The organism is Hymenobacter metallicola, assembly GCF_004745645.1.
Taxonomy (GTDB): domain Bacteria; phylum Bacteroidota; class Bacteroidia; order Cytophagales; family Hymenobacteraceae; genus Hymenobacter; species Hymenobacter metallicola.
In genome coordinates this window covers 859,569-1,083,269 of the sequence record NZ_SRMB01000002.1, presented here as the reverse complement: position 1 = coordinate 1,083,269, position 223,701 = coordinate 859,569, and the positions used below count along the sequence as shown (strand labels likewise).

Genomic DNA, 223,701 nt, shown 5'->3' with positions numbered 1-223,701 from the left:
ACCCCGCGTTCGACTTGCATGTATTAGGCCTGCCGCTAGCGTTCATCCTGAGCCAGGATCAAACTCTCCATTGTATAAATTCCTACACTAGCTCGAAAGCTAGCTGATGTCGAGTGCTGATCCGACTTGTCTAACGAGAAAGTCTCGTTCGTTGTCGCTTGTTTTGCTCTCCTCTGTTACCAGAGAAAAGACTTACCTATTTGTCATTTCCAACTATTCAAAGAACGTGTGCCTCAGCCTGTTGCTGAAACCATGCGCTGACCAAGTCAGCTGCTTTTCCCTTTCTCTCCGCCGAGCGGCGTTCCGTTCGGGGTGGCAAAGGTACGAAGCCTTTTTCGATTCGCAAGTGAAAGTGAAAATTTATTTTTCGACTCTCGCTCTTGTTTCTGTAAGCTACTCCGCTTCCTCTCGAAGCGGGCTGCAAAGGTAAGAACCTTTCTTTTTACTTTCCAAACAACTTAGAAAACTTTTTTCTTCGTTGTTCGTAGCCCGCCTCCACTCGATTTGGGACTGCAAAGGTAAGAGGAGATTTTTAGTTTGCAAGGCCTAAAGAAAAAAACTTTCAACATGCAGCTTCTCCTTGCACCTATGTGGTAGTAAGCTCCTTTAAAGTAATAGGGCTACACTATACGCCAGTGAAGAAGGGGTACTGTTAGCCTAGCGAGTGATGTAACCGTTAGGGAGGCAGGGATAGTTCCAGAGTTGATAATTTTTACGGGTAGGACGCTGGAGCATCAGCCCGCAATTGAGGAAGGTAAGCTTGGTGTACTGGTGAGCGTGGATAGGAGTACACTACTATTAGGTATAAACTCATGCCATATAGTAAGGACGCTTCCTCAGCTACATGATTCCTTTCTCTTATATAAGAGCCTTATCCTCGACTCATGCTGTAATCTGCTCTTTATATAGAAAGGCCTGATCTTATTAGAAAGAACAGCGGTGGATATTAGGCCCTGGAGGAACGATAACTACGAAGCCACGAGTAATTAGCCGCAGGTTAGGGTGAAGTAGGGAATAGTTGGGATGAGAGCTTCGATTGAACAGATGAGCTTACAATAATCAAGTCCTGAATACTTGAGTGCTGACCTGATGCTTCGGTGAGAGCAAGACCTGCCTGTAGGGCTAGTTTACAGCTTGTTGGGACGTGCACTTGTTGGCTCTACTGCATACGGTGTTTTGATATCTGATGGCTGCTACGCTACCGGATGGCTGGTAAGTGTAGACTTAGAAAAGAGCAATTTGTGTTTATTTGATAAGTAAAATATTTATTATCGCTAATTAGGATATTAATCGGCGGTAATCTTAATTTAGAGTTGTCAAAGCCTTATAAAATAGGACTTGATTAATGTATTGGGATGGTGTAACTGATCTTTCAACATTTTCATCTTAGCTATGTACAAAACAATACTCATTCTCCTCTGTGCCTTCATGTGCTTACTTGAGCCACAAGCGACTCAAGCTGCACCTGCCGACGCATTTGCTGTACGGCCTGAACTGGTGGAAAACAACAAGGTGCCCCGCCCTAACTACAAAGCTTATCGCGGCAATAGCCGTCATAAGGCTAAGAAACTGGGTGTATTCAAACGGTGGTCGTTGCGCCGCAAGGCCATGCGTAAGCGTAAGCGCAAAATGAATCCAGTGATTCGAGTCGAAAAACCAACTCGTAACAAGTAGAATTCTGCCGAGGGCTCATTCCGAGCTTTTCGGACAACGTGTTGCGCCAAGCACTGGCCGATCTACGTCAAACTATTGAAAGCCCAACGGGCCAGTAGCTTGACATGGGTCGGCTAGTGTTTTTTGGTGTTAACTAACGGAACCTCAAGTGGTAGTATAAAGTAAAAAACAGTAGGTCCGTTCCAACTGCCTTTCTTGGTAGTCGAGGTTTGTCAGGGCCATATGCGAAAAGCCTTCTCATGTTCTATCTTGGGGTTCTACTCCAAGTGTTTTCTACCCGTTCTATGCCTGAGCAACTGAATACCGTCACCACCTTTTTGAATCTAAGCGAAGCGCTGGAAATAGACCCGGCCGCCTATGCCGATGTGCTGCACGCTGAGGTAGAGCAGATTGAATATCCCAATCTGATGAATAGAACCCTGCAGCGGCGGTCGTTCGATGATATCATTGAACATATTCGGGCTGGGCGGGAGCTAATGGTAAATCCGCGTTTTGAAATGCAGAAAGCACAGGTATGTGCCGACAATAGTATCATCGTGGAGGGCTACTGGCACGCTACGCTGGCTACCGATATAGGATCCATGGTGCGGGGACAAAAACTCTCGGCCCAGTTCTGTGTGTTATTTGAGCTGCGCGACAACAAGATTATTCAGCAGCGTACCTATGCTTGCTATGACCACGTTTAAAGCGATGTTCTGCAGAGAGCCGCTAATAGTTAGCAGTAACCGAATCCTTGATGAACTTTTTTGCGTTTGATAAAAACACCATTTTCAGACTGGTATAGTATTCGCTAGGGAAAGTGGGGAACTCGCTCAACAAGGTTTGTGAACAGGCAGAATTTACTGTTCAGGTTGTTTGTGCGAAGCGTAAAACCATTTTCTCTTCTGCGTTATGTACAAACTCTTCCTCTCTCTCATGCTTGTTCTTCTGACCCTAGTTGAGCCTGGGTCGGCAGTAGCTGAACCAATAAGCGCCCCGGCTACTACCGAGGCAAGTGTAGAAGCGCGGCCGATTCCGCGTCCGAACTACAAGCGCTACAAAGGCCGCAAAAAACACCGTAAGCCAGGGTTCTTTAAGCGCTGGGCTGCCCGTCGCAAAGCCAAGCGGAAGATGCAAGCCACTCCGCGCAAAGGCGTAATTACTGTAGATCCGCCAACGCGCAACCAATAAGAGGAACTCTTTAGCAAAGCTTTTCTGCACGTCAGCCGCATTTTCCGTAAGAGGAAAGTGCGGCTGACGCGTTTATCGGGGACTGGGTACTGCTCATCGAATCAACGACGATTATCTGAATAAAGGAGGCCAACTTGAGGGTTGGTACCCTTGCTTACAACTTTGGTACAAGGATTTTTCTTTCCAGAAGGCCTTGCCTGTTCAAACCTATGCGTGATAGTTCCCCTGGAGCAAGCCTAGATACTGGGGCGACGCTCTGGTCACCTTTTACATACTCTCTGTTTCGAGCTATTTGGATTGCGTCGGTTGTATCCAACATCGGCACCTGGATGCAGAACGTGGCGGGGGTATGGTTGGTCACTACAATGACAACATCAGCGCTGTTAGTGGCTTTGATGCAAACCGCGACCAGCTTGCCCGCCTTCTTATTAAGTATGCCCGCTGGAGCCATGGCCGACCTGATTGACCGGCGAAAGCTACTGCTGCTTACCCAGGGGTTTATGGGTATGGTCGCGTTTGGTCTGGGGGCCCTGACCCTGATGAACCAGATTTCGGCGTTGGGAGTGCTGGCTTTTACCTTTCTGCTTGGTATTGGCGGAGCCATCAACGCCCCGGTGTGGCAGACGGTGACAACGGAACTGGTACCAAGACCGGTATTGCCGTCGGCTATTACCCTCAACGGGGTAAGCAACAACATTGCCCGGGCAATAGGGCCCGCTGTCGGCGGGGTTATTATTGCCTATTACTCGCCAGGATGGGTGTTTTTGCTGAACGGGTTTTCCTTTCTGGGCACTTACGTGGTGATATATACCTGGAAGCGCAGCGAGGATGTGACCAGTGGGCCCGCTGAGAACTTTACGGGGGCACTGCGGGCCGGCTTGCGGTATGTGCAGTACTCGCCTACCATTTACGCAGTGCTCTTTCGCACATTTGCCTTTGCTTTCGGGGCCAGCGCCATGTGGGGGCTGCTTTCGGTGGTAGTAGACCGTAAGCTGCACTTAAGTTCAGGCACTTATGGAGTTATGCTCTCCTGGCTGGGAGCCGGAGCGATAACGGGGGCCTTGCTGATGGGGCGGGCCGGCAACCGGCTTAACTTTAATCAGCGGGTGCTGCTGGGTAGCTTGGGCTTCGTCGGTACCAATATTGGTTTAGCGCTCATAACCCAGGCTTACTGGCTGTACCCGGTTATGTTTATGTCGGGCTTGGCTTGGCTGATGGTGATGACCAGCTTTAGTACCAGTGTGCAGCTGCACGTGCCAAAGTGGGTACAGGCTCGGGTGGTGAGTATGTACATGCTGGTGTTTCAGGCGGGTCTTTCGATAGGCAGCATCGTGTGGGGTGAGCTAGTCGACCGGGTTAGCTTAGAACACTCTTTACTTGGCGCGGCAGTGTGGATGTTGCTTAGCATGGCGTTGGCCATTCCCTTCCCGATGCGCTCGGCAGAGGGGCTGGATCTGGCGCCGGCCGAGCATTGGCCCGACCCGGCCGTGCAGGGCTCCATTGACCCGGATGATGGACCGGTGATGATTATGATTCAATATGAGGTAGCGGCTGCCGACTTACCGGCCTTTCGTCAGGCGGCGGCCCGCCTGACGCGCTTACGGCTGCGGGACGGAGCCTTACGGGCCGGAGTATTTATTGATGTAGCGCATCCAACGCGTATTACGGAGTTTTACTCGGTGGCTACTTGGGGTGAGCACCAGCGCCAGCACCACCGCTTCACTCGGGAAGACCAGGTGGTAGAGGCCCAGGTGCGGCAGTTTCACACGGGGGCAGAAGCTCCGCGCGTGACGCATTTCCTGGCGTTTCCCAAAACCCCCAATATAGAAGTAGCCACGCCCTTTGAAACTATGGAAGGCCAACAGTAAGCTCTCCTGCCGAAGCCCTTACCTACTAACGTGGTACTACAGAAATACCAAAGAGGTGCGCCAGCCCTGGTATAGCAGCCCAAGTAGCCGACCAGAATACTGCGCACCTCCCGTAAAGTCAGAATGTTAGGCCTAGTCTTTTGGCTCAACAAGTTACCACGAACCACTGTTGTTGTTCGGGTCGTCGAAGCCGCCTCCACCCACGTCGTCCGAAGAAGAGTCATCGTAGGAAGAGCTGTCATCAGACGAAAAATAGTCGGGTGAGGCGTCGGCAGCATCCTCAGAGAAATAGTCGGGGGCCGCTGCGTCGTTAGTACCGGAGTTGTCCAGGGCTGGGAAGCCACCACTGGTAGCCGGGCCGGCTGCTCCGTAGCCTAGGGAGGGTGCCGGGTTGTCCGGGTTGAGAGGTTCGCCCTGATGGGGGGTATCGTGGCCGGAAGCCATGCGGTTGCCCAGATACGCCCCGGCAGCAGCAGCGGCCCCGGTCATCAGCACGCCGCCCATTCCGCTGCCCAGGCCGCCTCCACCCGCACGATTGGGCAGAAAGTCGGGCGCCGCTTGTTGACCACCCTGGTTATAAGGGCCAGTCGAGCGGTTGGGCAAAAAGTCGGGGGCACTACTGGGTACGGGACCTGCTGCTGGGGCCGGAGCAGCGCTACGACGGCGAAACATTCGGGTAATCAGCCAGATTATGCCACCAATCAGTAAGGCTCCTATTGCCAGGGTACCCATGCCCAAGCCCGAAGACTCAGGCTCTGCCGGGGTTACTGGGGCCGCAGGGGCTGGCTGGGGCGCGGCAGCGGCCGGTATATCCGAGTTCAGATCAGGATTTGTAGCCGCCCCACCGGTTCCGGCCAGGGGCTCGGAGGCTGTGGCCGGTTGGTTGTTGCGCGGGTTCGATTCGGGGTTGGCAGCCAGCATCAGGGTATTGAGGCCAGCCCGAAGTCCCGCAAAGTAGTTGCCTTGCTTGAAGCGGGGCGTCATATCCTGGTTAATGACGCGGGCCGTTAGCTCGGGCGTAATAGCGCTCCGCAGCCCTGAGCCCGCCTGGATAGTTACTTTGCGCTCCTGCCCACTGAGCAACAGTACTATACCGTTGTTTTTGTCGCGTTGCCCAATACCCCAGGCCTCGCCCAGCGCCCGGCCATAGTCGGCGACGTCGCGGCCGCCCAGCGTGGGCACCGTTACGACCACTATCTGAGTGCCCGTATTGTCGGCGTAGCGCCGCAGCCCGTTTTCGAGGGTTTTCACGTTTGCCTCCGTTAGCAGCTGCGCTTGGTCGTTGACAAAGCGGAAGGGCGAAGGGCGAGCAGGAAGTTCATCTGCTGGCGCGGCTCCCGCGGGCAGCCCTAGGCCAACTGAGACAAACAGAAAGAAGAATAGAAAAAGGCGGTGCATGGCGAGAGAAGTAAAGTGGACGGATGCATCAGTTTTACTTCTCTTCTACGAGCCAGCTGCTCAAGAGGTCATGCCGGGGCCAAGGCGGAGCTACCCGCCGCGCGCTGCGGAGCCAAGCAAGAATACACTGCCGAGTCCAGAAACCGGCCCTGAAAACAGTACTTCTCGCGAAAGTAAGCTTCCCGTACAAACCCGTGCTTTTCCAGCAACTGGATAGAGGCTGCGTTGGCCGGATCAACTTGCGCTTCGAGGCTGTGCAGCCGGAGCTGGGTGAAGCTATAGTCTATTACGGCTGCCAGGGCTTCGCTCATGTAGCCTTGTTTGGTAAATTCCGGGCGTAGTCCGTAACCCACTTCGGCCCGGTGGTGGGCTGGCTCCAGATTCCATAGGCAAATGATACCCAGCAAGCCTGGCTCCCCATCCCGGCTCAAGCCCCACGTAACGCCCTCATTGCCAATTCGCAGATCTTCGAGCAAGCGTAGATGCTGATGAGCCTGTTCCAGAGTCGGCTCTTTTGGCCGAGGAATGTAGCGCAGGAAATCTGCGTCGGAGCGAAAGAACTGGATGATGGGGGCATCGGCGGCCGTTAGCTGCCGCAGGGTAAGTCGCTGGGTGCGTAGCACCGGAAAAGGCGTAAACTGGATATTGAGCATGGCCAGCAAGGACTTTACTGGGGTAGTTGTCCGGGGGTGGCCGCACGGAGCAGCACTTCCGCCATGGGCTTTAGCTCCACGTCGTCCAGAAAGCCGTCGGCCACCGTCAGAACTGAAAACAGGTAGCGCTTCAGTTCCTGGGCATCGGGGCGCTCCTGGCGAAGCGCGGCCTGCACCAGATGCAGAGACAAATCAGCCAGAATCATCTTTTTACGCTGCCAATAGTCGGTTTCAGTGGCGGCCGACTGCTCTGTTAGCGCATGCGCCTGGTGCACTAAACGTAGTATTTCCTCTGACATGGGTACCGTATGAAGAGGTGAATGTAGGGCAGGAGAAAAGCGGCGCCAAGCTTTCGTTAGCGCAGAATGCTGGTATTCACCGGCGGCTCTTGGGCTTCAACGGGCCGCTCGAACTGTAGGCGGCCATCCGCAACGGAGCCTACCAGTACAAACCCATTGCGCCGCAGTACCCGCTGGGCTCCCGCATTATCAGGCTGGGTGTGGGCTACCAAGCGGCGAACCAGACCCGTATGCGCAGCTTGCTGCACAAGTCCAGCTACGAGTTCCGTCGCCAAGCCCTGCCGGCGCCAGTCGGCCGCTACCGAGTAGCTAATTTCGGCGGTGCCGGCCGCATCGGGTGGGCCCAGAAATCCTCCCGCCCCAACCAGCGTAGTAGGCGACGCATCGGTGGCTTTGCGCAGGGCATACCACCCATACCAACCCGCCGCCGTGCGGCCACCCGCCGTAAGCTGCTCCAGAAAATGGCGCATGGTGGCTAAATCGTATTCACCCGGGGGCCAATCGGAGGGAAGCGCGGCCCCGAGCAGCACCGGAAAGTAGTGGGGTTTGTGCACCTCCGCCGTAAGCAGGGCGCGGCTGGCGGCAATCAGCGTGAGGCGGGGCGTATGGGTAATCAGGGGAATCATGGCAGGCTATACGGCTGAATAGAAGCAGTGGCAAATATAGCGTAGCCAGCGGGGGAGCTGGGGCCAAAATAAACGACGCTCCGGCCGGGAAGCCAGAGCGTCGGGTTGGGTAGGTAAGACGAAAAAACTTATTTCGTTGTGGTTACAGCCGGCATGGTGGCTTCTTCTGCCAACGGGTTCCAGCCACGAAGCGCAGTCTCGTAATTGTAGAAAGCAGCTTGATCCGCATTCAGCTGCCGCGACCAGGAAGTACGGTTTTTGGCGCCTGCCCCGGGCCCCTTCGACTTGTACTCGGCAAAAAAAGCTTCTTGTTTGTTGTCTTCCTTGCCCCAGTGGTCCCAGCCTTTGGCTTTGATGATATTGCTCATTTCACAGTTGAGAAAGACAGTCTTGGCCGCTGGTTTCCACGGCCGGCCCAGAAAGTAGGATTCTTCGGGGGCATCACCCACAATTTTACAGCGCTGGAACACGTAGCCAAAGGCAATGCTGTCGGGGGTGGAAGCGGCGGTCATGCAGGTACCTTTGGGCTTGCAGAACAGGGTGCAGTCTTCGAACCACGCCGTGGCGGCGCCCAGAATAAAATCAGTGGTACCTTCTATGTAGCAGTTCTTGTAGAATTGGCGGCTACCGTACCCGTAGGTGTAGAGGGTGTCGCGAAACCCCAGGAAGCGGCAGTTTACGAAGCGGGCTTTGTCGCCGTACACCCACATGGCCGGGGCCTGGCCTAGCAAACCGGCCGAGTTTTGAAAAGTGATATTCTCGGCAGTGAAGTTGTTGCCAAAAACGCGGAAGCTAGCGGCCTCAGAAGTGCCCAGGGGCTCGGCGCCGTCTACTTGCCGGCCGTTATAATCATCGTAAACCAGGATAGTTTGCTCCAGGTCCTCGCCCAGCAACCTCACGAAATTCTGCTTTTTGGCCAGGTTAAGCTTTTCCTTGTAAGTACCCTTTTTAATGAGGATGGTAATAGGCGACGAATTGTTTTTGGGTACCGCATCTAGCGCCGCCTGCACGGTGCGGTAGGTACCGCTGCCATCTTGGGCAACGACGACTTGATTAGTTTGGGCAAAGCCAACAGTAGAGAGCAGAAGCAACCAAACGAGTAAAAGCTTTTTCATGTGAGATAAGCGGGTGGAGAATAAAAAGCATGACGATGGAAAAAGAGGGTTGCAGGATAGGTAGATAGTAAAGCGCCAGCAGACGCCAGAACAGGATTATGTGTGCAAAATAGGAGAAAAGAAAGTTCGAGCAAAATCAATCGTCGAGTAAAAAAAGCCCCTGCTAGAATTGGTGCCGACGGGATTTCCTATGATCTTATTCTATCTTGGTAGCTTCCTATAGCCACTCTCCATGAAAGAGCAACTCGCCCTTATTACCACCTATTTCAGCTTAGTTGATGCCTTCGAAACAGCCCCGACGGCCTATGCCGCCGTGCTGCATCCGGACGTGATACAGACAGAGTTTCCCAACCTGCTGTACAAAAGCATACAACACCGTTCCTTCACTGAGATTCTGGACAACCTCCGCATCGGGCGTGAACTGCTGCAAGATTCCCGCTTCGATGTGAGCAGCACCCAGCCCTGTGCCGACGGCAGCGTAGTAGTAGAAGGAGTGTGGCAGGCCACCGTCATCAGTGACGTAGGACCGTTTACCCGTGGACAGCGGCTTTCGGCTCAGCTCAGCCTGATTTTCGAGTTTAAAGACGGCCAGATTTTTCGGCAGCGGCGCTACCCTTGCTACGAGCCGTTCTAACGCGCTGAGCCAATAGGCAAGTACCTTGCGCTATCTGCCATAAAAAAGCCTTCCTAGTACTAGGAAGGCTTTTTTATGGCAGATACCCGAAGCAGGGCTAAGCCGTGACGCCGTTGCTACGGGCCTTGCTTGGCTTACCACCAGGTAAGGAGGCTGAGTCCTGTGCGGGACTAGAGGCCGCCGGGCCCGTCGTCTGAACCGCAACATCAGTAGCTTCCTGGCCTACACGGGCCGACATCTGGCCGGAGTGGTTTGGCTGGTTTCCGCGCACCTCGATCTGGTGGCGGCGGGTCTTTTGCTCGTCTTTGGGCACACTTACGCGCAGCAGACCATCTTCAAACGAGGCCTGAATGCCGGTTGCCTCCACCGTATCGGGCAGTTGGAAAGACCGTTGGAACGAGCCATAAGAACTTTCTACCACGTGGTAGCGCCGCTCGTTCTGCTCGTTACGGAAGCGTCGCTCACCGGCAATGGTCAGGCGGCCTTGGTGGAAATCCACTTTAATGTCTTCCCGCTTGAGGCCCGGCAAAGCAGCTTCAATCTCATAACTCTTCTCCGTTTCGTAGGCATCCACGTGGGGCGAGAAACTATTTACGCGGCCCCGCGACGCCAGTGAATCATTGAAGAACCGGTCGAGCATCGTGCTGAAGCTCGAGGAGGTCAGATCCGAAAACGAATCCTGATACTTCTGGATAGCCATGATTGTGAAAGGTTGAGGTGAAACAAACAAACACAAGCGCGCTTCCATACGAAGCCAAAAAAAGGTGGGTTTCATCCGAAAACAGCTTTTGGAGCTTGTGGGTGCACTTATTGGCTGGCCTGCCCAGCACGCGCCCCTGCTCGGGGCTTCGGGGCCCGAAGCACCCGGGCAGGGGCGCGTGCGGCCCGGTTTTGCACCCGGCATGCATCCTTTGGCCGCTTGGGCGTGTCAGTCCAGTATCGGCGTACCAGCTAGTACAGTTTTATGGGGGCTAGCCCCGCTTTAGTGCCTTACCAGTTAGTAATTCTTTGCGCTTGCTAAGCCAAGCTTTTCTGAAGTTCATCCGGTGCTGTGCGCGGCCGGGCCACTGCGTGGGCACTCTGTCGAGCCTGTAGCTACTGGACCAGCTAGCGTTTATCATTACTTCTTACGCGGTTGTCTATGTTCTATTTGAAGCGTTTCTACGAATACATTGGCTTTGTGCAAGGTCCTTTTGTGGGCTGCACCGCGCAAACCGTCCGTGCCCTTGAGCAGCAACTGGGTATCCGTTTTCCGGAAGCGTACGGCGAGTACCTGATTTTTGCGGGTGAAGAAGCCGGCCACCTGTTTTGCGAGGACTGTACGGCGGCCAGCCTACTACCCGAGTTGCAGCAGGAGGCCCGGGACATTCTGGCGCGTTGCGGGCAAGCACCGCTGCCGGGCAGCTTCTTGGTGTTTCTGACGCACCAGAACTATTCGATGTATGCCCTGGACCTTACCACCGGAGATGATCCGGCCGTGTACCTGTTTGTAGAACCCGAGGCCATCCGGGGCTGGCAACTCGCTTACGCGACTTTTTCGGCCTGTGTCGAGGCTCAGATAGATGCTCGTCTGGAAGCACTTGGCGTATTCTGTTAAGATGCTTATTGCCGGGCCCCGGGGCTTTCTGCGCTGCGCAAATCCGGTAGCAGGGCTTGTAGCTCCCGCGGCGTTTTACCTTCTAACGTCAACAAGGCTGCGTAGGGGTCGCCGGGCAGGCGCAGAAGCTGGGCAAAAGCGGGTTCGGTTTTCAGCCCCGCCTGCTTCAACTGCCGCACGGCGGTGCGCCATGCCTGCCCACCTGCTTCGAGCACCGCATGTTCCACAATGAGGTGACGTACCGCGTTTTGTAAAACCGACGCTTGCGGTTGCCCGAAGACTTCCCAGATAAAGCCCTCGGCCCTGAAGCTGCATACGATAGTGGGAAACTCCTGAAGCGTGGTTTCGGTGAGGGCGAAGTCGGGAAAGTGGCCGTAGTGGCGCTGCAGTAGCTGCCGGTACTCGGGCAAGGCCGCCGGGGGCACCTCGCAGATAATGTCCAGGTCGCTGCCGGGCAGGTCAATGGCCAGCGGAATAGTACCAGCCAGTATGGGCGTGTAGTTCTGTAGGGTCGATACAATACCCAGGCGGGCAATGGCGCGGAATGCCTGCTGCTGCCGGGTAGTGCCGGTTTGTAGATAAGTGAGGTCGCGCCAATCGGGCATATAGTAGGTTGCTGGCGGACGAGTAGTGACTACGGTGCCGGTCCGGACAAAGATAGTTGCCGTAGCAGCCTTCTCTTTATGCCACAGCCAGCAATGAAGAGAAGGCTGCTTTTTCATTTTCGGCAGCAAAGCCCTTGCTCAGGTAGCCCGTGGTGCGGATGGTGGGCAGAGGCAGGCTCCTATGGTCAGTAGAAATGCCGCCGTGCTGGCCAGCGTCCGGACCAGGTGCCAGCGGTTCCAGGGCGTAGCAAAAGCAGTCCGCGCCGCGGCAGTTTCAGCCGGAGTTGCTCGGGCAGTTGGAAAAGCGGCTAGCTGTTCGTTGAGTGGGATGTTGACAGCCAGCGTCACACCTAGGCTTCCAACGGTATAAACCATGGTAGCGGCACCCAGCAAAACCACCCGCCGGGAGTAAAGCCGGCGCATGTGTAAGGCCGTAGCCCAGGGCAAAAGCAGCGGGGCGCCCACAAAACTGCCGGCAAACAGCGGATTCTGAATCACTTTGTTGATGATCTGCATCGTGGTGATGTAGTCCCTGTCGGGCAAGCGGGCCAAGGCAGGATTTATTGCTACCGAGAAGCCGTAGAAGACACCCGTCACCAGCCCCGTGGTCGTGGTAGCCAGGGCTAGTATCATTGGTTTGAGAGGCATGGGAGGCAAGGGTTAGTACGATAAGCTGGCCGCTTGCCGCAGGTAGGTAGTTTCGTGTAGCTGCCGCAGCATGAAGTCGGCCACATCGGCCCGCGAAATCCTGATCTTAAGCCCGGTAGCGGTGGCCGCAAACCCGTGGTGGTAGGTGCCCGTGCGACTTCCATTGGTGAGCGTGCCGGGGCGGGCAATGGTCCACGCTACGGGGCTCTGCCGGATGTAACGCTCCTGTATTTCCGAGTCGGCGAAGGCACTGCGCAGAAACAGCGGCACGATAAAATACTTGTAGGTAAAGGGTAGCGCTGCCCGACTGTCGCCCATGCCCAGGGTAGTCAGGCAGATGAAGCGTTGCAGGCCGCAGGCTTCCATGGCCCGCAGAATGTGGCGGGTGCCGGTCGAGCGGACGGCCTCCTTCCGGGTAGCCGGGGCCCCCAATGCCGACAACACCGCGTCGTGGCCGGGCATGGCAGCCAGTACGGCGGCATAGTCGAGCACGTCGCCCTGCACCAGGCGAAGCTGTGGGTGCGCCAAGGCCAGCTTGGCCGGAGTGCGCACAAAGGCCGTGACGTGGTGGCCCGCTTCGAGGGCCTGAAGTACGAGCTGGCGGCCGGTGCCGCCGGTGGCTCCAAAGATGAGTAGGTTCATGGTGCTTGCTTGTAGTGTTCTACAAAGCACCGGTTTCCGGCTCCCGGGAAATAGAACAAAACCGCCAAGTTGGCTTACCGCACCTCCGTTAGGTTGTCCAGCACCTGTTGGGTGTGGTGGATATACTGCCCCGGCGATACCCCCGCAAATTCCTTAAAGGAACGAATGTGGTGCGACTGGTCGGCGTATTCGTTGGCAAAAGCCAGGTCCGAAAGCTTGTCGTAGGTCATGGCCCGCAGCTGGCCAAGGGAGCTTTGAAACTGGCAGATGCGGGCAAACAGCTTGGGCGACAAGCCGACGTGCTCTTTGAACTTGCGCTGAAAGCTGCGCTCCGAAAACGGCAGCGTGGCCTGGAGTGCGGGCAAGGCAATATTGCCTTGGGTACGAAGAATCTGGGCCAGCGCATACTGAATGCCGGGGTCGGGGGGAGCCATTGGAGTGCGTAGCGCGGCCAGCAGCGCCTGCGCCAGCCCGGCGAGCTGAGCCGGGAGCGGGGCCGGGGCAAGAAGGTGCTCGGTGAGGCGGCGGGCGGGCCCGCTAAGCAGGCCTACGTCTAGGCAGGTATCGGTCAGTTCGTCGGCCTTCACGTGGAAAATCGACCGTTCGGTGCCGGGGTACAGGCAGGCGCCCACCAGCCGGAATGGCCCCCGCGTCTGCAGCGTGCTGGCCTGCGTGGCTTGGCCGTAGAGCAGCAGCTTGGGCCAGGGTTTGCCTTCCGCATCGGAAACGCCGCCGGTCGCGTGCTGCAGAATCAGGCCGGGGCAGCCGTCGGCAATGGTGCGAAACGTTTTGGGCGTGGCCTCTTGCTGTTCCAGCGTCCAGAAGTAGCGGACGTGGTGGTGGAGAGGTTCGGGCGGGGCAAATTGCTGGAAGTACATAAGCGGCGGGTACTTGGACAAACCACTACAAAACACGCCCTACCCACGTATGCTCACCGGGGTAAAGGGCCAGGGTGCAAGCAAGATACAGAGTCGCAGTCTGTTACTGTGCGCGGGCTACTGCCTTGTACGGAAGCCGCGCCGGGCTTGGCCGCGGGTAGCCGCTCTCTTACTTGTCCTGTAGGTGTTCGGCCTTCCAGCGCATGGCCGTCAGCACCCGGGTACGGCCGCTGGGGTGGTCGAAGAAAATGGCTTCTTCCCAGGGGCTGGGGTCAATTTTACGGTATTCCGAGAGCTTCATAGCCGTGGAGGCAAACCCGTCGGGCTGGCGGGCGGCATTCAGGCCAAATACATCGGCTTCCTGTTCCTGGGTCCGGATAATGGTATTGAAGCCGGGCTGGGCAAAGAAGGTGAATACGCTGAACAGAGCTGCTACCAGCGGCAGTCCGCCCACGTCGCCGATGCTGCTGATGCCCCAGCGGGCACCGTAGCGGCCCAGTAGACGGTGGAAGGCCCAGTCGACAAACCACAAGCCCAGGCCCACAATCAAGACGAAGAAAATCAGCATCTTGGGAATGTGGTTGAGTACGTAATGGCCCAGCTCGTGGCCCATGACGGCCTGCACCTCGGCGGGCGTGCAGCGGTTAAGCAGGTTGTCGTTGAGCGACACGCGGATGGTGCTGCCCAGCCCGCTCACGTTGGCGCTGATGCGCTTGCTCTGCCGCGAGGCATCAAACAGATACACGTTATCGGCCGGTACGCCGTTGGCCCGGGCCATGCTCAGGATTTGGTCGCGCACGGGGCCGGCCGGCAGGTTGGTGTACTTGTTGAACAACGGCCGGATATAGATGGGCGACACAAACACCTGCACAACCAGAAAAATGGCCGCCAGCGCCGTAGCCCACACCCACCAGCGCCGCCCCGTGCGCCGGATGGCCACGTACAAGATCAGGATGACCACACTGCCCGCCACTACTGATACGGCCAGGCTCTTCAGATCGTCGGATAGCCACTGCCCGAAACTCTGGTTAGACAGCCCATACTGGTGCTCCCGAAAGTAATCGTCGTAGATGCTTAACGGGTAAGTAAGCACATGTGCCAGCAGTAGGTAGAGGGCAATGTAAGCCAGCGTCGGGAGCACCTTGGTGGGAAGGCGCTGGGTCCAGGATTTCAGGCGGGGTGAGAGGCCCAGCACCAAAAACACGGCCGCTAGGCCCAGCGCGTACAGCTCCCGCCACAGGGTGAGCCAGTAGCCGCCCTCGAAGTAGGCGTCGGAGCTGGCTTTCTGGGCCGGCGTCAGGGTGTTGAGGTAGTGCTGGGTAGCCGCCTCCACGTTGAAAGCGGCCGAATCGGCGGGTGCCGCGGCCAGCACGGGCAGGGTCAGCAGGAACAAGGATGCCGCCAGGAGCAGCCGTTTGGTAAAAAGGGGCATAGACAAGAGTAAGGACGACAAGTACAGTGGGCCACTCACGCAGCCGCCTCAAGCTACTGCTTACGTGGGTAATGTTGTAGCCCTCAGATGCCCGGGCACCCGTCCGGGTTGCCTGGGGTGTTTTCTTAAGCCGGCTAAAAAAATGACCAGGCCCGCGTTGTAGATAACGCGGGCCTGGTCATAGAAGCCAGAGCGGTACTTGAGCCACGGCCGGCTCAGTTGGTTACTCCTCCGTTTTCAGCGGAATATTCGTGAAGCTGCCCCGGAGCGTAATATCACACCGCCGCTTGGGGAAGCTGCTGTATGCCACAGTCGGGTCGTAGTTGCCGGGCATGATGACGTCGTACGAGCCGCTGAGCAACTGCCGCTTAGCGTCGTAGGCCGTGATGATAAGGTTCCCGGTAAGATTCTGTCCCTTGCTAAAGAAGAGAACCGTGCCCCCACCCAGATTTTCGGCTAACCGATACGAGTAGGTGACGTCCGCGTCTTGCACGTCAAAGTTCTTCATGTTCTTCAGCGTGTAGCTGCCTACCAGGGAGGCCTTGATCTTGGTCCGGTCGAGGATGAAGCTCACCGTTTCCGAGGAGGTGGCTGGAGCCACGCGCACATAGAAATCAGTCTTGTTCTGGATGGAAGTCGCCACAACTTGCTTGGCCTGGAACACCGTATCCCGGCGCTGCCCATTGTCGGCGTACACTATCGAGCGGTTGTAAACAACGGTGGGCTCGGGTAGGGGCTCGGGGGTCGGGTCTTGCTCGTCTTCTTTGTCGCAGCCGGTAGCCAGTAACAGAGAGAGGCCTAGGAATAAGGAATGCGTAAGGGTGTATTTCATACAAGTAGATAAAGAAGTGTTGTTAGGATACCAATCGAAAAATAATGCCAGCCCAGCTTACCAAGGCACAACGGGAGTGCCTGAACCAACGGGCATGCTGCTAACAACTTCACAAACAGCCGTAAAAAAACCGAGGCATCCGCACAAGTCGGATGCCTCGGTTACAAAGAAGTGGGCTCGGGCCCTGGTCGAGAAGACTACTTCACCAACAGGCGAGCCGTCTGCACCTGCGTGCCAGCCTGGAGGCGCACTACATAGATGCCGGCGGTGAGGCCCTGCAGCGAAACGCGCTGCTCTTGCTGACCAGCACCCTGACGTACAGCCGTCAGCGCACGTACCGACTGACCCAGCAGGTTGTGCACCGAAACAGCGGCCGTGGTGGCCGTGGGCAGGTCGTATGCTACGCGCATCGTTTCGCTGGCGGGGTTGGGCAGCAGCGCCAGGTTGAAGGTCGTCGTGTTCTGCAGCTGGTTAGCCGTCGAGGTGATGCGGGTGAACTGGTAAGCACCGGTGATGTCGTTGAACGTTACGGTGTAGTTGCCAGCCGTGGCAATCGGAATGTTTGGGCCATCCTGGGTACCGACGCCAGCGGGGAAGGTGTTGGCGCCCCAGTTTACGGTCCAGGCATCGTTAGCGCGGAACTTCGCTTCGCCAACTGTCAGGGGCAGCGTAATCGTCCACTGGTGGTTGTTAGCACCCGTGCCGGCCGTCATAGCCGTAGAAGCATCCCAGCCTTTGGCGGTAGCCGAGCCGATGATGCCCACCGTGGGGTAGGTAGCCTGGGCCATGCTCACGGAAGCCGTCAGCAGGAAAGCAACCAGAAAGAAAAATGCGCGCGTAAAATTTTTCATGTTGTGGGAGTTAGAGAAAGTGAATTAATAGAGCAACAAATAACGCAACAAAACTTGAATTGCAAGCTGTGTGAGTGTGTTTTCGCTCGATTTTTACGCTTCTTTCCAGCTTGTTTTATGAATTAATTTCCAGCGGCCGGCCGGAGCTGCCACCCCAAGCTGCTCGCTAGCGAACTTAAACCAGTAAGCTTGCAGGAGTCGGCTCCCGAATAGCAGTGTGGGGCCTCGGAGGATTAGGGGGCGCTGTCTGCCGAAGCCGAAAGCTTAAAATATTCTTCTTCGGTCAGCTTGGGCAGGTCTTTGTGCACACTGTCGAGCAGGGTGCGCACGATGCGGCCTCGGGGGGTCAGGGCGTAGGCCACCACGACGGAGTCCCGGGAAACGGGCACGTAGCTGTCGCCGCCTTCTGTATCCTGCACGGTAGCGGTAACGCGCAGGCGGCCGTCGGTATCCTGCTGCATCTGGGCCGTGGCCTTCCAGCCCTCGTCGCCACCGGTGGCCGCCACTACAGCCCAGTCCAGCACCTTGCGTCCGTCGGGGGTAAGCGTCAGGTAGTAGATGTCGGCGTAATAGTCGTACTCCTGGTATAACATGGGAACGAGCAGAAAGCCCTGGCAGCGCACGGTATCCAGGGCGTACAGGTTCCAGCGGTGGTTATACTCCGCGAATACGTGGGGCAGCTGCGGGTTCTGCTTCGCCAGCCTTGCTACCACCGCATCCGAGAGCCGCTGACTTTCCGGATGCCGCTCCTTTTCTGCACTGATGTTGTAAACGGGCAGGCGGCAAGCTGCCGGGGTAACTGCGGCGGGCGCAGCGGGCATTGGCGTGGTAACACCGGCCTCAGCCTGAATTTCCGTAGCCGAGCTGCCGCAACTGCCGGTAAGCCCGCCGAGTGAAAGCAGAAAGGGCATGGCCCATGCTTTTATATTCATAGGCTGCAATGTATGGCTTCGCGTCCGAAGCTCCGCTGCCGCAACCCGTCGGCTCTGCGTTGGCCAGGGGGGCAGCCAGCAGGGCCGGGCTTGCAGGAAACAATGTCTGTATCCAAAAGACAAGCCGAGAAGCTGTACCTTGGCTTTGAATTTTACAGCTGCTCAGGATGAAGCCCAACTCCCTCGAAGCCTTCTATGCCAAGTTCGCCACCATGCCCGACGTAGCGGCTAGTCCGGCGCCGGGGGCCATTGCGGAGCGGGAAATCGGGCACTTCAACATCTTCCGGGTGTCGGACCTGATGCGCACTTACCCCAACAAGCCCCATATGACGTTCGACCGGCGGGCCTTCTACAAGCTCAGCCTGATCCGGGGCCGTAGCCTGGTCGAGTATGCCGACAAGGCCGTGGAAGTCGAGCGTAATGGCTTGTGGTTCGCCTCCTCCCGGGTGCCCTACCGCTGGCAACCCCACGACCTAAACCAAACGGGCTACTTCTGCATCTTCACCGAAGATTTTCTGCTGCCGGCCAAGGGAGGGGTAGCTCTGGAAGAGCTGCCCATTTTTCAGCCGGGCAGCACACCCGTGCTGGAAGTAACGGACGCCGAATACGCGGCTGTTGAAGCTATTTTTGAGAAAATGGCCGAGGAAATTGCTTCTGCCTATACCTATAAATACGACCTGCTGCGCACCTACCTCTGGGAGCTGATTCACCGGGGGCAGAAGCTGCACCCCGAGCCGGCGCCGGCCCCGGCGCACAGTGCCTCGGCCCGGGTTACGGTCCTGTTTGGGGAGTTGCTCGAACGACAGTTTCCCCTGGCTACGCCCCAGCAGCAGCTGCGCCTGCGCACGGCCAAGGACTACGCCGATGTGCTGGCCGTGCACGTCAACCACCTCAACCGGGTGCTGAAAGACACCACCGGCCATACCACCACTGAGCTGATTGGCGGCCGGGTGGCCCAGGAAGCCAAGATGCTGCTGAAGCAAACCAACTGGACCGTCTCCGAAATTGCCGACAGCCTGGGCTTTGCCGACGTGGCCCACTTCTGCAACTTCTTCAAGCGCCAGACCTCCCTGACCCCCGGCGACTTCCGTAGCTAAGGCTATTGTTTGAATGATACAGTAGATGGTTTGACTCGCGCAATGCCGCCGCCGCCCGCGTCCCGGACCTTTGAGAAGTAAATAGTGCCCTCACTTTCAAAGGACCATACCATGCGTGTTTTCGTAACCGGCGCTACGGGCTTTATCGGCTCAGCCATTGTTCAGGAATTACTCGGCGCGGGCCACCAGGTGCTCGGCCTCACCCGCTCCGAGGCCGGGGCCCAGGCCCTGCTGGCCGCGGGAGCCGAAGTGCACCATGGTACGCTCGAAGACCTCGATAGTCTGCGACGCGGAGCTGAGGCGGCCGGCGGCGTCATCCACACGGCCTTCAACCACGACTTCTCGGCCTATGAAACGGCTGGGCAAACTGACCGGCAGGCCATTGCCGCGCTGGGCGAAGTCCTGGCCGGTTCCGACCGGCCCCTGCTCGTCACGGCCGGGCTGGCGGGCTTCAACCTGGGCCGTCCCGTCACCGAAGACGATAACCTCACGGCCTTGCACCGGCTGTCGGAGCCGGCGGCCCTGGAGCTGGTAGAGCAGGGAGTGCGCGCCATGGTGATACGCCTGTCGGCTTCCGTCCACGACCGGAATGACCACGGCTTCGTGCCGACGCTCATCAACATTGCCCGCGAGAAGGGCGTGTCGGCTTACGTGGGCGAGGGGCTCAATTGCTGGCCCGCCGTGCACCGCCTGGATGCGGCCCGCCTCTACCGCCTGGCGCTGGAACAGGGCACGGCTGGGGCCCGGTACCACGGCGTAGCCGATGAAGGTATCCGGCTGCGCGACATAGCTGCCCTTATCGGCCGCCACCTCAACGTGCCGGTGGTATCCAAAACGGCGGAGGAAGCTCCCGAGCACTTCGGCTGGATGAGTCGCTTCGTGGGCTTGGGCCTGACGGCCTCCAGCGCCCTGACTCAGCAGCGCCTGGGCTGGGAACCCACCCACCCCAGCTTGTTTGACGACCTGGAGCAGGGGCACTACTTCGCGCAGTAAGCACTACGCCAGCTTTTGCGTCATCAGGGCAGAGGCCCTCAGCCTGGGCCTCGTCGATACGAAAGCAGGCGTAGGGTATAGCCAATGGAGCGGTAAATGCTGGGCCGGTAGGCTGTTACCGCTCGTCTTCCGGTGGCGCGCTGCGGGGCGTAGCTCCGGGGGCAGCAGGGGGGCGGGGCACGGAAGCGGTTGGTAGGCGTAGGCGCAAGTACTGCTGTAGCCAGACCGGGTACAGATTATAGCCCACGTTGGTAACCAGAATCAGCGCGGCCCACCCCGCGTAGCCCCGCCCCAGCGCGTAAAAGCTCGCCAAGGCGAAAAACACCAGCAGGGCCAGATGAAACCGCTCCATATGGTAGCTACCGGTCACCAATGCCCGCAGCGTAGCCCGGTTGCGGACGTGGCGGTACTGCGGGTAGCGGCGCCGCAGCAGGGCATTGACCAGCCCGCCGTGCTGGGTAAAGAGGTTGACCAGCGGTACGCCCAGCCGCTGATACGGCCGCACCGCGTGGCTAAGCTGCCACCACCCGAACCAGGCCCGGGGCAGCGCATACACCAGCAGGCTTACCCCCAACAGTCCGCATAGCCAGGGCCTGGCCATGTGCTGGTAGCAAAACAGGCTCACTGGCAGCAGCCCCAGCACCGACCACAGCACGCTGGGTACGGCGTTGTAGCCGGCTAGCACGGCGGCCGAAGGCAGGGCGGGTTTCGGGGAGTTCGTCATAAGGCACCGGTTGGGCAGCAAGCCGGGCTGCCGTTGCGTATCTAGCTGCCGGGCGATTCGAGGAAGTAGTCCTGGCTTACGCCAGCAAGCTAGCCAGCGTCGGTATGTTCCAACCCGGCATGTACTCGGTTGGGCCCAGCCAGGAGGGAAGCCGTGCGCCGCCGATTCAGCCGCAGCACCAGCGGGGCAGCACGGGTACAGGACGACACCGCCACCACAGTAGGCCAAGCGTGGCCCCGTACTTCGCCAATATCACGAGCGAGGCCAGAATCATGCAGGGAAACGCTACTCGGTGGTTAGGCCAGACAGGATGATGGTGGGGGCCGGGGCCGCCGGGTTATTAGGCCACCCAGGCCCGCACCCGCGCTAACCGAAGCTACAGAATAAGCGGATGCCAGCTGCCAGCTTTCCGCAGCTGCCGGGGTTTCCCGGCAACCGGGGCTACTGCCCAACGCGGCGCCACCTGGGGCAGTATTGAATCGGCCGGCCGTATATTTGTCCGGTAATGCCCAGCTCCCGCACCCCTAAGCTTTACTTTGAGAATACTGCTGCCCGCTTGCTGCAGGACCCGCAGGGCTTTCTGCGGGTTAGCTGGAGCGCCCAGGAGCGGCGGCTGGAAGAAACTCAGGCGGTATTCACCCACATGCGCCTGGCCCTGGTGCGGTTCAACTGGAGCCGGATCCTGGTCGATCAGCGGGTAATGCCGCCCTTCACGGCGGCCGAGCAGCAGTGGATAGCCCAGCAGTGGCTGCCGCTGGCCGTCCAGGAAGGCGGCTACCGCCACGGAGCCGTGGTGGTATCGACGGAGGTAATGGTGCGGCTGGCCACGTCCTTTATTACCACTCAGGTGCTGGGCCTGCCGCTGGTGTACCGCTCCTTCGAGCGCGAGGCTGATGCCCAGCAGTGGTTGCTGGGTCAGCCCGCTACGCCTTGAGGTAGCATAAGAACGCCGCCTGAATTTCTTCGGGCGGCGTGGTTGTGAGGTGGCGGCGGTGGCTGGTAGCCCCCAGCCTACTAGCGGCCATTGGCACCATCGGCGGCGGTGTTGCCCCGAAACAGCATGATGTCCTTGTCGAACATATAAATCCCGCTCTTGTCGTCGCCGACCAGCTCCAGCTTGTCGTTCAGGGTGCGGGCCAGGGCTTCTTCTTCCAGCTGCTCCGACACGTACCACTGCAAAAAGTTGTGGGTGGCAAAGTCGCGCTCCTGCAGGGTGAGGCCCACCAGCTCGTTGATGCTCTCCGACACGGCAATTTCGTGCTTCAAGAAGTCCTCGAACACCCGCTTCAACGACTGAAACGTAACCACGGGCTGGGGCAGGGCCGGCACCAGGGCAAAGCCGCCCCGCTCGTTCACGTACCGAATCAGCTTGAGCATGTGCACCCGCTCCTCGTCGCTCTGCTGATAAAAGAAGTTGGTTACCCCGTCCAGGCCCGGCTGAATCTCGGCCCAGGAAGCCATAGCCAGGTAGGCTTGCGACGACTGGGCTTCCATGAAAATTTGCTTGTTAAGCGCGTTTTGAACGAGTTGGGGCAGCATAAGCGGGAGCGGGGGGAAAGAAGTGTGAGCAGGTAATTTACAGGTTTAGGCTCAACCCCCGTCAGCCCAGACTCCTAAAACCCGCAAATTCCCGGACTAGCAAAGCCGGCCGCCTCTCGTGTGCCCCGCCAGGGCCCATCTGCTCCTTCGGCTGCCTTCTGCCCCTGCCGGCCCTACTGACCTCACTCTACGCTGTCCTTTTCCCGCTTGTCATCCTGAGCAAAGCGAAGGACCTACCTCCTGTGCCCCACCCAGCCTGCTACCAACGCACAAAAGCCCTTTACCACCAAGGCAGTAAAGGGCTTTGCACACCGAACGAGTGTTATCAGAACATGGAGGCAGGTCCTTCGCTAATGCTCAGGATGACAGCCGCAGAAATGAGCTGCCGTAGCCGCACTACGGGCTAGTAGCTTTCCTTCTGGAACCCGAATTCCCGGAGCTTGGCCTCAAACGTATCCGGGAACTGGGCCTTGATGTAGTGAATCAGGGCCCGCAGGGTTTTGCTAACCTGCTCCTCACCCTGGTCCTGGAGTGGCAGCCCGCAACGAAGCAAGTATAGCGCGGACTGCACCAAAACGAACACGCCGACCGAGTTTTTCCGGGCGTCAGCTTTCTGATACGACCCGGCCAAGGACCGTCTGCTTATGAGTATAGTGTAGGGGCTGATTTACTGTTTAGTTGCCGGCATAAAATAAGACCTTTGTACTTGCCCAAAGCTCAACTTTCTGCCTGGTTATGAGATACAGTACTCTTTTTATCTATTTGTTTACGGTCGTTTGGGCGTTGGTTGCGGAGCCCAAAGCCTGGGCGCAGGCCCCCGACTGGCAGGCCGTAGCTGGAATTAGTGGCCCGGTGGGCAACGGCTCGCAGATAAAAGCTGCTACTACCGATGCCAGTGGCAACGTGTATATGGTCGGCACGTTTGCGGGCAAGGCCGGCTTTGGCTCAATCACGCTGACGAGTGAGAGAAACAGCATATTCGTGGCAAAATGGAGTCCGGCTGCGGGGCGTTTCCTGTGGGTGCAGCAGGCGCAGGGCTTCCTCGACAACGAGGCTACGGCCATAACGCTGAACGGCAACGACATTTACATTGCCGGACAATTTGCCAGCTCCACCATCACCTTCGGCTCTATCGTACTCAGCAGCACCAGCGTCGATTATACAACCGACGGATTTGTGGCCAAGCTTACCGAACAGGGCGGCACGGCCCGCTTTGTCTGGGCCGAGCGCATCGGCGGGACCCGGGGACAATATATTACGGCGGTAGCCTGCGTCGGCAGCAGCGTATATGTGGCCGGGCATACCAATGGCGACAAGGCTCAGTTTGGCGCTTTCACCTTCCGGAATGCTTCCTCCGATACCTACACCACGGATGCCTTCGTGGCCAAGCTCACCGACGCAGGCACTACGGCTTCCTTTACCTGGGTGCAGTACCTCAGTGGCTCCGATTTCGACCAGGCAGACGCGTTGGTGACCGAGGGTAACAGCGTGTACTTCGCCGTAACGTCGTCCAGCCCAACGTTAGCCATTGGAAACAAGGTGTTCAGCAGCGCCGGCGGCTCCGACGTCTTTGTGGTCCGGCTGACGGATACCGGGACGACCAGCAACGTAAGCTGGACGCAGCAACTCGGCGGCACGGGGGTTGACCGGGCCAGGGCGCTGGCCCTGAGCGGCGCCAACCTGTATCTGGCCGGTAGCTCGTCGAGCTTCCAGTTGCCCTTTGGCTCCAGCAGTTCAAGTCCGGCCGGTAGCTATGATGTGATGGTTGCCAAGCTTACCCAGGCCGGTGCCCCGGTATGGATTGCCCGGGGCGGGGGCGCGGGTGAAGAATCGGCTTATGCCCTAGCCGTAAGTGGGAGCAACGTGTACGTAGCCGGCTACTTGGCCAGCACCACGGCCCGCTTTGGTACTACCAGCTTAGCCAGAACCGGGGCACATTCGTCCATGGGCACCGAACTGTTCGTGGCCCGGCTCACCGACGCCGGCGCCACTGGCGATTTTACGTGGGCCCGGAAAGCAGATGGTTCAGGCAGTAGCAATTATGCATATGCTGTGGCCGTAAGCGGAGCCAATGTATACGTCGCAGGTCAGATAGAGGCGTTCAATACCTTTGGCAGCCTGCCAGTAAGTACGGGGGGAGGAACGCGGCGGGGCTTTCTGGCCCTGCTCGCCGATGCAACTCCTACCACGGACACCAAGACCCTGCTATCCGAGGTAAGTCTGTACCCGAACCCCGCCCGCACCAGCGTTACCATGCAGCTGCCCCTGATACCAAAGGCCACTCCGGTAGTGTTCAAGCTGCTCAACACGGTGGGGCAAGTGGTCAGAACCCGCGCCCTGACGCTCACCAACGGCCTGCGCCCGGAGCTACACCTGGCCGGTCTGGCCGCCGGCCACTACACGCTGCTCCTGGAGGCCGACGGTCAGTGGGCGGCCCACTCCCTGATTGTGTACTAGGATAGGTATGAATCCCCGGCCCGGCTGGTACCCATGCACAAAGCCCTTTCCTACGCCGGTAGGAAAGGGCTTTGGCACATTGGCAGGAGCAGCGGTGGGATAAGGCAGGAAGGTCCTTCACTCCGTTACGCTGCATTCTGCATAACAGAAGGCGAAGAAAGGTCCAGCGGACAGGCTAGTAGCTCTCCTTCTGAAACCCGAACTCCCGCAGCTTGGCCTCAAACGTATCCGGGAACTGGGCCTTGATGTGGTGAATCAACGCGCGCAGGGCCTTGCGGACTTGCTCCTCGCCCTGGTCCTTGGCGCTGACCTTGCCGCTGCGCTGCCCGGTGGCAGCGGTGCTGTCCTTTACCAGTTCCTTATACTCCTCTACCAAGGGTTCCCAGTGGGCGGTGCCGTACTTGTTCTTGTCGAACTTGTGGGCCTTGAGGGCCAGCAGCAGCTTATCCAGGGCCTTCACCCGCTCGGTGCGGGCCATCGGCAGCCGGTAGTTTTTACCCATCTTATCGATGCCGAACTCCCCGTAGTAGGCCGTTTTGTCGTCGTTGGCTTCGGCCAGGTAGCCTTTCACGTAGGTCAGGCTTTTGTCGAGCATCTTGTCCAGGGCCTTCAGGCGCTTGGCTTGCGGGGTGCGGGCATCCCCGGCGGCATCAGCCTTGTCGCGGCTGTCGGCGAAGGCCGCGGCCTGGGCGGCAAAGTCGGCCTTGGTGAGCCAGAGTAGCGCCGGCAGCTCGGAGGCTTGCCACGCTTTGGCGGCGTTGGTGGCTACTTCCGCCAGCGCAATGGCGGAGGTGGGTAGTTGGCTGGCCCGGTTGGCGGGCTTAGCCGGTTTGGCCGGCGTAGCAGCCGACTCAATAGGGTTAGTGGACATAGATAATTGAGGTAAAGGATACAACTTCAGGAATATACCGTTCTGCTTGTATACTGGCAAGCAGTAGCCGAGCCCGGAAACAAGTATTGCTAAGCTCCGGGGGAGCAGAGGAGCCCGGAAACAAAAAACTAGTAGCTCCTCTACTCCCCCGGGGCCTTCCAACGATTGTTTTGATGCTCCAGGGGAGTAGAGGAGCACTGAAACAAAAGTTTCCAAGCCTCGGGGCAGCAGCCAGGCTTGGAAACATTCGTTGGAGAGGACAGGGGACTTCCTACCGGCAGTCGCTCGCCAGCCGGGAAGTTATTTAAGCTCGAAATAACTGACGATGCGGTTTGCTTCTTCGGCACTAAAGTCGCCCTGATGCTGCGCGAGAGCTACTTTTACGTTTACCACGGTTTGGCCTTCTTCCAGCTTTATCGTGGAAATACTCGAACGGCCCTTGATAAAGTATTGCGCTGTAAAGTGGGAAGAAGCGGCACTCTCAATCTTAATCAGGCCGACATGGTTTGTACCTGCTACTTCCGTGAGGCAAACATCCGGCCTGCGGATATCGACTAGCCAGCTAGTATGGTTTTGCTCGGAGATGAACTTCGAAAGGGCCTTTTCTTCTCGGCGTGTCAAATCGAAGCTCTCGATACTGCTGCACCTAGTTGGCAGTTGAAGGGATTGTATCGGTTTACAGCCGTTTGCTACTATCAGGCTAGTAAGTACTAAGTAGAACTGCTTCATCTGAAACCAATATTGCTGCTGCCTCGGCAGTCGCTCGGCCGTGCCGAGTTACAACTACGTGAAGCGGCTTTGCCGCGAGGGGCACGCGCCGGTAGGAGAAACCAAATAGAGGGCCACTGCGTTTTTACAAAAATATTTGTAGGAATTCGCAACAATCCCTACATCTTTGCGACAGAAAAGCTCTGTAGCTCCCGAACGCCCAAGTTCCACTTGGGAAGTTAATGTAGGGAGAACGGAGCTTTTTCTATTTTTTATACTGTGTATTATCTACCTCTCTATCGTTCGACACGAAAAGCCAATGTCGGTACGGATGAGTCCAGTTGTTCTCTAAACTTCCTCGTAAGCCAGTAGAGATTCCGCAATTGAAGCCAGGAAGTATGCGGCGGATCCGGTTATTGATGTGCTTGTAAAGTTTTTCTTTGGCAACTGTTCGCTTGCCTCGTAGTCTAGCACCATCTGGCTTTTCAAGGTGTTTGTCGTTTAGTCTAAAAGCCATACTGCCAAGCACTACATCCAAGAATTGTAGCAGACGGTGAGTCTTTGAATCAACTTCGGTGATGTCGTCTTTACGAAATCTAATATGCGCTAAGCGAAATTCGGGTTTGGTCTGCAGGCCTTTAATGTATTCTTTGAATGCTTGGCGTTTAGGCAGGGTATCCGGTAACTGATCAAAATATGCTCTTACATACAGGGGCTTACCAGTTGTGTTGCTGTACTGTAGACCGAAAGCGTGGTGAAAGAAGTGATAATAGAGAATGAAATACTCATTCTGCAATTGCTCATCTGACAAGTTTAGAGGTCTGTTTGCATTTTGAGTAAACATGATTCGCACTTTAACTAGGTCAGCCTCCATCAAATCAAAGAAGGTGTCCATAAGGGCTATATACTTATCTAAATAATTAGCGGTAACCTTCTGCCACTTAATCTCTGTATTGAAATGATGGTCATCACAGACTTTATTTATGGCTTTTTCTACGCGTTTCAAGTCTCGGGAACGCACTAGAACGCCTCCATAAAAGTTAGAAAAGAACTTACCGTCTTTGACCGATTCGTCGCAATAGATTCGGTATTCCATAAGAAGTAGAAAGTAGAAAAGGAGGCTCAAGCCTCCTTTTCCATGATTTAAATATCCTTCTAATTAAGAACCGCAGGCCTCGCAGGCGTCCGGGTTATCCAGGGAGCAGGCCATGTCCGAGGCGTTCTGGGCCATGGCGTTGAGGGGCTCCAGGGTTTCGGCGGCTTGCTTCTGCACCGTGAACTTGATGGCGTCGGCGGCGGCTTTGGTGCGCAGGTAGTACATGCCGGTTTTGAGGCCCTTCTTCCAGCTGTGGAAGTGCATGCTGGTCAGCTTGCCGAAGTTCACGTTCTGCACGTGCAGGTTCAGGCTCTGGCTCTGGCAAATGTAGGCGCCCCGGTCGGCCGACATATCAATGATGCGGCGCTGGGAAATCTCCCATACCGTCTTATACAGGTCCTTGATGTGCTGGGGAATCCGGTCGATGTTCTGCACCGAGCCGTTGGCGGCAATGATGTCGTTCTTCATCTGCTCGTTCCAGATGCCGAGCTTCACCAGGTCCTTCAGCAGGTGCTTGTTCACCACCATAAACTCCCCGCTGAGCACGCGCCGCACGTAGATGTTGGAGGTGTAGGGCTCAAACGACTCGTTGTTGCCCAGGATCTGGGCCGTCGAAGCCGTCGGCATAGGAGCCACCAGCAGGGAGTTGCGCACGCCGTGCTCCATTACCTCGGCCCGCAGGCTTTCCCAGTCCCAGCGGCCCGACTCGGGCGTTACGCCCCAGAGGTCGAACTGGAACTTGCCCTTGCTCAGGGGCGAGCCGGGGAAGGTTTCGTAGTGCCCGTCCTTCTTAGCCAGGTCCTTGGAGGCCGTCATGGCCGCGAAGTAGATGGTTTCGAAGATGTCCTTGTTCAGGCCGCTGGCTTCGTCGCTCTCAAACGGCATGCGCAGGGCAATGAAGGTATCGGCCAGGCCCTGCACGCCGAGGCCGATGGGGCGGTGGCGGCGGTTGGAGGTTTCGGCTTCCGGAACGGGGTAATAGTTGATGTCGATTACCTTGTTCAGGTTCTTGGTGGCGTGGTAGGTCACCTCGTAGAGCTTCTGGTGGTCGAACACCAGGTGGCCGCCTTCTTCCTTCAGGAAGCGGGGCAGGGCCAGGGAAGCCAGGTTGCAGACGGCAATTTCGTTCTCGTCGGTGTACTCCATAATCTCGGTGCACAGGTTCGACGACTTGATGGTGCCCAGGTTCTGCTGGTTGCTCTTGCTGTTGGCAGCGTCCTTGAAGAGCATGTAGGGCGTGCCGGTTTCGGTCTGGCTTTCCAGGATGGCGAACCACAGGTCCTGGGCCTTCACGGTGCGGCGGCCGCGGCCTTCCTTCTCGTATTTGGCGTAGAGCTTCTCGAACTCCTCGCCCCAGGTGTCGCCCAGGCCGGGGCACTCGTTGGGGCACATCAGCGTCCAGTCGGCGTTGGCTTCCACGCGCTTCATGAACAGGTCGGGCGTCCAGAGGGCGTAGAACAGGTCGCGGGCGCGGTTTTCTTCCTTGCCGTGGTTCTTTTTCAGGTCCAGGAAGTCGAAGATATCGGCGTGCCAGGGCTCGATGTAGATGGCGAAGGCGCCTTTGCGCTTGCCGCCGCCCTGGTCTACGTAGCGGGCCGTGTCGTTGAACACCTTCAGCATCGGGATGATACCGTTGGAGGTGCCGTTCGTGCCCTTGATGTAGGAGCCCGTAGCGCGCACGTTATGAATGCTCAGACCAATGCCGCCGGCCGACTGCGAAATCTGGGCGCAGTTCTTCAGCGTGTCGTAGATGCCCGTGATGGAGTCGTCCTTCATCGTGAGCAGGAAGCAGGAGCTGAGCTGGGGCTTGGGCGAGCCGGCGTTGAACAACGTGGGCGTCGCGTGGGTAAACCACCGCTCCGACATCAGGTTGTAGGTCTCGATGGCCGAGTCGATGTCCTCCTTGTGAATGCCGATGGCGACACGCATGAGCATGTGCTGGGGGCGCTCCACTACTTTGCCATCCACGCGCAGCAGGTACGAGCGTTCCAGGGTCTTGAAGCCGAAGTAGTCGTAGCTGTAGTCCCGGTCATAGATAATGGCCGAGTCCAGGGTAGCGGCGTGCTTGTGGATGGTTTCCCACACGTCCTTGGCAATCAGCGAGGCATTCTCGCCGGTCTTGGGGTCCTCGTAGGTGTAGAGGCGCTTCATGGTGCTCGAAAACGACTTCGAGGTCACCTTGTGCAGGTTGCTCACCGCGATGCGCGCCGCCAGGATGGCGTAGTCGGGGTGCTTGGTGGTGAGCGAAGCAGCGGTTTCGGCCGCCAGGTTGTCGAGCTCCACGGTCGTCACGCCGTCGTAGATGCCATCAATGACCTTCTTGGCGACTTCAATCGGGGAAATAAAGTTCTGATTGAGCCCGTAGCAGAGCTTTTCGATGCGTGCCGTGACTTTGTCGAATTTCACGGATTCGCGGCGGCCGTCGCGTTTGATTACCAGCATAAGCGTGCGAGGTTGTGTTGGATTTATGGATAGAATACACCACGCCGTGAAAGGGCGGGGACTACGTGCAAAAGCAAGGGCGGCCGGGAACTTTTCCGGCTTTCTTGAAGCGGAAGTTATCGGCTTCCGCTGGGTAGGACAAGCTTAGAGTTTAGAAGTTTTCCACATTAGGCTAAAATGGTGCTGTTCAGGCCCTTTTTCGTGATTAGCACCTCACTATATAGGGCCAGAATGCGCCCGGAAATCGGGTTGGCAATGTCCCGCAGATTCGGTATTGTCGGGGTAGGCTCGTGCCACCGGCTGGGGCCAGAATAAGCACCGGTGGGAAGCAAATCCGGCCGCCCCAGGCCCGGTAGAACTACCGGCCCCCTACAAAAGAAGCAGCCGGATTAGTCGGGGCCGAAGTCCGCCTGTATCTTCGACAGCCGAACCCCTTGTTTCAGCCCACTTCCATTCTTCCTACATGACGTTAACCTTTACTACCTGGAGCACTGCTACCCACAAGCTGCGCACAAGAAGCCTGACCTGGAAGCGTGTGGGGAGCCTGACGGCGCTGGTGCTGGGCTTGGTTGGGGGCCCACATCCGCTCCGGGCCCAGCCGAGCCGGGCCGGCCAGAAGGTGGCTGCAGGGTATGGCCACAGCATCAGCTTGCTGGCCAATGGCTTCATTGCCACGCACGGGGAAAACCGCTCCGGGGAAATAGGCAATGGCACCGCCGGGCGCCAACTCACGCCCTTTCTCATTCCGCCGCCCAGTGGTAAGGTGTGGTCGCACGTTATGACCGGCGACTTCCGTTCCGCTGCCTTGACTACCGATGGGGCTATGTACTCGTGGGGCAGTGGGGGCTACGGGCAGCACGGCGACAATGACAGAAGCCAGTATAGCACACCGCAACTGGTTGCGGCGCCTAGTGGCAAAACCTGGGTAAACGTCAGCGCCGGTTTTGGGCACACCCTGGCCTTGTGCAACGACGGGACCCTCTATACCTGGGGGGATAATTACTACGCGCAGCTGGGCAACGGTACGACTACGCTGACGCTGGCGCGGCAGGTGGTAACGGCTCCGGCGGGCAGCTGGATGGCCGTGGCGGCTGGCTACAACTTCTCTCTGGCCCTGAATTCCAACGGCTCGTTGTATGCCTGGGGCGCCAACCGGGACGGCCAACTCGGCGACGGTACCACCATACAGCGCGCTACCCCGGTGCTCATAGCTCCCCCGGCCGGTCTGCGCTGGACCCAGGTAGCGGCCGGGTTCTGGAACTCGGCGGCGCTCTGCTCCGATGGGTCTCTCTACGTCTGGGGAAACAACTACGCCGGCCAGATCGGGGATGGGACTACCTCGGCACGGCTCGTACCCCGGCGGATAAGCCCGCCCACGGGCCACCGCTGGACGCAGGTGAGTGTGGGCTATGAGCATATTCTGGCTGTGTGCTCCGATGGGGGGCTCTACGCCTGGGGTGGCAACGACTACGGAAAGTTCGGGAACGGAACCACTACGAGCCTGACTCAGCCCGCCCGGGTAGCCCCGCCCGCCGGCCAGACCTGGGTGCAGGTTGCCTGTGGGCACAACCATTCCCTGGCCCTGGCTTCCGACGGGCAGGTATACACGGCGGGCTACAACTACAGCGGCCAGCTAGGGGACGGCACTACCCAAAACAACAGCTGCTTTGTCCGCAACTGTAGTGCTCCGCTGGCCAGTGAGCTGCCCCAAGACCTGACCAAGGCTGCTCTGCGGGTAGCTCCCAATCCCTTTACAAACCTGATCCGGCTAACGGCCCAAGCACCCGCCGCCGGCCCGGCGACGGTGACCTTGCATACTGCCGTGGGCCAAACGATGGTCACGCGGCGCATTGCTATGCAGCGCGGCGAAAATGAGGTGACGCTTGCGGGCCTGCCGCCTTTACCGGCCGGGGTGTACTTCCTGACGTTGACAACCGAACAAGGGCGGCGCGTGGTGCGGCTGGCGCATACCGAATAGGGCTGGCCTCGCCTCGCCTCGGTGGCGCTCAACGGCATTGAAGCAGCCGGTTATTTACTTTTTCCGGGTTTGTAATCCAGACCGAAGCTCTGGGCATACTCGGCTAGGGGGCCCAGGCCCATCCGGGCCCGGCGCTCGTCCACATGGGCTTCATCGTCGATGGGGAAAAATTCCATCTTGCCCGTTGTCGGGTTACTGCGCAACTGGCTGCCGTAAAGCTGAGGCTTGTTCTGGTAAGTCAGAATCCGGTCTTCCACCAGGGCCAGGCTGGCGTAGTCCAGTTCGCCTTGGGCCGCGGCGGCCCGCATCAAGGGTACGTATTGCTGCATGGTGGCCAGGTTGGAGTGCTGCACGACCAGGAAGGCCGTGACACTCCCCTCGGAGCCGACCAGGCTCCTGCCCGGCCAGCCATACTGGTCAATTATGGCCGTCACGCGCAGCAGGTTTAAGGAATCGATGCGCTGCATGGCCCGGTGCAGGGAGTCCATCTGCGGCGACTTGTAGCCGTACTTCTCCATCATGGCCCGCACGTTCTGCCGCACACCTTGGTCACGGGCGTAGATTTCTTCCAGTTCCTTTTGCAGCGGCTGGTTAAGCTTCCCTGCGGCGGCCCCCGCTAACTCTGGCAACTTTGGAGAGGAGGCTTTCTGCCCGCAGCCAACGGCCGTGGCCAGCAGGCCGAGGCTCAGTAGGGCAGCTGTTTTCATCGGTAATGCTGTAACGGCGGCGTCAACCGGATAGGACTTGCCATACGACGCCCGGGAGTAACGCCATCAGGGCCTGATGTAATGCCCTGGCTATAGAAGATAAATTACGCCCCGACCATCTGGTGCCTTACTTCCAGCGGTAGGCAAAGCAGCCACTCAGCATCCGGAGGCTGTGTGGGTAGCGGTAGCCCACCATTTCCTGCACCGCACAAAAAAGCCCGGCCACCATGCGGATGGGCCGGGCTTGAAAATCGAAGCTGAAGCGGCTTAAAAGTCTTCGTCGAGGGAGAAGGCGTTTTCGGTCCGCTCGCTCATCACGCCGGCCTTCTGGTACTCGGCCACGCGCTTCTCAAAGAAGTTGGTTTTGCCCTGCAGCGAAATCATTTCCATGAAGTCGAAGGGGTTGGTCGAGTTGTAGATCTTGCTGTAGCCCAGGCTCACCAGCAGGCGGTCGGCCACAAACTCGATGTACTGGGCCATGCTCTTGGCGTTCATGCCAATCAGGTTCACGGGCAGCGCATCGGTCACAAATTCCTGCTCGATGCTCACCGCGTCGCGGATGATGCTGTGGACCCGCTCCTCGCTGAGCTTGTTTTGCAGGTAGCTGTAGAGCAGGCAGGCGAAGTCGCAGTGCAGGCCTTCGTCGCGCGAAATCAGCTCGTTAGAGAACGTCAGGCCGGGCATCAGGCCGCGCTTCTTGAGCCAGAAGATGGAGCAGAACGAGCCCGAGAAAAAGATGCCTTCCACGGCGGCAAAGGCGATGATGCGCTCGGCAAAGTTCTCGGAGTTGATCCACTTCAGGGCCCACTCGCCCTTTTTCTTCACGCAAGGCACGGTTTCCAGCGCGTTGAAGAGGCGGTCTTTCTCCTGGGGGTTTTTGATGTAGGTATCAATCAGCAGGGAGTAAGTCTCCGAGTGAATGTTTTCCATCATGATCTGGAAACCGTAGAAGCAGCGGGCCTCGGGCATCTGCACTTCCTGCATGAAGTTGACGGCCAGGTTCTCGTTCACGATGCCGTCGGAGGCGGCGAAGAAAGCCAGCACGTGCGAAATGAAGTGCTTCTCGTTGTCGTTGAGGCTGTCCCAGTCCTTTTGGTCCTGAGAGAGGTCAATTTCTTCGGCCGTCCAGAAGGAGGCTTCGGCCTTCTTGTACATCTGCCACACATCGTCATTCTGGATGGGGAAGAGCACGAAGCGGTTGGGATTCTCGACGAGCAAGGGTTCCATAGCAAGGAAGTAAGGCGTGGAAAGATCTTCTAACAAAACCTGAACGGGCAGGAAGAACAGCTAGCCAACCCGGCGCCAACAGGAAATGTTTGGCAGTTTTTTCGGGCGGCTCAGCCAGATCGAAGCATCAAATATAAACCCCGGCCGAACCTCATTCACGTTTTTTCTCCGCTATTTTTTCTGTATAGCCTAAAGATTTCCACAAGGCGCCTTCGACTCAAAATGGGGCAAAAAGAAGGCAAATGACCCGATTTTAGAAAAGTTATCCACATTTTACCTGTGGACAATTTAGTTTATCCACAAATTTGCTATGCGTGTGCCCGCTCAGGCGTTCCTTAAGGGACTTGACGCCATAGATTTCCGGCGTCAGAATCAGCGTCCGGTAAGCCGACTGAATGACGATTAGTGAGTTAGGTTTGGTTTTGTAGAATAGAACTTCTACTTTTGCCTTCCATTTTTCAGAAACCGCGAAGACGCCGATGTACGCAATTGTCAACATAGCCGGGAAACAGACCAAGGTCGAAGCCAATAAATTTGTATACGCCCACCGTTTGGCTGGCAACGTCGGCGATACGGTAGAGCTGGGCAAAGCCCTGCTGACCGACAGTGATGGCACCATCACCGTAGGTTCGCCCACGCTGGACGTAACCGTAACCGGTACCATTCTGTCGCACGTGCAGGGCGACAAGGTATTGGTATTCAAGAAGAAGCGCCGCAAGGGCTACAAGAAGCTGAACGGTCACCGTCAGCAGTTCACCAAAGTAATGATCAACAGCATCGGCTAATTAGGGCTTAGTTGTTAGTGCTTGGTGCCTGGAGTAACTCCTCCAGCGTCGCTCGGCTCTAACGCGACATTCTAAGCACTGATAACCAAGCACTAAGTACTAAATACAATGGCACACAAGAAAGGCGTAGGTAGCTCCAACAACGGCCGCGAATCTCATTCTAAGCGCTTGGGCGTGAAGATCTTCGGCGGTCAAGATATCATTGCTGGTAACATCATCGTGCGTCAGCGCGGCACCAAGCACCACCCCGGTCAGAACGTGGGTATCGGCAAGGACCACACGCTGTTCGCTATGGTTGACGGCACGGTACAGTTCCGCAAGGGCCGCAAGGACCGTTCGTACGTGACGGTTGTTCCGGTTACCGAAACAGCTGAAGCTGCTGCTTAACTAGCGTTTAGCGGCTCTTCGAAGCTGCTTTGCTATCGAAAAGGGATAGTCCTGCCGGGCTATCCCTTTTTGCGTTGCTCCTCATCGAGAGCCTTCAGTAATCAGGTTAGTGCGTACAATACGGGCTTGCTTGGGCTGGCATCCAGCTCCAGGCTGGTTATCTGCAGGTTGAGCAGATAGAAGCCATCCGCTACCGAGTCGGGCACAAAGATGAGCTCGGTGATGGTGCTGGCGGTACGGGTTTGCTCGGGGTACTGCCAGAAGGCATGATGCGCCAGCAGCTCACCGTTGTCTTCTTCCCGGTCGACGCTGGGCAGGTCGAGCAAGAGGTGTTGAATATCCTGCGCTGCGAGATAATGCGCCAGAGCGGGTTCCAAGTAAGTGGGGTTGGTGCCGGAATACTGCCGGTGGCGCTTGGCCGGGTCATTAGGCCGTGTGCGTAAAATCACTGCCTCGGGCCTCGCTATGCCCGCTTCCAGCAGGGGCTGCACATCGGCCAGCATCACAACCAGGTCGCCATTGGCCTGCTCTTGAGGCGCTACCGACACTAGCTGGGCTACGAACAGGAAACGGTGCAGGCAGCGGTTAAGCGTTGCTTCGGGTTCGGGGCTGATGTGGCCGTAGCATTCGGTGTGGGTGCCGTTGCCGTGGGGCGTAAGGTGCACACGCTGGTAATTGGTGCTGCCGCCCAGGGCTACGCTACCCACAAAGCTGCCGACCCGAATAACGTCGAACTGCACCGGCTCAGCCCACCAGCAGTTAACCTGCCCGGGGCCGGGAGCCAGGGGCAGGGAAATGTCCAGGGGTGCCGCGGGGTTAAAGACAAAGGTGCGGCCGAGGTGAGTGTAGGTAGCAGTTGGTTCCAAGCAGGTGGAGGTAAGTAGTTAGTTTTCTACCGGCAGTGCATTCAGAATCCGGCTTATTTCGGGGGCGTGGCTAACGACCATGAAATGGGTACCCCCCGGAATAAGATGCTCAACGGGAGTAGGACCAGGTGGAAAGACCCGGTCGTGGGTTCCCAGCAGCTGAATGCTGTGGCCCACGTTGCTACTGTCCCAGTGCAGCAGGCGGTGAATGGCCCAGCGGGTGTAAGTGGGCTCCATGTCGCGCAGAATCTGGCGAAACAGCTCGTATTCTTCCCCGTTGTTGACCCCAAAATACCACTGCCCGGCCCGGGGGAACAGCTTGAGCCACTGGGGCGGAAACAGCTTGTACGCCCTAGTACCCCGAATAAGGCGTAAAAGCCGGGGCAGGCAGTCGGCGTCGGGGATGCTGGAAATCAGCACGGCCCGGGACTGGGGACGGAGGCGGGCAATTTCGAGGGCAATGACGCCCCCAAACGAGACGCCCACCAGAAAGCAGGGACGGTCGGCGGGAACGGCTGCAGCCATGCGGGCGGCGTAGTGGGGCAGGGTTTCGTCGGCCTCGGGCGTAAGCCAGGGCAACACGTGTTTCTCGCCTTCCAGCAGGGGGAGCAGGTTTTTGAATACCCGCTCATCGGCTCCCAGGCCGGGCAACAAGTAAAACACGCGGGACGAAGCAGCAGCGGGCATAGAAAACCAGGTTAGGGCCAGGAGGAAAACCAGCCATTTCACGGTTCCAGGCGCATGAACACTCCTTCCAGGTAGAAGATGTTGTGCGGCATGCTGTCCTCGTCCTCCTCGGGCTCGTCGGCCGGGTAGGTGCAGGAAAGCTTCATAGCTACGCCGTCCAGCGGTACCGGGGGCGAGTCTTCGGTGGTGTATTCCAGCAGGCAGGGCCAGTCGGTGACGGTGGCCAGGGCTTCGGCTACTTGCTCCTGTAAGGCTTCGGCCCGCAGCCCGGCCAGGCGCAGCAGCAGGTCGAGCGTCGGGAACTGCAGGCCTAAGTGAAAAAAATGAATGTCGTCGTCGAAAAACGTGGTGGCCCACACCGTTACGTCGTCGGTGTTGTCAAAGACAATAGCGGTAATCTGGACTTGCTCGACAAAAAAGTCGGTGTCATCCACCAAAGCATCAACAAGGCGTTTCATCTTCTGAACATACGTAAATCCGGGGCACAGATTAAGCGAATGAAGCAGATTTCGCGGATTTTGCTGGCAGCCGTTTCTGCTGATTTAGACAAGCAGCTAAAAGGGAAGTAGTTAGGCTACGGGCAAAGAACCAGCCTACTGGGTAGCAAGTTCTCGGCTCAGGATCAGACTACTCCTGGGGTTCCAGAAACAGCTCAAGCGTAATCTGGTCGGCCAGCAGTTTGCCCCGATCGGTAAGCACCAGCTGGGGGCCGCGCACCGTGGCCCAGCCGTTGTGCTGCAGCTCCTGCAGGTAAGCCGCGCGGTCGGTGCGCAAGTCGGTGCCCAGGGTGTGGTGCAGATAGTCCAGGTCGCAGCCCCGGCTGGTGCGCAGAGAAGTCATCAGGTATTCGTTGGCGCGGTCGGTGGGCGTGAGGGTTTCCACGGTGGCCGGCACCTCGCCCAGCTCCAGCACACTGCTTACGTACTGCGGGTTGTTGGCCACGGCATACTGGCGGCTGTAGCCATTAAAGGAGTGGGCGCTGGGTCCTAAGCCCAGGTAAGGCACGCCCCGCCAGTAATTGGAATTATGGCGCGATTCCCGGCCTGGGCGGCAGAAGTTGGAAATTTCGTACTGCTCATACCCCTGGGCCGGGAGGTTGGCCAGCAGCATTTCAAACTGCCGGGCCACAAAGTCATCGGGCGGGGCCGCGAAGGTGCCCTTGCGCAGCTTGCGGCCAAATACCGTGTCGGGCTCAATCGTCAGGGCGTAGCAGGACAGGTGGGGCACGTTCAGAGCGAAGGCCGCGGCCATATCCTGCTCCCACAGGCTGTGGTCAGGCGCCGGCACCCCGTAAATCAGATCCACGGAAATATTCTCGAAGCCCGCCGCCTGGGCCGCGCGCACTGCCGTCGTCGACTCCTGGGCCGAGTGGGCGCGGTTCATCAGGCGCAGGTGGGGCTCGTGAAAGCTTTGCAGACCGATGCTCAGGCGGTTGACGGGCGAAGCGGCCAGCTCCCGGAGCTTGGCGGGCGTCAGGTCGTCGGGGTTGGCTTCCAGGGTTATTTCCACGTCGGGGGCCACCCGAAAATGCCGGTGAATGGCCTCGAACAGCACGTCCAGCTCGGCCTCGGTCAGCAGGGAAGGCGTGCCACCACCGAAGTAAATGGTTTCCAGCGTCGCCTCCGGGCCCAGGTAGTCGCGGCGGATTTCCAGCTCCCGCACCAGGGCTTCCACCAGCTTGCTTTTCAGACCCATGGAGGTGCTGAAGTGGAAGTCGCAGTAGTGACAGGCCTGCTTGCAGAAGGGAATATGAAGGTAGATTCCAGCCATGAAAAGGAGAAAGGGCCGCTCAGATAGGCAGGCGTAACGACAGAAAACAGCGGCGGGCCGGTGGTTCGTTCACTACCGGGGCTGGCAAACGGACGGGGCCGCGTATTTTCGGGAAATTAAAAGCGCGGTTTCGCGTTTGTATTGCCAAATGTACGCCCGCGCCCTTGTTTTTCTGCTGCTGAGCGGCTGGCTCTTGCTTGCCGGGCTGAATCCCGCGCGGGCGCAGACGCCGACGTTGCCCGTGCCCAACCAGCCGGCCCTGCAAACACCGCCGCTGCCGCCGGCTACCACCAAGGTTGATTCGCTTTCCCGCAAAGTGCTCCGTAGCGCCAGCCGCAAATTCATTCGCCTGGATACCGAGGCCGCCGACCGGGCGCTGCTGCGGCGCTACCGGTATCAAACCACCGTTTCTGATTCCTTGGCGGCTTTTCGGACGGTGCGCGACGTTGTGCAGGCGTTGCAGGCCGATGCGTACCTGACGGCCTCGGCCGACGGCATGCGCTGGAGCCACGACACGCTACGGGTGCGGCTCTACGTGGGGGAGAAGTTTCGGTGGGCCCGTCTGCGCAATGGCAACCTCGGCGACGGGCTGCTGACGCGGGCCGGCTACCGGGAACGGTTTTTCACCGGCAAGCCTTTCGAGCCGACCGAATGGGCCAAGCTGCAACAGAACATTCTGGCCGAAGCCGAAAACCAGGGCTACCCCTTTGCTACCGTCCGCCTCGACTCGCTGGAGCTACGCGGAGCCGATATTACCGGCCGGGTGCTGCTCGACCGGGGCCGGGCGGTCGTGTTCGACTCAATTCAGATAGTGGGCAAGACCAAGACGAAAAAGCGGTTTCTGACCAAATACCTGCAGATATTTCCCAATCAGCCCTACAACCAGCAGCGCGTTGATGCCGTCGGCCGCTTGTTGCGGCAACTGCCCTATCTGCAGGTGAAAGCCGAGCCCGAAGTCCGCTTTGCCCAGGGGCGGGCCCGGGTGTACCTGCTGCTGGAAGACCGGCCGTCTAATCAGTTCGACGCTATTGTGGGGGTGCTGCCTAACTCCTCGCCAGCGCCGGGCCAAAGCAAGGTGCAGCTCACCGGCGACGTGACTATCAACCTGCGCAACCTCAGCGGCGGCGGCAAGCAGATAGGCTTGCAGTGGCGCAAGCTCGATGCACTGTCTCAGCTACTGGACGCCCATTATGTACACCCCAACTTTTTTGGTACTCCCCTGGAGCTGGGCGGCACCTTCAATCTGTACAAGCAGTCCAACTCGTTTCTGACGTTGCAGCCCCGGGTGCAGGTAACGTACCCGACGGTACGGGCCGGGCGCATTTCCTTTTTCACGGAGCGGCGCAGCTCCCGCCTGCTGGCCGACAGCGCCGGGGCCCTGCGCCGGCTCGAAAAGCTGCCCGACAACGTCGATTCGGAGTACACCTCTTACGGCCTCGACTACAACTGGAACAGCCTCGACGATTTGCTCTTCCCGCGCCGGGGCTTTCTGGCGGCCGGGCAGGCGGCCGTCGGTACCAAGCGCATCAGCAAAAACGCCGACCTGAATGACACGCTCTATAACCGGGTACCGTTGCGCTCCACCCAGGTTACGCTGGGTCTGCGGCTGGAGCGCTACTACCGCATCGGCAGGGGCGGGGTGCTGCTCACCCGGTTGCGCGGCGCGTCCCTGGTCAACCAACGTCTGTTTCTGAACGACATGTTCCGCATCGGGGGGCTGGCTACGCTGCGGGGCTTCAACGAGTACGCCTTCTATGCCAACACCTACGGCGTGGGAACCGTGGAATACCGCCAGTTCACCGGCGCCGACTCCTATGTTTTCGTCTTTGCCGACCAGGCTTATCTGCGGCGCGATTTGCAGAACGATAAAAGCCGGGACACTCCGACGGGCCTGGGGGCAGGCCTGAGCTTTCGGACCGGCGCCGGCCTGTTTCAGTTCGTGTACTCGGTCGGCAGCTCCGAGAATCAGCAGATGTCCTTGAGCAATTCCAAGATTCACTTCGGCATCACCAGCCGGTTTTAGCCGGGCCGTAGAACAAAACAAGGCCGCTCCTGCGTAGGAGCGGCCTTGTTTTGTAAGGCGCAAATGCGAAGCCGCCTTATTTCAGCGCGCTTTTCAACTCGCCGGCAGCCAGAGCCTGGGCTTCTTTGGCCTGAGGTACTACCGCGCCCATGCCGAAAAACTCGTGGGTCACGTTGTCGTAGTTCTGGTACTTCACCGCAATACCGGCGGCCTGCAGCTTATCGGCGTAGGCTTTGCCCTCGCTCATCAGCGGGTCGATGCCGGCCGTGATAACCGTAGCTGGCGCCAGGCCTTTCACATTCGGAGCCTTTACCAGCGAAATCAGCGGGCTGTTGCCATCAGCCGGGGTGCGCAGGTAGTGCTTGAAAAACCAGCCCATAAAAGGTTTGCTCAGGGGCTTGGCCTGGGCATTCTTCTGGTAAGAGGGCGTGTTCATGCTGTAGTCGGCAATGGGGTAAACCAGCAGCTGGTGTTTGGGTTGTTGCACGCCTTTGTCGCGGGCCATCATGCACACAGCGGCAGCCAGGTTGCCGCCCGCACTTTCGCCGGCTACCGCCACGCGTTTGGGGTCACCGTTAATCGAAGCCGCATTTTTCAGCACCCACTGGTAGGCTGCAAACGAGTCGTTGTGGGCCGTAGGAAACTTGTTTTCGGGGGCCTGCCGGTAGGCTACTGATACGAAAATAGCGTTGGTTTGCTCGGCCAGAGCCCGCACGGAGGGGTCGTACGTGTCGAGGTTGGCAATAACCCAGCCGCCGCCGTGGTAGTACACCACTACTGGTAGCGGGCCCGTGGCTCCTTTAGGCGTGTAGATGCGGGCTTTCACCCCCGGGGCCACTTCCTTGCTTACTGTGTCGAGCGGGGAGGGTGGAGTTGGAATCCCGAAATCCTTCATAACGGCCATCGTGGCATCGGTGGCCGAGGGTGCTTTGCGTACCTCAGCAGGAGTAAGGGTTTCAGGTGGCGTGGGTCCTTGCAGGCTAGCCAGCTTTTCAATAACGGTCAGCATTTCCGGACCAATGTTGGGAGCCCAAGCGGGAGCTGGACCGGCAGGCGCTACCGGCTTGGGCGCGGCCGTAGCGCCGGAATCAGCGGAGGCCTCCGTCGTAGGAGCCGAGCTGCTCTCCGCCGTTTCAGACGATTGGCCGCTATTGCAGGAAGATAATCCCAGCGTAGAAAGAAAAACAGCGGTAGCGAGGCTGGCCAGCCGGCCAGTTGTGAGCAAAGAAGAAGATGTCATGGTGTGGTTGAGATAAACGTGCGGAATAGATGAGCTTACGGACGGCCCCGCGCATGGTTTAGCTCAGCACTAACTACAGGTAGGTTTACTAGACTAGCGTCGGTTATGAAGCCCTGGTAAGCGCATAGGTATAGCGGGAGTGAAAAAATATTCTCCCTGATACTCAGGGTAAAGCCTACCTGCAAAGCCAATCTTTAGCCAGCTATGCAGCAATTGTAAAAAACCCTCGTACATTTGCATCACCAAACAGTGCGGGGTGGAGCAGTTGGTAGCTCGTTGGGCTCATAACCCAAAGGTCACAGGTTCGAGTCCTGTCCCCGCTACCTAGAAAGGCCAAGTAGTTCTTCTGAACTGCTTGGCCTTTTGCTTTAGGCGGCTTATCGAGTAAAGCGGCTACGGGCGTCTCTGCGGGGAAGGCAGTCTGGGTTCCTTGCTGGTCGGCTAACTACGAAGTAGCCGGAAGGCGCCGCGCTTGCCAGGCCTGCAGGTCGTCGGCCGTATCTACATCACGCAAAGCGGGCAGTTGGGCTACGCTAAGGCCCAGCCGGCGGGCATCGGCCAGGGTGTCGGCCAGCACTGAGGCAGTACTCCAGGCTTTATCACGAAAAAACTCGGCTATTGGCGCGCGCATGCCCAGCAGGTAATACCCCCCGTCGAGGGCCGGGCCCACTACTACGTCGTGGGTGGTGAGGTACTGGAAGGCTGCTTGGAGGTGAGCCGAACCCAGCTCCGGGCAATCGGTGCCGATAATAATAGCCGTAGTGGCTCCAGCTGCAAAGGCAGCTACAAAGGCCTGATGCATCCGTTCCCCCAAGTCGCCAGCGGGCTGCGGGCGTTGGGTATAGCCAGTCCAGGAGGAAAAGGTAGTGTCGGTAGCAAGAGGGTTGCCGGCCAGCCACAGGGTTTTAGTAGCTGCAACACCATTGGCGGCGGCATGGGTACGGGCCAGCAAGTCGCGGTACACGCGCAGGGCCTCGTGGGGCCCGACCGTATAAGCCAGGCGCGTTTTCACCTGACCCAACTCGGGGTGACGGGCAAAAATCAGCAGATGGTCAGCCATGGGGCCAGGAGAATAGGCGAGTTAGGAAAAAAGAGTACAGGCTGGGCGGTGCTAATGCTAGGCCACGGTGCCCCCACAACTAGAGCCGGCGCCGGCCGTGCAGCCGTAGCAGTGCTGGTTGACGACAATAGCCCGCTGGCTGAGGGCGGCCGCGTCAAAGTCGCGGATGTGGCGCACGGGGCTGGCCACGTGCAGGTCCAGCATCTGGTTGAAGTCGCAGTCGTAAAGCCCCCCGTCCCAGCCCACCGAAATGGTGTTGCGGCACATCACGCCGGCCGCCGCCGCAGGGTTGAAGGCGTTAACCAGCTTTTCCATGTAGCCCGCGTAGTTGCCCGACTCGATGAGGTAGTCGAGGTAGCGGCTGACAGGAATATTGGTAATGGCAAACAGCTCGTTGAAGACAATGCCGTGGTCTTTGAGCAGCACGCGCTTAAACTGCTCCTGCAGGCCCTTTTGGCCCCCGGGCAAAAAGGCGCCGGCCGGGTTATACACCAGGTTGAGCACCAGCCCCGAGCCTTGCTGTCCGTAACCGACGGCGTTGAGCATCTTCAGGGCCCGGATGGAATCGGCGAATACCCCGTCGCCCCGCTGCCGGTCGGTTTTGTCGGCGCTGTAGAAGGGCAGGGAACTAACCACCTCCACGCCGTGGCGCTTAAAGAATTCGGGTAGGTCGTGGTACTTCTTGTTGGCCACGATGATAGTCAGGTTGCAGCGCACCAGCACCTTGCGGCCCAGCTTGCTGACTTCCTCCACAAACCAGCGGAAATCCGGGTTCATCTCGGGGGCGCCGCCGGTCAGGTCTACCGTCGGAATGTCGGTTTGGGCCAGGGCATCGAGGCAGTACTGCATGGTTTCCCGCGTCATGATTTCCTTGCGGTCGGGGCCGGCATCGACGTGGCAGTGGCGGCACACCTGGTTGCACATCTTGCCCACGTTGATTTGCAGCACAGCCGGCGCCACGGGCGTCAGCGGAAACAGGCTGGCCCCGCGCAGCTTCTCATGAAACAGCGGGAGGTGGAGCGTGTCGGCCACTTCGCGCCGCAGCACCGTGAGCTGAAAGTCGGAGTCGGCGAGTTGGTGGCCAGTGGCCTTCAGGGACTTAATCATCAGCGAGAAAAGAAAGACGACGGCTGGGCATTAGGATGAGCAAGTCCGCAGATTTCGGGCCCCGGCTTATCCGGCCTACGCTCCAGATGTACGAAAACAAATGGAATGTCGATTTAGCGCCATCGTTATTCATAAAAATGTCGAAGGCGGCGAATTGTAGCAAGCACAATCCAGTCGCCGAGGCGGGGAAAGTAGGTGTGTACCAGCGCAATGAGCATTCCCAGAGCCGAAATAACCGTGCGCTGCCGCCGGCGCCGAATGTGCCGGAGAATGATGGAGGCCACTTCGGCCTGGGTTTTCTGCCAGCGGGGCGGCCGGTGGGCAATGGGTACGGGCTGCCCAGTGGCATCAAGCACCCGCTTGTCGGGGTCGTTCTGAGTAAAGCCAATGTGCACCACCCCGAAGTGGATACCGGTGTGGGCCAGCTCCAGCCGCAGGGTGTGGGCCAGATTGGCCACGGCGGCCTTGCCGGCACAGTAGGCCGAGCCACTGGGCATGCCATTGAGGGCCGAAATAGAGGAAATGAACGTGACGCTGCCCCGGGTGTGGGTAAGATAGGGCAGCGCCGCCTTCAGCGGATACACCGTGCCGTAGATGTTGCTGTCGAGCACCTGCCGAAATACCTGGGGCTGCATATCGGCGAAGTAGGCCCGCTGGGAAATGCTGGCGTTGGTAACCAGAATGTCCAGCCGCCCAAATGTTTGGACTGCCGTGTTAATCAGGGTTTCACAGGCTTCGTAGTCGGTAACGTCGGCCACGCAGCTGGCTACGCGCAGGCCGGCCCGCTCAAATTCCTGGTGGGTTTGGGCCAGGCGCGTGGCATTGCGGCCGTTGAGGACCACGGCGGCGCCCTGCTGGCACAAGGCCCGGGCGGTTTCCCGGCCAATGCCGGATTCGGAGCCCGTTATAATGGCGACCTTGCCGGCAAATAAGCCTTGGGCAACACTGGCTGGCCGCGGCGGCAGTTCCGGCGTCGGGGTAGGGGCTGGGGCCGAAACTGGCTGGGGGTCAGGCATAGTTATGCGCTTTAAACCAGTGAAAAGCTTCCAGAATAGCCTGCTCCAGCGCGGTTTGAGGCAGGGCCAACTCCGTCCGGGCCTTGTGCACGCTAAAGTAATGCTCGTCGTTGGCCACGGCTACCATGGCCGAGTTGAGCTGAGCCGGGCGGCCGGTAAAGCGGGTTTTGGCGTCGCAAGCGGCTCCGTAGAGACGGGCCAGCAGGGGCGGTAGCCGGCGCGAGGGGGGCCGCACGTTCATCAGACGGGCCATCAGGGCAAAGGCTTCGCCGTAGCTCAGGTTTTGATTGCCCAGGATATAGGATTCTCCCACCCGGCCCTGGGTCAGCGCATTGACGGTGGCCACGGCTACATCCCGCACGTGCACGTAGTTTTTGCCCCCGGCCGGGTAGCCGGGCAGCTTGCCGCGGTAGAGTTCCAGCAGCAGGGCATTGGAGGTAGGTTTGGCGTCGCCGGGGCCGAGCATGAAGGTAGGGTGCACCAGCACGGCCGGTAGCTGCCACTCGCGCACGGCCCGCAGCACCCGCTCGGTAGCAGCTAGCTTGCTGTCCATGTAATCGAGGCCGTAGCGGTGGCCGGCAAAGGGAGTGGTTTCGTTGCCGGGCTGGCGGCGGGTGCCGAAGCCGAAGACGTTGGCCGTGCCCACGTACACAAACCGGCCCACGCCGGCCCGCTGGGCTAGCTGCAGCACGGTGGCGGTGCCGGTATCATTCACCGCCCACACGGCCGGGTTGCGGGCCGGGTGTACCTGGGCCAGGGCCGCGGCGTGAATAATGGCTCCGCAGCCGTCGGCGCACCCGGCCACGCTGGCGGGCTGGCTGATGTCGCCTTCCCATACCTCCACGGGCAATGATGCAAGGGGCGGCAACGCCGCGGGGCCCGCCGTGCTGCGTACCAGGGCCCGCACCGCATAGCCCCGCAGCAGGAGCTCCTGCACAAGATGACGACCCAAAAAGCCGCCGGCGCCGGTGACAAGCACGGTGGGCAGCATCAGCGGTAGTTGAGCATGGCTTTGTAGGTGCGGGCAATGCGGGCGGGCGCCACGTTGAGAAAAAACAGGGAAAAAGCCGTCAGATTAGCCAGCTGCACCCGGAGCCAGCTGTTGGTTTCGTACTTGCGGGCCGACACAACTACGTCTTTGGGTACAATCAGGAAGCGCGCCTGCTGGCGGATGCGCCGGATGATGTCGAAGTCTTCCATAATAACGTAGTACTCATCGAACCCCCGCAGGCGCTCAAACAGCTGGCGGGTGATAAACAGGGTTTGGTCGCCGCCCCGGCTCATGATGCCCTGGAAACGGGTGCCGTAGCTGTTCAGGCGCAGCAGCAGATGGCGGGAAGCAAACCGGAACCGGTAGCAGCCCGCCTCGTAACCTTGGGCCACGGCTTGGCGAATAGTAGCCACATACTCCGGGTGAACCTCTACGTCGGCGTGCACGAAGTACAGCACGTCGCCGGTGGCGTGCCGGGCCCCGTGGTTCATTTGGGCGGCGCGGCCGGGCTTGCTGCACGTGAGTACCGTGGCCCCGGCCTGGCGGGCCAGCTCGGCGGTACCGTCGGGGCTGTTGGCATCGACTACCAGTATTTCCACGACCCGGGCAGGATCGTGCTGGCGTAGCTGGCCGATCAGTCTGGCAATGGTAGCGGCTTCGTTGTAGGTGGGAATAATAACGCTGAGCCTCATGCAAGCAAGGTAAGAGGGAACCCAGAATTCTCTTTTTCAGGTACGTAAAGAAGAGCTATTCCTCTGAGATTCTCCTCAAGGTCGGGTGCAAATCCCGTCAGTTCAAGCCCAGAGCGCTAGAGCAAAGCGCAGGACCAAGGGCCGGTGAGGCATGTACGATAAGGCGCTGCCGAGGGGTTTGCCCGGGCTACATCTTTCCACGGGCCCAGGCACGTATATGGTGGTCAACGTCTCTGCTGCCAATGACCATTTCTTCTTTCTGCCGCCTGACTGCCGCTGCCAGCACCCTGCTACTAGCCAGTGCCTTTGCCCCGCCAGCTGTGCCCGGGGTACCCTCTGCTCGGCCCATGCGGGCTACGGCGGCCGGTATCGACCACAGCGCCTTCGATAAGCTCTTGAAGAAGCACGTCAACGCGAAAGGCCTGGTTGATTACAAGGGCTGGAAAGCCGATCAGAATGCCTTCAATCAGTACCTGAACCTGTTAAGCAAAAATCCGCCGGCTGCCAGCTGGAGCAAAGCCGAGCAAATGGCCTATTGGATCAATGCCTACAATGCCTACACTATTCGCCTGATTCTGGACCATTACCCCGTGCAGAGCATCAAGGATATTGGCTCGAAAATCAAGATTCCCTTCGTCACTACGCCCTGGGCCGCCAAGTTTTTCAGCATCGGGGGCACCAAGATGAGCCTCGACAACATTGAGCACGGCACCCTGCGCAAGAACTACGACGACCCCCGCATTCATTTTGCCCTGGTGTGCGCCTCTTTGTCGTGCCCGCGCCTGCGCAACGAAGCCTACACTGCCGCCAAGCTCGACAGCCAGCTCGACGATCAAGGCCGCGACTTTCTGAACGACCCCGGCAAAAACAAGCCCGGCAAAGCCACGGCCCAGCTCTCCAAGTACTTCGACTGGTACAAAGGCGACTGGACGAGCAACGGCCAAACGGTCGTCGGCTGGGTAAACAAGTACGCGGCGACCAAAATGGATAATGCCACCAAGGTTACCTACCTCGACTATAACTGGCAGCTCAATGCCCAGTAGAGCCGCCCATCCGCTGCTACGCAAGGTGCTATGAGCCGGCTGCTTACCCGCGCGCTGAAGTCGCTTCTGCTACTTGGGCTGGTGGTGCCTGGCCCGGCTCTGGCTCAGGCGCTCCCGGCCCCCGAGACGCGCCGGTACAGCATTGAAGTAGCCGGCGTGCCGGTAGGCACCATGACGGCCACGCGCCGCTACGGGACCGGCGGCGAAGTCGTCTCGACGCTGGTGAGCGACGTGAAAGTGAACATTCTGTTCTATCATCTCAAGGTCTACTACCAGGTAGTCAACCGCTTCCGCAACGGGCAGCTACTGCTCTCGACGGTAGAGGCCCGCACCAACCAGGGCGACTTCGCCTCCCGCGCCGAGTGGAAGGACGACCATTACGACATTGTCGCCAGCCAGTACAAGCACCAGTACCGCGCCATCGAAAAGCAGCCCATTACCTACGCCGTCACTGACCTGTTTTTTGGCGAGCCGGGCAACCGTGCCAAGGCATATGCGGAATACTTCGGCGACTATTTCAGCCTGAGTCGGGCGCCGGCGCCGGCTACCTACCGGGCCCGACGCGACGGGCGGGAGGATGAGTACCACTACGCCAACGGGCAACTGGTCACCATCATCAAGAAGAACCCACTGAAGAACTTTATTATCCGTTTACAGCCGTGAGAGATTCCCGCCGGGTAGCCCTTGCTGAAATGTAGCTGGCCCAGTCCGGGTGATGCACTATTGGGTGAAGTACTGCTTAGCAAACTCCTGGGCGTAGGCTTTTATCTGGTCGCGCACGCGCCGGAACTGCCCGAGTATTTCCTCGGCGGTGCCAGTGGCCTTGGCCGGGTCCGGAAAGTTGTGGTGCAGCTGCGTCGCCGAGGAGGGGAAGACCGGACAAACCTCGCGGGCATGGTCGCACACCGTCATGACGTAATCGAAGGGCAGGGCAGCATATTCGTCCACGTGGTTGCTGGTGTGATGGGAAATATCTACCCCATCTTCCTGCATCACCAGTACCGCTTTCGGGTTCACCCCGTGCGTTTCAACGCCGGCACTATACACCGTGGCCTGGGCGCCCAGTAGCTGGGTTAAGTAGCCGTGCAGGAGCTGGCTACGGCAGGAATTGCCGGTGCAGAGCACCAGCACGAGTTTCTTTTCGGACATACCTGACAGGTAGAGAGTAGTAGTGCTTGAGCCCGGTCCCGTTCGGGGGCTTAGCAGCAGCCTCCGCCCGGCGCGCAGCTGGCCGCCGTGGTGTGGGCGGGCGTGGTTTCCACCAGCGTAAAGGCCATGGGAGCCGTGGTTAGCACTTCTTCCGCTACGGCCGGCTGCTGGGCTGCCGGCGCTATGCAGCACTGGCTGGTAGTGGCCGCCTGGTCGTACTCGGTTTGGTAACGCGGGTCGTTGAACTCGGCATCTTCGTGGAAATAGTACACCTCCCACTCCACGCCGTCAGGGTCGTTTACCCAGAACTTGTCTTGTTTGGCGTAGCAGCAGCTCGTGCCCATTTCTTCCCGGGCCACCAGACCGGCACGGTGGGCCACTGCCAAGCGCTGCTCCATTTCCGCCACGGTTTCCACCTGAAAGCCCAGGTGCCCGAAGTTGCTGGCCACGCGCTCCGGGTTTTCCACGAAGGAGATAATCAGGGAGGGACGGTCGAGCACGTACTTGGCGTAGCCCCGGCGGATTTTAGTGGCCGGTTGCCCGAAAAAGGCCGTGTAGAAGTTGACAGTAGCCGTCAGATCGGACACGTACAGGGAGACGTGCATGCGAGGAAAAACGCTGGTTTCCATACTATAAAAGGGTTAGGTGAGAAAAACTTAGCAGCAGGCCGAGCCCGGGGCGCAGACGTCGGTGTGGGTGGCCCCGGTGAAAAAGGAGGTAAACTGCTCGTGCACTTGGCGCAGCAGGTCCGTGTTCAGGCAGTAGCACACCGTCAGCCCCTCGATTTCGCCCCGAATCAGATCCAGCGCTTTCAGCTCCTGCAGATGCTGCGAAACGGTAGTGCGCGACAACGGCAGCTCGGCGGCAATGTCGCCGGAGATACACGTCTTTTTGGAAGCCAGCAGCTGGATAATAGCCACCCGGGCCGGGTGGGCCAGGGCTTTGGCTACCCGGGCCAGTTGCTGCTGTTCGTCGGTGAAGGCGGTGGTTTTGGCGTAAGTCATTCGAGAAGCTATGAAGTATGTCGTAAATATACGACATAGTTTTATATCTGGTTATTCCCGTTCCCTTTTTTCTTAGGAGCGAAGTACAGAAATAGGACCTGAACACTGAAAACGAGTTGACCTGCGTATCTTTGCACCCTGTGATACGACCTGCCTTCGCCCTTTTCCTGAGTGTGCTCATGCTGGTGAGCAGCCTGGTTCCGCAGAACGATGTGGAGGAACTGAGCAAGCTGCCGCAGCTCGTACAGCACTTCCGTGCCCACGCGGCCGCCACCCAGGGCCAGTTGTCGGTAAGCCAGTTTCTGGGCTTGCACTACGGGGCCGCCAGCACCCGCCACGACCAGTACGTGCGGGCCGTGCGCCACAGTCAGGAGCACGACAACCTGCCCCTGCGCGGGCAGCACAACTTTCCCAACCTCGACTATATCGTACCCGCCAGCCGCATTACCGTGCTGGCCTGTCGCCCCCTGCGGCCGGCGGCCGTATACCGGGCCTCGCCCCGGCCGCTGTATGCTTTTGCTTTGGCTAACAGTCTGTTGCAGCCGCCCCGGGCTTAGCTTGCCTCTGGGTTAGGAATACCGTTGGAGCCGCTGTGGCCGACGTTATTCCTGTTTTCTGACTGCTGACCCGCCCGATTACTATATCCGGCAATGGGGTTGTTGGGGCCTGTGAGGCCGCCGCAGTCTATTTTCTCTTGTTGCCTTCGCCTGCCATTCCGAAACGGGAGTGGGAAAGCCGCGTCGTAGCCATCAGCTGCTGGCGGCTGGGCTAAGGAACTACCATCCCCTTGCTTATGCTCACCAAGATTATTGCGGCCAGCATCCGCAACAAGCTTTTCGTGGCCCTGCTGGTGCTGGGCCTCATTGCCTGGGGGGGCTACTCGGCGGCCCATCTGCCCCTCGACGCCATTCCCGACATTACCAACAACCAAGTGCAGGTCATTACCCAGAGCCCGGCCCTGGCTGCCCAGGAAGTGGAGCAGCTGCTCACCGTGCCCCTGGAGCAGCAGCTGCGCACCGTGCCCGGCGTGCAGGAAATTCGCTCGACCTCCCGCTTCGGCCTCTCGGTTATTACCGTCGTGTTTGGCGACGAGGCCGATACCTACCTGACCCGGCAGCTGGTGGCCGAAAAGCTCAAGGCCGCCGAAAGCAGCCTGAGTCCCGACGCCGGCCACCCCGAAATGGCCCCCATTACCACCGGCTTGGGCGAAATTTTCCAGTACTCGATTCGGACCGAGCCGGGCTTTGAGAAGAAGTTCAGCCTGACCCAGCTGCGCGACGTGCAGGACTGGATAGTCAAGCGCCAGCTCTCCAGCGTGCCGGGCGTGGTGGACGTGAGCAGCTTCGGCGGGGCCGTGCGCCAGTACGAAGTCAGCGTGAACCCGGAGCGGCTGAATGCGGCGGGCGTGTCTCTGGCCGAGCTGTACGCGGCTTTGCAGGCTAATAACGCCAATACCGGCGGCTCTTACTTAGAGCAGGGACCCAACGCGTACTTTATCCGGGGGGAAGGCCGGGTCGGGACCCTCGACGACGTGGGCAATATCGTGGTGAAGCACACCGAAGGACTGCCCGTGCTGGTGCGCGACGTGGCCCGGGTCGGCTTTGGGCAGGCCGTGCGCTACGGGGCCATGACCCGCAACGGCCGGGGTGAAACCGTGGGTGGTATTGTGCTGATGCTCAAGGGAGCCAGCTCCGAGGAAACCATTCGGGGCGTGAAGGCGCGGGTAGCCGAAATCCAGGCCACGCTGCCGAAAGGCCTAGTAATTGAGCCGTTTCTGGACCGCACTAAGCTGATTGACAAGGCCATTCATACCGTGAGCAGCAACCTGGTGGAGGGCGGCGTCATTGTCATCGTGGTGCTGCTGGTGCTGCTCGGCAACCTGCGGGCCGGTCTGGTGGTGGCCTCCATGATACCCTTGTGCATGCTCTTTGCCCTGGGCATGATGCGTACCTTCGGCGTGTCGGCCAACCTGATGAGTCTGGGGGCGTTGGACTTCGGCCTGATTGTGGACGGGGCCGTGATTATCGTGGAAGCCATGATTTTTCACTTGGTGCACCACCGCCGGCAGGCCGAAATTGAAAGCATGAACTACGTGGCCGAAACGGCCGCCACCCGCATGATGCGCTCGGCCTTGTTCGGGCAGCTCATCATCCTGATTGTGTACTTCCCCATCCTGGCCCTGACCGGCATCGAGGGCAAGATGTTCCGGCCCATGGCCCTGACCGTGAGCTTCGCCATTATCGGAGCTATGCTGCTGTGTCTGACCTACGTGCCGGCCGTATCGGCCTGGGCGTTGCGCAAGAATATCAAAGAGGAAGGCACTTTCGCCGACCGGCTGATGAAGTTCCTCTACCGCGGCTACCGGCCCCTGATTACGGCCGCTCTGCAGTGGCGGCGGGCCGTGGTAGCCGGGGCCCTGGCCTTGCTGGCCCTGAGCGTGGTGGTGTTTCTGGGCATGGGTGGGGAGTTTGTGCCCCAGCTCGACGAGGGCGACTTCGCCGTGAACGTGACGCTCAAGCCCGGCTCCTCGCTCAGCCAAAGCATTGCCACCACTACCAAGGTGCAGAAGGTGCTGCTGCAGAAATTCCCGGAAATCGAGCAGGTGGTGGGCAAAATCGGCACCTCGGAAATTCCCACCGACCCCATGTCGTTGGAAGACTCCGACCAGATAGTGGTGCTCAAAGACCAAAAGGAGTGGACCTCGGCCAGCTCGCGGGAGGAATTAGCCAATAAAATGCAGGCCGCCCTGGCCGGTATTCCCGGCATTACGCTGGAATTCCAGCAGCCCATTCAGATGCGCTTCAACGAGCTGATTTCGGGGGTGAAGTCCGATATCAGCATCAAGATTTACGGCGACGACCTGGGCTTGCTCTATGAAAAAGCTACCCAGGCCGCTACCCTCATCCGGCCCCTGGCGGGCGTGGGCGATTTGAAAGTCGAGCAGATTGTGGGCCTGCCCCAGCTGCGCGTAAGCTACGACCGGCAGAAAATGGCCCGCTACGGCCTGAACGTGGCCGATTTGAACACGCTCTTGCGGGCGTCCTTCGCCGGCGACGTGGCCGGGCAGGTCTACGAGGGGGAGCGGCGCTACGACCTGGTGCTCCGTCTCGACTCCGCCAACCGCCGCAGCATCAATGACTTGCGCAGCCTCTACGTGGACTTGCCCGGCGGGCAGAAAATTCCGCTGGGCGAAATCGCCACCGTGGCCTTCCGCAACGCGCCCATGCAGGTGTCCAGAGACGATGCCCGGCGCCGCATCAACATCGGGGTGAACGTGCGTAACCGGGACGTGGAAAGCCTGGTGGCCGACATTCAGCAGCAGCTCAACGCCCACCTGAAGCTGCCCCCGGGCTACACCGTGGCCTACGGCGGGCAGTTTGAAAACCTGCTCCAGGCCAAGTCCCGCCTGCAGGTGGCCGTGCCCGTGGCCTTGTTGCTCATTTTCCTGCTGCTCTACCTGTCCTTCCGCTCGGTGAAGCAGGCAGCTTTGATTTTCACCGGTATTCCGTTGGCGGCCATTGGCGGTATTCTGGCCTTGTGGCTGCGGGGTATGCCCTTCAGTATTTCGGCGGGCGTGGGCTTTATTGCCTTATTCGGGGTAGCCGTACTCAATGGGATTGTGCTGGTAGCCAGTATCAACGAGTTTGCCGCCACCGGCGTGCGGGCCGTGCAGGCCCGGGTGCTGCACGCCACCTCCGAGCGGTTCCGGCCGGTGCTGCTCACGGCCGCCGTGGCCTCGCTCGGGTTTTTGCCTATGGCCTTGTCGTCGTCGGCCGGGGCGGAGGTGCAGAAGCCCCTGGCCACGGTGGTTATTGGCGGACTGATTTCGGCTACCCTGCTCACGCTGGTCGTGCTGCCGGTGCTCTACACGCTGTTTACCAAAGACGGGGAGCCTAGCCCCACCGACGACTCGCCCGAGCACGAACCCGCTAGCTTCGCCTCGGCCGGCCGGCTAGGAGCAGTGCTGCTGGTGCTGGGCAGTTTGCTGACGTTGATGCCGCACTCGGCCCGGGCTCAAAGCCAGCCCCTCGCTACGCCGCTCACCCTCGACCAGGCCCTGCAGCTGGGCGGTCAGCAAAGCTTGCTGCTGCAAACGGCCACCCTGGAAACCCAGCGCCAACGGGCCCTGACCCGCACCGGCTACGACATTCCCCGCACTTCGGTGGACTACCAGTTTGGCCAGATTTCCGGGCCCCTGCGCGACCAAAGCCTGAACGTGGTGCAGCAAAGCGCCCTGCCCCAGGTGTATGCCGCCCAGCGCAAGCTGCTCGAAGCCCAGGTACTGACGGCCGAGCAACGGGCCCGGAGTCAGCGCCGGGAGGTGAGTCAGGCCATTCGCAGCGCCTACTACCAGCTCCTGACCGACTACCGCCGCCTGGCCGTGCTCCGCCGGCAGGACAGCCTCTACCGCCGGGCCGCCCGGGCGGCCAGCATCCGCTACCGCACCGGCGAAACCAACCGCCTGGAGCAGGTGTCGGCCGAGGCCCGGGCCCAGGAGCTGCACAATCAGCTGGCTACGCTGCGCACCGCCGTGCAGGTGCAGCGCCAGCAGCTGGGCGTGCTGCTCAACACCGGCGGCCCGGTCAGCATCGATACTACCGCCAGCCTGACGGTGCTACTATCTGCCGCCGATACCGTGCTGCTGACCCCCGAGGCCAACCCCACGCTGGCCGGCTTGCAGCAGCAGGTGGCGGCCAGTCAGCAGCAGACCCGGGTGGAAAAGCTGCGCCGCCTGCCCGAGGTGCGGGCCGGCTACTTCACCCAGACCATCAATAAAGAACGGGGCTTCCAGGTGGGGCAGGTGGGCGTGTCGGTGCCGCTGCTGGGCGGGGTGCAGAAAAACCGCATTGCCGCCGCCCAGCTCGGCGAGCAGGTGGCCGCCTCGGAGCTGGCCTACGCCACGGCCCAGGTGCACGGGCAGGTGGTGGCCCTGCGCCAGCAGCTGACCCGGGCCCGGGCCTCGCTGCGCTACTACGAGCAAACGGCCCTGCCCCAGGCTCGCCTCATTTTGACCACGGCCGAGAAAAGCTTCCGGGCCGGCGACATCGACTACGTGACCTACGTGGTGAACACCGAGCCCGTCTGGCAGATTCAGCAGGCCCACCTCGACCAGGCCCGGCAGTACAACGAGCTGGTTATTGCCCTCCAAACTCTTACCGCTACCGAATAATGGCAGCTTCCTCTTTGCTTTTTCGCATGAATCGTTCTTCAGCCGCCGCCCTGGCGGTACTTCTTATCAGTGTGGCACTCAGCTCCTGTCAGTCGGGTAGTCAGGCCGAAAACCGGGCCACGCCGGCTGCCGAAACTCCTGCTGCCCCGGCTTCCCCCGACGAGGTAAGCATCAGCGCGGCCCAGCTGGCGGCGGCCGGTATCGAGCTGGGCGGCTTCACCCACAAGAACATGACCACCAACGTGCTGGCCAACGGCGTGGTGGACGTGCCGCCCCAGAACCGGGTGTCCATCAGCCCCGTTATGGGCGGCTACGTGCAGCGGGTGGATGTGCTGCCCGGTCAGCAGGTGAAGAAGGGGGAGGTCGTGGCCATTCTGCGCCACCCCGACTACCTCAAGCTCCAGCAGGAATATTTGCAGGCCCGGGCCCGGCTCACGTTTCTGAGCCAGGAGTTGCAGCGCCAGCAAACCCTCGACGCCGAAGACGTGGGAGCCAAGCGCAAGCTCCAGCAGGCCCAGGCCGACTACGCCACCGAGCAGGCCACCGAGCGGGCCCTGGCCGGACAGCTGCGCCTGCTGGGCTTGGTGCCCGAACGACTGAAGGCGTCCTCACTCACGCCCAACGTGGCCCTGACGACCCCGCTCAGCGGCTTTGTGAAGGCCGTTAACATCAACCCCGGGCAGTACGCCAACCCCCAGGACGTGCTCATCGAAATCCTCAACCACGCCGATTTGCACCTGGAGCTCAAGGTGTTCGAGAAGGACATTGCCCGCCTGCGCAAAGACCAGAAGATCCTGTTTAAGGTGCCCAGCAGCTCGGTACCCCAGGAGTTTTCGGCCCACATCTACCTCATCGGCCAAGACTTCGACGGGGAAGCCCGCACCGTGAATGTGCACGCCCACCTCGACGACAACAAGGCCCCGGTGCTGCCCGGGCAGTACGTGGCGGCTCAGATTCAGACCGGCGGCGCCCGGCAGCCCACCCTGCCCGAGGAGGCTGTTATTCAGGCCGGGGAGCTGAGCTATGTATTTGCCCGGGTGGGAAAAACCGGAAACCACTTCCGGCGTTACCGCGTTCAAACGGGCTCCGTGCAGAACGGCGACGTGGCCATCCGGCCCCTCGACGAGCTGCCCGACACGCTGCAACTCGTGCGGCGTGGGGCCTACTTCCTGGAAGCCGAGCTCAGCAAGGGCCAGCAGCAGGAAGAATAGCCCGGCGTAGCCTTGCGCCAAGCTGGGTAGCCGCTCCGGCACCCGGGAATCCGTCCCTGTACCTGCCAATTCCCCACAGTTGTACCGCCTGCGCTGCTTCGTTATCCGAGCGGCCGAGTGGTGCTTTTCATTCATAGTTGCCTGCACTACCTAGATGGGGAAAACGAAATTATTGCCGCTGGCCCTGGGTGGGCTGGCTATTGGCACCACCGAGTTTGTGATGATGGGGCTGCTGCCCAATATTGCCCACGACTTCCAGGTCACCATTCCGCAGGTGGGCTACGTCATTTCGGGCTACGCCCTGGGCGTGGTCATCGGGGCCCCGCTGCTGGCCGTGGTGGGCGGGGGCGTGCCGCCCAAAAGAATGCTGATGCTGCTGATGCTGCTCTTCGCGGTATTCAACACACTGTCGGCTTTTGCGCCCAATAACACTGTTCTGTTCGTTACCCGGCTGTTGTCAGGCTTGCCGCACGGGGCCTTTTTCGGAGTGGGCTCGGTGGTGGCCAGTCGGCTGGCTGAGCAGGGCAAGCAGGCCCAGGCCATTTCCATCATGTTTGCCGGCCTTACCGTGGCCAACCTACTCATGGTGCCCATCGGCACCTACATCGGTCACTACTACTCCTGGCGCTACACCCTGGCCGGCGTGGGCCTCATTGGGCTGCTGACGGTGCTGGCCGTGCAACTGGTGCTGCCCGCCCTGGAGCCCGAGCAGAACGGCTCCATTGCGGCGCAGATGAAGGCCTTCAACAAGCTCGAAACCTGGCTGATTGTGCTGCTCACGGCCATTGGTACCGGCGGGCTGTTTTGCTGGATCAGCTACATTGCCCCCCTGCTCACCGAGGTTTCCGGCTTTGAAGCCGACCAAGTGCCCTACATTCTGATGGTGGCTGGCCTGGGTATGGTGGTGGGCAACGTGGTGGGGGGCAAGCTGGCCGACCGGCTCAACCCGCTCAACGCCAGTTTGGTACTGCTGCTGACCATGGCTGCCACGTTGCTAATTATCTACTTCGTGGCGGAAAGTCGGGCGCTGTCTATTCTGATGACGTTCATTGCCGGGGGCTGCTCGTTGGCCGTGGCCGCGCCCATCCAGATTATGATGATCAATGCCTCCAAGGGTGCCGAAACCCTGGGCGCTTCCGTGACGCAGGCAGCCTTCAATATTGGCAATGCCCTCGGGGCGTTTTTGGGCGGTCTGCCCATAGCGGCCGGCTGGGGCTACACGTCCCCGGCGTTGGTGGGCGTGGGTCTGGCGCTGGCCGGGGCCGGTTTTGCCCTGGCCCTGGTGCGCTTGCACGCCGGCAAGGCCCAGCCCGAGCCGGTAGCCCAGCCCGTGGCGGGCTAAGAATCGTTGATTTGTGCGGTAGATGCGCGGGTTTGTGTCTTATTTGGCGTGGGCACCGTAGGTACTTTTGTAGTGTTACTTACGTCCAGACTTTCTGCGTTATGAAACCCATCGAATCGTCTACCCTGGCCCTGCTCGATCTGCGCTGCCCGCGCTGCCACCAAGGGTCCTTGTTTTCATATCCGGGCTACAAGCTTACCAAGTATGCCATCATGCCCGAGCGCTGCCCGGTGTGCAGCGTGGCTTACGAGCCCGAGCCGGGCTTTTACTGGGGCGCCATGTTTGTGAGCTATGCTTTTTCGGTGGCCTGGTTTGCCATTGGCGGCGTAGCGGCTTATTACCTGTTCAACAACCCCTCGGTGTGGGTCTACGTGCTCATCGTCACGGCTCTGGTGCTCATCACGGCCCCGGCCACGCTGCGCTACTCCCGGGCCATCATGCTTTATTTGTTCGGTGGGATTAAGTACGACCCTAGTTATCAGCGGCTTGAACCGGACTCCTCCCAACGAGGCCGCTCCAACGCCCCCGCCGTTTTGTAAGTGAAGCCCCGCTGTCAGGAATACTGGCACCGGGGCTTTTTCTTTTCGCCGCCTTGCTACCTTGGCGGCATTCCAGGCCCAGCCCCGCTACGATGGACGATTTTCTTGCTGCCCGCTCCCAGATGGCCCTTTCCCTGGGCTTTCACATCATCTTTTCCTGCATTGGCATGGTGATGCCGTTTTTCATGGCCGTGGCCCACTACTTCTGGCTCCGAACCCAGGATATCACCTACAAAAACGTGACCCGGGCCTGGAGCAAGGGCGTGGCTATCTTCTTTGCCACGGGCGCGGTGTCGGGCACGGTGCTGTCGTTTGAGCTGGGGTTGCTCTGGCCCCGGTTTATGGAACACGCCGGGCCCATCTTCGGCATGCCGTTCTCCTTGGAAGGCACGGCTTTCTTTATTGAAGCCATAGCGCTGGGCTTTTTTCTCTACGGCTGGGACCGGTTCAATCCCTGGTTCCACTGGTTTACGGGCGTTGTGGTAGGCATCAGTGGCCTGGCTTCGGGCATTCTGGTGGTGGCCGCCAACGCCTGGATGAACAGCCCCGCCGGCTTCGACTACGTGAACGGGCAATACCTGAACATCGACCCAATTGCGGCCATGTTCAACGACGCCTGGCTGTCCCAGGCCCTGCACATGACCCTGGCCGCCTTTGCCGCCACCGGGTTTGCCGTGGCCGGGGTGCATGCCCTGATGCTGCGCCGGGGCCGCAATACCGGGTTTCATACCCGCGCCTTCCGCATTGCCGCTGCGTTCGGAGCCGTGGCCGCCTTGCTCCAACCCCTGAGCGGCGACTTTTCGGCCAAGGACGTGGCCCGGCGGCAGCCCGCTAAGCTGGCCGCCATGGAAGCCCACTTCCACACCGAGAAACGAGCTGCTTTGGTGCTGGGCGGCCTGCCCAACGAGGACAAGCAGCGCGTCGACTATGCCATCAAAATTCCGGGCATGCTGAGCTTCCTGGCCCACGGCAATTTCGAGCAGGAAGTCACCGGCCTCGACCGAATTGCGCCCCAAAACCGGCCCCCGGTGGTAGTGCCCCACCTGGCCTTTCAGATCATGGTGGGTCTGGGCACGCTGATGATGGGCATTGCGGCGGTGTACTTCCTGGCGTTGTGGCGCAAGAAGCAGTGGCTTACGAGCCGCTGGCTGCTGGGCCTGTTTGTGGCGGCCACGCCGGCCGGGTTTATAGCTGTGGAAGCGGGCTGGACCGTGACTGAAGTTGGCCGGCAGCCCTGGATTATCAACGGGGTGATGCGCACGGCCGACGCGGTGACGCCCATGCCCGGCATTGCCTACTCTTTCTACCTGTTTACGGCCGTGTACCTGTCCCTGAGCCTGGTGGTCGTGTTCCTGCTCTACCGCCAGATCCGGATGGTGCCCCAACTCTACGACGTGCCCGCTGGCACGCCCGAAGCCGCCCACGCCTAGCCGCTCTTTTAGTATGGACTACGTTGTCATTGCCTACCTCTACCTGGCCATTCTGCTCTACCTGCTGCTGGGCGGCGCCGACTTCGGGGCGGGTATTATCGAGCTGTTTACCTCCCGCCACAACCGGCGCGTCACCCACGAAACCCTTTACCAGGCCATCGGACCCATCTGGGAGGCCAACCACATGTGGCTCATCATTGCCATTGTGATTCTGTTCGTGGGCTTTCCGCGCATCTACAGCGTGATGTCGGTGAGTTTGCACATCCCGCTGCTGCTGCTACTGCTGGGCATCATTGCCCGGGGCACGGCCTTCGTGTTCCGGCACTACGACGCGGTGCACGACCGGATGCAGAGCGTGTACGCTACCATTTTCGTGTATTCCAGCCTGGTCACGCCGCTCTTTATTGGCATCATTGCCGGCAGTGCCCTGGCCGGCTACGTCGACCCCGCCGCCCCGGACTTTCTCTCGGCCTACGTCTGGAGCTGGCTGCACTGGTTTGGGGTGGCCGTGGGCGTGTTCACGGTGGCTTTGTGCGGGTATCTGGCCTCGGTCTACACGATAGGGGAGGCCACTACTGAGGCCGATCGGCTCCGCTTTATTCGCAAAACCCGCCTGCTGATTGTGGTGGCCTTTGCTGCGGGCGCGCTGGTGTTTGTAGCTGCCCGCTACGAAGGCTTGCCCCTGGCCCGCTGGATTTTTGGTAATCTCGTGGGCCTTACTGCCATTGGCCTGGCTACCATTTCCCTGGGCTTGCTCTGGTACGTGCTGGCCCGCGGGCTTACCTGGCTGCCCCGGGTGCTGGCCGGCTTTCAGGTGACCATGATTCTGCTGGCCGTGGGCTATGCCCACTTCCCCAGCTTTATCCGGCTGCGCAACGGGCCGCACTTATCCTTGCTCGAGCAGCTGGCCCCGGCCCGCACCATAGAGGCGCTGGGCTGGGCCTTGCTGCTGGGCAGCCTGTTCATTCTGCCGGCGCTGGGCTATTTATACTACAGTTTCCAGCACGTGTCGCGCCCCCCGAGCCCCGAGCCGGAAGCCGCGCTGCCAGGAGCGCGCACCCTGTAGTTCGCAGTTCACAACGACCAGCCCTGCCAGGAATGATGCTCTGCCTGTGGTTTGGCGGTAGTCGTTTTGGGGCGGGGCGGCGGGCAGCAAAACTTTGCCTGGGAGCGGGTACCTTGCCGCCCGCATGAAAGCACCCGCCCTGCCCGTTCTGGCCCTCGACGCGTTTGCCCGCCCCGGCAACAACCAGTGGTACTACATTCAGCCGCTCGAAGCCCACGTGCAGCAGTTTCCGCGCGTGAGTGAGCCCCACGCCCACGACTTCTACCTGCTGCTCTACGTCACTCAGGGCCAGGGCACCCACACCATTGATTTGATTACCTACGACTTGCGGCCCGGTAGCCTGTTTTTTCTCGCGCCCGGGCAGGCGCACGCCTGGGCGCTGTCGGCCGATGCGCAGGGGTTCATCTTGTTTTTCACGGCCGAGTTCTACCTGCAGGCCTACCCGGCCCGCCGTTTGGCCGAGTACCCGTTTTTCACGCCCGGTCACCAGCCTGTCGTATACTTGCCAGCGGCCGAAACCGACATTCTGCCCCTTTTTCAGCGCATTTATCAGGATGACCAGACCGCTGCCGCCAACCGCGACGCGGTGGTAGGCGCCTACTTGTACCTGACGCTCGAGCTGGCCGCCCGAGCCTATCCCGAGGAAGAAATGGCCCTACCGCCCGCCTACGGGCAGCAGCAGGTGCGCGAGTTCAGCCAGCTGCTCAACACGCATTTTCGCCAGGAAAAATCGGTGCGCTACTACGCCGAGCGCCTGGCCCTGACGGCCAACCACTTGAACGCTATCTGCCGCCGCATCCTCAACAAGACGGCCAGCGACCTGATTCACGAGCGGGTAGTGGCCGAGGCCAAGCGCCAGCTTACGCACTCGGCCCAGTCGGTGGCCCAGGTAGCCGATGCCGTCGGGTTCGAGGATGCTTCCTACTTCACGCGCTACTTCAAAAAGTACGCGGGGCAAACCCCGGAAACTTTTCGCCAGCAGCACAAGCACTGAGTAAGGGCCTTTCCGCAGGCAAAGTTTAGAAGAAAGCAATAAGCGAAACCGCGCCGCCAGTATTTTCGTTTTCTGGCTTGAAGCTCGACAGTACAAAAGCAGAAAAAAGGCCCCTGACTAGCTATACATTCAATAAATGCTATGTCGGGTTTGAACTCTTGGTGCCGAAAATTCCGTTGTTCTTGCTTTATATTTACTTTTTGTACTTTCCTCGTTCCGCATGTCGCTTACCCTCCATCGCCCGGCTATTCTGCAGCAGTTGAGGACCGAAACCCGGCCTTACCACGATGCCCTGGAGCAGAATGAGTTCAACCGGGCCTTGCTGGAAGACTCGGTTACCCCGGAAATTACGCACCGGTTTCTGGCCAAGCTCTACGGGTTTTTAGTGCCCTACGAGGCCCGGTTGCGCCAGCACGATTTCGGGCCCGAATGGCAAATCGAGCTGCGGCAGCGGGCCCACCTGATTCCGCTGGACCTGGCTGTGGAAGGTGCTCAGCTGCCCTTGTGCCCCCAGATGCCCGAGCTGCAGAGTTGGCCCCAGCTGCTGGGAGCCATGTATGTGCTGGAAGGCTCCACGCTGGGCGGGCAGGTGCTGGCCCGGCAGCTGGCCAAAGCGGGCATCGACGCCCGGCAGTATTTCAGCGGCCACGGGGAGCAAACCGGTCCGCTGTGGAAAAGCTTCTGCCAGCTGCTGGCTGAGGCGGCTACCGAAGATAATCAAGCCCAAGTAGTGGCCTCGGCCGCCGCAACGTTTCAAACCCTGCACGCGTGGATCGAGAAACCATAATCTACAGCGACGAAAGCTTGCTGAATACGCCCGTCACGCTGACCAACTGCGACCGGGAACCCATTCATATTCCCGGCTCGGTGCAGCCCTACGGGTTTCTGCTGTGCCTGGAGCCCGAAACCGGGCGGGTGGTGCACGCCAGTGAAAACACCCTGGCCCTGATTGGGACGCCCGCCGAAGACCTGATCGGCCGGGGCCTCGACACGGTGCTGGGTGCGGGCACGATTGCCGAAATTGAGCAGCTGCTGCCTTCGCTGACGGAGGTTACCAAGCTGCTGGGGGCCCGCCTGGAGAACGTAGCCGGGCAGCCCTTCTATAAGATAATCATGCACCGCTACGACGGCCTGCTGTGGCTGGAGTTTGAGCCCGTGGACGAAACCAGCGCCAGCGTACTCGACCTGCCCTCGCTCAACCTGGCCCTGGGCCAGATGATGGGGGCGGCCGCAGTGCTGGAGTTTTGCCAGCTGGCCGTAGACCAAGTGCGCGACATTACCGGCTTCGACCGGGTGCTGATGTATAAGTTTGCCGAAGATGCCAGCGGGGAAGTGGTGGCCGAAGCCAAGCACGACGACCTGGAGCCCTTCCTGGGCCTACATTACCCGGCTACCGACATTCCGCAGCAGGCCCGGGCCCTGTACCTGAAAAACTGGCTGCGCTTTATTCCCAACGTGGATTACGTGCCCGCCAAGCTCGTGCCGGTGCTGCACCCCACGGCCAACCGCCCGCCCGACATGACCTACGCCGTGCTGCGGAGCGTGTCGCCGATTCACCTGGAGTACATGCGCAACATGGGCGTGGGCGCCACGATGACGATTTCCATCATCCAGGACGACGTCTTGTGGGGCCTCATTACCTGCCACCACATCACCCCGCGCCTGGTAAGCTACGAGTTGCGGGAGCTGTGCCTGTTTTTGGGCAAAACCTTCTCGGCCTTGCTCAAAACCAAGCAGCAGCAGGACGAGCAAGCCTACCGCCTGCATATCCGCAACATCCAGGTGCGCTTGTTTGAACTCGTAGGCCGCCACAGCAACTTTGTCGAGGGCCTGTACCAGCGTATGCCCACCATCCGGGATGCGTTCAGCTGCGGTGGGGCGGCTATCTGCTTCGAGGGCGACATCATCTCCCTGGGCGTTACGCCGACCCAGGAGCAGATTCGGGACCTGATTGAGTGGCTGAAGGTCAACGTGCAGGATAATGTGTTCTACACCGATTCCTACGTGAAGCACAATCCGGAAGGCCTAGCCATTCGCGGGGTGGCCAGCGGCTTTATTGCTATTTCCCTGGCTCAGGAAGCCGGCGACTATATCATCTGGTTCCGGCCCGAGCAGATCCAGACCGTGACCTGGGCGGGCAAGGCGCAGAAAGCCGAAGTGCTCCAGGACGGGCAGCTGAAACTCTCGCCCCGGCAGTCGTTCGAGGCCTGGGCCCAGACTGTGGTAAACACCTCGGCACCCTGGCTGCCCCTGGAAATTGAAGCCGCCAAGGAAATCCGCCTGCACCTCTCCGACGTCCGGCTCAAGGTCTTCAACGAGCTGCAGACCCGCGCCGCCAGCCTGGCCCGTCTCAACTCGGAGCTGGAGCGCAGCAACGACGAGCTGGACTCCTTTGCCTACGTAGCCTCCCACGACCTGAAAGAGCCCCTGCGCGGCATTCACAACTACTCTATTTTTCTGCTGGAGGACTACGCCGATAAGCTCGACTCGGAAGGCGTGGGCCGGTTGCAGACCCTGGTACGCCTGAGCCAGCGCATGGAGGCCCTGATTGAGTCCTTGCTGCAACTCTCGCGCGTGGGCCGTCAGGAAATGACCGTGACGGAAACCAACGTGCAGGAACTCGTCGAAGACCTGGTGGACCTGCTGCACCCGCGCTTCGAGCAAACCAACACCCACGTCACCATCGTCGACCCGCTGCCCACCTTCCGTTGCGATGCGGTGCGGGTGCGGGAAGTGTTCAACAACCTGCTGACCAACGCCATGCGCTACAGCAACCACCCCGAGAAGCAAATTCGGGTGGGACTGGCTCCCGAAGGCACTTTGGGGCCGAAAGGAACTGGACAACGGGACAATTTTTATGTGTTCTACGTTCAGGACAATGGCATCGGTATCGACCCGCGACACCATGAGGCCATCTTCAAGATTTTCAAGCGTCTGCACCCCCAGGAAAAGTACGGCGGGGGTACCGGCGCGGGCCTTCCCATCGCCCGGAAAATGGTGGAGAAGCAGGATGGTGAGCTATGGGTCGAGTCCGGGTTGGGGCAAGGCGCCACCTTTTATTTTTCTCTCTCAAAGCATCTGTAAGTGAACGTTCTACCTCACAAGCCCATCCTGGTGGTCGAAGATAGCGCCGAAGACTTTATGGCGCTGGGCCGGGCCTTTCGCAAGCATGCCTTGCCCAACCAGCTGCTGCGCTGCGAAGACGGCGACCAGGCGCTACAATACCTGCAGGGCTATGGCAAGCACGAAAACTGGCCCCAACAGTTGCCCGTGTTTGTGCTACTCGACCTGAACCTGCCCGGTACCGACGGCCGCACCGTGCTTGAAACCCTAAAGCGGGACCCGCGTTTGCAGTCTATTCCGGTGATTATCTTCAGCACCTCGACCAACAGTCGGGACATCGAGGATTGCTACCGGCTGGGCGCCAACAGCTATCTGACCAAACCCATAGAGTACGCTGCCCTGGAAGAAAAAACCCGGTTATTGGTGCGCTACTGGCTCAACACCTCGGAACTACCCTCGACGAATTAGGTTATTGCACGCGTGAAAAAAATCTTACTCGTTGATGACAACGAGCATGACCGGATGTTGTACAAGCGCTATCTGGGCAAGCAGATAGGGCACGAGCGGTTGGAGATAGTAGAAGCCTCGTCGGGGGAAGAAGGCATAGCGCAGTTTCGGACCGTGCGGCCCGACTGCGTGCTGCTGGATTATAACTTGCTCGACACGGATGGCCTAGCGTTGCTGCTGGAATTAAAGCAGCTAGCCCCGCCCGACACGCTGTGTGTGATTATGATTACGGGAGGCGGCAGCGAGGAACTGGCCGTACGCGCCCTCAATAACGGGGCTCTCGACTACCTGGTGAAGCAGCGCTTCGACCAGGAATTGCTCTGCAAAACGGTGCTGCATGCCATTGAGAAAAACGAATGGCGGCAATACGTAGCCCGCTACCACGGGCAGTTGCAAACCGTGAACCAGCAGCTGCGCGATTCCCTGGAAGAACTCACCGAAGCCCGCCGGCAGGTGCAGCAAACCAATGCCCAGCTATTGACGGCCAACCAGGAAATTGAGGCCCGCAATCAGCAACTGGCCCGCACCAACCGCGACCTGGACAACTTTGTGTACGCGGCTTCCCACGACCTGAAGCAGCCCATCAACAACCTGCGGGGCTTGTTCGACGAGTTGCGCCGCACCGCTACCTTTGATGACCCCGAGGAGTCGGAAGTGCTGCGCCTGGTCGATGCCTCCCTGGATGACCTGAACACGACCGTCACGGATTTGTCGGCGGTAGTACAGATAGACCGGGCTCAGGGTGAGCAAATAACGGAGAAAGTACTCCTGGCCGACCTTACGGCCGATGTGCTGCAAACTCTACGCCCGCAGCTGCAAACCGCGGACGGTACGGTACACACCCATTTTGAGAAGCTGCCGGAGCTGGTGGCCGTGCGCAGCAACCTGCGCACCATCTTGCTGAACCTGCTGGGCAATGCCATTAAGTACCGCCACACCGACCGGGCCCCGGAAATAACGATTGTCAGCAGCCTGCTGCACGGGCAGGCAGTGCTCGAAGTGCGCGACAATGGCTTGGGCATCGACCTGGAAAAACATGGTGCCGAGCTGTTTCACCTGTTTCGGCGCTTCCACCCCGAAGCGGGCGAAGGCACCGGCGTCGGCCTGTTTTTGGTGAACCGGCTGGTGCAGGCCCAGGGGGGGCGCATTGAGGTAGAAAGTGAGCTGAACCAGGGTACCACTTTCCGCATCTTCCTGCCCCAGTAAGAAAGAATGGAGCCGAGTAAGCTTGCGCCAAAGCCACGCGCTTAGTGGCGCAAATAGCGGCTTAGTTGGGAAATAGAGCTGATGCCCAGTTCCCGGGCCTGCTGCCGGCGCATGAGCAGAGCGTACGTGTTGTTGAAACCCAGCGGGGCCAGCCATTCCAGCCCGTAGCGCCGCCGAAACTCCTGCTGCACGTAGTGAAACACGGCCGGTGGGCTGCCGCCCAGCGAGTCGAGCACGGCGGCGGAGGGCTGCAAGAGCACCTGCAGGCCGGTGCCGGTGTACTCGGGATACAGGTCGATTTCGCCGGTGCGCAGGGCTTCAAAGCAAATGGTGGTGCCCCCCAGGCCCGTTTTGGTTTCCACGGCCAGCCCAGTGTTGCCCCGAATCAGGGCCGCGTACAGTTCTACCAGAATATATTGCTCGGCAAAAATCTTGGAGCCCAGGCGTACCACGGGTGCGCCGGGGGCCAGGGGCCGGGGCGTGCGCCACAGGCCCCGGCGCCGCAAAAAGGCGTGGGCCACGGCCCGGGGCTCCTGGTGCAGGTAGTCGACCCGGTAGTTCAGGTTGGTCATCACCGAGTCGGAAATCTGCCCGGCCAGCTGGGCCAGCACCGGAGCCAGCTCGGGATGCGCCGCCAGCACGGCCGGGCGTATGACCGGCGCGGCGTAGTAGGGCGGAAACACGCGCCGGTCGTCCTGCAGCACCAGCAGGTTGTAGGCCCGAATCCGGCCGTCGGTGGAGTAGCCGTCAATCAGGTCGACATCCTGATGGCGGGCGGCCTCATACACCAGTGCCGGGGCCAGCACTACGCTGGGCAGGCGGCGCAGCTGGTAGGCGTTTTTCAACCCCGGCAACCCATCGGCCCGGCCCACAAACTCGGGGCTAAAGCCAGCCAGCAGCTTGCCCGCCGCCTGGGGCAGCACATACAATACGCCCAGCACCGGCAGCAGCACGAGCAGGGCCGCGCCCACCCGTACCAGCCGCCGCGCACTGAGCCGCTGCAGACCCGCCAAAGCAGCATCGAAGGCCAGGGCCAGGGCCGCCGCGGGCAGGGCGCCAGCCAGAATCATAACCGGGTTGTTGAGAGCAATGCCGCCGAAAATAAACTCGCCCAGGCCCCCGGCCGCCACATATGCCGCCAGGGTAGCTACGCCCACATTGATTACGGTAGCCGTGCGGATGCCGGCAAACAGCACCGGCAGAGCCAGCGGCAACTCAACGCGCCGCAGAATCTGCCCGTCCGTGAGCCCCAGCCCGCGGGCTGCTTCAACTACCGCCGGGCTCACGCCCTGAATGCCCGTGAGCGTGTTGCGGATGATGGGCAGCAACGAATACAGGAACAGCGCGAAAATGGCGGGCCGGGGCCCAATGCCCAGCAGCGGAATCAGGAAGCCGAGCAGGGCAATGCTGGGCACGGTTTGCAAGGCCCCCGCCACGCCCAGCACGGCCGGAGCCCAGCGTGGCCGCCGCGTGAGCAGCAAGCCCAGCGGAACCCCCAGCAGCACTGCCAGCAGCAAGGAAGCGGCGGTAAGCCCGATGTGCTGCTGAATTTGGTCTCCTAGTTTGCCGGCCTGTAAGTGCCAGAAGGTCAGTAGTTCCTTTAGTGTTTCCATGCGGCCTCCTCTCGTTGCAGCGCCTGCCCAAACGCTGCCATCAGCTGGGCCAGGTCGAAGGGGTAAGACGACTTGGGGAAGTTGCCGTCGGCGTTGGTCAGGGCTTCCAGCGCGTCCTGCACCGTGGTTGGAGCTAGCCCACTCGCCGCCGCTTTACCAGCCAATGAAGGCAAGAAAGGGGCTAGGTCGGCCAGGGTGAGGGTGCGTAGCTGCAGGGCCAGCCGCTCGGCGGCAAAAAAGTGGCGCACAAAGGCGTTGGCGGGCTGAAACAGCAGCTCCCGCGGCGTACCCAGCTGTTGCACCTGTCCGGCATTGAGCAGCAGAATCCGGTCGGCCAGCTCGAAGGCCTCCGTCACGTCGTGGGTCACCAGCACAACGGTTTTGTGGCGCAGTTCGTCGAGCTCCCGAAACTCGCGCCGGATGCTGGCCCGCGTGATGGGGTCGAGGGCGCCGAAGGGCTCATCCAGCAGGATAATAGGCGGGTCGGCGGCCAGCGCCCGGGCCAGGCCCACGCGCTGCTGCTGCCCGCCCGACAGCTGGTGTGGGTACTGCCCGGCGTAGCGCTCGGGCGGCAGGTGCAGGCGGGTCAGCAGGGCCTGGGTGCGGTGAGCAATGGCAGCGGCCGACTGCCCGAGCAGCCGCGGAACCACCGCAATATTCTCGGCCACCGTGTAGTGGGGCAGCAAGCCAACCTGCTGAATAACGTAGCCCATGCCCCGGCGTAGCTGCTCGGGCCGCTGGTGGCGCACGTCCTGGCCGTTGACCTCGATAGAGCCGGCGTCGGGCTCCACGAGGCGGTTGAGCATCTTGAGCAACGTCGTTTTGCCGCAGCCGCTGGGGCCCAGCAAAACCAGCGTTTCGCCGGGCTGCAGCGCAAACGACACGTTCTGCACCACCGCGTGGGCACCGTAGCGCTTGTGCAGCTGCGTGGCGCGAATAACTGGGGCAACCGATTCAGGCATGCAGTAGGGAAGAAGGACAGCGCAACAACCGCCAAGGTATACTTTTGTGTTATGACCCCGACTCTCACCATCCGGCCCGCCACGGCCCTCGACATTCCTGCCCTGGTTGCTTTCGTCAACAGCGTGTACCGCGGCGACACCTCCCGGCTGGGCTGGACGACGGAAGCCAACCTGCTCGACGGGCCCCGTATTGATGCGGAGTCGTTGGCGGAAATGCTGGCCGCTGAAGAAGCGGTGTTGCTTATGGCTCACCAGGAGGGCGGGCAACTGGTGGGCTCCGTGTATTTGCAGCGGCAGCCGGCGGCCACGATGTACCTGGGCATGCTCTCGGTGGATGCTACTCGGCAAAACGCGGGTATCGGGCGCCAGCTCTTGGCTGCCGCCGACTCCTACGCTCGGGAGCAGAGCTGTAGTCGTATGAAAATCACGGTTATATCGGTGCGGGCAGAGCTGCTGGCCTGGTACGAGCGGCTGGGCTACCAGCGCACCGGGGCTACGGTGCCTTTCCCGGACAATCCGCGCTTCGGTATCCCGCGCCAGCCGCTGGAGCTGCTGGTGCTGGAAAAGAAGCTGTAGGCAGGTTCACCGGTTAGCAGGCCCGTTGGCTTCTAACAACAGTCGAACCTGCCATTGGCCTGATTAAGCGAGGCTGAGGATACACCTTGGCTATGCTACCGAAGTCGGCTCGGAGGGAGCCGTTAGGGGCAGCGTAATAAGAAACTCGGTGAATTCTCCTTCCTCCGACTCGACGGTGAGCGTGCCGCCGTGCCCTTTGGTAATCAGGTCGTAGCTCAGGGCCAGGCCCAGGTCGTTGTCGCCGGTTTTGGCCGGGGAAAACCGCTCGAAGACCATGGGCAACTGCGACGCCCGAATGCCGATACCGTTGTCGCGCACCCAAATTTCGATGTGGCCGGGGCTGCTGCGCGTACCGACGGCGACTTGGGGCACATAGCCTTCCTGGGCTAATAGTTGGCGCTGCTGCACCGAGAAAAAAGCACTGGTAAACAAGCTGACCAACACCCGGCCCAAGTCGTGGCGAAGGATGGATAAGTTGCCCACGGCGGGGTCGAGAGTGGGTAGCAGGGCCGCGTAGAAGTTGCGGTTTTTGGCCCGGATGTCGTGGTAAGTTAGCCGCAGGTAGTCTTCCACAAAAGCATTGACATCGGTAAGCTGCCGGGGGCCGGGGCTGCTCTGCGCGTATTCCACCATGCCTCGCACAATAGACGCCGCCCGCTGGCTGGAACGGATAATGCTGTTCTGATACTGGGTCAGCATCAGTAGCTTGTCATTCAGAGCGCCGGGGTCTTCCATCTGCACGTCCAGGCCGGCCAGTTCTTTGCGCAGGTCCTCAATCAGGTCGGCGCTGACGCCGGCCAGGTCGCGGGTGTTGTTGACGGGCGTCTGAATCTCCTGGGCCACTCCGGCCATCAGCTCGCCCAGGGAAGCCATTTTTTCGCGTAGCACCAGTTGGCTTTGGGTGGTTTTGAGCTCGTGCAGCATCTGGCCCAGCCGGTCGCGCTGCTCGGTAATTTCCTGATTAAGCGCCGACAGCTGGCGGTTGGCCCGTTGCTGCTGTCGCACGTTGCGCCACAGCAGCAAGGATACCAGAATCAGAAAGCCCAGCCCGGCAGTCAGAAAGAAGAGCCGGTTGCGGGCCTGGGTTTGCCGCTGCTCGGCTTCGAGCTGGCGCAGGCGCTGCTGCTCGGCAAAGCCAATGGCATCTAGCTGCTTGATGCGCTGCGGGTTGTACAAGCTGTCCTGGGCCTGGCGCAGCACGCGCATGTACTTCAGGGTGCTGTCGGAGTTGGCCTGGGCCTCAAAGGCGGAAGTTAGCAGCTTGCTGGTGTGCACTACCCCAATCACGAAGGGCAGGGCCTGCCCCAGGGCCAGCGACTTGCGGGCATAATACACGCTCGAATCGGTTTGGTAGCGGCGGTGGTAGAGCTCGGCCATGTACTGATAGGCCCGGCAAGCACTGCGCAGGTCGTTTTCCGGAAATGCCACCCGGGCACTCTGGCGGTAGTAGTCCAGGGCTTGCGCATCCTGCCCGCGCGAGGCCTGCAGCAAGCCCAGTTCGCGCAGCACGTAGGGCCGCGGGTTGCCCCAGCAGCTCTGGTGCACCGTGCCCGACTGCCGGGTGAGGGCATAGGCCTTGTTGAGATAATACGCGGCGGAGTCGAGTTGGCGGCGACCTTCGTAGCTGGCCCCCAGGTTGGTAAACACGCTAATCAGCTGGGAGTCGTCGCCCACGCCGTGCTGCTCGTAGAGGTTTTTGGCCTGGAAATAATAAGCTAGGGCGGGCCGGTAATCTTCCAGGGCGTGGTAGAGCAGGCCCATTTGGTTGAAAGTGCGGGCCATGCCTTCCCAGTCGTGACTTTCTTCGTGCAGCTGCAGGGCCTGTAAGTCAATGCGCAGGGCCTGGGGCAGGTTGCCTCGCTCACTGGTTAGAATGCCCAGGCGGGAAAGGCAGCGGCCCTCGCCCTTGGGGTAGCCAATTTGCCGGGCCAGCGCCAGGCCTTTGCGGGCGTAGAACTCGACCGAATCGAAGCGGGAGTAACGGTAGGTGCTGCTCAAGTCGGCCAACAGCAGCACGCGGGTAGTGTCGTGCCGGGCGGCCGCCAGGGCCCGGCGCAGCCCAGCCGTCTGCGGGCTTTGCGCCTGCAACCGAGTACTTAGCAGCAGGCAGTAACTAAAAAATAGTACGGTAAATAGTCTCCGCATGTGTAAAAGTAAGAAACAACTATTAGCTGAACCGTATATTGTTCAGCTAATAGTCATTTGACTCTCACCCAAGCTATTCTACTTTGTTTTTAAACCGGAACAGAGCCGGCCGTGCCGAGCCCCTTAGGAAGGCTGCCCCACCCCGAGCTACACCCCAAATTTGCGGAGCGTGTAGGTAAAGCTCAGCAGAAAATACTGGGTCAGCACCCGGCTGCGGACGTCTTCCAGGTAGGTGTCGGTCACGTTGCGCACTACGCTACGGTTCTGGTTCAGCAGGTCATACACCTGTAGTTTCACCTCCGCTTGCTGGTTGGCCAGCAGCTGCTTGGCCACACTCAGGTTCCAGAGCCCGACCCGCTGGTTGTAGCCCGCCGAGCGGCCCGTGTTGTTGACTACCCATACATCCGAGCTGACGACAACATGGGCGGGCAGCTGGTAGAGCACATCGGCCGTCAGCGTTTGGGTGAAAAAGGCCGAGTTCTGGCCACCCAGCAGCGAGTAGCGGGCCCGTTGGTAGGTAACGTTGGCGCTGAAGCTGAATTCGAGCTGGTCGTTGTAGGCGGAGTTCACGCTCAGGCCCTGGCCGAGGGTCCAGGTGCGGGCCAGGTTGGTTTCGCCGTTCACGAAGCTGGGCCCGTGGGTGTAGCTGCTGCTGGTGGTCAGGTTCAGGTTGATTTTGTGGGCCGCCAGGCGCTGACCCAACGACAGAAACCCGTTCAGGGCCCGGTAGCCGTCGGCATTCACCGGCTGGGTAGTTTGCACGCCGGTGGGGCTGATGGTGGTAGCAGCCACAAGGCGGTTCCGGACCTGGGCCGCATCGAGCAGCACGAAGACGCTGCGGTTGTTGCGGGCGTTGAACTGGCTGTAAGTCGTGAGCAGGGAGTGGGCGTACTCGGGGGCCAGGGCCGGGTTGCCCAGCTGCCGGTTCAGCGGGTTGGTGTTGTCGACAACGGGCTGGAGCTGGGCCGCCGATGGCGCGTTCAGGCGGGTACGATAGTTCAGGCGCAGAGTGCGGTTCTGGCCCCCGTTCAGGGTGAGTAACGCATTGGGAAGCAGCTTGCTAAAGTTTTGGCCGAAGGTAGTGGCGGCCGTGCGGTCCGTCGTCCGCAGGCGACCTTGCAGGGCATCGAGGCCCAGGGCGTAGGTGTAGCGCAGGCGGCGGGTCTGCCAGGTCAGGCCGGTGCGGTGGGTCTGAAAGCGGCTGTCGAAGCGGTTGCTGAGCTGGGGGCTACGGGCATCGTAGCGGCCGGTGGCTTCGGAGTAGTCGTACACGGCGCGGTCGGCCTGGTGGCCGATGTCCGTCAGGTTGTAGTGCGCTTCCAGCCGCCGACTCAGCGACAGGGGCTCGGTGTACGACAGGTGTAGCACGTTGGTCTGGCTGCCGCTGCTTTCTCCAATCTGCTGGTCGAGCCGCGTGGTGCGGGTGGGGCCGGCATCGGTGAAAAACGTGTTGAGGGCCTGGTTCGTGGTGTGCTCGTCCTGATCCGAAAGCACGGTATTTAGGTTGGCCGACAGGGTGCGGCCGTCCTTGGCGAACTTGCGCATGAGCAGCAGGTTGTTGGCCCCGTTCAGCACGGGGCGCTCCGACGTGTAGCGTAGCTGGCCCTGGTTGAGCACCTGCCCGGCCCGGGTGGCCTGCTGGGTACTGGTCTGGATTTGCCCCGGGCGCTGCCAGGCTACGAAGGGCGTCAGGCGCACCGTGGTCAACGAATCGAGCTTGTAGTCGAGCCGCAGGTTAAGCCGCTGACTCAGATTCGTTTCCCGGGCGTTCAGTTGCTGGTCGGTGATAAAAGGTGGGGCTCCTTCACTGCCCAGGTCGGGGGTGGTGGTGGCAGTTTTCCGGTGGCGCTGCTGCTCGGTTAGCACCCGGGTGCGGCTGCCCAGGTAGCTTGTTGCCACTTCGGCCCGCTTGCCCCAGGCGTCGCGGTAGTTCAGCCCCACCGCCCCCGATTCGAGCAGGTTATTGGGCTGCTCATTATCGGAGTCGGGGCCGCGGCTGTCGGGGCCTCCCACGCGCACCCGCCCGCTGCCGCCGTTACCGCCGGCGGGCGGGCCGGGCGTCATCGTGGCCGGACCGCCGTTGGAGGAAAATCCTTGCTGGTTGATGTTGTTGGCCATGCCCAGGGCCGAAAGCTGGCGGCCGTTGTTGAAGCGGTTCACGCCCAGGCGGGCCTGGTAGCGGCCGTCGGTGCCCAGGCCCGCGCCGTTGGTCCCAAAGTAGCCGCGGCGCTTGTCGCGCTTGGTTACCAGGTTAATCGTCCGCTGCTGCGAGCCGTCGTCGATGCCCGAAAAGGCGGCCTGGTCGCTTTGCTGGGCAAAAAGCTGCACCTGGTCGATGATGTCGGCCGGCAGGTTGCGGGTGGCCATCTTGGGGTCGTCGCCGAAGAAGGGTTTGCCATCCACCAGCACCCGGCTCACGGCCTGTCCCTGGGCCCGGATGTTGCCGGCCCGGTCGACTTCCACGCCTGGTAGCTTTTTGAGCAGGGCCTCGACGGCGGCATTGGGCTGGGTTTTGAACGCCCGGGCGCTGAAGGCCAGCGTGTCGCCGGAAATGGACACCGGGGCTCGTTCCTGCTGCACCACAACTTCGCCCAGGGACTGGCTATAGGCGCGCAGCCGCAGCAAGCCGAGCGTAACCGTGGGGTGGGCTGCCGTCAGCTGCACGGCCACCAGCCGGCTGCGGTACCCCAGAAACGTAACGAGGACCTGATAGGAGCCCGGGGCCACATTGCGCAACACAAACTGCCCGTCGCCGTCGGTGATAGTGAAGGTCAGGTAGGATGAGTCGCGGGCCGCCAGCAATGACACCGAAGCTTCGCGTAGCACCTTGCCAGTCAGGGAGTCGATGGCGGTGCCGCTGATGCTGCCTTTGCTGGCCGGGGCCGGCTGGGCCTGGGTAGGCGCCCCGTAGGCCAGCAGCATTCCAACAAGGAAAAGAAGCCGGCCCATGCTTATCGGCGGCCGGCGCCTTCGCCTTCCATGAGCTTGAGGCGGAAGTCGGCCCGGGCCTTGTCGCGCAGGTCGTTTAGCTCGGCGGGCGTCACGGTCTGGGCCTTTTCGGTGGGGCGCACGTCCTGCTCGGCCACGGCTTTGAGGTCTACTTTGCTGGCTTTAAACTGTTCCCGCGGGCTTTCCAGGGCCAGCACCACGCCTTTGTCGGGCAGCAGCTCACTGACGGGCGAATAGGTGAAGGGTAGCTCGGTGGTGTACCAGATGGTGTAGGTCTGGTTCTTGAACGGCACCGTGGCCTTGCGGCAGGTGTAGCCCGCAATTTTCTTGGTCTGGTCGGTCGTCTGCCAGCCGGCCGCCTGGGTTAGGGGCTTGTCGGAGCGGTAGGTGGTCGTGGTTTCGTTTTTCTTCACCGTTACCACCGTGCTGAGCTTGTTTTCGGGCTGACTCACGTACACCACTTCCTCGAAGGGCTTGCCCAGGTTGGTCATCTGCGGGGCTGCGCCGGGGCCGCCTTCCACAATCGTGCGCATGGCCGCATTCTGGCGCTCCTCGCGGGCGTAGCCCCCGGAAAAGCTGACCGTTACGCCAAAGTTGCGCACGTCGGAAATGTCGGTGGGAAAGTCGGGGCTGCCGGGCTTTACTTCCTGCCCATTCACGACCACGCGCATCTGGTTGGGGTTTACCTTTTGGGCCGCTTCGTACTGAATGAGGCCGGAAACGGTTTGGGCCCGGGCGGCCGAGAGCAGAGCGCCGGGGCTGAGCAGCAGGAGCAGGAGCTTTTTCATGGGGATGTAGAAAAGTGAGTTGACGGCTCAAACCTCCCACATCGGCGTGTTAAGCACTGTTACAGAGTGTTAAACAGTGTTAACGCCGCGCCAAAACCCTGGAGCATCCGCTATTTTCGTAACCTACTCTAGCCCCTTCGCCCCATGAAACGGCGCATCCGCTCCATCTTCTGGCTCATGACGCTCTGCATTCTGGGTATCAACGGCTTTCAGGCGTACTGGCTCTACACCACCTATCAGCTCACCAACTCCGAGTTTGCGCGCACTGCCCGCGAAGCCCTGCGCGCCGTGTTGCAGCAGGAGCAGATGCACTTTGCCCGCCAAGCCCTGCGCACCACGACTGGCAAAAAACCCGTGCGCCTCATTGTTCGCCAGTACGACGATGCTGGCGAAGAGGACCAAGCCAACCAGTTGCAGGTGCTTACGCGCCAGCAGGTTACCAAATCCAATGGGGAGCTGCGCCTGGTGAAGGTAGAAAAGCAAGTGCGCCTGCATCCGGGCGCCCGCACCGGCCAGCCGGCCGACTCGCTGGCCCGCAATATCACCCGGCTGCTGCTGCAAGACTGGACCGGGGAGAACAAGGTAAATGTGGCCCAGCTCAGCAAGGCGTATCAGGCCGAGCTGCGCCTGCGCGGCGCCGATGCCCCCTTCGTGCTCGACACGCTGACGGCCCGGTTCGACCCGCGCGCCGGCCGGCCGGCCCGGCTGGTAGACCAACCTCTGCGCCCCGGCTATGCCCTCCAGACGCCGCCGGTGCTGCTCAACCCCGTGCGCGAGCAGTACGTGCAGGCCTCGTTTGCCGCCCCCACCTTCTGGGTACTGCGCCGCATGGCGGGGCTGCTGGGCGGCTCGGTGCTGTTGCTGGGCCTCACGACGGGCTGCTTTGTACTGATGCTGAGCACGATTCTGCGGCAGAAAAAGCTGTCGGAAGTCAAGAACGACTTCATCAACAACATGACCCACGAGCTGAAAACGCCTCTGGCGACGGTGTCGGCGGCGGTGGAGGCCCTGCAGCATTTCGGTGCCCTGCACGACCCCCAGAAGACGGCCAAGTACCTGGCTATTTCGCACCAGGAGCTGCAACGCTTGTCTGACCTGGTCGAAAAGGTGCTCACTATTGCCGTGGAGGAGCGGCAAACCCTGGAGCTGCACCCCGAACCCGTGCAGCCCGCCGAGCTGGTGCGGGAGCTGGTGGTTCGCCATCAGCTGAAAGCCCCCAAGCCCGTGCGCTTCGACCTGAGCCTACCGGCTACCGGGGCCGTGCGCCTCGACCGGCTCCACATCAGCAATGTCATCAGCAACCTTATCGATAACGCCATCAAGTACTCCGGAGAACAGGTCACGGTGGGTATTCGGGGCGAGCTGGACGGGCAGGGCTGGCGCCTTACCGTTTCCGACAATGGCATTGGAATTCCCAAAACCTACCAGGAGGCCATCTTCGACCGGTTCTTTCGGGTGCCGACCGGCAACTTGCACCCCGTCAAGGGCTTCGGGTTAGGCTTATACTACGTGCGGCAGGTAGTGGAGCGCCACGGCGGCCACATCGACGTGCGCAGCGCCCCCGACGAAGGCAGTGCGTTTTCCTTCTGGCTGCCGGCTTAAAAATGACTGTTCTGCCGCACGCCGCCGAAGCGGGGCAGTAGAATCTTAAAATACCCTCACCTATGTCCACCGTTCTACTGATTGAAGATGAGGCCGCCCTGGGCATGATTGTGAAAGACAGCCTGGAAGTGCGCGGCTTCGCGGTGCAATACGCCGCCGACGGGGAGCAGGGCCTACGCCTGTTTCGGGCCGGCCCACCCGACATTGTGGTTGCCGATGTGATGATGCCCAAGCTCGATGGTTTTTCCCTGGCCGAGCAGATTCGGGCTGAAAATCAGACGGTGCCGATTCTGTTCCTGACGGCCCGCTCCCAGACGGCGGATGTGGTGCGGGGCTTTGAGCTGGGCGGCAACGACTACCTGAAAAAGCCCTTTAGCATGGATGAGCTCATTGTGCGCATCAACGCCCAGCTCAGCCGGCGCCCGGCCCCGGCTCCGCCCACCGCGGGGCCCCTACCCATCGGCCGCTACCACTTCGACTATCCCAAGCAGAAGCTCTACCTCGACGGGCAGGCCGCGGATTTGTCGAACCGCGAAGCCGAGCTGCTCAAGCGTCTCTACGACCAGCGCAACCAAGTGCTGGAGCGCGGCACCGTGCTGCGCGAGCTGTGGGGCGACGACAGTTTTTTCAACGGCCGCAGCCTCGACGTATTTATCACCCGGCTGCGGCGCTACGTGAAAGACGACCCCCAGGTCCAGATTCTCAACATCCGGGGTATTGGCTATAAGCTGATTGTTTGACCACTTGAAAACACCGGCGGAACCGATAAGCGGTATAACTTTCGCGGCAAGGCCAAGTACTAGCTCCTCTGGCCTAGTCCCCGCTTTTCCGCTTTTTCGACCCGCACCCGTGAAAACACCGCTATTCTTCATCCTGTCATCGGGGCTGCTGACGGGCACTCTGCTTGCCAGCTGCACCCGGCCGCCATCTGCCTCCAATTCCACCTCGGCGCCGGCCGCGGCCACCGCCCCACCGGCTTTCAGTGCCATTCAGGAGGCCGAACTGCGCAAAGACCTGTTCGAGCTGGCCAGCGACAGTCTGCGCGGCCGCCGGGCGGGCACTGCCGATGAGTTGCGGGCCGCCGTGTGGGTAGCCGAGCGGGCCCGGCAAATCGGCCTGGAACCCGCCGGCGACGACGGGACCTACTTTCAGTTTTACCCCCTGCGCCGCCTCACCGTAGCGGCCTCTACCAGCATCCGGATCAATGGTCGGGCCCTGGCTTTGTGGCAGGATGCCTGGGTAACGGCCCCTATCAAAGCCCAGTTGGATGCCCCGGTTACCTGGCTCAACTCCCTGGCGGACACCGCTCGGACGAACCTGCGGGGCAAGGTGGTCGCCATGAACCTGGTGGCTCCCCGCCCGTTGCCCGCCCCAAAGATGAGCTTGTGGGGCTTCCGCTACATCCTGGCTGCCTTGAATCAGCAAACCGCCGTGCTGCGCCGGCAGGGCGTGGCGGGCATGCTGCTTGTGGCCGACGATACGGCCGAGCCTCAGCTGGGCTTTGTGGGCCACCGCTACAAAGATGGAGTCTACCAGTTGCCCGCCATGGCTACGGCCCCGCCCACCGTGCCGGTACTGCTGCTGCGCCAGGCCGCTGGGGCCGCCCTACGCTCCGGCAACGCCCAGCTCAAGGCCGACCTGGCCGCCAATACCTTTATTTACCCGTCGGTCAACGTTATAGCCCGGGCGCCGGGTACTGATGCGCAGCTACGCCAGGAAAACGTGCTCTTCAGCGGCCACCACGACCACGACGGCGCCGGTGACCCCGTCGCCGGCGACTCTATCTGGAACGGGGCCGACGACAACGCCACGGTGAGCGTGGCCATGCTAGCCATTGGGCGGGCCTGGAAGCAGCGGCCCGGCCAACGCTCGGCGCTGTTTGTGTGGCACGGGGCCGAGGAGCGCGGCCTGCTGGGCTCCCGCTGGTACGCCGAACACCCCACCGTGGCCAAGTCGTCCATCGTGGCGGTGCTCAACGCCGACATGATTGGGCGCAACGCCCCCGACTCGGCCGCTTTGCTGGGCTCGACTGGTCCGCACCGCAACTCCACGGCTTTGGTGGATATGGCGCTGCAAGCCAACCGGCAGTTCACCAAGTTCACCATCGACACGTCCTGGGACGACCCCAAGCACCCGGAAGGGTGGTACTTCCGCAGTGACCATGTGCCCTACGTGCGGGCGGGCATCCCGGCCTTGTTCTTTACCACCCTGCTGCACCCTGATTACCACACGCCCAAGGACGAAGCCTCGCGCATCGATATCACCAAGCTGGCCCGCATGACGCGCTGGATGTATGCCACCGGCTGGGCCGTGTCTAACACCCCTCAGCGCGTAACCGTTGACCCCGGCGCCAGGCTGGAACGATAAGCACACGAGCCAAACTGATACGACACTAATAGGGCCAGCTGGAGTACTCCAGCTGGCCCTATTAGTGTCGTATGCATACTTGATACTAGGTATGTAGCCAACTCTATCCTGCAGTAGGCGCGACGGGCAACGGGCAGAACATAGTTGAATTTCCCTCAAACCACTGACCTACTGCGTGCAGTATTTCTAAACGGAATGGAGCTAACCAAAAAATAATGTGGAAAAGATGATCAGAGCAGACCATTTAATCATTGTTTTTTATCTGGGTGGGGGGTAGAAGAGAGAAGGTTGCTAGAAGAGGCGAGGACCGGGTTTGCGTGTGTTATAAGTGTATAAGCAGCTTGTGAGGCAAGTTGCAAAACCGTTTTTTCAAGCTGATTAGCGGGTTTTTATACTTGCATTTCCCAAACAACGTCTGAATATTTGACCTGCCGCAAACGTTTGTGGTGCTTGGTCTGCCGATTTTTTCCAGTGGCCGCTGCCTACGGGTGCAGCCTTGGTTAGAGTAGCTTACCCGCCATCAGATCTGCCTTTCCGCTCTGCCTTTTCAGGCTCCGAATACCCGCTCCGCTTTCTACCCTGTCTCATCCCACCTATTGCTGCCCGGGCAACCCCATGCCCTGGTCTCAATGCTGATTCCCCACCAATCCAGCTTAAGCAATATGAGAATACCTTTCTACGCACGTCGGGCGTTGCACAGCGCGTCCGCTTCCTGGAATGTCAGGGTAAGCCGGTTGCTGCTAGCCGCGCTTTGGGTCCTGTTTGCCCCCGCCACTGTTTGGGCTCAGTGCAACCAGCTCGTGTGGGCTGATGAGTTCAACACCCCCGGCGACTTGAGCAAGTGGCGCGTTTACGAAGGCGACGGCTGCGAAACGGGCTTATGCAACTTCGGAAACGCCGAGCTGCAAGTGTATCGCCCCGGCAATGCTACCGTGTCGGGTGGAAACTTGAATATCGTCACCCGCTACGAAAACTCGGTGCAGGGTGGGCGCACCTACAATTATACCTCTGCCAAGCTGTTTTCGAAAACCGCTGCGGGCGCCCTGCAAACCTTTCGCTTCGGCCGCATTGAGGCCAAAATGAAACTGCCTTCGGCCCAGGGCGTGTGGCCCGCTTTCTGGATGCTGGCCGACCCCGGCAACTGGCCCTTTACCGGGGAGATTGACATCATGGAGGCCAAGCATAAGAACCCCAAGTCGGTGGCGGGCACGATTCACTACGACGCGGGCGGCTGGCACTTCACGGGTCGCGAGTACAGCAGTACCCTCGACTTATCGGCTGATTTTCACGTGTATGCCATTGAGTGGGGCCCTAACCAGATTAAGTGGTCGGTAGACGGAAACGTGTACCATACGGCCTCGCCCGAAACCACGGTTGGCGGTTCCTGGCCCTTCAACGACGGCAACTTCTACCTGATGCTGAATTCGGCCGTAGGCGGCCCCGGCACGGGTTTCACCGGCTACCAGAACGCCACGCCCTCGGACTACCCCACCACTATGCAGGTCGACTACGTGCGGGTGTATACTGGCCCCTCGAACTACGCCGTGCTAGGTGACGGGCAAGTGTACCAGAACGAGCAGGGCAAAACCTACCGCCTCGATACCATCGCCGGCGCGACGTATAGCTGGACGGTACCCGGCGGCGCTACCATCACCAGCGGGCAGGGCACCAACTCGATTCAGGTGAACTGGGGCACTACCGGCGGCACTGTTGCGGCAACCGTGACGGTAAACGGCTGCCCCACTACTACCTATACTAAAGCCGTGACAGTGAGCACCCCGCTGCAGCTCGACCGGGTGTTTGAGGACTACGAAGCCAACCGCGCCCTGACCTACGGCACCATGACCGGCGTGCTGACCCAGGCCGTGGCTAACCCCGGCGCGGCAGCCCCGAATACCTCGGCTCGCGTGGGCAAATACGTACGCAACGCCGCCGAGCAGTACGACGTGCTGTATGTGCGGGGCCTGACCGTGAGCAATGCCTCCGACTTTGCCGCCGGCCGCCGCAAGGTCTACATGGACGTGTACTCGACGGCTCCTGTGGGCAGCAAAATCACCATGCAGTTTGAAAACAGCCGCACGGTATTGTCGACTAACTACCCCACGGGCCGGCAGAGCTCTTATTTTGCTACCACCAGCCGGCAGAACGCCTGGGAAACCCTGGAGTTTGATTTCGAGAAAGTTATCGACGCCGGTACCAGCGTGTATGACGTCGACAACGTCGTGTTCCTGTTTCAGCCGGGCGTCGCCTCGGGCTCTACCTTCTACCTCGACAACATCTTGGTAAAGAAGAAGCCCGACCAGCCCGTGGTAGCTACTGACATCCTGGAAAACTACGACGGCACCAGCCGCCTGACCTTCGATGCCACGCTCACCAACGGCACCTACACCCCGGCTTTGGCCAACCCCAGCGCCACGGCCCCAAATACTTCGGCCCGCGTAGCCCGCTACGTGCGCAACGCCGCCGAACAGTACGACGTGCTATTCTTTACGGCCGGCACGCCCGGCAGCGTGATTGAGGATGCCGGCCTGTTTAAGGACCAAACTAACCAGATTCTGGTGGACGTGTATAGCACGGCCCCGGTCGGTACGCCGGTGGTGCTGAACCTGCAGAACAAGGCCGCGGCGGCTAACTCGTACCCTGCCGGCCGCAACAGCAGCTACGAAGCGCGCACCACCAAGCAGAACGCCTGGGAAACCCTGGCTTTCTCCTACACCTCCTCGCCCGACGCGGGTACGGCCAATGTAAGCATCGACCAGCTGGCCTTCCTGTTTGCCAACAACTCCCTGACCGGGGGGACTTACTACCTCGACAACATCCGGGTGGCCAAGTACGCCGCCCCGCCGACCTACACGGCCGGCGCCATGTTCGAAGACTACGAGGCCACCCACAACCTGACCTTCCTCAACGCCGACGGCACCTACACGCCGACGGTGGCCAACCCAGCGGCGGTAGCACCCAACACCTCTGCCCGCGTGGGCCGCTACGCCCGCAATGCCACGGCTACCTACGACGTGCTGGCCTTCCGCACGGGGGCAATCAAAGACGGCGCCGCCTATAAGAAAGGCGACAAGGTGTTTGCCATTGACCTCTATACTACGGCCCCGGTCGGCACGGTCATTTCCTGCCAGCTGGAGAATGTGGCCCAGTCGAACACGGGTAACTACCCCACCGGCCGCCACAGCATCTACCAAGCTGCCGTGAAGCAAACCAACGCCTGGCACACGCTCACCTTCACCTTTGCCAGCGCCCCGGATGCCGGCACGCCCGATGTGGACGTTGATAAGCTGGTGTTTCTGTTTGCGCCCAACTCCACGACCAGCCATACCTACCACATCGACAACATCCGCAGCCTGGTAAAAACCGGCACCCCGCCGCCTACCAACGCCGCGCCTTCCGTCAGCCTGACTTCGCCCGCCGGCGGGGCCACATTTACGGCACCCGCTACAGTCACCCTCGCGGCCACTGCTGCCGATACCGACGGCACCGTGTCGAAAGTAGAGTTTTACAACGGCGCTACGCTGCTCGGTACCGATACCAGCAGCCCCTACAGCTACAGCTGGACGGGTGTAGCGGCGGGCACGTACTCTATCACCGCCAAGGCTACCGACAACGGCAACGCTGCTACAACATCGGCCGCGGTCAGCATTACGGTGAATGCCGCTGGCAACACGGCTCCGACGGTTAGCATCACGGCTCCCGCCAACGGGGCCACGTTCACGGCCCCGGCCAGCGTAACCATTACGGCCGATGCCGCCGATGCCAACGGCACGGTGAGCAAAGTGGAGTTCTTCCAGGGCGCTGCCAAGCTGGGCGAAGACCTGACCGCGCCCTACAGCTACAGCTGGACGGGCGTAGCCGCCGGCACCTACTCCCTGACGGCCAAGGCCACCGACAACGCCGGGGCCGTCACGACTTCGGCCGCCGTTAGCATTACCGTCAGCGGGGGGACCTCGACCGGTACCAACCTGGCGCTGAACAAGCCCACTACGACTTCCTCGACGGAAGCCCCCGAAATGGGCGGTGCCCTGGCCGTGGATGGCAACGCCACCACCCGCTGGGCCAGCGCCTTTGCTGACCCGCAGTGGATTTACGTGGACCTTGGGGCCCGCTACAACGTAAGCCGCGTCAAGCTCAGCTGGGAGGCTGCCTATGGCAAAGACTATTTGGTGCAGCTCTCGAATGACGCGGCTACCTGGACTACCATCAAAACCGTGGCCGGCAATACCACCCTCACCAACGACCACACCGCCCTGGCCGGCGCCGGCCGCTACGTGCGCATCTACGGCACGGCCCGCGGCACCACCTACGGCTACTCGCTCTACGAGCTGGAGGTGTACGGGACGCCCGCTACTACTGGCAGCACCGTCTGCGGCGGTACCGTGGCTAACGGCGACTACCGCTACGAGGTAAGCACCGCCAATGGCACGGTAAGCTGGAAGTTTGTGCCCCTGGCGCCTATTGCCGGCAGCACAATGGCCCTGCTTTATGTGAAAGTAGGCACGGGCGGCTACGCAGGCTACAATATGACGGCCTCGGGCTCCGACTTCGTTTTCTCCCAGCCCCAGGCTGCCGGCGCCGCGCTGTCGTTCTACTTCACCTACCGCGTGGGTACCACCATGGCCGAGCGTAATTCCAGCGCCACCCCGCATAGCTACACCGTAGGTACCACCTGCGCCGCGCCCCAGGCCGCGCTGGCCGCCGCTACGGCTCGGGGCAGCGTGGTAGGAGCTGCCTACCCCAACCCGGTAACCAGTGAGCTGACGGTAGAGCTGCGCGGCACCTCTGCTCACCTGCTCACCATCACCGACGTGCGTGGGGCCATTATCCGAACGGCCACGGCCGCGGCCGGCACTGCCACCACCAACCTGGACTTGACCACGCTGCCCCGCGGCATCTATCTGCTGACGGTACAAAGCGGCAGTGGGGTAGAGGTTCAGAAAATTATCAAGCACTAAGCCAATGCCCAGCCCCATGACAACCACTGCTGGCATTGCTTCACAATAATAAATGGGAGAGGTGAAGACCCTGGGTGGGACTTCACCGAAACGGGGCGGGATATTCCCGTCCCGTTTCTATTTCCGGCACTTGCCTATTAACTGATTACGTATGAAACACTCCGACTCTCAGCCGCCCTTCAAGCGGCGGTGGCGCAGCGGCTTGAGCCTGGCTTTGCTGATTGTATGTTTGTTGCCGCAGTTGAGCTTGGCCCAGCGCCTGAGCATGCTGCATGCCCAGGGCAGTAAGGTGGTAGATGCTAGCGGCAAGGAAGTCGTGCTGCGCGGCTTCAACGTGGGCGGCTGGCTGCTGCAGGAAAGCTACATTCTCAAAACCGACACGCTCGATTCCCAGGCCCGTATCCGCGGGGGGCTGCTGCGCACCATGTCCGACCAGGAACTGGAGGCCTTTTATGCCCAGTACCGGGCCAATTTCGTGACCAAGGCCGACATCGACTTCGTGGCGGCCCAGGGCTTCAACTGCGTGCGGCTGCCCTTTCACTACGACCTGTTTCTGACCCGGCAGCAACGGTTGGAGCGCAATAAAGTCAGCCGCAGCCCGCGCAACCCCCGCACGGTAGATGCCTACGTGCAGAGCCTGAGCCAGTGGTACGACCAGAACCAGCTCTTTACCGATACCCAGAATCTGGACGGTTTCCGTATCATCGACGAGGTGCTGAACTGGTGCGCGGCCAACAAGATGTACGTCATCCTGGATTTGCACGCCGCCCCCGGCGGCCAGGGCTACGACCGTAACATCAACGACAACTTCGTGCCCCTGGACCTGTGGAAGCGCAAGGACCGCCAGGGCCGCCTGATTTATCAGGACATCACGGTGCGCCTGTGGGAAAAGCTGTCGGCCCGCTACCGGCAAGACCCCCGCGTGGCCATGTACGACTTCATCAACGAGCCGCATAAAGTAAACCCGGAGAATGGCTTGTCGAACGACAATGCCGAAATCAACGGGCTTTACAGCCGCCTTATCAACGCTGTGCGCGGCCAGAACGACCAACACCTTGTGCTGCTGGAGGGCAATGGCTACGGCAACGAGTATACCAACCTGACTCCCGACAAGCTGCAGGTGCAAGACCGGCGCAACATCGTCTACAACGCCCACCGCTACTGGTGCCCCAACGACCCGAAAGCGGCGGACCCCAATCCCAACCAGATCAACCTGCTGGCCAACCTGGTGGCTTTCCGCGACAAGTGGCAGGTGCCGGTGTGGGTGGGCGAAACGGGGGAGAACTCCAACGAATGGTTTGCCGGGGCGGTGCAAGGACTTAATAGTCAAAATATTGGCTGGTGCCATTGGAATCTGAAACGGGTGGAAGGCGTCACCAGCCTGCTGCGGGTCCGCCGCTACGGTAGCATCCTGACGCCGGAAGGCCGTGCCGCCCTGCTGCGCAATGTCCAGTTCAAGGAGTGTCAGCCCAACCGCGACGTTATTGCCGCCCTGACCGGTCCGGCCACCGTCCGCACGCCTTTTGCCGCTCTCCGCATTCCGGGCACCATCCACGCCACCGACTACGACATGGGCCGCAACGGCATTGCCTACCACGATGCCTACGCCGAGCGAACTGACTACCGCAAAGAAGCACCCACCAACAACGGCAGCGTCTACCGCAACGACGGCATCGATATTCAGCCTATTGCCGATAAGCCATCCAATGGCTTTGCTATCAGTGACATGGCGTCTGGTGAATGGGTAAACTACACTGTGAATGTGACCAAGCCCGGAACCTACACCTTGCAGGCCCGGGTTAAAAACGACGCCAACACGCCCGCCAAACTCAGCGTCAAGCTCGACGACGTTGTGGTGGGTGCTCTAACCATTGACCAGACCACTTCCACCACGCCCTGGGTTACCATTGCGGTGCCCATTACTGCCTTGCCCGCCGGAAAGCACACCCTGCAGCTCTACGTGGAGCAGCCGGGTGCTAGCCTGAGCTGGCTACAATTCAACCCATCCACCACCCCGACGAATACGCAGGGTGGGCAATAAAGCCCACTAGCCCAGTCCGCCGCCACTTCCCAGTGGCCGCTGCATGCGAGTATCAGGCCGAAGGCTCCCGCCTCCGACGGCGTTACTGGTAGCCCTGCGTTCGTTTCCTTAAATTGGGAGCTACATGAGGCCCTCCATCTACCAATTCCCCCACCTCCAGGCTGCTGGCTTTCCAAGCTGGCATATATTAGGCTGCCTGAGCCTGCTCGTTCTTCTATTTGGTACGCCCAGCCGGGCGGCTTCCCGCGAAGATACCCTGCGCATAAGGTCAGGTATCAACGAATTATATATGGAACCGGCCCGGTACGGCGTGCTCGAAGACCCCACGGGTAAATTAACCCTGCAGGACGTGATGAGCCCCCGCTGGAGCAACCAGTTCCAGCCGGGCGACCTGACTTCGGGCGGCAAGCTAGCCGGCAATATTGAGAATACCGAATCGGCTTATTGGCTCAGAGTCAGCGTGCTGGCCGACAACTCCGACGAGCATCACTGGTATCTGGAGATGTTCGATTCGCACATCAACGACCTGACTTTTTACGGGGCCAACGCCGTTGGGCAGTACACCGGCGTGCGCACCGGTGCCGACTTGCCCTTCTCTACGCGGCCCTATGCGTACAAGAACTATCTGTTCAGCCTGCACCTGCGGCCCGGCCAAACCCAAACGTACTATCTGCGGCTGAAGTCGGATTCTAAAACCAGCTTTCTGGGCCGGCTACGCAACGAGGCGGTGCTGTCGTCGCACTTCCAGAGCGAGTACGGCATGTTGGGCGGCTTCTACGGCGTGCTGCTGATAATGGTGGTGTATAACTTGTTCATCTTCTTATTCATAGGTGAGCAGACCTACCTGCGGTACGTGGCCTATGTACTAAGTTGTAGCCTGCTTTTCCTTTCCGAAGATGGATTAGGGTTCCAGTACATCTGGCCCATGCTGCCTTGGCTGAACCGCATAGTGAATGCCGGTGCCCCCATTCTGCTCCTCCTTACCTTCGGCTACTACGCCCGTCACTTCCTCGATGCGCCCCAGCGGTTGCCTCGATTCGACCCCATACTGCGGCTCGTCGTGCTGTTTAGTGCTGGTCTGCTGCTGCTCGACACCATCTTTATTCAATCAGGTTTCAGCTTCTGGTTGTATCTGCTACCCTATGGCATGCTCTACTACGCCGCTATCGAGGTATATCGGCAGGGGTTCCGTCCCGCTCGTATCTTTCTATTGGCCCAGGCTGGCGTTGTAGTCAGCTTATTATTCTTGATTACCAGAAAGTTGGGGGTTGATTTCTTTAACAACGCCTTTACGGTATATAGCATGAATGTGGCCTTCGTGTTTGAAGTAGCCGTGCTATCCTACGCGCTGGGCGAGAAGATCAAAAGCATTAAGGATGCCACCATTCGGGCCCAGGAGAAGCTGGTAAAGCAGTTACATAAGAAGCACTTAGCCCAAGACCGGCTGGTTGAGCAGCTGCACCAGAATCAGGCGCTGAAAGACCAGCTCAACACGGAACTGGAAGAGCAGGTAGCCCGCCGGACGGAGGAACTGCGTCGGCAGAGCGAAACCATCGTGGCCCAGAACCGGGAGCTGCTGCAAGCCAATGGGCTACTGGCCTTGCAATCGGCCGCCATCGAAAAACTCAATGCTGATTTGCAGCGCGACTTGCAGGAAGCCCAGACGGCGCGGGTGTTATCGAAAGAGGTCGACTTTGGGGAGTTCAGTCAGATTTACCCGGATAAAGATGCTTGCCTGAGCTATTTAGCCGATTTGAAATGGGCCCATGGCTACCGCTGCCGCAAATGCGGCCACGAGAAGTATTGCGATGCCCGGGAGGCGCACGCCCGCCGTTGCACTAAGTGTCGCTATGTGGAATCGGCGACGGCTTACACAATGCTGCAGAAATGTAAGTTCTCTATCATCAAGGCGTTCTACGCTGTCTTCTTGATTTACACTCACAAGGGCAACTACTCTTCCCAGGAGCTGTCTCGGGTACTAGAGTTGCGGCAGGGCACTTGCTGGAGCTTTAGCCAGAAAGTGCTGGAGGCAATGCGGCGCCGGCGGCAAGCTCCTGATTACGATGAAAATGAAGGGTGGACCCATGTATTGCTCGACGCAACGACAACCGTCGAAGAGGAACACACTGTGGTTGAAACAGCACGCTCTTGAGTAGCTGCAAACGTTTGCAGCACAAATCTTTTCCGAAAGCAAAAATATTTTTTGAAAAGGGGGCCTTAGGGCCTCTTTTTTCATTGTTTTTTAGCCGTAAGTACAATTTGTCAACAAAACAGGGCTAGGCTTGTGTATAGCATGAATTGGAAGGTGTGATGTGTGTAGTAAGTGTATAATCACGATGTGAAGTAGGTGAGAAAACCTTGTTTTAAAGCTGTATAAGCGGTTTTTGCTATTGCATTTCCGGAACAAGGAAAGATATCTTTGGGTATTCCCCCCGCTGAAATGACAACTCCCCACCCTTTCCTAGAGGCTCCCACTGGGGCTACTGCGGAACCCTCTGTACTTCGTAACATCGTGGCCGCCCGCGCGGCGCGTACGCTTCTTCTTGGTGCTCTACTTTGCGCGTGGAGTAGCTGCCAGCGTGCTGCCGTAGCTACTACGGCTGCTCCCGCGGTATCAACTATTTCATCCTCGCCGACATCTGCGGCCAGCAGTGCCCTGCCCCCCGCTGTGGTGAGTGAGCGGGTAGCTGCGCTGCTGGCCCAGATGACACTCGAAGAGAAAATCGGGCAAATGACCCAGCTCGCCAATACGGTTATCAATCCGACCGGCGTGCAGCGCGACGTTGCCCTAGATTCGGCCAAGCTGGTGCCCCTGATTCGGGACTTCCACGTGGGCTCCTTTTTAAATGGAGAAGCCGTGCCCCCTACGCAGTGGGTGAAGTACTCGGCGGCCCTGCAGCGCATTGCCATGCGTGAATCACGTCTGCATATCCCCATCATTTATGGTATCGACCATATGCACGGGGCCAGCTACGTAGCCGGTACGGCCATCTTCCCGCACAATCTGAATCTTGGGGCCTCCTTCAACCCCGAGTTTGCCCGCCAAACGGCCCGGGCCACCGTGCTGGAGTCGGCCGACCTGGGCCACCACTGGGTGTTTGCGCCCGTGCTGGATCTGGGGGTGAATACCTATTGGCCCCGCGTATACGAAACCTATGGCGAGGACCCACTGGTAGCTTCCGTAATGGGGGCCGCTTTTGTGCGGGAGCTACAGGAAAACAAAGAAATAGCGCCCTACAAAGTAGCCGCTTGTGGCAAACACTTTCTGGGCTACTCCGACCCGCGTAACGGCTGGGACCGGACCAACGCCATGATTTCGGACCAGCGCCTGCAGGAGTTTTTCCGGCCCTCGTTTCAGGCCGCTATGGATGCGGGTCTGAAAACCATCATGATCAACTCGGGCCTGATTAACGGCGAACCGGTGCATTCGTCCAAGGCCATTCTAACTGACTTGCTGCGTCGACAGATGGGCTTCAAGGGGGTGGCCGTGACCGACTGGGAGGACATCATCCGGCTGGTGCGGGTTCAGAAGACGGCGGCCAATGAGAAGGAAGCTACCTATATGGCCATCGAGGCGGGGGTAGACATGGCCATGACGCCCTACACGACCAATTTCTGCCGCTATGTGAAAGAGCTGGTCCAGGAAGGCCGGCTCACCGAGGAGCGCATCAACCTGTCGGCCGGCCGTGTGCTGCAGCTGAAAGATGAACTAGGACTTTTTGAAAATCCCATGCCCCGCACCGACCGCCTCAACCGCATCGGTGACCCTGCCCTGAAGCTGCTCGCCCTTGATGCCGCCCGGGAGTCTGTCGTTCTGCTCAAGAATGAGCAAAACACGCTGCCCCTGGCGCCGGGCAAGGTGAAGCGCCTGTTGGTGGTGGGTCCCTCGGCCGATTCGCGGGCCAACCTGGCCGGCGGCTGGACCTTGGCCTGGCAGGGGCGCCCCGAGGCTGAGTATCCCAAAGACGTGTTGACTATTTATGCAGCCCTGAAAAAAGAGTATCCGGGAGCCCAGGTGCAATCGATTCCGTACCGTGATGCCGCCGGTAAACTAAGCTTAACCAGCATCAGTGCTGCTGCCCGTACTGCTGATGCTGTGGTACTAGCCATAGGTGAGCGTCCTTATACCGAGGGCTTGGGCAACACCAGCGACCTGACCCTACCCGACGATCAGCAGCAGCTGGTGCGCACTGTGCAGGCCACCGGCAAGCCCAACGTACTGGTAGTAGTAGGGGGGCGACCCAGCATTATCCGGAGCGTTGCCGAGAAGTCGTCGGCCATTATATGGGGCGGGCTGCCCGGCTTCGGGGGCGGGCAGGCTATTGCCGAAATTATCAGTGGCAAGGTGAACCCCAGCGCGAAGCTTTCCTTTACTTATCCGCAGTTTGCGGGGCATATCTCGCCTTACCACCACGATAACAACGAAAACTCTCTGGATCTGAGCGACTTCGGAGCCGGCTTCGAAAACCGTGGGCCCAAATTCAAGCCCGCCATGCTCACCGAATACGGGGAAGGGCTGAGCTACACATCCTTTAAGTACAGCAATCTGCAGCTCAGCGACTCCGTGCTCAGTGGTAATGGAAAAGTACGGGCCACGGTGCAGGTGACCAACACTGGCCGCCGGGCGGGTAAGGAAGCCGTATTGTGGTTCCTGACCGACGAAGTAGGCCGCATTACCCGGCCGGTGCGCCTGCTCAAGCACTTTGAAAAGCAGGAGTTCAAGCCCGGAGAAAGCCGCGAAATGGTCTTCGAAATCCAGCCGCTGCCCCACCTGTCTTACCCAAATGCCCAAGGCCAGCCCCAACTGGAGGATGGCTACTTCACCCTGCGTGTCGGTGACCAGACCAAACGCTTCCGCTACGCCGGCCCCGCCGCCACAACCCGCAGCACCGACGGGCAGAAAGGCTCCGGTTCGCAACCCTAGATTCTTCGGCCCCGGCCGGCGTGAGTCTGGCCCGGGTGCATTGTTTCATATTGCTCTCCACTTCCAATTCCTACCCTCATGAATTCAAATCATTACCCGCATTTTCTGCGGCGGGCTTTGTTGCTGGCAACGCTAGGCTTGCCGGCGCTGGCCGCGCCGGCGCTGGCTGGCTCTCCCGCCTTGCCCTTGCCCACCTCCGGCCGCCCGTCGTTAGCTGATATTCAGGTATCGGGCCGCGTGACGCAGAGCACCGGCGAGCCCCTGCCGGGCGTAACCGTACTCGTGAAAGGCACTACGCTGGGTACTTCCACCAACTCGGATGGTACCTTCGTGCTGACCGCGCCGGAGAACAGCACCCTAATCTTCAGCTACGTAGGCTACCTACGGCAGGAAGTAGTGGTCACTAGCAGCAACAGCAGCAGCCTGGCCGTAACGCTGAACGAAGACCTCAAGGCGCTGAGCGAAGTGGTAGTAGTGGGCTACGGTACGCAGGAGCGCGCGAGCGTAACGGGGGCTGTATCGTCGGTTTCGGCCCGCGAAATTGCTACCCAGCCCGTAGCCGATGCCACCCAAGCCCTGCAAGGCCGGGCTGCTGGGGTTACCGTAACTTCTAACGGGGGAGCCCCTGGTGGGGCTGCCGGTACGTCTATCCGCGTGCGGGGCATTACGTCGGCCGGCAACAACAACCCGCTCTATGTCGTCGACGGCTTTCCGCTGCCCGAGGGCGGCGAAAACCAGCTAAATGCTATTAGCCCCAACGATATTGAGACAATTGACATTCTGAAGGACGCGTCGGCCACGGCTATTTATGGGGTGCGGGCGGCCAACGGGGTAGTTATTATCACGACCAAACGGGGCAAGGCCGGCGTGTCGACCATCAACCTGGACGCGTACCGCGGTGTGCAACAGGTGTGGCGCAAGCTCGATCTGCTTTCGGCCAAGGAGTACGCCGTTATCAACAACGAAAACCGCATTGCTGGCGGGGAGCGTATCGTGGTGGACCGCCTGCGCAACCCTGATGCGCTGGGCGACGGCACCGATTGGCAGGACGAAGTGTTCCGCCGCGCCGCTATTCAGAACTACTCTTTGTCGGCTACGGGCGGCAGCGAGAAAGCGCGCTTCGCCGTGTCGGGTACCTACTTCCAACAGGATGGAACGGTTATCGGCTCGCAGTTCGAGCGGTTTACGCTGCGCGCCAATGGCGATTTGCAGGTAAACAAAATCCTGAAGCTGGGCAGTAACATCTCCCTGACCAACCTCAACGACCGGCAGATTCCTTCCGGTGGAGGCACCGAAGGCTCACGCAACGGTGAGTATGGCACGATTCAGCAAGCCATCCGAATTCCGTCCATCATTCCGGTGTACCGCCCCGATGGCTACTACTACGAGCCCCGCGGCTTGCAGGACAACTTCGTGGAGGAGAACCCGCTGGCCTCGGCTACTATTGCCAACCAGAAGTTTGTGCGCAACCGCGCCCTGACAACCTTCTTCGCGGAACTTGAGCCCCTGAAAGGTCTGCGCTTCCGCACCAACGTGGGCGCCGACCTGATTTTTGACAACTACAATGCCTTCCGCCCCGGGGTACCGGAGCTGATCGTCAACGGCGAAACCTTCTCCACGCGCTATTCCCAGGCCACGGCTGGGGCTTCGGCCACGTCGAACTACAACCGCAGCCTGCTGATTGAAAACACGCTGACCTACGACCACCTGTTTGCCAGCAAGCATCAGCTGACGGTACTGGTGGGGCAGTCGGGGCAGACCATCAACCGGCAGAATGTGGAAGCCTACCGCACGGGCTACCTGCGCAACGACCTGCAGGTAATCAACTCGGGCCCGGTAAACACGCAGCTGGCCAACGCTGGCACCCTGGAGCCCGAGCAGAAGCTGGCCAGCTACTTCGGCCGTCTGAACTACGAGTTTGCCGGCAAGTACCTGTTCCAGACCATTCTCCGCTACGACGGGGTGAGTAACTTCCAGCCCGGCGAGAAATTTGGCTTCTTCCCCGGCGTATCGGCCGGCTGGCGCATCTCGGAAGAGGAGTTCATGAAAGGCAACCGCGTCATCAGCAACCTGAAGCTGCGCGCTGGGTACGGCAAAGTAGGCAACCCCAACAACGCCGGCCGCTTTGCTTACCTGTTCTCGGTTAACTCCGGTATTCAGTACCCCTTCGGCCCCAACGGTACCATTCAGACTGGCGCGGCCCCAACCCGCCTGGCCAACTACGACCTGCGCTGGGAAACCAACAACCAGGCGAACATTGGCTTGGACTTCGGCTTCTTCGACAACCGCTTCGAGGCCACGATTGACCTCTACAACCGTAGCTCGCCCAACCTGATTGCCCCCGTACCGGTGTCGCTGGTATCGGGCACCTACGAGCCCGTAAACCGCAACGCGGCTTCGGCCTACAACCGCGGCATCGACTTTTCCTTCACCTCGCGCAACCTGCGGGGGACCGGTTCGGATCTGAACTGGACGACGACCCTCAACATCTCGGCCTACAAAACGGAGCTGGAGTCGCTGGGCGTCGGCAAGCCCTACGACGGTCTGAGCGTGCTCAGCGGCGTAATTGTACGCTACGACCAGGGCCAGGCGTTCGGCTCGTTCTACGGCCTGGTAGCCGATGGTCTGTTCCAAACCCAGGAAGAAGTGAAAAGCCACGCAGTGCAGTCGGCCGGCGACAACCCGGCTAAGAGCACGGCCCCCGGCGACATCCGCTTCAAGGACCTCAACAACGACGGTGTTATCAATGCTGATGACCGGACGTTCATCGGTAATCCGAACCCCGACTTCACCTACGGCCTGAACAATACGCTGACCTGGAAAGGCTTCGACCTGAACATGTTCCTGCAAGGCTCGCAAGGGAACGACATCTATAACCAAAACCGTTACATCCTGGAAAGCGCCCTGTATGGCAACAGCAACGGCAGCGCCCGGGTACTAGGCCGCTGGACCGGCCCCGGTACCAGCAACGACGTGCCCCGCGCCGTAGCAGGCGACCCCAACGGTAACCTGCGCGCCAGCAGCTACTACGTGGAAGACGGTTCTTACATGCGTATTAAAACCCTGACCCTGGGCTATACCCTGCCCGCCAGCCTGATGGGCCGCATTTCGGCCAAGCAGCTGCGCTTGTACGTGAGCGGCCAGAACCTGCTGACCCTGACCAAATACAGCGGCTTCGACCCCGAAGTTGGCTCCCGCGGGGTTGACCTGGGCGTGTATCCACAGTCGCGCGTGTTCCTGGCTGGCCTGAACATTGGCTTCTAACTCCCTCTAAATTCCCACAACAAGCAAGATGGCAACCATCACGAAATATTCCTGCGGCGCCTTTCTCCTCTCCTTGGGGCTGCTCACGGGCTGTGGCGAGAAGTTTCTGGAAGAAACTCCTACCGACCAGGTAACCGACGCAAACTTCTATAAAACGACCACCGACGCCATTCAGGCTACCAACGCTATTTACAGCGAGCTAGGCAAGGCCGGACAGTACAACTCGGCCCTGTGGGGCATCGGCGACATCGGTTCCGACCTGTCGACCACCGGTGGTGGGGGCGGCGGCGACGGCCTGGAGCAGCAGCAGCTCGATAACTTCAACATCCCCTCGACCAATACGCTGACCACCCGCTTGTGGGGCAGCTGCTACGTGGGTATTGGCCGCGCCAACATCGTGCTGGAGAAAGTGCCCGGCATGAGCATCGACCCGGCCATTCAGGCCCGTAGCATCGGGGAGGCCGAGTTTCTGCGGGCTAAATACTACTTCGACCTCGTGCGTGCCTTCGGGGATGTGCCGTTGCTGACCAAGCCACCGAAGACAACCGAGGAAGTAAACATACCCCGCACGCCGGTGGCCCAGGTATACGCCCAAATTGAGGCCGACCTGAAAGACGCCATTACCAAGCTACCCACTTCCTACAGCGGCGACGACATTGGCCGGGCCACTAAGTGGTCGGCGGCTGGCTTGCTGGCCAAAGTGTACCTGACTGAGGGCAAACTCTCGGATGCGGCTACCCAGGCGCGTAGCGTCATTGCTTCGAGCGGCAAATCCCTGTGGGCCGACTACGGCGACAACTTCAAGGTGGCCAACGAGAACGGCAAAGAGTCGCTGTTTGAGGTGCAGTACATTGCGGGTCGCAACCAGTGGACCCAGGACGGACTGGGCTGGAGCGGCAACGAGTTTATGGGCCCCCGCGGCCAGGGCATCGTGCCCCAGGGCGGTTACGGCTTCAACATTCCGGAGCCCGACTTCGTGGCAGGCTACGAAGCCGGCGACACCCGTCGGGCCGTGACCATCTGGATGCCCGGCGACAAGTACCCGGATGGCCGCGAGCAGCCTTCTTCCCTGCCCGGCTCCCCCAATGGCTACGGCGTGAAAAAGTGGTTTGTGGGCAAGGTGAATACCAACATCTGGGATTCGGAGCTCAATATTCCGGTGATGCGCCTGGCCGAGGTGTACCTGATTCTGGCTGAGGCCGTGGGACCAACCACCGAAGGCCTAGACGCCATCAACACCGTGCGTCGCCGTGCCTTCGGTGGTGCTACCAACCGCGACATTGCCGCCGGTATCAGCCCCGACGATTTCAAGCGGGCCGTGTGGCGGGAGCGGAAGTACGAGCTGGCCTTCGAAATGGACCGTTGGTTTGATATGAAGCGTACCGGTGAGCTGCTGACCTCGCCCCAACTGCGGGCTAAAGGCGTGAAGCCCTTCAACGTGCTGCTGCCCATTCCGCAGTCGGAGCGCGACGTAAACCCCGGCCTCTCGCAAAACCCTGGCTATTAAAAAAGCGGCCGGCCGGCTGGGTATCAGTCGGCCGGCTAGCCTGCCCCACGACATATTCTCTCTGAATTCCCATGAAAAACATATTCCGTTTAACAGCTTTGGGCTTGCTGGCTGCGCCGTTGCTGCTTAGCTCCTGCGAGAAAGACGCCAAAGACTATGAGCTGGAAGGCCCCGTGCCCCAGTCCAACTTTACTTTTCAAGCCAATACCACCGAGTTTCCCACGGTTGTCTCCTTTACTAGCACCACGCAGGACGGCTTCATCTACCAGTGGAATTTCGGCGACAATTCCATCGGCTCGGGTGCTACAGTGCAGCATACCTACGCCCGGCCCGGCAGCTACCAAGTCGAGCTGACGGCGGCGGGCCGCGGCGGCACGGGTATTTCGGCCAAGCAAGCTGTTACCATCCCCGATGCCTGCGCCAACACGACCTTCGCCAACCTGGTGGGCTGCGCCGGCAGCGGTGTTCGGGTGTGGTCCCTTTCCAATGACCCTGGCGCCATTATTCGCGAGGCTGCCAACGGCAGTCAAATTTCGGCGTCGGGCACGCTGCTGCCCTGCCAGCTCGACGACCAGTTTTCGTTTACCAACAACTTCACGATCAACTACGAAAGCGCCGGCGCTACTTTCCAGAGCGGTACCACGTGTGGTAAGTCGCTCAACCACTCGGGCAACTTCGTGTTCCGGCCCAACAACGGCAACCCCCAGATTGTGCTGAAGGGCAACAAGTCCTTTATCGGCGTGGCCGACTCGGTGGTCAACAAAACCTACGACATCCTGGAGGCCAGTGACACCAAGCTACGCCTGCGCGGTACCAACCCCGACGGCACGCGCACCATTGTGACGCTGACTCCCTACGACGCTACGGCTCCTTACAAGCGGCTGCTGACCGGTGGCTCGTCGAAAACCTGGATGCTGGACGACAACGCGGATGCTCCCATTACGGTAGGTACGGAGGCGAATCCGCTGGAGTACTTTGCCGGGGTGAAGGCCGGAGAGCTGCCCGACTGTCAGGCAGATGACGAGTACACCTTCTCGATGACCAACACGCTCAACTACGACGCCAAGACGGAAACCTTCTCGGCCGCGGCCGGCTACACGTGCAAAGCCCCCGAAACGGCGGCTACGCCTTTCGTGTTTGGACCTTCGGCGGGGGCTGGTCTGGCGCAGTTCATACTGAGTCGTAAGGGTGCCTTTATTGGGGCCACCGACGCCTCGCCCACGGAGCAGGTATATCGTATCTTGAGCATCGACGAGAACAAGATGACCATCCGGGCCGGCAGCGGAGCCAACGGCGGTACGGTGTTCACCATTAAAATGGTAGCCAAAAAATAGCGGAACCAGCTTCCGCACTGTAGTTTATTACTTGTAGTTCATGACAACACAATCCCTGTTCGGACAGCGGAGCACCCAGCTCGGGGCCAGCATAGTGCTGGCTCTGAGCCTGCTGGCCTGCACCGAGACGAAAACCAAGAACGTGCCGGGTCCGGTGACTCCGCCGAGCAACCCGGTCGTCAACGAAGAGCCGCGCGACTACGGGCAGTACACCACCCTGGTATGGAGCGACGAATTCGACGGCGGTTCGCTGGATCAGAGCAAGTGGGTCTACGAGCTAGGCGGCGGGGGCTGGGGCAACAATGAGTTGCAGGCCTACACCAATTCGACCGACAATGCCTACCTGAGAGGGGGCTACCTCGTGATTGAGGCCCTGAAGAAACAGTCAGGCAACAACGCTTACACCTCGGCCCGCCTTATTACCAAAGGCAAGCGGGACTTCCAGTACGGCCGCATCGACGTGCGGGCCAAGCTTCCTAAGGGCAAAGGCATCTGGCCCGCCATCTGGATGCTGGGGTCCGATATCGACCGTAACAACTGGCCCGTGTGCGGCGAAATCGACATTATGGAGTTGCGCGGCAGCCAGCCCCGGGAGTTTCTGTCGACCATGCACTTTGGTACCAGTGCGGCTACCCGTGTTTACAAGGGTAAAACCCAACCCGTGGACTTCGACTTGTCGGAAGACTTCCACACCTACAGCGTGGTGCGCAGCAAGGACTTGCTGCGGTTCTATCTGGATGGCGCCAGCCAGCCCTTCTACACCTTCACCAGCGCCGACGCCAGCCCTTTCCCGTTCAACAACCCGTTCTTCATGATTCTGAACGTGGCCGTTGGGGGCAACTTCGACGGCGACCCGCTGCCCAACACCGAGTTTCCGGCCCGGATGCAAGTCGACTACGTGCGCTACTACCAGTACAAGTAGCCTACAGCCGTTCGAACGAAGCAGGCCGCCGTGCCAAGTAGCACGGCGGCCTGCCGGACGAAACCACCATTCTTTATTGGCTTGAAAGTAAGCGTGCGTGCTGCTGATCCAGCATGCTACTTGCCCTTGGCTTGCCCAACATATTTCTATCTGAGTTGCGCTTGAGTGCCGGCCCGAAGCCGGAAGTTTCCGTTTCCCACCGTTAACCCACCTTCGATGACGCAATCTTTTACAAAATCAGTTCTACTGGCCGGCGCTTTACTGGCACTGGGGCAATCGGCCGTCGGGCAGGTGCTCTACGAGAATTTTGAGAATACCCGGCGGGTGTCCTACTCCTTTACCAGCGGCGTGTTCACCCAGCCCATAGCCAATCCGGCTGTGTCTGCCGGCAACAACAGCGCCTCCGTGGGCCGGTACGTGCGCAACGCGACCCAGCAGTTCGATGTCATTCTCATCAACCCGCTGGCGCCCCGCCTGGCCGACGTGTCGCCTTACCTGGCGGGCACTAAGAAGATTACCCTGAAGATGTACAGCCCCGCCGCGGGCAAGGCCGTGCAGATTGTGGTGCAGAACAAAGCCAAAGTAGCCGCCGGCTACCCCAACGGCAACCTGGGCGGCACCTTCAACGCCACCACCACCGTGGCCAACGCCTGGGAAACCCTGACATTCACCTACACGGCGGGCAGCCCCGGTACCTTCGACCCTACCGTGCTGCCCACCGACGCCGACCAGCTGGTGATGCTCATCGAGCCTGGCACCAGCAGCAATGCCACGTATTACCTCGACGATATTATAGGCCCCGAGCTGGTGGCCGCTGCCCCGGTTGTCGACCAGCTCTACGAAAACTTCGAGAACGTGCACCAGTTGAACTACGTGCTTAAGAAAAGCAACGGCGGCTTCAACGGCGACACGCTCAACAACTCTGTTTCGGCGGGTAACACCAGCCCGCGGGTGGGCCGCTACACCCGCAGCAACCTGCAGTACGACGTGCTGGTGGTGCGCCCCAAGCAGCGCCCGGCCGACGTGTCGGCCTATCTGACCAACAACAAGCAGATGACGCTGAAGGTGTTCAGCCCGGCGCCCGGCATTCAGTTCCAGATTACCATGCAGGACTCGACCCGGGCCGGGGCCACCAACTACCCCGTAGGCCGGCACTCGGAGTACGTGGCGACTACCTCGGCGACCAATGCCTGGGAAACCCTGGTGTTTACCAACAGCGGCCGTCCTGACGCGACTATTTCCTCGACTTCGGTCAACGAGCTGGTGCTGCTCATTGCGCCCAATACTACAGCTAGGGGCCGCTACTACCTCGACGACTGGTACGGCCCGACGCTGCTAACGGCTACCCCCACCACGGCGACCAAGTCCGTAGGCGCTGAGCTGGCCGCCAGCTGGCCCAACCCCGCCGCTGACCACGCCAACATCCGCTTTTCTCTGGCGAAGCCGGCTACCGTGACGCTGGCCGTCTACGATGCTCAGGGCCGGCACGTGGCTACCCTGCTCGAAAACCAGGCTACGCTCAGCGGCGAACATACGCTGCGCCTCAATACGGCCAAGCTGGCTGCCGGCCTCTACCACTACCGCCTCGAAGTGGAAGGCCGGGCCGTAAGCCGTTCCCTGAGTATCACGCACTAAACCCAGCGCATTTTCCACGTTTTGCCTGCTCATGCAGACGGGCACCGTGGTGTAGAGGCCGGTTCCGCAATGGTTAGGAGAGCGGACCGGCCTCTTTTTGTGCCCAGCTATTCTAACTTACGCTCACCGAACCCTTATTTTCATTTCGTATGGCTCTTGTTGCTCCTTCCGCCGTCGGCTCCTCCCCGGATACGGGCCAGGACGCGCCGCGCTACACCTCAGCCCTGGCCTCGCTGACGGTGCTGTTTTTCATGATGGGCTTCATCACCTGCCTGAACGACATCCTGATTCCTTACCTCAAGGGCCTCTTCACGCTCAGCTACGCCAAGGTCAACCTGGTCAACTTCTGCTTTTTTGGGGCTTACCTGGTCATGGGCATCCCGGCCGGGCAGGTCGTCAAGCGCCTGGGCTACAAGCGCGGCATGCTCGTGGGCTTCCTGGTGGCGGCCCTGGGCTGCTTTTTGTTTTTTCCGGCCGCCGCAAGCCGCACCTTTGAGCTGTTTCTGGGCGCCTTGTTCGTGCTGGCCACCGGCATCGTGACCCTGCAGGTGGCCGGCAACCCCTACGTCGCCATTCTGGGCCCGCCCGCCACGGCCTCCTCCCGGCTCACGCTCACGCAGGCCTTCAACTCGCTGGCTACTTTCCTGGCCCCGATTCTGGGCTCGGCCCTGATTCTGTCCCACCTGCCCGACCTCAAGCAGCTCTCGGCCTCCCAGGCCGCGGCCCTGGACGTGACGGCGGTGCAATACCTGTACCTGGGCATCGGGGCCGTGCTGGTGCTCATCAGCCTGCTGCTGGCCCTGCTGCGGCTGCCCCACATCACCCATGCCCCGGCCCCGGCCGGCGACACCGAGCGGGCCTGGCACTTTCGGCACCTGCGCCTGGGCCTGGTGGGCATCTTTGCCTACGTCGGGGCCGAGGTGGCCATTGGCTCCCACATCGTGAGCTACCTGGGCCAGCCCGAGGTGCTGAACATGCCGGCCCGGGAGGCGGGCGTGCAGGTGGCCTTCTACTGGGGGGCGGCCATGGTGGGCCGCTTCCTGGGCATCGGGCTGCTGCGCAAGCTCCAGCCCGGCCGGGTGCTGGCCGTGGCCGCGGTGGGGGCGGTGGGCCTGGTGCTGCTTTCGATTACCACGTCGGGCCCGGTCGCCATGTGGAGCCTGCTGGCCGTGGGGCTGATGAACTCGATTATGTTCCCGGTCATCTTCACGCTGGCCGTGGCCGGGCTGGGGCGGCACACCGAGGATGCCTCGGGCCTGCTCTCGGCCGCCATTGTGGGCGGAGCCATCATTCCGCCCCTGTTTGGGCTTATCGCCGACAGCACCAGCGGCGGCGGGGGGGTGCACGCCCTGCGTCTGGCGTTTATCCTGCCCGTGCTCTGCTACCTCTACATCGTCTGGTACGGCCTGAAAGGTAGCCGCCCTGCGGCAGCCTAGTTAAGCTCCGAGCTAGATATAAAAAAGCCGCCCGTCGAGCTATCGACGGGCGGCTTGTGCTTTATAGAACTGCGGCTCAAGCCTGGTTGAACAGGCCCACGCCGTCTACAATAGTGGCTTCGTAGGTTTCCAGGGACAACCCCAGCTCCTGCTGATACTTGGTCTTCATGTATTCCACAAAGGCCGGTACTTGTTCAGTGGCTACTAGGTTGATGGTGCAGCCGCCAAAGCCCCCGCCCATCATGCGCGCTCCATATACACCGGGCACGTTCTGGGCCAGCCGTACCAGTACATCCAGCTCCTTACAACTTACTTCATATTTTTCGCTTAGGCCGGTGTGCGAAGCGTATAGCTGTTTCCCCACGGCCGTCAGGTCACCCTGCATGAGTACGCGGCAGGTTTCTTCCACCCGCTGATTTTCCTCTACCACGTAGCTGCAGCGCCGGTATACCACGTCGCCTAGCTCGTTGCGGTGGGTTGCTAGCTGGGCCAGGGTCACGTCGCGCAGGGTTTCAATCTGGGGGTAATGCTGACGCAGAATCGCCACGCCCTGTTCACACTCCTGGCGACGGGTGTTGTACTCGGAGCTGGCCAAACTATGTTTCACGCCCGAGTTGCAGAGTACGATGCGGCAGGCCGTGGTGTCGAAGGGGAAGTATTCGTACTCCAGGGAGCGGCAGTCGAGGCGCACCACTTTGCCGTCGCGCCCAAAGACGCTGGCAAACTGATCCATCAGCCCGCACATTACCTTGGCGTACTCGTGCTCGGCCGTTTGTCCCATTTTGGCAATCTGCATGGGTTCCAGCTGGGTATGCAGCAAGTGGTCCAGCGCAAACAGCATCCCGCATTCCAGCGCGGCCGACGACGACAAGCCCGCCCCGGCTGGCACCGTGCCGCCGAAGATGCAGTCAAAACCTGGCACCTGCACGCCGCGCTTGTGCAGCTGAGCCACTACGCCCAGCAGGTAGTTGGCCCATTCCGTTTCACTGGGAGCCACTGCGTCGGCGGCCACCTCGAAGGAGGCGTCGAAATCGTAAGCTCGCAGCCGTATCAGGTTCTGCTGGTTCAGGGCCACCGCGAAATACATTTCCTTGTCGATGGCCGCCGGCAGCACATAGCCCGCATTGTAGTCGGTGTGCTCTCCAATGAGGTTAATACGGCCAGGGGCGCGCACCAGCAACGGTTCAGAGTCAAAATGTTGGCGAAATGCAGCGGCAATATCGTGGGCGAGCATAAGCAGAAACAGAGTGGGATAAAAGAATAGGGTGGAAGCCGGCCGCGCAAGTTGGCGCGAATCCGGATGATATTTTACGCACCCCCGCCGACTTTAGCTGAAGCTTTGGCGCATTGCTACGGCAGAGCGGCCAAAAATAATAGGTGTAAAGTCTTGGCCTTAAAACTGCCGGAAAGCCGGGGTGGCGCCGAATATTCTTATTCAGCTGCTGGTAATTATTGGTTAAATTATATTAATGCTGAGTTTTGCCTGTGCCGTTTATTTAGAATGGCCCGAATTATGCTCTACCATTTCGGTAGTATCAAGCTTGGGTCTTTCAAGTAAATAGCCTGAATTGAACCAGTTTTGCGCCTTTTTGCGTTGCGAGGCATTCTGATAAAAATCAGTCGCCAAAAACAGGCAAAACAGATAAGGCTGCTTTGGGTTGTATCAAAAAAATACACTTGTTTGCTTGCGAATAAAAGTAAAGTAGTACCTTTCGGTTTGTTGCAGTAGGTAGGGCTCGAAAATTCCATGTTCTAACCTCTTTATTAAGAAGCTAGCCCCGAAAGGGCCGACGAGTTGTGTAGTGTTTTGGTACTGGCCCTGCAGCTGGTACCGTCCCCCCGAAAACCTCTTTCGTTTCCCACTCTTTCTTCTTCCTATTGTGTCGTTCGACTTCGAAAGCGGACCCTCCCTCGAGCTGGTCCCCACTGTAGACTCTTCGACTGAGTATGCTGCCGTTGCGCCGCAAGTCGATGCTACTCCCACCGTGGCCCCGCCCGTAGAGGCTGAGCCCACCAACTATGCCAACATCGTCCTGCCCGGCGACTTCCCCGACCCGACGATTGCCAAAATTGGCAATACGTACTGGGCCAGCGCGACATCGGCCGAGTGGGGGCCCGTATTTCCGCTGTTCAAGTCGGATAATCTGGTCGACTGGGAGCTGGTTACGCACGTTTTCCCCGGGCAGCTGCCCGACTGGTGCGACGCCAACTTCTGGGCGCCGGAAATCTTCTACGAAGGCGGTAAAACCTATATCTACTACACGGCCCGCAAGAAAGGTGGCCCGCTGTGCGTAGCCGTGGCCAGCGCCGACCAGCCCGAAGGCCCCTATACCGACCACGGCCCGCTGGTAGGCCAGCGCCTGGGCTCCATCGACGGCTTCCCCGTGCGTGATGAGCACGGCGACCTGTATCTGGTGTGGAAAGAGGATGGCAACAGCAAGAGCAAGCCCACGCCGATTTGGGCCCAGCGCATCAATGAAAAGCGCATGGCCCTGGTCGGTAAGAAGGTCGAGCTGTTCCGCAACACCGAGAAGTGGGAAGGCTGCCTGGTCGAAGGCTCGGCCATCGTCCGCCACGATGAGTACTTCTACATGTTCTACGCCGGCAATGGCTGCTGCGGCAAGTGCTGCAACTACGCTACCGGCGTGGCCCGGGCCAAAAGCCTGCTGGGCCCTTGGGAGAAGTGCCCCCAGAACCCGATTCTGGACAAGAACAAGACTTGGAAATGCCCCGGCCACGGCACCGTGGCCGAGTACGAGGGCCGCTGGTTCCTGCTCCACCACGCGTACTACACCGACAGCCACGAGTTTGTGGGGCGCCAGGGCATTCTGAGCGAGTTTACCTGGAACGCCGAAGGCTGGCCCGAATTTGAAGGCAAGAGCCCCCAAGCAGCTCCGTTGCCCGACCTGAGCGTGCTGAACGTGACGGATGACTTTGCCTCCAGTCAGCTGGCTCAAACTTGGCAGTGGCCCGTGGGCGAGCAGCCCGAAGTAGGCGTCAGCGACGGTCAGCTGCTGCTGACGGCCAACACCACCGGCCTGGGCGCCATGGTAGCCCAGCGGACGTTTGCCGCTACCTACAAAGCCGTTACGTCTCTGGATTTCGCCAATCTGGCTCCCGGTACCTTTGCTGGCATTGCCGCCATCGGCGACCATTTCAACGCCTTATCGTTGCTGGCCGGCGACAACAGCCTGCAGCTCTGGCACGTGAAAGGTGGTACGCAGCAGTGCCTGACCAAAGTAGCTCTTTCCGACTGCAAGCAGCTCTGGCTGCGTCTGGAAGTGTGGGGCGGGCAGCGCTACCGCTTCTGCTACAGCACCGACGGCACCAGCTGGCTGGCCATGCCTACGGAAAGCTTCGCCATTAATGGCACGTACCTGCCGCCGTGGGACCGGGGCATCCGCATTGCGCTGTTGGCCCAGGGCCCGGCTACGTCTACGGTAGCCTTCAACCACTTCTCGCTGCGTAATAAGCGTTAGGAAAGAAGCACTCCAATACTAAAAAGCCCCGGCGACTTTAAGTCACCGGGGCTTTTTAGTTGCCAAGTACATAACTCGATGGTAAGCGGTTAGAGCTTGAACTGCAGGCTCAGTTTTACGCCAAAGTTGCGGGCTTCGGGGTTATTACGATAGGTTAGCCGGTGCAGAAAATCCACGCGGGCTACTTTAAAGATGTTTTCTACCCCGTAGCCGACCTCGGCGTAAGGGCCGTGGTCTAGGGCTTGGAAAGAAGGTTGGGGCTCACCCGTGTCGGGATGTTTCGGAGGCGTCAGGTTACGGTTGGCCTCGCTAACTCCCCCAAACAGAACGTTGCCGCTGGCCAGCAGGCGCCAGTTAAGCTTGCGCAGCAGGGGCACGCTGTTGAGCAGTAAGCCTTCAAAGTGGTCTTCTACCCGCAGCGAAACGTACCGGTCACTCACAAACTCGAAGTAACGCATCAGATTGAAGGCCGCTCCGTTGTAAAACGGCGACTGGTTGCCCATGTGCGTCTTCAGAATAGGGTAGGGCACGGTGCTGGGAATATAGCCGGCCTCAAACCGGTAATCGGCCCGCCCCAAAAGGCCCATTTGTATGCTTTGGGTGGTGATAAATGAAAACTTCTGGTACTTAAAGTCGCTGCCAAGCAAGTGGTTGGCGCCTAGGGTGTAGCGAAACACAAACACGGGCCAGCGCATTAGGCCGATGGCCCGGCGGCGGTTGTCGGTTTCAACCATCATTTCGTCGTGGGCGTAGCGCGACTCCAGAATGAGCTCCGAAAGCGTAATGTTGGCGGCCGTGGGCGCGCCGGGGGCCCGCTGCTCGGTATTGTAGTAGGCGAAGTTGTAGAGTGGGGTAAAGCGCTGGTGGCGCACAATAATCTTCTGGGTAAAGCCCCGGATAATATCAGTCTGCAACGACAAGCCCGAAATATCGCGCATCAATGGGCGGCTGCCCCGGATGCGGCCAATGCGGGCGGCGGCGTCGAACAACGGGTTTTCCTGCCCGAACTCATTGTCGAGCAAGGCTACCTGGTCGAGGTCGTGGCGGTATTCGGCACCGAGTACGGTCCAGTGTTGCCGCTCGATGATGCGGCTGACCCGGGCCGCATATTTAAGACGCCCGTCACGGAAGCCGTAGGCAGCATACGCCCGAATCAGCCAGTCGCGGCTTAGCTCGGGCGTGGTGCGGAAGCCAAAGCGCAGGCGGTGGCCCTCAATATCGTTGAAGCCGTAGGTGGATAAGATAGGTCCAAGGTCAAAGCGCCCCACCCGCTTATACCCATTTACGACGATGTCGGCCAAGTCCAGGATAGAGCGCACACTGGGTAGTTCCCGCACCGAGTCGAGCACGGCCAAGGTGGTTTGGTCTTCGGCGCTAAGCGAATCGGGGCGGTTCTTATCAAAAAAGTCTTTTGGTACGAGGTTGGCGTTGGGGGCCGTTTCCAGGGCATTGTCATAAAAAGCCAGGTCCCGCTCGTGGTTGCGTTCAAAATTAGAGTTAATCGTCACGAACTGTACCTGCATACCGGCCTGGTTGTCGACGGGCTTTACCCCAACTACCACGCGCACCCGCTCCGGCAAGGCCGGTCCCTGCCCGGGCGGGGTGAGTTCCTGGTAAATACGTAGGTCGCTGACAAAATTGATGTTGGCCTCAGGGCTTTTCGCCAGCTCTACTTTGCGCAGAGCGTAGGTGTCGGCCGTAATCCAGAGGGTGCCGGTAAAGGCCAGGTCTTGCGGACGCCGGGGCTTTACGGCCAGCCGGTAGCACCAGTCCTGCCCCACAAACACGGAATCTTCCAGCTCGTATTCGTAGGCCAGTTTCCAACCGTCGGCAATGGGCGAGATAAAGTCCTTGCCCATGATGGGCAGCCAGTTAGTATAGAAGTTGTAGTCTTGAAACGATGAGCCCAGAATCTGGGAAGCCACCGAGCCTTCGCGCGGCCCCAGGCCCCGCATCTGCCGGCGCTTTATTTCCTCCCGCTTCCGAATAGGGTGGTTCTGCACGTAAAAGCGGGACAGGACTTCGGAAGCGAAAATGGGTAGGGCCTTGGTGCTAATTCCAGTATTGCCCTTGCTCATGCTATCCGACAAGGCCAGCATATCGCGCACCACTTTGCGCTTGGCCAGGCGACCAGGCAAATCCGTAATCGTCGTCTGAATACGGTTGTAGCTGTCGTATTCAAAAGCCTTCAGGCCGCGCTTATCGTTCTGAGCTTTGCGCGCCTGCACGCGGCGTAGAATAACGTAGGCCGGGTTTTCGGTAGGGCGTACCACTACCTCATTCAAGGTTACCGCCCCCGAGCGGAGGGCAAAGTTTATCGTTTGCTGGGCCTGACTGCCTACGGCCTTTTTCAGAGCCACAAAGCCCAGAGCCGAAGCGGCAAGCGTATCAATAGGCTGCGTGAGGGAAAGTTGGTAGCGCCCTTCAGCATCAGCGGTAAGGCCAATAGTCGTGCCTGGTACAAAAAGAGAAGCAAAAGGCACGGGCTGACCGGTAGCCGCCTCCGTGATGCGCCCCAATATCACTATGCGCTGTGCCTGAGAAGGCAATGCTAAGCTTAAGAGTAAGAATAGTAGCGCATAAATATTCTTCATAAGAGGCGCTGAAACCGGAACTAGCAATACGAGTCGAGAATGGCAACTTCTAAAGTTACAGAATATAGTGCAAACAGGAAATGCCAGAAACTCAGTGATGAGAAGATAGTGGGTTTATGACACTACCGCGCGCTAATTGGCAATAAAATCCTCTTTTAGATAAAACCTTTCAGGCATAGGGGGCCTTTTTTGGTAAATCACTCGAAAGACAGCTACTGTTTTCCCTGGCAGGGAGAAGCCAGAAAAAGCACTATAGCGGGTATTGTATTGTTGAGCTTAGGTTAATCTGCTAATACAACCAGATTTCACCGGGTGCAACACCTGCTTTAACTCGCAGCTAAACCCTTTTACCGATTACAAAGGAGGTTTTATATACTGATTCAGAACATTTATCGAATATCATTAGTACTAGGATTATTCACAGTATAGATTGCCCTGCCTTTAGCTCCTTGCTGGCGGTAGCCGCGCCTTCCTTCTCACACCTTTATTCTACAACAATGGCATTAACTGCTTACCCTTTTCATCCTATCACAGGAGAACTACTTTCTACCTATCGTGACGCCTACCTTCGGGGAGATTTGTCGGGCCAGAATGCAGATCTAGTAGATGCCTACCTCAAGGCTAACCCAGCCCAGGGCGACGAGGCACTAAAACGTTTTTATGCCCTGCGCGAGAAGGGACACGCCGTTCGCCCCGTGGGCTGGCTGCAGCACCAGTTTCACCTGATGCGGACGGAACCGGTTCGTTTCCGTCGTCGGGCGGGCTCTATTGTGCTGGTGGGCGCGCTGCTGAGCGGAGCCGTACTGGCTGGCACCAGCTTACCCCGCCCCGAAAAGATTGGGACTCCGGTCGCCACTATTGCCGCAACCAGCGAAGAAATCGTTAGTGTGGCCGCCGAAGCCGCCGCAGCCAAGAAAATGGCTGTCGTAAACGGTCGGATTCTGGACGAGAACGGGCGGCCGCTTGTAGGCGCTACGGTGCTCGACAAAACCAGTGGCCGGGGTGTGACGACCAATGCGCAAGGCACCTACTCCCTGCTGGTTCCGGCCAACCAAACTTCGAATCTGCAGTTCGGCTACGGTGGTTACACCGAAGACGAAATTCAGGTAAAAGGCCGCAGTGTGCAGAACGTTACCCTGCTGCCCCGCACCGATAAGGTTGCCAAGGTGAAGAAGCGCCACTGGTGGCAGTTTTAGTTGGCCGAGAGGACCAACAGCGTATAACAAAAAAATCTTTCGGTTGTATCAGTTAGCATAATGGCCTAACAAGGCTCTTCGAGAAATCACCCCCTGGTTTTTGGTAGAACCTTAGGCCGTAGCAGCAACCTGAAGTAAGTGGACGTACCTGTTTTACCACCGCGGTCAGACGCGTACATCCATTCCGAAACTCTTAATTCTGTACCGAAGAGTACACGCGACGTGCTAGCGGCTCAGCCGGCAGCGGGTCGCGTTGCTCTTCGCTCTTCGCTAATGAATATTCCGTTTTTCAATCGTCTTCAGTTAAAGAAAGTAACCGTAGCGGTAGCCGATGAAAACGGGAAGCGGGCTCAAAAAATGCTGGAAGGCTTGCTGGCAGACATTCCGGACTTGCTGATGAGCTGCGTGGTCGACACGCAGTCGGGCAAGGTGCTGGCATTTTATACCACAAGCAATACCTACAATCCTAACCAAATCAGCCTGCGCAATGCCAAGCTGCTGCGGACTATGGATGACGCCCTGGCAACCAAGGCCTGGGTGGGTGGTCCGCTAACCGATGCCTCTATTATTCTGGAAGACCAACTTCACCATTTGCGTCCCATAAACGACGGAAAATGGTATTGCTTTTTGGCCGTGCGCATGGCCGATGCCAACCTGGGTATTGCCAAGGAAATCATGCGCCGGCACACGAGCTAGCTTTTGCATTCTCATCACACCCTTTATTTCACCCGTACGTCTCGACATGGCGACCCCCAAACAAACGATACAAGATATCCTGGCTGAACTGCCCACCCTGCTCGCAGTAGCAGTAGTAGAAACCGAGACGGGCATGCCCCTGGCCTCGCACGCCAATATTGCCGATTTCGATATCGAAACCGCCGCCGCCTACAACACCGAAGTGGTGAAGGCAAAGCTGAAAGCTATTCAGGCCCTGAAGCTGAACCAGACGGTGCAGGACATCCTGCTGACCCTGACCGACCAGCTGCATTTGCTGAAGCTGTCACCCGACGGGCAGAAGTTTATTTACCTGGCTGTAAATGCCCGCGACACGAACTTGGCTCAGGCCCGCCAGATTCTGAAGGCTCACTCCGCAGTGGTAAACAGCTAAGAAGTAGAGCTCCTAAAAAAGCCTGCCGGTCGCATTACCGGCAGGCTTTTTTGTGTCCAAAAAGGCAGAAGGCTCCTGTCAGACTTACTTAGGGCATTCTTCGCGCGTCAGGGCTTCGTGAATAGCAATGGCGGCCTGCATACCCTCGGCCGCCGCCAGCAGGGCCTTCTGCGGGCCGGGCGTAATGTCGCCGGCCGCGTAGAGGCCGCCGACGCTGGTTTGGGCGTGCTTGTTGACCCAGACGGCTCCTTTACTGGTCAGGCGGCAGCCGAGGCTTTCGAGCAGGCCAAAGCGCTGGTGCTGGTGGGGATGAACAAAAAGAGCATACCGAGCTAACTTCTCCCCATTTTCAAAGACTATGTGGCGCAACTCCCCGTTTGGCTTGCCTTCAAGGTGGCTAATAGGGTCTTCCCGCAGCTTGATTTTTTGCTGGCGCAGGCGCCGACGGGCATTCTCGCTCAAATGACCCGCCCCGTCGGTGCACACAATAACGTCGGTCGTCCAGCGGCTGACGAGCAAGGCCATGCCCGTCACAATCTTGCCCCGGCCATAAATGGCTATTGGCTGGTTACGCACTTCCCAGCCGTGGCAATACGGACAGTGAAGTACCCCGCGGCCCCACAAGTCCCGCATGCCGTCGATGGGAGGAAGCTCATCTTCAACGCCCGTGGCCAGTAATACCTTGCGTGCCGTTACGGTGAAGCTCCGACCCGTTTCTCCCTCCGCAACTAGCTCAAACAGGCCCGTCTGTTTGCGGAGCTGCGTCACCTGCGCCGTCCGTACTTCCACCGTTTCGTAGGGCTGCAACTGTTGCAGCCCGGTTTGCAGAAGCTCGGCCGGCTTGATTCCGTCGCGGGTGAAGAAACTGTGGACGCCGGGCGAAGGGGCATTACGCGGAGCCCCGCCATTGCAAACCATAACCCGCCGTAGGGCTCGGCCTAGGGTTAGGGCCGCGCTTAGGCCCGCGCTACCCGCGCCAATGATGACAACGTCGTAGTCGGTGGTGGGCTGAGCTGGGGCGTGGCGGCGGGGAAGAGAAGCAACTTGGTGTGGCATAATGAAAGAGAGTAGACTTTCTATACCCCAAAACGGCTCCTACGGTTAGCGTTGAGCCACCTGAGCACGGGTGTGTTGGGCAACAAAAAAGCCCCTCCGGTATGGGAGGGGCTTTTGTTGCGAGCTAGTAAAGCCTTAGTTCTTCACCAGGCGCTTAGCAAGCTTCACGTTGTTGCCGCGGATTACGACCAAGTAGGAACCCGACGTCAGGTGGCGGGCGGCGAAAGGATGCACGATGCCACCGGTGTAGGTTTCGGTGCTGAGCGTACGGCCCGTAGCGTCTACCAACGAAACCTGGTAGCTGCCGGCTGGCAAAGACGTCAGGTCGAGCTGGGTGTCTTCTACCACTGGGTTCGGGTACACTGCGGGCTCGGTGAGAGCAGTAGCGGAAACTTCGCTGCCGAACTGTACCGTGCGAACCGGACCCTGGTTAACCGTGCCGTCGGTATCGACTTGCTTCAGGCGGTAGTAGATCGTGCCCCGGGCTTTGGCGCCGATACCGGCGTCGGTAAAGCTGTAGCTGTGGCCCACGGTGCTCGTACCATTGCCTTTCACGGTGGCAATCGTGGTGAAAGCCTGCTCACCATAGGCGCGCTCCACTACGAAGTGGTCGTTGTTGGTTTCCGAAGCCGTAGCCCAGGTTAGCTGAGCGTTCTGGCCCACGGCGCGTACATCGAATTTGGTTAACTCAACGGGCAGCGGAGCGTTGTTGGTCACGGCAATTACTCCCGAGAATTCCGAGGTGTTACCAACTGCCAAGCCATTTACCGTGGTTGGCACCGTAGCCGTAGCCGTAAGCTTGTTAGCAACCAAGCTGGTAATCTGAGTAGCCGTAACCGGAATCGAGAAGACGAAGCGGCTGACGCCAGTTTCCGAACCATGGTTCAGCCCGGCTTGGCCACCGGTGTAGCTGGCAAAGCGCGTGTCGGTATCAGCCGAAGAGCCTTCCGTAGCATTGAACAAGTAAGTCGAGCCTTCCCCGAAGTTGGTGGGGTCGGCGCTGGCTACGAAGAATTCGATGAGAGCACCAGCCCGGGCATAACCCGATACAATCAGACGGCCCGCGTTGATAGTAGCCTGGGTGAAGACCGGGAAGTTCAGCATGCTGTTGGCGCCGCTAGCGGCCGTCTTGCCGTCGGCATTGAGCGAAACACCGTCGCCGGTGGCCGTGGCATTCGGCGAGAGGTCGATGCCCAGGTTGCCCGTGGCGGTGCTGCCGTTGTTGCCGCCCGTGTTGTTCTGAGTGAAACGGTTGCCCGAAGTGCCCGACATAGCCACGATACCGTCGCCGGAGTTGGTGGTGATGGTGTTGGCGCTGATCAGGTTGTTGTTGCCGCTCAGAATGGCGATACCCGCGTCGTTGTTAGTGAAGGTACCGGCACCATTCGAAGTAATGGTGTTGGTGCTGATCGTGTTCGTCGAGCTACCGTTCTGCAGTACGATGCCGTAGCCGGCATTGCTGTTCATCGTGTTGCCGCTAATGGTGTTGGTTGAAGAACCGTCCACGACAATACCAGCTCCATCGGAGGCCAGGAAGTTGAAGTCCGAGCCGTTGGTCACGCCCGTGCGCAGGATGTTGTTGCTCACCGTAACGCCGGTAGCGCCGCTTTGCAGACGCACGCCACCCGTGAAGTTAGCCGTCGTCGTGACGTCGGTTACCACCGAGCCCGTAGAGTTAGCACCGCTGAAGGTGATGGCCGTGCCCTCGGCTGGAATGGCGGCACCGCCCGCGTTGGCATTGCTGTTGATGCCTTTACCTAAGGCGTTGCTCATAGCCAGCGAGGCAATGCGGGTATTTTTGCCGTACGAAATCAGGCCAGCGTTGCGGTTGAAGTCGATGGCAATTTCAGCCCCGGTGCTCGTACCAGCAGTTGCCGTGGCAGTTTCGCCCGTGCGGTTGCTTTGCAGCTTGCCATCAATAACGGTATCGTCGTCGTACATCGGCTCGAAGGCCGAGCTCAGCGTGATAGTGAATACGCCCGTGGTGGCGTTGTAGCCCGGGGAGGCAAAGCCAGCCCCACGCATACCGTTGGTAGCAGCAATGCCGTTGTTGATCATGAAAATAGCGTGCTCCTTGCCGGCCGTCAGGCCTTCCTGGGCCAGACCCGTGTTGGCCAGGTAGCTGCTGTTGTGAATGAACTGCGCCAGCGAGCCTTGGCCCGAGCTGTTGGTGTTCACTACCAGGTCGAAGTTGTAGCCAAAGTCAACCGAGGTCAGCGGACCCGAAGCCGGCGTAGTAACCGCTGTCAGTGACTGCACAATCGTGGTAGCCGACTGGTTTTGCAGCGTGGCAATGGAAGCGCCAGCACCGTTGCTGGGAACATCAACCTGGTTGGGGTTGGCGCCGCCTACCTGGTTGTTGTTGCCGTTGATATAAGTTTGCACGCCAACCGTGGAAGCCCCGTTGGGGTTCGGACGGCTGCTGAATACCGAGCTGTTTACTACCCGTACCTGATAGTTGGTGTTGATACCCAGGGCGGCACCGCCGGCGCCAGTGGTAAACTCGTAATTGCCGTTGGCATCCGTCAGCACTGAGGTCAGGAAAGCACCGCCGCCGCCGTAAAGCTCTACCCGCACGTTAGCCAAGCCAGGACCGTTGCTGGTAGCCTGGGTGCGGCCCAGGCCGCCGCCGAAGTTAACATCTTCAAAAACAGTACCCTGAATAGCGGTCTGGAAACGAACCGGCGTAGGCGTTTCGCCGTCGCCGTTGGGTGTCGTGGGGAAGGAAGCCGAGTTGTTCGACCGGTCTTCGGCCAGCAGCGTGCCGGGAGGCAGAATCGTACCGTTCGTCAGCTGTACGTGGCCCTGGTTGGCCGCCGTGCCGCCGATGGTGGAGGCGTAGGCGTAGTTGTTCTGTACGGTAGTCGGAGTGCCAGGGGTAGCCGGGAAAGTTACCGTCACCGTAAAGTCAATCAGGGCGCTCTGGCCGGCGGTCAGGGCTTGGGTACCGGTTAGCAGGTCCGTATTGGTACCCTGGCCGTTGAAGGCCGTGTTGAAGGCCAAAGTAGGCGCAGCACCCGCGTTAACCCCAAAGTTGGTTACTGAACCCGAGTTGGCTACCAATGTCACGGTGCTCGACGTCGGGAAAGTAGTATTCACCGTGTTGCCACGCAGGAAGTCCGATACCTGCACGTTAGGAGCGGTAGAGGTACCGGTGTTTTTCACCCGGATATTGAAGCGTACGTTGAACTGACGAGCCGTACCGGTCGGTACTACGCTGATGAGCTCCTTTACCACGTCGATGCGCTGGTCGGGGTTGATGCAGCTGGCGCCGTCGCTGTTGTTGGCCGCGTCAACGGTACTAATCAGGGTAGCCGCGCCCGTGCTCAGGTTTATTGAGTACAGACCAGCCGAGTTGGCGGTGCCTACGGTACCGTTGGAGTAGGCATACATGTTGCCCGAAATGTCGAAGAACGACGAACCGAAGATTTCAGCCGAAGTCGACCCCGAGCTAATTGGGGTTACTACAGCATTTGTAGCTCCTACGGCAATGCGCGACACGTCGCCCAGGCGGGCTACCGAGTAAAGCGTGTTGTCAGAAGGGTTATAGCCAATGTCGGTGAAGTTGTCATCGGCGGGGCCGCCCTGCGGGTCAACCATAGGAAACTGGGTATTCGACGTCAGCACGGTGGCGAAGTTGGCCACGTTCAGACGGAATAAGGTATTGCGGTAGGTGGCGTCCGTGCTGTTACGAGTTGTCAGGTAGTAGTTACCGCTTTTGTCGAAGGTGCCGGAGTTGTACTGCGCCAGGGGCAGGTTCGTGCGACCCAAGTCGCGGATGCCGCCTTGCCCAATGCGGAACAGGTGAATTCCATCGGGTAAAATGGCCGGGTCGCCGTTGTCGGAGGGGTAGGAAACGGCGTACATAAAGCCATCCTGGGAGTTGTAGCCCAAGGCGTTCAACACCCTACCTAGGTTGCCCGTGGCATTGGTGCCACCAAAGGTGTAGGCGTTGGTCGTATACACCGCCGTCGAGCGGTTTACTACGAACAAGGCCGAGTAGGCGGCGGTGCCAGTTCCCACCTGGCGAATCTGGTAGAACGTACCATCACACGAGAAAGCCGTGCCTTCTTGCGCTTGCACTTTCGTCGGGGCTACCACCAACCAGAATAACAGCAGAGCTGTTATGCGTAAGATTGTTGTCATAGAATGTTTATAAAAAGAGCAGAGAAAATTCCAAAAAGAGCAAAGATGTGGGCAAGACACAGTAATCAGTATGCAAACTTACTCTGTACAACTCAATTACCCGTCATTTTTTCGGTGAACGTTCCTGTGTTCTCGCTGAAGTGCAACTTGTTTTGCCTAAACAGGCCTACTTTTTCCAGTGTCTGATAGTCGAGATTTAAAGCAAAAAGTGCAATTGTAACCGTGTGTTTTACAGATAGGTGGTGAGTTGGATGGAGTGAGGAAAGAGGCCGGAGTCTGGCTCGCTCCTTTAGAACACCACACTCAATATAGATCTTTACCGATACGAATAGGATTACAGAGTGGATTTAGTCACCGTCGAGAAAGCCCGGGGGACAAACAAAGGCGTAACACTAAACCCGACAGAATTGAGCCTGCAGAACTTACTGCCAAGAATAAAAAAGCCTCTTCCTGTTGAGGAAGAGGCTTTTTTGCCTGGGTACCGGAAGAAATACGCTAGTTTCTTTCCAGGCGCTTCGACAGGCTCAGGTTTGCGCCCTCTACCCGAATTATGTACACACCCTGGGGCAGATGCTGCACCTGCAGGGGGTGCAACGCGCCACCCGAGTAGCGGCTCGTGCTCAGCGTGCGGCCGGCTGCATCGATAACCGAAACCTGATAGGTGCCACTAGGCAAAGCAGTCAGGTCGAGGTTCGTGGTAGTGGTTGCGGGGTTAGGGTAGAGGCCGATGGTGGCTACGACAGCTACCTTTTCGGTGAACGTCACCACGCGCACAGGGCTGTGGTCGCTGGTGCCGTCGGTATCTACCTGCCGCAGACGGTAGTAAACCGTGCCCTGGAACTTGCTGCCTACGCCCGTGTCGCTGAAAGTATAGCTCTGGCCCTGGGTGGTCGTGCCGTGGCCTTTTACCTGGCCGATTGCCTCAAACTTGCTACCGTCGAAAGAACGCTCTACCACGAAATGATCATTGTTCTTTTCCGAAGCCGTAGTCCAGGAGAGCACAGCAGTGGTCTGCACGGCCTTGGCCGTAAACTGGGTGAGTTCCACGGGCAGTACTCCACTGGTAACGGCGGCATTGCCCGAGAATTCCGACGTGTTGCCAACGGTTAGGCTGTTCACGGTGGCCAGCATCGTGGCCGTGGCCGTGAGGCGGGCACCGGCGCCGGTCAGGGCCGTGCGCTGCGCCGCCGACAGGCTGGAGAAGGGAATTACGAAGGCAAAGCGGTTAGCCAACGTTTCGCTACCCTGGTTCAGGCCGTTGATAGTGCCTGAGTAGTCGCCTTTCTTGGTGTCGACATCTTCCGTGGCGCCTTCGGTGCGGGCTCCCAGGTAAGTACGGCCTTCGCCGAAAGCAGCCGTGGTTACGTCGGCCACGAAGAACTCAACCAACGAACCAGCCGGGGCATAGCCCGTGATGCGAAGGTTGGTGCCGTCCTGGGCTACCTGCGTGATGATGGGGAAATTCAACACCCCGTTGGCGCCCGTGTCAGCGTCGGTATTGTCGTTGATGTTGGTGCCTTCGCCCGTAGCCGTTGCGCCGTTCGACAGGTCGATGCCCAGGTCACCGTTGCCAAACAGAGAGTTCTGTGTGAAGCGGTTGCCCGAGGTGCCGTTCAGGGCTACGATGCCGTCGCCGCCCACGCTGTTGCTGATGGTGTTGCTCTGAATCAGGTTGTTGTTGCCCGCCTGAATGCTCAGGCCCGCATTGCTGCTGGTGCCGCCGCCGCCGTTCGCGTCGATGGTGTTCGACGAAATGGTGTTGGTGTTGCTGGCCGTACCCGTCAGCTCAATACCGTAGCCGGCGTTGTTGTAGACGATGTTACCGTTAATGGTATTGGTCGAAGCGCCGTTCAGGCGGATACCGTCGCCGTCGGTGGCGGTGATGCCCGTAGCCGCAACCGTCGCCAGCGCGTCGCGCAGCACGTTGCCCGACACCGTGACGCCCGTAGCGCCGCTGGTCAGGAATACGCCGGCTGTGGCGTTGCTCTTGGCCGTTACGTCGCGCACAACCGAGCCCGTTACGGCTGCTCCGCTCAGGGTAATGGCGGCGCCGTCAGCAATAGTGCCGGCTGTGGCCGTGCTGCTGCCCTTGGCGTTGTTGAATTCCAGGGAGCTGATGATAGTGCTGCCCCCGGTTACGACTAGGCCTTTCAGGGAGTTGTAGTTGATAATAACCTCGGCGCCCGTCGTGACGCCAGTGCCGGTCGTTACGGCCGCTACGTTGTTGCCGGTTGCCAGCGACTGGCGGAATCCGTCCAGCGTTGTGTTGGCAGCAGTAATCTCGGGCAGGGCACCGGTGAGTGAAATAGTAGCCGTGGTGCCCACGAAGCCGCCGTTTACGCCGGTGCGGAAGCCGTTGCCCGCCGTAGTGCCCGTGCTGATCATGAAGATGCTGGTTTCGCGGCCAATGGTGAGGGGGGAGCCCGAGAAGGCACTCTGCTGACCCAGGGTAGCACCGGTGTTGCCCACAAAGTTGCTGTTGGGCAGCGTGTTGCTGTTCAAGATGAACTGAGCCAACGAACCCTGGCCCGACGAGTTGGTGTTGCTGATAACGTCGAAGTTGAAGCCAAAGTCCACATTGGTGACCGGCGCCAGGGTTTCGGCCAAAATGCTGACCGCCGTAATCGACTGCGCCGTCTGGGTTGTCGTGGTCAAGTCGGCCAGTAGCTGGTTGCCCGTGTTCTGGGGCGCGTCAATTTTGCTGGGCACTTCGCCGCCTACCTTGTTTTGGTCACCATTGGCGAAGGTCTGCACCGGCAGTACACCCGAAGCGGTGGCACTGCGTACGGAAGTAACGGAGGAGTTCACCACCCGCACGGCGTAGTCGCCGGCCAGCACGTTGGTGAAGGTGTAAGTGCCTTCCGTGCTGCTGGTAGTAGTGGTCGCAATCAGCAGATCGGTGGCCTTGTCGTAGAGCTCCACCACGGCGTTGCCGCGCAGGATGCTGTTGTCGGCAAAGCCCGAGGTCATGGCTGACGTGTTGGCCGTGGCGTAGGAGCGGCCCGAGCCGCCGCCGTAGTTCACGTCGTCGAATACCCGCCCCGTAATGGTGGTAGCGTTTTCAACCAGGATGGTGTAGGTGGCCGGCGCCAGGCTCATCTCGCCGCTGTTGTCGATGGCGCTGAACTGGAAGCTGGCCGTGCCTACGTAGCCGGCTACGGGGTCAAACTTGAGCTGCGCGGCTTCGGCTGCTGTAATGATCTGGCCAATCTTCACTACTACGCCATTCAGCGTGAGTGAACCTTGCGTAACGGGGTCCAGAACGCTCTGGAACACGTAGGAGCTAACTACGCCTGGGGCCGTATCCGTACCCGACAGCGAGGGAATAGTGGTAGCGCCGAGGCTGTTGGCAATGCGGAACGACACGTCGTTGGCAACGGGCAGCGTGTTGGCTGCGCAGTTAGTGCCGTCCTTGGCCTGAGTAGCCACGGTAGCATTGTTGATAACCACGTCGTCGATGATGGCCACGCCGTTGGTTGCGCCGTTCACCGTGGCGTCGAAGGACACCTCCACGCGGTACACTCCCGACTGGGCCACGTTGGCCGTGATGGTGGTAGCCGTCGTGTTGGTGAAGGCCGCGAAGGCCGTAAGCACCGTGCGGTTGCCGGCGGCGTCGAGCAGAGCTACGCGGTAGCGGGGCGTGTTGGTTGTGGCCGTTACCCGGGTCAGGAACGAGACGGTGGCCGAGCCCGTCAGGCGCAGCAGGGGCGTAGCGTACGACACGGCCGTAGTGCTAAGCACGGCATTTGAAACCAGGGAGGTGTTGTCGGCCAGAGCGTTGGTCGTGCCCGTGAGCGACATACCGGTGTAAATTTCGCAGTAGTCGGTCGTGGTGCGGCCTTCGAAATCCTGGGCGTAAGCCGCCGTACCGGGGTTTACTACTTGGCTGGCTTCGTTGTTAAACGGGTTCGAGTCGGTCGTGGTAGCCGTGATGGTCGAGACATTGGTAAACGTCCCGTTGCGGGTAATGGTGGCCGTGATGGTCAGCGTGGCCGAGGCACCGCTGGCAAAGGTGTTCAGACCCGAAACCACGTTCCATACGCCGGTGGCAGGGTCGTAAGTGCCTTGCGAAGGTGCTGCACTCACAAAGCTCAGGCCCGCGGGCAAGGCGTCTTTCACTTGCACACCCGAAGCCGCCGAGCCCGTGTTGCCGGCCGTCACGGTGAAGGTTACCTGGTCGCCAATCTGGTAGGGGCCGAGCTTAACTTGCTGGTTTACAAACAGGTCGGTGGCGCCAATGGCGGTGTTGACCGGAATGGTGTAGGTCGCCGTGTTGGAGGTAAGGCCCAGGTCGTCGGTAGCGGTGTAGTTGAAGGTAGCGTTGCCGATGTAAGTACCCACGGGGTCAAACTGCAGGGTAGCCATTTCGGCCGGCGTCAGCGTCCGGTTGGCTAGGGTCGAAGTGTTGCCCGTTGCCAGCGTGACGGGAGCCCCATTGCGGGTGTAGCTCAGCGTGCCCTGGGTTGTTGTGTTGGGCAGGTTGGTCAGCAGGTAGCTTGCAATGGTGTTGTCGCCGTCGGGGTCGGTGCCCACCAACGACGGAATAGGAGTAGCCGCGTTGGCGTTGCTCATCGTCGGGGCCGTCACGTTCTGCACCACCGGTGGCTGGTTCACGACTGTCGTTACCTGGGAGTTGCTCAACGAGCCGTTGTTGTTGGCCGGAGCCTCGTCGGCGGAAGTGGCGCTGTTGCGGGCAATACCCGTTACGGTGCTTGTGCCGATGGTGTAGCCCACGTTGTAGGCCACGCTGGCGCCGCTGGCCAGGTTGGTCGTGGTGGGCAAGGTCAGCAGGCCCGTCGTGGAGTTGTAGCTGGTGCCGGCAGCTACCCCGTTGATGGTGACGTTAGTCAGGCCGGCGTTCAGCTGCACCGTCGGGATAACGCCCGTGGCCGTGTAAGGGCCGGTGTTGGTGCTCGTGGCCACGTAGGTCACGTTGGTGTTGGGGTTCACGCGGGCCGGGCCGGTTAGGGTCGTTACCACGTCGGGCGTATACCAGGAAAAGGCCTCAATGGTCATCAGCTGCTGGGCCGGATTCACGTTGGTCGTCGTGTTGGCATACGCCAGGGTCACGCTCACGATGGGCTCGGGGAAAGTTACCACCGTATTGTCGTCGGCCGTCGAGGAGCCGGCGTTGCCGGTCAGCACGTTGTTGCCGGTGTAGGTTACGGCCGTACCCAGGTCAATATTAGCAGCGGCCAGCACCACCGTCGTGCCGTCGGCGCGCTTGCCGGTGATGGTTACCTGGTCGGTCCAGGCGTTGGCCGACAAGTCAATGTCGCCCAGGCTCAAGCTGAAGCCACTAACGGGCTTACTGAAGTCAAAGGTCACGCTGGCCGTGTGCGAAGCCACCGGCGTGCCGTTGATGTAGTCGGCCGTCCAGGTCAGGGCCCGGCCGGGCATGGTGGGGTTGTCTTCGATGTGCAGGTTGGTTTCCGGGCCGCTGCCCGTGTAGTTGCTTACCGAAACCGTGGTACCATTTACCGTAATCGACTGGGCCGTGCTGGTCCAGTCTTCCAAGATCGGGCGCGAATAAAACAGCAGGCTCGAGCCGAAAGGGCTGCCCACGTTGGAAACCGGAATGGCGTAATTGGCGGCCGTAGCATCGGAAGCCGCGTTGTTGTCGATGGCCTGGTACTGAATGATGGCCGTGCCGAAGTAGGTGGCTACGGGGTCAAACGTGAGCTGGGCCGCCTGCGCCGCCGTAATGGTCGTGTTGGCCGCAATTTGAGCGCCGGCCGTCCCGATACGCAGAACGCCTACCGTGGCCGGGTCGGGCACGGTGGTGATGAGAAAGTTGTCGACGCTGCCGTCCGTATCGACGCCGAACAGGCCGGGCGCCAGGGGGCTGGGACCGAAGCCTTTGGCCATAATCTGGTTGGTCACTTCGCGCGTCAGGGGCAGTTGATTTACCTTGGCCGCCGTCGAAACGGGAATGTTGTAGGTACCAATGGCCGAGGTCAGGTTGTCTTCATCCGTGGCCCGGTACTGAAACGAGTACGTAGCCGCCGCGGCCGTAGCCGCTGGAGCGTAGGCAATGCTGGGGTACTGAAACGGGTTGAACGTCTGCGCGGTAGACGTAATGGCGATGCTCTCGTCGCTGGCCACGTTGTAGGCGTACAGCTGCCCGCTGGTAGGCAGGGTCGTAACGCGGTAATACGACAGGCTGGTGTTCCCGTCGGCGTCGTTGAAGAGCGTGGCCGTCACGGAGGTGACGAGCACCGTCAGGCCGTTGTTGCGCGGAACGGTAGCCCCGGTAATGGTTGGTGTGATAATGGTTGGCGCAACAGCCGCTTTTACCGCCGCACTGCCGAAACCAGCCCAGATCAGCAGCAAGACCACTAATCGTAAAGTTGTTTTCATGATATGTTATGGGTGAAAAGAAACGAAGTGGGTAACTATCCTCGCAGGGCAGCAGGCAAAAAGGGATGCGCTACGAGTAAAACTATTCCAAGGGTATTGGATTGTTCCAAGTCTACGCAGCGGGTACTAAAGCGGATTTAGCTCCGGATAAACACGCACGTATTTTTCTCACACAAACGTATCAGGCTGCTCATGCTGGCGCGCACATTTTGGCTGAAGGACCAATACCTGTGGCTGAAGGGCGCTGGCTTCTGTGCGAATAAAAAGAGCGAATTCCTGGCAGCGACCTCAGAATAGTCACGCAGAATCCTTTTTAGGACAGGACAGGGCATAAAAAAACGGTTTCATCAGGGCGATGAAACCGTTTCGGAAAACCAAGGAGAGGCTGGCGCGCTTAGTAGACGCGCAGTCGGCCGCTGTGGCTGATAAGCTGTTGCACTTCGTTGTTGAAGCCAACTTCCTGCACCAGGTCCTCCAGGTTCAGATGGAGGCGGTACTTCCAGAAGTGGGTCGGGTTGCTGGGCACGTTAATTTGCTCATCGAGCGGATTTTGGCGGCGCAGGTCCGCATCGGTGGCCAGCAGGTCCTGGAGCGGAAACACGGCCCACATGGCCGGCGACTGCAGGTGCTGCACCGTAATTTCGCGGGCTACCCAAGGCTCGCAGTAATACGGAGCGGCCTCGCCCCAGTGGCCCAGTGTGTTTTCGAAGAAGCGCTGGGTCCGGATGGGGTCTTCTTCCCACCAACCCCGCACCGTGCTCATGTCGTGAGAGCCGGGGCTAACCACCGAGAGGTAGGGCGCCCGGCCGGGGTGGCCAAACTCCACCTGCGGGTCGGAGGGCATGCGCTGGATGTTGAGGCCCAGAATACCCAGGGCCTTCATCACGCCCGGCACCGACTCGGGTACCATGCCCAGGTCTTCGCCGCAGATCAGCATGTTGGTGGCAAAGCGCACGGCCGGCAGCTTCACCAGGCCCTGCTCGCGCCAGAACTCCTCGTGCCGCCGGTAGAAAAAGTCGTTGTAGAGGTCGTGCAGGCGGTGGCGCGAGGTTTCGTCCAGCTCCCGGAAGGCGTAAGTCTTGGGCAGCGTAATGCGCGGATGGTAGAAGTCGGCCTGCTCGGCGGGCACAAACAGCACCTCGTTGACCAGCTTGTAGAGGCCCGTGCGCAGCCACACGTAGTGCTCTGTGTTTAAGGGGTCGGCGGCAATCTTCTGCTCGAACACCGCTTCAATTTCCCGCTGAGTCTGCAGATGCTGTTTGAGGTGGAATACCCCGTAGCTGGCCTCGTCCAAGAACTCGTTTTTGACGGCTTCGGCCTGCTCTTTGAAGATATCAGCCAGGATGTGCCAGCGGATGTAGGGCTCGCACAGGCGGCCGTAATCGAACCAGCCGAGGCGCTGCTCAATTTCGTGGCGGTGCAGGGGCAGGGCGGGGGAGAAGTGGCCCAACAGGCCTTCCACCGAGTGGCCGGGCATTTCCCAAATGCGGAAAAAGCCCAGGATATGGTCGATGCGCAGGGCGTCGAAGTAGCGGGCCAGGTGGCTCATGCGCTGCTTCCACCACAGGTAGCCGTCCTGGGCCATCCGCTCCCAGTTGTAGGTCGGGAAACGCCAGTTCTGGCCCGTGGTCGAGAAGTCGTCTGGCGGGGCGCCGGCCTGCTGGTCCATGTGGTAGAGCTCGGGCTGGGTCCAGGCGTCGGCCGAGTGGCGGTAAATGCCGATGGGCAGGTCGCCTTTCATCACCACCCCGCTCTGGCGGGCATAGGCTACAGCCTCGCGCAGCTGCTTGTCGAGGTGAAACTGGGTGAAGAAGTGCAGGCCAAACTCGTCGAAGTCGGGTTGGGTTTCACTGGTCAGCTCCTCCAGGTTCTGAGGCGTCCGGAACTCGGCGGGCCACTGGGAGAAGTCGGCCGTGCCAAACCGGTCCCGCAGCGCCGAAAAGGCCACGTAGGAAACCAACCAGCCCTTTTGCTCTTCCCGGAAGCTGTGAAACTCGGGGTCGGCCAAAAACCGCACCTTTTCCTGCTGATACAAGGTCTTGATAAACTTCCACTTGGCGTTCATCACCGGCTCGTAGTCCACAAAGTCCAGCTGGTTGAACTCGTCGCGCAGCTTGTCGAGCTCCTGCCGGTCAGCAGCTTCGTCGAACTCGGCAATTTCGTCCAGGTTCAGGTACTGCGGGTGCAGGGCAAACACCGAAATGGCCGCGTACGGGTAAGAGTCGACCCAGGTATGAGTGGCAGTAGTGTCGTTGATGGGCAGGATCTGCACCATCTTCAGCCCGGTGCTGGCGGCCCAGTCGATGAGCAATTTCAGGTCCGGGAACTCGCCCACGCCCAGGCCGCGGCGGCTCCGCAAGGCAAACACGGGCAGGGCCACGCCGGCCCCGCGCCAGGCGCCGGTGGGGTAACGAAAATGCTCGTCGGCCCGCACCCGCAGGGTTTTGCGGTCGGCCGAAGGCGAAATCACCCGGTCGTCGCCGGCTTCCAAGTGCAGGATCTTTTTTTCCCGCGGGTCCCAGATACCATACTTATACAGGCTGATTCGCTCGGGGTGCTCCAGGACTACATCGGCCGTCCAAGTTGGGTACGTAGCATCCGAGAGCAGCACGGCCTTGCGGGCATCCCAGGCGCCCAGGGCCGGGTCGGAGCCAAGCACGCAAAGCTGATGGTCGGAGTCGACGCGGGGCGCTACCAGCTGGAAACGCACTACGGAATCGGCCAGGCGGGCGGCGGGCTTGGTGGCCGGCTTAGCGGCCGGACGGCGCATCAGTGCCTGGGTAAAGGCGGCCGTGTGCAGCTCGTTTTCGGGCTGCGCTGCCGGGCGCCAGTAGTCCTCCAGCACTAGGCGGCTGAATTGGCGGCCGTCGTAGTCTACTTTCCGGTTTTCACCCCACTCCCAGTCTTCGTTGCCGGTGCGCTCATCCAGCAGAATGTACTTGTACTCTACCGTGCCGGCCTGGTCATCGGGCAGGCTTATTTCGTGACTCCAGAGGCCGGAGGACGGGTTGTAGTGCAGATTCAGGGCCTGAGCCAGGTTCCAGGAACCCAAGGAGGGCTCGGAACCGCATACTACCAGCCGCTGACCCCAGGCAGTGTAAAAAGGCAGGGTAAAACGAAGAATCATGGGAGGGTGGAAATCGAATTGGAGGCGAAAGATAATAGAGTGAAAGGGGAAGTTTTACCTGGTCGGAAGGAATTGATTAGTTGCGTAATTAATTGCGGGGCTGACAAGGAGATGTTATTGAGTTAAACAGTGGATTAGCAGAAGGTTATCAGAAGACGAAGGCCATTGGTTCGGTGGGTGGAAAGCAGAAAAAATTATTCATGCGCAAAAGCCTATGTATTTGTTCTTCGCCGGCCATCCGGCTAGCAGGATTAAGCGTGGACTAAGCCAACCCCAACCCCACTTTTTGCGTTGGGACGGGCGGACCTTTATTCTGTTTGCGCCATTAACTCTCTACCTACTTACGCCCGCCGCGCCCTGTATACTCTATTGGGACTCGTGGCTTTTGTGCTGCTGCTGGTACTAGTGGCCGTGGTGGCTTTGCAATTTCCGGCTACCCAGGACTTTGTGGCCCGCAAGGCCGAAGGCTACCTGCGTGATAAGCTGGGCACGGAAGTACGTATCGGTAAGTTTCGTACCGACTTTCGCAATGCCATTTCACTCGACAACGTGTATCTGGAAGACCAGCAGCGCGATACGCTGCTGGCCGTGGGCCACCTCGGGGTGAACCTGGACTTGTGGGCCCTGACCAAGTCGCAGATCAACGTCAAGTCCTTGGAGCTCAACGACGGCACGCTGCACATCAAGCGTACCGAGCCCGACAGCGTATCGAACTACGACTTTATCGTGGCCGCCTTTGCCACTGGCGACACGACAACTACCGCCCCGGCCGACTCGACCGGGGGCTTTACCTACAACATCGGCGACCTGCATTTGTCCAACATCTTCCTGACCTACCAGGACCAGGTCGACGGCAACGACATCCGCACCAAGGTGGGGGATTTGGCCGTGACGATGAACGAAGTGGACGTGGATAAGTCCATCTACCGCATCAACACGGCCGCGCTGAAAAATACCAGCATCGGCATTGTGCAAAGCAAGGTGCCGCCGGACACGCCCTCCGAGCCGCTGACTACGACGTTTGGGCTGAACACTGCGGCCCTGAACAACGTGAGCCTGACCTACCGCAACAACGTGGCCGCCCAGTTTATCAGCACCCGCATCGGCGAGGCTGAGGCCACGGCGGAAAACATCGATTTGATTCGCAGCCGCGTGGATCTGAACACGCTGCGGCTGCGCAATACGTCCTTTGCCTACGCTCAGAATGAGAATGTGCCGGTGGAGCAGCGGGTGGTGAACCCCGCCGAAGCCGTGCGCGACCTGAACGAGTCGGTGGAAAAAGCCACGGGCTCGGCCACCAGCTGGGTCGTGACGCTGAAGAAGTCGGATATCAGCGGGGTGGACGTGGCCTTCGACAACTTCAACCAGCCCAAGCAGCGCACCCGCGTGCCCGGCATGGACTATAACCACCTCAAGTTCACGGACCTGGTGTTGAACACGGAGAATCTGTTTTACTCCGAGAACAGCACCACCGGCCGTATCGTGAACCTGGCGGGCAAGGAGCAGAGCGGCTTCCAGGTAAACAGCGCCACGGCCGACGTGGTGTTCGACTCGGTGCAGACCCGCCTGGACAACCTGGACCTGCAAACGCCCCATACCCGCATCCGCCAGACCCTGGCCATGCGCTACAAGAGCCTCGACGCCCTGGCCGACACCCGGCAGCTGCCCAACCTGGGCATCGAGGGCGACCTGCGCAACGTACGCCTGGGCTTCCGCGACATCCTCTACCTGGCTCCTGACCTGGCCGGCACCGCCCCGTTCAACACGGGTGCCAACCAGTCGGTGCTGGTGAGTGGGCGCGTGAGTGGGCGCGTGGGCGACATGCGGATACAGAACCTGGAGTTTGTGGGCTTCCGCAACACGGTGGTGCGGGCCAGCGGCCGAATCGTGGGCCTGCCCGAAACCGACCGCCGCCTCTACACCGACCTGAACATTGCCCAATTCACGACTTCCGACGCCGATATCAAGAGCCTGCTGCCCAAGGGCACGATTCCGGCCGAGTACCGCCTGCCGGGCCGCATGACGGTGGCCGGCACGTTTAAGGGCCGGCCCACCGCCCAGATTTTCGACGCCAACCTCCGGGCCACGACCTCCTTCGGCAACGCCACGGCCAAGGTGGACATGGGCGAAGGCCCCAAAGGCGCCGAGCCCATCAATGCTACCTTCACCACCCAGGGCCTCGACGTAGGGAAGTTTCTGCGCGACCCCACCATTGGCAAAATTACCGCCAGTGGCCGCCTCAATGCCCGGGGCCTCGACCCGGCCCAGATGCGCGGCAAGCTGGTGGCCAACGTGCAGAGTGCCCAATACAACGGCTACAACTACCGCGGCATTACGGCCAACGTGGACATCGACCGGCAGATTTACAAAGTAGACGCCCGCAGCAGCCAGGACCCCAACCTGAACTTGGACCTCTTGGCTACCGTGAACCTGCGCGACGCCAACAACCCGACCTACACCGTGGACCGGCTCAACCTGCGCGGGGCCAACCTCACGGCCCTGGGCTTCTACACCGGCGGCGACCTGCGCATTCAGGGCGACTTGGCGGCCAATATCAGCGGCTCGGACCTCAACTCGCTCAACGGCACGTTCTCGGGCCGGCGCGTGGTCATCGTGAAAGACAATCAGCCCTTTGCCCTCGACTCGCTCAGCGGCCGGATTTTGCAACGGCCGGGCCGAACCGAAGTTTACTTTGCTTCCAACGTGCTGGATGCTACCCTGCGCGGCAACACCCGCCTGGGCGACTTGGCTTTGGAGCTGCAGCGCCACATCGACCGGTACTTTGATTTGCCCGGGGTGCGCTACGCGGCCTCCAGTGTCTACCGGCAGTTCACATTCGACGCCAACCTGAAGAACCCCAAGATTGCCACCCAGCTGGTGCCCGGCCTCAAGCAGATTTCGCCCTTTAAGCTGACTGGCAGCTACGACAGCCGGGCCGCCAACCTGACGATAAACAGCCGGATTCCGCTGATTGTGTACGATACTTACCGCCTCGACTCGCTGCGGCTCAACGTGGCGTCGGACCCGCAGAAGCTGGACTACGCGCTGCGGCTGCGGCAGGCCAGTCAGGATACGTCGTTGCGGTTGCCTAACCCCAGCCTGACCGGCAGCATCGCCAACAATAAGATTGGGACCAACCTGCGCATCGCCGAGTCGGACAGCGTGGAGCGCCTGAACGTGGCCGGGGTGTTGCAGGTCTTCAACCAGGGTGACGCGTACGCCTTTAGCTTCGGGCCTAACCTGGTGCTCGACAACCAGAAATGGGACGTGGCGCCCGATAATGAGGTGCGCTACACCACGGCTACCGGCGCCATCTTCGCCCGCAACGTGCGCCTTAGCCAGGGCAACCAGGTGCTGGCCCTGCAAACCCTGCCCGGCGCCCAGTATCCGCTGCAGGCTACCATTACCAACTTTGACCTCAACGGCCTGGCCAAGGCCGGCGGCATGCCCGACTCTATGGTAGCCGGTACCATCAACGGGCAGGCCGTGGCCTTCAGCATCGGCCAGCCCCGGCAGGCGTTTACGGCGGATCTGGCCCTGACCAATTTTGCCTACAACAAGGCATTGGTAGGCGACGTGACGCTGAAAGCCACCAACCCCACCGCCAACCGCTACAATGTGGATGCCCGCCTGACCAACGCGGCGGGCACCGACGTGCGGGCCGTGGGCTACTACCTGGCCACCCCGCCCGACCCCATTCAGTTTGCCGTAACGGTGAACCGGCTCGATATTAAAACGGCCGAGGCTTTTTCGGCCGGACAGCTGCGCGAATCCACGGGCGGCATTACCGGCAACCTCGACGTGCGCGGTACCCTTGCCCAGCCCCTGATTCGCGGCGCCATTACGACCACACCCGACGCGGGCTTTACCGTGAGCCAGCTGGGCGCCCCTTACCGGCTGCCGAGCCAGACCGTCAACTTCAGTGAGCAGGGCCTGACCTTCGACAACTTTACGGTGCTCGACTCGGTGGGCAACAAGGCCGTGGCCTCGGGTACGGTGTTTACCCGCAACTACGTGGATGACTACCGTTTCAACCTGAACGTGACGACTGACAAGTTCCTGGCCATTCAAAGCTCCCAGCGCGACAACCCGCTGTTCTACGGCAAGCTGGTGGTGGACTCGGATACGCGCATCAGCGGCAACATAACCCTGCCCGTGGTGCGCACCCGGGCCGTGGTGGCCGAGGGCTCGGACCTGAAAGTGGCCGTACCCAACGACGAAGCGGGGTTGGTGTCGACGGAAGGCATTGTGCAGTTCGTAGACCTGAGCGCGCCCGTGGATACCATGCTGGCCCGGCAGGTCGCCCTCGACTCGGTGAAAACTGCCGCCGGCTACGACATTACGGCCACCGTAACGGTGAACGACAACACACCCTTTACCATCATCATCGACCAAGCCTCGGGCGACAACCTGCAGGTGCGGGCCGCCGGCACCCTGCGTACGGCCATTGACCCCAGCGGCACCATCACCCTCAACGGCCGCCTCGACGTGACCGAGGGCAAATACGCCATGTCACTCTACGATTTGGCTTCCCGCGAATTCGACATTGCCAAGGGCAGCACCATTTCCTGGACCGGGGACCCCTACAACGCCCAGCTCAACGTGTCGGCTATTTACAACGTGAAGGCCCCGCCGGCCGAGCTGCTGGCCGCCCAGGGCCTGGCCGACGAAACGCTCAACGCCGTGGGCCGCAACCAGCTGCCCTTCCAAGTGTTTCTCAACGTGACCGGGGAGCTGCTCAAGCCCGTCATCGGCTTCGACATCAAGTTGCCGGAAGGTGCCCGCAGTGAATTGCGCGGCCCCATCGAGGCCCGCCTGGCCCAGTTGCGCCAGCCCAGCGAGACGACCGAACTCAACAAGCAGGTATTCTCGTTGCTGGTCTTGAACCGCTTTATGTCCCAGGACCCCTTCCGCTCCAGCAGCGGCAGCTTGGTCGCCAATCAGCTGCGGGGCTCGGCCAGCCAGGTGCTTACCCAGCAGCTCAACAACCTGACCGGCAGCTACCTGTCGAACCTGGGCGTGGAGCTGGGCGTGAATTCCTACGCCGACTATTCTTCGGGCGCCGAGAAAACCCGTACCGACCTGAACGTGGCCGTACGCCGGCAGCTGCTCAATAACCGCCTCACCGTGCGCCTCGGAACGGATGTGCCGCTGGGCGGGGGCAACCAAGCTTCCGGCGGGCAAAGCCAGGCCGGGGTGAGCAGCTTTGCCGGCGACGTGAGCGTGGAATACAACGTGCTGGCCAACGGCCGGATCCGTCTGCGGGCCTTCCGCAACAACGCCTACGGCGACATCGACGGGCAGTTTGTGCGCACCGGGGCCTCGCTCATCTTCCAGCGCGACTACCGCGACCTGGCCGACCTCTTCAAGGGCATCGACGACGTGGTGAAGGAGGATGTGAAGCAGGAGCGTCGGCAGCAGCGCCGGGAGCGGAAAGCCGCCCCCGACTCGACTCAGACGCCCGCCGCCCTCACCCGCCGCGACTCGGTGCGGGCCACGCCGCCTACCACGTCCAGCCGCTAGCCTAGCCGTTTTTTAAGAGAGTTTTTGTTTTCATCTAGTTCTGTTCCGTGTCCGTAATTCGCCGTCTTTCCGCTGTTTCTGTTCCGTCGTTGCGGGTGCTGGGCCTGGTGGCCGGGCTCCTGGCCAGTGGCTGCTCGGGCACGAAATACATTCCCGAAGGCGCCAAGCTCTATACCGGCAGCACTGTTAAGATCAAGTCGGAAGTGGCCGTGCCGAATGAGGCCGCCCTGCAAACCGAGCTCGAAGGTACCATTACCCCCAAGCCCAATGCCTCCATTCTGGGGCTACGGCCCAAGCTGTACTTCTGGCACCTCGGCGAAGGCAAAACCAAGGGCCTGGGCAAGTGGCTGGCCAATAAATACGGCGAGCGGCCCGTGCTGCTGAGCGAAGTTGATACCAACCGGGTGAAAGGCCTGATGGTAAACCGCCTGAACAACAACGGCTACTTCAAGCCCAGTGTAAGCAGCAAAGTGCAGGTGAAGGACCGCACCGCCTCGGTCGACTATACGGCCACGGTGGGCAAGCCCTACACCATCAAGGAAATTCACTTCCCCGAGCGCGACACCCTGATTGACCGCGCCATCCGGGCCACGCAGGCGGCCTCCCTGCTGAAGGTCGGCGACAACTACAACCTGCAAACCTTCATCAACGAGCGGGCCCGTATCGACGGGGTGCTCAAAAACCAGGGTTACTACTTCTTCACCCCCGATTACCTGTTGTTCCAGGTCGACAGCACCCTCGACAATCAGGTAAACGTGTACCTAAAGGTGAAGGCCACCACGCCGCCCCGGGCCGCCAAGCCCTACATTCTGAACAACATCACCCTGAACACCAGCTACAACCTGTCGGATACCACCATCACGGACAAGCCCATTCGCTACCAGGGCTACCGCTACGTGCCCGACGAGAAGGTGTTCAAGGCCAAAGCCATTACCAACGCCGTATTCCTGTATCCCGACAGCCTGTACCGCCGCCGCCGCTCCGACCAGACCCTGAGCCGTCTGATGAGCCTGGGCACATTCAAGTTTGTGGACATGCGCTTCCGGCCCGCCCGCGCCAAGGCCGACTCGGCCGGCTACGGCTTCCTGAACTCGTTTGTGCGCATGACCCAGGTGCCCAAGCAGTCGTTGCGAGCCGAGGTATTGCTGGTCAGCAAGTCCAACGGCTTTACCGGACCGGGCTTCCAGGTGCAGTACCGCAACCGCTCGGCTCTGCGCGGGGCCGAGCAGCTGCTGGTAAACCTCACGGGCACCTTCGAAAACCAGACCCAGGCCGAAACCAACACCATCGGCATCACCTCCTACGAGCTGGGCATCGATGCCCAGCTGCTGGTGCCCCGCCTGATTACCCCGCCGTTTAATATCCGCCTGGTCAACTCCGACTTCCAGCCCCGCACCACCTTCGGGGCCGGCTACCGCTACGTGCAGCGGGTGCAGGCCTTCCAGGAAGATGTGTTCAACCTGAATTACGGCTACACCTGGAAAACCAAGCTCACCAACGAGCAGGAACTGCGCCCCATCGACCTGCAGTACATCCGCCTGGCCGACTCCACCCGGCAGTTTAGCAAGCTGCTGGAAGCCAGTCCCTTTTTGGCCAATAGCTTCCGTCAGCAGTTTATTCTGGGTAGCAGCTACCGCTACACCTACAACCAGCAAGCTCTGGAGCAGCGCCGCAACCAAGTGTACTTCAGCGGGGGGCTGGAAGTGTCGGGCAACCTGGCGTACTTGGTCAGCAACCTGACCGGGCAGACCAAGACCGTGAACCCCACCGACCAGCGGGCCGCCTACACGCTGATCGGGCAGGAGTTTTCGCAGTACACCAAGGTCGACCTGGAATTCCGCAACTACTTCCGCACCAGCGCCAACCCCACCAGCGGCAACAAAATAGCCACCCGCCTGCTGATCGGCACGGGCATTCCGTACCTGAACTCCAACGTGATGCCCTACCTGAAGCAGTACGGCATCGGGGGGCCCAACAGCGTACGGGCTTTCCGGGCCCGGGGCATCGGGCCCGGCACCTATACGCCGACTACCACCGAGAAAAGCAATTCTTCTTTCTACGACCAGGTGGGCGACATGCGCATAGAGGCCAATGCTGAATACCGCCAGGATCTGTTTCCGTACGTGAAAGGGGCCCTGTTCGTAGACGCGGGCAATATCTGGTTGATAAACGATGACCCCACCCGCCCCGGGGGCAAGTTTGAGGCTAGTAGCTTCCTGAAAGAGCTGGCCGTGGGCGCCGGGGCCGGCATCCGCATCGACGTGCAGTTCTTTGTCATCCGCTTCGACGTGGCCATGCCCGTGCGCACCCCCAACGGGGATAAGGGCGGCTCCACCCCAACCTATAACATTGCCATTGGCTATCCTTTCTAGCCGCTGCTACTGAGCCCGGAGTGCGGCAATACGCCGGTGAAAGGCGAGTACCTCTTCCGGGCGGAAGTTGCCTGGCTCCAGGCTGCCGCCCCGGCCGGTTGGCGTTTGAATACCCAGAATTTCCGTCTCGGCCAGCTGGTTGCCGGCTGCGCTGAACGCGGAGTAAACCGCGTCGTCCAGAAAGCCGGGCAGGCGGTTTTCCGGCAGCCCTTCGCTGAGCAGACTGGCAAAGTCCAGGCCCTCTTGCTTGGTATAGGTGCCCTGCCAGGGGTCGAGCAAGCCGATGGGGGCGTCGGTGCCTTCCTCGGTGGTCCGCTCGGCGACTAACAACGCCCCGTAGGCGTTGCGGCCAATGACCACGCGCTCCACGCCGGGTTCCAAAAGATCCGTCCAAGCATCGAGGCAGACCGTAAGCTGGGGCAGATCTGTGCCGAAAAGATAAAGAAACCCATTCCGGTACCACCCCGCGCCTACCTCGTCGTACATCATGCGCCACAGGCTCTTGTCGAACTTATCGGCAAAGAAGTCGCCGGGGGGGACGGCGGGGTTGGGGCGGCCGAAGTGGTGGGTAAAGATGGAGATTTCAGAATCGGCAGACATAGCAGCGGGCGTGTAGCAAACAAGATTACGAAAGGAACGAGAGTTTTACCGTGTAAGCGGGTGAAAAGTGTAGCGGTACCAAGCCTTTTGTTCCGGCGAGGCCGCAGGGCATTCCGCGCCTCAAACGATGTGGCTTCATCTGCTAGGTAAGGCGTCAGGTGCTCTGAAGCGAAAAGCCCCTTACTACACGCAGCAGTAAGGGGCTTTCCGGCAGAAGGATGTTTATTCCCTGGCGAGGACAGCTGGCGCCGGCCTCGCCAGGGCGCTGGGGTTCTCGAGGGTGCTTACACGGCCTCGGTAGCTGCTACCCGGGCTTCCAGGTATTCGCGGCTGCTGTTCACGGCCAGCGTGGGCACTACTGTCACCACCACATACTTCGACGTAGGCGTATTGCTCACTTTAGCCACCGAGCCGACCGGTACTAGCGGGTTGGCTTCGGGGAAGTAGGCCGCCACGTTGCCTTTCGGGATGTCGTAGGGTACGGCAAGGAACTTCTCCACCGTGCGCTTTTCACCCTTAAAGTGACTGGTAATGTCAATCAGCCCTTTGGCCTCGATGCCGCGGGCGGCCATGTCCTGCGCGTTCATAAACAGCACGCGCCGCTCGCCGTGGACGCCCCGGTACCGGTCGTTGTACTCGTAAATCGTGGTGTTGAACTGGTCGTGGCTGCGCACGGTCATCAGCACCAGCTGGTCGGGTTCCAGTTGGTGCTTTTCAAAGTCGGTGGTCGTGAAGTTGGCTTTGCCGTTCTTGGTCGTGAATTTCCGTTCCCGGGGGCCGTTGGGCAGATAGAAGCCGCCGGGTCGCCGCAGCTTCTCATTAAAGTTGTCAAAGCCCGGAATGACGCGGGCAATATGGTCGCGGATGACGTCGTAATTTTCCGTCATGGCCACCCAGTCAGCAATGTTAATCTTGGTGCCTAGCGTGGCAATGGCTACCCCGCAAAGGATAGCTACTTCGCTCATCATCTGGCCTTCGAGCGGCACGAGCACGCCCTTATTCTGGCTGACGACGCCCATGGAGTTTTCGCAGGAAGTCATCTGCTGCCCCGACTTTTGCATGTCGATGTCGAGGTGGGTGAAGCAGGGCAGCAGCAGGCTGGTTTCGCCGGTCGTGAGGTGGCCGCGGTTGAGCTTGGTACCCACAAACACGGTCAGCTTCTGCTTGCGCATGCCTTCGGCAATGATTTCAGTGTCGGGGCCGGCGGCCAGCAGGTTGCCGCCCAGGCTAAAGAATACCTTGGTTTTGCCTTTGTACATGGCCTTGATGGCCTCCACCGTGTCGTAGCCATGCTCGTAGGGCGGCTGGAAGTTGAACTCCTTGCCCAGCGAATCCTGAAACTCCTTGGTGGGCTGCTCCCAGATGCCCATGGTCCGGTCGCCCTGCACGTTGGAGTGACCCCGCACCGGGCAGGTGCCCGCACCCGCCTTGCCAATGGCGCCCTTCATCAGGTGCAGATTTACGATTTCCTGGATGGTTTGCACGCCCTGGCGCTGCTGCGTGACGCCCATGGCCCAGCAGGTGATGATCTTCTTTTTGGTAGCCAGCATGTTGGCCGCTTCCAGCAGCTGCGCCCGGGAAATGCCACTGACTTCCTCAATATCTTCCCAGCTGGTATTGCGGATGTTCTGCTCGAACGACTCGAAACCCGTGGTGTACTGGTCGATAAAGGGCCGGTCGACGACTTGGCCGGGGTTCAGGTCCTCGGCCTCGAACAGATGCTTCATGATGCCGCGCAGCACGCCCATGTCGCCATCGACGCGCACTTGCAGGAAGAGGTCCGTAATCGGGGTGCCGTCGCCCATCAGTGCGCCCAACGCCCGTAGCGGGTTCATGAAGTCCTGGGGGTTCTTGAAGTGGTTGAGGCCAGCTTCCAACAGCGGGTTGATGCTGATGATCTGAGCGCCATTGCGCTTGGCTTTTTGCAAGGCCGTGAGCATGCGCGGGTGGTTGGTGCCCGGGTTTTGGCCGATAATCAGAATGACCTCCGCCTCGTGAATGTCGTTGAGCGTCACCGAGCCTTTGCCCAGCCCCAGCGTGGGGCTCAGGGCGGCCCCGCTGCTTTCGTGGCACATGTTGGAGCAGTCGGGCAGGTTATTGGTGCCGAGCAGCTTGGCAAACAGCTGAAACAGAAACGCCGGCTCGTTGGGGACTTTGCCCGAGGTATAAAACACCGCCTCGTGGGGCGAAGTCAGGGCGTTGAGGTGGTCGGCAATAAGCTGGAAGGCCGCGGGCCACTCGATGGGGGAGTAGTGGTTGTCGCCGGGGCGCTTCACCAGCGGGTGCGTCAGGCGGCCGGCATTGTTCTGGTCCCGGTCGGTCATGCGCGAGAGTTCGGCCAGGCTGTAGCGGGCGAAGAACTCGGGGCCGGCGGCTTTGTCGTCGGCGTCGGAGGCAGTGGCCTTGGCGCCGTTTTCGCAGAACTCGGCCACCGAGCGGTGATGGTCGGGGTCGGGCCAGGCGCAGGAGGAGCAGTCGAAGCCGTCCTTCTGGTTCATGCTCATCAACCCCCGGGTGCCCCGGCTCACGCCGCCTTCACTCCAGCTAAACTGCATCGACTTGATAACCGCCGTAACGCCGGCGGCTACTTTGGCCTGAGCTTCCAAGCGCAGGCCGGTGAGGGCGTCGGGCGGCTGGGCCAGAATGGGCTGCTTGTACTTGGCGTTGGCAACGTCGGGGGCTGGTATCACGCTTTCGTCTCGTTCGTGCTGGGGGTCGGGGCGGTAGTGGTCGGGGGCAGGGGCAGCGCCTTGGTCGGGTCGTTCCCCGCTTTTGGGGGCGTTGGCCTGGGCGCCTTGCTGTTCGGTTTTGCCAGCTTGGCTGGGGTCTTCGGCGGGTGACTTTTCCATGGTAGCAGAACAGGTAAACTAGAAAAAGGATACGCAAACCGGCCATTTTTCTGCCCTGGTCTGCCCGGCTACTGCTCAACTCCACCAGAAGACCTGTTTCCAAGGTGTTTCCCAGGCTTCGGGCTGAACAATAGACACTCTACCAGACGCAGAAGCCCCGGCTGAGGTTGTCGAAACCTCATTGACTTGCTAGCACTTGTGGGCATTGTGGCCCGCTGAGCCAGCCCCGCAAAAAAGCCCGGCCGCTTCCGCGACCGGGCTTCCTCTAACGCTTTACGCCGCCGTTATGCCGGTACGGCTATTTGCTGCCCCGCCGGAAGCTGGGTGCCGATGGGTAGCTCTACCGGCGCTACGGTCACAATCACAAACTTGGACGTGGGCGTGTTGCTCTTGTAAGCCACCGAGCCAATGGGTACCAGCACGTTGCCTTCCGGAAAATACACGGCGCAGTTGCCCTTCGGAATGTCGTAGGGAATGGCAATGAACTTCTCGGCGTGGCGCTGCTGCCCTTCGAAGTGGCTGGTAATGTTGACCAACCCTTTCTCCCGGATGCCCCGCTCGGCCATGTCCTCGGCGTTGAGGAAGATGACGCGCCGCTCGTTGTGAACCCCGCGGTACCGGTCGTTGTAGTCGTACACGGTGGTGTTGAACTGGTCGTGGCTGCGAATGGTCATCAAGACCAGCTGGCCGGGTTCGAGCACGTGCTTTTCCAGGGGCGTGCAGCTGAAGTTGGCCTTGCCGTTCTCAGTCGTGAAGTTTCGCTCCCGCGGGCCGTTGGGCAGGTAGAACCCGCCGGGGTGGCGCACCTTCTGGTTGAAGTCCTCGAAGCCGGGAATGGTGCGGGCCACGTACTCCCGGATCAGGTCGTAGTTTTCGGTGCAGCCCACCCAGTCGACGGTGCTTTTCTCGCCCAGGGTGGCCAGGGCAATGCCGCAGACAATGGCTACTTCGCTCAGCATCTGGTCGGAAATGGGCGTCAGTACGCCCTTGCTCATGCTGACCACGCCCATCGAGTTTTCGCAGGTCATAAACTGCTGCCCGGACTTTTGCATATCAATATCAATGCGGGTTTTGCAGGGCAGCAGCAGGGCCATTTCGCCATTGACGAGGTGGCTGCGGTTGAGCTTGGGCGTCACGTGCACCGAAAGGCGGAGCTTGCGCATGCCTTCGGCCACAAATTCGGTGTCGGAGCAGGCCGAGAGCATGTTGCCGCCCATGGCCATAAACACCTTCACGCGGCCGTCGTGCAGGGCCTTCACGGCTTCCACCACGTCGAAACCGTACTCCCGGGGCGGCTCGAAGTTGAATTCCTGGGCCAAGGAGTCGAGGAAGGTGTCGGTGGGCCGCTCCCAGATGCCCATGGTCCGGTCGCCCTGCACGTTGGAGTGGCCCCGCACCGGGCACAGCCCCGCACCCGGAATGCCCACGGCCCCCTTCATAAAGTGCATATTCACGATTTCCTGAATCGTGTAGACGCCGTTTTTCTGTTGGGTGAGGCCCATGGCCCAGCAGGTGATAATCTTTTTGTGGCGGGCCACCAGGTTGGCCGCTTCCTGAATCTGGGCCCGGGTAATGCCGCTGGCTTCCTCGATGTCGGCCCAACTGGTGTTGTTCAGCGTTTCCACCAGCTCGGGGTAGCCGGTGGTGTATTCCTGGATAAAGCCCTGGTCGAGCACCTGGCCGGGGTTCAGGGCTTCGGCTTCGAGCAGGCACTTCATCAGCCCGCGCAGCACGAGCTGGTCGGAGTTGATGCGGACTTGCAAATAGATATCGGTGATGGGCGTCCCGTCGCCGAGCAGCACGCCCAGGGCCTTCAGGGGGTTCATGAAGTCCTGGGGGTTCTTGAAGTGCAGCAGGCCGGCTTCCAGCAAAGGGTTAATGCTGATAATTTTGGCCCCGTTCTTCTTGGCTTTCTGCAAGGCCGTGAGCATGCGCGGGTGGTTGGTGCCCGGGTTTTGGCCGATAATAAGGATGACCTCGGCCTCGTAGATGTCGTTGAGCGTCACCGAGCCTTTACCCAGGCCGGTGGTGTTGCTCAGGGCGGCCCCGCTGCTTTCGTGGCACATGTTGGAGCAGTCGGGCAGGTTGTTGGTGCCAAACTGCCGCACAAACAGCTGGTACAGGTAGGCTGGCTCGTTGGGTACCTTGCCCGAGGTGTAGAAAATGGCCTCGTGCGGCGACTTCAGCGCGTTCAGCTCCTGGCCCACCAGCGCAAACGCCTCGGGCCAGGAAATGGGCGTGTAGTGCGTGGCGCCCGGCCGCAGCACCATGGGGTGGGTCAGGCGGCCGGCGTTGTTGAGGTCCCGGTCCGTCATGCGCGAGAGGTCCACCAAGCTGTGCTTGGCAAAGAACTCCGGCCCCACCGGGTCCGACTGGGCGTCGGAGGTGGTGGCCTTGGCGCCGTTTTCGCAGAACTCGGCCACCGAGCGGTGGTCGTCCGGGTCGGGCCAGGCGCAGGAGGAGCAGTCGAAGCCGTCCTTCTGGTTCATCTTGAGCAACGCGTGCGTGCCGCGCACCGGGCCTTCGTAGTCCATGGCAAAGGCCCCTGACTTAAGCACGGCCGTGATGCCGGCCGCTACTGTAGCCGGTTTAGTCAGCTTCAGACCCGTAAATTCTTCGGGAGGCTGGGCCAGAATGGGGAATTTATGCTTGGCCCCGAGCGTGTCGGGGGCTTCCATCACCCGGTCGTCCAGCGTCTGGCGTTCGGGTGAGGTGCTCCAGTTGTCACTGGTCGGGGCGGAGCCCTGGTCGGGCCGCTCGCCGCTTTTGGGCACGTTATTACTAGCCGTCTGCTGCTCGGTTTTGCCAGCCTGGTTCGGGTCGTACGCGGGTGATTTGTCCATGAGGCGGAATAGAAATAACGGTAAAGCGGTGGGCGACCTAGTCCGCTAATGGCGGCAGTCCAGGTCTTTTTCGACTAAGATTTTCAAGGGTTGGTCGTTGGCCATCATCAGGGTGGCCGCCAAACCATTTTGGTCGGTGCCGGTCCAGTGGAGGGCCAGCGCGGCGGGGACTTTCACGGTAATGGCCCCCGCGCCGTGGGTGATGCGGAACTCCTCCGATTCGGCCCGTTCCAGGGCGTAAGTGAGACTGTCCGAGTTGGTAGGGCCCAGCGAGAGGCTGACGGCTACGCGGCCGGTTTCGGCAAATTGCTGCACTTCGGCTTCGGAAAGGCGCAGGCGCAAGGAGTTGTCTTCGAGACGAAGTTTCATGAACGGTGGCTTAGAACAGATGAAATAAGTACGCAGGTTTGGTCGCTGAGGTAAGGCAAAAAATCGGATTTGCCGACACTTTATTTTGCCAAGCGCCACGGTAAAAACCGCACGGTTGAGGTTGTAGGGGCTTTTTTAGGGCGGGGTAGCGGGCCTTGGGGCGGGTGCCGCTGCCGGGGCTGGGGTCGGGTCTTTGTGGGTGGTAAGACCGGTATTGCACTGCGGTAGTAGCCGGCTCAGCGGCTATTGCTTTTGAAAGGCTGCCGTAAATCGTAGCTTACACCGGTATTATGCTAAGAATCACAACGTAAGTAAGCTAGATGCTAAGAAAAAGTACCCGTTATCTGAGCATCTGCCTCGGCCTGCTGCTGCCCGGCGCTGGAGCCTGGGCTCAGGCCCTAAGCGCCGCTGCTCCGGCCGCCGCTACGACCATGGCCGGCCTGCGCCAGCACTACGCAGCGGCGCTGGGCTACGAGTCGCGCCTCTACAACGGGCCAGAGTACGTCAATTACGTGAAGCGCTTCATTGTGGGCCATCCGTTTTTCGGCTCAGTTCAGCCCCTGGCTGCTACGGTAGAGTATGCGGGTTCCACGTACCACGGCGTGCCCCTGCGCTACGATATAGTGCTCGACGAACTGGTACTGAATGCCCCCCAAGGTGCCCTGACCATGTTGTTGATTAAGGACAAGGTTCGGGCCTTCACCCTGGACGGTCACCGGTTTATTCATCTCTCGTCCACCGATTCGGCCCAGAGCCTGCCCGGTCGCCCCGGCTTCTACGAGCTGCTGGTGGATGGGCCGGTGCAGCTGTTGGCCCTGCGCCGCAAAGACTTGCAGGAGAGGGCCTCGGCGGGGGTGCTGGAGGGGGAAATAACCGAGAAAGATGAATTCTTTCTCCGTGCCAAGGGCCGTTACCACAAAGCCGGTAAGGCCAGTACGGTGCTGGCGGCCCTGCCCGAGCAGAAAGCGGCGCTTCGCAAATACATCCGGGCCGAAAAGCTCAGGTTCGGCGCGGCCCAACGGGAAAAGTCGCTAACGGCGCTGGTGCGCCATGCTGCCACGCTCGGCGGCGCGGCACCGCAGTAGGGCTGCTTGGCGGGTAGCCGGGAGCCAGTAGAGTTACTTCTTGACAATCAGTGTGTAGTGCATGAATTATATTTACCGGTTTACGCTGCTTATAGGTTTAAGCATTCTCGGCTTCGGCAGCTACGGGCAAACCCCGGAGCCCGTCGTCAGCGGCAGCTTTCAGGGCCTGAGCCTGGAGCAGTTTGTGCGCCAGCTCGAAGCCCAGACTCCCTACCGGTTCTTTTTCGACTCGGCAGCCGTAGTGGGTGTGCAAATAACCGCCCAGGCCCAGGCCCAGCCCCTGAGCCTGGTGCTCCAGCAGGCGCTGGCGGCTTCCGAGCTGCGCTTTGCCATCGACGAAGAGCACAACGTCTTTATCACGCCCCGGCAGGCCGTGCCCACCGAGTTGCCCACCGACTATTTCCGGCCCGGGGCCGTGGCCGCGGCCCGGGCCGCTGAGAATACGCCGGCGGCTAGCCCGCCGGTGCGGGCTGCCAACGTGGCCCGGCTCTACGAAATAGGCCGGCCCGGCGCTGCCACTGCGGGCAAGGCCACGCTGGCGGGCCACGTGCGCGAAGCCAAGTCGGGGGAGCCGGTGCCGGGTGCTTCGGTGTACGTGGAGGCCCCGGCCGTTGGGGTTTCCACCGACCAGTTTGGCTACTACGCCCTGACCTTGCCCGCGGGCCGCTACACGCTCAACATCCGGGGCATCGGCATCAAGAACACCCGCCGCCAGGTGCAGCTGCACGCCGACGGCAAGCTGGACGTGGAGGTGGAAGAGGACATTACGAATCTGAAGGAAGTCGTTATCGAAGCCGAGAAAGACAAGAATGTGGCCGGTATGCAGATGGGCCTGGAAAAGCTCGACATCAAGAGTATTCGGCAGGTGCCCACGGCCTTCGGCGAAACCGACATTCTGCGGGTGGTGCTCACGTTGCCGGGCGTGAAGTCTATTGGCGAAGGCAGCACCGGGCTGAGCGTACGGGGCGGGGCTACCGACCAGAACCTGATTCTGTTCAACGACGCGACGGTATATAATCCGTCCCACCTGTTTGGCTTCTTCTCGGCTTTTAATCCCGACGTACTCAAAACCGTGGAGCTGTATAAAAGCGGTATTCCGGCCCGGTTTGGGGGAAGGCTGTCGTCGGTGCTGGACATTGCCACGCGCGACGGCAACAAAAAGAAGCTCAGCGGCTCGGGCGGCATCGGGGCCCTGACCAGCCGCCTGACGCTGGAAGGGCCTATTATTAAGGATAAAAGCTCCTTTCTGATCGGGGCCCGGGCCTCGTACTCCGACTGGCTGCTGCGCTTGCTCTCCAACCAGGAGCTGCGCCAAAGCTCGGCCGGGTTTTACGACCTAAGCGCCCACCTCAGCCACGAGCTCAACGACAAAAACACGCTCTACGCCACCGGCTACCTCAGCCAGGACCGCTTCCGGCTGGCCTCCGATACCTCCTACGCCTACCAGAACCGCAGCGGCAGCCTGAAGTGGAAGCACATCTTCGGCAACAAGCTCTACGGCGTACTCACGGGGACTTACACAAACTACGAGTACCAGATTGCCAGTGAAGGTAATGCCGTGACTTCCTCGGAGCTGACGTTCGGCATCCGGCAGCTGGGTGCCCAGGCCGATTTCAGCTACTTCCACAACGCCAAGCACACCCTCGACTTCGGGGCCAGCACCCTGCGCTACCGCGTGCAGCCGGGCAAGCTGGTGCCCCGGGGCGGCGAGTCGCTGGTGGCTACCGACGAGCTGGCCCGGGAGCAGGCCCAGGAAAGCGCCCTGTATGTGTCCGACAAAATCGAGGTGACGCCGCGGCTGGCCGTGGTGCTGGGCCTGCGCTACTCGTTTTACCAGGCCCTGGGTCCGCGCGAGGTGAACCAGTACCTGGCCGGGGCCCCGCGCACGCCCAGCACCATTACCGACACGCTGCGCTACGGGGCGGGCACCAGCCTGGCCACCTACCACGGCCCCGAGTACCGGGCATCGGTGAAATATGCCGTGTCGGACAACTCCTCGGTGAAGGCCAGCTACAACCGCACCCGCCAGTACATCAGCCAGTTGTCGAACACGACTTCGCTCTCGCCCACCGATACCTGGAAGCTGAGCGACGCCTACGTGCGGCCCCAGGTGGGCGACCAGGTGGCCCTGGGCTACTACCGCAACTTCCGCCACAACACCATCGAAACCTCGGTGGAAGCCTACTACAAGCGCATGCGCGACTTCGTGGACTATAAGAGCGGGGCCAAGCTGCTGCTTAACCACCACCTGGAAACCGACCTGATCAATGCTCAGGGCAAGGCCTACGGAGTCGAGTTTTCCATTCGGAAGGCGACGGGCAAAATCAACGGCTGGCTGAACTACACCTACTCCCGCTCCTGGGTGCGGGCCAACGCCGGCTCGGCCGCCGAGCAGATCAACCGCGGCGAGTACTACCCCAGCAACTTCGACAAGCCCCACGACGTGACCCTGGCCGGCAACTACCGGTTCAGCCGCCGCTTCAGCACCTCGCTCAACTTCAACTACAGCACCGGCCGCCCCATTACCCTGCCCCTGGCCCGCTACTACGTCGATGATGTGGCCCGGGTGTTTTACTCCGACCGCAACGCCTACCGCGTGCCCGACTACTACCGCGTCGATTTTGCCATGAACATTGAAGGCGGGCACCAGGCCAAGAAGCTGGCCCACAGCTCCTGGACGGTGGCCATCTACAACCTGACCGGCCGCCGCAACCCGTACTCGGTGTATTTCCGGTCGCAGGGCGGGCAGATTAAGGGCTACCAGCTCTCCATTTTCGGGCAGCCCATTCCCACGGTTACCTACAACTTCAAATTCTAGCGTCCGGTCGTATGCCTCGTTTACACGCTTATCTGCTCGGGTTGCTGCTGTGGCTGACGTTGCCTGGCTGCGTCGACCCGTTCGAGCCCGACGTTATCAGTTCGCCCCCGAGCTACCTGGTCGTGAGCGGCTTTATCAACCTCAGCGGCCCGACTACCATTCGGTTGTCGCGCACCCAGGGCGTGGCCAATACGGCCGCGCCGGCCGTGGAAGCCAAGGCCACCGTGACCATTCGGGACGAGGCCGGCACTTCCTACACCCTGACCGAGCAAACCCCGGGCACCTACACCTCGGCGGCGCTGAGCCTGAACCCGGCGCGCAAGTACCAGGTGCGGCTGCGCACGGCGGCGGGCCGCGACTACGCCTCGGCCCTGGTCACGCCCAAACCCGCCCCGCCCATCGACAAGATTACCTGGGCCGTCGAAAACCGGGGTGTGCAGCTCTACCTCAGCACCCACGACGCCAGCAACGTCACGCGCTACTACCGCTGGACCTACACCGAAACCTGGGAGTTTCATTCGGCCTACCGCTCGGGCTTGCAGTACGTGAACGGGCGCATGGAGCCCCGCACCGAGGATATCTTCCAGTGTTGGGGCACGGCCGGCTCCATAACCATCGAGCTCAACTCCACGGCCCGGCTCAACCAGGATGTGGTGGCCAACTACCCGCTGATTCTACTGCCGCCCAGCTCGGTGAAGCTCCGCTTTAAGTACAGCGTGCTGGTGCGGCAGTACGCCCAGACGCCGGAAGAGTACGCCTACTGGGAGCAGCTCAAGTCGAACACGGAAAGCGTGGGCGGCCTCTTCGACCCGGTGCCCACCCAGCTCACGGGCAATGTGCAGTGCCTCACCGACGCCAGTGAGCCCGTCATCGGCTACGTCGGGGCCGGGTCGGTCACGGAGAAGCGCATTTTTATTGCCAGCACCGAGCTGCCCCTCACCCAGCGCTACGAAACCGGCTACAACTGCGCCGCCCCCGATACGGTGCCGCTGCCCAGCGTGCCGGCCGTGTTCAGCAGCCCCGCCGTGCTGCCGCTCTACACCGTGTACGCGCCCATGTCTAACACCATTGTGGGCTATTCCTCAGCCTCCACCGAGTGCACCGACTGCCGCCGCCGTGGTACCAACGTCCGCCCCGACTTCTGGCAGTAGCCTGCTGCCTTTCCCACCGCACCTCTGACACGCTACCGTGAATTTTTCGCTGACTTTTCCCCGCTTGCTGCTTACCGGCCCAGCCCGCCTCCGGCAGCTGTTGCTGCCTGGGGTGCTACTCGTGAGCAGCACCGTTCCGGCTGTTGGCCAAGTCGATTCGTTGCCCCAGATCAGCCGTAGCCTGGCCCGCTACAGCCAGCAGCGCCCCTCGGAAAAGCTCTTCGGGCACCTGGACCGGCCCGGCTACGTGAGCGGCGAAACCCTGTGGTTTAAGCTCTACGCCGTGGACGGCCGCAGCCACCAGCCGCTGGCGGCCAGCACGGTAGCCTACGTAGAAGTGCTTGACGCCGAGCAGCGGCCGGTGGTGCAAACCAAGGTGGCCCTGCGCCACGCCACTGGGCGCGGCTCCGTGGTGCTGCCGGCCACGCTGGCCGCGGGGGCCTACACGGTGCGGGCCTACACCAGCTGGATGAAAAACGTCGACCCCGAGTTTTACTTCCACGCCCCGGTTACCATCATCAATACCCAGGCGCCGCTGGGCCTGCCCGCTACCCGGCCCGCCCTTACGTTCGACCCACAGTTTTTCCCCGAAGGCGGCTACCTTGTGCAGGGCCTCAGCAGCAAGGTAGGCTTCAAGATAACCGACAGCCGGGGCCGGAGCGTGGCCGCCGAAGGCACCATCGTTGACCAAAACGGCCAGCCGGTGGGCAGTTTCAGGACCTTGCGGTTCGGGCTGGGCAGCTTTTCATTCACTCCCGTCAGCGCCGGGGCAGTCTACAAGGCGGTTATCCGGCTGGCCAATCAGCAAACCATAACCTGCCCGCTGCCCGCCGTGCGGGAGCAGGGCTACGGGCTGCGCCTCGAAGAAGCCGGGGCCGAGCAGTTGCGCCTCGTGGTGCAGAGCCGCGGGGCCGCCCTGGCCAATGAAAGCGTGTACCTGCTGGGCCACACCCGGCAGCAGATTGCCACGGCCGCCAGCACTTCGCTTAGTCAGGGCCAGGCCGTGTTCATCGTAAATAAAAGCACGCTGGCGGCGGGAATTACCCACTTTACGCTGTTCAACAGCCAACGGCAGCCGGTGTGTGAGCGGCTCTATTTCCGGCCCCCAACGACCACCTTGCCGCTCACGGCCCACCTCGACAAAAGCCAGTATGCTGCCCGCCGGAAAGTAACCCTGCAACTGGCTGCGGGGCCCGCCCCCGCCAACCTGTCGGTGGCCGTGTACCAGCTTGATTCGCTGTCGGCGGCGGGCGGCCCCGATGTGACCAGCTACCTGTGGCTGACTTCCGACCTGAAAGGAACTGTTGAGCAGCCAGCGTATTACTGCGGCGCCCCCACGGCGGAAACGGCCGCGGCGGCCGACAACCTGATGCTGACCCAGGGCTGGAGCCGCTTCCGCTGGGCCGACGTGCTGGCTCCCCGCCTGGTTCCGCCGACCTACTTGCCCGAGTTGAACGGTCATTTGGTGCGGGGCCGGGTCGTGAACCGGCTGACGGGCATGCCCACGCCGGGTATTTCGGTGTATCTGGCCGCGCCCAGCCGGGCTATCCAGCTCTACAACTCAGTTAGCCAGGCCAATGGCAGCGTCCAGTTTGAAACGGCCGACTGGTACGGCACCCGGCAGCTGGTGGCCCAGACCAACCCGGCGCGCGACAGTAGTTACCGGGTTGACATTCTCAATCCTTTCTCGGAGCAGTACCCGGCCCGTTCTGGGGCCGCAGTCGAGCTTTCCGAGCGGCTGGCTGCCAGTCTGCGCCGGCGCCACGTGCAGGCCCAGGTGCAGCAGCAGTATTTTGGCAGCCGCCCGGGGCGCTACCAGCTGCCGCGCATCGACAGTTTGGCCTTCTACGGCAAGCCCAACGAGCAATATTTGCTCGATGCCTACACCCGCTTCAAGGTGATGGAGGAAGTGATGCGCGAATACGTGCCCGGGGTGCTGGTGCGCATCCGTAAAGACGGCTTCCACTTCCTGGTGCCCGACGACAATGCCCGCATTACCCAGGAAAATCCGCTGGTCCTGCTCGACGGGGTACCCGTATTCAATACCAATAAAATCATGGCCTTCGACCCGCTGAAAGTGCAGAAGCTCGACGTCGTGACCAAGCGGTATTTCGTGGGCCCGTTTACCTACAACGGCATTGTGAGCTACACCACCTACAAGGGCGACCTGGCCGGGTTTCCGCTGGATGCCAACGTGTTGCTGCAGGAGTACGAGGGCCTGCAGGGCCAGCGCGACTTCTACGCCCCTCGCTACGACACGCCCCAGCAGCAGCAAAGCCGCCTGCCCGACTTCCGCAACCTGCTCTACTGGAACCCTGAAGTCAGGACCGCTGCCAACGGTGAGACGGCGGAGCTGACGTTCTTTACTTCCGACCAAGTGGGCCGTTACCGGGTGGTGGTGCAGGGCCTAAGCCAGAACGGCCTGGCGGGCAGCGCCAGCCTGACATTCGAGGTAAAGCCGGCTTTGTAATCTTAGGGAAAAAAGGGCCCGGTATCAGGGTTAGCCCACAACCTACGCCGGCGCTACTGCGGGGCCCGCAGGCGCCACTCGCCGCCGTACACGTTGTAGCGGCCCTGGCGCACGAAGCCGCAGAGGGTCATACCGAAATCCTTGGCGGCCTGCACGGCCAGGGAGCTAGGCGCCCCCACGGCGGCTAGTATCGGAATACCGGCTACCGCCGCCTTCTGTACCAACTCAAACGAGGCCCGGCCACTGACCAGCAGCACCGTGTTGTGCAGCGGCAGCCATTCCTGCAGCAGCGCCGCCCCGATTACCTTGTCCAGGGCGTTGTGCCGACCGACGTCCTCGCGCAGCAGCAGCAGTTCGCCGGCCGGTGAAAACAGGGCTGCCGCGTGCAGGCCGCCGGTTTGCTCAAACAAGGCCTGGGCCGCCCGCTGCCGCGCCGGCAGCTCATGAATCACGTCGGGGGCTACGTAAGGCCCGTCGGTAGGGAGCACGGGGCAGGCCGCGGCGTGCACAGCCTCAATGCTGGTTTTGCCGCACACGCCGCAGCTCGACGAGGTGTAGAAGTGCCGCTCCAGGCGGGGCATCGACACGGCCACCGCTTCGGCCAGCTCGGCCCGCACCACGTTTTCGCGCTCTTCCTCTTTGTCCACGTCGGGGCAGTAGCGGATGCCGTTGAGTTCGGCCCGGCTCCGGATGAGGCCTTCGGTCAGCAGAAAGCCGGCCGCCAGTTCCATGTCATGGCCCGGGGTGCGCATGGTAATGGCCAGGGTGCGGTGCTCCCGCTGCCCGGCCGGCCCAAAGCCCACGCGGATTTCCAGGGGCTCCTCGGCGGCTACAACGTCGGAAGCCTCGGTCAGGTCGGCGCCCGTCACCTTGTGCACCGTGAGGTAGTCGTAGCTGGTCGGGGGCAGAAAAACGGGCGGTATCGGCATTGGAAAAGCTAGCTGGGAAGGCGGAATGTTGAAGTAGAGCAATGAAACGGGGCTGGCCGCAATTTTTGCTCCGCCGCAGAATAACTTTCCGCCGGGAACGTAAGTTTGAAAACCGGGTAGAATATGGTGCCTACTTGGGGCAACAGGTCCCCCTGCGTTGTACGGGGTTCTGCCCGATTCAACCTGCGAGCATCCTTCATTTATTAGTTTTTCTGCTGTGCTTACTCCCGACGAACGCCAACGTTACCAACGCCACCTGCAGCTGCCCGAAATAGGGGAGGCCGGCCAGGTGAAGCTCAAGGCCGCCCGGGTGCTGGTAGTCGGTGCCGGGGGACTGGGCTGCCCGGTGCTGCAGTATTTAGCGGCCGCCGGAGTCGGCACCCTGGGCATAGCGGACGGGGACCGGGTGGAAACCAGCAACCTGCAGCGCCAGATTCTCTTCGGCCCCGCCGACCTGGGCCGCAGCAAAGCCGAAGCCGCCGCCCAGGCGGTGGTGCGCCTCAATCCGCTGGTAACCTGCGAAATAATTCCTCGTCGGGTCGACCGGGCCACGGTGCGCGAGCTGGTGGCCCAGTACGACGTGGTCGTCGACGGCTCCGACAATTTCCCGACCCGTTACCTGCTCAACGATGCCTGCGTAAGCCTGGGTAAGCCCCTGGTTTCGGGCGCCATCTATAAGTTTGAGGGCCAGGTTTCGGTCTTTAACTACCAGGGCGGGCCTACTTACCGCTGCCTGTTTCCGCAGCCGCCCTCGGCGGCCGAAGCCCCCAACTGTGCCGCCACCGGCGTGCTGGGGGTGCTGCCGGGCCTGGTGGGCTGCGCCCAGGCCACGGAAACCCTGAAAGTACTTCTGGGGCTGGGTGAAACGCTGAGCGGCCGGCTTTGGCTTTTCGATGCCCTGTCGTTCCAGACCCGCACCCTGCGCTTCGCCCGGCAGCCCGAGCGGGCCAGCATCAACCTCGACACGGCCGACGCGGCCGACTACGCCGAGCTGTGCCAGCCGGTTCTGGCTAGCATTGAACCCGCCGAGCTGGGGCGCCTGCTCGACTCAGAAGGGCCTCCTTTTTTGCTGGATGTGCGCGAACTGGAGGAGTATGCCGGGGGGCACTTGCCTAATGCTGCTCATATTCCCTTGGGCAGCCTGAGTCAGCGAGTAGCCGAGCTGCCCCGCCACCACCCCATCGTGGTGTACTGCCGCAGTGGGCGCCGTAGTGCTTCGGCCATCACCCAACTGCAGCAGGAGTTTGGCTTTGATAACCTGACCAATCTGACGGGTGGTATGCAGGGGTGGGAGAGTGTAGCGGCGCCAGAAGAACAGTAGCCCGCCCTGCTAAGCTTGCGGATTCATGCTGCGGAAAGAATTCGTTCAGAATGGCGTTTTTCTCTACACCCACTACCCTCGTCAGCCCGCGGGATGTCTTACTTTCATGCGACAAGCAACAATCCTGTCGAACGGCGCCCTCTAATTGCATCCGCCTGTGCCTCCCCAACCATCACCTGTCATCACGGCCCAAGCCCCACCCTCCCGCATTCGTTTCGACCGCAATGAGCTGGCCGGGGCTTTCGGCGACTTAGGTACCGATCTGCCCCTGCTCATCGGCGTTATTGCCGCTTCGGGCGTCGACAGTGCCGGGCTGCTGATTGTGTTTGGGCTGTTGCAGATGTTTTCCGGCTTCTGGTACGGCATGCCCATGCCCGTGCAGCCCCTGAAAGCCTTTGCCGCCCTGGTTATTGCCCAGAAAATTCCCGGCCGCATCATCTTCGGCGGCGGCCTGGCTATTGGCCTGAGCATGCTGGTGCTGTCCGTGACGGGCCTCATTGACGCCCTGGCCCGCCTGATTCCCAAGCCCGTGGTGCGGGGCATTCAGTTTGGGCTGGCGTTGCAGCTCTCCACGCTGGCATTGAAGGAATATGTGCCGGCCGATGGCACGTCGGGTTACGCCCTGGCCGCCGCCGCGTTTGTCGTCACGGTGCTGCTGCTGGGCAACCGCCGGTGGCCCGCTTCTTTACTCGTTATTAGCCTGGGCGTGGTCTACGCCCTGGTGTTCAAGCTCGACCTGGCTACGGCCCAGCAGGCCCTGGGCCTGCACCTGCCCACCTGGCACATTCCGCAGCGGGCCGACATTCTCACCGGGGCCGTGCTGCTGGCCCTGCCCCAGATTCCGTTGTCGCTCGGCAACTCCATTCTGGCTACCCGCCAGGTTATCCACGACCATTACCCCGCAAAACAGGTATCGGTGCGTCAGATCAGCTTTACCTACGGGCTCATGAACCTGGTGGCGCCGTTCTTTGGGGGCTTTCCGGTGTGCCACGGCTCGGGCGGCATGGTGGGGCACTACGCCTTCGGGGCCCGCACCGGGGGCTCGGTTGTTCTCTACGGCGGGCTGTTTCTGGTGCTGGGGCTGTTTTTCAGCCAGGGCTTCGCCGATATCGTCCAGATTTTTCCCCTGCCCATTTTGGGCGTGCTCCTGCTTTTTGAGGCCCTGACCCTGGCCACCCTGCTCCGCGACCTGACCTCGTCGAAGTCCGACCTGACGGTGGCCTTGCTGGTGGGCGTGCTCTGCAGTGGCCTGCCCTACGGCTATTTGGTGGGACTTATCGTCGGCACAGCCGTGTACTACGCCATGCGCCGCGGCTGGGTGGGGCTGGGCAAGTAAGTCGTAAGCAGCCACGAACAGTTACCCGTGCTCGAAAACAGTTGTTTCGGTGCTGGTACGAGTTTTACCCAAAGCAAAAACAATTGTTTCTGAGCTCGGGGGCAGCAGCTGAGGGCAAAAACAAAAAAATATAGACTCCGCTGCTGCCCCCGGGTATTCCAACGAATGTTTCGGAGGCCAGGGGGAGCAGCGGAGCTCGTAAACATTTGTTTTCGTGTTCAGCTACTGGTAAAGAGCAGCAGTTGTTTTAGCGCCGGAAGTAGGTGGAGTCTAGCGTAAAGGTGCGGGTCGTGTTCAGAGTCCGGGTTCCGTATAAGCCCGTGTACTTCACTCGCCAGCGCAAACGGTAAGTGGTGGGAGTAGCGGCCAAAACCGTTACACTGCCTCGCACATCTTTTACCTCCCGACTAAAAAAGGAACCGCCCATGTCAGACCCGTACCCAATGATACCGAGGTTGCCGTCAGGAAATGGTAGTTGACGATTTAGTGGTAGTTTCTCTGGGTTTTGGACCTTCAAATAAATAATCAGGTGGTACACCCCGTGTGGTACACGAGGCTTTTTGTACCAGTAAGCATATCTGAACAGGGTGTTATTTCCGGCAACTACTGGTTGGCGCTCCGTAATGCCAATCAAATCCGCTTTTGCCAAGAAGGTCGTAAAAATCCGCCGGTGGGGAAGTCGGGTAAGTTGCTGAATGGTTTGGCAGGCACTACCGCCAAACAAGAGCAGCCCAAGCAGCCCAACGGATGAAATTCGAAACGAACAGTCTGGGTGAAGCTTCATAACAAGCGGGACGAAAAGCGTCCTGAAGCTACTTATTTCTTCTCCCGCTCCAGCACTTCGTCAATCAACCCGTACTCCCGGGCTTCGTCGGCGCGCATCCAGTAGTCGCGGTCCGAGTCGTCGTGGATTTGCTGGTAGGTTTTGCCGGTGCGCTCGGCGTAAATCTGGTAGAGCTCCTGGCGCAGCTTGACTACTTCCCGGGCCGTAATTTCGATGTCGGCCGAGGGGCCCTGCACGCCGCCCGAGGGCTGGTGAATCATGACCCGGGCGTGGGGCAGGGCCGAGCGTTTGCCGATGGCCCCGCCGCAGAGCAGAAAAGCGCCCATGGAAGCGGCCAGACCGGTGCAGATGGTGGCTACGTCGGGATTCACGTATTGCATCGTGTCGAAGATGCCCAGGCCGGCATACACCGAACCGCCCGGCGAGTTGATGTAGAGCAGAATATCCTTCTTGGCGTCAGCCGACTCCAAGAACAGGAGCTGGGCATTGATGATGTTGGCAATGTTGTCGTCGACGGCTTGTCCCAGAAAGATAATCCGGTCCATAATCAGGCGCGAAAACACGTCGATTTCGGCAAAGCGCGTAGGCCGTTCCTCGATGACGGAGCGCGTCATACCCGTAAACTGCGCTTCAACGTGGTGCTGGTACCGGTCGAGGCTGGTGCTGGTAAGGCCCTGGCCACGCACGGCAAATTTTCGGAATTCCTGGGAGTGTAGCATGGTAAACAGTGGAAAAGAAAAGGACAAGGGAAGCCCGGCTGCCTTGATTTTTCAAGGCAGAGCAGGGGAAAAAGCTAAAAAGCAAGAGTTAGAAACGGGGCCGCTTCAGCAGCTGGCGCAGGTGGTCGGTGGCGGCCTGCACCCAGCCACGGCGCCGGGTTTGCCGCTCGTAGCGGCGGTGAATCTGCTCCAGCTCCTGGCGCAGCTGTTGGCGCCCGGCCTCGTGCAGGGCGTGGTAGAGGTGCTGCTGAGTAGCGGCATCGGGGGCCAACTCGGGGTCGGTGAGGAGCTGCAGCTGCCACTGCGCGGCTTCGACGGGGGTGGGGCGGCCCAGCAAGTGGCGCTCAATCAGGCGCAGGCGTTCTAGGGCGGGGCGCATGGCGTTAGTGCGCTACGGATTCGGCCACTGCCGCCCGCACCGATTTGCGCAGCCGCTCCAGGCACTTAAACTTCTGCACCGTAGCCGACCGGATACTGCCGTACTTGAGGGCTCCGGCAATCTGCTCCAGCGGCTGCTGGAAGTAATAAAAAGCGAGCAGCATATCCTTGCACCGCGCCCCGAGCCGTTCCACGTAGTCGAGCACGGCCAGCGCCTCCCGGCCGTCGGTGCCCGGCTCGGCTTCCTCGGCAACCTCCTGGGTGTGTTCTTCGCGCAGGCTGGTGGCGGGCAGCTGCTGGCGCCGGCTCAGCTCGCGCCGCCACAAGTTGCGGCTGATGCCCAGCAGGTAGGTGCTCACCGACGAAGACAGTACGAAGCTCTCGGCCACGGCCTTTTCGTAGAAAATAACCAGGGCATCCTGAAACACATCCTTGGCGTCTTGGGCCGAGCCGCCTTGCTGCTGCACGTAGCGTCGTACCAGCGGAAAAGTCCGGTGGTAGATCAGCGTCAGGGTGTGTTCCCGGTCTGTAAGTAGCGCCTGCCGTAGCGTTGCTGAAGTATCCATATGAGTGAAAGCCTGCCTACTGGGTTGAAAAGCACCGTTCTGCTAGTTAATCCGCCTTTTTCACAACTATCACCCTAGGGGTTCCGAAAAAAACTTTTGCGGCCCGCCGCTGCCTACAATTCGCCCAGAATCCGGCGGATACCGGCCTGGTACTCCGGGTTGCTGGTCATGCCGTTGTGGCCGGCGCCAGCGAGGGTAATAAATTGGTCCTGGGGCTTGAGCAGGGCTTTGAGCTGCATCGTGGTTTGGTAATCAATCACCTCGTCGTGCTCCCCGTGGAAGATAACAATCGGGCAGCGCACTTGGGGCAAAACGGCATCGGTACCCAAGGGGTAGCGCACGATAAAGCCCGGCACAAAAGGATAGTGCTGCCGCGCCGTGGCTCGCATACTGAAGTAGGGAGCCTGCAGAATCAGTAGGCGCGGGTGGTGGCGGGCAGCCAGCCAGGCCGCCGCGCCCGTGCCCAGGGAGTAGCCCAGAATGATAGTGCGCTCTTCGGCAAACTCGGGCCGCAGCTGTTGGTAAGCCGTCTGCACGTCGGCTAAGAACTGCTCCTGGCTGCTGATGGTGCCGCCGCTTTTGCCGTAGCCCCGGTAGTCGAGCATAAATACGCTGTAGCCGAGCCGGGTGTAGAGCGAAGCCGCCTCGCCCCAGCTGTCGAGGGCGCCGGCGTTGCCGTGCAGGTAGAAAATCAGGCCCCGAGCCGCGTCGGCCGGAAAGAGCAGGCCGTGCAGGCGGGTGCCGTCCGGGGTTGTTATCCAGCGTTCCTGGGCGGGCTGGTTAAAGGAAAATCGGTAGTCGGCTGGTAGCTTGGTAGGAAAAAATAAGAGCCGCTCCTGCTTGAAATACAGCAGTACCAGCACCGCCACATAGCAGAAAGCAATGAATCCGACGGTTCCGAGCAAAAACTTCATAGCAGCCTAAGAATACGAAGTTCCGGTGGATTGCGCTGCTTTTTGGTCATGGCCAGGAGGCATCACGAAGCTGAGTTTGTGTCATTGCGCGCTGCTTGCCATGACACGCCTTTTAACTCACCATCTCACCACTTATCCGCCTATCGTGCTCATCGACTCGAAGCTGAGCTGATGCACGGGGCGCTGCTGCTCGGCTTCGAAGCCGTTGGCGGCCCGGTTGCGGAAGGCGGCGGCCAGGGCGGCGGTTACCTCGGCATCCGAGGAGCCGTTGCGTAGCAGGGCCCGCACGTCGAGCACGCCCTGGTCGTAGAGGCAGGTTTTGAGGCCGCCTTCGGCCGTGAGGCGCAGGCGGTTGCAGGTGCCGCAGAACGTGCGCGAGTAGGCCGCAATAATGCCCAGCCGGCCCTGGTGGCCCGTGGCGGTGTAGTGCGAGGCCGTGTCGCCGGGCTTGGTGGCCAGGGGCGTGAGCAGGCCCAGGTGCTGCTCCAGATGCTCGCGGATGCGCACGTGGCTCCACGGAATCTGGATGGTGCCGTGGCTGCCGCCGTTGAAGGGCATTTCCTCGATAAAACGCACATCCACGGGCAGGTCGCGGGTCAGCTCGGCCAGGGGCACGAGGTCCTCAATGTTCTGCCCGTCCATTACCACCGCGTTGATTTTAACCTTGATACCGGCCGCCAGCAGGGCGTAGAACGTGTCGAGCACGCGGGGCAGTTCGTCGCGGCGGGTGATGCGGGCGAAACGGGCCCGGTCGAGCGTATCCAGGCTCAGATTCACGGTCCGGATGCCCAGGCGGGCCAGCTCCGGAATGTGGGGCGCCGTGAGTACCCCGTTGGTCGTCAGGCTGATGTCATCGATGCCTGGTATTGCGCTGAGGCGGCCGATAAAGGGCACCAGGTCGCGGCGCACGAAGGGCTCCCCGCCGGTCAGGCGCACTTTGCGCACGCCCAGGCCGGCCAGCAAAGCCACGGCTCGTTCCATTTCCTCGTAGCTCAGCACCTGCTCCCGGGGCAAATACTGGATGCCCTCCTCGGGCATGCAGTAAAAGCAACGCAAATTGCAGCGGTCCGTGACGGCCAGGCGCAGGTATTCCAACGGCCGGCCGTGGTTATCAAACAGAACAGGGGTAGCAACGGACATACAAGCAGCTGGAATACAACTAATGCCTCAACGCAGACATAGCTAAAAGAGATTCAGAACAAAAAACCGAAAACCGGCCTTTCTGTTCCACGACCGGCCGCGTATACTGGCTCCGGAGTAGAGATAAACAAATGAAACTGAAAATTGCGCTTTTTGGCATTGCCAAAGAAATAGTAGGCAGCGCCTCGCTCGACCTCGACACCCCCGACCAGCAGTCGGTGGCCGGCCTGATGAACCAGCTCCGCACCCAATATCCGGCTTTGCGTGAGCTGAGCAGCCTGGCCATAGCCGTCAACAGCGAGTATGCCGCCGATGAATATCAGCTGCAGGAGCGCGACGAAGTAGCCCTGATTCCACCGGTGAGCGGGGGGTAAGCAGCTTAACCAAAATACGCTTGGCATCCTGAGCTTAGGATGACACGCGAAAAAAGAACATTGCCGAAGACAGAAATGCACATCTACCTTACCGACCAGCCCATTGATGTGGCCGCCGTGCTGGCGTCCGTGCAGGACGATGGCGCCGGGGCCGTGAATACCTTTATCGGCACGGTCCGCAACCAGAGCACCGGCCGCCGCGTGGTGCGCCTCGACTACGAAGCCTACGACGTCATGGCCATTCGGCAGATGGAGCACGTGGCCGGGCAGGCCCAGGAAAAGTGGCCCATGCTGCGCCAAGTTGCCATTACCCACCGCAAAGGCCGCCTCGAAATTGGCGACGTGGCCGTAGTGGTGGCCGTATCTACGCCCCACCGCGCCGACTCTTTTGCCGCCTGCCAGTACATCATCGACACCATCAAGCAGGTGGTGCCCATCTGGAAAAAGGAGGAGTACGAAGACGGCTCTGTCTGGGTAGCGGCCCACCCCTAGCATATGGAAGCATCGGCTACGTTTTCGGCTCGTATTGAGCTGATTGGCGTTAACCCGTACGTGCTGGTGCCCGAACCGCTGCGGCAGGCGCTATTTGCCGCCGCTGGCAAAGCCAAGGGCCCGATTCCGGTGCAGCTCACTATCGACGGGCACGCTTTCCCCCAAACCCTGGTAAAATATGCCGGGCAGTGGCGGCTGTACCTGAACGGCCCGATGCGGCAGGCTGCCGGCAAGCAGGTCGGCGACACGGCCACTTTCACCCTACGCCACGACCCGGAGTCGCGGGAATTGCCGGTGCACCCGCGGCTCAGCCAGGCCCTGGCCGAAAACGCAGCCGCGGCAGCAGTGTTCAACAGCCTGCCCGCCTCCCGCCGCCTGGAAATCGTACGCTACATCTCCTTTCTGAAAAGTGAGGAAAGTGTGGAGCGGAACGTGCAAAGAGCCATCCGCTTCCTGCTGGGCCAGGAACGGTTCATCGGGCGCGACAACCCTTAGAGTAGCTCCAGCCGGGCGGCCGCGGCTTCTTCGGGCGTGTTCACGTTGCGCAGCTCGTTGGGGTCGGGGGCAGCCAGCAGTTCAATGTCGGAGTTAATCAGGGCTTTGCGCGGGCAGGAGTAGCCCAGGCCCAGAAACCGCAGCAGCGTGCCATAGCCACGGGGTTCCCAAATGGTGATTAGCGGCTCGGGAAACTCGTTTTCGGGGCTCCGAAACGCGGTGGCAACTTTGGCGCCGTTGCGGTGGTGGGCCAGGTGTTGCAGGGTGGCGGCGGAAAGGAAAGGCAGGTCGCAGGCTACCACCAGCCAGGCCGCGTTGGGGTCGAGTTGGAAGGCTGAGAGGATGCCGCCCATGGGCCCCAGCTCCAGAAACCGGTCGGGGAGGGGAGCAAGGCCGGCGGGCAGTTGGGCAAGCTGGTCGGGGCGGCAGGAAACGTGTACGTCGGTACATACCTGCGCCAAAAGCTGGGCGGCGTAGGCGCGCTGCTCCAGGCCGTGGTAGTTCAGGCGGCCCTTGTCGGTTTGCATGCGCTGACTCTGCCCCCCGGCCAAAACCAGGCCCCGCAAGGGCGGCAAGCTGCGCTGCCACCACTGGTGAATAAACTCGGCAATGGCCACGGTATCGGCCAGGTCGAGCGTAGGAATTGCTTCTTGGCCGGCAAAGTGCTGCTGCAATACCGCCGGCAGCTCGCCTACGCCTTCGGGGCGTAAAATCAGCTGCACGTCGGTGAGCCGGTCGAGCTTTTTATCCAGGGGCTTAGCCGGGTCCAGAATGATAATCTGCTGCCGGGCCCGGAAGTGGTTGCCGTTTACCAAGACCAGACTTTGGTGGGCCAGCAGCTCCTTCTGGGCAAAACCGTCCAGCTCCCGGCGCTGGTCCAGGCGGCGGAAGTGAATCTTGTCGGTCAGTTCGGCGCTGGCCCCGGCCTGCAGGATGGGGCCAGCGCCACCGGCGCCACCACTCTCGGCCTCGTCGCCGGCGGCGTGGTCGGCATCCACGTAGCCCACCGTTAGCCGGGGGCTTAGCAAGGGCAGCAGGCGCATTACCAGATCTTTAATCTTGCCACAGGGCGCGCCCAGAATAGCCAGCTCCTGTCGGCCAAACTCGCCGATGGCGGGCCGGGTCAGGGCGGCGTGCTTGGTGCGGGGCTTGGACGAGTCGGGCGTAGGGTTAGTCGACATGGTGAAAGTCGCTTTTGCCGCCGGTTTTGTCCAGCAGGCGGGTTTCCTGAATAACAATGTCGTGCGACAGGGCCTTGCACATATCGTACACGGTGAGAGCCGCTACCGAGGCACCCGTCAGGGCCTCCATTTCTACCCCGGTTTTGCTCGTCACGGTGGCGGTGCAAATGATGTGAATAGCTTCCGCACTCACTACGTCAATCTGAATCTGGCAGTCGTCGAGGCCCAGCGGGTGGCAGAGCGGAATCAGGTCAGCCGTTTTCTTGGCGGCCATAATACCGGCCAGAATGGCCGTTTGAAACACCGGGCCTTTGCGCGTGGGCAGGTCGCCGGCCTGCACCAGCTGCAGAATCTCAGCCCCCAATATTACGCGGCTGCGGGCCCGGGCCACGCGGCGGGTTGGGGTTTTGGCACCCACATCGACCATGGCCGGCTGGCCGGCGGCGTTTAGGTGGGTAAGGGAGCGGGAGGAGTCGGACATAGCGCAAAAGGAGAATAGCTTACAAAGCCAAAACAAGGGTAAAAGTTGGAACAACCACTGCCGAAAAGCCGCTGGAAGCTGGTAGAGAGACGCATATTTGCGCTCCCGCGTTGGCTACTACGGCGCCCGGGCTTAAACTAAACCGGCTTACTTGCGTCTTTAGCCCGGGCCGGCCCAGCGGGGTGGCCCGGCTTTGTTCTTCATCGGCGCATACCTGCGCACTTTCTCTGCCCCCATGATTTCTGTCGAAGAAGCTACGCGCCGCGTGCTGGCCACCGCCCGGCCGCTGCCCGCCGAAACAGTGCCGTTGCCCGCCGCTGTTGGCCGCGTGTTGCTGGAGCCTCTCTACGCCGACCGCGACTTTCCGCCCTTCCACCGCGTGGCCATGGACGGTATTGCCCTGGCCTTCGAAGCCGTGGCGGCGGGGCAAACCACGTTTCCTATTGCTGCTACCCAGCTGGCCGGCATGGTGCCCCAGCCCCTGGCCGATTCGCAAACAGCCGTAGAAATCATGACGGGCGCGGTCCTGCCACCCGGCACCGATACGGTAGTGCGCTACGAGGACCTGCAGTTTCATGAGGTGAACGGACAGCGGGTGGCCGCCCTGCAAGTAGCCCCGCCCGCCGCCGGCCACAACATTCATCACCAGGCCGCCGACCGGCGGCAGGGCGACTTGCTATTGCCGGCCGGCGTGCGGCTGAGCCCGGCCGAAATAGCGGTGGCGGCTACTATTGGGGCGGCCGCGCTGCCCGTGGCCCGGGCCCTGCGGGTGGCCGTGGTCAGTACCGGCGACGAGCTGGTGGAACTGACCCAAACGCCCTTGCCCCACCAGATTCGCCGTTCCAATGCTTACATGGTGCAGGCGGCGCTGCGCCAGGCGGGGGCGGAGAGTGAGGCATTTCATTTTAACGACGACCAGGATGCCCTGCGTCAGGGGCTGCCCCCGCTGCTCGACTCGTTTGACGCGCTGGTGCTCAGCGGCGGGGTCTCGAAGGGGCAGGCCGACTTTCTGCCCGCTATGCTGCAGGAGCTCGGGGTGCAGCAGCTTTTTCACGAAGTGCGGCAGCGGCCGGGCAAGCCCTTCTGGTTTGGGGAAAAGCCCCGTGGCGCGGTAGTATTTGCCTTGCCCGGCAACCCGGTGTCCACGTTTGTCAACTTCTACCAGTATGTGCTGCCCTGGGTGCGCCGCTGTCAGCAGCCCCAGGGGTACCGGGCGCAGCCCACGGCCCTGCTGGCCACCGACTTTTCGTTTGCGCCGCCGCTTACTTACTTTCTGCCCGTGCGGCTGGAACTTGCCCCCTACGGCCATTGGCTGGCCCACCCCCAGCCCATAGGAGGCTCCGGCGACCTGGCCTCCCTACTGCATTGCGACGCCTTTTTGCGCCTGCCCCCCGAGCTAACCGAGTTCAAAGCCGGCGACGCCTTCCCACTGGTGCAGTTTCGGGGGCTGGGAAGTTGATTGGCCTTTTACCGCTCCGGGCGTTTAAATTCGTGGCGGCAGTGGAAGCAGTGGTAACGTTTGCCGCGCAGGGGGTAGCCCAGCAGCACCGACAGAAGCAACATGGGGAAACTGTACGTGTTGCGCGTGGCCGGCCCGAAAGCCACGTCTGCCGAGTCGCACTGGGGGCAGTGCACCACATCGGGCAAGGGCTCGTCGTCGGGCCGGGTAACGGCCATGGGCACAATCTCATAGCGCAGAATCTCGACGGCGGCGGCTACGTCCTGGGCCCGCACGTGCAGGCGCACCCCGCCCGTGGCCGGTCCGTAGAGCGGGTTGAGCGACACCAGGTTTTCGTTGGTTAGAAAGCAGGGAATCTGCTCGGCTTCCAGGCGGCCTTTAGCCAGGTGCGCCGTAATGGGGTCGGCAAAGGACTCAAGCACCACAATGCGGTCCTCGGCGGGCTGGGTTGTCATGGCAAGGGGCTACAAGTCAGATAAGTAAATAACAAACAAAAGAGCATTCGGCGGCGTGCCAAATGCTCTTTTGTTTTCCGAGCAGACGAATTCGCTGACGCAGCAGGGTTACTTGAACAGCGCCAGGGCCTTGATAAAAGTCTGGGAAACGCCCCAGAGCAGGGGTACGCCCACGTAAATCCAGGCCAGGGCTACCTGCAGGCCCGAGGAAGGAGCAGCCGCTTGCGGCGTCGAAGAGGTCTTGGGTTCCATAGATAAAGAGCTTAAAACAGCTACGAATACGAAGAAAACTACGCGGCTACCTTCGGGGCAGTCGTTTCCTGAACGTGGTAGCGGGCATCCACGGCCTTTACCAGCAGGTTGGCCAGGAAGCCTATCACCAACAAGCCCGCCATGGTGTAAAACACCGTTTGGTAGGCCGCCGCCCCCGTCAGGCCCTTGGACTTCTGGCTTTCGTGCAGAAAATTCACAATCAGTGGGCCCAGCACGCCGGCCGTGCTCCAGGCCGTGAGCAGGCGGCCGTGGATGGCGCCTACCTGCATGGTGCCGAACAAGTCGCGCAGATACGCCGGAATCGTGGCAAAGCCACCCCCGTACATGCTCAGAATCACGCAGGATACAATGACGAACAACGACAGCGAGGCGCTGGCCGCCAGCGTGGGCACCAGGGCGTAGAGCACGATGCCCAGCCCGAAATAAATCATGTAGGTCGGCTTGCGGCCAATCTTATCGGAGGCCGATGACCAAAAGAAGCGCCCGAGCAGGTTGAACAAGCTCAGCAGGCCCACGAAGCCCGCGGCGGCGGCGGCCGTTACGCCCAGCCCAGCCCCCATCGACTTATCCGAGAAAGTCTCCTGAATCAGGGGGGAGGCCGTTTCCAGGACCCCGATACCGGCCGTCACGTTCATGCAGAGTACCACCCACAGCAGCCAGAACTGTGGCGTTTTGATGGCCGTATCGGCGTCTACGTTGTGGGTGGTAATCAGGGCGTTGGAGGTGGTGGAAGGCACGTAGCCCTCGGGCTTCCACCCCTCGGCCGGCACCCGAATGGTGAAGACGCCGAAGAGCATGAAGAGCAGATAAATCAGGCCCATGGTCAGAAAGGTGGGGGCCACGCCCATCGGGGCTGAGGCTTTGTAATGGTCCATCAGGGCCACGGCCAGCGGGGAGCCAATCATGGCGCCGCCCCCGAAGCCCATAATGGCCATGCCCGTAGCCACGCCGGGCCGGTCAGGAAACCATTTGATGAGCGTACTAACGGGCGAGATATAGCCGATGCCCAGCCCGATGCCGCCCACGAAGCCGTAGCCGAAATACACCAGCCACAGGTTGTGCAGGTGCACGCCCAACGCCCCAATAAAAAAGCCGCCGCTAAAGCATAAAGCGGAGGCCAGCATGGCCTTGCGGGGGCCCACGCGCTCCAGCCATTTGCCAAACACAGCGGCCGACAACCCCAGCAGCACAATGGCAATGGAGAAGATAACGCCGAGCTGGGCCGGGGTCCAGTCATCGGGTGCGGGGGCATCTACATTGCCACTGATAAGGGCTCCCATGGGCTTTTTGAAGACGCTGAACGCATAGGCCTGCCCGATGGCCAGATGAATTGCCAGCGCGGCCGGTGGAATCAGCCAGCGGTTGAAGCCCGGCCCGGCAATGGTGCGGCTACGGTCCAGAAAAGAGTCGGTTGCCATGGGAGTTTTTTGAGGGGTTGGAGGTGGACGGAACACGCAGCCGCTCCTGTTCCGAGGCGTGGTGGCTGCGAAGTAGGCTGATAACCAGGCTGAAGCAAGGATGTTGGGGTCTTTAACGCGGTATTTGGCTTACCGGCTAATGTTTTTTGCTAAACAGCTATAGGTTGTGCGGGTCAGTTTGGAGCGGGCTCCTGCTGCAGCCAGCCCCGCAGCCCCTTGGCCCGGTTGGCTTTCAGGAATTCTTCTACCCCGTCCTTGATGCGCTCGGCCAGCTGCTGCTGAAAAGCCGGGTCGTTGAGGCGCTTCTCATCCTCCGGATTCGAGACGAAAGCCGTTTCAATCAGAGCATTGGGGTATTCGGTAGGTCCGCTCAGGTTGAAGTTGAAGCTGCCCACATTACCAAAGCCCTTGAGGCCGGTTTTGAGCAGCTCGTTGTAAATAGCCAGGGCCAGCGGGCGGTAGGCCACGTAGCGGTAGTACGTACTGGTACCCTGCACGGCAGCACTGCCCGAGGAGTTGACGTGGATGCTGAGCAGCAGGTCGGGGTTGAGCTGGCGCATGAGCAGCACCCGGGAGCCATTCTCCACCGACAGATCCGTCTCCCGGGTCATCAGCACCCGGGCACCTTCCTTTTCCAGTACCTGGCGCAGCTTCTGGGCGATGGCCAGGGTCAACACTTTCTCCTGGCTGCCGCTGGCCGAGGTGGCTCCCACGTTGGTACCGCCGTGGCCGGCGTCGAGGCCGATGGTGAGGCTCTGCAGCCGGAGCCGGGCCGGGGGACGCTTCACCCGAATTACCAAGTTGTTGCCCCGGTAGCCGATGCTGTAGCCCCAGGCCTGGGCGTGGCGCAGGGGCAGGACCAGCCGGAACACGTCGGGCTGCACCTGCTCGTAGTGCACGTCGCCCAATTCCCGGATACCGGTGCGCTGGGTTATCCAGTTGGTATTGGACGTGGCCCCGAACACGTCGACTACCAGGCGCGTGGGGTTGGTAAGCAGCTGGGAGCGGTAGGGCAGGCGGGCATCCAGCGGCACCTGCACGTAGTCGTAGAGGGAGTCGCCGGAGACGCTCCAGGAACCGGTCAGGGACGTGGGTACAAAGCCCCCGGGCGGCAGCAGGCGCACCACTTCCTGGGGCACCCAGGCCTGCTGATTTTCGGCCAGCCGCACCCGGTACTGGTTGCCCACCATGCCGGTCAGGTGGAGCACCACGGCCGAATCGAGGTAGCCCAGCTTGGCCCCACCGAGCCGGTCTTCGCCCAGGCCGTAGTTCAAATAGGCCAACTGTCCCTTGGTAAGAGCCAGCTGGGGCGTATTCGGACTTAGAAACCGCACCCGGCTGCGGCTGAAGGCGGAGGCCAGGGCCACCGTGTCGTTGCGCAGTACCTGAAACAGAATCGGCCGGTTGTTCAGCGTATCACTTGGCTGTACCACGTAGGTGCCCTGGTAAATTCCGCGTTGGCCTTTGGTCAGGGTCGGGGCCAACTCGGTCATGGGCAGGCCCTTGAGGAAGGTGACGCGCTGCCCCGGCCGCCCCTTCAGGCGCACCTGGAGCCGGTCGCCGGGTTGCAGCCACTGGTTCACGGCCGGAACGGTTTCAACGGTTTCAATCAGGGCCTGGGCGCGCAGCAAGCCGGGCAGCAACGTAAGCAGCAGCACGAGCAGCCGGGTGCTGAAAGAGGGAACGTAAGCCATAATACAACGCAAAAAAGCCCCGCGAATACGGGGCTTTTGGGGTACAAATGCAGATTTACTCCTTAACTGCCTGACCGAGGTCCTTCAGGTCGCGGCTAGATTCGTGGGTTGTAAACTCGGCCTGCAGGGCCCGGATATGAATTTCATCCCGGCCTTTCACGTCCAGGCGAATGGCTTTCAGCCGCTCGTTCAGGCGCTTATAAATGCTGGTAGCGTAGTCCCAGTCGCGCTGGCTCCATTGCTTGCGCTGGGCGCGGGTTTGGCGCAGCAGCTGCACATACGCTGGCTCGATGGTGGCGGGCGTCAGGTTCTCAACATCGGCGTAGGTACCGAGCAGCTGCTGGGCGAAGGTAGCGGTGGACGCCGCATCGAGGGGTTCCCGGTTGCGGGCCCGCGACACGGAGTCGAAGCGGGCCGCCCGCCGGCCCGCGTTGCGCAGCTTATCGGCGGCCCGGTCGGCTAGGGTGTCCAGCTTGCGGGCTTCATCCCGCACGATTTCCTGCCGCTCGCGCGGCGTCGTGTCGCAGCCCGACAGCGAAATAGTGCCTACCAGGGCCACAACGGCAAAAGAAGAGAGGCTGAGTCGTTTCATGCTGCTCTCTACGTAAGCCGCGCGCCGAAGATTAGCTCACGCCAAGCTCAGCCCTTACTGGGCCACTGCCTGTAGCCGGAACGTGAAGGGTAGTTCGTACACCACCGGCACGGCCCGCCCATCTTTGCGGGCCGGAATCCATTGGTTGGGAATGGTGCGGCACACGCGCATAGCCTCCTCGTCGCAGCCTCCGCCGACGCCCATTACCACTTTATGGCCGGTAGCCTGCCCCAAGGTGTCGATGGCAAAGGAAACCAGAACTTTACCCTGAATCTTGCGGTCCTGCGCCGCGGGGGGATATATCAGCTTAGTGGTGTAAGTAGCCAGGGCCGGGTCGCCCCCGATAAACAAGGGCGGCTGGTCGACGCGGCTGCGGCTCCATTCGCCGGGCTTGAGCTGCACGTCGTACATAATGTCTTCTACAGGACGGTAAAAAACCAGCTTCTTGGCGGTGTGGTCGTACTTCTGCACCGTCACCTGCCGGCCGTCGCGGGTGTAGGCGTAGTATTCCCACACGCCAATTTTGTTGCCCTTTTCAATCATGCCGCTTTCAAACTCAGTTTTGCGGAGGCGCTGGGACCAGCAAACTGTCGGCAACGCACAAGCCAACAGTACTACGAGTACAGTTTTTTTCATAGAACGGGTGGGAAAACTGTTTCAACCGGACCGGCACACGTAAAACCAGGGGGGGATTGGTTTATACTGTGTGCTTGAATAGTCCTATTGATAACAAAGGTCTAGTAAAGTTAAAACTTCAGTAGAAAGACGGCTAAAAGGTGTGAATCAACGAAAAAGAGCAAAAGTTGCCTGTCTTTTAACATTTCTGTAAAAGGCAGGTGCTCAGTAAAGTTAAAGATTAATATAGAGTGCGCAAGAATAAAATGTGCTATATATTTTCGTCGAGCTGGTCGCGCAGGTCGTGCAGCCGAGCTTGCAAACCCGGCAAATGGGGGCAGATGGTTTCCAGGCGCCGCAGGATCCGCAAGGCCCCGCGGTAGTCGCCCAGTACCTGCAGGATGGTGGCCCAGCCCGACAAGGCGCCGAAGTGTCGGGGTTCCCGCTGCAGGGTTTGGGTGATGTCGAGCAACGAGGCCCGGTACTCGCCGCGCAGGTAGTAGGCCGTGGCCCGTTTGTTCCAGCCCTCGGCCAAGTTGGGCCGCTCCTCAACCATAAAGGTGAAGCTTTTGATGGCGGCAGTATAGTCGCCGGCCGCCAGGGCCCGTAGCCCGGCTTCCATTTCTTTGTCCAGGTGCTGGTCGCCCGTCATGAGCCAGATTTGCCAGATGCCGTTTTGCAGGGCTTCGATTTCAGCGGGGGTAGTGGCCGCGCGCAGTTGGGCAAACAGGTCGTCGAGAGTAGACATAAGGGCAGTACAAACCAGGTAAAACTAGCATGGCCTTACGCAGAACGTAAGGCCATGGTACAGAGAGCCGAAAAAGTAGCCGTTAAAACAATGCCGCCGCCACCCGCCGGATGGATTCGGACTTGCCCATAGAGTAATAGTGCAGGCAGGGCACGCCGTGGGCCATCAGTTCCTTGCTTTGGTTGATGCACCACTCAATGCCGATTTGCCGGGCGGCTTCGTTGTCGGGGGCCAAGTGCACGGCCTCGGCCAGTTCCTCGGGAATATTGAGGTAGAAGGAGCGGGGCAGCATGGTGAGCTGGCTTTTAGTCGTCAGGGGCTTGAGGCCGGGAATAATGGGCACGGTGATACCGGCTTCCCGGCAGCGCTTCTCGAAGTTGAAGTACTGCTCGTTGTCGAAAAACATCTGGGTCACGATGTACTCGGCGCCGCGGTCTACTTTGTGCTTGAGGTAGCGCAGGTCGGCTCCGTAGTTGGGAGCCTCGAAGTGCTTCTCGGGGTAGCCGGCCGTACCGATGCAGAAGTTGGTGGCCCAGGTGTCGTCCTGCTCCTCGTCCAGGTATTCGCCCTTGTTGAGGTTAGAAACCTGCCCGATCAGGTCGCAGGCGTAGGCGTGGCCGTCGGGCTCGGGCTTGAAGTGGCCTTCGCTCTTGATGGGGTCGCCGCGCAGGGCCAGCACGTTGTCGATGCCCAGAAAGTGCAGGTCAATCAGGGCGTTTTCGGTTTCCTCCTTCGAGAAGCCCCCGCAGATCAGGTGGGGCACGGTGTCCACGTCGAAGCGGTTTTTGATGGCCGCGCAGATGCCGACCGTGCCGGGGCGGCGGCGCACGGTTTTCTTTTCCAGCAGGCCGTTGGGGTGCTGGCGGTACACGTATTCCTCCCGGTGGTAGGTCACGTCGATAAAGGGCGGCTTAAACTCCAGCAGGGGCTCGATGTTGGAAAACAGCGTGTGGATATTCTCGCCCTTCTTGGGTGGCAGCACCTCGAAGGAAAACAGCGTTTTGCCGGCAGCGCGGGACAGGTGTTCGGTTACTTTCATATAAAGCTCCAGCCAACAGCTGAAGAGTTGTTGCAATGGTATATCTAGCTCCCTTCCCCAGATGAGGAGGGATTGGGGGTGGTTGACCAAAGCGTTGAACGATGCTGGGACTAGTGCTACAACGTCGTTCAACGAGTCAACCACCCCGCCCTGCGGGCACCCCTCCTTATCTGGGGAGGGGAGTTTCGTGCTTACAGCGCCGTGACGGGCACGGCGGTGGGGTCGTAGTTCAGGTTGGGCGACAACCACCGCTCCAGCTCGGGCACCGGCATGTTTTTGCGGCGGGCAATATCCTCGACCTGGTCGCGGCCGATTTTGCCCAGGCCGAAATAGCGCGACTCGGGGTGGGCGTAGTAAAGGCCGCTGACCGAGGAAGCCGGGTACATGGCCAGGTTTTCAGTGAGCTTAATGTCGGTCTGGTTTTCGGCGTCGAGCAGCTGAAACAGGGTGATTTTCTCGGTGTGGTCGGGGCAGCCGGGGTAGCCGGGGGCGGGCCGCACGCCGCGGTATTTCTCCTGAATCAGGTCGTCGTTGCTGAGCTTTTCATCGGAGGCATAGCCCCAGAATTCTTCCCGCACCCGCTGGTGAAGGCGCTCGGCAAAGGCCTCGGCCAGGCGGTCGGCCAGGGCCTTAATCATGATGACGGAGTAATCATCGTGGTCGGCCTCAAACTGCTCAATCAGCTTCTCAATGCCCAATCCGGCCGTGACGGCAAAGCCGCCGAGGTAGTCCTGCCGGCCCGACTCTTTAGGCGCCAGGAAGTCGGAGAAGGCCAGGTTCGGGATGCCGGGGCCTTTTTCGCCCTGCTGGCGCAGGGTGAAAAACTCGGTAGCCAGCGTGTCGCGCTGCTCGTCGGTATATACTTCGATGGTGTCGTAATCCACGGTGTTGGCCGGCCAGAAGCCCACCACGGCCCGGGCCGTGAGCAGGTTTTCGCGGATAACCTTTTGCAGCATGGCCTGGGCATCCGAGAAGAGCTTGGTGGCGGCTTCGCCCAGGGTTTCGTCTTCCAGAATGCGCGGGTAGCGGCCCTTCAGCTCCCAGGTGTGGAAGAAGGGCGTCCAGTCGATGTACTCGGCCAGCTCGGCCAGGGGGTAATTGTCGAGGACTTTAGTACCCAGGAAGGTGGGCTTGGTAATCGGCACCGCGTCCCAGTCCGACTTGACGCCGTTGGCCCGGGCCGCCTCGATGGGCAGGTAGTTTTTCTCGCGCTGCCGGCCGGCGTAGTCGTTGCGCAGGGTCGTATACTCGTCGTGGACGGCGCGGGCGTAGGTTTCGTGGCTGGAGCCCAAGAGGCTGGCCGCCACGCCCACCGAGCGGGAGGCGTCGTGCACGTGCACCACGGGGCCGGAGTAGTTGGGCGCAATCTTCACCGCCGCGTGCAGGCGGGAAGTGGTGGCCCCGCCGATGAGCAGCGGGGTTTTGAGGCCGCGCTTTTCCATTTCCTGGGCCACGTACACCATTTCGTCCAGGCTAGGCGTAATCAGGCCGCTGAGGCCGATAACGTCAACCTGCTGCTTGACGGCCTCGTCCAGAATCCGCTCCAGAGGCACCATCACGCCCAGGTCCACGATGTCGAAGTTGTTGCAGGCCAAGACCACGCCCACGATGTTCTTACCGATGTCGTGCACGTCGCCTTTCACCGTGGCCAGCAGGATTTTGCCGGCCGTCTGTCGCTCCGAGCCCTGCTTGTCGGCCAGCAGGTAGGGCTCCAGGTAGGCCACCGCCTTTTTCATTACCCGAGCCGACTTCACGACTTGCGGCAGAAACATCTTGCCGGCCCCGAACAGGTCACCCACCACGTTCATGCCGGCCATCAGCGGGCCTTCAATGACTTCGAGCGGGCGGCCGACTTGCTGGCGCACTTCCTCGGTGTCCTGGTCGATAAACTCGGTAATGCCTTTGACCAAAGCGTGTTGCAGCCGCTCGGCCACCGGCAGGATGCGCCAGGCGTCGGCCACTACTTCGGTCTTGTCTTTTTGCTTGACCGTGTCGGCAAACTCGACGAGCCGTTCGGTGGCGTCGGGGCGGCGGTTGAGCAGCACGTCTTCCACCAGCTCCAGCAAATCCTTCGGAATTTCGTCGTACACGCCCAACTGACCGGGGTTGACGATGCCCATATCCAGGCCGGCCCGGATGGCGTGGTAGAGGAAGGCCGAGTGCATGGCCTCGCGCACCACGTCGTTGCCGCGGAAGGAGAAGCTGATGTTGCTGACCCCGCCGCTGGTCAGGGCGCCGGGCAGGTTGGCTTTGATCCAGCGGACGGCCTCGATAAAGTCCAGCGCGTAGTTGCGGTGTTCCTCCATGCCCGTGCCGACGGTCAGGATGTTGGGGTCGAAAATGATGTCCTGGGCCGGGAAGCCGACTTCGCCTACTAGGATGTCGTAGCTGCGCTTACAGATTTCGATGCGCTTCTCAAAAGAGTCGGCCTGGCCGTTTTCGTCGAAGGCCATGACCACCATAGCCGCCCCGTAGGCGCGCACGGTGCGGGCCCGCTCCTTGAAGGCTTCCTCGCCTTCCTTGAGCGAAATCGAGTTGACGATGCTCTTGCCCTGCACGCACTTGAGGCCGGCTTCGAGCACGCTCCACTTGGAGGAGTCAATCATGACTGGCACGCGGGAAATGTCGGGCTCGGAGGCAATCAGGTTCAGAAACGTCGTCATGGCCTGCTCCGAGTCGAGCATGCCTTCGTCCATATTCACGTCGAGGACCTGGGCCCCGCCTTCCACCTGGTCGCGGGCTACCTGCAGGGCCTGCTCGTAGGCGCCGGTGCGGATGAGGCGGGCAAAGGCGCGGGAGCCGGTCACGTTGCACCGCTCCCCGACGTTGACAAACAGCGAATCGGGGTAGATGCCGAAGGGCTCTAGACCGGCCAGGCGGGTGGCCGGGGGCACCTGGGGCAGCTGCCGGGGCTGGTATTTCTCGGCCAGCTTGGCCAGCTCGGCAATGTGCTGGGGCGTGGTGCCGCAACAGCCGCCGGCCACCGTCACGATGCCGTCCTTGAGGTAGTTCTCCACCACGGCCGCGAATTCCTGGGCCGACTCGTCGTAGCCGCCAAAGGCGTTGGGCAGGCCGGCGTTGGGGTAGGCCGAAATGTGGACGTCGGCAATGCGGCTCAGCTCTTTCACGTACACCTGGAGCTGGTCGGCGCCCAGGGCGCAGTTCAGGCCCACGCTCAAGAGCGGTAAGTGGCTGATAGAGTTCCAGAAAGCTTCTACCGTTTGCCCGCTCAAAGTCCGGCCGGAGGCGTCGGTAATCGTGCCCGAAATCATGACGGGTACTATTTTGCCGCCCTCGTCGAAGAACTTCTGCACCGCAAACAGGGCGGCTTTGGCGTTGAGCGTGTCGAAGATGGTTTCGATGAGCAGCGTATCCGAGCCGCCTTCCACCAGGCCGCGCACCTGCTCGAGGTAGGCCGTGGCCAGCTCGTCGAAGGTCACGGCGCGGAAGCCGGGCCGGTTCACGTCGGGGGAGAGGGAGGCCGTGCGGTTGGTGGGCCCGATGGCGCCGGCCACGAAGCGGGGCTTGGCGGGGTTTTTCGCGGTAAACTCGTCGGCCACTTCCTTGGCGATGCGCGCCGACTCATAGTTGAGCTCGTAGACGATATGCTCCAGGCCGTAGTCGGCTTGGGCAATGGTGGTGCCGCTGAAGGTGTTGGTTTCCACCATGTCGGCCCCGGCGGCGAAGTAGTCGGCGTGAATGCCCCGGATGATGTCGGGGCGGGTCAGGCTGAGCAAATCGTTGTTGCCGCGCAAGGGCTTGGGGTGGTCTTGGAAGCGGGTTCCGCGGAAATCGGCTTCCTCCAGCTGGTGGCGCTGAATCATGGTGCCCATGGCCCCATCGAGCACGAGGATGCGCTGCTGGAGAATGTCGTAAAGCGGGGAGTCGGGGCGGCGGAGCGTCGTCGGTTGCATATCGGCTCAGTTAAGGAAACTAGCGGCGAAAAAGTGCCTATCCAGAAAGAGCCGCGCAGGGGCGCGTCCTGTTCTTATCTTCTTCCAGGGCCGGAGCGCTGAAATGGGAGTTGGCACCTTGTTTTATTTCAGGTTGCCAAGACGTCGTCGGGCCCAGTCCCTCGGTCTTTCTGGATAAGTAACAAAGCGAAGATAGCGCAGGAAATTCCGGAATCCAATTTTCCGGGTTTCCGCTTCGTTCCCTATGGGCCCTACTTGTCTTTATCAGGGCTATAATTCTTACTTATCCGTCGTTGTTATGCGCCCACCGCTACTACTCCAGGTTTTCAGTGTCATTGTCCTGCTCCTGCGCGGCCCCCTGCTGCCCGCCCAAACGCCGCCCCGGCCCACCGAGCACGGCCTGCGCGGGCAGTACTACGCGGGCAAAAGCTTCGAAAAGCTAGTGCTGACCCGCGTCGACCCGGCCGTGAACTTCGACTGGAGCCGGCGGCAAAACGGACCCGGGCAGCCCATCCAATACTTCGTGGCCCCCGGGCCGGACGTGCCTAGTACCTGGTTTTCGGTACGTTGGACGGGCTTTGTGCTGGCCCCCAAAACCGGCACGTATACCTTCACCTTTACATCCGACGACGGAATGCGCGTCTGGGTCGGGGGCCGTCAACTTCTGGATTCCTGGGTTGACCAGCCCGTTACTCGCAGCAGCGCCACGATGAATCTTACGGCGGGCCGCTACTACTCGGTGCGGGTGGAATATTACCAGGTGGAGCGGGATACGAAAGCCCTGCTGGCCTGGCAGCTGCCGGGCACTACGGCCGAGCCGGTCCCGGTTCCGACCAGTAATTTGTACGTGAGCTTGCCTGCCGCCGCCCAACCGTTTGTAGCTCCTGCACCAAAAGCTGCTTCGGCCGACGGCACCATTCGGATTGTATCGGCCCCGCCCAGCAAAGCCGCCCCGACTACCGCCACGCCCGTGAAGCCGACCCGGGGCGTGGCGGTGGCCGGCAAGCTGCCGGGCGGTATCGGACTGCAGGCTACGTACTATGCGGGCTCGGTGCGCGGGGCCGCCGTGCACAGCCGGGTAGAGCCGGTGGTGAACGTAACCTGGAACGGAGCCGCGCCCGCGCCCGGCGTGCCCGGGCAAGGTTTTTCGGTGCGCTGGACGGGCTACCTGGTGGCACCCGAATCGGGAACCTACGTGCTGCACACCGAGTGAGACGATGCCACCGACGTGCGCTTTGCCGGGGAAAGTGTGCTGGAAATGGAGAAATACGAGCCCGAATACTTCCGGCCCCGAAAGCCGCCTATTCCCGTGGATATGGTCTACCAGTTGGAGGCCGGGAAATTCTACCGCATTGACTTGGCCTATAAGAACATCCAGGGCGTGTCGCGGGCGGTGCTGTCGTGGGCTAGGCCAGGGGCGCTGGGCAACCCCGCCACGCTGGAGGCCGCCTTTGCCGCGAAAGACCGAACGAGGCTGACGGTAATTCCCAAGCAGTTTCTGTATCCGGAGTTGCCCCGGCCGCTGCCCGCGCCCGCGCCGGTTGTGGCCGCCAAACCGGCGAAAATATCCGTCGCCGTCCCCAAACTAGCCGTGGCCGCGGCCCGCCCCGCCAGGCCGGTCGTAGCGGTGCCCAAGCCAGTTCCTGTTCGGGCGGCGGAGCCCGTGATTGAGTTGCCCGACCTGAGTGCCCTGAGCAAAGGCGCGGCCGTAACCTTGCCAAACCTGTATTTCACCCAGAGCACGGCCGTGCTGCTGCCTTCTTCCCGGCCCATGCTGAATGCCCTGGTTCGAAACCTGCAGGAGCAGCCCGCCCTTCAGCTCGAAATTGCGGGCCATACCGACAACGTAGGGGAGCCAGCCAAAAACCTGCGCCTTTCCGAGCAGCGGGCCCGGGTCGTGCGCCGCTACTTAGTGCAGCAGGGCATCGACTCGGTGCGGCTCACGGCCCGGGGCTACGGCGGCACCCGCCCGGTAGCCGATAACCGCGACCCGCAGCAGCGGCCCCGCAACCGCCGCGTGGAAATCGTGGTGCAGTAACGGGAAAGTTGAGCCGTAAAAACATTTATGTAGCTACATCGGTTTGGAAGCGTCAACCAACCGGCCATTATGGCTGGTCCCGTATAGCCTGACGTTACGATTTGCACCCATGAGCCAAGCCTCCAACCTCTTCACGCCCTTCCAGATGGGCGCCCTCACGCTGCCCAACCGCCTGGTAATGGCGCCCATGACCCGCAGTCGGGCCAAAAATGACGGCAATGTACCCACCGACTCGACGGTGAAATACTACGAGCAGCGCGCCTCGGCGGGCCTCATCATCACCGAAGGCGCCCAGATTTCGCCCCAGGGCGTGGGCTATGTGTTTACGCCCGGCATCTACTCCGCAGCCCAGGTAGCGGGCTGGCGCAAGGTAACCGATGCGGTGCACGCCGCCGGGGGCCGGATTTTCATCCAGCTCTGGCACGTGGGCCGCATTTCCCACCCCGACTTCCACAACGGGGAGCTGCCCGTGGCACCGTCGGCAGTGCAGCCTACCGGCGTGCAAGCCTATACCATCAATGGCATGCAGGAAATTCCGACGCCCCGCGCCCTGGAAACGGCCGAGGTGAAAGCTGTAGTCGAAGACTTCCGTAAAGCCGCCGCAAATGCCAAGGAAGCGGGATTTGATGGGGTCGAAATTCACGGCGCCAACGGTTACCTCGTCGACCAGTTTATTCAGGATGGCAGCAACCAGCGCACCGATGAGTATGGCGGCAGCGTGGAAAACCGCGCCCGTTTTGCCCTGGAAGTCGTGCAAGCCGCTGCCGAGGTTTTCGGTGCCGACCGGGTCGGCATTCGTCTTTCGCCCACGGGCGCTATGGGCGGCATCAACGACTCGGACCGGGTGAAGACCTTCCGTTACGTGGCCGAGCAGCTCAACCAGCTGGGCCTGGCGTATCTGCACGTCATTGAGGCCCTGCCCGGCCACCCCATGGCCCCCCAGCCCGGCCAGGAGTTGGTAGCGGCTCACCTGCGCAAAGCCTTTACCGGCCCCTTCATTCTCAACGGCGGCTACACCCAGGAAACCGCCGAAAAGGCCCTGGCCAACAACGAGGCCGACCTGATTGCCTTCGGGGTGCCCTTTATTGCCAACCCCGACCTGGTAGAGCGCCTCGAGCAAGGAGCCGCCCTGAACACGCCCGACCCTGCCACCTTTTACGCTGGCGACGACAACGGCTACATCGACTACCCCACGCTGACGGAAACGCCCGTAGCCACGGAGCAGTAGTCGTATCGTAAATAACCCTAAAGCCCTGCTGCGCATTGTCCGCGGCAGGGCTTTTTTGGGCCCCGCCGCTAGGGCCGGCGGCGTACAGCGGCGGAATCGGGCCGGATTTGCAACTGCAGCAGCTGGGCATCCAGGGCATGCAGCCGCAGCTGGGGAAGAGCCCGGTGCTGCCGCAAAAAATCCGCTACCGCCGGGCTAGGCGCTGCATTCGGGTTAAGGTCGAATAGCATCAGCACGGGCCGGCTGGTGCGCAGGGGCTGGTGGGCGAGTAGCGAGTCGGCATCAATGATGATATGACCGGCCAGGCGCGCCGCTATTTCCACCCGCTTGTTATAGTAATTACGGGCAAACAGCACCGGCTCTCCGGGCCGCACCTTGCGCAGCAGTTCGTCGAGCTGGCGCACGTCGGAGGGGTAGCCGGGCCGCTTGTCCATTGAAAAGGCGGGCTGCTGCCAGACCAACTGAGCCGTGCGCCGGTTGCGCGTGACCAGTGACAAGAGCAGGGAAGCACCCAGCAGGGCCAGGGCCGCTGCCCGCAGCCCGGGCGAAAGTCGGGGCGGCCGGGCCAGCACCAGCACCAGCAGCATAGCCGACACACTCAAAAAGGCGGGTAGAAAATAGCGGGTATCAGCTACATAGGTCCACACGCCGCCGGCAAACCAGCCCACCAGCGCCGCCGGATACCGCAACGACAAGGCCACGAGCAACCCGGCGCAGAGCAGGGCCGTGCCGAGCAAAAGCAGGTGAAACAGCAGCCGGGGCGTCAGCTCCCGATGCCCGTCGCGCCGGGCCGCCCGCACTTCGTTGCGCAGCCCAAATACCACTACCGCCCCCACCAGCACCGATACAAGTCCTGCGCTTATTCGCCGGATAAATTCGCCCTGGGGAAGCCGGCTGAAGTCCAGCTCGTTCGAGAAAAAGCTGTGGTAGAGGACCGGGTCGAGTTGCAGCAGGTGGTGCCAGTACACCCCCCCGGTAGCGCGGGAGCTGGGCTCGGTGCTGAGCTGGGTATAAAACTGGGTGATGTAGTAGGCGTCGCCGGCCACGCGGGCCTGGTACACGAGCAGCCCGCCGACCAGGGCCGTGAGCAGCAGCAGGGCCGCCCCGGCCGGCCGGAGCAGCCCCGGCCGGCCCCGCCAGGCCACGAGCAGCAAAACGAGCGGCAGGAAAAAGGCCAGCGGATAGTAAGCAAACCGGAACAGGCAGGCGGCAAAGCCCAGCCCGCTCATCAGCAGCGCCGCTTGGATAGCCGCCGCCGGGCGTTGCTCGGCCGCGGGGCGGGTAAGCAGATGCAGTAGCAGGGCCAAGCCTCCCGAGTAGCACGCCAGGGCCAGCAAATCGGTGCCGAAAAGCAGGTGGAAGGGAGCATTGCTCAAGCCCCAGAACAGAAAGAATACGGCCGGTGCCCAGGGTACCAGCGTGCTACGCAAGGGCCGGAGCAGATACCACCACGCCGTTAGCAAGCCCAGCAGGCCGGCCCAGTGCATGAGCTGGGTAGCCAGCAGCACGCTGGGCGAAAGCTGCAGCAAGCCCGCCATAAGCCAGGCGTAGCCGGGCGGCCACAGATTCAGGGGCTCAAAGATGGGTTGGGAAAGATCCTGCCAGTTGACCCGCGCCAAGCTCACGCCCTGGCCCCGTAGCAGATTCACGGCGCTTTCCGTCTGGGTTTGCATGTCGCGCGTGAGCTGGGGCATCGCCAGCTCGTGGGCCCAGCGCAGCAGCACGGCCAAGCCCAATGCCAGGCGGTTAAGCAAATTCCAGGTGGGTTTCGAGGGCATGGGCCGGGGAGTGAAGCGGCGGCCGAACGAAGGGCAAGCTGCGAGGGAGGCAAAAGTATCCGGATTCGGCGGGGCCTGCAACCGCCCGTGAGCCGGCTCGACTATACGCCGCTTTTTACGTAAGTCCAAGCTCCAACCCTTACGCTCTGCCCCATGGCCGCCAAAAAAGCATCTACTTCTGCCCCAACCCCGAAGAAAACAGCCGCGCCCAAGCCCGAAAAGCGGCCCACGGCCAAGGATATGAAAGCCGAAAAGCTACCCTATCCGGCCAAGCAGGCCGATATGAAACAGCAGCCCGATACCGATTTTGCCAACTACAAAGCCGCCGGTAAGCTCGAGGGCAAGATTGCCCTCGTCACTGGCGCCGACTCCGGCATTGGGCGGGCCGTGGCCATTGCCTTTGCCCTGGAAGGCGCCGACGTAGCCGTGCTCTACAACGAAAACGACGTAGATGCCGAGGAAACCAAGCGTCAGATAGAAAAGCGTAAGCGCCGCTGCATCCTGCTCAAGCTCGACGTGCGCGACCCGGAGCAGTGCCGGCAGGCCGTGCGCCGCACCCGGGCCGAATTGGGCGGGCTCAACATTCTAGTCAACAACGCCGCCTTCCAGATGGCCCAGGAGAAATTCGAAGACATTCCCGAGGAGCAGATCCGCCGCACCTTCGACACCAATATTCTGGGCTATATCTGGATGGCCCAGGCCGCCGTGCCCCACCTGCAGCCCGGCGACTCCATCATCAACACGGGCAGCATCGTAGGCCTCACCGGCAACCCGTTGCTGATCGACTACACCGCCTCCAAGTCGGCCATTCACGCCTTTACCAAAAGCCTGGCCACCCACCTGGGCGAGCGGAATATCCGGGTCAACTGCGTGGTGCCCGGCCCGGTCTGGACGCCCAACATTCCGGCCACCATGCCGGCCGAGGAAATCGAAAAGTTTGGCTACGAAGTGGCCCTGCAGCGCCCTGGTCAGCCCGAGGAACTGGCTCCGGCCTACGTGCTGCTCGCCTCCCAGGATGGCTCGTTCATGACCGGCAGCCTGGTCCACGTCACGGGCGGTAAGCTTTCCAGCGACCAGTAACTACACTCGGTGCCCTTTCAGCAGTAGAAGGCTCAGCCGGACGTTGATAAGGAAAACAAAAAAGGCGCTTCCAGTGCGGAAGCGCCTTTTTCGTGAAAACAAGCCGGGTTATTCTACCACAATCCGGCGGCCCGTTGTCTGGCCCTCGGTTGTGAGTCGGAGCAGATAAATGCCTTTAGCCAAGCCCTGCAGATCAACCGGGTGCTGGGTCAGGGGGGCGTCGTGGCGCACTTGCAGGTGCAGCACCGGGCGGCCCAGGGCGTCGAGCAAGTCGGCTGAAATGGTCCGGGCCGGGCCCTCCACCTGCAGCGTCAGGCTGCCGTGGGCTGGGTTGGGGTAGCAGGCCAGGCGCAGGTCGCGCAGGGCCGACACCGTCGCGTCGGGACCCAGAATCGTCAGGCGCACCGCGGTGGCGGGGCTCACGCAGGCATTCAGCGAATCGACCACGTAGTACGTGTAAGTGCCTTGAGCAGTGCGGCCCGTGGCGAAGCTGGCGCCGGCAAACAGGCGCTGGGTCAGGGCAGCGTCGCTGTACCACACGGCTACCCCAAACGGGGCCACCGTGGCGGTCAGGTCGGGAATGGCCTGGCCCTGAATACCCGACTTGTTGGAAGCAACTGGAGCCGTGCGGGCCGCGGCTGTAAACTCGTAGGCGCCAATGTCGGGCGTCGTGGCATTGCGTGGGTTGCCGGCAATATCGGTCGTAACCCCCGCTACGGGCCGGGCCTTGCCGTCGAGGTTGCAGTTGGCGTTGGCCACGGGCCGCAGGTCGCCGGTCAGGGTGAGGCTGAATACGGGGTTGGTTATCAGGCTGTTGGCGTCCTGGGCGGTAGCCGTGCGCAAGGCAGCCAGGGTCGTCTGCTCGGCGCCGTTGAGGTAGGCCAACCGGGCCCGGTTGCCCTGGGCCGAGTAGGCGTTGTTGTTAATCAGGGTGAAGGGCGAAGCCGAGCCCGCCGCGTAGAGGGCGTAGGCCTTGCCCCCGGTGGCCGTGGTGGTCTGCTGATTCACCAGAATGTTGTTGACCAACGACACGTCGGTTACTCCGCTGGCTACCTGTACGGCCGCGGAAATAGGCGTGGCGCCCTCGGCAATATTGCCCGTGAGGCGAATGGAGTTGTAGCCCAGCCGGTAGCCGCCCCCCGAGGTCAGGTAGATGCCCTGGGGCACAAACTGCACGCCGTTGTCGCCGGAGCTCATCAGGTCCGAAATCATGTTGTTGACCACCGCCACGTTGGCATTGGCCCCGGTGGCCGATAGCCGGATACCGTAGGCGCCGAAGCTGCTGCTGGTGCCCGTGCCGGTGTGCACGATATTGCGGATCTGGTTGGCCGCAATCACGCCGTCGGAGGACGTTGTGCTGACGATGATGCCGGCCAGCGAGGGGCTGCTGGCCCGCGTGATGCCGGCAATGGTGTTGTTGTTAATAACAAAGCCCTGGGTAGCCTGCACCACAATGCCGTTGGCTCCCACGGCCTCGGTGCCCGTGCCGCCGATGGTGTTGTTGGCCGCCGTGAAATTGGTGCTGTTGGTCTGCACCTGAATACCGGTGGCGGTACGGGCAATGGTGCAGCCCCGCACGACGCCGTTGGCGGCCCCGCTGAAGGCCACGCCATAAGCCGAAGTCGCGCTGCCGCCCAGAATGCCCAGGTTGCGCAACGTCACATTGTCGCCGGTTACGAAAAGGCCCCCGCTGCTGCTGGCCGTGCCATTATTAACTAGGGCAAAGCTGCCCGTGGCATTTTCGATGGTTACGTTGTCGGCATCCACGATGAGCAGTGGGCTGGTAGCGGTAGCCGGTGCCGTCAGGGTCACATTTTGGGTGAGGGCCGGCCGAATAGTAACGGTGTTCGTGGTGCTGGAGCCGATGTTGGGGTTTAGCGTAATGGGGTAGGTTTCATTCGGATACGTAGCATCCTGCAGCACCAGCGTCAGCGGGCCGCCCAACTCACTGCCGTTCAGGTCGGCTACGGCAGCCGTCAAAGTGGTGTAGTCGGCGGTGGTGGCGGTACCTACCGTTTTGAGGCCGCTCAGCAAGCCCAGCACGCGGTAGGCATTCGGCTTGGTGGGGGCGCTGCTGATGTTGGCTACCGAAGTAGCAGCAAAGCCGGGGCTGGGCGTCGCACTCACGTTGGGTGTGGCCACCAGGTCCTGGGCCGTTACAAAATACTGGATGGAGTCGCCGGCCGCCGGAGCGGAGCGCAGCTTGCTAACATCCAGGGTGAAGTCGTAGCGGGTGGCGGTGCTGGAGCTGCCCGCTACCCACTTCCAGCCGTTGCCGGTAGCATCATTCGAAGCCGTGAAAACGTTGGCGTCGGTTTTCTTTTTGTAGTACAGGCGGGGACCAGTCGCGCCGGTGGCTACGCCGCTGGGGTCGGTTATGACGACATTAGCCAGGGTGCGGTTGCCGGAGTTGGCCATGCTGGGCAAGGGCTGGTAGGCAATGCTTGGGCCCGAAACATCCACTACCTGGAAGGCGCCTTCGTCGGCACCCAGGTCGGGCGACGTCACGGTGCGCGGGTTGCCGTCGATATCGGTCGGCACGGGCAGGGGCGAGCCAACCAGGCTCAGGCCGGCGCTTTCAACCTGGGTAGCCACGCCGGGCTGCAGGTGGGGGTCGGTCAGCGGGTTCACAAACGGCACATTTTCCGTCACGGCGCTTTGGTCGGCCGGGGCGGCGCGCTGCTTGTACTGGGCCAGGGTCTGGTCGACGGCCGGGGTGGTGGCTACGCCGTAGAAAATCGGTTTCTCGGCCGAGGGCGTGCCGGCGTAGAACAGGTTGTTGTTAGAAGCCGCCGCCAGATTGCTCAGCACGGCAGTGCTCTTGAAAAAAGCCGCGGCCACGCCGCCCCCGCCGCTGGGCAGGGTTAGCAGGTTGACAAAGATGTTGTTGCGCAGATCAACGCCCGGGGAGCCCGAAATGTAGAAGGCGCCGCTCTTGTTGGTTGCAGCCGTCGGGGTGCCCGTCAGCACCACGGTGTTGTGGTAGCAATAGTTGGTCGTGCCACCCCGAAAGCTCAGGGCGCGTACCGAGGTGCCGGCCGTGCTGGCCAGGGCCCGGATGTCGTAGACGAAGTTGTTGTAAACGTAGTTGGTGGTGCCGGCCGTAATGTCCATGCCCGAGGCAAAGCCCGAGGTGCCGGTAGCCGCAATATCGTAGGTGTAGTTATTGTAAATGCTGTGCACCGTGCCGCTATTCACAAAAATGCCCTGCGAGGCACCCGTGCTGTTGGTGGCCGTCATGGCGTGCACGCGGTTGTCGAAGATGTCGGCGCTGTTGCTGGTGCCCGTCGAGTAGATGCCGTACACCGCGCTGGTACCCGTCAGGCCCGCCACCTCCGTGGATGCCACCTTGGCCGCCGTCTGACTGCGCAGGTAGATGCCGTAGACGATGCCCGTGGGCACGTTGGCCGGTCCGGCTCCAATGGTCAATACCCGGCTGGCGGCCCCGCCGGCCAGGGCCCCGATTTCGTTGCCGTTGTCGTAGTTGGTGCCACCCGCGTCGAGGTTGTAGCCGTAGAAGCAGTCCTGGATGGTGTTCGACAGGAAGCGGTTGCCGTTGTTGTTGCCGTCCTGCACAAACACCCCGGAGGTTTTGGTCGTGTTGGCCCGGTTCAGGTCCACGGTGCTGTTCAGCACCAGGTTGTTGGTGGCGCCACCTTTCAGCCAAAAGCCAAATTCCAGCTGCTGGGCCGCTGTGGTATTGCTGGCCGCATCCACCACGTCGATACCGTTGATGGTTACGAAGTCGGCCCCGTCGAGGGTGAGGCCCGCGTCGGTAGCGCCCGTGCCTGCGCCCTGCAGCTTGGGGTTGGCCCCGGGGCCTTCTTTAAGAAAGATAATGCGGCCCGTGGCCGTGCCGCTCACCGTAATAGCCGGGGGGATTTCGGCAAACACGGCCCCGCTTTTTACCTGAAACAGCACGCCGTCGGCGCCCACGCCCCCGGCGTTGAGGGCCGTAATAGCGGCGCTAAAGCTGGGGTAGTTGTTGGTTCCGGTACCGGCCGGGTCAATCGTTTTGATGCCGCTGAGCTGGGCGGCCGCCGGGTGAGCCAGCCCTAGGGCCAGCAGTGAGTAAAGAAGATGCTTCATACGCAATAGGAAGGGGCAATGAGTGGTAGTAAATCCTGTTCAAGGTAGACAAAACCTGGCTTACTGTGGGGCTTTTGCTATATAGAAATAAGCCCTGCTCTGCGATTCTTATAGCCCTGCTCAGGCCGGCTTGCAGAGTAAAGATCCTGCATAAGCTGTTGATTATTTTGAGGATCCGTCGCACAAAATCGCGCTGAGCTGGTTACTCATCCCGAACAAAGCTCGACGGCAATAACCTTCCGGGCGCTTAGCTCGTCAGTAACGTATATTCTATGGCATCCCTTTCCGATATGGCTTCTTCTCCTTACCCGGCGGGCACCGTGCGGGCCCTGTTGGCTACCGACCTGGTGACCGAAGCCACGCGCACGGCCCTGCTGGCCCGCCTCGGGGCGCCCGAGTACGAGCCGCAATATTTTGACGCGGCTACCTATGAGCTCTTGCGCATGGTAGCGGCCCGCCTGTTTCCGCAGCCCGACCGGGAAGCGCCCATCGAGCTGGCTCCGAGCATCGACCAGCGCCTGTTCACCGGGGGCTCCGACGGCTGGCGCTACGACGTGCTGCCCCCCGACCGGGAAACCTACCGGCTGGGGCTGGGCGGTATTCGGGAAAGTGCCCGGGTCATGTTTGGGCAATACTTCGAACTGCTGACCGGCGCCCAGCAGGATGCCGTGCTGCGAGCCGTGCAGAACGAAACCGCGCCGGGCCCCATCTGGGATACGCTGTCGGCCAACCGCTTCTTCGAGGAGCTGCTGGCCGAACTGACCGAGAACTACTACGCCCACCCCCTGGCCCAGGAAGAAATCGGCTACGTGGGCCTGGCCGACGTGCCCGGCTGGACCAAGATTACCCTCAACGAAAAAGAAGACCGGGAACCGGAGGAAGGTGAGATGGTGAACTGGTGAGTGGTCGTCTGAACTGCGCATACTGCGCAGGACCGCTCTTTCAGAACATCAAGCTCACCAGTTCACCATCTCACTATTTCACCGCTATGCCCGACGAAGAAACCCTGGAAGAAGGTGTGCTGAACCCCGTGAAGCCGGAAATTCAGGATCCGCTGTTGCAAAGCCTGCTGGCGGACAGCGCCGCGCCCAAAACACCCATCGTGCCCGAGCCCGCCCCGCTGGAAATTCCACTGCCCGCCGAAACCGTAGACTGCATCGTCATCGGGACCGGAGCCGGGGGCGCGCCGCTGCTGGCCCGCCTGGCTATGGCCGGCCTGAAAGTGGTGGCCCTGGAGGCCGGCCCCTGGCACGACCCCAAGAAGGATTTCGCTACCGACGAAAAAGCCCAGGAATTCCTGTTCTGGAACGACGAGCGGCTCTCGGCCGGTCACGACCCGGTGGCATTCGGTAAAAACAACTCCGGCACCGGCGTCGGGGGCTCCACGCTGCACTACACGGCCTACACCCCCCGCCCCCAGCCCGAAGACCTGCACCTGCACCGCGACTTCGGCGTGGGCCAGGACTGGCCCTTCGGCTACGAGGAGCTGGAACCCTATTTTGAGGAGCTGGAGCAGTTTCTGGGTATTTCGGGCCCCACACCGTATCCGTGGGGGCCGGCCCGCCGCAAGGGCTACCCGCTGGCCCCGCTGCCGCTGAACGGCGCCGCCCAGCTCATGCAGCGGGGCTGCGAGGTGCTGGGCATCAAGACTTCCCCCGCGGCTAATGCGGCCCTGTCGGCGCGCTACTACCAGGAGGGCGTGGGCTGGCGCGAGGCCTGCACCAACCGCGGCTTCTGCCAGGCCGGCTGCAGCACCGGGGCCAAGGCCAGCATGGACGTGACCTTCCTGCCCCTGGCCGCCGCCCACGGCGCCGACATCCGGCCCAACTCGTACGTCACCGAAATCGAGCGGGACGAGACGGGCAAAGTCACCGGCGTTATTTACCAGCAAAACGGGGAGGAGCAGCGCCTGCGCTGCCGCCACTTATTCTTGTGTGCCGGCGCTGTGGAAACTCCGCGGCTGCTCTTGCTCAACGAGTTGGCCCTGAGCAGCGGGCACGTGGGCCGCAACTTCATGGCCCACCCGGGCGTGCAGGTCTTCGGCACGTTTGCCGAGGAAGTGCGGCCGTTTAAGGGCATTCCGGGCTCCCTGATTTCCCAGGATACCTTCCGGCCCAAGGATGCCGATTTTGCCGGCGGCTATTTGCTGCAAAGCATTGGCATTATGCCCGTCACCTTTGCCGGGCAGGTGGCCCGGGGCCGGAAGCTCTGGGGGGAGGCGCTGCGCCAGTACATGCAGCAGTACAACCACATTGCCGGCATCAACATCCTGGGCGACTGTCTGCCCCACGTTGACAACTTCCTGGAGCTGGCCGAGGAAAAAGACGCCCGCGGCCTGCCCAAGCCCCGGCTGCACTTCACCAACCACGAAAACGAAATCCGGATGAACGCCCACGCCGAAAAGCTGATGCGCCAGATCTGGGAAGCGGCCGGCGCCACCGACATCTGGGCGTTTCCCCGCTCGGCCCACGTTATCGGCACGGCCCGCATGGGCCTCTCGGGCGACGACGCGGTGGTGGATGCCAACGGCAAGGCCTTCGACGTGCCCAACCTCTACATCTGCGACAACTCGGTGTTTCCCAGCGCCCTGAGCGTCAACCCCGCCCTGACCATCATGGCCCTGGCCCTGCGCACCGCCGATAAATTCCTGGAGAATCAGAAGTAGGCAATAGAACATCAATTCCCCTCCTTTTCAAGGAGGGGTGCCCGAAGGGCGGGGTGGTTCAGTCGTTGTTTAGCAGCACGATCTGCGTCTGCCTAAAACAACCGCCTGATTTTATTGATTATCAAACTAAACAACGTGGTCAACCACCCCCAGCCCCTCCTTATCTAAGGAGGGGAGCTACGTTCTACCAGAAACCTATGGCCAAAGACTTTCTGAAGCATATCAAAGCCCGGTTTGGGGAAGGCAACTACGCCGGTGACGAATTCGGCGGGGCCGGGGGGCGCGACGGCAGCGGCCTGCCCACCGGGGAACCCGGCAACTTCATGTTTGCCACCGGCATCGAGTGCTCGTATCCTACTATCGACCACGGCAAAACCCGCCGCGACCTGCTGGCCGAGTGCGGCCACTACGACCGGTGGAAAGAAGATTTGGCCTTGGTGAAAGACATGGGTCTGAAGGTGTTGCGCTATGGCTTGCCGTATTACAGCATCCATAAGGGGCCGGGGCAGTACGACTGGGAGTTTGCCGATCAGGCTATGGCCGAAATCCAGCGCCTGGGCATCACCCCGATTCTGGATTTGCTCCACTTCGGGGTGCCCGACTGGCTGGGCAACTTCCAGAACCCCGAGCTGCCGGTGTACTTCGCCGAATATGCCGAGGCCGTGGCCCGACGCTACCCCTGGGTGCGCTACTACACACCCGTCAACGAGATTTTTGTGACGGCCCGCATGAGCGCCAAAGACGGCATCTGGAACGAGCAGCTTACGTCGGATAAGGGCTTCGTGACGGCTATCAAGCACCTGGTGGCGGCCAGCATCATGGCCAACCAGCAGATTGCTCAGGTCCGGCCCGACTGCATCATCGTCCAAAGCGAGTCGGCCGAGTACATCCACGAGCTGCGGGCCAACCCCTGTGCCCGCATCAAGCTGGAAAACAAGCTGCGCTTCCTGGCCCTCGACCTGCTCTACGCCCACCATCCCGACGCCGACGTGCTCAACTACCTCTACGACAACGGCATGACCCGGGAGGAGTACGACTGGTTTATGGCCGGTGAGCCCCCGGGCTACCAGGTAATGGGCAACGACTACTACGGCCGCAACGAGCGAATCATCTTGCCCAGCGGTGAGGAATGCACCAGCATGGACGTGCTGGGCTGGTACAACATCACCCACGAGTACTACCTGCGCTACCGCAAGCCGGTGATGCACACCGAAACCAACGTCTTCGACGCCCACGACGCGCCCACCTGGCTCTGGAAGCAGTGGGTCAACATCCTGCGCATGCGGGAAGAGGGCATTCCGGTGCTGGGCTTCACCTGGTATTCCCTCATCGACCAGGTCGACTGGGACATCGGCTTGGCTCAGAAAGTGGGCAAAGTCAACGCCTGCGGCCTGTTCGACCTCGACCGAAACCCGCGCAAAGTCTCCGACGCCTACCGCCAGCTGCTGCAGGAGTACGGCCAGATTACCATCGTGCCCCACGGCGAGATGTTCCAGGTCACCAAGCAGCCCGCCACGCTGAAAGTGGAGGTGTAGGCCTGAAAAACGTGTCCTTGCGAGGCGCAGCCGAAGCCCTCCGTCCTCTGCGAAGGTAGTCACGCCCCTTACCTAGAAAGCCCTTTCCCCTAGCAGCAGGAAAGGGCTTTTTGTTGCCTGCTGCAGCGTCTGGTCGTCCGCGCAGTTACGATGATTTTTGTTCTTCAATGAAGAGACGCAAGTATGCGTCTCTTCATTGAAGAACAATCAAATGCTTTCCGGTAATAGGGCGGGAATACTCGCGTAGAGTACGAGTGGCCGCACTTCGCTCGTAAGGATAGGCTAAAAAGGCTTGGCCAAAACCAAAACAGCCGGCCTCCTCACGGAAGCCGGCTGTTTGGTGCAGAAAAAGGTAGGTCAGGTACTTGCTAAGCTAAACCGTAGCGGCGGCTACATGTTGCGTAGGCATCTCCACATCCACCCCCAGGCCTTTGGCAATGGCCATGCCCAGGCGGATGTCGGCGCGGAACCAGTGGCACAGCTGGCGCTGCACGATGAGGTCCTTCTTGGGGCCGGTGATGCCGCTCATCGAGCCTACGATGTTGGTGATGAGGTTCTGCTGGGCCTGGGCGTCGAGCAGGCGGAACAGGTTGCCGGGCTGGGTGTAGTGGTCGTTGTCGCCGGGGCCTTCGTTGCGGTCGAAGCGGTCGGCGTAGAGGCCGTCGAGCTCCTGGGCGGGTTCGCCTACCGTTTTGTCTTCCACCGGGCCGTCGAAGGAGTTAGGGAAGTAGTTGGGGCCGGGGCCGCCGTTGTCGCCGAGGGCCATCTGGCCGTCGCGCTGGTAGTTGCTGAAGCCGTAGGGGCAGGCATTCACGGGCAGGTGCTCGTAGTTGGCCCCCAGGCGGTAGCGCTGCGCGTCGGGGTAGCCCAAGAGGCGGCCCTGCAGCATTTTATCGGGCGAGTAGCCGATGCCGTCCACCACGTGGGCCGGGGCAAAGGCGGCCTGCTCGACGTGGGCGTGGTAGTTGACGGGCACTTCGTTGAGCTCCATCACACCCACTTCCTGGAGCGGGAATTCGCCCTGGGGCCACACCTTGGTCAAATCGAAGGGGTTCCAGCGGAAGGTGCGGGCCTGCTCCGGGGTCATGGTCTGGATGAACAGCTTCCAGCGGGGGAAGTTGCCGTTGTCGATGGCCGTGACCAGGTCGTGCTGGGCGAAGTCGGCGTCCTGGGCCTTCATCTGGGCCGAGTCGTCGCTGGTGAAGTTCTTCACGCCCTGCTCGGTGCGGAAGTGGAATTTCACCCAGGTCCGCTCGTTGTTGGCGTTGATCAGCGAGAAGGTGTGGGAGCCGTAGCCGTGCATATGGCGGTAGCCATAGGGCGTGCCCCGGTCCGACATCAGAATCGTGACCTGGTGCAGGCTTTCGGGGTTCAGGCTCCAGAAGTCCCACATCATCGTCGGCGACTTTAGGTTGCTCCGGGCCTCGCGCTTCTGGGTGTGGATAAAGTCGGGGAACTTCACCGGGTCTTTCACGAAGAACACCGGCGTGTTATTGCCCACCAGGTCCCAGTTGCCGTCTTCGGTGTAGAACTTCAGGGCGAAGCCGCGCGGGTCGCGCTCCGTATCGGCCGAGCCTTTTTCGCCGCCCACAGTGCTGAAACGGGCAAACATGCGGCACTCATTCCCAATTTTGCTGAAGAGCTTGGCCCGGGTCAGGTGGGTGATATCGTGGGTTACGGTGAAGGTACCGTAGGCCCCCGAGCCCTTGGCGTGCACTACGCGCTCCGGAATCCGCTCCCGGTTGAAGTGGGCCAGCTTTTCGTGCAGGAAGTAGTCTTGCAGCAGCAGCGGGCCCCGGGCCCCGGCCGACACCGAGTTCTGGTTGTCGAAAATCGGGCGGCCCGCCGCCGTGGTCAGCTTCTTGGGTTGAGTGGATTCTTCCATTGGAAAAGAAATGCAGAAAAAGGTTGGAGGTCGACTGCGCCCAACTGAACCGGCGCGGAGCAAAGGTTGAGCTTACTTGCCTATAATGAAAATTGATAATTTTGATACTTGTATAGTTTTTGTTGATGTTAAAACCGGAAAGCCCCGGGCTAGCCTGCTGCAGCAGACCCGCTCGGGGCTGATAGTGAGTAAGGTAAGTTGGTTTACCGGGCTTGTGCCCGAAACAAGTGAATCATAGCTTCTCCCGAACCTTTCCCGGCCTCGGTGGCCACGTACAGGTCGCCGCTGGCAGTAAAAGTCATGCCTTCCGCCTGGGGAAACAGGTCGTCGGGTAGGGGCTGGGCGGCCAGCAGTTGCCCATTCGTATCGAGCTCCACGATGCCGTTTTGTTTGGCCGATAATACGAATACGTGCCCGGTAACGGGGTGTACGGCCACGGCTGAGGGTGAAAAGGCCCGGCCGGAATCTTTCTTTTTGCCCTTCTTACCCGACTTCTGGGAACCAGCCTCGGGGGCCGGGCTGGCGTTGCGAATAGATTCTATGTCAAGTATATACGCGGGCTTAGCTTCGGCCTTGAAGGTGCCGGGCTGCAGGCGGTAAATGGCGCGCTGCCCGTAGGAGAGGCCGGCGCCGGGCTCGGCTTTGCAGGCCACCAGCAGGGTTTTGGAGGCGGCGTCGTAGGTCAGGCCTTCGGTTTCGTTGGCGAAGCTCAGGCCGGTTTCGAATTCCTCGGTTTTGCCGTTGGAGTAGCGAAACAGCTTTCCGTCGCTGCGCATAATGAACCAGTCGGAGCCCACGCGGGCCACGTCTTCGTAGTCGCCGCTGCCGGCGAAGGGAATCACCCGGTCGACTTTCTTGGTGTGGAGGTTGTACTCGTAGAGGTTGCCGGTTTCGTCTTCGATGCCGGTAATGTGGGTGGTACCGGCCAGGGCAATGCCCGACAGCTCGGCTAGCTCCGAGGGCATGGCGTAGGTAGCCGCCGGACGAGTAAAATCATAGCTCATCGTAGCCCGAACGGCGGGCTGAGCCGTGCGCTGGTTTACGTTCCGCACGGGTAGCGTAGCTTCGGCGGCGACATATTCACTTGACTTAGCCGCGGGGGAGCTGCACGCGGCCGACAGGGTGAGCAAAGCAAAAAGCAGGTTTTTCATAGGAAAACAGGTAAGAACAGGGAGCGGAAAATCGGACGGGTGGAGAGTTTATTGGCTGACAATACGGTGGGTCGGCGCCGGGGTACGGCCTTGGCATTCGGCCAGTTGGCGGCGGGCCTGGCGCAGCTCTTCGCTGAGCGCCACCCAGGAAGCATCGTCTTCCTCGTTGGTATCGTCATCGTCGGCGGCCGGGTTGCTGACGAGCCGCGCTGCGGCGGCCGGGACTGGCTGGACCGGGTTAGGGACCAGCAGCAGGTACACGTTGAGGCCAAAAGAGAGCAGCAGCACGGCCAGCCAGGCCAGCACTGGGGGAGAAGCATGCGTGGTGGGTTTCATGGGGTGTTTGCGTAGGTTCTCTGCAAAGCACCGGCCCCGACATTAACGTGGTCTGACTACCACATTAAAATAACCTGAACGCCCGGGCGCTTACGCGGCCGGCAGTAGCACCGTAACCGTGGTGCCCTGCCCGGAGCGGGAGTCGAGCAGTAGCCGGCCGGCGTGGACCTGAATAATCTTCTGGGTAATGGCCAGACCCAGGCCGTAGCCGGGCTTATCGTGCCCGTTGCGGCCCCGGAAGAGCGGCTCTAGCACCCGGGCGGCTTCCTCGGGCGGCAGGCCCGGGCCGGTATCGGCCACGGTAAGCCGCAGTGTGCGGCGCGACTCGTAGCCGAGCTGTACGCGCACGGCCTGGTCAGAATATTTGCAGGCGTTGTCGAGCAGGTTCAGCACGGCCGTTTGCAACAGCTGGGCATTGCCGCGCATCCCGAATACCTCTTCCACCGACTCGGGCCAGGTGCCGAAATCGACTTGAATGCTGCGGCCGGGGTAGCGCAGCTTGGCGGTTTCGACGGCCTGCAGCACCACCTCGTCGAACGACACGGGCGCGCGGGCAAAGGAGGTGTCGTCGGCTTTGGCCAGGGCCAGCAGTCCGTTGGTCAGGTCAATGACTTTCTGGATTTCCTCTACCGCCGAGTCGATGCTGCGTTTGGCGGCGGGCAGCTCGGTGTCGTAGGCCGAAGCCGTTTCGAGGGTGCCCAGCACGTTGGCCAGCGGGGTGCGCAGTTCGTGGGAGGCGTGGGCTACGAAGCTTTTCTGGTTTTCGAAAGCCTGCTCCAACCCGTTGAGCATCTGGTTGAACGTCATGGCCAGCTGGGCAATTTCGTCTTGCCGGTTGCCCTCGTCTACCCGCCGCTTCAGGTTGGAGGCCGTGATGCCCTTCACCTCGGCCACCATGCGCTGCAAGGGCCGCAGAGACCGGTCGGCAAACAGCCAGGCCGCCCCGATGATGAGCACCAGCGCCCCGAGGTTACCCCAGAGCAGAATCGAGGTCAGCGTATCAAATTCCCGGCCCCCGAACTGGTCGCGCCCGGCCACAAACACCAGGTATTCCCGCTTCTTATGCCGGTACACAATACCCAGGGTTTCGACCTTACCCTCCCGGAACCGAGCCGGCTTTTTGCGGGTAATCTTGGTGAAATACTCCGCGTCGCGGGCCGGGGCCGGTTCGTCTTCCTGGGCCAGGTGAAACACCAGGCGGCGCTGGGCATCGTAGATGCTGATCCGCTCATTGTGCATAGTCAGCAGGTCCTTCTTGCGGAAGCTGCGCAGCACCTCGGCGTCCAGACTGAGGCGACGAATCAGCAGGTTGGCCGTCTGCTCGGCCTTGCCCTCCAGGCGGTGGTAGAAGCGCAACTCCCGCGCCCGGGCACTGTAGTAATAGATGAACCCCGTCAGGCACAGCTGAATGGCAAACACCAGCACCATAAACCGCAGAATAAGCTTGTTGCGAATCAGCATGAGGAGGTGGTACTAATGGGGTGGAATGTGCTTAGGGGCTAATAACTACTGTGAGCAGTATGGGAAATGGGGAGAAGGTGTCCTTGCGAGGCGCAGCCGTGGCAATCCGTCCTCTGAAAGGTGCCGAGTTTCTATTTTGACAAGCCCTTTCTATAGCTGATATCAGGGCTTTCTGGGAAAAAAGTATGACTACCTTCGCTGAGGACGGATTGCTTCGCGCTGCTCGCCATGACGCATTATCCACATTCCGCACATTCCCCCGCATCAGCACATTAACTGCTTATTCCTCCCGCATCACGTAGCCCATGCCCACCACGGTGTGGATGAGCTTGGGCTCGTGGCCTTTGTCGAGCTTGCGGCGCAGGTGGCTGATGTAGACGTCGATGACGTTGGTATTGGTGTCGAAATCCAGCTCCCAGACTTTCTCGGTGATGTCGACGCGGGAAACGATTTTGCCCCGGTGCAGCAGCAGGTGTTCCAGCAAAGCGTATTCCTTGGCCGTCAGGTCGATGCGCTGCCCGGCGCGGGTCACGGTTTTGCTTTCCAGGTTGAGCTCCAGGTCGGCCATGCGCAGGGTGCGTTTCACGGCCGAGGCGTCGGCGTTGCGCTTGGTCAGGGCCCGGGCCCGCAGCAGCAGCTCCTGAAACTTAAAGGGCTTGACCAGGTAATCGTCGGCCCCGGCCTCGAAGCCCTGGGTTTTGTCTTCGAGGCTGTCGAGGGCCGTGAGCATCAGTACCGGCACGCGGGCGTTGTCGGCCCGGATAAGCTGGCAAAGCGCGAAGCCGTTGATGTGGGGCAGATTCACGTCGAGCACAATCAGGTCATAGCTGTTTTGGCGGAACAGCGAGAGGCCCATCTGCCCATCGTAGGCCACATCCAGCTCGTAGCCTTCGTTTTGGAAGCCCTTCTGAATGAATGAAGCCAGCTTGGGCTCATCCTCGACCAGTAGTAATTTCATGCGGCACGGGTGCGGTATTTCTGGAACTACGGTTGGGGTGGCAGGTTGTTGTATAGCGTAAATCAATTGACTGCAACACCACTATAACCGCCGGTTATATTTGCGCCATGACCGTACAGCAGCTGGAATACCTTGTGGCCCTGGATACGCACCGGCAATTTGTGCTGGCTGCCGAGAAGTGCTTCGTAACCCAGCCCACCCTGAGCATGCAGCTCCAGAAGCTGGAAGAGGAGCTGGGCGTGCTGCTTTTCGACCGAACCAGCAAGGGCGTGCGGCCCACGGCGGTGGGGGCTAAAGTGGTGCAGCAGGCCCGGCAAGTACTGCGCGAGGTGCAGCAGCTCCAGGAAGTAGTGCAACTCGAGAAAGGCGACCTAGTGGGCGAGCTGCGGCTGGGCGTCATTCCCACCCTAGCGCCCTACTTAGTACCGCTGTTTCTGGTAGAAGTGGCCGAGCGTTACCCTGGCCTGCACCTGCACGTGGAAGAGCTGCAGTCGGCCCAGATTATGGAGCGGCTCAAGGGCCACACCCTCGACGTGGGCCTGCTCGTGACGCCCCTCGACGACCGGGCTTTGCGCGAAATTCCGGTGCTGGAAGAGCCGTTTCTGGGCTACGTGGCCGAAGGGCACCCGCTCTACGCCAAAGACCTGCTGGAGCCCACCGACCTCGACGCCGACGGCCTGTGGCTGTTGCAGCAGGGGCACTGCTTCCGCCACCAGGTGCTCAACCTCTGCAACCCGCCCGCCCCGGCTACCCCGCGCCCCTACACCTACGAAAGCGGCTCCATCGAAACGCTGAAGCAGCTGGTGGCCCGCACCAACGGCTACACCCTGGTGCCGGAGCTGTCGGTGCTGGAGGAAGTGGGCCATAACCCCCGCATAAAACGCTTTGCCGCCCCCGAGCCGGTGCGGGAAGTTAGCTTGGTGGTGCACCACGGCTTCGTGCGGCTGCCGCTGCTGGCTACGCTGCGCGACGTTATCCTGGCCAAGCTGCCGGCGCGGCTACAGGTAGGCCAGGCCGGCCAAAAGATTCGGTGGAAGTAACGGTTGAGCTTGCCCCAAAGGCGGGGCGTTTCCGTACGTGAAGGAAACGCAACTGTCCTGCCTCATGCCCCAACCCATTCCTTTACCCGCCCTGGAAGCCGGCACCGGGCCGCTCACCTTTGTTTTGCTGCACTACTGGGCCGGCAGCGGCCGGGAGTGGGAGCCGGTCATGGCCGAGTTGGCGCCCGACTTTCACTGCCTGGCACCCGACCTGCGCGGGTTTGGGCAGGCGCCGGCCCCGGCCAGCGGCTACGCCGTGGAAGACTACGCCGCCGATATTCTGGCCTTCATCGAAAGCCAGGGCCTAACGAACTACGTGCTGGTCGGCCATTCCATGAGCGCCAAAATGGCCATGTGGGCGGCGGCCGAGCAGCCGGCCGGTTTGCGCGGGCTGGTGCTCGTTGCGCCCTCGCCGCCCACTATCGAGCCCATGACCGATGAAGAGCGTACGGCTTCCCTGAAAGCCTTTGGCCGCCCAGCCGCCGCTGCGGCCACGGCGGCCCGAATCTTGGTGCGCCCGGTGGACGAAGCCGTGAAAGTGCAGGTAATGGAAGACAACCTGCGCGCTTCCCACCTAGCCTGGGACGCGTGGCTGCGCTCCGGCAGCCGCGAGGATATTGCGGCCCGTCTGTGTCTGGTGCAAGTCCCCTGTCTTATTATCACTGGCAGCGCCGACCCGATTATGTCGCCCTCGGTGCATGGCCTGGAAACCTTGCCCTACCTGCCCGAAACTACACCCCTGGAAATCCTGGGCGGCGTAGGCCACCTGCCACCCCTGGAGGCGCCGACCGAAGTGGCCGACCTGCTGCGTGACTTTGTCGCTAAGCATAGAATAGATATTGCTACCCGGTAACTCTGCCCAGCTGTATCCGGACATATTTACTAGTGATGTTGGTAAACAATACCTGGTATTAATATATTTAGTATACCTAAGTTGGTAAACGACTATTAATTGATGAATAAGTTGTTTACCAACACTGTATTATGGCTTGTAATAAGGTATACAAGTGGAAACAATTTCAAAAGGATGTTTACTATTTTTGGTATACAAATTATGTTTATAACACTAAGCATTTACCAAAACAATACCCGAATTCACCCCGCCATTCCCTAAAGGAGTATAGCAACGCCTTATTAGCTGATAGGGACGACTGGCAGGCTCGGCGGGATGCTAGGGGCAGCAAGCAAGAGCGGCTCCCCCAGGCTTAGCCATTAAGGCTGAAAATCCTCTGGGCTTTTGAGCAACTTTACGGGTATGAAATTCCTGTTATTACTCAGTTTCCTAAGTGTGGCTACGGCCTGTACTGTTGTTCCCAAAGGCGCAAAAATTCCTGATTTTGCGGCCTACCCCACCTACACCGGCTCCGATTTGGGGCTGACATTTGTGCGGGGGCAGGCGCGGCTGCGGGTGTGGGCGCCGACGGCCGAGGCCCTACAACTCAAGCTCTACGCCGAGGGTACGGGCGGGGCGCCGGTGGCTTCCTACGCCATGGAAAAGTCGACGGGCGGCACCTGGGTATACCAGCTGCCGGCCCAGCCGCCGGGGCGCTTCTACGTGGTGCAGGCTACCATCGGGGGCAAGCCGATGGCCGAAGTGCCCGACCCCTACGTGCATGCCGTGGGCCTCAACGGCCTGCGCGGCGCCCTGCTCGACCCGGCCACCGTCAGCCCCGCCGCCTGGCCCGACGACCGGCGCCCGGAGCTTAAGCAGGCCACCGACATTGTCATCGGGGAAGCCCACGTGCGGGATTTGAGCATGCACCCGCAGTCGGGCATCGAGCACAAGGGTAAGTTTCTGGGTTTGACGGAAACCGGCACCGCCGGCCCGCAGGGCGTCAGCACGGGCTTGCAGCACTTGCAGGACTTGGGCATCACCCACCTGCACCTGCTGCCGACCAACGACTTTGCCTCCGTCGACGAAAGCAAGCTGCCGGAAAACCGCTACAACTGGGGCTACGACCCGCTGCACTACTCCGTGCCCGAGGGCTCCTACGCCACCGACCCCGCCGACCCCGCCGCCCGCATCCGGGAACTGAAGCAGCTGGTACAAACCCTGCACCGCCAGGAGCTGCGCCTGGTGCTCGACGTGGTGTATAACCACACGGCTGATGCGGCCCGCAGCTCCTTCGACCAGCTCGTGCCCGGCTACTACTACCGCCAGAGGCCCGACGGCACCTACTCCGACGCGGCGGCCTGCGGCAACGAGGTGGCCTCCGAGCGGACCATGGTGCGCAAGCTCATCGTCGAGTCGGTGGCGTACTGGGCGCGGGAGTACCACGTCGACGGCTTCCGCTTCGATTTGATGGGCGTGCTGGACTTGCGCACCATGCGGGCCGTGCGCGTGGCTCTGGATGAAATTGACCACAGCATTTTCGTGTATGGGGAAGGCTGGACGGCCGGCGGCAGCCCTCTGCCCGAAACGGAGCGGGCCGTGAAAGCCAACGTGCCCAAGCTGGACCGCATTGCGGCTTTTAGCGACGAGCTGCGCGACGGGGTAAAGGGCCACTACGCCCGCCAGAATGAGCCGGGTTTTGCCAGCGGGCAGCCGGGGCTGGAGGAAAGCGTGAAGTTTGGCATCGTGGGGGCCACCCAGCACCCCCAGCTCGACTACGCCAAGGTAAACTACTCGAAGGCGCCCTGGGCCAAGGAGCCGAGCCAGGCCATCAACTACGTGGCCTGCCACGACGACCGGGTGCTCTGGGACAAGCTCGCGGTGGCCAACCCCGGCGCCTCGGAAGAAGAGCTCATTCGGATGGATGTGCTCAGCAACACCATCGTCTTTACTTCCCAGGGCGTACCGTTCTTGCCCGTCGGCGACGAATTTCTGCGGACCAAGGGCGGCTCCCACAACTCCTATAATCAACCCGACAACGTGAACCAGCTCGACTGGGCCCGCAAGGCGCAGTACCCAACCGTGTTCGAGTTCTACCGCAAGCTGATCGGGCTGCGGCGCACCCATCCGGCGTTCCGGCTCCCCACGCGGGAGCTGGTCGAAAAGCACCTGCGCTTTCTGCCCGATATGCCGGCCAATACCATCGGCTACCAGCTGCAGGGCCACGCCGGCGGCGACGACTGGGGCACCATTACCGTGTTGTTCAACGGCAACCGCACGGCGGCCGCAGTACCCGTGCCGGCCGGGGCTTACACCATCATGCTGCGGGGGCAGGAAATCAACCAGAAGGGGCTAAGCCAGCAGGTGGTTGAAGCCGGCAAGCCCCTCAGCCTGCCCGCCTCCACGGCCCTGATTCTGGTGCAGCCCTAACTCGCTGTTCGTAACCGCGCTGCCGGGTTGCCGTTGTAACGGGAGCTCAAGCGCAGGAATACGTACCTAATGACAATCTTTTCGGAAATGGGCCAAGCCTGGCGCCGCCATTGGCCCCACTACTTGGCAGAAGCAGCTGGTATCGGCTTTTTTATGCTGTGCGGCAGTCTGCTCACCATTCTCTTCGAGCATCCGGAGTCGCCCGTGCACCAGGCGCTAGCCGGCCACGACCTGCTGCGTCGCGCCCTGATTGGGCTGGGCATGGGCCTGGTGATTGTGGTACTGGTATATAACCCCTGGGGCAAGAAGTCGGGAGCCCACATCAATCCGGCCGTGACTATTGCCTTCTGGCAGATGGGCAAAATCCGGCGGGCCGACGCCGCATGGTACATGCTGGCCCAGCTGGCCGGGGCCCTGCTGATGGGGCAGCTACTCAAGCTGGCCCTGGGCGCGGCCTTCGCGCATCCGGCCGTCAACTACCTGGTAACGGAGCCCAAGGAGCACGGGCAGCTGGTGGCCTTCGGCGCCGAGTTCGTCATTTCCTTTATTCTGATGGTCGTCATGCTGCTGGCCCTGCACCACGAGCGGCTGAGAAAGTCGACGGGCTGGCTGATTGGCATACTGCTGGTGCTTTACATCACCTTCGAAAGCCCGCTCTCCAGCATGAGCCTCAACCCGGCCCGTACCCTGGGCAGCGCCGTGGCCGCCCAGCGCTACACCGGTCTGTGGCTCTACTGGGTAGCGCCCATCGGGGCTATGCTGTTGGCCACCGTTTTCTTCAACAAAGTCTACAAAGGGCAGGAGCTAGCCTGTGCCATCCTGGCCGGCTGCGACGCCGCTCCGGATAGTCCGCACGCCACTACCCCTCACGCCACCGAGCCACCCGTGTATCCGCAGGCAGTAGCGGAGTAGGGGTGAGATAGGGAAGTGGTGAGATGGTGAGTTACACCCCCTGTCCTTGTGAGGAGGCACGACATTCCGCCCATCAAGCGGCGTCAATCCGTCCGCTGCGCAGTACGACTCGTTCTGTTACCAGAAAGCCCTTTCCCGTCGCAACGAGAAAGGGCTTTTCAGTTTAGAAAACTCCGCACATTTCAGAAGACGGATGGCTTCGGCCTTTGGCCTCGCAAGGACAGGCAAGAAAGGCTGCGCCGTTCGCGCCAGTAGCGCATCAACTCACCATCTCACCACTTAATCCAGCGACCGGTCGCGGAAGAGGACGTAGCCGATGTGGGCAAACACGCCGAATTTGTTGTCGGCGTCGTCGTAGTGAATGAACTGCAGAGAGGCCGGGCCGACGGGGGTTTGATACACGAAGCCGGTCATGGCCGTGAGGTAGGGGCGGCTGATGGTGTTGCCGCGCTCAGCCAGCAGGGTGTTGCCCGGCTGCCGCTCCCACTGCCGCACCAGCACGTGGGTATATACTTCCGTGCGCCACTCCACCGGGCCTAGTACAGCGCGGGTGTAGCGCAGGCCCACGGCAGCGTAAGCCGTGCCCCGGTACCGGTCTAGGAAGAGCGTGCGCGAGTCGGGCAGGGGTAGGAAGGCCGGGGCCGAGGTAAGGGAGGCCCGATACGTGGCAAAGGGGCCCTGGGTGGTAGCCACGGCATCGAAGATGTAGCCCCAGGCATTGACCTTGCGTCCCACCGAATCGACCTTGTTGAAGGTGAAGTACTGCTCGATAAAGATGTTGCCGCGCAGAAAGTTGTGGGTACGGCTACGTTCGGTCAGCTCGCCGGCGGTGGTGCCGGGCGTGTATTTTTCCTGCGCCGAGACGGCCCGCACGCTGAAGTCGGCGCGGCGGCCACTGACGGCATACTGCCGGCGGTTCAGGGAGTTGCGCTCGAAGCGGCCGGCCGCGGTCAGGCCCTGCAGGCGGTCCAGGTCGAGGGTGGCATTGGAGCTGATTTCGTCGGTGTTGGCGTACTGGTCGCGGTTCGTAAACAGGCCCCCGCTCAGGGTGTAGCGGCTGCGGTAGTTGGGGCTGAAGCCAATCTGCAGCTCGGTCTTGAAGTCGCGCTGGCTGAGCTGGGTGTTCTGGGCCGTGGAGCCGAGCAGGCCCCCCGTGTCCTGGTAGTTGAAGTTGTTGAAGGTAACCGTAGGCTCGAAGTACAGTGGAATGCGGCCCGGAATACTAACCCGGAACGAGCCGCGGGCCCCGTTGTAAAAGCGCCCGATGGTGGCATCGGCCCGCACGGTGTAGAGGTAGCGGTTCAGGTAGCGGTAGGCGCCGCCGATGTAAAAGTTATTCATCGAGCGGGTCGAGAGCATCACCCCCAGGTCGGCGGTGAGGTTGCTGTTTTGGCGCGCATCAATGCCGAGTACGTAGCCTTCCTGCTTCTGGTCGTAGCGGATGCGCGGGTACACGTTGTTAAAAAAGTCATTGTTCACAAGTCGGTAGTACCCTTCTTCCACGTCGCCGGGCGAGTAGCTGGTGCCGTTTCTGACGAAGAAGCGCCGCACGAAATCCTGCTGCTGCCGGGGCAGGCCCTGCACGGTGATTTGCTTGAAGTCGGGGCGGGGGGCTTTTTCCTGGAAAGCCCGGCGGCGCTGCTGCAGGGCCAGGGTGTCTTCGCGCCGCTGAATGCGCCGCAGCATCAACTCCATCTTTTTATCGGCGGCCTGCTCGCCCAGCTGCAGCAGCTGCCGCACCTTGTTGAAGTCGGCGGCGGTGATGCCGTCCAGGTCGGGTTGAATAAAAATACCGTTTTTGCCCACCGACGTGGTATCAGCCACGTTCGAGCCCAGAAATACCAGGGTGCTGGTCAGCAGCTGGTCGTCTTTTTCCTTGGGATACTTGTTGAAGGCCACGTCGCCCACGTTCACCCCGATGATGATGTCAGGCTTGAATTCCTCGCGCATCACGCCGGTGGGGAAATTGTCCACCACGGCCCCGTCGAAGAGGTAGCGGCCGTCGGCCTGCCGAATAGGGCGGAAGGCCAGCGGAAAGGCCATGGAGTTGCGCACCGCATCCGACAGGGAGCCGCTGCGCTGCACCACCTTTTCGCGGGTAAACACCTCGGAGGCCACGGCGCGGTAGGGCACCAGCAGGTTGTTGAAGTCGTACCCCGAAATGGCGCCAGCTGGGGCCAGCATGGTGGCCAGCACGTAGTTCAGGGTCACGTCGTCGACGAGCTTGGGCGTCACCCGGGTTTTCAGGGTCGAATCCACGGCCAGGCGCAGGTGCAGGGCGGCGGGGGTGGGGTCTACGTCGTAGTAGTTATAGACCTTGCCTTCGAGCGGGGTGCCCGACACCCAGTTCTGAAACTCGGGCTTGAGCACGATTTCCTCGATTTCCTTGGGCGAGTAGCCCGCTGCGTACAAAGCGCCCACAATGGCGCCCATGCTGGTGCCGACGATGTAGTCGATGGGGACCCGGTTTTTCTCCAGCTGCTTGAGTACGCCCACGTGGGCCAGGCCTTTGGCACCGCCGCCACTGAGCACGAGGCCCACCTTCTGGGCCGAAACGGGAGATATGGAAAAGGCCGATACCAGCAGAAGCAGGAACCAGCAGCAGACGTTGCGCATACGTGTAGGAGAGTAAACGGCCCGAGCTCGGGTGCGGCTTTCCCTACGCATTCAAATAAGACGAGTTGCCTCGCGAATAGCGAAACGGGTAGGTTCCGAAACGGCGGCCAAGCTGAACCGGTACTGGAACGGGGCAGGATGCTGCGCCCAGACCCTAACCACCCTGATGTAGACGCCCCAAAGCCGCATAAACCGGAAAAAGTTGTCGGGACCAGACCAGCAGTACGCAACAGGAATTACCCACGCATGATTCCGGCTACCAATTCCGGGCCACGCGTCTGCCGGCCCGAACTGTTGCCGGTAAGACAGGTTGGAAAAGGTGGATCCGAACTACCGTCAGGTCGAGCGAAACGAAGTATCTCGCGGGCCGAGCTTGGAATAAGAATCCAACGGCTGCCCCCGAGGTGCCTCATTCAGTCCGACCTGACGACCTTGGTGTTTCGACTCTCCTGCCATTTCTGCTCTCCGGGTATTGCCAGAAGACGATGGCGGTCGGCGTATTCCGCGGCCGGGTTGTCGCCGGTGGCCGCGGTGGCCAGGGCGCGCCATATTGCCCACGAGTACCTCCTTCCTGGGGTGACGGGTAAGCTGGCAATGACTTTGGCTACCTCCTCGGCCCGCACTACGGGCTTTAAGGTGGGCCAGCACCGCCCGCCTGCCATGAATGGTGCCCATCAGGTTTGCCTCCAGTGAATACCGACGAAAGCAGCCGAAGCTAGGGGAGCTTCGGCTGCTTCTGTGGTGGCGGCCTGTGCCGCGTGGGGCAGGTGGCGGGACTATTTTACTACCGTCGCTTCTACTTCCACGGTTAGGCCCGCAAACAGGCCCTGCACTTCCAGCAGCGTGGTGGCCTGTCTGACGCCGTGCCGGGTAAGCCAGCCCTGGTAGACGTCGACGCAGGTAGTAAAGAACTCTGTCGTCGAGGTGGTAAAGATATTCAGCCGTACGATGCCCCCGCACTCGTAGCCCGCCTCGGTGATAAGCTGCTCCAAGTTCTGAAACACCTGGATGAGCTGGGTCCGCATGTCGGCGGTGCTGGGCTGGCCTTGGGCGCCGATGGCCACTTGCCCCGAGCAGTAGAGTGTGCCCTCGGCCTGCTTAATTTCTACGGCCTGGACAGAATTGGTTTGCTCACCCCATTTCCAGGGGTCAATAGTGCGCTTTTGCATGTTGTTGCTCGCTGCGAGTGGATAAAAGGAGTGTTTGTCACTTGACTCCACAAACGTCGCGGCCAATACTGACAGCCCTATGTCAACCTCTGGAAGGGGAAGCAAAAAAATAGTGAGCCCGCTGAGCCAGCTCCCGCAAGTGCTCGTGTAGCGCCGCCGGCTCTACTACGGTCACGGCCCCAGCATAGGGCAGCAGCCAAGTGGCCAGGTAGGGCAGGGAGCCTAGAAACAAGGTCATTTCCAGGTCGCCCCCGGGCAGCGCCTGCTCGTGGGCCCAGCCGTACTGGTACTTGGTATCGTGCAGGTGCTGCAGGGTGGCCGGCTGCAGGACGGCCGGCTGGAAACGCAGCACCACCTTTTCCTTGTGCCGCCGGGTGGCCTCGGCAGCCCAGTACTGCTGCAGGGTGTCGAGGCGGGGCGCAAAGACCTCTGAGCTCAGCGCGACCTGCTGGATTCGGTCGAGCCGAAAGTTGCGGAAGTCCTGCCGCAGCCGGCAATACGCCACCACGTGCCACTGTTGGCTCAGATACAGGCCGATGGGCTCGATGTCGCGGGAGGAGGGCACGTCGTGGTCGGCGGCTTGGTAGCGCAGGTGCACTACCTGCCGGGTCGCCACGGCTGCTACCAGCAGCTGGTAGGCGTTGGGGCGGCGGGCTTGGTCGCGGGGCTCCAGTACCTGGATATGAGGGGCCAGGGTGGCCAGATGGTCCCGGTCGGGGTGGCGCAGCACGGCCCGTACCTTGTCCATGGCTGCTGCGCTGCGCTGGGCCGTGGATGCGTCGGTGAGATGGGCCGCTAGCTTTTCGGCTGTGAGCAGGGCCGTGGCTTCGTCGCGGGTAAACATGACGGGCGGCAGCCGGTAGCCCTCCACCAGGGAGTAGCCCGCCCCGTACTCGGCCGTAACCGGCACTCCGGCTTCTTCCAGGGTCCGCATGTCGCGGTAGACGGTGCGCAAACTCACGCCAAACTGCTCGGCCAGGGCCGGGCCGCTCACTACCCGCTTGGCCTGTAGCTGGATGAGTATAGCCGTGATGCGGTCAAATCGATTCATGTGGGAGGCGGCGGGGTAAAAGGAAAAAACTGAGCAGAGCGCCCGCCCAGCGAGTGGTGCAGGGCGCAACAAAAAAGAATGCCTGCTTTAGCAACCTCAGCGCGTGGCCTGTCTGGTCAGGGCCTGCCTGATGTTTGGGTTAGCCCAGCCTCAGTCAAGTGGTCTAAGCCAAGCGGTCAGCTTCACCACTTCTTAAAAATAACGTAGACGGCCGCCACCAGCAGGGCAAAGCCCAGCACGTGGTTCCAGCCCAGTTTGTCGGTTTTGAAGACGTACACGGCGCACAGCGTGAAGACCGTCAGCGACACCACCTCCTGAATCACCTTGAGCTGAAACAGACTGAAGGGCCCGCCGTTTTCCTCAAAGCCGAGGCGGTTGGCCGGCACCTGAAATACGTACTCGAAGAAGGCCAGGCCCCAGCTGATCAGAATAACACCTACCAGGCCCAGGCCGTGCAGCCACGAAATCTTCTTGAACTGCAAGTGTCCGTACCAGGCAAAGGTCATGAACAGGTTGGAAATGGTTAGCAGCAGGATAGTATAGAAGCCTTTCATAAGCAGTGGACTAAGTCGTATAAGCCGTGGCCGGGCCCCCGGTGGCGTCGGCTAGGCCGCGTCATCTGCCCTACCGACAGCCCGCCGGGTAAGCCGTAAAGCTACGGCGAATGCCGCAGCAATGGGCCGCGGCCCGGAAACAGGCAAGGGGTGCCTTGGGGTAAGCTCTGGCTATGCATTAGCTTTGCTGGTCCTGCCCGCTTATACCTGATTCGGAGGTACAGCACTGTCTTTCACATCCGGGCAGGTATAGCTACCGACTTGCGCCATGTCTACTGCCTTCCTTCCCTTTCGCTGGTCTGATTTCGGCCGTTCTCTGGCCCTGGCGGCAGCCTATGCTGTGCTGCTGGGTGGAGTCGCCTTTCTGCTGGCGCCCCACACGGTGGGCCCGGTCTTCACCCAGGCGGGCTTCAGCAATTGGGACGTAATCCACTATCTACGCATTCGCGACACTGGCTTTTCCCCCGAAAGCGCGGCCTTTTTTCCCCTTTTTCCCTTTGTATGGCGCTGGCTCGGGGTGTCGCCCATGGCTATGGCCGGGCTAAACCTGGGCCTGTTTCTGCTGGCTTTTGCGGCCCTAAGTGCTGCCTTCGCTTTTTCCCGGCCTCATCAGCTCCTACTGCTGTCCATTCCCACGCTGGTGTTTATGGGGCTGCCTTACAGTGAGGCCCTGTTTTTTGGGGCCGGCGTTCTGGTGTTGCTGGGCTGGCAGCGCCAAAGCCTGGCCCTGCTGGCGGTGGGCTTGCTGCTGAGCTGCCTGACCCGCTCGGCGGCCTTTGTGCTGGTGCCGGCCACCTTGCTCACGGCCTACCTCACCAGCCCTGACCGGCCGGTGTTCTGGCGGCAGGCCAGCGTGGGTACGGGGGCGGCTACTGCGGGCCTGCTGCTCAGCGTGTACCTGCACTACCGCGACACGAAGCGGTGGTTCGTGTTTTTTGAGGCCCAAAAGCTCTGGGACAACCGCCTGCGCTGGCCGCAGCTACCCCTGAGCAATTGGGGCGGCTCATTTCCGACGCACTACGAAGCCGTCTGCTTTTTTCTGGCGCTGGCGGCGGCCGTCTATCTGCTCTACCTACTGAAGCAGGGTCCTGCCTTGCCGGCATCTACCTGGGCTCCGCGGGTCTTCTCCCTGGCCTACGTAGCCGGGGTCACCTTCGTAACCGTGGCTACCAAAGGTGGGGTGCTCGTGAGCTTGAGCCGCTACGTGCTGGCCACGCCCTACTTTCTGCTGCTGGCCGTGGCCGCTCTGCAAACCCAGTGGATAACCAACCGCCGCCTGCTCTGGGCAGTTGGCCTAACGGAGGTGTGCTGGCTGCTGGGCTTCGGCTCCTATGGGCACATTCGCTCCGTGCTGGGGTATTCCGTCCTCACGCTCTACCTGCTGCTGGTGCTGGCCTGCCTGCATACCCACCCGCGCATCCGGCAGGTCGCCTACGGGGTGCTGCTGCCGCTAAACAGTGTGCTGCTGGTCGTGTTGCTCTACCGGTTTTTGCAAAACCAGTGGGTCGCCTAAATCGGGAAGTGTGCATAATTCGTTTCCTGCCTTCGGTGGAACGGCTAGCTTTCAGTACTTTGGGTTCCTGACCTTTGACATGCATTAGTCCGAAAGTCCAGCCCCAACCTTGTCGTATGCCAGTACCTCCCGTTGATCCAGACTCGGCGCAAGGTCCGCCCCCGGTATTGAGCTATCCGCCGCCCCCGGCCCACGCCACGCCGGCCCAGCAGCACGAGTACGAGCGGGGCCGCTGGAACCACTTTTTGCTCGACGATACCTGGCGCCGCACCCGTTTCAATGCCCAGCCCAATGCGCTGCTGGTCGAGGCCGTGCGCCACCAGCCGCCCGGTCGAGCCCTGGATGTGAACATGGGTGAAGGTCGCAATGCCCTGTATCTGGCCCAGTTGGGCTGGCAGGTTACGGGCATCGATTTTGCCGAGCAAGCCCTGGCTTTTGCCCAGCAGCGGGCCCAGGCTTTGGGCCTGGTCCTCACCACCATTGCCCAAGATTTGCGAACTTTTGCCTGGGACCCAGACCAGTGGGACCTGCTGGTACTCAGCTACGCCGACGACAGCGCCCACGTGGCCGAGGTGCACAGGGCCCTCAAGCCCGGGGGGCTGGTGGTGTTCGAAAACTTCCACGCCGAGGTAAACCAAGCCTGGAACACGCCGCCCGACCAGCAGGTTGGCTTTGCTACCGACGAGCTGCCTGCTCTCTACACGGCAGCCGGCTTCCGAATCCTGCACTACAAAGAGCCGGTTAAGGCTGCCGACTTCACCCGCGAAACGCACCGCTTGGTGCAGCTGGTAGCTCAGAAGTGCTAGCGCCGCGCTGGCCTGCTGCCGGCTCACTAGGAATTAAGAAGGCATTAACATTAATAAGATCTGGCTATGAATCCAGTGTTTATTCGAACCAGTAAATTTCTCGGGCTCCTGTGTGTGTGGCTGGCCCTGGCGGCTTGTAAAAAGGATGCCGCCGAAAGGCTGTATTGCGCTCCTTATCAGGCGCCCGTGCCGGCCGATACCTACGTGTTTCCCCTTGTGCCAGGTACACCGGCCTGGGCCGAGCTGAAAACCGGCGCCGAGATGGTCCAGGCTTGCCAAGTGCCCGACGCTACGCTCAAGAGCATGTCGACCCCGGGCCTGATAGCTACCTGCCTAAGCTACCCCCTGCTAAACAATATTTTAGCGGGCTTTACGCTGCAGCGCGGTACCCGGTCCGTACTAATTAACTTCAACGGGTTTGGCGAGCTGAGCCAACGCCCCCAGGCGGCAGCCCAGTTGCTGAGCCGCTACCAGCTTATGCGGGCCTCCTGCGTACCGGCCCGTAGTGAATGGGGCCGCTATTCGCTTGATTTTGCGTATTTTGAATTGGTTATGGCGCAGGAAGAATACGTAGCCCAGCTCTCCTCAGTGGAGCGGCGCAGGCTCGTACAAGAAGCGCTGATTAAGTACGCAGAGAAAGAGAGGCTACAAGGGGACATCTACGGGGGGCTCAACCTGGAAACGGCCGCCTTTATCATGGCCCGCGTTATGCAGGCCGAGCGTTACGCGCCCTTCATGACCACCGTTAGCACCACCCCAGCCGTGCAGGATTTTATCAAAGAAGCTCAGGTGCTAGGCCGTTGGGAAGTGCTGGCGGTTGTGGTGAGCCACGCCCAAGAATTTGTCAAGTAAACGGCTCGGGAGCGGCTTAGTCCTCGTGGCCGGGCACGGCGGCTTCGGCTGGCGCGGCTCTAAGCTCCGCCGCTTCCTTAGCGAGGCGCTGCTTTTCGGTTTCGGAGGCGGTGCGCGGCAGCTTGCCCAGGTCGGGCTGGCCGGCGTCGACCCAGCAGGTGTACCAGTAGCTGCTCACCAGCTTCACGGCCAGGCGCATCTGCCGCTCCACCTGCCCGTTTAGGCGCTGGTGATACTCGTTGGTGAAGTCGCGCGAGTACACCCGCACGGTTTGGTTGCCGCGCTCCTCAAAGCCAAACTTGCGGTCCTCTGCAAACTGGGCGGTCAGCTCCTTTTCAAAGCGCAGCACCGAGTCGACGGCCGCGTTGGAGCGGGCTACGGCGTCCCAAATGGTCTGGGTCGGGTTTTTCAGGTACACCGGCTGCCCCACAAAGAAGTCGTAGTTGGCACTCAGGATTTCGGGCAGCCTACTTTCCCAGAACCCGTGAATTCCCCGCTGCCCGGTGAGCTGCCCGTTGTAGTTGTGGGTGGTGTGCAGCGGTACGCAGGCGTCGGCAATGTAGTGGCCCATATCGGCCGAAAGGCTCAGTATCCGGTCGGCGTCGCGCTGCTTGAAGGCGTCCGTCAGCTGGTATTTCATCTTGACTACCTGCCAGGGCACAATCCCGTGCTTCAGCAGCGAGTCTTCGCCGTACTTGGCTACCGCGTCGGCCCAGTTGTGGGGCAGCCGGGTCAGGGCGCTGTCGCCGTACACGTCCACGTCCAGAAAGTGGCGCGGCGCTTCGCCGGGCACCACCGAGCGGCGCGAATCGGGCCGGGTGGCGTTTTCGGTCAGGTAGTCAATATTCGATTTATAAAACCCGACCATCTCGGGCGGCAGCGTAAACACCGACAGCCGGTTGATAAGCCGGTGCCCGAAAAACCCCCAGGCCTGGGGCCGCTGCGGCAATAGCACTACAAGAAGTAAGAGGATAAGAGTAATGGTTTTACGCATAGAAGCAGGATGACAAAGTAAACCACGGCCAGCGGCGGGCCGCCCGGCGTTTGGCAACTCCCAAGTAACGAAAAACTCGCCGGCCCGGCGCGCTTTCAGCGGCCCGACCGGCGAGTTTATTTCCTGGTTTAGCGCCGCTTAGCGCCGGCCCTGCCCGGGGAAGCGCATGCGGTAGTCGGCACTCACATCGCCCTTGCTGATGCGGGTGAGCTTGCCCTTGATCAGCTGCTTTTTGAAGCTGGACAGGTGGTCGGTAAACAGCACGCCTTCCAAATGGTCGTACTCGTGCTGAATCACGCGGGCCGTCATGCCCGAGAACGTGTCTTCATGCTGCACCCGCTGCTCGTCTTCGTAGCGAATCACGATGGTTTCGTGGCGGTACACGGTTTCGCGCACCCCCGGAATGCTGAGGCAGCCTTCTTCAAAGCCCCACTCTTCGCCGGTTTCGCTGACAATGGTTGGGTTGATAAACGCCCGCTTCACCGGGGCTTCCGACGGGTCGATTTCCTCTTCCTCGTCTTCCTCGTCCTCGTCGCCGGCCACCATCGGGGCCGAGTCGATAACAAACAGCCGCACGCCCTTGCCAATCTGCGGGGCGGCGAGGCCCACGCCGTTGGCGTGGTACATGGTGGCAAACATATCGTCCACCAGCTGCTTCAGCTCGTCGGCGGGCAGGTCGGCCGGAATGTCTTTGGCGCGGGTTTTCAGGACGGGGTCACCGAAGGCAACAATAGGGTAAATCATCGGGATTCGAGGAAAGATTGCAAAATCAGGGTGGCGCTTACCCGGTCGACCGTCGCTTTGTCGCGGCGGTCTTTTTTGGATAAGCCGCCGGCCAGCATCGCGGCGTGGGCCATGCGCGAGGTATAGCGCTCATCGATTTCATGCACCGGTACATCGGGGAAATCCTTGCGCAGGCGTCGCACCACGCCCACCACGGCGCTGGTTGAGTCGGTCGCTTCGTTGAGCAGCGTTTTGGGCATGCCAATAACTAGGGCGGCTAAAGGCTCTTTCGCGTGCAGGGTTTTGATGTAGGTCAAAAGGTCCTGGCTGTGAATGGTTTCGAGCGGCGTGGCAATCAACTGGAGCGGATCCGTGACGGCCAGTCCGACTCGCTTGTGCCCGTAGTCAATGGCAAGAATACGTCCCATGGAATGCGTGAAAAAGGCGGAAACTGGTGGTATAACCGGCTTCGCCCGGCAAAGATACGACAGCCCAGAAGAATGGTGACATAGCTGGCGCTGGTAAGCTCAACCGCATTGGCCCGCCAGAAGCCCAAATCGGTCCTGTCGAAACATACATTCGTCTAAACCAGGCAGGCTTCGAAAAATCATAGATTTATCTTTGCCATCCAGTCGTTTACATAGAAGCAGGTTTTGCAGAATATTGAGCTGTAAGAGGTTTTTATAGTTTTTAAACTATAAAAATTTGCACTGTTATCGGAAAATCCGGATACACCTATGTAGCGGCTGGATTTCTCGGAAAGTTTCAATAATTTTGAAAGCTTACCTCAGTTTAACTTATTTCATTATCGCTCGAACTTCTACAATCTCAGTTGCTTATGAAAGTTGAGCCAAACGATGCTCAGGTCTCCAGGCCAGTAAGTCAGCCGGCCCCGGCCGCCCGCAACACGCGGGCCCAGGTGCGGCAGCCCTTGCTGCTGGCCGTGGTGCTGGCCTGTGGTATTTTGCTGGGAGCAAATCCGTTTCGGCCCTCCGATCAGAACCCCGATGGCACGGCCCGGGGCTACCTAAAGTTCAAGGAAATTCTGAGCTACGTTGATCGGGATTACGTCGATTCCGTCGACGCGGAAGCTTTGTCTGATTACGCCATCAGCCGCATGCTGGAGCGCCTCGATCCGCACTCGGTTTTTATTCCGGCCCGGCAGCAGCAGCAGGCCTCCGCTTTCCTGCAGAGTGATTTCGACGGGGTGGGAGTGGAGTTCAATCTGTTCCGCGACACGGTTACCATTGTTTCGCCCCTGAGCGGCGGGCCGGCCGAACAGGCGGGCCTGCAGCCCGGCGACCGTATCCTGGCCGTGAATGGCGAACAGGTATCGGGCGTGCACATCACCAATGAGGAGATGTTTGGCAAATTGCGCGGCCCCCGCAGCAGCAAAGTGCAGCTACTGGTACAGCGCCGTCGGCAGGCCAAGCCCATTACTGTGCTGGTAACCCGCAACCGGATTCCCAACAGCTCGGTGGATGTGGCTTACATGCTCGACAACCAAACTGGTTACATCAAGGTCAGCCGCTTTGCCAGCGGTACCTACGACGAGTTTAAGCAAGCCCTGGGCGACCTGCGCCGGCAGGGCCTGAGCCGCCTCGTGCTCGATTTGCGCGGCAACCCCGGCGGCTACCTCGACCGGGCCACCAAGCTGGCCGACGAGTTTATCAGCGGCACCAAAAAAATCGTGTACACGGATGGCAAGGGTGACGTGTACGACACCCAAACCTATTCGCGCACCCTGGGCGAGTTTGAGGAAGGGCCGCTAGTAGTACTCGTGGATGAAGGCAGCGCCTCGGCGGCCGAAGTAGTGGCCGGTGCCCTGCAAGACCACGACCGGGCGTTGGTGGTAGGTCGCCGGACCTTCGGCAAAGGCCTGGTGCAGCAGCCCATTGCGCTGAACGACGGCTCGGAGCTGCGCCTGACTATTGCCCGCTACTACACGCCTTCGGGCCGCTCGATTCAGAAATCGTACCGCGGCGGCTACGAGGAATATGAAAAGGAACTGGCCCAGCGCCAGAAGCACGGCGAGTATTTCCACGCCGACAGCATTCATTTTGCCGACTCGCTGCGCTACCGCACCGATAAGGGCCGCACCGTGTACGGCGGCGGCGGCATCATGCCCGACTTGTTCGTGGCCCGCGACACCTCGGCCTATTCGGCTTACTACACCCGTTTGCAGAGCCACAACTTGGTGCGGGAATTTGCCCTGAATTTCTACCAAGACCACAAAGGCGAGCTGGAAGGCCTGCGCTTCGAGCAGTTCAACAGCACCTTCCGTATCTCCGACGCCCAGCTACAGGCTCTCTCGGCCCAGGCTGCCCACGACGGCATTGCGGCCGATGCGGCGGGTTTGCGCCGCTGCTCCCCGCTGCTGCGAAGCCAGCTCAAGGCGCTGATTGCCCGCAGTGCCTACGGCAAAACGGCGTACTATCAGGTGCTGCGCGACCAAGATGCAGAGTTGCAGCAGGCCTTGCGGGCGCTGCAAGGCAATGGGGAAGCTTCGACCCTGCTTGGGTTGGCAAAGTAACGGCCACTACTTCAGCCTAGTAAGCCGGGCCCTGATTTCCTGCGGGAAGTTGGGGCCCGGCTTTGTTTTGCGCCCATAGCCGGGGAGCAAAATACCCACAAGTTGGTATTGCGAACCGCCCGGAAGCAGGGGACTTTTGAACTGGCTTGCTGGCACTTCAGCAAGCCGCTTATTTCAGCTCAGTACCTCTTTTTTACTTCCTCATGAAACGAATTGGCCTGCTCCTGCTTCTCGGCGTCGGGTCAGCCACGATTTGGGGAAGAATGTATCATAAGCCCCACCCCGACCGGCGCATCGAGCTGCTGCTGAACCGGCGCTGGACCTGGATTAGCTGGACGGAAAAAACCGGCAACCAGCAAGCCCTAGAACGGATTCTGCCCTGCATGCGGGATAACGTCATTCGCTTTGAGCAAGTCAACGGGCAGAACGTGTATACCGAGGACTCGGGCCGGCAAGACTGTGCTGAGCCGAGTGCCTTCCGGTCCCGGGGCTCCTGGAACCTGAGCCAGGATGGACAAGTGCTGACTATTACCGGTCGTACGGCAACTTTCGAGGACAGCTGGTACATAGCCGAGCTAACCGCTACTCACCTGAAACTGGCCTACCGCACCACCACTTCCCAGGGCCCTTTTGTAATGACTATGACTTTTGTACAGCGCTGAACTTTAAACCAGTTTTCCTATCTGACCTATGAAAATGCAACGCGGGGTCTGTTCTACTGGCTGCAAACAGTAGAACAGACCCCGCGTTTGTCAGGAATGCGCTGGCGGGCTTATTTGGAGCCCTGCGTCAAATCGTGGTAGCGGAACTGCTTGTCGACTGAGGCAAAGGGCTTGCCGTCGACCTCGGCGTAGGGGTAGATGAAGTAGTTGAGGGTTTGGCCCTGCTGGCGCGGCGCCAGGGTCAGGTCGCGGCCCCGGGTAAACTCGACGCGGTTTTCGTCGTGAGCCCCGAAAAAGTAGTTGCGGCGCGAGGGGTCTTTGGCGGCCTCGGAGGCATCGACGGGCACCCAGCCGGTGGCTTTGGTGTAGAACTCGGCCCAGCAGTGGTAGCCTTTCACTTCGCCCTCGCCCCGCTCGGTGGGCAGGGGGAAGCCAATGCTGAAACGGGCCGGAATGCCCACGGCCCGGCAGTAGCCGATGAACACGGCGTGAAAGTCGGTGCAGTTGCCGCGGCGGGCGTCGCAGGCGTAGTAGATGTCGCCGCGGCCCCAGCCCTGGCCGGTCTTATCGTACTTCACGGTGCTGACCACGTGGTTGTAGATGGCCTGAGCTTTTTCCAGGTCGGTTTTAGCCTTGGCTTTGGCTACTACTTCCTGGGCCCAGAGCCGGATTTTGTCGTCGAGGGGCACGAGCTGGTCGGCCTGCAGCCAGCGCTGCATATCGGGGTCGGTGGCTTCCTTTTCCTTCTTGCCCCCGGCCTCGGGCATCAGCACGGGGTTCTTGTGCTCGCGCCGGGTAGCGTTGAACTTCATGGTCACCGAGAAACTGGCCGGCTCGGGGTTGGTCACGCGCAGGTGCAGCACTTTGTTGCCGTGGGCCGCGTCGAGCAGCTCGTAGGGGTAGGGTGAGGTAATCGACAGATCCTTAATGTCCTGGGACTTGTCGGAGTGAGGAACCGGAATCCAGAGGTCGGCTTCCTGGGCCTGGGCCGGCAGGTCTTTTACCGTAGCCGTGTACTCGAAGGCAAACGTGCGGGCGTGCACCGGAATAACGTTGGTGGGCTTGCCATTCCAGGAGAGCAGGGTGGCGGCCAGCGCCAACAGCGAAACGGCTTTAGGCAGGGAAGTAAAGTGAGGCACAGCGAAAAGACAGGTATAGTGAGCGGGCAGGCTGGCCGCCGAAGTGGCGGCCGGTAGCAGTTGCAAGGCCCCACCGCACAAAGGTACGGCGTTGCGCGTAGCTACTACGACACAACTATCACGAGGAGAATTCATTTTCGCCGATGTTGTTTAGAGAGTAAGGGTGATTATAGCCGCCATGTGGCTACTGCCGCCTGCTTTTGACCCGTAGTGCTTACCTTCACCAACCGGAGCCCACCCGTTTTCCCACCCGAAAATTCCTTTTGTATGGCTTACTACCATCGTATTGGTCAGATTCCGCACAAGCGCCACACCCAGTTCCGCCAGCCCGACGGCACGCTCTACTCCGAGCAGCTCGTGGGCACGCTCGGGTTTCACGGCGTCTCGTCGCTACTCTATCACATCCACCCGCCCACCCAGATCAAGAAAGTTGGCGAATCGGTGCCCTACGCACCCAAGCTGCTCAAAGACCGGCCCCTGGAACCCAGCCACCTGCGCACCCTGGGCCAGACTACCACCGGCGGCGACTACCTGCAGGCCCGCCAAACGCTGATCGGCAACGCCGACGTGACCATGAGCATCTGCAACCCCACGGAGCGGCGCATGGACTATTACTACAAGAATGCTCTGGCCGACGAGGTGATTTTCGTGCACGAAGGCAGTGGCGAGCTGTGGAGCCAGTTGGGCATCGTACGCTTCGAGCCCGGCGACTACGTCGTGATTCCGCGCACCATCATTCACCAGCTCCACTTCAACGAGGGCCCGGTGCGCCTGCTCATCATCGAGTCGTTCAGCCCCATCGAAACCTGCCGGCGCTACCGCAACCACTTCGGGCAGCTGCTCGAGCACTCGCCCTATTGTGAGCGGGACATCCGGCCGCCCCACGAGCTGATTTCGGGCGACGTGCGCGAGTCGGGCGAGTACCTGGTCAAGATCAAGAAGGAAGGCTACCTCCACCAGCTCACCTACGGCCACTCGCCCTTCGACGTGGTGGGTTGGGACGGGTATTTCTACCCCTACGCCTTCAGCATTCACGACTTTGAGCCGATAACGGGCCGCATTCACCAGCCCCCACCCGTACACCAGACCTTCGAGGCCCACAACTTCGTCATCTGCTCCTTCGTGCCCCGTTTGTTTGACTACCACCCCGACAGCATCCCGGCGCCCTACAACCACTCCAACGTGGATTCCGACGAGGTGCTCTACTACGTGGCCGGCAATTTCATGTCGCGCAAGGGCATTGATCTGGCCTCGTTTACGGTGCACCCCAGCGGCATTCCCCACGGGCCACACCCGGGCACGGTGGAGGCCAGTATCGGCAAAAAGGAAACCCACGAGCTGGCCGTCATGGTCGACACGTTCCGGCCCCTGTACCTGACCGAAGCCGCCCTGCCCTACCTGGATGCGAATTATCCCATGAGCTGGAACCCCGACTTCAAGCACGAGCCGCCCCGCTCGGCCGATATGATGGACTAGCAAGAAGGAGAGAAACGCAAAAGCTCTATGAGTAAACCCACCACCACGCCGGCACTAAACCACGAGGGCCGGCGTTGTGCTTTTCCAACCTTCTTTGCACTATCTGCAACAACTGACCAACATGAAAAAAGTACTGCTGCTGGCTCCTCTCTTGCTCCTGCTGGGCGTGATGAGCTGTAAAAAGCTGAATGAGCTGCTCACCTTCGACCTGGACTATAGCCAGAATATCACCGTGCCGGGCAGCCCCATTTTCGTGCCGACGCCCGTGGTGCTGGCCGTGCCCGTGACTACCAAGTCGGACGAGACCTTCAAGAATAAAAACACCGCGGCCGACCTGGTGAAAGACGTGAAGCTGAGCCGGCTTGCGCTGACCATCACCGACCCCGCGGCCGAGAACTTCGATTTCCTGAACAACATCGAAATCTCCATCGGCACCGACCAGAACGACATCGTGCCCCTGGCTTCGCTGAGCAACATACCCAAGGGAGTATCCACGATTGAGTTGAAGCCCAGCGGCACCAAGCTGGATAAGTACCTTAAAGCCTCGAGCTACACGCTGCACACCAAGGTGACGGTCAACAAGGCCATTCTGCGGGACATCACCGTGCGCGCCGACTCCAAGTTCACGGTGACGGCCGACCCGCTGTAAGCCTCCACTGATAGTACTCTTACGCCAAAGGGCCGCTGCTACCAGCGGCCCTTTGGCTTTAATGCAGCACCGTAACGCGGCGGTGCAGGCTATTAGAGCCGACTTTTACTTCCAGCAAGTACACCCCAGCGGCCAAATCCTGCACCGGGACGCTGAGCTGCTGATGGCCGGCGGGCAGGTGTTGGTGCAGGGCCGTACGCACCAGGCGGCCGGTCGGCGTACGCAACTCAATGTGGGTAAGCGCGGCGGCGGGTAGCTCCAGGGCCAGGTGCAGGGTGTGGGCAGCCGGGTTGGGGTAGCTTTGCAGCGTCATGGCGGGTAGGGCCCCGGGCTTGCCGGCGCTGAGCACCGTGGCATCAATCAGGGCCGTCCAGACGCTCGACTGGGTGTTGTCCAGGCGCGTCCAGACGGGGCGCACCACGTTGTTGTGGGCCGTAATGTTGGTGTAGTCGCCGAAGAAGACGTTTTGGTTGGGCGTGAAAGGCGTCTGGCTTAGCCGAAAATTCTGGAAGGTCTGGCCCCCGTCGGTGCTGCGGGCCGCATACACATCGGTGCTGGTGTCGGCGTGGTGGCGCCGGTCGTAGAAAACAAACCACAGGTAGCCGGTTTTCTGGTCGATGGTCATCCAGGTGAAAAACTGGTGGCGGCCCGGCGGGTCGTCATTCACCCGGATAGGCGCGCTCCAGGTCTGGCCGCCGTCGGTGCTGCGGGCCAGCCACACGTCGGTGTCGGTGGGGCCGTTGCGCTGGTCGGTCCAGTTCACGTACAGGTTGCCGCGGTGGGGGCCGGGGCTAACGTCGCAGGCCGTAACGGGCAAACCGTTGGCGCGGTAGATGCCCGGCACGGCGTAGTCCCAGCCGCCGGGCTGGCTCACGATGGTTCGCTCGCGCGGCAGCCAGGTCTGGCCCCGGTCGAGGCTGCGGTTAAAGACAATGCCCCGCGGCCCGGCCCAGGCCGTGTAAATTTCGCCGTTGGGGCCCACGGTCGGCACGGCCCCTTCCACGGTTTCGTCCTCGTCCACGGCGTTGCCGCTGTAGAAGCTGAGGCGTTTGGGACGGCTCCAGGTCTGGGCCTGGTCCTGAGAGCTGGAAAACATAATCCGGCTGCTGTCGCGCGGGCTGAAGCTGCCGTACTGGTCAAACTCGGTCCAGGTGACGTACAGGGCGTTGGTTTTCCGGTCGATAGCCACCCATTCCTTGTCCTGCTGCTTGGGCGTGTTCAGGCCGAAGTAGCTGCGGTAGCGAAAAGCCGAGCTGGCCGTGGGCTGCTGCTGCACCACCAGCCGGTCGATAAACGAGGTGGCATTGGGATTGGAGAGGTGGAAGTAGTAAAAAGCCCCCGTCGTATCGACGACCACGCACGGGTCGCCCCACACCGAGTAGGGCGAGGTCAGGGTGCGCCACGTCCAGGTGCGGCCCCCGTCGAGGGAGGTGTACTGATTGTTGAGGTTGGCCCCAGCTATCAGTTCCTGCGTGTTCTTGGGGTTGATGGCAATAGCCGTTTCATTCGGGGAGTTCCGCACGCTAATCAGCACGTTGGGGTGGACCGATTGGGCGTGCAGGGTGATAGGCAGGCTTAGCAGCCCAAATAGTATACGTCTTTTCATAGCCGGCAATAGGGAAGGAGTAGAAGCGGAGGTAGTCATAAGGACTGCGCCGGGCCGCAAAGCGTTGCCTGACGGATAGAGAATAGGGTGGCGCTGGTACGGGCCTAAAACGAGGCTGTCATCCTGCGCCTCGACCCAGGATGACAGCTACTATGGTACCTCCGGCCGAAGGAAGCTTAGCGGTTGCGCCCGTACTGCTCGTGGCTGCTGACCCAGTCGGAGGAAGAAATGGCCGCGCCCAGGCTTAGCTCCCCGGCTAGCACCACGCCCGCCACGATTTCGGCAAACTTATTCACCGTGCCCCGGCCCACGCAGCCCAGCATGCGCAGGCACTCGTTCTGGGTGGCCAAGCCAGTACCGCCCCCGTGCGTAGCCACGATGAGCGACGGAATCGTAATGCTCAAATACAGGTCGCCCTCCTTGGTTACTTCCGAGTAGAGCACGCCCGCACTGGATTCCGAGACGTTGGCCACGTCCTGGCCGGTGGCAATGAACAGAGCCGTAATGCCATTGGCCGAGTGGGCGCCGTTGTTGTTGGCCCCGCTCAGAAAGGCGCCCACGTTGCTCACCTGCCCGTGGTAGGCCAGCTGCTCGGGCGTCACGCGCATGCGCTGCTGCAGTACGTCGCGCTTGATAACCGCCTCGGCCACCACCCGTTTGCCCCGGGTGCGCATCACGTTGATCTGGGAGGCTTTCTTGTCGGTGGCGAAGTTGGACTCGAGGTAGAAGTGGCGGATGGGCGCGCCCTTGTAGTTTTCCAGAATCCAGGAGCAGGCCGCAAACGTGGCCCTGCCCACCATGTTCTGGCCGGCCGCGTCGCCGGTGCTGTAGTTGAAGCGCAGGTAGGCAAACTTGTTGGCCAGATACGTGTCGATGTACTGCAGCTTGGCCACGCGGGAGGTGCTTTCGGCCTCGGGCCGGATCTTCTCAATTTCCTCTGCCACCCACTTGCCAAAGTCGCGGGCCCCGCGGGCGTCGTCGAACACGAAGACGGGAGCCCGCTGCATGGCGTCGCCGATGACGGTGCACTTGACGCCCCCGCAGAGGTTGAGCACCTGAATGCCACGGTTGTAGCTGGCTACCAGGGTGCCCTCGGTCGTGGCCATCGGGATGAGGAAGTCGCCCTGGGCATGTTCGCCCTGCACGTGCAGGGGGCCGGCCAGGCCCACCGGAATCTGGGCCACGCCGGTGAAATGCTCGCAGTTGCCCTGCAGGGTGTGGGCGTCGAAGGAGTAGTGCTTCAAATGCTTAAACTCCTGGCCCGTAAACTCCTCGGCGAAGCGCTGCCGGGCCTGCACGGCGGCCTCGGAGTAGTCGTCCTGCTCCTGGCGCGGAATGCGGGTGCGGTTGTCGGGAATGTTGACAATGGCGTCTTCCACCTCCACGCTCAGGTCGCCGAAGGGGTCGGCCGAGAACTGCACGCACACTGTATGAATGCCTTCCTTGAGCTTGTCGGTGGCCAGGTGAAAGGTCGCGGCCTGGCCCACGGGCAGCTCGTAGCCCTTGCTGTCGGCGTTGAAAACAGTAGCGGGCCGCACGTCGCCTTCCCCGAAGTCGAGGGCAATCTGCTCCACGCCCAGGCGCTGCCCGTCAATGAGCACGGCGTCGATGCGGGTGATGCGCACCGTGTCGAGGCGGTTCTTGATGCTGAAGGCCACGCCCTCGGGCGTGTTGTGCAGGCTGCCGCGGGTGTAGAGCAGCTTCAGGAGCATGGGGCTGGGCGTGAAAATCATAAGGCGCAGAGGATGGGGTTCAGTGGGAATAAGGCGGGATTAATGTGCGAATTTTTCGCGGAATAGCCGATGTTACCCCAAGAATAGCGCCTGTCCAGCCACTGCCCGGCGCCGCGCCGCCTCTATTGATGGGCTACCCTGCGTTTGCCTTTCCGCTTTTGAGGAGCCATATCAGGCTCCCGGCTGAAGGTAATGGGCAGCGTGTAGGTTACTTCTACCGGACGCCAGCTCTGCTGGCCCGGCTCCCAGGCCGGCATCTGCCGCACCACGCGCAGGGCTTCCGCATCAAGCCGCGGGTCGACGCCTTTTATCACCCTGGCGTTGGTTACGGCTCCGGTCTTGGTAACCAAGAAATTGACGAAAACTTTACCCGAAGCCGTGGTGCTGTCGGGGTAGCGCATGGTCTGCTCTAAGTAGGACCGCAGGCCCTTCATGCCGCCTTTAAACTCAGGCATCTGTTCTATCACCATACCCAAGAATGGCGGCGGCTGGGGCAACGAGCCAACTGGCGCCAGAGCCTGCTCCGTCTCGGTCAAAGCCAGCGGGCTGAGCTCCTCGGGCGTCTTAAGCTGCAGCTCCGTGGTGGGCTCAAAGCGGGTATTCAGCGCTGCTTTGCGCACCTGCGCCCATGCCGCGCCAGCACTCATTCCTAACCCGCACACCAACACTAGGGCTACTACAAACCGGCGCAACTTCGGACGCAGGCGAACCGGTAGTGGCCGGGTCAGTTGCTCCGCCAGAAACCGGCCGCACAGGCGCCCATCCGCCGAGGCGGCGCGGGCCGCGTCCAGGTCAGCTTGGGTGGCGGTGGTCAAGTCCACCACTTCCCGGTCGCAGCTGCGGCAGTGCCGCCCCTGCTGGGTAGGCATCATCTGCTGCCAGTCTTCGGAACAGGCTTGGAGGCGGACGTTGAGAATAGGCAGCTCGAGCATAGCAGGTAGAGGTAGAGGCCGTAAGCAGACAACGCCGCTCCCGGCCTTACCCATATCCGCAAGATAGGTTTCCGACCGAATTTTTAGCTCTGCCCCGACGTGGTGAAGACCTGCCGAAGTCTCCAACAGCAAGTGCCGCGCGTGACACGCGTAGTGAAGGCGCCCCGGGGCAGATCCTAGTCGAAAAACTCCCGGCCGCGGGAGTCGATATAGCCGGTGCGGCCGTCGGGCGTCGTCACGCGGGCCACACTGGCTATGAATGGCTCGGCGGCGCTGTACTTGAGCGGTACCAGCAGCTTGCCGTCCTCGGCCAGGTACCCGAAGCGGCCCTGCTGCTCTACAATGGCGAAGGCGAAGTTGTTGGCTTCTGTGGCCTTAATAGCGTCGTATTCCAGCGGCAGCACCACTTTGCCCTTGTTGTTGACGACGCCCCACTTCGCGCCCTGGCGCACGAAGAGCAGGCCGTTGTAGTTCTCCTGAATTTCGTCGTAGACGGGCGGCACCACGGCCTGGCCCACCGTGAAGCGGAAGCCGACCTTGCCGTTTTGCCGCGTCAAGTCGCCCTGGGTGAGAAACTCGGTTTCGGGCTCCGGCTCGGAAGGCGTGGTCACGCGCTTGCCGCTGCCGTCAATCTGAAAGGTCTCGCCCTCCAGCTCCACCGTGGCCCGGTCGTGGTGAAAGGTGCCGGCCTTGGTAAACTGCATGGGCGTAACCGGGTTGCCGCCCCCGTCGATGTAGCCGTAGAGGCTGCCGATGCGCACCCAGGCCAGTTCCTGCACAAAGGGGCCGGCCTCGTCGTACTGCAGGGGCAGCACCAGGCGGCGGTTTTGGTCGGCGTAGCCCCATTTTGTGCCTTTGTGAAACGGAATCAGGCGGGGCGGGGCCGTTTGGGCCGTGCCGGGCCGGGCCAGCAACAGCGCCAGCAGCAGCGCAGGCGTAGAGCGAGGAATAAGAGAGGAGAAGAAGCCAGGCATTGCCCCGAAGATACGGGGCTGGGCGCAAATGGGAAGGCTATTCGCTTCAGTCGAAGCCGGTTGATGGCCCAGCGGGGTACTTGACAAACCACTGGGCCGCCCGCGCTTTTCCCTGCAACGCGGGACTGAATCTTCGTCGGCAAGCTGCAGCGCGGCTCCGCCAGCAAACTACCGCGTTGGGAAAGTGCCGGCCGCTTCGGCAAATGCGCCCCGCATTGTACCTTGGCAGCTTACTATCTGCTTTTCCCGTTTCGGATGAAACAACGTTACTTTTTCGGGGTAGCTGCCGCTCTGCTGGCCGGCGCCGCCGCTTCCCCTGCCGCCGCCCAGAATGCGGCCCTCGACGCCCGAATTGCCAAGCTCTCGGCCCAGCAGGAAGCCAAGGTCATAGCCTGGCGCCGCGACCTGCACGAGCACCCCGAGCTGGGCAACCAGGAAACCCGCACGGCCGGCATTATTGCCGCCCACCTCAAAAGCCTGGGCCTGGAAGTGCAGACCGGCGTGGCCCGCACCGGCGTGGTCGGCATTCTGAAGGGCGGCAAGCCCGGCCCCGTCGTGGCCCTGCGCGCCGACATGGACGCCCTGCCCGTGACGGAGAAAAACGAGCTGCCCTTTGCCAGCAAGGCCCGCACCCAGTACAACGGCCAGGAAGTGGGCGTGATGCACGCCTGCGGCCACGATACCCATGTGGCTATGCTCATGGGCGCGGCCGAGGTGCTGAGCCAGGTGAAAAAGGACTTGCCCGGCACCATCAAATTCGTGTTTCAGCCGGCCGAGGAAGGGTCCTTGCCCGGGGAGGAAGGCGGGGCCCGCCTGATGGTAAAGGAAGGCGTGCTCGATAACCCCAAGGTAGACGCCATGTTCGGGGTCCACATCAACGCCCAGACCGAAGTGGGCACGCTGAAGTACCGGCCCGGGGGCGAAATGGCTTCCTCCGACGTGTTTACCATCAAGGTAAAGGGCAAATCGGCCCACGGCGCCTACCCCTGGCTGAGCGTGGACCCGGTCGTCACGGCTTCCCAGATTGTAATGGGCCTGCAAACCATCGTCAGCCGCCAGGCCGAGCTGACCGAAGACGCGGCCGTTCTTACGGTGGGCATGATTCACGGCGGGGTGCGCAACAACATCATTCCCGAGCAGGTGGAGCTGACCGGCACCATCCGCACGCTCAACAAGGACATGCAGCGCAAAATCTGGGAATCCATCCGCCGCACCGCTACCAATATTGCCGAAAGCGCCGGGGCCACGGCCGAGGTGGAGATTGTGAACTACGCCCCCGTCACCTTCAACGACCCCAAGCTGACCGAGCGGATGCTGCCCTCGCTGCGCACGGCCGCCGGCAGCGCCGATAAAGTAGTGCTGCAAAAAGCCGTGACCGGGGCCGAAGACTTCGCCTTTTTCCAGGAGAAAGTCCCCGGGCTGTTTGTGTTCGTGGGCGGCATGAGCAAGGGCACCGACCCCGCCACCACCGCTCCCCACCACACGCCCGGCTTCCGCATCGACGAAAGCGGCCTGACGCTGGGCGTCAAAACCCTGGCCACCCTGGCCGCCGATTACCTGACTACCAAAAAGTAAGAGCTGAATGAACATTGCCCTCGTTACCTGCGAAAGCATGGCCCAGTATGCGGCGCCCACCGTTGAAGACGAAGATTCCCTGCTTACCCGCCACCTGCGCCAGCAAGGCCACCAGGTAGCTCCCCGGGTGTGGACCAACCCGGCCGTCGACTGGGCCGGCTACGACAAAGTGGTGGTGAAGTCGCCCTGGGACTACTTCGACCGGGTCGATGACTTTTATGCCTGGCTCGACCGGATGGATGCCACCGGCATCAAGCTGCTCAACCCTTCCGCCACCATCCGCTGGAATGCCGACAAGAAATACCTGCGCGACATGGAGCAGGCCGGCGTAAAGATTGTGCCCACCCACTGGCTGCCCAAGGGCAGTGCCGTGGTTATCGACGAGCTGTTCGACATCCTGCACAGCGACCAGCTGGTGGTAAAGCCCGCTGTCAGCGGCGGGGCCAAAAACACCTTTACCCTGACCCGGGCCGAAACGGCCGAGCGCCTGCCCCAGCTCACCGAACTGGTGCAGCACGAAGACTTTCTGGTGCAGCCCTTCCAGCCCGAAATCCAGACCGAGGGCGAATGGTCGCTCATTTACCTGGGCGGCGCCTACAGCCACTGCGTGCTGAAAACCCCCAAATCGGGCGACTTTCGGGTGCAGCACTACCTGGGCGGCGGCATCGAGCCTCGCGAGGCCCCGGCGCACCTGCGCCAGGCGGCCGATGCCATTGTCGCGCAGTTTGCCCAAGGCTGCCTCTACGCCCGCGTCGACGGGGTAGATGCCAACGGCGAATTCCTGTTGATGGAGCTGGAGCTGATTGAGCCCTTCCTTTACCTGGCTTCCAGCGAAGGCGCCCTGGCCCGCTACGAGGCGGCGTTGAGCCAAGGCGTGTAACGGGCCGCCATAAACTCCAAAAACAAAGAAAGGCACTCAACCTGAGTGCCTTTCTTTGTTTGATATGGTAAACTTTAGAAGCCGTTCACGCTGAAACCCCCATCGACGCTCAGGGTCTGGCCGGTGATGTAGCTGGCGGCGGGCAGGCACAGAAAGGCCACGGCGCTGCCAACTTCCTCCGGCTCGCCCACCCGCCGCATGGGTGTGCGGCTCAGCACTTCCTGCAGATACTGCTCGTTGCTCAGCACCCCGGCGGCCAGGGGCGTGCGGATGTACCACGGCGCCACGCAGTTGACGCGGATATTATCCGGCGCCCATTCCACGGCCAGGTTGCGGGTTAGCTGAATGATGGCGGCTTTCGTCATGCCATACACCGAGCCGGTGCGCAGGTGGGTTTGGCCAGCTACCGAGGAAATATTCACGATGCAGCCGCCCTGGTTTAGCCGCAGCAGCTCGTAGGCCGCCTGGCACATGCCAAATGTAGATTCCAGATTGGTTTCCATCACGTGGCGGTAGTCGTCGGCGCTGTACACGGCCGTCGACTTGCGGATGTTGGTGCCCACGTTATTGACCAGGATATCGAGCTTGGGCCACTGCCGGCTGAATTCGTGGAGGAGGTTCTGCCGTTCGTCGGGCCGGCTTACGTCGGCTGTCAGGGCGTGAGCGGCGAGGCCCTGGGCCTGCCAGGCGGCTACCTGAGCTTGCAGGTCGGGGGCGTGGCGAGCCACGGCTACTACGGTGGCCCCGTAACGCAGCAGCTCCTCGGCCACGGCCGCCCCGATACCCTTGGAAGCTCCGGTGACCAGGGCTGTGCGCCCTTCCAGGTTCCATCTATTATTCATCTTTGGCTATGTAAAAGTGGCAGTACTGAGGATTTGCGGGAACGTATAAAATTTTGACGATAGACTAGGCCGAATCTGAAAAAGTTGCTCCGAGTAATCTGTCCTAAGCGAAGAATACAGAGGTATGGCGTGTGCAGATCTTGGTAAGTGCATTAAAAATATTACAAACTAAAGCTGCTTTGGTAATAAATATTTCAATAAAAGTGGCTATAAGTTTGAAGAGTTGTTATCTTGCTAACGCTCGGTAGCAATTCCGGGCTCCGTTCCTTTCCAACCATCTTCCAAACCACACTTTCATGAAAAAAAAGTACTCAGCAGTAGCCGTGCTACTGGCTAGTGGCCTTGCCTGCTCCACCACCCAGGCCCAGGACAAGTCCGCTGTTCTGCAGAAAGTCCTGTCCGAGCGTGGCACTCCCGAATTGGTGGCTTTCCGCGTCGATGCCCCGGCGTACACGCTCAATGATGCCCGCAAGGCCTTTACCGAGCAGCTCGGCCTGCGCAGCAACGACCAGATGCTTCGTAGCAAAACGGAAATTGACCCGCTTGGTTATGCCCACGAGCGGTACGAGCAGTACTACAAAGGCGTCAAGGTGGAGCATGCCTCCTACACGCTGCACGCCAAGCAGGGCGCCGTGCAAAGCATGAGCGGCAGCTTCGAGCAAATCGGAGAGCTCAACGTGACGCCTTCTCTGAGCGCCTCGGCGGCGTTGCAGGCAGCATTGCAGTTTGTAGGCGCCAAGAAATACATGTGGCAGGATGCCGCGGAAGAAGCGGGACTGAAAGCGCAGGAAAACAACCCTGCCGCTACCTACAAGCCCCAGGGCGAGCTGGTCATTGTACAGAACCAGAGGGCCGTGGCCGCCGGACAGCTCGGGGAGCCTACCCTGGCCTGGAAATTCAACATCTACGCCCAGCAGCCCATCAGCCGGGCCTACATCTACGTCGATGCCCACTCGGGGCAGGTGGTCATGCAGGATAATATTATCAAGCACGCCGCCGCCACCGGCACTTTCGCCACCAAGTACTCGGGCACGCAGAGCAGCGCCACCGAAACCACCACCGGCGGCTACCGCCTGCGCGAGCTAACCCGCGGCCTGGGTATTGAGACCTACAACTGCCGCAAGAGCAACAGCTACACCGCCGCTGTCGACTTCATTGACGCGGATAACAACTGGACGGAGTACAACAACGCCAACTTCGACAACGCCGCGCTGGACGCGCACTGGGGCGCCCAGGGCACCTACGACTACTTCAAAAACGTGCACGGCCGCAACTCTTACAACAACGCCGGCGCCAAAATCAGGAGTTATGTGCACTTCGATGACACCCCCGGCGGGGCTGGCTACGAAAACGCTTTCTGGGACGGCACCCGCATGACCTACGGCGACGGCGCCACCCGCTTCGACCCACTAACTTCGCTCGACGTTGCCGCCCACGAAATTGGTCACGCCGTTTGCTCCAACACGGCCAACCTGACCTACCAAGGCGAATCGGGGGCTATGAACGAAGGCTTCTCCGACATTTGGGGGGCCTGCGTGGAGTACTATAAGGCGCCCACCAAGCAAACCTGGCTCATTGGTGAAGACATCGACAAGGTGCGGCCCTCGCTGCGCTCAATGAGCAACCCCAACGCCGAAAACCAGCCCGATACCTACAAGGGCACCTACTGGTACACCGGCACCGGCGACAATGGCGGGGTGCACACCAACTCGGGCGTGCTCAACCATTGGTTCTACCGCCTCTCGGTAGGGGGCAGCGGCACCAACGACATCGGCACTAGCTTCAGCGTAACCGGCATCGGTATTGATGCCGCCGCCAAAATTGCCTACCGCACCGAAAGCGTGTACCTGACTGCTTCGAGCAACTACGCCGCGGCCCGGACCTACTCTATCCAGTCGGCTAAGGACCTGTACGGAGCCGGCTCGGCCCAGGAAATTGCCGTAACCAACGCCTGGAATGCCGTTGGGGTGGGCGCTGCCTACGGGGGCGGTACCACGCCTCCGCCCACCGGCGTAACGTACTGCACGTCGAAAGGCAACAGCGTCGCCTATGAGTTCATCGACTACGTGGGCCTGGGTTCTTTGACGCGCACCTCGGGCGCGGATGCGGGTTACTACAACGGCACGGCCCTGGCCGCTCCGACCCTGACGGCTGGCTCGACTCAGACTATCAGCTACAGCGCGGGCTTTGCCGGTACGGCTTACTCGGAGTACTTCAAAGTGTACATTGACTACAACCAGAATGGCGTCTTTACCGATGCCGGTGAATTGGTGGTAAGCGCCGCGGCCAGCACGTCTAGCGCTACCCGCAGCTCCAGCTTCACGGTACCCGTTTCGGCTAAAAATGGCAAAACCCGCATGCGGGTGGTAATGAGCGACAACTCGGCCACGACCAGCTGCAATGCCTACAGCTACGGCGAAACCGAAGACTATAGCGTGACCATCAGCGGCGGCACCACCTTCGACGGAGTAGCCAGCCTCTCGGGGGCCACGGTGTCGAGCCAGTTCGAGGTGTACCCGAACCCGGCAGCCGACCGCCTCAACATTGCCCTGCCCGGCAACGCGGCCATTACCTCGGTGCAGGTAATGGACGTGCGCGGCGCCATCAGCAAGACGGCCCGCTACGAGGGCAACGGCCTGCTGAACGTAGCCAACCTGGCTAAGGGCATGTACACGCTCACTGTCAGCGACGGGCAGACAACCTACCGTCAGCGCTTCGTGAAAGAATAATTTGACTGCCTGGTAACTGAAAAAGGCCCGCCATTCGGCGGGCCTTTTTTATGTTGGTAACCCAAATGGTTAACGCCAAGGCGAGTATTCAAGCTTGAGCTCGACCAAGCCAAAGCCGTCGTTGCGGGTAGCATTGCCGCGCTGGCTGATGTCGTCGAGGTGGTCGGTGGTTGTGAAGTAGTAGGAGCCTTCAGCCGTAGCATTCAGGTTGGGCAGCAGGCGAACTACCAAACCCAGGCCGACTGGGGCAATCAGGGCCGTGGCGGGGTAGTCGTTGCGCTCGGCCGTCAGGAACGTGGTGCTGGGCACCGGCCGCCCGTCGCCCAAGTATGATTCGGGTGTGTAGAGCAAAAAGCCGGCTCCGGCCTTCACGTAGGGCTTGATAAGGGCCGCCGACCCGCGGGAATCGGCAAACTGCGACTCATCCCGGACCAGCTCGTAACGGACGAAGCCCGTTAGAGCGCCATTCTTGCCCTGGAAGGCGTAACCACGCTCCGGCAGCTGGTCTTTAGCCCCGAGCTTAAACAAGGACAGCTCACTGCCCACCATCACCCGGGGGCGCACCAGGTACAGCACGCCAATGCTGCCGCTGGGGCCGGGCAAGTTGTCGGCAAAGCTTTCCGCCAGATCCCCGTTGTAGAAAGCTGCGCCACCGCCCAGCGTGAAATACAGCGGCCCCCGGTGGTAGGGCCGGGCCGAGTTGGTGAAATGACGCTTGCGGCGCTCCGGGCTCTGGGCCTGGGCTGAC

General features: G+C 60.8%; 167 protein-coding genes, 1 tRNA gene, 1 rRNA gene, 1 pseudogene and 1 riboswitch (1 of these 171 cut by a window edge). Of the genes and pseudogenes, 80 read left to right on the top strand and 90 right to left on the bottom strand.

Annotated elements, in window-relative coordinates:
* Positions 1 to 74 (bottom strand): 16S ribosomal RNA (locus E5K02_RS15255); the annotation flags it as partial.
* Between the two features lie 1,318 nt (positions 75 to 1,392).
* Between E5K02_RS15255 and E5K02_RS15250 the strand changes: the two genes are divergently transcribed.
* From E5K02_RS15250 to E5K02_RS15240, 3 genes are all read left to right on the top strand, one after another.
* On the top strand, positions 1,393 to 1,674 hold the full coding sequence (locus E5K02_RS15250; protein ID WP_135395962.1) for a hypothetical protein: 282 nt from the start codon (positions 1,393 to 1,395) through the stop codon (positions 1,672 to 1,674).
* Positions 1,675 to 1,958: 284 nt separating this feature from the next.
* Positions 1,959 to 2,360 (top strand): nuclear transport factor 2 family protein, encoded by a 402-nt coding sequence (locus tag E5K02_RS15245; RefSeq protein ID WP_167856422.1) that lies wholly within the window; start codon positions 1,959 to 1,961, stop codon positions 2,358 to 2,360.
* Between the two features lie 693 nt (positions 2,361 to 3,053).
* Positions 3,054 to 4,712 (top strand): MFS transporter, encoded by a 1,659-nt coding sequence (locus tag E5K02_RS15240; RefSeq protein WP_135395958.1) that lies wholly within the window; start codon positions 3,054 to 3,056, stop codon positions 4,710 to 4,712.
* A gap of 153 nt (positions 4,713 to 4,865) precedes the next feature.
* Here the strand turns inward: E5K02_RS15240 and E5K02_RS15235 are convergent, their stop codons facing one another.
* The 5 genes from E5K02_RS15235 to E5K02_RS15215 form a co-directional block, all read right to left on the bottom strand.
* Positions 4,866 to 6,110, bottom strand: coding sequence for a TPM domain-containing protein (locus E5K02_RS15235; RefSeq protein WP_135395956.1), 1,245 nt, complete (start codon positions 6,108 to 6,110; stop codon positions 4,866 to 4,868).
* Positions 6,111 to 6,178: 68 nt separating this feature from the next.
* Positions 6,179 to 6,763, bottom strand: coding sequence for a GNAT family N-acetyltransferase (locus tag E5K02_RS15230; RefSeq protein ID WP_135395954.1), 585 nt, complete (start codon positions 6,761 to 6,763; stop codon positions 6,179 to 6,181).
* A 14-nt stretch (positions 6,764 to 6,777) separates the two neighbouring features.
* On the bottom strand, positions 6,778 to 7,062 hold the full coding sequence (locus tag E5K02_RS15225) for a hypothetical protein (RefSeq protein ID WP_135395952.1): 285 nt from the start codon (positions 7,060 to 7,062) through the stop codon (positions 6,778 to 6,780).
* 56 nt (positions 7,063 to 7,118) lie between these two features.
* Entirely contained in the window at positions 7,119 to 7,688 is a 570-nt protein-coding gene (locus tag E5K02_RS15220) for a GNAT family N-acetyltransferase (protein ID WP_135395950.1), read from the bottom strand.
* 128 nt (positions 7,689 to 7,816) lie between these two features.
* Complete coding sequence (locus E5K02_RS15215; protein ID WP_135395948.1) at positions 7,817 to 8,803, bottom strand: pectinesterase family protein; 987 nt, start codon at positions 8,801 to 8,803, stop codon at positions 7,817 to 7,819.
* A gap of 232 nt (positions 8,804 to 9,035) precedes the next feature.
* On the opposite strand from E5K02_RS15215, the gene E5K02_RS15210 reads away from it, so the two are divergent.
* Positions 9,036 to 9,437, top strand: a complete 402-nt coding sequence (locus tag E5K02_RS15210; protein WP_135395946.1) for a nuclear transport factor 2 family protein — start codon at positions 9,036 to 9,038, stop codon at positions 9,435 to 9,437.
* 97 nt (positions 9,438 to 9,534) lie between these two features.
* Here the strand turns inward: E5K02_RS15210 and E5K02_RS15205 are convergent, their stop codons facing one another.
* Entirely contained in the window at positions 9,535 to 10,137 is a 603-nt protein-coding gene (locus E5K02_RS15205; RefSeq protein WP_135395944.1) for an Hsp20/alpha crystallin family protein, read from the bottom strand.
* Positions 10,138 to 10,578: 441 nt separating this feature from the next.
* Between E5K02_RS15205 and E5K02_RS15200 the strand changes: the two genes are divergently transcribed.
* Complete coding sequence (locus E5K02_RS15200; protein WP_135395942.1) at positions 10,579 to 11,034, top strand: SMI1/KNR4 family protein; 456 nt, start codon at positions 10,579 to 10,581, stop codon at positions 11,032 to 11,034.
* A 5-nt stretch (positions 11,035 to 11,039) separates the two neighbouring features.
* Here the strand turns inward: E5K02_RS15200 and E5K02_RS15195 are convergent, their stop codons facing one another.
* The 8 genes from E5K02_RS15195 to E5K02_RS15160 form a co-directional block, all read right to left on the bottom strand.
* Positions 11,040 to 11,639, bottom strand: coding sequence for a DUF4269 domain-containing protein (locus E5K02_RS15195; protein WP_167856421.1), 600 nt, complete (start codon positions 11,637 to 11,639; stop codon positions 11,040 to 11,042).
* A gap of 138 nt (positions 11,640 to 11,777) precedes the next feature.
* Positions 11,778 to 12,287, bottom strand: a complete 510-nt coding sequence (locus E5K02_RS15190; RefSeq protein ID WP_135395938.1) for an anthrone oxygenase family protein — start codon at positions 12,285 to 12,287, stop codon at positions 11,778 to 11,780.
* Positions 12,288 to 12,299: 12 nt separating this feature from the next.
* Positions 12,300 to 12,929 (bottom strand): NAD(P)-dependent oxidoreductase, encoded by a 630-nt coding sequence (locus tag E5K02_RS15185; RefSeq protein WP_135395936.1) that lies wholly within the window; start codon positions 12,927 to 12,929, stop codon positions 12,300 to 12,302.
* A gap of 74 nt (positions 12,930 to 13,003) precedes the next feature.
* Complete coding sequence (locus tag E5K02_RS15180; protein WP_135395934.1) at positions 13,004 to 13,807, bottom strand: DUF6597 domain-containing transcriptional factor; 804 nt, start codon at positions 13,805 to 13,807, stop codon at positions 13,004 to 13,006.
* Positions 13,808 to 13,976: 169 nt separating this feature from the next.
* A complete protein-coding gene (locus E5K02_RS15175; RefSeq protein WP_135395932.1) occupies positions 13,977 to 15,239 on the bottom strand; it encodes a M48 family metallopeptidase in 1,263 nt (420 codons plus the stop codon).
* 223 nt (positions 15,240 to 15,462) lie between these two features.
* Positions 15,463 to 16,071, bottom strand: coding sequence for a hypothetical protein (locus E5K02_RS15170; protein ID WP_135395930.1), 609 nt, complete (start codon positions 16,069 to 16,071; stop codon positions 15,463 to 15,465).
* A 197-nt stretch (positions 16,072 to 16,268) separates the two neighbouring features.
* Positions 16,269 to 16,922 (bottom strand): T9SS type A sorting domain-containing protein, encoded by a 654-nt coding sequence (locus E5K02_RS15165; protein ID WP_135395928.1) that lies wholly within the window; start codon positions 16,920 to 16,922, stop codon positions 16,269 to 16,271.
* A 233-nt stretch (positions 16,923 to 17,155) separates the two neighbouring features.
* Entirely contained in the window at positions 17,156 to 17,854 is a 699-nt protein-coding gene (locus E5K02_RS15160; protein WP_135395926.1) for a hypothetical protein, read from the bottom strand.
* A gap of 167 nt (positions 17,855 to 18,021) precedes the next feature.
* Between E5K02_RS15160 and E5K02_RS15155 the strand changes: the two genes are divergently transcribed.
* Both E5K02_RS15155 and E5K02_RS15150 read left to right on the top strand, forming a co-directional pair.
* Positions 18,022 to 18,951 carry a helix-turn-helix domain-containing protein gene (locus tag E5K02_RS15155; protein WP_135395924.1) on the top strand — a complete coding sequence of 310 codons (930 nt, stop codon included), beginning with the start codon at positions 18,022 to 18,024 and terminating at the stop codon, positions 18,949 to 18,951.
* Positions 18,952 to 19,062: 111 nt separating this feature from the next.
* Entirely contained in the window at positions 19,063 to 19,944 is an 882-nt protein-coding gene (locus E5K02_RS15150; RefSeq protein WP_135395922.1) for an SDR family oxidoreductase, read from the top strand.
* 115 nt (positions 19,945 to 20,059) lie between these two features.
* Here E5K02_RS15150 and E5K02_RS15145 read toward each other — a convergent pair whose 3' ends face one another.
* Positions 20,060 to 20,668, bottom strand: coding sequence for a glycosyl-4,4'-diaponeurosporenoate acyltransferase CrtO family protein (locus E5K02_RS15145; RefSeq protein ID WP_135395921.1), 609 nt, complete (start codon positions 20,666 to 20,668; stop codon positions 20,060 to 20,062).
* A 505-nt stretch (positions 20,669 to 21,173) separates the two neighbouring features.
* Here E5K02_RS15145 and E5K02_RS15140 point away from each other — a divergent pair.
* Positions 21,174 to 21,602 carry a hypothetical protein gene (locus tag E5K02_RS15140; RefSeq protein WP_135395919.1) on the top strand — a complete coding sequence of 143 codons (429 nt, stop codon included), beginning with the start codon at positions 21,174 to 21,176 and terminating at the stop codon, positions 21,600 to 21,602.
* A gap of 80 nt (positions 21,603 to 21,682) precedes the next feature.
* On the opposite strand, the gene E5K02_RS15135 is transcribed toward E5K02_RS15140, so the two are convergent.
* Positions 21,683 to 22,207 (bottom strand): ferritin, encoded by a 525-nt coding sequence (locus tag E5K02_RS15135; protein ID WP_135395917.1) that lies wholly within the window; start codon positions 22,205 to 22,207, stop codon positions 21,683 to 21,685.
* A 403-nt stretch (positions 22,208 to 22,610) separates the two neighbouring features.
* A complete protein-coding gene (locus E5K02_RS25580; protein ID WP_167856420.1) occupies positions 22,611 to 22,760 on the bottom strand; it encodes a hypothetical protein in 150 nt (49 codons plus the stop codon).
* 209 nt (positions 22,761 to 22,969) lie between these two features.
* Between E5K02_RS25580 and E5K02_RS15130 the strand changes: the two genes are divergently transcribed.
* The gene (locus E5K02_RS15130) at positions 22,970 to 24,664 is read left to right on the top strand and encodes a T9SS type A sorting domain-containing protein (protein WP_135395915.1); all 1,695 of its coding nucleotides are present in this window, start codon (positions 22,970 to 22,972) and stop codon (positions 24,662 to 24,664) included.
* Between the two features lie 175 nt (positions 24,665 to 24,839).
* Here E5K02_RS15130 and E5K02_RS15125 read toward each other — a convergent pair whose 3' ends face one another.
* The 4 genes from E5K02_RS15125 to E5K02_RS15110 form a co-directional block, all read right to left on the bottom strand.
* Positions 24,840 to 25,535 carry a hypothetical protein gene (locus E5K02_RS15125; RefSeq protein ID WP_135395913.1) on the bottom strand — a complete coding sequence of 232 codons (696 nt, stop codon included), beginning with the start codon at positions 25,533 to 25,535 and terminating at the stop codon, positions 24,840 to 24,842.
* Between the two features lie 300 nt (positions 25,536 to 25,835).
* Positions 25,836 to 26,264 (bottom strand): hypothetical protein, encoded by a 429-nt coding sequence (locus tag E5K02_RS15120; protein WP_135395911.1) that lies wholly within the window; start codon positions 26,262 to 26,264, stop codon positions 25,836 to 25,838.
* A 244-nt stretch (positions 26,265 to 26,508) separates the two neighbouring features.
* Positions 26,509 to 27,339, bottom strand: coding sequence for a DUF3800 domain-containing protein (locus E5K02_RS15115; protein WP_135395909.1), 831 nt, complete (start codon positions 27,337 to 27,339; stop codon positions 26,509 to 26,511).
* Positions 27,340 to 27,402: 63 nt separating this feature from the next.
* Positions 27,403 to 29,781 carry a ribonucleoside-diphosphate reductase subunit alpha gene (locus E5K02_RS15110; RefSeq protein ID WP_135395907.1) on the bottom strand — a complete coding sequence of 793 codons (2,379 nt, stop codon included), beginning with the start codon at positions 29,779 to 29,781 and terminating at the stop codon, positions 27,403 to 27,405.
* Positions 29,782 to 30,244: 463 nt separating this feature from the next.
* On the opposite strand from E5K02_RS15110, the gene E5K02_RS15105 reads away from it, so the two are divergent.
* Positions 30,245 to 31,759: an RCC1 domain-containing protein gene (locus tag E5K02_RS15105; protein ID WP_135395905.1), complete on the top strand. Its 1,515-nt coding sequence runs from the start codon at positions 30,245 to 30,247 to the stop codon at positions 31,757 to 31,759.
* Between the two features lie 50 nt (positions 31,760 to 31,809).
* On the opposite strand, the gene E5K02_RS15100 is transcribed toward E5K02_RS15105, so the two are convergent.
* Together E5K02_RS15100 and E5K02_RS15095 are read right to left on the bottom strand one after the other, a co-directional pair.
* Positions 31,810 to 32,466, bottom strand: coding sequence for a DUF6624 domain-containing protein (locus E5K02_RS15100; protein ID WP_135395903.1), 657 nt, complete (start codon positions 32,464 to 32,466; stop codon positions 31,810 to 31,812).
* A gap of 267 nt (positions 32,467 to 32,733) precedes the next feature.
* A complete protein-coding gene (locus E5K02_RS15095) occupies positions 32,734 to 33,693 on the bottom strand; it encodes a ribonucleoside-diphosphate reductase small subunit (RefSeq protein ID WP_135395901.1) in 960 nt (319 codons plus the stop codon).
* A gap of 479 nt (positions 33,694 to 34,172) precedes the next feature.
* On the opposite strand from E5K02_RS15095, the gene rplU reads away from it, so the two are divergent.
* Both rplU and rpmA read left to right on the top strand, forming a co-directional pair.
* Positions 34,173 to 34,478, top strand: coding sequence for a 50S ribosomal protein L21 (gene rplU, locus E5K02_RS15090; RefSeq protein WP_135395899.1), 306 nt, complete (start codon positions 34,173 to 34,175; stop codon positions 34,476 to 34,478).
* A gap of 108 nt (positions 34,479 to 34,586) precedes the next feature.
* Complete coding sequence (gene rpmA, locus E5K02_RS15085; protein ID WP_135395897.1) at positions 34,587 to 34,865, top strand: 50S ribosomal protein L27; 279 nt, start codon at positions 34,587 to 34,589, stop codon at positions 34,863 to 34,865.
* A gap of 101 nt (positions 34,866 to 34,966) precedes the next feature.
* Here the strand turns inward: rpmA and E5K02_RS15080 are convergent, their stop codons facing one another.
* From E5K02_RS15080 to hemW, 4 genes are all read right to left on the bottom strand, one after another.
* Positions 34,967 to 35,731 (bottom strand): cyclase family protein, encoded by a 765-nt coding sequence (locus E5K02_RS15080; protein WP_135395895.1) that lies wholly within the window; start codon positions 35,729 to 35,731, stop codon positions 34,967 to 34,969.
* A gap of 18 nt (positions 35,732 to 35,749) precedes the next feature.
* The gene (locus tag E5K02_RS15075) at positions 35,750 to 36,460 is read right to left on the bottom strand and encodes an alpha/beta fold hydrolase (protein WP_262709854.1); all 711 of its coding nucleotides are present in this window, start codon (positions 36,458 to 36,460) and stop codon (positions 35,750 to 35,752) included.
* Positions 36,457 to 36,876 carry a hypothetical protein gene (locus E5K02_RS25575; protein ID WP_167856418.1) on the bottom strand — a complete coding sequence of 140 codons (420 nt, stop codon included), beginning with the start codon at positions 36,874 to 36,876 and terminating at the stop codon, positions 36,457 to 36,459. The genes E5K02_RS15075 and E5K02_RS25575 overlap by 4 nt, the downstream gene beginning before the upstream one ends.
* A 169-nt stretch (positions 36,877 to 37,045) precedes the next feature.
* Positions 37,046 to 38,188, bottom strand: a complete 1,143-nt coding sequence (gene hemW, locus E5K02_RS15070; RefSeq protein ID WP_135395891.1) for a radical SAM family heme chaperone HemW — start codon at positions 38,186 to 38,188, stop codon at positions 37,046 to 37,048.
* Positions 38,189 to 38,336: 148 nt separating this feature from the next.
* Between hemW and E5K02_RS15065 the strand changes: the two genes are divergently transcribed.
* Positions 38,337 to 40,211: a BamA/TamA family outer membrane protein gene (locus E5K02_RS15065; RefSeq protein ID WP_135395889.1), complete on the top strand. Its 1,875-nt coding sequence runs from the start codon at positions 38,337 to 38,339 to the stop codon at positions 40,209 to 40,211.
* Between the two features lie 76 nt (positions 40,212 to 40,287).
* Here the strand turns inward: E5K02_RS15065 and E5K02_RS15060 are convergent, their stop codons facing one another.
* Entirely contained in the window at positions 40,288 to 41,451 is a 1,164-nt protein-coding gene (locus E5K02_RS15060) for an alpha/beta hydrolase (protein ID WP_135395887.1), read from the bottom strand.
* A gap of 250 nt (positions 41,452 to 41,701) precedes the next feature.
* Here E5K02_RS15060 and E5K02_RS15055 point away from each other — a divergent pair.
* A tRNA-Met gene (locus E5K02_RS15055) sits at positions 41,702 to 41,774 on the top strand.
* A gap of 122 nt (positions 41,775 to 41,896) precedes the next feature.
* Here E5K02_RS15055 and E5K02_RS15050 read toward each other — a convergent pair.
* From E5K02_RS15050 to E5K02_RS15030, 5 genes are all read right to left on the bottom strand, one after another.
* Positions 41,897 to 42,511: a TIGR04282 family arsenosugar biosynthesis glycosyltransferase gene (locus tag E5K02_RS15050; protein WP_135395885.1), complete on the bottom strand. Its 615-nt coding sequence runs from the start codon at positions 42,509 to 42,511 to the stop codon at positions 41,897 to 41,899.
* A 57-nt stretch (positions 42,512 to 42,568) separates the two neighbouring features.
* Positions 42,569 to 43,615 (bottom strand): arsenosugar biosynthesis radical SAM (seleno)protein ArsS, encoded by a 1,047-nt coding sequence (arsS, locus tag E5K02_RS15045; RefSeq protein ID WP_135396032.1) that lies wholly within the window; start codon positions 43,613 to 43,615, stop codon positions 42,569 to 42,571.
* 128 nt (positions 43,616 to 43,743) lie between these two features.
* Positions 43,744 to 44,634, bottom strand: coding sequence for an SDR family oxidoreductase (locus E5K02_RS15040; protein WP_135395883.1), 891 nt, complete (start codon positions 44,632 to 44,634; stop codon positions 43,744 to 43,746).
* Positions 44,627 to 45,625 carry an NAD-dependent epimerase/dehydratase family protein gene (locus E5K02_RS15035; protein WP_135395881.1) on the bottom strand — a complete coding sequence of 333 codons (999 nt, stop codon included), beginning with the start codon at positions 45,623 to 45,625 and terminating at the stop codon, positions 44,627 to 44,629. Before E5K02_RS15035 ends, E5K02_RS15040 begins: the two co-directional genes overlap by 8 nt.
* Complete coding sequence (locus E5K02_RS15030) at positions 45,625 to 46,317, bottom strand: TIGR04283 family arsenosugar biosynthesis glycosyltransferase (RefSeq protein ID WP_135395879.1); 693 nt, start codon at positions 46,315 to 46,317, stop codon at positions 45,625 to 45,627. The genes E5K02_RS15035 and E5K02_RS15030 overlap by 1 nt, the downstream gene beginning before the upstream one ends.
* Before the next feature lie 242 nt (positions 46,318 to 46,559).
* Between E5K02_RS15030 and E5K02_RS15025 the strand changes: the two genes are divergently transcribed.
* Together E5K02_RS15025 and E5K02_RS15020 are read left to right on the top strand one after the other, a co-directional pair.
* Positions 46,560 to 47,360 carry a DUF547 domain-containing protein gene (locus E5K02_RS15025; protein WP_135395877.1) on the top strand — a complete coding sequence of 267 codons (801 nt, stop codon included), beginning with the start codon at positions 46,560 to 46,562 and terminating at the stop codon, positions 47,358 to 47,360.
* 30 nt (positions 47,361 to 47,390) lie between these two features.
* Positions 47,391 to 48,023, top strand: coding sequence for a DUF6134 family protein (locus E5K02_RS15020; RefSeq protein WP_240737291.1), 633 nt, complete (start codon positions 47,391 to 47,393; stop codon positions 48,021 to 48,023).
* Positions 48,024 to 48,080: 57 nt separating this feature from the next.
* On the opposite strand, the gene E5K02_RS15015 is transcribed toward E5K02_RS15020, so the two are convergent.
* The 3 genes from E5K02_RS15015 to E5K02_RS15005 are packed head-to-tail and all read right to left on the bottom strand — an operon-like array spanning position 48,081 to position 49,513.
* The gene (locus E5K02_RS15015) at positions 48,081 to 48,509 is read right to left on the bottom strand and encodes an arsenate reductase ArsC (protein ID WP_135395875.1); all 429 of its coding nucleotides are present in this window, start codon (positions 48,507 to 48,509) and stop codon (positions 48,081 to 48,083) included.
* 50 nt (positions 48,510 to 48,559) lie between these two features.
* The gene (locus E5K02_RS15010) at positions 48,560 to 49,138 is read right to left on the bottom strand and encodes an ArsI/CadI family heavy metal resistance metalloenzyme (protein ID WP_135395873.1); all 579 of its coding nucleotides are present in this window, start codon (positions 49,136 to 49,138) and stop codon (positions 48,560 to 48,562) included.
* Positions 49,139 to 49,165: 27 nt separating this feature from the next.
* Complete coding sequence (locus E5K02_RS15005; protein ID WP_135395871.1) at positions 49,166 to 49,513, bottom strand: ArsR/SmtB family transcription factor; 348 nt, start codon at positions 49,511 to 49,513, stop codon at positions 49,166 to 49,168.
* A gap of 140 nt (positions 49,514 to 49,653) precedes the next feature.
* Between E5K02_RS15005 and E5K02_RS15000 the strand changes: the two genes are divergently transcribed.
* The 12 genes from E5K02_RS15000 to E5K02_RS14945 all read left to right on the top strand — a co-directional run bounded on the left by E5K02_RS15000 (position 49,654) and on the right by E5K02_RS14945 (position 66,041).
* The gene (locus tag E5K02_RS15000) at positions 49,654 to 50,070 is read left to right on the top strand and encodes a hypothetical protein (RefSeq protein ID WP_135395869.1); all 417 of its coding nucleotides are present in this window, start codon (positions 49,654 to 49,656) and stop codon (positions 50,068 to 50,070) included.
* Between the two features lie 236 nt (positions 50,071 to 50,306).
* Entirely contained in the window at positions 50,307 to 54,683 is a 4,377-nt protein-coding gene (locus E5K02_RS14995) for a CusA/CzcA family heavy metal efflux RND transporter (protein ID WP_135395867.1), read from the top strand.
* Positions 54,684 to 54,709: 26 nt separating this feature from the next.
* Positions 54,710 to 55,894 carry an efflux RND transporter periplasmic adaptor subunit gene (locus E5K02_RS14990; RefSeq protein ID WP_167856417.1) on the top strand — a complete coding sequence of 395 codons (1,185 nt, stop codon included), beginning with the start codon at positions 54,710 to 54,712 and terminating at the stop codon, positions 55,892 to 55,894.
* A 154-nt stretch (positions 55,895 to 56,048) separates the two neighbouring features.
* Positions 56,049 to 57,236, top strand: coding sequence for an MFS transporter (locus tag E5K02_RS14985; RefSeq protein ID WP_135395863.1), 1,188 nt, complete (start codon positions 56,049 to 56,051; stop codon positions 57,234 to 57,236).
* Between the two features lie 101 nt (positions 57,237 to 57,337).
* Positions 57,338 to 57,775 carry a DUF983 domain-containing protein gene (locus tag E5K02_RS14980; RefSeq protein ID WP_240737289.1) on the top strand — a complete coding sequence of 146 codons (438 nt, stop codon included), beginning with the start codon at positions 57,338 to 57,340 and terminating at the stop codon, positions 57,773 to 57,775.
* Positions 57,776 to 57,867: 92 nt separating this feature from the next.
* Positions 57,868 to 59,205 (top strand): cytochrome ubiquinol oxidase subunit I, encoded by a 1,338-nt coding sequence (locus E5K02_RS14975; protein WP_135395861.1) that lies wholly within the window; start codon positions 57,868 to 57,870, stop codon positions 59,203 to 59,205.
* A 13-nt stretch (positions 59,206 to 59,218) separates the two neighbouring features.
* Complete coding sequence (locus E5K02_RS14970; protein WP_135395859.1) at positions 59,219 to 60,271, top strand: cytochrome d ubiquinol oxidase subunit II; 1,053 nt, start codon at positions 59,219 to 59,221, stop codon at positions 60,269 to 60,271.
* 124 nt (positions 60,272 to 60,395) lie between these two features.
* A complete protein-coding gene (locus tag E5K02_RS14965; protein WP_135395857.1) occupies positions 60,396 to 61,265 on the top strand; it encodes an AraC family transcriptional regulator in 870 nt (289 codons plus the stop codon).
* A 220-nt stretch (positions 61,266 to 61,485) separates the two neighbouring features.
* The gene (locus E5K02_RS14960; protein ID WP_135395855.1) at positions 61,486 to 62,052 is read left to right on the top strand and encodes a biliverdin-producing heme oxygenase; all 567 of its coding nucleotides are present in this window, start codon (positions 61,486 to 61,488) and stop codon (positions 62,050 to 62,052) included.
* Complete coding sequence (locus E5K02_RS14955; RefSeq protein WP_135395853.1) at positions 62,034 to 64,349, top strand: ATP-binding protein; 2,316 nt, start codon at positions 62,034 to 62,036, stop codon at positions 64,347 to 64,349. The genes E5K02_RS14960 and E5K02_RS14955 overlap by 19 nt, the downstream gene beginning before the upstream one ends.
* Positions 64,350 to 64,796: a response regulator gene (locus E5K02_RS14950; RefSeq protein WP_206025965.1), complete on the top strand. Its 447-nt coding sequence runs from the start codon at positions 64,350 to 64,352 to the stop codon at positions 64,794 to 64,796.
* Between the two features lie 12 nt (positions 64,797 to 64,808).
* Positions 64,809 to 66,041: an ATP-binding response regulator gene (locus tag E5K02_RS14945; protein WP_135395851.1), complete on the top strand. Its 1,233-nt coding sequence runs from the start codon at positions 64,809 to 64,811 to the stop codon at positions 66,039 to 66,041.
* Between the two features lie 41 nt (positions 66,042 to 66,082).
* On the opposite strand, the gene E5K02_RS14940 is transcribed toward E5K02_RS14945, so the two are convergent.
* Complete coding sequence (locus tag E5K02_RS14940; RefSeq protein ID WP_135395849.1) at positions 66,083 to 67,654, bottom strand: ABC transporter permease/substrate-binding protein; 1,572 nt, start codon at positions 67,652 to 67,654, stop codon at positions 66,083 to 66,085.
* A complete protein-coding gene (locus E5K02_RS14935) occupies positions 67,642 to 68,616 on the bottom strand; it encodes an ABC transporter ATP-binding protein (protein WP_135395847.1) in 975 nt (324 codons plus the stop codon). Before E5K02_RS14935 ends, E5K02_RS14940 begins: the two co-directional genes overlap by 13 nt.
* Positions 68,617 to 68,667: 51 nt before the next feature.
* On the opposite strand from E5K02_RS14935, the gene E5K02_RS14930 reads away from it, so the two are divergent.
* Positions 68,668 to 69,192: a GNAT family N-acetyltransferase gene (locus tag E5K02_RS14930; RefSeq protein ID WP_135395845.1), complete on the top strand. Its 525-nt coding sequence runs from the start codon at positions 68,668 to 68,670 to the stop codon at positions 69,190 to 69,192.
* A 90-nt stretch (positions 69,193 to 69,282) separates the two neighbouring features.
* Here E5K02_RS14930 and E5K02_RS14925 read toward each other — a convergent pair whose 3' ends face one another.
* The 3 genes from E5K02_RS14925 to E5K02_RS14915 all read right to left on the bottom strand — a co-directional run bounded on the left by E5K02_RS14925 (position 69,283) and on the right by E5K02_RS14915 (position 75,074).
* Complete coding sequence (locus tag E5K02_RS14925) at positions 69,283 to 71,337, bottom strand: tetratricopeptide repeat-containing sensor histidine kinase (RefSeq protein ID WP_135395843.1); 2,055 nt, start codon at positions 71,335 to 71,337, stop codon at positions 69,283 to 69,285.
* Between the two features lie 147 nt (positions 71,338 to 71,484).
* Complete coding sequence (locus E5K02_RS14920; protein ID WP_240737287.1) at positions 71,485 to 74,259, bottom strand: outer membrane beta-barrel protein; 2,775 nt, start codon at positions 74,257 to 74,259, stop codon at positions 71,485 to 71,487.
* A gap of 29 nt (positions 74,260 to 74,288) precedes the next feature.
* Entirely contained in the window at positions 74,289 to 75,074 is a 786-nt protein-coding gene (locus E5K02_RS14915; RefSeq protein ID WP_135395840.1) for a GLPGLI family protein, read from the bottom strand.
* Positions 75,075 to 75,218: 144 nt separating this feature from the next.
* On the opposite strand from E5K02_RS14915, the gene E5K02_RS14910 reads away from it, so the two are divergent.
* The 14 genes and pseudogenes from E5K02_RS14910 (at position 75,219) to E5K02_RS14850 (ending at position 101,064) form a co-directional block, all read left to right on the top strand.
* Complete coding sequence (locus tag E5K02_RS14910; RefSeq protein WP_135395838.1) at positions 75,219 to 76,676, top strand: sensor histidine kinase; 1,458 nt, start codon at positions 75,219 to 75,221, stop codon at positions 76,674 to 76,676.
* 62 nt (positions 76,677 to 76,738) lie between these two features.
* The gene (locus tag E5K02_RS14905; RefSeq protein WP_135395836.1) at positions 76,739 to 77,416 is read left to right on the top strand and encodes a response regulator transcription factor; all 678 of its coding nucleotides are present in this window, start codon (positions 76,739 to 76,741) and stop codon (positions 77,414 to 77,416) included.
* Positions 77,417 to 77,525: 109 nt separating this feature from the next.
* The gene (locus E5K02_RS14900) at positions 77,526 to 79,043 is read left to right on the top strand and encodes a M28 family metallopeptidase (RefSeq protein WP_135395834.1); all 1,518 of its coding nucleotides are present in this window, start codon (positions 77,526 to 77,528) and stop codon (positions 79,041 to 79,043) included.
* Positions 79,044 to 79,672: 629 nt separating this feature from the next.
* Positions 79,673 to 83,359 (top strand): annotated as a pseudogene (locus E5K02_RS14895) (Ig-like domain-containing protein); the annotation flags it as partial.
* 444 nt (positions 83,360 to 83,803) lie between these two features.
* Complete coding sequence (locus E5K02_RS26255) at positions 83,804 to 84,001, top strand: T9SS type A sorting domain-containing protein (RefSeq protein ID WP_394346423.1); 198 nt, start codon at positions 83,804 to 83,806, stop codon at positions 83,999 to 84,001.
* 151 nt (positions 84,002 to 84,152) lie between these two features.
* Positions 84,153 to 86,042: a cellulase family glycosylhydrolase gene (locus E5K02_RS14890; protein ID WP_135395830.1), complete on the top strand. Its 1,890-nt coding sequence runs from the start codon at positions 84,153 to 84,155 to the stop codon at positions 86,040 to 86,042.
* A 289-nt stretch (positions 86,043 to 86,331) separates the two neighbouring features.
* Positions 86,332 to 88,194, top strand: coding sequence for a 7TM diverse intracellular signaling domain-containing protein (locus E5K02_RS14885; RefSeq protein WP_167856415.1), 1,863 nt, complete (start codon positions 86,332 to 86,334; stop codon positions 88,192 to 88,194).
* Positions 88,195 to 88,482: 288 nt separating this feature from the next.
* Positions 88,483 to 90,966 (top strand): glycoside hydrolase family 3 N-terminal domain-containing protein, encoded by a 2,484-nt coding sequence (locus E5K02_RS14880; RefSeq protein WP_135395826.1) that lies wholly within the window; start codon positions 88,483 to 88,485, stop codon positions 90,964 to 90,966.
* Between the two features lie 78 nt (positions 90,967 to 91,044).
* A complete protein-coding gene (locus E5K02_RS14875; protein ID WP_135395824.1) occupies positions 91,045 to 94,230 on the top strand; it encodes a SusC/RagA family TonB-linked outer membrane protein in 3,186 nt (1,061 codons plus the stop codon).
* A gap of 28 nt (positions 94,231 to 94,258) precedes the next feature.
* The gene (locus E5K02_RS14870) at positions 94,259 to 95,737 is read left to right on the top strand and encodes a RagB/SusD family nutrient uptake outer membrane protein (RefSeq protein WP_135395822.1); all 1,479 of its coding nucleotides are present in this window, start codon (positions 94,259 to 94,261) and stop codon (positions 95,735 to 95,737) included.
* A gap of 71 nt (positions 95,738 to 95,808) precedes the next feature.
* Positions 95,809 to 97,071, top strand: coding sequence for a PKD domain-containing protein (locus E5K02_RS14865; RefSeq protein WP_135395820.1), 1,263 nt, complete (start codon positions 95,809 to 95,811; stop codon positions 97,069 to 97,071).
* 40 nt (positions 97,072 to 97,111) lie between these two features.
* Positions 97,112 to 97,993: a glycoside hydrolase family 16 protein gene (locus tag E5K02_RS14860; protein ID WP_135395818.1), complete on the top strand. Its 882-nt coding sequence runs from the start codon at positions 97,112 to 97,114 to the stop codon at positions 97,991 to 97,993.
* A gap of 216 nt (positions 97,994 to 98,209) precedes the next feature.
* Positions 98,210 to 99,628, top strand: a complete 1,419-nt coding sequence (locus E5K02_RS14855) for a T9SS type A sorting domain-containing protein (RefSeq protein ID WP_135395816.1) — start codon at positions 98,210 to 98,212, stop codon at positions 99,626 to 99,628.
* 149 nt (positions 99,629 to 99,777) lie between these two features.
* Positions 99,778 to 101,064, top strand: a complete 1,287-nt coding sequence (locus E5K02_RS14850) for a sugar MFS transporter (RefSeq protein ID WP_135395814.1) — start codon at positions 99,778 to 99,780, stop codon at positions 101,062 to 101,064.
* A 76-nt stretch (positions 101,065 to 101,140) separates the two neighbouring features.
* Here E5K02_RS14850 and galK read toward each other — a convergent pair whose 3' ends face one another.
* On the bottom strand, positions 101,141 to 102,298 hold the full coding sequence (galK, locus tag E5K02_RS14845; protein ID WP_135395812.1) for a galactokinase: 1,158 nt from the start codon (positions 102,296 to 102,298) through the stop codon (positions 101,141 to 101,143).
* A 646-nt stretch (positions 102,299 to 102,944) separates the two neighbouring features.
* Here galK and E5K02_RS14840 point away from each other — a divergent pair.
* Entirely contained in the window at positions 102,945 to 104,543 is a 1,599-nt protein-coding gene (locus tag E5K02_RS14840) for a family 43 glycosylhydrolase (protein WP_240737285.1), read from the top strand.
* Between the two features lie 89 nt (positions 104,544 to 104,632).
* On the opposite strand, the gene E5K02_RS14835 is transcribed toward E5K02_RS14840, so the two are convergent.
* Positions 104,633 to 107,137, bottom strand: coding sequence for a DUF5686 and carboxypeptidase-like regulatory domain-containing protein (locus E5K02_RS14835; protein ID WP_135395810.1), 2,505 nt, complete (start codon positions 107,135 to 107,137; stop codon positions 104,633 to 104,635).
* A 578-nt stretch (positions 107,138 to 107,715) separates the two neighbouring features.
* On the opposite strand from E5K02_RS14835, the gene E5K02_RS14830 reads away from it, so the two are divergent.
* The 3 genes from E5K02_RS14830 (at position 107,716) to E5K02_RS14820 (ending at position 109,441) form a co-directional block, all read left to right on the top strand.
* Positions 107,716 to 108,333: a carboxypeptidase-like regulatory domain-containing protein gene (locus E5K02_RS14830; protein WP_167856413.1), complete on the top strand. Its 618-nt coding sequence runs from the start codon at positions 107,716 to 107,718 to the stop codon at positions 108,331 to 108,333.
* A 273-nt stretch (positions 108,334 to 108,606) separates the two neighbouring features.
* A complete protein-coding gene (locus E5K02_RS14825; RefSeq protein WP_135395807.1) occupies positions 108,607 to 109,029 on the top strand; it encodes a glycoside hydrolase family protein in 423 nt (140 codons plus the stop codon).
* Positions 109,030 to 109,075: 46 nt separating this feature from the next.
* On the top strand, positions 109,076 to 109,441 hold the full coding sequence (locus tag E5K02_RS14820; RefSeq protein ID WP_135395805.1) for a hypothetical protein: 366 nt from the start codon (positions 109,076 to 109,078) through the stop codon (positions 109,439 to 109,441).
* Positions 109,442 to 109,525: 84 nt separating this feature from the next.
* On the opposite strand, the gene E5K02_RS14815 is transcribed toward E5K02_RS14820, so the two are convergent.
* The 4 genes from E5K02_RS14815 to E5K02_RS14800 form a co-directional block, all read right to left on the bottom strand.
* Positions 109,526 to 110,497, bottom strand: coding sequence for an NAD(P)/FAD-dependent oxidoreductase (locus E5K02_RS14815; protein ID WP_135395803.1), 972 nt, complete (start codon positions 110,495 to 110,497; stop codon positions 109,526 to 109,528).
* A gap of 135 nt (positions 110,498 to 110,632) precedes the next feature.
* Positions 110,633 to 114,643, bottom strand: a complete 4,011-nt coding sequence (locus E5K02_RS14810) for a beta strand repeat-containing protein (protein WP_135395801.1) — start codon at positions 114,641 to 114,643, stop codon at positions 110,633 to 110,635.
* Between the two features lie 495 nt (positions 114,644 to 115,138).
* A complete protein-coding gene (locus E5K02_RS14805) occupies positions 115,139 to 121,003 on the bottom strand; it encodes a T9SS type A sorting domain-containing protein (RefSeq protein WP_135395799.1) in 5,865 nt (1,954 codons plus the stop codon).
* A gap of 394 nt (positions 121,004 to 121,397) precedes the next feature.
* A complete protein-coding gene (locus tag E5K02_RS14800; protein ID WP_135395797.1) occupies positions 121,398 to 124,130 on the bottom strand; it encodes a 4-alpha-glucanotransferase in 2,733 nt (910 codons plus the stop codon).
* Positions 124,131 to 124,508: 378 nt separating this feature from the next.
* On the opposite strand from E5K02_RS14800, the gene E5K02_RS14795 reads away from it, so the two are divergent.
* Both E5K02_RS14795 and tamL read left to right on the top strand, forming a co-directional pair.
* Positions 124,509 to 129,653 carry a translocation/assembly module TamB domain-containing protein gene (locus E5K02_RS14795; protein ID WP_135395795.1) on the top strand — a complete coding sequence of 1,715 codons (5,145 nt, stop codon included), beginning with the start codon at positions 124,509 to 124,511 and terminating at the stop codon, positions 129,651 to 129,653.
* Positions 129,654 to 129,700: 47 nt separating this feature from the next.
* Positions 129,701 to 132,025: a translocation and assembly module lipoprotein TamL gene (tamL, locus tag E5K02_RS14790; protein ID WP_135395793.1), complete on the top strand. Its 2,325-nt coding sequence runs from the start codon at positions 129,701 to 129,703 to the stop codon at positions 132,023 to 132,025.
* Positions 132,026 to 132,031: 6 nt separating this feature from the next.
* On the opposite strand, the gene E5K02_RS14785 is transcribed toward tamL, so the two are convergent.
* The 4 genes from E5K02_RS14785 to E5K02_RS14770 all read right to left on the bottom strand — a co-directional run bounded on the left by E5K02_RS14785 (position 132,032) and on the right by E5K02_RS14770 (position 138,686).
* Positions 132,032 to 132,625: a hypothetical protein gene (locus E5K02_RS14785; protein ID WP_135395791.1), complete on the bottom strand. Its 594-nt coding sequence runs from the start codon at positions 132,623 to 132,625 to the stop codon at positions 132,032 to 132,034.
* 284 nt (positions 132,626 to 132,909) lie between these two features.
* Positions 132,910 to 135,474 carry an FdhF/YdeP family oxidoreductase gene (locus E5K02_RS14780; RefSeq protein ID WP_135395789.1) on the bottom strand — a complete coding sequence of 855 codons (2,565 nt, stop codon included), beginning with the start codon at positions 135,472 to 135,474 and terminating at the stop codon, positions 132,910 to 132,912.
* Positions 135,475 to 135,758: 284 nt separating this feature from the next.
* On the bottom strand, positions 135,759 to 138,317 hold the full coding sequence (locus E5K02_RS14775; protein WP_135395787.1) for an FdhF/YdeP family oxidoreductase: 2,559 nt from the start codon (positions 138,315 to 138,317) through the stop codon (positions 135,759 to 135,761).
* Positions 138,318 to 138,362: 45 nt separating this feature from the next.
* The gene (locus E5K02_RS14770) at positions 138,363 to 138,686 is read right to left on the bottom strand and encodes a DUF7009 family protein (RefSeq protein WP_135395785.1); all 324 of its coding nucleotides are present in this window, start codon (positions 138,684 to 138,686) and stop codon (positions 138,363 to 138,365) included.
* A gap of 320 nt (positions 138,687 to 139,006) precedes the next feature.
* Here E5K02_RS14770 and E5K02_RS14765 point away from each other — a divergent pair, with 320 nt between their 5' ends.
* From E5K02_RS14765 to E5K02_RS14750, 4 genes are all read left to right on the top strand, one after another.
* The gene (locus tag E5K02_RS14765) at positions 139,007 to 139,771 is read left to right on the top strand and encodes a hypothetical protein (protein WP_135395783.1); all 765 of its coding nucleotides are present in this window, start codon (positions 139,007 to 139,009) and stop codon (positions 139,769 to 139,771) included.
* 61 nt (positions 139,772 to 139,832) lie between these two features.
* Entirely contained in the window at positions 139,833 to 142,589 is a 2,757-nt protein-coding gene (locus tag E5K02_RS14760; protein ID WP_135395781.1) for a TonB-dependent receptor, read from the top strand.
* Between the two features lie 11 nt (positions 142,590 to 142,600).
* Positions 142,601 to 143,740, top strand: a complete 1,140-nt coding sequence (locus tag E5K02_RS14755) for a DUF4249 domain-containing protein (RefSeq protein WP_135395779.1) — start codon at positions 142,601 to 142,603, stop codon at positions 143,738 to 143,740.
* Between the two features lie 37 nt (positions 143,741 to 143,777).
* A complete protein-coding gene (locus tag E5K02_RS14750; protein WP_135395777.1) occupies positions 143,778 to 146,210 on the top strand; it encodes a hypothetical protein in 2,433 nt (810 codons plus the stop codon).
* Between the two features lie 53 nt (positions 146,211 to 146,263).
* Here the strand turns inward: E5K02_RS14750 and fdhD are convergent, their stop codons facing one another.
* Positions 146,264 to 147,139, bottom strand: a complete 876-nt coding sequence (gene fdhD, locus E5K02_RS14745) for a formate dehydrogenase accessory sulfurtransferase FdhD (protein ID WP_167856412.1) — start codon at positions 147,137 to 147,139, stop codon at positions 146,264 to 146,266.
* A gap of 217 nt (positions 147,140 to 147,356) precedes the next feature.
* On the opposite strand from fdhD, the gene moeB reads away from it, so the two are divergent.
* Both moeB and E5K02_RS14735 read left to right on the top strand, forming a co-directional pair.
* Positions 147,357 to 148,460, top strand: coding sequence for a HesA/MoeB/ThiF family protein (gene moeB, locus E5K02_RS14740; protein WP_135395773.1), 1,104 nt, complete (start codon positions 147,357 to 147,359; stop codon positions 148,458 to 148,460).
* A gap of 157 nt (positions 148,461 to 148,617) precedes the next feature.
* Positions 148,618 to 149,796: a putative sulfate/molybdate transporter gene (locus tag E5K02_RS14735; RefSeq protein ID WP_135395771.1), complete on the top strand. Its 1,179-nt coding sequence runs from the start codon at positions 148,618 to 148,620 to the stop codon at positions 149,794 to 149,796.
* 816 nt (positions 149,797 to 150,612) lie between these two features.
* Here E5K02_RS14735 and E5K02_RS14730 read toward each other — a convergent pair.
* The 5 genes from E5K02_RS14730 to moaA all read right to left on the bottom strand — a co-directional run bounded on the left by E5K02_RS14730 (position 150,613) and on the right by moaA (position 154,297).
* Positions 150,613 to 151,299: a ClpP family protease gene (locus tag E5K02_RS14730; RefSeq protein WP_135395769.1), complete on the bottom strand. Its 687-nt coding sequence runs from the start codon at positions 151,297 to 151,299 to the stop codon at positions 150,613 to 150,615.
* 88 nt (positions 151,300 to 151,387) lie between these two features.
* Entirely contained in the window at positions 151,388 to 151,678 is a 291-nt protein-coding gene (locus E5K02_RS14725) for a hypothetical protein (protein WP_135395767.1), read from the bottom strand.
* 4 nt (positions 151,679 to 151,682) lie between these two features.
* Positions 151,683 to 152,243: an RNA polymerase sigma factor gene (locus E5K02_RS14720; RefSeq protein WP_135395765.1), complete on the bottom strand. Its 561-nt coding sequence runs from the start codon at positions 152,241 to 152,243 to the stop codon at positions 151,683 to 151,685.
* A 113-nt stretch (positions 152,244 to 152,356) separates the two neighbouring features.
* Positions 152,357 to 153,157 (bottom strand): alpha/beta hydrolase, encoded by an 801-nt coding sequence (locus E5K02_RS14715; RefSeq protein ID WP_135395763.1) that lies wholly within the window; start codon positions 153,155 to 153,157, stop codon positions 152,357 to 152,359.
* A gap of 132 nt (positions 153,158 to 153,289) precedes the next feature.
* A complete protein-coding gene (gene moaA, locus E5K02_RS14710) occupies positions 153,290 to 154,297 on the bottom strand; it encodes a GTP 3',8-cyclase MoaA (protein WP_135395761.1) in 1,008 nt (335 codons plus the stop codon).
* A gap of 131 nt (positions 154,298 to 154,428) precedes the next feature.
* On the opposite strand from moaA, the gene E5K02_RS14705 reads away from it, so the two are divergent.
* The 3 genes from E5K02_RS14705 to E5K02_RS14695 all read left to right on the top strand — a co-directional run bounded on the left by E5K02_RS14705 (position 154,429) and on the right by E5K02_RS14695 (position 155,658).
* The gene (locus tag E5K02_RS14705) at positions 154,429 to 154,671 is read left to right on the top strand and encodes a MoaD/ThiS family protein (RefSeq protein ID WP_135395759.1); all 243 of its coding nucleotides are present in this window, start codon (positions 154,429 to 154,431) and stop codon (positions 154,669 to 154,671) included.
* Positions 154,672 to 154,746: 75 nt separating this feature from the next.
* Positions 154,747 to 155,163 carry a molybdenum cofactor biosynthesis protein MoaE gene (locus tag E5K02_RS14700; RefSeq protein WP_135395757.1) on the top strand — a complete coding sequence of 139 codons (417 nt, stop codon included), beginning with the start codon at positions 154,747 to 154,749 and terminating at the stop codon, positions 155,161 to 155,163.
* Positions 155,164 to 155,166: 3 nt separating this feature from the next.
* Complete coding sequence (locus E5K02_RS14695) at positions 155,167 to 155,658, top strand: DUF1905 domain-containing protein (protein ID WP_135395755.1); 492 nt, start codon at positions 155,167 to 155,169, stop codon at positions 155,656 to 155,658.
* Here E5K02_RS14695 and E5K02_RS14690 read toward each other — a convergent pair.
* Positions 155,655 to 156,839 carry an NTP transferase domain-containing protein gene (locus E5K02_RS14690; RefSeq protein WP_135395753.1) on the bottom strand — a complete coding sequence of 395 codons (1,185 nt, stop codon included), beginning with the start codon at positions 156,837 to 156,839 and terminating at the stop codon, positions 155,655 to 155,657. The genes E5K02_RS14695 and E5K02_RS14690 overlap by 4 nt on opposite strands.
* Positions 156,829 to 157,320, bottom strand: coding sequence for a cyclic pyranopterin monophosphate synthase MoaC (moaC, locus tag E5K02_RS14685; protein WP_135395751.1), 492 nt, complete (start codon positions 157,318 to 157,320; stop codon positions 156,829 to 156,831). The genes E5K02_RS14690 and moaC overlap by 11 nt, the downstream gene beginning before the upstream one ends.
* 235 nt (positions 157,321 to 157,555) lie before the next feature.
* On the opposite strand from moaC, the gene E5K02_RS14680 reads away from it, so the two are divergent.
* Positions 157,556 to 158,779: a molybdopterin molybdotransferase MoeA gene (locus tag E5K02_RS14680; protein WP_135395749.1), complete on the top strand. Its 1,224-nt coding sequence runs from the start codon at positions 157,556 to 157,558 to the stop codon at positions 158,777 to 158,779.
* An 8-nt stretch (positions 158,780 to 158,787) separates the two neighbouring features.
* Here E5K02_RS14680 and E5K02_RS14675 read toward each other — a convergent pair whose 3' ends face one another.
* The 9 genes from E5K02_RS14675 to metH form a co-directional block, all read right to left on the bottom strand.
* Positions 158,788 to 159,234, bottom strand: coding sequence for a putative signal transducing protein (locus tag E5K02_RS14675; protein WP_135395747.1), 447 nt, complete (start codon positions 159,232 to 159,234; stop codon positions 158,788 to 158,790).
* A 108-nt stretch (positions 159,235 to 159,342) separates the two neighbouring features.
* Positions 159,343 to 159,486: an MFS transporter small subunit gene (locus E5K02_RS25570; protein ID WP_167856411.1), complete on the bottom strand. Its 144-nt coding sequence runs from the start codon at positions 159,484 to 159,486 to the stop codon at positions 159,343 to 159,345.
* Positions 159,487 to 159,524: 38 nt separating this feature from the next.
* Positions 159,525 to 160,925 carry an L-lactate MFS transporter gene (locus E5K02_RS14670; protein ID WP_135395745.1) on the bottom strand — a complete coding sequence of 467 codons (1,401 nt, stop codon included), beginning with the start codon at positions 160,923 to 160,925 and terminating at the stop codon, positions 159,525 to 159,527.
* 173 nt (positions 160,926 to 161,098) lie between these two features.
* Entirely contained in the window at positions 161,099 to 162,619 is a 1,521-nt protein-coding gene (locus tag E5K02_RS14665; protein WP_135395743.1) for an N-acetylmuramoyl-L-alanine amidase, read from the bottom strand.
* Between the two features lie 55 nt (positions 162,620 to 162,674).
* Complete coding sequence (locus E5K02_RS14660; RefSeq protein WP_135395741.1) at positions 162,675 to 163,211, bottom strand: hypothetical protein; 537 nt, start codon at positions 163,209 to 163,211, stop codon at positions 162,675 to 162,677.
* Between the two features lie 54 nt (positions 163,212 to 163,265).
* Positions 163,266 to 163,847 carry an energy transducer TonB gene (locus E5K02_RS14655; RefSeq protein ID WP_135395739.1) on the bottom strand — a complete coding sequence of 194 codons (582 nt, stop codon included), beginning with the start codon at positions 163,845 to 163,847 and terminating at the stop codon, positions 163,266 to 163,268.
* A 250-nt stretch (positions 163,848 to 164,097) separates the two neighbouring features.
* Positions 164,098 to 164,574, bottom strand: a complete 477-nt coding sequence (locus E5K02_RS14650) for a tetratricopeptide repeat protein (protein ID WP_135395737.1) — start codon at positions 164,572 to 164,574, stop codon at positions 164,098 to 164,100.
* A gap of 82 nt (positions 164,575 to 164,656) precedes the next feature.
* Positions 164,657 to 165,613, bottom strand: a complete 957-nt coding sequence (metF, locus tag E5K02_RS14645) for a methylenetetrahydrofolate reductase [NAD(P)H] (protein ID WP_135395735.1) — start codon at positions 165,611 to 165,613, stop codon at positions 164,657 to 164,659.
* 191 nt (positions 165,614 to 165,804) lie between these two features.
* Entirely contained in the window at positions 165,805 to 169,527 is a 3,723-nt protein-coding gene (metH, locus tag E5K02_RS14640) for a methionine synthase (RefSeq protein ID WP_135395733.1), read from the bottom strand.
* Between the two features lie 71 nt (positions 169,528 to 169,598).
* A riboswitch (SAM riboswitch) is annotated at positions 169,599 to 169,708 on the bottom strand.
* Positions 169,709 to 169,825: 117 nt separating this feature from the next.
* On the opposite strand from metH, the gene E5K02_RS14635 reads away from it, so the two are divergent.
* From E5K02_RS14635 to E5K02_RS14625, 3 genes are all read left to right on the top strand, one after another.
* Entirely contained in the window at positions 169,826 to 170,740 is a 915-nt protein-coding gene (locus E5K02_RS14635) for a PA14 domain-containing protein (RefSeq protein ID WP_167856410.1), read from the top strand.
* Positions 170,741 to 170,755: 15 nt separating this feature from the next.
* Positions 170,756 to 171,565, top strand: coding sequence for an OmpA family protein (locus E5K02_RS14630; protein WP_135395729.1), 810 nt, complete (start codon positions 170,756 to 170,758; stop codon positions 171,563 to 171,565).
* 109 nt (positions 171,566 to 171,674) lie between these two features.
* Positions 171,675 to 172,793 carry an alkene reductase gene (locus E5K02_RS14625; RefSeq protein ID WP_135395727.1) on the top strand — a complete coding sequence of 373 codons (1,119 nt, stop codon included), beginning with the start codon at positions 171,675 to 171,677 and terminating at the stop codon, positions 172,791 to 172,793.
* 68 nt (positions 172,794 to 172,861) lie between these two features.
* Here E5K02_RS14625 and E5K02_RS14620 read toward each other — a convergent pair whose 3' ends face one another.
* Positions 172,862 to 174,571, bottom strand: a complete 1,710-nt coding sequence (locus E5K02_RS14620) for a hypothetical protein (RefSeq protein WP_135395726.1) — start codon at positions 174,569 to 174,571, stop codon at positions 172,862 to 172,864.
* Positions 174,572 to 174,811: 240 nt separating this feature from the next.
* On the opposite strand from E5K02_RS14620, the gene E5K02_RS14615 reads away from it, so the two are divergent.
* The gene (locus E5K02_RS14615; protein ID WP_394346422.1) at positions 174,812 to 175,651 is read left to right on the top strand and encodes an SDR family oxidoreductase; all 840 of its coding nucleotides are present in this window, start codon (positions 174,812 to 174,814) and stop codon (positions 175,649 to 175,651) included.
* Positions 175,652 to 175,759: 108 nt separating this feature from the next.
* On the opposite strand, the gene E5K02_RS14610 is transcribed toward E5K02_RS14615, so the two are convergent.
* Positions 175,760 to 179,740, bottom strand: a complete 3,981-nt coding sequence (locus E5K02_RS14610) for a T9SS type A sorting domain-containing protein (RefSeq protein ID WP_135395722.1) — start codon at positions 179,738 to 179,740, stop codon at positions 175,760 to 175,762.
* Between the two features lie 272 nt (positions 179,741 to 180,012).
* Here E5K02_RS14610 and E5K02_RS14605 point away from each other — a divergent pair, with 272 nt between their 5' ends.
* From E5K02_RS14605 to E5K02_RS14595, 3 genes are all read left to right on the top strand, one after another.
* A complete protein-coding gene (locus E5K02_RS14605) occupies positions 180,013 to 180,642 on the top strand; it encodes a gluconate 2-dehydrogenase subunit 3 family protein (RefSeq protein ID WP_240737283.1) in 630 nt (209 codons plus the stop codon).
* A gap of 86 nt (positions 180,643 to 180,728) precedes the next feature.
* Complete coding sequence (locus E5K02_RS14600) at positions 180,729 to 182,405, top strand: GMC family oxidoreductase (RefSeq protein WP_135395720.1); 1,677 nt, start codon at positions 180,729 to 180,731, stop codon at positions 182,403 to 182,405.
* A 197-nt stretch (positions 182,406 to 182,602) separates the two neighbouring features.
* Complete coding sequence (locus tag E5K02_RS14595) at positions 182,603 to 183,940, top strand: family 1 glycosylhydrolase (protein WP_135395718.1); 1,338 nt, start codon at positions 182,603 to 182,605, stop codon at positions 183,938 to 183,940.
* Between the two features lie 373 nt (positions 183,941 to 184,313).
* Here E5K02_RS14595 and E5K02_RS14590 read toward each other — a convergent pair whose 3' ends face one another.
* The 5 genes from E5K02_RS14590 to E5K02_RS14570 all read right to left on the bottom strand — a co-directional run bounded on the left by E5K02_RS14590 (position 184,314) and on the right by E5K02_RS14570 (position 189,731).
* A complete protein-coding gene (locus tag E5K02_RS14590) occupies positions 184,314 to 185,825 on the bottom strand; it encodes a catalase (protein ID WP_135395716.1) in 1,512 nt (503 codons plus the stop codon).
* 203 nt (positions 185,826 to 186,028) lie between these two features.
* Entirely contained in the window at positions 186,029 to 186,976 is a 948-nt protein-coding gene (locus tag E5K02_RS14585) for an SdiA-regulated domain-containing protein (protein WP_135395714.1), read from the bottom strand.
* A 48-nt stretch (positions 186,977 to 187,024) separates the two neighbouring features.
* The gene (locus tag E5K02_RS14580; protein WP_135395712.1) at positions 187,025 to 187,312 is read right to left on the bottom strand and encodes a hypothetical protein; all 288 of its coding nucleotides are present in this window, start codon (positions 187,310 to 187,312) and stop codon (positions 187,025 to 187,027) included.
* A 90-nt stretch (positions 187,313 to 187,402) separates the two neighbouring features.
* Complete coding sequence (locus E5K02_RS14575) at positions 187,403 to 188,773, bottom strand: sensor histidine kinase (RefSeq protein ID WP_135395710.1); 1,371 nt, start codon at positions 188,771 to 188,773, stop codon at positions 187,403 to 187,405.
* A 280-nt stretch (positions 188,774 to 189,053) separates the two neighbouring features.
* Complete coding sequence (locus E5K02_RS14570; RefSeq protein WP_135395708.1) at positions 189,054 to 189,731, bottom strand: response regulator transcription factor; 678 nt, start codon at positions 189,729 to 189,731, stop codon at positions 189,054 to 189,056.
* Between the two features lie 107 nt (positions 189,732 to 189,838).
* Here E5K02_RS14570 and E5K02_RS14565 point away from each other — a divergent pair, with 107 nt between their 5' ends.
* The 4 genes from E5K02_RS14565 (at position 189,839) to E5K02_RS14550 (ending at position 194,945) form a co-directional block, all read left to right on the top strand.
* Positions 189,839 to 190,771 carry a hydrogen peroxide-inducible genes activator gene (locus E5K02_RS14565; RefSeq protein ID WP_135395706.1) on the top strand — a complete coding sequence of 311 codons (933 nt, stop codon included), beginning with the start codon at positions 189,839 to 189,841 and terminating at the stop codon, positions 190,769 to 190,771.
* Positions 190,772 to 190,835: 64 nt separating this feature from the next.
* Complete coding sequence (locus tag E5K02_RS14560; RefSeq protein WP_135395704.1) at positions 190,836 to 191,624, top strand: alpha/beta fold hydrolase; 789 nt, start codon at positions 190,836 to 190,838, stop codon at positions 191,622 to 191,624.
* Between the two features lie 402 nt (positions 191,625 to 192,026).
* Positions 192,027 to 194,033: a type I pullulanase gene (pulA, locus tag E5K02_RS14555; RefSeq protein WP_135395702.1), complete on the top strand. Its 2,007-nt coding sequence runs from the start codon at positions 192,027 to 192,029 to the stop codon at positions 194,031 to 194,033.
* Positions 194,034 to 194,102: 69 nt separating this feature from the next.
* Positions 194,103 to 194,945, top strand: coding sequence for an MIP/aquaporin family protein (locus tag E5K02_RS14550; protein ID WP_135395700.1), 843 nt, complete (start codon positions 194,103 to 194,105; stop codon positions 194,943 to 194,945).
* Positions 194,946 to 195,224: 279 nt separating this feature from the next.
* Here E5K02_RS14550 and E5K02_RS14545 read toward each other — a convergent pair whose 3' ends face one another.
* The 4 genes from E5K02_RS14545 to E5K02_RS14530 all read right to left on the bottom strand — a co-directional run bounded on the left by E5K02_RS14545 (position 195,225) and on the right by E5K02_RS14530 (position 200,335).
* A complete protein-coding gene (locus tag E5K02_RS14545; protein WP_167856409.1) occupies positions 195,225 to 197,561 on the bottom strand; it encodes a patatin-like phospholipase family protein in 2,337 nt (778 codons plus the stop codon).
* A 776-nt stretch (positions 197,562 to 198,337) separates the two neighbouring features.
* On the bottom strand, positions 198,338 to 198,730 hold the full coding sequence (locus tag E5K02_RS14540; protein WP_135395696.1) for a RidA family protein: 393 nt from the start codon (positions 198,728 to 198,730) through the stop codon (positions 198,338 to 198,340).
* A gap of 82 nt (positions 198,731 to 198,812) precedes the next feature.
* Positions 198,813 to 199,781 carry a helix-turn-helix transcriptional regulator gene (locus tag E5K02_RS14535; protein ID WP_135395695.1) on the bottom strand — a complete coding sequence of 323 codons (969 nt, stop codon included), beginning with the start codon at positions 199,779 to 199,781 and terminating at the stop codon, positions 198,813 to 198,815.
* 182 nt (positions 199,782 to 199,963) lie between these two features.
* A complete protein-coding gene (locus E5K02_RS14530; RefSeq protein WP_206025964.1) occupies positions 199,964 to 200,335 on the bottom strand; it encodes a DMT family protein in 372 nt (123 codons plus the stop codon).
* 268 nt (positions 200,336 to 200,603) lie between these two features.
* On the opposite strand from E5K02_RS14530, the gene E5K02_RS14525 reads away from it, so the two are divergent.
* The 3 genes from E5K02_RS14525 (at position 200,604) to E5K02_RS14515 (ending at position 203,506) form a co-directional block, all read left to right on the top strand.
* On the top strand, positions 200,604 to 201,848 hold the full coding sequence (locus E5K02_RS14525) for a hypothetical protein (protein WP_135395691.1): 1,245 nt from the start codon (positions 200,604 to 200,606) through the stop codon (positions 201,846 to 201,848).
* 116 nt (positions 201,849 to 201,964) lie between these two features.
* The gene (locus tag E5K02_RS14520) at positions 201,965 to 202,654 is read left to right on the top strand and encodes a class I SAM-dependent methyltransferase (protein ID WP_135395689.1); all 690 of its coding nucleotides are present in this window, start codon (positions 201,965 to 201,967) and stop codon (positions 202,652 to 202,654) included.
* Between the two features lie 66 nt (positions 202,655 to 202,720).
* Positions 202,721 to 203,506, top strand: coding sequence for a hypothetical protein (locus E5K02_RS14515; RefSeq protein WP_135395687.1), 786 nt, complete (start codon positions 202,721 to 202,723; stop codon positions 203,504 to 203,506).
* 16 nt (positions 203,507 to 203,522) lie between these two features.
* On the opposite strand, the gene E5K02_RS14510 is transcribed toward E5K02_RS14515, so the two are convergent.
* The 3 genes from E5K02_RS14510 to ruvX all read right to left on the bottom strand — a co-directional run bounded on the left by E5K02_RS14510 (position 203,523) and on the right by ruvX (position 205,651).
* Positions 203,523 to 204,500, bottom strand: coding sequence for a zinc dependent phospholipase C family protein (locus tag E5K02_RS14510; protein ID WP_135395685.1), 978 nt, complete (start codon positions 204,498 to 204,500; stop codon positions 203,523 to 203,525).
* A gap of 138 nt (positions 204,501 to 204,638) precedes the next feature.
* The gene (gene def / locus E5K02_RS14505) at positions 204,639 to 205,244 is read right to left on the bottom strand and encodes a peptide deformylase (protein WP_135395684.1); all 606 of its coding nucleotides are present in this window, start codon (positions 205,242 to 205,244) and stop codon (positions 204,639 to 204,641) included.
* Entirely contained in the window at positions 205,241 to 205,651 is a 411-nt protein-coding gene (gene ruvX / locus E5K02_RS14500) for a Holliday junction resolvase RuvX (protein WP_135395682.1), read from the bottom strand. The genes def and ruvX overlap by 4 nt, the downstream gene beginning before the upstream one ends.
* Positions 205,652 to 206,061: 410 nt before the next feature.
* On the opposite strand from ruvX, the gene E5K02_RS14495 reads away from it, so the two are divergent.
* Together E5K02_RS14495 and E5K02_RS14490 are read left to right on the top strand one after the other, a co-directional pair.
* Positions 206,062 to 207,756, top strand: coding sequence for a S41 family peptidase (locus E5K02_RS14495; protein WP_135395680.1), 1,695 nt, complete (start codon positions 206,062 to 206,064; stop codon positions 207,754 to 207,756).
* A 203-nt stretch (positions 207,757 to 207,959) separates the two neighbouring features.
* Positions 207,960 to 208,418 carry a lipocalin family protein gene (locus E5K02_RS14490; RefSeq protein WP_135395678.1) on the top strand — a complete coding sequence of 153 codons (459 nt, stop codon included), beginning with the start codon at positions 207,960 to 207,962 and terminating at the stop codon, positions 208,416 to 208,418.
* A gap of 110 nt (positions 208,419 to 208,528) precedes the next feature.
* Here E5K02_RS14490 and E5K02_RS14485 read toward each other — a convergent pair whose 3' ends face one another.
* Complete coding sequence (locus tag E5K02_RS14485) at positions 208,529 to 209,692, bottom strand: transglutaminase-like domain-containing protein (protein WP_135395676.1); 1,164 nt, start codon at positions 209,690 to 209,692, stop codon at positions 208,529 to 208,531.
* A gap of 132 nt (positions 209,693 to 209,824) precedes the next feature.
* Between E5K02_RS14485 and E5K02_RS14480 the strand changes: the two genes are divergently transcribed.
* Both E5K02_RS14480 and E5K02_RS14475 read left to right on the top strand, forming a co-directional pair.
* Positions 209,825 to 211,033 carry a homogentisate 1,2-dioxygenase gene (locus tag E5K02_RS14480; protein ID WP_135395674.1) on the top strand — a complete coding sequence of 403 codons (1,209 nt, stop codon included), beginning with the start codon at positions 209,825 to 209,827 and terminating at the stop codon, positions 211,031 to 211,033.
* Positions 211,034 to 211,154: 121 nt separating this feature from the next.
* Complete coding sequence (locus tag E5K02_RS14475; protein ID WP_135395673.1) at positions 211,155 to 211,682, top strand: hypothetical protein; 528 nt, start codon at positions 211,155 to 211,157, stop codon at positions 211,680 to 211,682.
* Between the two features lie 58 nt (positions 211,683 to 211,740).
* Here the strand turns inward: E5K02_RS14475 and E5K02_RS14470 are convergent, their stop codons facing one another.
* From E5K02_RS14470 to E5K02_RS14455, 4 genes are all read right to left on the bottom strand, one after another.
* Entirely contained in the window at positions 211,741 to 213,288 is a 1,548-nt protein-coding gene (locus tag E5K02_RS14470) for a T9SS type A sorting domain-containing protein (RefSeq protein ID WP_167856408.1), read from the bottom strand.
* A gap of 176 nt (positions 213,289 to 213,464) precedes the next feature.
* On the bottom strand, positions 213,465 to 215,021 hold the full coding sequence (locus tag E5K02_RS14465; RefSeq protein ID WP_206025963.1) for a hydroxymethylglutaryl-CoA reductase: 1,557 nt from the start codon (positions 215,019 to 215,021) through the stop codon (positions 213,465 to 213,467).
* A gap of 122 nt (positions 215,022 to 215,143) precedes the next feature.
* Positions 215,144 to 215,953 (bottom strand): energy transducer TonB, encoded by an 810-nt coding sequence (locus tag E5K02_RS14460; protein ID WP_167856407.1) that lies wholly within the window; start codon positions 215,951 to 215,953, stop codon positions 215,144 to 215,146.
* A 176-nt stretch (positions 215,954 to 216,129) separates the two neighbouring features.
* The gene (locus E5K02_RS14455; RefSeq protein WP_135395668.1) at positions 216,130 to 216,927 is read right to left on the bottom strand and encodes a WG repeat-containing protein; all 798 of its coding nucleotides are present in this window, start codon (positions 216,925 to 216,927) and stop codon (positions 216,130 to 216,132) included.
* A 255-nt stretch (positions 216,928 to 217,182) separates the two neighbouring features.
* Here E5K02_RS14455 and E5K02_RS14450 point away from each other — a divergent pair, with 255 nt between their 5' ends.
* Positions 217,183 to 218,502, top strand: a complete 1,320-nt coding sequence (locus E5K02_RS14450) for an amidohydrolase (RefSeq protein WP_135395666.1) — start codon at positions 217,183 to 217,185, stop codon at positions 218,500 to 218,502.
* 7 nt (positions 218,503 to 218,509) lie between these two features.
* Complete coding sequence (locus tag E5K02_RS14445; RefSeq protein ID WP_135395664.1) at positions 218,510 to 219,382, top strand: ATP-grasp domain-containing protein; 873 nt, start codon at positions 218,510 to 218,512, stop codon at positions 219,380 to 219,382.
* A 74-nt stretch (positions 219,383 to 219,456) separates the two neighbouring features.
* On the opposite strand, the gene E5K02_RS14440 is transcribed toward E5K02_RS14445, so the two are convergent.
* Positions 219,457 to 220,224, bottom strand: a complete 768-nt coding sequence (locus E5K02_RS14440) for an SDR family oxidoreductase (protein WP_135395662.1) — start codon at positions 220,222 to 220,224, stop codon at positions 219,457 to 219,459.
* Between the two features lie 296 nt (positions 220,225 to 220,520).
* Between E5K02_RS14440 and E5K02_RS14435 the strand changes: the two genes are divergently transcribed.
* The gene (locus E5K02_RS14435) at positions 220,521 to 222,953 is read left to right on the top strand and encodes a M4 family metallopeptidase (protein ID WP_135395660.1); all 2,433 of its coding nucleotides are present in this window, start codon (positions 220,521 to 220,523) and stop codon (positions 222,951 to 222,953) included.
* A 69-nt stretch (positions 222,954 to 223,022) separates the two neighbouring features.
* Here E5K02_RS14435 and E5K02_RS14430 read toward each other — a convergent pair whose 3' ends face one another.
* Positions 223,023 to 223,701, bottom strand: partial view of a hypothetical protein gene (locus tag E5K02_RS14430; protein WP_135395659.1) — the 3' portion only. 56 nt of this gene lie beyond the right edge of the window; the window shows 679 of its 735 coding nt (coding positions 57-735); the start codon falls outside the window, past its right edge — the gene reads right to left on this strand; the stop codon is at positions 223,023 to 223,025.

Excerpts from the sequence above, each read along its gene's own strand:
- E5K02_RS15250 (WP_135395962.1), top strand. The coding sequence starts at position 1,393 with ATGTACAAAACAATACTCATTCTCCTCTGTGCCTTCATGTGCTTACTT.
- E5K02_RS15245 (WP_167856422.1), top strand. The coding sequence starts at position 1,959 with ATGCCTGAGCAACTGAATACCGTCACCACCTTTTTGAATCTAAGCGAA.
- E5K02_RS15240 (WP_135395958.1), top strand. The coding sequence starts at position 3,054 with ATGCGTGATAGTTCCCCTGGAGCAAGCCTAGATACTGGGGCGACGCTC.
- E5K02_RS15235 (WP_135395956.1), bottom strand. The coding sequence starts at position 6,110 with ATGCACCGCCTTTTTCTATTCTTCTTTCTGTTTGTCTCAGTTGGCCTA.
- E5K02_RS15230 (WP_135395954.1), bottom strand. The coding sequence starts at position 6,763 with ATGCTCAATATCCAGTTTACGCCTTTTCCGGTGCTACGCACCCAGCGA.
- E5K02_RS15225 (WP_135395952.1), bottom strand. The coding sequence starts at position 7,062 with ATGTCAGAGGAAATACTACGTTTAGTGCACCAGGCGCATGCGCTAACA.
- E5K02_RS15220 (WP_135395950.1), bottom strand. The coding sequence starts at position 7,688 with ATGATTCCCCTGATTACCCATACGCCCCGCCTCACGCTGATTGCCGCC.
- E5K02_RS15215 (WP_135395948.1), bottom strand. The coding sequence starts at position 8,803 with ATGAAAAAGCTTTTACTCGTTTGGTTGCTTCTGCTCTCTACTGTTGGC.
- E5K02_RS15210 (WP_135395946.1), top strand. The coding sequence starts at position 9,036 with ATGAAAGAGCAACTCGCCCTTATTACCACCTATTTCAGCTTAGTTGAT.
- E5K02_RS15205 (WP_135395944.1), bottom strand. The coding sequence starts at position 10,137 with ATGGCTATCCAGAAGTATCAGGATTCGTTTTCGGATCTGACCTCCTCG.
- E5K02_RS15200 (WP_135395942.1), top strand. The coding sequence starts at position 10,579 with ATGTTCTATTTGAAGCGTTTCTACGAATACATTGGCTTTGTGCAAGGT.
- E5K02_RS15195 (WP_167856421.1), bottom strand. The coding sequence starts at position 11,639 with ATGCCCGATTGGCGCGACCTCACTTATCTACAAACCGGCACTACCCGG.
- E5K02_RS15190 (WP_135395938.1), bottom strand. The coding sequence starts at position 12,287 with ATGCCTCTCAAACCAATGATACTAGCCCTGGCTACCACGACCACGGGG.
- E5K02_RS15185 (WP_135395936.1), bottom strand. The coding sequence starts at position 12,929 with ATGAACCTACTCATCTTTGGAGCCACCGGCGGCACCGGCCGCCAGCTC.
- E5K02_RS15180 (WP_135395934.1), bottom strand. The coding sequence starts at position 13,807 with ATGTACTTCCAGCAATTTGCCCCGCCCGAACCTCTCCACCACCACGTC.
- E5K02_RS15175 (WP_135395932.1), bottom strand. The coding sequence starts at position 15,239 with ATGCCCCTTTTTACCAAACGGCTGCTCCTGGCGGCATCCTTGTTCCTG.
- E5K02_RS15170 (WP_135395930.1), bottom strand. The coding sequence starts at position 16,071 with ATGAAATACACCCTTACGCATTCCTTATTCCTAGGCCTCTCTCTGTTA.
- E5K02_RS15165 (WP_135395928.1), bottom strand. The coding sequence starts at position 16,922 with ATGAAAAATTTTACGCGCGCATTTTTCTTTCTGGTTGCTTTCCTGCTG.
- E5K02_RS15160 (WP_135395926.1), bottom strand. The coding sequence starts at position 17,854 with ATGAATATAAAAGCATGGGCCATGCCCTTTCTGCTTTCACTCGGCGGG.
- E5K02_RS15155 (WP_135395924.1), top strand. The coding sequence starts at position 18,022 with ATGAAGCCCAACTCCCTCGAAGCCTTCTATGCCAAGTTCGCCACCATG.
- E5K02_RS15150 (WP_135395922.1), top strand. The coding sequence starts at position 19,063 with ATGCGTGTTTTCGTAACCGGCGCTACGGGCTTTATCGGCTCAGCCATT.
- E5K02_RS15145 (WP_135395921.1), bottom strand. The coding sequence starts at position 20,668 with ATGACGAACTCCCCGAAACCCGCCCTGCCTTCGGCCGCCGTGCTAGCC.
- E5K02_RS15140 (WP_135395919.1), top strand. The coding sequence starts at position 21,174 with ATGCCCAGCTCCCGCACCCCTAAGCTTTACTTTGAGAATACTGCTGCC.
- E5K02_RS15135 (WP_135395917.1), bottom strand. The coding sequence starts at position 22,207 with ATGCTGCCCCAACTCGTTCAAAACGCGCTTAACAAGCAAATTTTCATG.
- E5K02_RS15125 (WP_135395913.1), bottom strand. The coding sequence starts at position 25,535 with ATGTCCACTAACCCTATTGAGTCGGCTGCTACGCCGGCCAAACCGGCT.
- E5K02_RS15120 (WP_135395911.1), bottom strand. The coding sequence starts at position 26,264 with ATGAAGCAGTTCTACTTAGTACTTACTAGCCTGATAGTAGCAAACGGC.
- E5K02_RS15115 (WP_135395909.1), bottom strand. The coding sequence starts at position 27,339 with ATGGAATACCGAATCTATTGCGACGAATCGGTCAAAGACGGTAAGTTC.
- E5K02_RS15110 (WP_135395907.1), bottom strand. The coding sequence starts at position 29,781 with ATGCTGGTAATCAAACGCGACGGCCGCCGCGAATCCGTGAAATTCGAC.
- E5K02_RS15105 (WP_135395905.1), top strand. The coding sequence starts at position 30,245 with ATGACGTTAACCTTTACTACCTGGAGCACTGCTACCCACAAGCTGCGC.
- E5K02_RS15100 (WP_135395903.1), bottom strand. The coding sequence starts at position 32,466 with ATGAAAACAGCTGCCCTACTGAGCCTCGGCCTGCTGGCCACGGCCGTT.
- E5K02_RS15095 (WP_135395901.1), bottom strand. The coding sequence starts at position 33,693 with ATGGAACCCTTGCTCGTCGAGAATCCCAACCGCTTCGTGCTCTTCCCC.
- rplU (WP_135395899.1), top strand. The coding sequence starts at position 34,173 with ATGTACGCAATTGTCAACATAGCCGGGAAACAGACCAAGGTCGAAGCC.
- rpmA (WP_135395897.1), top strand. The coding sequence starts at position 34,587 with ATGGCACACAAGAAAGGCGTAGGTAGCTCCAACAACGGCCGCGAATCT.
- E5K02_RS25575 (WP_167856418.1), bottom strand. The coding sequence starts at position 36,876 with ATGAAACGCCTTGTTGATGCTTTGGTGGATGACACCGACTTTTTTGTC.
- hemW (WP_135395891.1), bottom strand. The coding sequence starts at position 38,188 with ATGGCTGGAATCTACCTTCATATTCCCTTCTGCAAGCAGGCCTGTCAC.
- E5K02_RS15065 (WP_135395889.1), top strand. The coding sequence starts at position 38,337 with ATGTACGCCCGCGCCCTTGTTTTTCTGCTGCTGAGCGGCTGGCTCTTG.
- E5K02_RS15060 (WP_135395887.1), bottom strand. The coding sequence starts at position 41,451 with ATGACATCTTCTTCTTTGCTCACAACTGGCCGGCTGGCCAGCCTCGCT.
- E5K02_RS15050 (WP_135395885.1), bottom strand. The coding sequence starts at position 42,511 with ATGGCTGACCATCTGCTGATTTTTGCCCGTCACCCCGAGTTGGGTCAG.
- E5K02_RS15040 (WP_135395883.1), bottom strand. The coding sequence starts at position 44,634 with ATGCCTGACCCCCAGCCAGTTTCGGCCCCAGCCCCTACCCCGACGCCG.
- E5K02_RS15035 (WP_135395881.1), bottom strand. The coding sequence starts at position 45,625 with ATGCTGCCCACCGTGCTTGTCACCGGCGCCGGCGGCTTTTTGGGTCGT.
- E5K02_RS15030 (WP_135395879.1), bottom strand. The coding sequence starts at position 46,317 with ATGAGGCTCAGCGTTATTATTCCCACCTACAACGAAGCCGCTACCATT.
- E5K02_RS15025 (WP_135395877.1), top strand. The coding sequence starts at position 46,560 with ATGACCATTTCTTCTTTCTGCCGCCTGACTGCCGCTGCCAGCACCCTG.
- E5K02_RS15020 (WP_240737291.1), top strand. The coding sequence starts at position 47,391 with ATGAGCCGGCTGCTTACCCGCGCGCTGAAGTCGCTTCTGCTACTTGGG.
- E5K02_RS15015 (WP_135395875.1), bottom strand. The coding sequence starts at position 48,509 with ATGTCCGAAAAGAAACTCGTGCTGGTGCTCTGCACCGGCAATTCCTGC.
- E5K02_RS15010 (WP_135395873.1), bottom strand. The coding sequence starts at position 49,138 with ATGGAAACCAGCGTTTTTCCTCGCATGCACGTCTCCCTGTACGTGTCC.
- E5K02_RS15005 (WP_135395871.1), bottom strand. The coding sequence starts at position 49,513 with ATGACTTACGCCAAAACCACCGCCTTCACCGACGAACAGCAGCAACTG.
- E5K02_RS14995 (WP_135395867.1), top strand. The coding sequence starts at position 50,307 with ATGCTCACCAAGATTATTGCGGCCAGCATCCGCAACAAGCTTTTCGTG.
- E5K02_RS14990 (WP_167856417.1), top strand. The coding sequence starts at position 54,710 with ATGAATCGTTCTTCAGCCGCCGCCCTGGCGGTACTTCTTATCAGTGTG.
- E5K02_RS14985 (WP_135395863.1), top strand. The coding sequence starts at position 56,049 with ATGGGGAAAACGAAATTATTGCCGCTGGCCCTGGGTGGGCTGGCTATT.
- E5K02_RS14980 (WP_240737289.1), top strand. The coding sequence starts at position 57,338 with ATGAAACCCATCGAATCGTCTACCCTGGCCCTGCTCGATCTGCGCTGC.
- E5K02_RS14975 (WP_135395861.1), top strand. The coding sequence starts at position 57,868 with ATGGACGATTTTCTTGCTGCCCGCTCCCAGATGGCCCTTTCCCTGGGC.
- E5K02_RS14970 (WP_135395859.1), top strand. The coding sequence starts at position 59,219 with ATGGACTACGTTGTCATTGCCTACCTCTACCTGGCCATTCTGCTCTAC.
- E5K02_RS14965 (WP_135395857.1), top strand. The coding sequence starts at position 60,396 with ATGAAAGCACCCGCCCTGCCCGTTCTGGCCCTCGACGCGTTTGCCCGC.
- E5K02_RS14960 (WP_135395855.1), top strand. The coding sequence starts at position 61,486 with ATGTCGCTTACCCTCCATCGCCCGGCTATTCTGCAGCAGTTGAGGACC.
- E5K02_RS14940 (WP_135395849.1), bottom strand. The coding sequence starts at position 67,654 with ATGGAAACACTAAAGGAACTACTGACCTTCTGGCACTTACAGGCCGGC.
- E5K02_RS14935 (WP_135395847.1), bottom strand. The coding sequence starts at position 68,616 with ATGCCTGAATCGGTTGCCCCAGTTATTCGCGCCACGCAGCTGCACAAG.
- E5K02_RS14930 (WP_135395845.1), top strand. The coding sequence starts at position 68,668 with ATGACCCCGACTCTCACCATCCGGCCCGCCACGGCCCTCGACATTCCT.
- E5K02_RS14925 (WP_135395843.1), bottom strand. The coding sequence starts at position 71,337 with ATGCGGAGACTATTTACCGTACTATTTTTTAGTTACTGCCTGCTGCTA.
- E5K02_RS14920 (WP_240737287.1), bottom strand. The coding sequence starts at position 74,259 with ATGCTGCTGGCCTACGGGGCGCCTACCCAGGCCCAGCCGGCCCCGGCC.
- E5K02_RS14915 (WP_135395840.1), bottom strand. The coding sequence starts at position 75,074 with ATGAAAAAGCTCCTGCTCCTGCTGCTCAGCCCCGGCGCTCTGCTCTCG.
- E5K02_RS14910 (WP_135395838.1), top strand. The coding sequence starts at position 75,219 with ATGAAACGGCGCATCCGCTCCATCTTCTGGCTCATGACGCTCTGCATT.
- E5K02_RS14905 (WP_135395836.1), top strand. The coding sequence starts at position 76,739 with ATGTCCACCGTTCTACTGATTGAAGATGAGGCCGCCCTGGGCATGATT.
- E5K02_RS14890 (WP_135395830.1), top strand. The coding sequence starts at position 84,153 with ATGAAACACTCCGACTCTCAGCCGCCCTTCAAGCGGCGGTGGCGCAGC.
- E5K02_RS14885 (WP_167856415.1), top strand. The coding sequence starts at position 86,332 with ATGGAACCGGCCCGGTACGGCGTGCTCGAAGACCCCACGGGTAAATTA.
- E5K02_RS14880 (WP_135395826.1), top strand. The coding sequence starts at position 88,483 with ATGACAACTCCCCACCCTTTCCTAGAGGCTCCCACTGGGGCTACTGCG.
- E5K02_RS14875 (WP_135395824.1), top strand. The coding sequence starts at position 91,045 with ATGAATTCAAATCATTACCCGCATTTTCTGCGGCGGGCTTTGTTGCTG.
- E5K02_RS14870 (WP_135395822.1), top strand. The coding sequence starts at position 94,259 with ATGGCAACCATCACGAAATATTCCTGCGGCGCCTTTCTCCTCTCCTTG.
- E5K02_RS14865 (WP_135395820.1), top strand. The coding sequence starts at position 95,809 with ATGAAAAACATATTCCGTTTAACAGCTTTGGGCTTGCTGGCTGCGCCG.
- E5K02_RS14860 (WP_135395818.1), top strand. The coding sequence starts at position 97,112 with ATGACAACACAATCCCTGTTCGGACAGCGGAGCACCCAGCTCGGGGCC.
- E5K02_RS14855 (WP_135395816.1), top strand. The coding sequence starts at position 98,210 with ATGACGCAATCTTTTACAAAATCAGTTCTACTGGCCGGCGCTTTACTG.
- E5K02_RS14850 (WP_135395814.1), top strand. The coding sequence starts at position 99,778 with ATGGCTCTTGTTGCTCCTTCCGCCGTCGGCTCCTCCCCGGATACGGGC.
- galK (WP_135395812.1), bottom strand. The coding sequence starts at position 102,298 with ATGCTCGCCCACGATATTGCCGCTGCATTTCGCCAACATTTTGACTCT.
- E5K02_RS14835 (WP_135395810.1), bottom strand. The coding sequence starts at position 107,137 with ATGAAGAATATTTATGCGCTACTATTCTTACTCTTAAGCTTAGCATTG.
- E5K02_RS14825 (WP_135395807.1), top strand. The coding sequence starts at position 108,607 with ATGAATATTCCGTTTTTCAATCGTCTTCAGTTAAAGAAAGTAACCGTA.
- E5K02_RS14820 (WP_135395805.1), top strand. The coding sequence starts at position 109,076 with ATGGCGACCCCCAAACAAACGATACAAGATATCCTGGCTGAACTGCCC.
- E5K02_RS14815 (WP_135395803.1), bottom strand. The coding sequence starts at position 110,497 with ATGCCACACCAAGTTGCTTCTCTTCCCCGCCGCCACGCCCCAGCTCAG.
- E5K02_RS14810 (WP_135395801.1), bottom strand. The coding sequence starts at position 114,643 with ATGACAACAATCTTACGCATAACAGCTCTGCTGTTATTCTGGTTGGTG.
- E5K02_RS14805 (WP_135395799.1), bottom strand. The coding sequence starts at position 121,003 with ATGAAAACAACTTTACGATTAGTGGTCTTGCTGCTGATCTGGGCTGGT.
- E5K02_RS14800 (WP_135395797.1), bottom strand. The coding sequence starts at position 124,130 with ATGATTCTTCGTTTTACCCTGCCTTTTTACACTGCCTGGGGTCAGCGG.
- E5K02_RS14785 (WP_135395791.1), bottom strand. The coding sequence starts at position 132,625 with ATGTCTGCCGATTCTGAAATCTCCATCTTTACCCACCACTTCGGCCGC.
- E5K02_RS14780 (WP_135395789.1), bottom strand. The coding sequence starts at position 135,474 with ATGGAAAAGTCACCCGCCGAAGACCCCAGCCAAGCTGGCAAAACCGAA.
- E5K02_RS14775 (WP_135395787.1), bottom strand. The coding sequence starts at position 138,317 with ATGGACAAATCACCCGCGTACGACCCGAACCAGGCTGGCAAAACCGAG.
- E5K02_RS14770 (WP_135395785.1), bottom strand. The coding sequence starts at position 138,686 with ATGAAACTTCGTCTCGAAGACAACTCCTTGCGCCTGCGCCTTTCCGAA.
- E5K02_RS14765 (WP_135395783.1), top strand. The coding sequence starts at position 139,007 with ATGCTAAGAAAAAGTACCCGTTATCTGAGCATCTGCCTCGGCCTGCTG.
- E5K02_RS14760 (WP_135395781.1), top strand. The coding sequence starts at position 139,833 with ATGAATTATATTTACCGGTTTACGCTGCTTATAGGTTTAAGCATTCTC.
- E5K02_RS14755 (WP_135395779.1), top strand. The coding sequence starts at position 142,601 with ATGCCTCGTTTACACGCTTATCTGCTCGGGTTGCTGCTGTGGCTGACG.
- fdhD (WP_167856412.1), bottom strand. The coding sequence starts at position 147,139 with ATGCCGATACCGCCCGTTTTTCTGCCCCCGACCAGCTACGACTACCTC.
- E5K02_RS14730 (WP_135395769.1), bottom strand. The coding sequence starts at position 151,299 with ATGCTACACTCCCAGGAATTCCGAAAATTTGCCGTGCGTGGCCAGGGC.
- E5K02_RS14725 (WP_135395767.1), bottom strand. The coding sequence starts at position 151,678 with ATGCGCCCCGCCCTAGAACGCCTGCGCCTGATTGAGCGCCACTTGCTG.
- E5K02_RS14720 (WP_135395765.1), bottom strand. The coding sequence starts at position 152,243 with ATGGATACTTCAGCAACGCTACGGCAGGCGCTACTTACAGACCGGGAA.
- E5K02_RS14715 (WP_135395763.1), bottom strand. The coding sequence starts at position 153,157 with ATGAAGTTTTTGCTCGGAACCGTCGGATTCATTGCTTTCTGCTATGTG.
- moaA (WP_135395761.1), bottom strand. The coding sequence starts at position 154,297 with ATGTCCGTTGCTACCCCTGTTCTGTTTGATAACCACGGCCGGCCGTTG.
- E5K02_RS14705 (WP_135395759.1), top strand. The coding sequence starts at position 154,429 with ATGAAACTGAAAATTGCGCTTTTTGGCATTGCCAAAGAAATAGTAGGC.
- E5K02_RS14700 (WP_135395757.1), top strand. The coding sequence starts at position 154,747 with ATGCACATCTACCTTACCGACCAGCCCATTGATGTGGCCGCCGTGCTG.
- E5K02_RS14695 (WP_135395755.1), top strand. The coding sequence starts at position 155,167 with ATGGAAGCATCGGCTACGTTTTCGGCTCGTATTGAGCTGATTGGCGTT.
- E5K02_RS14690 (WP_135395753.1), bottom strand. The coding sequence starts at position 156,839 with ATGTCGACTAACCCTACGCCCGACTCGTCCAAGCCCCGCACCAAGCAC.
- moaC (WP_135395751.1), bottom strand. The coding sequence starts at position 157,320 with ATGTCCGACTCCTCCCGCTCCCTTACCCACCTAAACGCCGCCGGCCAG.
- E5K02_RS14680 (WP_135395749.1), top strand. The coding sequence starts at position 157,556 with ATGATTTCTGTCGAAGAAGCTACGCGCCGCGTGCTGGCCACCGCCCGG.
- E5K02_RS14675 (WP_135395747.1), bottom strand. The coding sequence starts at position 159,234 with ATGACAACCCAGCCCGCCGAGGACCGCATTGTGGTGCTTGAGTCCTTT.
- E5K02_RS25570 (WP_167856411.1), bottom strand. The coding sequence starts at position 159,486 with ATGGAACCCAAGACCTCTTCGACGCCGCAAGCGGCTGCTCCTTCCTCG.
- E5K02_RS14670 (WP_135395745.1), bottom strand. The coding sequence starts at position 160,925 with ATGGCAACCGACTCTTTTCTGGACCGTAGCCGCACCATTGCCGGGCCG.
- E5K02_RS14665 (WP_135395743.1), bottom strand. The coding sequence starts at position 162,619 with ATGGCTTACGTTCCCTCTTTCAGCACCCGGCTGCTCGTGCTGCTGCTT.
- E5K02_RS14660 (WP_135395741.1), bottom strand. The coding sequence starts at position 163,211 with ATGAAACGACTCAGCCTCTCTTCTTTTGCCGTTGTGGCCCTGGTAGGC.
- E5K02_RS14655 (WP_135395739.1), bottom strand. The coding sequence starts at position 163,847 with ATGAAAAAAACTGTACTCGTAGTACTGTTGGCTTGTGCGTTGCCGACA.
- E5K02_RS14650 (WP_135395737.1), bottom strand. The coding sequence starts at position 164,574 with ATGTCTACTCTCGACGACCTGTTTGCCCAACTGCGCGCGGCCACTACC.
- metF (WP_135395735.1), bottom strand. The coding sequence starts at position 165,613 with ATGAAAGTAACCGAACACCTGTCCCGCGCTGCCGGCAAAACGCTGTTT.
- metH (WP_135395733.1), bottom strand. The coding sequence starts at position 169,527 with ATGCAACCGACGACGCTCCGCCGCCCCGACTCCCCGCTTTACGACATT.
- E5K02_RS14635 (WP_167856410.1), top strand. The coding sequence starts at position 169,826 with ATGCGCCCACCGCTACTACTCCAGGTTTTCAGTGTCATTGTCCTGCTC.
- E5K02_RS14625 (WP_135395727.1), top strand. The coding sequence starts at position 171,675 with ATGAGCCAAGCCTCCAACCTCTTCACGCCCTTCCAGATGGGCGCCCTC.
- E5K02_RS14620 (WP_135395726.1), bottom strand. The coding sequence starts at position 174,571 with ATGCCCTCGAAACCCACCTGGAATTTGCTTAACCGCCTGGCATTGGGC.
- E5K02_RS14615 (WP_394346422.1), top strand. The coding sequence starts at position 174,812 with ATGAAAGCCGAAAAGCTACCCTATCCGGCCAAGCAGGCCGATATGAAA.
- E5K02_RS14610 (WP_135395722.1), bottom strand. The coding sequence starts at position 179,740 with ATGAAGCATCTTCTTTACTCACTGCTGGCCCTAGGGCTGGCTCACCCG.
- E5K02_RS14605 (WP_240737283.1), top strand. The coding sequence starts at position 180,013 with ATGGCATCCCTTTCCGATATGGCTTCTTCTCCTTACCCGGCGGGCACC.
- E5K02_RS14600 (WP_135395720.1), top strand. The coding sequence starts at position 180,729 with ATGCCCGACGAAGAAACCCTGGAAGAAGGTGTGCTGAACCCCGTGAAG.
- E5K02_RS14595 (WP_135395718.1), top strand. The coding sequence starts at position 182,603 with ATGGCCAAAGACTTTCTGAAGCATATCAAAGCCCGGTTTGGGGAAGGC.
- E5K02_RS14590 (WP_135395716.1), bottom strand. The coding sequence starts at position 185,825 with ATGGAAGAATCCACTCAACCCAAGAAGCTGACCACGGCGGCGGGCCGC.
- E5K02_RS14585 (WP_135395714.1), bottom strand. The coding sequence starts at position 186,976 with ATGAAAAACCTGCTTTTTGCTTTGCTCACCCTGTCGGCCGCGTGCAGC.
- E5K02_RS14580 (WP_135395712.1), bottom strand. The coding sequence starts at position 187,312 with ATGAAACCCACCACGCATGCTTCTCCCCCAGTGCTGGCCTGGCTGGCC.
- E5K02_RS14575 (WP_135395710.1), bottom strand. The coding sequence starts at position 188,773 with ATGCTGATTCGCAACAAGCTTATTCTGCGGTTTATGGTGCTGGTGTTT.
- E5K02_RS14570 (WP_135395708.1), bottom strand. The coding sequence starts at position 189,731 with ATGAAATTACTACTGGTCGAGGATGAGCCCAAGCTGGCTTCATTCATT.
- E5K02_RS14565 (WP_135395706.1), top strand. The coding sequence starts at position 189,839 with ATGACCGTACAGCAGCTGGAATACCTTGTGGCCCTGGATACGCACCGG.
- E5K02_RS14560 (WP_135395704.1), top strand. The coding sequence starts at position 190,836 with ATGCCCCAACCCATTCCTTTACCCGCCCTGGAAGCCGGCACCGGGCCG.
- pulA (WP_135395702.1), top strand. The coding sequence starts at position 192,027 with ATGAAATTCCTGTTATTACTCAGTTTCCTAAGTGTGGCTACGGCCTGT.
- E5K02_RS14550 (WP_135395700.1), top strand. The coding sequence starts at position 194,103 with ATGACAATCTTTTCGGAAATGGGCCAAGCCTGGCGCCGCCATTGGCCC.
- E5K02_RS14545 (WP_167856409.1), bottom strand. The coding sequence starts at position 197,561 with ATGCGCAACGTCTGCTGCTGGTTCCTGCTTCTGCTGGTATCGGCCTTT.
- E5K02_RS14540 (WP_135395696.1), bottom strand. The coding sequence starts at position 198,730 with ATGCAAAAGCGCACTATTGACCCCTGGAAATGGGGTGAGCAAACCAAT.
- E5K02_RS14535 (WP_135395695.1), bottom strand. The coding sequence starts at position 199,781 with ATGAATCGATTTGACCGCATCACGGCTATACTCATCCAGCTACAGGCC.
- E5K02_RS14530 (WP_206025964.1), bottom strand. The coding sequence starts at position 200,335 with ATGAAAGGCTTCTATACTATCCTGCTGCTAACCATTTCCAACCTGTTC.
- E5K02_RS14525 (WP_135395691.1), top strand. The coding sequence starts at position 200,604 with ATGTCTACTGCCTTCCTTCCCTTTCGCTGGTCTGATTTCGGCCGTTCT.
- E5K02_RS14520 (WP_135395689.1), top strand. The coding sequence starts at position 201,965 with ATGCCAGTACCTCCCGTTGATCCAGACTCGGCGCAAGGTCCGCCCCCG.
- E5K02_RS14515 (WP_135395687.1), top strand. The coding sequence starts at position 202,721 with ATGAATCCAGTGTTTATTCGAACCAGTAAATTTCTCGGGCTCCTGTGT.
- E5K02_RS14510 (WP_135395685.1), bottom strand. The coding sequence starts at position 204,500 with ATGCGTAAAACCATTACTCTTATCCTCTTACTTCTTGTAGTGCTATTG.
- def (WP_135395684.1), bottom strand. The coding sequence starts at position 205,244 with ATGATTTACCCTATTGTTGCCTTCGGTGACCCCGTCCTGAAAACCCGC.
- ruvX (WP_135395682.1), bottom strand. The coding sequence starts at position 205,651 with ATGGGACGTATTCTTGCCATTGACTACGGGCACAAGCGAGTCGGACTG.
- E5K02_RS14495 (WP_135395680.1), top strand. The coding sequence starts at position 206,062 with ATGAAAGTTGAGCCAAACGATGCTCAGGTCTCCAGGCCAGTAAGTCAG.
- E5K02_RS14490 (WP_135395678.1), top strand. The coding sequence starts at position 207,960 with ATGAAACGAATTGGCCTGCTCCTGCTTCTCGGCGTCGGGTCAGCCACG.
- E5K02_RS14485 (WP_135395676.1), bottom strand. The coding sequence starts at position 209,692 with ATGAATTCTCCTCGTGATAGTTGTGTCGTAGTAGCTACGCGCAACGCC.
- E5K02_RS14480 (WP_135395674.1), top strand. The coding sequence starts at position 209,825 with ATGGCTTACTACCATCGTATTGGTCAGATTCCGCACAAGCGCCACACC.
- E5K02_RS14475 (WP_135395673.1), top strand. The coding sequence starts at position 211,155 with ATGAAAAAAGTACTGCTGCTGGCTCCTCTCTTGCTCCTGCTGGGCGTG.
- E5K02_RS14470 (WP_167856408.1), bottom strand. The coding sequence starts at position 213,288 with ATGAAAAGACGTATACTATTTGGGCTGCTAAGCCTGCCTATCACCCTG.
- E5K02_RS14465 (WP_206025963.1), bottom strand. The coding sequence starts at position 215,021 with ATGATTTTCACGCCCAGCCCCATGCTCCTGAAGCTGCTCTACACCCGC.
- E5K02_RS14460 (WP_167856407.1), bottom strand. The coding sequence starts at position 215,953 with ATGCTCGAGCTGCCTATTCTCAACGTCCGCCTCCAAGCCTGTTCCGAA.
- E5K02_RS14455 (WP_135395668.1), bottom strand. The coding sequence starts at position 216,927 with ATGCCTGGCTTCTTCTCCTCTCTTATTCCTCGCTCTACGCCTGCGCTG.
- E5K02_RS14450 (WP_135395666.1), top strand. The coding sequence starts at position 217,183 with ATGAAACAACGTTACTTTTTCGGGGTAGCTGCCGCTCTGCTGGCCGGC.
- E5K02_RS14445 (WP_135395664.1), top strand. The coding sequence starts at position 218,510 with ATGAACATTGCCCTCGTTACCTGCGAAAGCATGGCCCAGTATGCGGCG.
- E5K02_RS14440 (WP_135395662.1), bottom strand. The coding sequence starts at position 220,224 with ATGAATAATAGATGGAACCTGGAAGGGCGCACAGCCCTGGTCACCGGA.
- E5K02_RS14435 (WP_135395660.1), top strand. The coding sequence starts at position 220,521 with ATGAAAAAAAAGTACTCAGCAGTAGCCGTGCTACTGGCTAGTGGCCTT.